Here is a 227,376-nt window from a genome sequence, read left to right as displayed (position 1 = left end):
GGGCTGCTTGGCAATCCCGCCGCCTTGATGTTGGGGCAGGACGCGACCGCCCAGCGCATCGCAGAGCTTAGCGCCCAGCTGGGTTTTGATCGGCCTCTGGTGGTTCAATACTTCGATTGGATCTCGAAGGCCGCCACGGGCGATTTCGGCCGCTCCTATTCGACCCAGCAAACCGTCGCCGAGGCCATATTGCCGCGCCTACCCGTAACCCTGGAGCTGGGCTTCCTTGCAATCCTGCTCTCATGCGCCGTCGCGGTAGGAGTAAACACGCTTACCGTCGGACGTTCCGTCGTGCGCCCGATCGCGACGGCATTGGCAGTGCTGGGCATCACCCTGCCCAACTTTGCCTTGGGCCTGACTCTCATTTTCATATTTTCCGTACATCTCGGTTGGCTGCCGTCGATCGGGTGGGCGCCTTGGTCCGAAGGAGCCTACGAGCATTTCCGCCATATCCTCCTGCCGGTGGTGACGTTGTCGGCGTATTACTACGGCTCCTTCACGCTGATCTACCGGTCCGAGTTCGACGCCGTCAGCAAGCGCATCTTCGTGCGAGTGGCACGGGCCAAGGGGCTCACCGAAACCAGTGTGGCGTTCAAGCATGTCATGCCAAACGCCATCCTGCCGGTCATCACCTATGTCGGGCTCAGCTTGGGCCAGCTCATGGGCGGGGCGGTGGTGACCGAGGCGTTGTTCTCGATCCCGGGCATCGGTAGCCTTCTTGTGTCGTCCATCCTGGCTAAGGACTTCCCTGTCATGCTAGCGGTCGGAATGATCACGATCGCCGCCGTGGTGGTCATGAACGCATTGGCCGACGCCTGCTATTCGATCGCCAACCCGCAGATCCGGGTGAGCTGATCGCGTTGAGCTAACAGAAGACCGTCCGTGCGTGCGTTTTCCGTTAGCCCAGCTCGCGGTACCGAATACAGGCGAGCTGTCGGCCTTCACCGACATCTTGAAGCGGCGGAATGCCATCGGCGCATTCCGGCTTTGCATGCACGCAGCGCGACCTGAAAACGCATCCTGAGGGCGGATTGCGTGGGTCCGGCGCATCGCCCTTGAGGACGATGCGGCCCTCCGCTCCTGCATGGCCGGGCACTGCCGAGAGCAATGCTTGCGTATAAGGGTGGCGCGGTGAATCGCAGAGCTGCTTCGCGTTCCCGATCTCCATGATGCGGCCGAGATAGACCACGGCGATCCGGTCGGAGAGATATCTCATCACCGCAAGGTCATGCGAGATGAACAACATGGAGAGGCCGCGGCTGTGCCGGAGGTCTTCAAGCAGGCCGATGATCTGGGCCTGGATGGAAACATCAAGCGCGGAGACCGGCTCGTCGGCGACGATGAATTTCGGCTCCAGCGAGAGCGCCCGTGCGATGACCACCCTTTGCCGCTGACCCCCGGAAAGCTCCTGCGGCTTTCGTTTCGCGAAATCCAGTGGCAGTGACACGTCGTTCAGCAACCCTTCCACGCGGCCGGCGAGTTCGGAGCCCGATGCCACCTTCTGCACGCGCAACGGCTCCGCGATAACGTCGAAGATCGTCATCGTCGGGTTGATCGCGGCGAACGGGTCCTGGAAGACGATCTGGGCCGAGCGGCGAAACGTCCTGAGCTGCTCCTTATCGAAGTCGAGGACATTGCGGCCGTCGAAGCTGACAGTCCCGGCGGAAGGCTCCACGAGCCGGAGGACGGAGCGGCCGATCGTCGTTTTGCCGGAGCCCGACTCCCCTGCAAGGCCGAGGACCTCGCTGGTACCGATGTCGAAGGAAACGTCCTGGACTGCCCGCACGGCCCCTACGACGCGGGAGAAGATGCCTTTGCGGATGGGATAGTGTTTCTGGAGATTGCGGACCTGAAGCATTTGTCAGCCGATGACCAGTTCGGGGTCGTTGCTTCGGAGGCAACGGACCTTTCGGTTCTCCGCGCCGCCAGCGAGCAGTTGCGGCTCCGCGCTGTCGCACAGGCCGCCGAGCGCATATTCGCATCGCGGATGAAAGCTGCAGCCCGTCGGCAGCGCGGCGAGATTTGGAACGGCGCCGCCGATCGCCTTGATCTTCTGACCCTCGCCGCGGAACTGGGGCCGCGACCTGAGAAGCGCCCGCGTATAGGGCATCCTCGGATTGGCGAAGACCTCTGCCACCGGCCCTTCCTCGACGATCTGGCCGGCATACATGACGAGTATGCGGGACGCGATCTCCGCGACCAGTCCAAGGTCGTGGGTGATGAAGAGGATCGCCATGCCGTTCTGGCGCTGAAGCGATTTCAGCAGTTCGACGATCTGCGCCTGGATGGTGACGTCGAGCGCCGTCGTCGGCTCGTCCGCGATCAGCAGCGACGGGTTGCAGCTCAGGGCCATGGCGATCATCACGCGCTGGCGCATGCCGCCCGAGAGCTGATGTGGGTAGTAGGTCAGGCAGGCGGCCGGGCTGGGAACGCCGAGGATATCGAGTAGGCGACGGGCCTCGACCCAGGCCTCCTGCTTGGAGAGCCGGCGATGCAACCTGATCGCCTCGGTGATCTGGTCGCCGATCCGGTAGACGGGATTCAGCGACGACATCGGCTCCTGAAAGACCATTGCGACATCGTTGCCGCGCAGCGAGCGAATGTCGCGTTCCTTGGCGGAGACCACATCCAACACGGCGCCGTTCTTGCGCCTGATGTCGATCTTGCCGCTGACGGAGGTATTGGTGCGGTCGAGCAGTCCCAGCATCGCCAATCCAGCCGTGGACTTCCCAGAACCCGACTCCCCGACGAGGGCGACGACTTCGCCTGGCTTGATCGCGAACGAGATACCGCGGCCGGCGACGATCGACCGCTTTCCCGCCTGGAAGGCGATGTTCAGGTTGTCGATCTCGACCAGACTTTGACCATCTGTGGAGGGCCTCATTCGATGCTCGTCCCGACCAGGTAGAAACCGAACACCGTCGCCGCAACCGCCATGCTCGGCGCGAGGCTCATCAGCGGGTTCAGCGCCAGATAGTCGAAGCCGGTGCGAACCATCGCGCCCCAGTCGGCAGCCGGCGGCGGTAACCCCAGACCGAGAAAACTAAGGCTGGCGGAGGTGAAGATCGAATAAGCGACGGTTAGCGCGAACTGGGCGGCGACCAAACGAAGCACATTGGGCCAGATGTGCGTGTAGATGATCCACCAAGTGCCGGCACCCACCGCCGTGGACGCCTCTACGAAGACGGCCTCGCGGAGCGCCAACGCCTGCCCCCGGACGAGCCGCGCCACGCGAGGCCAGCTGACGAACCCCAGCACGAGGATCAGGTTGAGCAGCGTCGGCCCAAGAACAGCCGTGATCAAAAGAGCCAGGATCAGGCTCGGCAGCGCGATGAACAGGTCGATGAACTGCCGTATCGCCGCATCGATCCTGCCGCCCTCGAAACCTGCAAGGAGACCGACGGGTACGCCTATGACGAGCGCCGTGATGGCTGCGCCGATACCGACCAGGAGCGAGGATTGCCCGCCATAGAGCAGGCGGGACAGGGTGTCGCGGCCGATGTCGTCGGTCCCCAACCAGTAGGTCGAGTCGGGCGGCGACAGGAACATCACGCTCGTCGCGACCGGATCAAAGGGAGCGAGCAGTGGGGCGGACACCACCAGGCAGGCGATCACAAGGATGATCGCCGTCCCGACATAGCCCCTCAAACTCAGAGAAAATCCCATGCTCGGCATTCCAAGGTCGACTGCGGCTTCGGAGGATACAGGCGGCTCAGTGCATCACGAAGGGGTCCGCCACCGGCTCTCCGGTGGCATTGATCATGATGGCCTTGGCTTCAGTATAGTCGCGCAGCGCGTCGCTCCCGCCCTCCCGCCCGTAGCCGCTGTTGCGGAAGCCGCCGAACGGCACGTTGCCGGCCGTGGCCCGATAGGTGTTCACCCAGATGCGACCGGCTTGGATGCTACGGGCCACGCGCAGCGCCTTGGTCAGGTCGCGCGTGAATACGCCGCCGGCGAAGGCGAACTCGCTGTCGTCGGCGATCGCGATGGCTTGCTCCTCGGTCTTGAAGCGCAGCACGCTGAGGACGGGACCAAAGAGTTCCTGCCGCACCACGGAGGACGACTGATCCGGGCACTGGACGACCGTCGGCTCGAAGTAGAAGCCGCGATCGAACCCGGCCGGGCGCGCCCCGCCGGCCAGCAGCCTCGCGCCTGATCTGAGCGATTCATCGAGAATGCGCTCGATCCGGGAGCGCTGTTTTTCCGTGGCCAAGGGTCCCATGTCCGTCGAGGCTTGGAGCGGATCGCCTATCGTAATCGTCTTGATCCGCGCCGTCAGCCGCGACACGACCTCCTCGTAGACACCGTCCTGGCAGATCAGGCGCGAGCCGGCCGCGCAGCTTTGGCCGCTCGCGCCAAAAATGCCGGCGATCTGGCCGTTCACGACGCTATCCAGATCCGAGTCATCGAAAACGATGACCGGCGATTTGCCGCCGAGTTCGAGCGACAGCTTCGCCAAGTTGGCGGCGCTGTTGGGGATAATCTTGCGCGCCGTTTCGACACCTCCCGTAAACGCGATGCGCCGGACGAACGGATGACGGGTGAGCGGCACGGCGCAGTTGGCGGCCTGACCGCTGACAACATTGAAGACGCCGGGCGGGAAGCCGACCTCGGCTGCGATCTTGGCGAATGCGAGCAGGGGGGCCGATGCATCCTCCGAAGCCTTGACTACGATGGTGTTGCCCGTCGCGAGAGCGGGCCCGATCTTGTAGGCGGACAATTGGAGCTGCGAGTTCCATGGGATGATCGCGGCGACGACGCCGACGGGTTCGTGGATGATCAGGTTGAGCAGCTTGTTGCCGGGGGAGGGCGCGATGGCCCCCTCCTCGATTTCAGCTAGGCTGGCGAAGTAGCGATAGATCTTGGCCGTGTTCTCGGCCTGCCAGATCGTTTCCTTCAGAAGCTTTCCCGTGTCCGTCGTCTCGATCCGGCCGATCTCGGCACCGGCCGCGGCAAGGCGGTCCGCCAAGGCCCTCAGAAGATCCGCACGCTGGCCGGCGCTCATGCGCGGCCAGGGACCTTCGCGAAATGCCCTGTGTGCGGCCTGTACTGCGCGATCGACATCCTGCTCTTGGGCGTCGGGGATCGAAGCCCAGGCATCCCCGGTCGCCGGGTTGACCGACTCGAAACGCCTATCGTCGCGCGCGTCGGTAAAACCGCCGTCGATAAACAGCTGAAACCCGTCCATGACATGATCCTCGCACGACGCATGTGCAGCGTCGCCTTAAACGATAGGGGATTGAGGGCTGGGACGGACGTTCAATGCCCGCCCGCTTTGATGGGACGCGGCACATATGCGGCGTCGATGAGTCTGCGGTCCTCGTCTGTCAGCTGGAGGTCCAGCGCGCCCAAGGCCGCCTCGACCTGGGCCACCGTCTCGACCCCCATGAGCGGAGCCGTCACCCCGGGCTGACGCATCGTCCACGCGAGGGATACCACTCCCGGCGTCGTGCCATGCCGTTGCGCTACCGTGGCCAGCGCATCGAAGACCGCAAAGTCCCCGGAGCGGAAGTAATGCTTGCGGGTGTAGTCGTCAGTCTTGTCGCGGTCGGTCCAGTCCGCCTCCAGCCTCTTGTCGACGGCGAGGAAACCCCGCGCCAGAGGGCCGAAGGGAATGACGGCGAGGCCCTGGTCACGACAGAAAGGAATCAGCTCGCGTTCGGCTTCACGGTGAGCCGGATTGTACTCGCACTGCAGTGACCGGAAGACCGCCTTGTGACGGCTTTCGGCTAGACAGACGCCGCGTACGAAGGACCAAGCCGGAACCTGCGCGGTGCCGACATAGAGCGCCTTGCCGGAGCGGACGATGGCGTCGAATGCGTCGACGAGTTCCTCAAGATCGATCGTGGGATCCCAGATGTGCGTCTGGAACAGGTCGACGTGGTCGGTCTTCAGCCTGCGCAGGGAGGCGTCGAGGGCCTCGAAGAGGTGCTTGCGGGAGAATCCGCGCCCGTTCACATGCTTCGACATCGGATTGCCGGCCTTCGTTGCCAGCACGATCTCGTCGCGCCTGACCTGCTCCCACAGGACGTTGCCAAGGATCGTCTCGCTCGCGCCCGCCGAATAGAAGTCGCAGGTGTCGATCAGGTTGATGCCGCTTTCGAGTGCCTTGCGGATGACGGGCGTGGCCTCTTCCTGCTCGAGAACCCAGGGGCGCCAGCTTTTGTCGCCAAAGCTCATGGCGCCAAGGCCGATGCGAGAAACCATCACGTTGGTTCGCCCGAAACGCGTAAATTCCATGCCCGTCCAGCCCCTTGCTCGCTCATTCTAATTAGGTATACCATCAGACAAAAGGAGCTGGCTAGTGTCTCAGTCTGAGGGAATCTTCGAAAGTCGCGGCGGTATGTCGATCCGGTATCGCCGTGAGGGCGCAGGCGATCCCGTAGTCCTCGTGCATGGCGTCGGCGCTAATCTCGAAAGCTGGGATGCCATCGCCGAGCGGCTCGCTTCGCACTACACCGTCCTGCGCGCCGACCTGCGAGGACACGGGAAGTCCGGCCGCATGACCGACTGCGAGATGTCCGACTTCGTGTCTGACGTCTTTGCGCTGGCAGATCATCAGGGCCTGACCAATTTCGCGCTTGTAGGTTTTTCCTTAGGCGGGCTAATCGCCCAGTGCTGCGCGCTCGAGGCGCCCGACCGACTGACTAAACTCGTTCTGATCAGCACGGTGGCTCAGCGCACGCCCGAGGAACGGACGCGCGTCATCGAGCGCACAAAACTGCTCGCTAGTGACGGCGTCCGTGCCGTCACGGGAGCCGCGGCCGAACGCTGGTTTACGCCCGAGTTCAAGGCGAGGAACCCCGAGCGGGTAGCGCAGCGCTTGGAAGAACTCGCCGCCAACGATCCGAAATCCTATCTGGCCGCCTATCGCGTCTTCGGCCTTGCGGATGAAGGGCTTCCGCTGAGCGACATCCGGACGCCGACCTTCATCATGACGGGCGAGGACGATCCGGGCTCGAACCCGCGCATGTCACGCCTCCTGCACGAAGAGATCAAGGGCTCGAAGGTCGAGATCCTGCCGGGTCTTCGGCACAGCGTCCTGCTCGAGACGCCCGACCTTGTTGCCGATCGCATCGAGAGATTTCTAGCTCAGTAGCGATTTCCCGACAGCCACGCAGCGCCAATTTAACGAGGACGACCGATGAAAGATCTCATTCGAAAGTTTGCCGTGTCCAGCGAGGAGGTTCTGATCGAGGGCGGCCGGGCGGTCTCGAAACCGTACCGCACCAGCGTGGTGGCCGCCGTGATCCGAAACCCATGGGCCGGCCGCGGCTTCGTGGAAGATCTGCAGCCGGAGATCATGTCGATCGCGCCGGAACTGGGTGCGAAGATGGTGCCGCGCCTGCTCGAGGCGATCGGCGGCGCCGAGGCAGTCGAGGCCTACGGCAAGGCTGCGGTTGTCGGCGTTTCGGGTGAGGTCGAGCATGCCTCGGCGTTGATCCATACGCTGCGCTTCGGAAACGCGCTCCGCGAAGCCGTAAAGGGCGTTTCCTACCTCAACTTCACCAACAAGCGCGCAGGGCCCGGCACGTCCATCGATGTGCCGCTCACCCACATCAACACGCTGGGGAAGCGCTCGCATTTCCTCACGGCTTCGATCGTCATCCCCGATGCGCCGGGCGCGGACGAGCTTGTCATCGCGATCGGCGCGGCGACCAGCGGCAGGCCGCATGCCAGGATTGGCGACCGCTACGAGGACATGAAGGCCATGGGCGTCGATCAAACGAACACCAAAGTGCCCGCCTAGTCGGCAGCAGTTGCCGCCAGAAGGTGTGCCCAGCCAGCGTCCCTACAACGGTCTCGTTTGGCCGGTAGAGGTGGTGCGCCTGAAGCGGTGACATCAGTTATGGCAAGGTCGCGGCTTTGGGTCTGGCTTGCATCGGGGCAGTGAAGCCTTTGAACCTCTTCGCGCTTAAAACATTCGAGAACTAACGCTGGGAAAAGCGTCGTGCCATTGATGGCGATCATGTGGGTTGCCGCCTAGGCTCAGGACCTATTAATCGGGCTTGAGATGTGATTCACGGTGTCCGGGAGGATGCCGTGATGGGTGATTTGTTTCTGCTGAGCGAGCGCCAGATGGCGCGGATCGCGCCGCATTTCCCGCTTTCGCATAGGGTTCCTCGGGTCGATGACCGGCGCGTCGTGAGCGGCATCGTCTACGTGATCCGCAACGGCCTGCAGTGGAAGGACGCGCCCAAGGACTATGGTCCCCACAAGACGCTCTACAACCGTTTCATTCGCTGGAGCCGGCTCGGTGTCTTCGACCAGATATTCGCCGGGCTTGCCGGCGAAGGGCCCAAGCCGGAGCGCAGCCGTCCTAGTCGAAACTTGTCAACAGACAACCTAACGACGGCGGCCGACTTTCACTTGCATTGCGGGTGTGTGTAGGGGCGGTCGAGGCGGCGGCCGGAAAACTGAACGTCCGTTATATGGAGGCGAGCGAAGGGCAGATATTGGCGCATCTCGCCCCGCGGGGGCTCCTCGGCACACTGATCGCCCGGGTGGCGCTACACCATGGCGCAAATTGCTTCGCTCGATGGGATTCCGGTATGGTGCCGCAAGCTCGTCCGCGCCTCAGTCACGTTGCTGGATTGGGATCGTCCGAAGGGGGCGAAATTGCCGGTTAGCCGTTTTCATGACCTGCGCTTCCAGCCGCACCCCAATTTTCCGGGAGCGGCTGAGGTCTTTGCCCGCATGCAGACGGCACCGAAATTCGTCTTTTCGCGTGATGTGATCGAGTGGCTCGAGGAGCATTCTGGCGACTACACCCATGCGGTGGCTATTGCGATTGGCGCAGGCCGCACCAAGCTTCCTTACGAGACGATGCTGGTCGAATGGGAGGAAGGACCGGATCATCGCTTGTTCTGGCTGATTAAGGAGGCGGCACCGAACAGCTATCGCGTATGGTGGGCCATCCATTTTCCCCGCTCTAGTCGCAATCTTGTCTTCGGTCATCCTTTTACCGCTTCGTTCCTCCCGAGCGGCGAAGCCGTAGTTCAGCGATACGATGGCCCGCCAACAACCTCGGCGCACTTGCCCTCTTTCATCGACCCTCATACCGCCCAACGGCAGGAATAGCTCTCTGCCTCGCCATGACGCTGCATGTGCGCGGCATCAGCACCCGACCGCCCGCGCCGGTCAGTCCGAAGCTCGATGCCGCACGGATCAAGAAAGGAAAGCCGCCGATCACCAAGGATTACGTCACCGTGCATATCGGTTACGTCACCGATCGGCAGGGCAAACAACACGACTACGCAGAAGGCCGAGGCCACGTTAAGCCGCATTTGCGCTGCGGACATTACAAGAACCAAGCCGTCGGCACGGGTCGGCTCGATCGCAAGAGAATCTGGATCGAGTCCTATCTGGTCAACTACGGCCCCGGCACGACGATCGATCCGCCGCCGCAATATCTCGTCGTCCCCTAAACCACCCCCGGCGAAGGAAAACATGGCGCCTCGCTATTGGATTCGCCGATCCCATCGGGGGCGCTCCGCCAAATAGTGCGGCTCTCATGCCGTGAGGGCGGCGCTCAGGCCGTTGGCGCTCGCCCGTCCACCCTTCATCTTCACTCGGACGCGACGCGGGGTGACAACAGACTTGATGGAGCGCTGGTCGCCACGGGCCGGAGTGTCGATGCGGCGACGTGATGCGTTGCCGTTGTGAGATGCGGAGCCGGACGATATCGCCAACGCGGTCGCCTTCCTGCTCGACGCCCGCAGCGGCTTCGTGACCAGGCAGACGGTCTATGTCTGCGGCGGCATGACCATTGGTGCGGCCTGAAGCTGAGTTCTTGGCTTGAGCGGACTTGGTCGCAAGTTCGCGCCTTCCATTGGAATAACGAATGTCGGCTTTCCGGCAGATGCTTGAGGTCTGGTTTTGGCGCGTGTCGTACGTCGCGTCAGCACGCGGCCGCCTGACCCGTCCAGCGCCGGAACAGCACGCTGGCGTTGACGCCGCCGAAGCCGAAACCGTTGGCAATCGCGTAGTCCGTCGCCACCGGCCGGGCCGCGTGTCTGACGAAGTCGATGCCGTCGCCGCCAGGATCGGGCGTATCGAGATTGAGCGTCGGCGGAGCCAGCTGATGCTGGAGCGCCAGGATGGCGAAGATCGCGCCGAGGCCGCCGGTGGCGCCAAGCAGGTGTCCAGTGGCCGACTTTGTCGCGCTGACGGCGATTTCGCCGTCTGAGCCGAACAATGCCTTGACCGCGGCGAGCTCACCGAGATCGCCGACCGGGGTCGAGGTGGCGTGGGCGTTAAGATGGCCGATCTCGCGCGGAGTAATCCCCGCCTGGGCGATTGCGATCTCCATGGCCCGGCGGGCCCCATTGCCGTCCTCGGGACCGGATGTGATGTGGTGCGCGTCAGAGGTCGTACCGTAGCCCACGAGCTCGGCGAGCGGCGTGGCGCCGCGCGCCAGAGCATGTTCCAGTTCCTCGATCACCAGCATGCCGGCTCCCTCGCCCATGACGAAGCCGTCGCGGGCTGTGTCGAACGGGCGCGAGGCCTCGGCAGGCCTGTCGTTGAAGCCGGTCGACAAAGAGCGTGCAGCGGCAAAGCCGCCGAGGCTGACAATGTTCATGCAGGCTTCCGTGCCGCCGCACACGGCGACGTCGGCTTCTCCTGCGCGGATCAGACGAGCCGCATCCCCGATCGCCTGGATCCCGGCCGCGCAAGCCGTTACGGGCGCACCGAGAGGACCCTTGAATTCGTGGCGGATGGAGATGTGCCCCGCCGCGAGGTTCACCAGGAAGGATGGGATCGTGAACGGCGACATCCGGCGCACGCCCCGGGTATCGACGGTGCGCACCGCTTCAGTTATCGCCGGGAATCCGCCGATGCCCGACGCTATGATCGTTGCCGTGCGCAAGCGCCCGGATTCCTCGTCGGGCTTCCAGTTGGCCTGCGCAAGTGCCTCGTCTGCCGCCGCCAGCGCAAAGATGATGAACCGGTCGACCTTCCGCTGGTCTTTCGGCGGCAGCACGGCGTCGGGATCGAAGCCTGCCTCGGGTTCCTCCTGCCTTGAAGGCACGACGCCTCCAACCTTGGCCGAGAGATCGCCGACCATCTCGTCAGGGAGCCTGCGGATTCCCGACCGACCCTCCAGCAGGCGCGCCCAGCTTGGCGCGACACCGGCCGCCAGCGGGGTCACCGCACCCAGCCCTGTGGCAACAATCCGTCTCATATCAGCCTCCAGTAGGTTCCGGCTCGCCCGCTGGGCGCCGTCCGGCTCCGCCGCAGGAAAACGGGGAGGAATGCGGCGATTGCCAGAACGACTGCCATGGTCAGGACGGCGGCAAGGGACGCAGGCGGTGAAAACGGCAGCGAGCTGGCGACGAACGCGCCGATCGCGGCGCAGCTCATCTGCAGGAATCCGAGCAGCGAGGACGCCGACCCTGCCTGCCGACCGAAGGGATGGAGCGCGATGGCCGTGCCGAGCGGATTGATCAGCCCCATGCCGAAAAGATAGAGGACAATGGCCGACGTGAAGGTTGTGAAGCTCGGCCATGCGGCGAACCCGAACATGGCGAAACCGCCAGCGAGTGCGACGATGAGGCCCAGCAGGCCGACCCCGCGGTCACCGTGACGGCGTGCCAGGCGCGGCGCCAGGAAGCCGGCGGCAAACACGACCAGAACCGTCGCCGCAAAAGACAGGCCGAGCTGAATAGCGCTGAGACCCAGTGTGTTCATCAGCACGCCCGGCGCAGCCGCGAAGAAGCTGTACAGCCCGCCGATGACGAAGCTCACCGCCAGGGCGGGCAGCAGAAACCGCTGATCGGCCGCGAGGTCCCGGTAAGTCGATGCCACCGACGAAAACGCCAGCGGCGTCCGACGCTCGACAGCGTGGGTCTCGCCGACGCTGGCGACATAATGCCAGGCGAGCGCGAGACCGAAGACGGCAACCACGACAAACAACACCCGCCAGCCGAAGGCGCCGGATAGAACGCCTCCGAACAGCGGCGAGAACCCCGGCGCCACCGCTCCCGCGATCATGGTCAGTGCCAAAGCCCGTCCCAAGGCTACGCCATCGAAGAGGTCACGGGCTATGGCACGCGCAAGGACCGATGCCGCGCAGGCTCCGAGCGCCTGAACGATCCGGCCCAGCAACAGCATGGACAGATCGCCTGCGAGGGCGCTGATGGTGCTACCCGCGGCGAAGACGATCAGACCGCCAAGCACCAGGGGCTTGCGGCCAAACCGGTCCGCGAGCGGCCCCACGAACAACTGCCCGATCGCGAAGGCGATGAAGAAGCTGCTGAGCAGGAGGCCGAGTTCTGGCGAGGAAATCGCCAACTCCGAGCCAATCTGCGGAAAGGCCGGCAGGATGATGTTGGTGGCGAGCGCGCCAAGCGCTGCGAGTCCAGCAAGCAGGAACAGGATCCCGCCGTTTAGCCGCTTCCCCGAGGGCGTGGTCGTTGGGCTATCCAGCACGGGCCCGGTATCCGGAGCACCTGTGCTGCGATCCTCGGCGGACGACATCGTCATTGGCGCCGGCTCGGAGGTGCATCGCCCACAGACGACTGTGCCAGCACGCTTTCGGCGGCCGCTTCCAGAAAACGCTCTGACATCCGCTCATCATTGACGGCGCGGGACAGGAGCACCGCTCCCACCATTGTCGAGAGAATAGCCATGGCTTTGTTGTCTGGCGCATCACCGTCGGCCGTCCCGACCCATGGACCCAGCATCTGCAGATATTCTTCGATCCCGGCCTCAAAAGCCGCCTTCACGGCTGGACCCTGCCGGGCCGCATCGGAACCCAACGCGACGACCGGACAACCATCCATCTTCTCGGCGCAGTGGCCCATGCTGAGATAGAAATCGACAACTGCCGCCAACGGATGATCAGGCCTGGACCGGGCCGCATCCGACCAACGTTCCGAGGCGCTCTCCAGCGCGCGCCTGGACGCCTGCGCTGCCAGATCATTCTTGGATTCGAACTGCTTGTAGAAGGCGCCCTGCGTCAGACCGGCGCCGGCCATCAGATCCTTCAGCCCGATGCCGTCGAACCCGTGCTCCCGGAACAGGCGGCTGGCCACGTCGATGACCGTTTGCCGATTTTCCTCGGCCTGCTGCCGCGTGACACGCATGGGGACCTCCAATATTAGATTGCGTTCGTAATCCATACAGCCTATAGCTGTCGAATGCAATCTAATTGGCTGAGATCGATGAGCAAGAAAAAGAAGTCGGGGATCGTCGTGGGTGGCGCCGTGCTGGCGGCGGCGGCCGGCGCGGCATTCGTGACCCTGTCGGCGCGTCCGCAGAGCGCGTCAGCGGTCGGCGACCCCCGGCAGAATGCTCCGATCGTCAGGCTGGTGAACCCGACGCCTGTCATCGATGCCGAACGCCGCTTTACGGGTGTGATCGCTGCCCGCGTCCAGAGCAATCTGGGCTTCCGCGTTTCCGGGAAGATCGTCGAACGGTTCGTGAATGTGGGCCATTCCGTAGCTGCCGGTCAGAAGCTGATGCGGATCGATGAAACCGACCTGCAGCTCGCGCTGGCCGCCAAACGCAATGCGACCGCAGCGGCGCGCGCGGTTCTGGTTCAGGCGCGGGCCGACGAGAAGCGCTATGCCGTTCTGGTCAAGGACGGGTTCGCGGCGAGCCCTCAACGCTATGAACAAGCCAAAGCGGCCCTGGATACCGCCGCGGCGCAGCTTGCCGCAGCCGAAGCCGACGAGAAGGTCGCCGAAAACAGCTCAGGCTACTCGGTACTGGTCGCTGACGCCGATGGAACTGTCGTTGAAACGCTCGGTGAGCCGGGTCAGGTCGTGACCGCCGGACAAACCGTCGTTCGGCTGGCCCAGGCCGGCCCGCGTGAAGCGGTCGTCGCCCTCCCCGAGACCATCAGGCCGGCGATTGGCTCGGCGGCGGTGGCCAGCCTCTACGGCGCCGATGCACGCTATGACGCCACCCTCCGGCAGTTGTCGGATTCCGCGGATCCGCAAACCCGAACCTACGAAGCGCGGTATGTGCTCGATGGCGAGACCGCGACGGCTCCGCTCGGCGCAACCGTGACCATCAGGCTGGCTAATCAAGCGAGCCAGCCGGAAATGGAAGTGCCGCTCGGTGCGGTGCTGGACGACGGTCAGAAGACCGGTGTCTGGTTGCTGGACGCTGCCTCCTCGACCGTGAGGTTCCAACCGGTCACGCTGATGCGGGTGACCAGCGAAACCGCCGTGATCTCAGGATTAGGCGCTGGCGAGCCGGTGGTGTCGCTGGGGGCTCACCTCCTGCAGGACGGCGCACGCGTCCGGACAGCGTCGCAGATCAAGGCCAGCAAATGAGCCTGAACCTGTCGGCAATAGCCGTTCGCGAACGGGCCGTTACCCTCTTCTCGATCATCCTGCTGGTCGCCGCTGGCATCTACGCCTTCTTCATGCTCGGCCGGGCGGAAGATCCGAGCTTCACCATCAAGACGCTGACGGTCACGACCGTGTGGCCGGGCGCGACCGCGCGTGAAATGCAGGACCTGGTCGCGGAACCGCTGGAGAAGCGCATCCAGGAACTGACCTGGTACGACCGCGTCGAGACGACCACCCGGCCGGGCTACGCCTATTTGACGGTCACGCTGAAGGACAGCACGCCACCTGGCGCCGTTGAGGAAGAGTTCTATCAGGCCCGCAAAAAGCTCGGGGACGAGGCCCGCAACCTGCCGCCCGGCGTTCTCGGTCCCTTCGTCAACGATGAATATTCGGATGTGAGCTTTGCCCTGTATGCCCTGAAAGCCAAGGGCATGCCGATGCGCGAACTCGCAAGACAGGCGGAAGTGATCCGACAGGCCCTCCTGCACGTCCCCGGGGTCAAAAAGATCAACATCCTCGGCGAACGCCCCGAGCAGATCTTTGTCGAGTTTTCGTTTGCAAAGCTCGCCACGCTCGGCGTGTCGGCACAGGACATCATCACGGCGCTGCAGCGGCAGAACATCGTGACGCCCGCAGGTTCGATCGACACGAACGGGCCGCAGATGTTCCTTCGGGTCGATGGCGCCTACGCAGGCCTGAAAACGATCGCGGACACGCCGATCGCCGCCGCCGGCAGAACCCTCAAGCTCTCCGATATCGCCGAAATCCGACGCGGCTATCAGGATCCCCCGACGTATTTGATCCGGCGGCAGGGTGAGCCCACAATCCTGGTCGCGGCGGTCATGCAGGCCGGTTGGGACGGCCTCGCGCTGGGCAAAGCGCTTGAAAAGAAGACAACGGAGATCGCGGGGACACTCCCGCTGGGCATGACGCTCGACAAGGTCAGTGATCAGGCCGTCAACATCGAAGCCGCGGTCAGCGAATTCATGCTCAAGTTCGCCATGGCGCTTGGTGTCGTGCTGTTCGTGAGCCTGGTCGCCCTGGGCTGGCGCGTCGGCATCGTCGTCGCGCTTGCGGTGCCGCTGACCCTGGCCGTCGTCTTCCTGATCATGCTGGAAACCGGCCGCTTCTTCGACCGCATCACGCTCGGCGCGCTGATCCTGGCGCTGGGCCTGCTGGTCGACGACGCCATCATCGCCATCGAGGTGATGGTGGTGAAAATGGAAGAGGGCATGGACCGCATCAAGGCGGCTGCCTATGCCTGGAGCCATACCGCGGCCCCGATGCTGTCGGGCACGCTGGTGACGATCGCCGGGTTCCTGCCGGTCGGATTCGCCCGCTCGACCGCCGGCGAATATGCCGGCAACATCTTCTGGGTCGTGGGCTTTGCCCTGATCGTCTCCTGGATCGTGGCGGTGGTGTTCACGCCCTATCTCGGCGTCAAAATGCTGCCCGACATCAAATCAATCCCGGGCGGCACGCACGCGATCTACGATACGCCCAATTATCGGCGTCTGAGACGGCTCATCACCACCGCCGTGCGCTACAAGTTAATGACCTGCGCCATCGTCGTCGTCGCGTTTGTGCTTTCGGGCATCGGGATGGCCGGCGTCAAACAGCAGTTCTTCCCGACATCGGACCGCCCCGAAGTGCTGGTGGAGGTGCGTCTGCCGGAAGGCACCAGCATCGAAACGACGACGGCCGCGGTGCGAAAACTTGAAAGCTGGCTGGGTAGCCAGCCCGAGGCGACTATCGTCACGAGCTACGTCGGCCAGGGTGCACCGCGCTTCTTCTTTGCGATGGCGCCGGAACTGCCGGATCCCGCGTTCGCAAAGATTGTCGTGCTGACGCCCAACGCCGAGAAGCGCGAAGTTCTGAAGCATCGGCTGCGGGACGCCATTGCAGAAGGCCTTGCGCCCGAAGCGTTCGTGCGCGTCACCCAGCTGGTCTTCGGACCCTATACGCCGTTCCCGGTCGAGTTCCGCGTCATGGGACCCGATGCGGCTGAACTGTACGCCATCTCCGGAAAGGCTCTGGAGATTATGCGGGGCGTCGCCGACGTCCGGCAGGCCAATCGCGACTGGGGCAATCGCACGCCCGTTCTGCGCTTCGTGCCGGACCAGGACCGCCTGAACCTCATCGGGCTATCGCCGGCCGCGGTGGGCCAGCAGCTTCAGTTCCTCCTGACTGGCGTCGCCGTCACCCAGGTCCGCGAGGACATCCGGAATGTGCCGGTGGTGGCGCGCAGTGCCGGCCCCGAGCGGCTGGACCCGGCGCGGCTTGCGGACTTTTCGCTGATGAGCCGCGATGGCCGCCAGATCCCGCTCGACCAAATCGGCCATTCCGAAATCCGACTTGAAGAGCCCATTCTGAAACGCCGGGACCGGACGCCCGTCATCACGATCCACGCCGACATCAACGAGGCCACCCAGCCCCCAGAGGTTTCCAAGCAGATCATGACGGCCCTCCAGCCACTTATTGCGTCGCTGCCGGCGGGCTATCGCATTGAGATGGGTGGATCGATCGAGGAGGCGACCAAAGCCAACACCGCACTGGGCAAGGTCTTCCCGGTGATGATTGCCGCCACCCTGATCGTGATTATGCTTCAGGTGCGCTCGTTTTCGATGATGGCAATGGTGGTGCTGACGGCGCCTCTGGGCGTGATCGGCGTCGTGCCGACCTTGCTGCTCTTCAATCAGCCGTTCGGGTTCAACGCTATCCTCGGCCTGATCGGCCTGGCTGGCATCCTGATGCGCAATACGCTGATCCTGACAGATCAGATCCAGGAAAATCGCGCGGCAGGCCTCGATGATTATAACGCCGTCATCGAAGCCACGGTACAACGCACAAGACCGGTCATCCTGACCGCGCTGGCCGCCGTCCTGGCCTTCATTCCCCTCACCCATTCCGTGTTCTGGGGATCGATGGCCTATACCCTGATCGGCGGCACCGCCGTCGGCACCGTTCCCGCGCTCTATGTCGCCTGGTTCCGGATCAAGCCGACCGTGGCTACGAAACATGAGGTTTCGCTGGAGGAACCAGCACTGCGACCAGCAGTGGCTGCCCAGTAAGTATCCGATTTGGAAAGAGATCGTTAGGGTTCTGAGCCGCCATAGTGGCCCCGACCGTCAGGGTCCGCTTTCTGGAAGGCATAAATGTCCGCAGTTGGCGCATGGCGTATGTATCCGCAGTTGGCGCATGGCGCATGTAGCAGAGGCGCGGGGCGCTTAGCGCAGGTAGTGGATATGCGGCCTTCGATCATGCGGAGATGTCTCGACGCGGGCCTCGATTGAAAAGACATCGCGCAAAAGGGCTTCGGTAATCACGACGTCCGGAGAATCGGATGCTACGATCTTTCCCTGCTGCATGACGATGACCGCGTCGCAGAACATCGCTGCGTGATTGAGATCATGCAGGGCGACGACGCTGGTGATCGGCAGGCTCGCGAGAGCTCAGCGCCCAGATCTGGCGCTGGATGTCGAGATGCTTGAACCTCAGAATCAATGGCCATAAGCGATAGTCAAAGCAGTTGATTCTCGCCATTCTTGACGAGGCGAGTCCGAGATTCCAGGAGAGAAAGATGTCCGAAGAGAACGAAAACCTGATCGGTCTCGTCGCCGATATCGTGTCGGCTTACGTTTCTAATAACAGTGTGCCTACGGCTGACCTTCCCGGTCTAATTGCCACCACTCATGCGGCGATCTCTGGCCTCGGCACCTCGCCCGCGACCGTCGCCGAGGAGCGGCCGACCCCGGCGGTTTCGATCAAGAAGTCGATCACACCTGACTTCCTGATCTGCCTGGAGGACGGCAAGAAGTTCAAGTCGCTGAAGCGACACCTCCGCACCGCCTACGGTATGACGCCAGAGGAATACCGTGCGCGCTGGGGTTTGCCGCCTGACTACCCGATGGTTGCTCCCGCTTATGCCGAAGCTCGCTCGACCCTGGCCAAGAAGATGGGCTTGGGCCAGCAGCGGCGGAAAGCGCCCGTCCGCGGCAAGACTACCAAAGCGCACTGATCGCCGCGATCTTCATCGAACTAGCTGGAGGGAAACATGACCAAGAATGAACTGATTGCTGCAATCGCCGAAGACGCAGCCAAATCGAAGGCCGACGTGTCGGCTGTGCTCGCCTCGCTTGCAGGCGTGGTTTCGAAGACGCTGAAGTCCGGCGGAGATGTAACCTTCGGCGGCGTTGGCAAGCTGTCCTCGGCTAAGCGCGAGGCGCGACAGGCCCGCAATCCTTCGACCCGCGCCATGATTGACGTGCCCGCAAAGACTGTCGTGAAGTTCAAGGTCTCAAAGGAGCTGGCTGACACTGTCGCCTGAGTAGGGCCTCGAACAGATCGGATGGCATGATGTCAGGACCCTCCGATCTGCTCGGGCTTTGAACGGGGAGGGGCCTGCTGGTCGTATCAGTACAGCGGTGCTCCAAAGCATCTGCGGAAAGCCCCAGCATCATCCGCATCAGGAAAACTGACGCGGATTCGCCTATGATATGGCTCCCAGAGGATGCAAGCCTGATGCGATGAGCCATAGCCCAATATCGCAGAGGCGCTCGTTCAGCGTGGCTGCGTCGAGGGGAAGGTCGACATCGAAGGCTCCCTTCGGTCCAGCACGGGTATTCACGGCGTCGACAGCCTGCTGCACACTCGTCCTCCTGCCTTTTCAGGGTCTGTGACCGCGCAAATGCCGAGCGCGGTCTCTTAGCTGCGTGCGGCGGTTGCTGTCGTGTGGGGTGAGTAGAGGTAAGCTTGGGCTCTGCGCGAGGTTAAGGCTGATGCCGTTTGCACTGACAACGAATCACGTCCGGGCCGGCTCTGGGTGCGAGATTAGATCTCGACATACTATATGATAGTAATTCAATTTTTTGAAGAAACGAATGATGCCTGAACGGACATGTATTACTACAAGAATTTCATTTTTAGCTTAGGCACGGCGTGAATATGCTAGGGCCGTAATGTCCTATTTGCCTATCGAATCCAGCGTTTATCTCCAATGCGTGCGCCGAAATCGTGCCCGAACATAAGCAATTTATCGATGATGGGTTGATCGCTGGCGTTGACGAAAGCAAAGAGAGGGTATGACACGCTGATTGCAACGTTGACGCCTTTTTGTGGCCCCTCAAACGCAACCGCGATGGATTTCACCCCCTCGAATAGTTCCTGGTTCGACACTGCGTAGCCGCGCAGACGCGACATCGCGACCTCCCGCAGGAGATCATCGACGGACGCTACCGTATGTTCGGTCAGCGGCGCGGATGGGGCGCTGAAGAGACCGCGAATTTCGGCATCGCTTTTCAGCGCGAGCAGGGCCTTGCCCATGGCGGCCGCATAAGCCGGCAATCTGTGCCCAGGCTCGACAGTGAACTGGATCGGCTGCGAGCCCCGCGCTGTCTTGAGGACGACGATCTCGGCGCCCGACAGCACCCCAAGCCAGGCCGTGTGTTGGGTCTGGATTGCCAGCTCTTCGATTTCCTTTTGCGCCAGCTCCACCAGATCGAAATTCCGGTGGAAGCTGGCCGCGAGCTGCACGGCCAGAATGCCGGCCCGATAGCGCTGGGTCGCCGGGTCCTGCTCGAGCAGACCGCCGCCCGCCAGCGAAGCCAGCAGGCGCGAGGCGCTGCTGCGGGTGACTTTCAGGTGGCGGCTGGTGTCTCCGACCCGAAGCTCGCCGCCGGAGTCGACGAGCAGCCGGAGGGCGCTCACCGCCTTCTCGATCGATTTCATGAATACCCGGCTTCGCAGCTTGACGCAGGACAAATCCGCTGCGTACCATTAATAATCAACATGTTGCATAATACGCAACATTATTTGGATGTCAACAGGAGACACCAATGCAGGGCACCGGCGGCGCGCTAGTTTACGAGACCCTCAAGAGCCACGGGGTGACCTGCCTGTTCGGTATGGAGGACCCGATCCATGTGTTCCACGCCGTCGACCGGGCGTTCACGCGGATCGTGACAGTGCGCGACGAGAAGCATGCGGCGATTATGGCGCATGGCTATGCCCAAGTGACGGGCCGTCCCGGCGTCTGCGCCGCGACCTTCGGGCCCGGTGCCACCAATCTGATCACGGGTCTCCTGGAGGCACAGCGCTCGTCGGTGCCGGTGATCGCGCTGGTCCAGGACCATCCGCTGCGGCTCAAGAACAAAAACGCCAGCAGCGCGCTCGATCACGCCGTCGCGCTAGCGCCTTACGTCAAGGACGTGACGCGCATCGATACGCCCGAACAGGCCGCCGATGCCGTGCGGAAGGCGTTCCGCATCGCGACCTCCGGCCGCCCCGGCCCGGTCGTCCTGCTTTGCCCCGGCGACGTCATGGCTGCCGAGGCCGAGGCGCAAGTCTGGGCCGATCCCGCCTACACGCATTTCCCGGCCAACCGAGTGCGGGCGAGCCGCGAGTCGATCGAGAAGGCCGCCGAATTGCTGTCCGCGGCGCGGCGGCCTCTGATCATCGCCGGCGGCGGCTCGGTCATTTCCGGAGCATCAGAGGAAATCCGCATGCTGGCGGAGGTCTTCGATTGCCCGGTCGCCACGACGATGACAGGACGCGGCGCGATTGCCGATGCGCATCCGCTCGCGGCGGGACCGCTGGGTTCGACGACCGGTGGTCGCTACGGCCGGGGCCAGATCTCGAACACGCTCTTTGCCGAGGCCGACGTCGTGTTCGTGTTGGGCTCGCGCACCGGCCAGCTCTGCTACAGCGATTGGTCGCTGCCTAGGCCGGAAGCCAAGCTGATCCATCTCGACATCGACCCTGCCGAGGTCGGCCGCAACTTCGCGACCGAGATCGCGATGATCGGCGATGTCAGGGATACATTGCGGGACCTCCTGGCCCACTGCGCCGATCGCGGTTTGGCGCGCACGGATGGCGCGCCCACAAAGCGGATTGCCGAGCTGACCCAGGTCTGGAAGGCGGAGTTCGAGCCGGTCGCGACCTCAACGCAGAAGCCGATCAGGCCCGAGCGTCTGCTGGCCGAGATCTCGGCCCAGGTCGAGGACAAGACTCTGATCGTCACCGACGCCAGCTACATCACGGGCTGGGCGATGAGCCATATCGACGTGCCGCGCCCCGGCCGCTTCATCCTGTCGCCACGGGGAACCAGCGGCATCGGCTGGAGCCTGCCCGCAGCGATCGGCGCCAAGATGGCCGATCCGTCGCTCAAGGTGATGTGCCTGACTGGTGATGGCGCTTTCGGCTACGTCTTCAACGAGCTCGAAACGGCAGCTCGCTACGGCGTCGACGTCACCGTCGTCGTCTTCAACAACGGGACGCTTGCCTTCCAGCGGCATTGGGAGCTGAAGGTGATGGGCCGCTATCTCGAATGCGATTTCCTCGACATCGACTATTCGGAGGTCGGTCGCGCCCTGAAATGCAAGGGCGAGCGTATTACCGATCCCGAGACGATCGCCGCGAGGCTGAAGCAGGCGCTCGCGACCGACGCGCCCTATGTCATCGACGTCGTCATCGACCCCAACGCGACTGCGCCCATCGTAGGGTTCGAAAAGCTGCAGCTCGAACGCGATGCCGTCCACTGACGGGCGATCGCCTCACGAGAGCCGATCTGTTTTACAGCACCAACAAAAGGGGAAGACCATGCTGAGAACTATCGCCAATGCACTCGCCTCGGCCGCCGTCGCGGCGGTCGTCGCGTTCTCGTCCACGGGCGCCTCGGCCGGGCCGACGCTCGATCGGATTATCTCCGAGAAGAAGCTGGTGGTGGGCGTCGCGCCCTGGAACAAGTTCGTCCTGCTCAACCCCAAGACGAACCAGTATGAAGGCCTCATCGTCGACGATATCCGCAATCTCGAAGCGATGACGGGCATCAAGGTCGAACTCGTCAACACGACCTGGAGCGGTCTCGTGGCGGGTCTTCAGGCCGGCAAATGGGACGTCATCATGAGCGGCCTTGGAGCGACGCCCGAGCGGGCCACCGCCGTCGCGTTCGGAGAGGCCTTCGGCTATCTCTCCTCCACCGCCATGGTTCGCGCCGACAGCCCGGTGCGCTCCTTCGCGGACCTCGACAAGGAGGGCAACACCGTCTCCGTGGTTTCGGGCACGGCGGCCCAGCAATATGCCCAGCGCAGCTTCAAGAAGGCGAAGGTCACGCCGCTCTCCGACACAGGCGCGGCGGTGCTCGAGGTCATGCAGGGGCGGGCGACGGCCTATATCGGCGACTCCGTCTCGAACGAATTGCGCGCGCAGGAGCGGCCGACCGAGCTTCGCAATGTGAAGTTCTCCGCCGACCAGACGGAGTGGACCAGCATGAACCATGCGGTTCGTTATGCCGATCTCGACTTGCTCGTCTTCCTCGACACCTATGTTCGCGCGATGAAGCTGCGCGGCTGGTATCGCGGGCTCGCGGAGAAGTGGAACCTGCCGCCCGAGCTGGCTGTCGGCCCGCGCTAGTTGTCTAGTCCTGCGGGGGCGGATGCGCATCGACCCCGTCCCCGGCAGGCGGACTTGCCTTTGCTCGGATCACCGCTGATCGGGTTGGATCATGAATTACACGTTTCAATTCGGCGTTCTGACCGAATACGGCCCCTATCTTGCCGGCGGCCTGTGGCATGCGTGGTGGACGAGTTTCCCCAGCATCATCATCACGACCATTCTCGGCGTCGTGCTCGCGGCGATGAGCATGTCGCAGCGATGGCTGATGCGCGGGTTCTCCGTCGTCTTCGTCGACCTGTTCCGAACGCTTCCCGTCGTGGTCCTGCTAATCTGGATCCACTATGTCATGCCGATCCTGACGGGAATTTCCTTCTCGCCGACGACGAGCTCGATCATCGCTCTGTCGCTGAACGGCGCGGCGCTCGCCTGCGAGGCGTTTCGCGGCGGGCTGGAAGCCATTCCTGCAACGCAGTTGCAGGCGGCGCAGTCGCTTGGCTTCTCCCGCTGGAAGGTGATGCGCTACATCACCTTGCCGCAAGCCTTCTTCGCGACGCTGCCATCCCTGACCAATGTCCATATCACCGTGATCAAGAACGTGACCGTCACCGTTTTGATCGCCGTTCCCGAGGTGATGTTCCGGGCTCAGGAACTCACTGTGCAGTTCTTCCGTCCGCTGGAATTCTATACCGGAGCAGCCGTTCTCTATGTCGCGCTGATCTGGGGATATGCCCTTCTCATGCGGATGCTCGAAAGGCTTCAAAAATGGCAGCCGATCTGATGATGGTCTCGACGGTTCCCGCGGCGACGACGGCCGTCATCCGCATTCGCGACGTCCACAAATCCTATGGTGCGGTCAGCGTTCTCAACGGCATCTCGATCGACGTCGCGCAGGGCGAGGTTCTGGTGTTGTGTGGCCCCAGCGGTTGCGGGAAGAGCACGCTCCTGCGCTGCATCAACGGGCTGGAGACGATCCAGCGCGGCGGCATCTCGGTGGGCGGTCGCAATGTCGAGACGGCCAATACGAATACGCTGCAGCAGATCCGCCTCTCGACGGGGTTCGTCTTCCAGAACTTCAACCTGTTCCCGCATATGACGGCGCTCGACAACATCATCATCGCGCCGATGAAGATTCTTGGCGTCTCGCAACGCGAGGCGACGGAGCAGGGCAGGGCGCTGCTCGAACAGGTCGGCATGCAGGAGAAAGCGGATGTATATCCGTTCCAGCTCTCGGGCGGACAACGTCAGCGCGTCGCGATCGCCCGGGCGTTGGCGATGAAACCCTCGCTCATGCTGTTCGATGAGCCGACATCGGCGCTCGATCCGGAGATGCGCGAGGAGGTGCTCCAGGTCATCCGAAAGGTGCACCAGGAGCACAACATGACGATGGTCGTCGTGACCCATGAGATCGGCTTCGCCAAAAGCGTCGCCAGCCGCGCCATGCTGCTCGATGCGGGGCGCATCGTCGAAGAGGCGCCGGCACGGCGCTTCTTTGAGAATCCTACCGAAGAGCGCACGCGGCGCTTCCTGCGCGCTATCATCAACGATTGATGTGGTCGAGCGCCCCGCGCTCACCGACGGGCGTCCCGATCGAAACGAGCCGCTTAATGCTTCACAGGATGTCCAGCTTGATTTCCAACGTGTCGTTCGCCGTGATGCGAGCCTCGCCCCTGCCGGTGATCGGGCGCGTGCCGTAGTCGCCAAGGAGTGCACGCAATCCGACGGCGTTGAAGCCGGTCGTGTTGATCGTCGCTTGGCTCACGGTCGTTTGGGCCAGCGGCGTCGAGATGTCGTTCCGAGACTGCGAGGTCACACCGTGTGCGAGCTCGCCCGACGTATTGATGGTGATGTCGGTGGCAGTGGTCGTCGCTGCGAACTGGGCTCCGGTCTGCTCCGTCACCGCAGCGGTCTCCTGAAATTTGCATGCGGGTACGACCGCGTTCGTGCAAACTGCACGAGGCAGCCGCGCGCAGGCCCATGCTCGCCCTTGCCAAGGCGACGCATGCTGCCGTCGATCTCTGGTCGAGTGGTCAGGCTCTCACCTTCGGAGTGACTGAGGAATCCGAGCGAGCGGTGGCCGAAACGATCAATCCTGCTGCTTGAGCAGCGCTGGAATTCGCTAGGTCGTGCCGTCGGCAGTGCCTATGATTGTTCGATCATGCCGTTTTCGTCGCTGAGTGATCCTGTCGATGTCGCCCGTGCCCAGGGCGCTCTCGACACGGTGTGGAGCGAGATCCGGTTCGGTATTCCCGACGCGACCAGGAGCCGGAGAGCGCGCGCCTTGCCAATATCGTGGCTTGTGTGGCCCATGTCGCGCTGGATGAGGCAGATCTGGTTCGTCGCACCTTGGAGCGATATCGGAGAAAAAGCCGATTAGCCGTGCCGTATTGAGGAAGCGATCCTCGGATCGGAGAATGCTGAAGGACGTCCTCCATGCCTCCTAATATCAAGAATCCGGAGGTCGATAAGCTGACCAGGGAACCCGACAGTTTTTCCGCGACCTCCAAAGGAGAAGCAGACAAATCCGCGAACGAGCAGAAAACTGCCCAAAAGGGCAGTCGGTCGATGCGCGATCGAATGTCGAAATCCCTCGCCATGGCGCGGGCTGCAGGGCTATTTGCGCCCGGCGATCACAAGCGCGAAACCGATGAGATGTGGAGCGACGACGCATGCTGTTCGCCGAAGCGACCGTAAGCGATCATGACAATCGATTGATCGTCGAGATCGGTCCTGTGAAACACGACCGCGGGGATTGCGCGCTGCTGGATGATCTGGCCTGACTTGCGCCCCAGCAGTAGCTCGAAGCATTTAGAGGTATCCCGCTGCTCCAAGGCGACTGGCACGCGGGGCACGGTCGCTCGCTAGCATGGAGAACGTCGTCCCAGGAGTAGAGGGTGGTCCGTGATAACGAAAGCAACAAGGGCTCAGCCTTGAAGAGCAATTCAAGCCAGTTTGACCTCTTCGATGATGCGCCTGGCCATCGGGAAACGCCGAGAGCTACGCCGCGCAAGCGGAAATTGGATAGTCCATCCAATCCGCCCGGCTGGGATGACGAGGAGGCCGCACAACGGCTGGAGCAGGGCGGTCGCTACAGAATCCTGCGCAAGCTCGTGGCGCGTCCGATCATCCCGCGCGCGGAGAGCGCATTTCCGAACCTTGCGGTTTTGATGGATACGGAGACGACAGGGCTCAATCACGTCAAGGACGAGATCATCGAAATTGGCGCCGTCGCTTTCACCTATGACGACGAGGGAGCGATCGGCGACGTCGTGGGCATCTACAGTGGCCTGCGCCAACCGTCGGAGCCGATCCCGGCGGAAATCACACGGCTGACCGGCATCACCGACGATATGGTCGCTGGTCGCGAGATCGATGTGGCAGCGTTGGATGCGCTGATCGAGCCCGCGGATCTCGTCATCGCCCATAATGCCGCATTCGACCGCCCGTTCTGCGAAAAGCTCTCTCCGACCTTCGCGTCGAAAGCCTGGGGCTGTTCGGTCAGAGAGATCCCTTGGGCGGATCTTGGCTTCGAGGGAAACAAGCTCGGCTACCTCGTTGGCCAATCCGGGCTGTTCCATGAGGGCCACCGCGCGACAGATGATTGCAACGCCTTGTTGGAAGTCCTGGCGAGGCCGGTGGGAGAGGGTGGGTCGAGTCCCTTTCTCGAACTCTTGCGATCGAGCGAGCGCAGCCGCGTTTGCATCTACGCTGAGAATGCGCCTTTCGACATGAAGGATCACCTTAAGGGCAGGGGGTATCGCTGGTCGGACGGCAGCGACGGCAAGCCGCGAGCCTGGTGGATCGAGATCGATGACGAGCTCCAGGAAGAGGAATTTCGCTATCTCCGTACCGAAATCTATTGCTGGGAGGATGCAGAGCCGCTGACGATCCGGCTCACAGCCTTTGATCGTTATCGCGCGTAGCGAGCGCTCGTGGTTGGCGGTGCGAGGTCCGCCCGCGGAACGTGCCGGATTGGCAGGTAGCGAGGTCGAGGCCGCAGAACTTCAGGAACTGGCGGTGATGGCCGAACCGCCGCAGGTCTCCGGCTTCGGCCAGGATTGTCAGAGCGTTGATCGGTCCGATTCCCGGGATCCGCCGCAGCAACCGGTAGTCGGGATGATCGGCCAGCGTGACCTGAGCGATCTCTTCGATCCGATTGCGCTCCCGGATCAGGCCCGAGCCTGGGCAATAATCATCCGGAACATCGTGATCGCCGCGCTTTCCTCCGGCACGGGCAACGCGATCGATGAGCAAGCCGTCTCGTAGATATCGTTGATCAGCCGAGCCTTGGATACTTTGCGGCCGACCAGAGACCAGGCCTCGGCCACGAACTCTTCCCCTTCCAGTGCGGTGATGCTGCCGGGTGTCGGGAAGCGCTCGATCAGTGCCAGGAACCAATCCGAGCGGCTATTGCCGGCGAAGCGGCCGATCTCCGGAAAGTACAGCGGCAGGTAATGCGTCAGGATGCGGTGCCAGGTCTGCGTCTTGGCCTTCGAAATCGTCTTGTGCGTCTTCGACAACTCCTGGAGATCGTTGATGCCGGCGGCCAACGGGTCGACATAGGCCTGCGTGGCACCGATCCGCAGCATGTGCAGGATGACCTGGGCGTCCTTAGGATCGTTCTTGTCCCAACCGTTGTGTAGCACAAAATGCTGCTCGAATTGGTTCGCCAGGATCCCGTGTGCCGGCGGCTGATGACCGCGCCTGGCGTCGGGGCGGTCGTCATCGGAGCGCTCGAGCCAAACGCGCCTCTATCGCGTCAAGAGTGGACCCGACCGATCGCGGATCGCCTGAAGATCCACGGCCTGGGCTACCGTATCTATTCGCCTCGTTTCGACGTGTTGCGCCGCAAATCGTTAATCATGCGGTCGAGCAGATCCAGTGCTTCAAAAGCAGATTTCTTCCAGCGCCTTTCGCCTACCGAAAAGCCCGTCAGGAATCCGGCCACGAAGACAATGACGAGCAGGCCAGCCTCCATGACGCGAGCCCTCACCAGATGCCATTGGGTACATAAAAGGCAAGGCGGTCGGCAACGGCTCGCTCGCGCGGCGACGCCCAATCCAGCCACAGACGCGTAAAGGGGAGCTTTCCGAGACCTCAGAAAGTCCGGCCTATCCTTGGAAGTTTCAAATGGGCGCCCTGTGCAAGCAGCGCTAAGGCCGTGTTCCCCGACCGCCTGACTGACCACGTTCCCTAACGGAACGAAACATTCCGCCGCTCGTTGGCGAATCGGTTCATTGGTGGGTGGTTCCATGTGTGCGCGTCAAGTTCTCAGGGCTGGGTTGGGGGGGAATGATCAAGGGCCGATCGCCCGGCGGCGGGGCAGTGGCGACTGGGTCAAGTCCAACTGCGTCCAAGCCCAGCGTTTCGTGATTGTCGGCTATGAGCCCTCGACAGCCGCGCCGGGCGGGATCGGCCGGCTGATTCTCGCGGGATGCCAAGGAGACCGACTGGTCTACATCGGCAGCGTCGGCACTGGATTCTGCGACGCCGACGCAACAGCGCTTCGCAAGCAGATGGACGAACTCATAATCCTGAAGCCGGCGCTCTGCATGAAGGGGCGTCGACAGGCGTATCGCTGGCTCACGCCAGCGTTGGTCGCGGAGGTCGAGTTCCGAGCCTGGACGGATGACGGAAAGCTACGTCACGCCTCTTACAAATGCTTGCGCGAAGATGCCGATTCCGCCGAGGTTTTCGAGATAAAGCCCTGAACGCCGGCGGTCGCGTCGCCTATTTCAACGGAGGACGTGGCGCCTGTAAATCGATCGGGCTCTTCGGCGCATCGCGCGGATCAATCTGGCTTAAGATCGCGCTGGGTGCCGGCGTGGTAGAGGTTGAATCCGACGAATATTGCCACGACGATGAACGCGATAATCGCGACCACGTCCGTTCGGCTGTTTTGGCCTTCTCGAGCGGCGCCGGATTGTCGATCGACATGGGGCGCTGTCCGTTTCGGAAGAACATTCGGCAGCGCCGAGCAGGTTCTCACTATTTTGAACCGCTGCCGCTCGGAACGCCTTCGTCAGGCTTTCCCGCCGCGCGCGCGCCGACGCCCGTCATCAGGGCGAGCGCATCCTCATAGACCTTTACGGCGTCAGCGATCTCCGCCATCTCGCGCTCTTCGTCGCTGTCATTCGTGAAGCCCATAAGTTCCTGGGCGCGCTCGATCGCGGCGTTCATTTCCTCTTCGTCGCGGATCACGAGGCGGGGCATGTCGGCTCAACGATGCGCCCGATTATTCGTTCCGCTCCTGCCGCCCCGAGGATGCCTCATGCCTGCGCATGAAGCGGCGCTCGCGTTCATATTCTTCCGGCTTGTGGCGGCCCTTTTATTCAAGCCAGAGCGACTTGACATTGGCCATTACGGCTTCGCGCGTCCATTCGCGCCCGCGATCATGCCGGTCTGGGGTAGACCGAAGGCTGATGCCCCAACTCCATGGGGCGCAGCGTTCCGGGGTGTTCCCGCTATCGTCGACAATCACGGCGACGCTCGGGCTCGTCATTGACACGCCAGTACGCCTCACAGTCCGGATACGTCTGCTGTCCGCGAACCTGAATGATGAGTCAGGAAACCGCCCTACGATCCGACCGCGCTCCGGGATCTCGTCGCGGAGCCGGAGGACCTGAACGCGACCTTCGCGGCGACCGACAAGCGTGTCCGCAACATGCCGCTGAAGATCCACCTGGTAGCACTTGGCCCGCTGCAACAGAGTAAGGGCGCCCGATAAGTCTATCGGGTGCCCTCTTGGAGCTCTATTGCAAAGGTCCCATCTGCCTACGCTGCATCCGGCATCCGCGTGAGCATCTTGTCCAGCGTGATCGGATAGTCGCGGACACGGATACCGGTGGCATTGTAGATCGCATTTGCGACCGCAGCGCCGACGCCGCAGATACCTAGCTCGCCCACGCCCTTCGCCTTCATCGGTGATGACATCGGATCCGTCTCTTCCAAGAAGACGACCTCCTGGTGGGGAATGTCAGCATGAACTGGCACCTCATAGCTGGCGAGGTCGTGATTGACGAAGAAGCCCCGCCGCTTGTCGATGGCCAGCTCCTCCATCAGCGCGGCGCCGGCGCCCATGGTCATCGCGCCGATCACCTGGCTGCGTGCCGTCTTGGGGTTGAGGATGCGACCGGCGGCGCAGACTGCCAGCATCCGCCTGATCCGCGTCTCCGCCGTCGCCGCATCGACCGCCACCTCGACGAAATGCGCGCCGAAGGTCGACTGCTGGTGCGTTTTGTCGAGGTCACCGTATTCCAGAACGTCTTCGCCAGTTAGCGGTCCGTCCTCGACAGCTTTTGCCAGTGGCAGGCTGCGATTGCCCGAATGAACCTGCTCATCCGAGAAGAGTGCCTCGGACGAGTTGATGCCGAGCTTCAGCGCGATCGCCTCACGCAGCTTCACGCAGGCAGCATAAACGCCGGCCGTTGAACTATTGCCGCCCCATTGCCCGCCCGAGCCGGCGGAAACGGGGAAGCGGGAATCGCCGAGCTTGACCACGACCTTGGTGAGGTCGACGCCGAGCATCTCGGCCGCGGTTTGGCCGATGATGGTATAGCTGCCGGTGCCGATATCGGTCATGTCGGTCTCGACCGTGAGGATGCCATCAGCCTCCAGTCGAACGCGCGCCCCGGATTTCATGACCAGGTTGTTGCGGAAGGCGGCGGCGACCCCCATTCCCACCAGCCAGCGCCCATCGCGCGTCTGGCCAAGTCGCGCCGAGCGCCGATCCCATCCAAAGCGCTGTGAACCTACCTTAAAACACTCATTGAGGCGCCGCATCGAGAACGGTCGCTCCGGCTTCTCTGGGTCGACTTGCGTGTCGTTGAGTAGGCGGAATGCGATCGGGTCCATGCCGAGCTTCTCCGCCATCTCGTCCATGGCCATTTCGAGCGCCATGAGACCTGGCGCCTCACCGGGCGCGCGCATGGCGTTACCTTCGGCCAGATCCAGGACAGCCAGACGCATCGTGGTCATCCTGTTTGGGCCAGCATAGAGCAGTCTGGTCTGCTGGACGGCAACTTCGGGCCCGCCGCCTTCAAGATCACCCGACCAGCTCTCATGGCCGATCGCCGTGATCGTGCCGTCCTTGGTCGCGCCGATCCGAATGCGTTGGATCGTTGCCGGCCGATGCGTCGTGTTGTTCATCATCAGCGGCCGCTGAAGCGCAATCTTGACCGGGCGTTTGGCCGTTCGTGCGCCCAGCGCCGCCAGCAGGACATCGGATCGCAGGAAGAGCTTCCCGCCGAAACCGCCGCCAATGAAGGGCGAGACAACCCGGATATTCTCCTTGGGAATGTCGAGCGTCGTCGCCATGTCCGCGACAGCCCAGGCGACCATCTGGTTCGAAGTCCACAATGTGAGCTTGTCGCCATCCCATGCCGCGAGGGTGGCGTGTGGCTCCATCATCGCATGGCTTTCGTCTGGCGTACTATAGGTCTCGTCGAGCTTGACAGGGGCCTCGGCGAAGGCGCCGGGAAAGTCGCCGACCCGTGTATCCGCCAGGCTAGGGTCGTCGTCGCTCTTGGGTTCAGAGGCGCTGCTTCGGGCTGCCTCGAGATCGAACCTTCCTTCGGTTTCGGCGTACTCCACGCGGATCAAGTTCGCAGCAGCACGCGCCTGCTCAAAGGTCTCGGCTACGACCACCGCGATCGCTTGGTGGTAATGTTCGACGTCGGGGCCAGCGAGCAACCGGGCGGTGTTCCTCTTTCCCTTTCCGAGCTTGCCTGCTTCCTTAGCCGTGACCACCGCAACTACGCCGGACGCCTTTCGGGCGGGCTCGGCATCGAGAAGCGAAATCCGCCCCTTCGCGATGCCCGAGGCGAGGATATACCCATACGCTTGGTTCGCGACGACATCATGCTGTTCGTAGGCGTACCGTGCGCCGCCCGTGACCTTCAGGGGACCGTCGATGCGATCGCGCGGCTGACCAACCACTTTCAGCTCGTCGATGGGATTGGTTGTAGCGGGTTTGTCGAATTTCATGGCTCAGGCCCTCGCTTCGGCCAGCACCGCTCCGAGCGTGCGCTCGACTAGCGGAAGCTTGAATGAATTCTCCTTCGTGGCCTTGGCGCCATCGAGTAGCGCCGCCGCCATGGGTTTGGCGCCTCTGGACAGCTCCGCCTCCGCCGCCTCCACCCGCCATGGCTTAGGTGCGACGCCTCCGAGCGCTACGCGGCCGGACCCGTCGCGTTGCACAATCGCTGCCACGGAAACCAACGCGAATGCATAGGAGGCACGGTCGCGGACCTTGCGATAGATCTGGGTACCGCCGACCGGCTTCGGCAACGTGACCGCTGTGATCAGCTCGCCTTGCTCCAGCGTGGTTTCGAGATGAGGAGCGTCGCCGGGCAGCCGATGCAGATCGGCGATCGCGATGGCTCGTGGCAAACCGTCCGGTTTGACCGTCTCGACCTGTGCATCGAGCACGCGCATCGCGACCGCCATGTCGGAAGGGTGGGTGGCAATGCAGGCGTCACTGACCCCGATCACACCGAGCTGGCGGGTGAAACCGCCGAGGGCGGAGCAACCTGTTCCGGGCTGACGCTTATTGCAGGGTTGGGCGGGGTCGTAGAAGTAAGGGCAGCGAGTCCGCTGGAGCAGGTTCCCGGCGGTCGTCGCGCGATTTCTCAACTGGCCAGAGGCGCCGGCCAGCAGCGCCCGCGACAGAACGCCATAGTCACGACGGACCCGTTCGTCGGCAGCCAGCGCAGTGTTGCGAACCAACGCGCCAATGCGCAGCCCACCCTCGGCCGTCGGCTCGATCGTATCGAGCTTCAGCGGGTTAACGTCGATGAGATGGGTCGGCGTCTCGATCTGCAGCTTCATCAGGTCGAGCAGGTTGGTGCCGCCCGCAATGAATTTTGCCTCGGGCTGGGCCGCGGCTGCCGCCGCCGCTGCTTTTGGGGTTTCAGCCCGTTCATATGTGAAAGCTCTCATGCGCGCCTCCCCGAAACCTCAAGCATGGCCTCGACGATGTTGGAATAGGCACCACAGCGGCAGATGTTGCCGCTCATGCGCTCGCGAATCTCTGCGTCCGTCACCTGGGCCGGCGAGTTCAGATCCGCGGTCACGTGGCTCGGGATCCCCGACTTGATCTCTTCGAGCATCGCAACTCCCGAGCAGATCTGGCCGGGCGTGCAATAGCCACACTGGAAGCCGTCATGCTTCACGAAAGCGGCTTGCATGGGATGAAGGTGATCGAGCGTACCGAGCCCTTCGATTGTCGTGACGTTGGCATCGTGATGCATGACCGCGAGTGTCAGGCAGGAGTTAATCCGATGGCCGTCGACGATCACGGTGCAAGCCCCGCACTGACCATGGTCGCACCCCTTCTTAGTCCCGGTCAGGTGCAAATGCTCTCGCAAGGCATCGAGAAGGGTCGTCCGTGTGTCGAGGTTAAGCGAGCGCTTCTCGCCGTTCACATTGAGCGAAACGCCGGCCTTCACCGGCTCGCCGACAGGGGATGGTTGAGCACGTGCGCCGCCGTTCATCATGGGCAACGCAGCACAGGCGCTGGCAGCAGCCATCAGGTCGCGCCTGTTCATTCTGAATTCTCCTGGAGTTGGCATATCCGCCTCCGATTTTGGTAAGGGACGCGCGAGCAACTTTCTGCACTCGCGCGGCATTGCAGGGAGAACGGGTGAGGCAGCCTCTAGTTCATTCTTGTTCTAATCAGCGCGCCCACGAACGAGTCAGAACCCGTCACCTACCAATAGGCGATGCATTTCCCGGACAGCTTAAGGCCGAACCCAGGACAGACCTGGAATAGCTGATGCCCGCCCATGAGAATTCGGCAGCGGCTCTCTCCGCCATCTATACTACCCGAACCACGCTGGCCGCGGCCATCGTTCGCTAGCTTGTCGATGCACTCGGATTGCGCTGGAATTGACTACGCTTGCCGACAACCGGCGCATATGCCCTGGGGATGCCGAGTCCCAAGCTGGGCGAGCTGGAATCAAGCAGCGCTATCTCCAACGGTTTGTCGACCCGGCGTTCGATCCACACCGAATCAGCCTCGCGGCGATTGCTGAGGTCGCTTGGCGAGCCTACGCGGATTGCGCAAGAGCCCTCTCACGCGCAAGCCGGTGCAGGATATTCAAACCCAGGATACGACTTTCGAAAGACTGGCTCGCTGCGAAACAAGCCATCGAGGCTGCCGCCAAGCGCTACCACGACGTCGCAGGCCGGGGGGCGCATTCTCATCACAGTCACAACGGCAGGGCAGTACCGGCCGGCACAAGCGTGGCTGAGAGGGAATTGCCGCGCGGTGACGACGATCATCGATCCCCGCTGCCTTGAAAATCACATAGATTGACGCGATATTGCGTCACATTATGAGTTGTAGCACCGGAGCAGTATGATGGCTCTTACCCAATTCGCCCGAAGCGGCATCTTCGATCCCAAAATGATCGCAGACGCGTTCAAGACGAGCAGCGCCGAACTGGCCCACACCGTCGGACTGGGGCGTGATGCCGTCCAGCGGAAGAACCGCATCGCGGCAGTGGCGACACAGAAGCGGCTGCGGTCGATGATCGAGGTCATCAACAAGGTCAGCCCGCGCTTCGGCTCGGATCTGATCGCATATGCCTGGTACCGGTCGGAGCCTCTGGCTGGCTTCTCGGGGCAAACCGCGATGCAGCTCGTGAAAGCCGGACGCGTCGACGATGTTCTCGAATACATCGACGCGGTCGATGCGGGAGTCCATGCCTGATCATGGCTGTGGCCTATAGCGGCAAGCTCTACCGCGCACTCAATCCGATCTATGCCAGAGAGCCCCTCTCCGGGGCAGGCGCCCAGAAATACGGCGGTCGCTTCAACGCCAAAGGAGTCGCCGCCCTTTACACCTCGCTAGCCCCCATCACAGCGCTACGCGAGGCCAATCAGGCCGGAAGCCTTCAGCCAACGACGCTGGTTTCCTACGAAGCTGAGATCGACCACATCTTCGATACCCGCGACCTCAGCGCCATGGCTGCCGAGGGCATCACGCCAAACCAGCTATTTGCGATCACGTGGCGTGACGAAATGCGCGATCACGGCCTTTCACGAACACAGATCTTCGCAAACAAGCTGATCAAGGAAGGATATCAGGGCATCCTGGTCCGCAGCTTCGCAACCGGGGCTGATTTCGGCGATACCAACCTCGTTCTTTGGAAATGGGGCCCAACTGCCCCCTCGAAGATTAGCCTCATCGACGATGAGGGGCGCCTATCGCAATCTCCAGCCAATCCATGATGCCAGCTCGCATCGCCTGGTAGATCACCAGCTCAGCCTTCGACTTCAGCGGCCGCTCTTCGGGGCCGCTTTTTTCACAACGTCGCTATCCTCGAAGCCCTCGGCCTCAAAGACGCCGGGCACGCCGACAGCATCTGGACGCCGGTCGCGCCAACACGGTCCGCGGCTCGGAATCGCACGCATCCAAGTTCCATAATGTTCCTTATGCGAATCCCGGCTGTAGGCGCAAAGTTAAAATGACACCCGCCGGGCCTACGCGGCCGATTGGCGGCACTTTTCGAGTTAGTGTCGACGCCAGGGCCTTGAAGCCTCGCAGCCCGTTCCGCAACACGTCGGCCTTTACATCACCGCCTGTGCGGCGGGCGTGGCCACGGCCGATCGCAAGCCAAACTCCGTCTCCACCATCGAGCGGCGGCTTTCGGCCCTAACCTGGGCCTATGCGCAGCGCGGCACGCCGCTGGATCGCAAAGATCGCCACATCGCGACCGTGCTTGCCGGCATCCGCAACACCCACGCCGCCCCGCCGCGCCAGAAAGAGGCCGTCCTGCCCGAGGACGTCATTGCCATGCTCGAGACGCTCGAGCGCGGGACGCTCCGGGGTCTTAGGGACCGGGCCATGCTGCTCGTCGGCTTCGCCGGCGGCCTGCGACGCTCCGAGATCGTCGGGCTGGACATCGGTCGCGACCAGACCGAGGACGGCCGCGGCTGGGTCGAAATCCTCGATAAGGGGATGATCGTCACCCTTGCGCGGCAAGACCGGCTGGCGCGAGGTCGAGGTCGGCCGTGGCTCAAGCGACGGCACCTGCCCGGTGGTTACGCTCCAGACCTGGTTGAAGCTCGCCAGGATCGCCCACGGCCCTCCGTTCCGCCGCGTTACCGGCCAGGGCAATGCCGTCGGCCCGGATCGGCTGAACGACAAGGAGATTGCCCGGCTGGTCCAGCGCACAGCGCTCGCCGCCGGTGTCCGCAGTGACCTCGCCGAGGGAGATCGCGCGGCTTTGAAGAATCGTCAGCGTAGCGACCCGAGGTCTGCGCGCGCGGCCCCAGATCGAGCTTAGCTCGATTGCCGCGAGTTTGCAGCGAGATGCTGCAGCGAAGCGGGTCGGCGCTGTGATCGTCCTCTTGCTGGCTCACGGATGGTCGCGTCCGTTAAACACCCATGTGTTTCTTGAGCTGATTACTGACCTCAGCCATTAGTGGGGGTTTGATACGGCCAAGCTTCTGAGCGTGGGCTGCCTCGATTGTCGCGATCTTCACGGGACGGATCACACTCGGCGCCGGCAAACCGGCCTCCTCATAGAGCCGTCCCAGCGACACATCCCCGACCCATGGCCGATTCTCGGCGCTGGTGATCATGACGACCCACAACAGGGCATCCCCCTCCCCGATCGCACCGTTGCTGACAACAAGCGCCGGGCGGTGTTGCCGGGTGTTGCGATCGGTATAGGGGGAAGGCACCCTTACGACGTCCCCCTGCCGGAAATCAGAGGTCGGCATAAGCCCTCCGGTCGGCTTCGCTATCCCATTCGCCGAACGTGCCGAACGGATCCTCGGCCACGACCGACGCCGGCGCCTTCCGGATCACGACCGCAGCGCCTTTGATACTGTAAGCGATTTTGTCGCCTTCCCGCAGAGGCGGCCGGGCCAGCCGCCTCCCCTCCCGTGTAAAGGGAGTGCTCTAGCTGATCTCACAATTCGAAGCCGTCGCGCCCCTGACGCCGCTTTGGTGAGCGTGGCTTGGCCGGCCGGTCGGAGGTATCGGGTCCGACAAGGTGCCCTTCCTGGCGAAGGCGCCTGTACATTTCAGGGTCGGGAATCTCCCAACGCCTGATCATCTCACGCGTCTCGGCCACCAGTATCCCATGTATGGGATCGTGCCGAAGCACTTCCAGACGATCCGCGATCTTACTGACGGCGATGACGATGACTTTGCCGAGGGCGCGAACGACGGCACCGAGGAGAGCATCCTGTTGGGCTGTGTTTGATTCACGCCGCTGCTGCTTCTCGATGAACCGCAGTAGCAAGGCCACCAGCGGCTTTTCGCGATCGCTGGTGTGTTCGAGGCGCCACAGCGCAGGAAAGGGCTTCGCGAGCGGTTCGGGAGGTCTCGTCTTCACGGCCGCTTTCGCGGCCTCGGCTAGCGGATCGGGCGCCCTAGGCTGCCTCGGTTTCAGCAATTGCCGGGCAGCCCGCTCCTGAGCCGCCTCGCCTTCAGCTACGATGCGCGCTGCTGTCGCGTCGCTCTCCTCGGCCTCCGCTTTCGTGATCTGGCGGTCGGCCTCGGCGAATTGAGCTCGGGACTTGAGCATGGCTTCACGACCGCCATTCCGCCACTCCGAGGGTGAGTGCTTGCGCTCGGGTTCCGCCGAGATGCCCAGGGCAACGTTCGATCGGAGATCCACGATGATCGAATGTCCCGCCTCGGCAAGTGCCCGGGTAGCCATCTCGGCCCAGCCGGCGCGCAGGGCCTTAAGCGCCCCACGGCGCGCGGTCGGCGTCGCTGCCGGGTTGTAGGTCTTAGCCGCCCCGCCCCTCGTCGGCGATTTCCGATTTGCCCGCCTGAAGAACTGCTCCCGGCCACGCTCGATCCCGTCGAGCGCGCGTTCAGAAAACATCAGGTGCAGATGGGGCTGGGGCCTGCCGTCCGCTGCCTTCGGACTGTGGATCGCGAAGCTGAAAGGATGCTTCACGCCGAGATGGGCGTCGATGAACCGGCGGGCCAATCGGTGCGCCGCGGCGGGGTCGAGTTCGCGCGGTAGCGCGACCTGGATCTCGCGATAGGTCGAGCCGTTGGCGCGCTCGTTCTCGTCGGCAGCACGCCAGAAATTCGCGGGATCGGATGCGGCCCATTTCGGCATATTTCCATGCCCGGCTGCGACGAGATCGTCACCGCGCTGCCGTTCGTATTTTCCGCCGCGAACGACGTACTCCATGTGAGCTGCCGCCTTGCCCGCTTTTCCGACTTTCACACTTAAGTGCCGGATGGCCATCCGCTCTTCAACTTCCAGGAGGAGAGGCGCAGGGTTTCCCTCGCCTCGATAGATTCTACTGAGATAGAAACTACTAATCGCGCCTTCCAAACAACAGGAAGGCCAATGCCAATAATTATACCGAGTTTGCGAACCGCCATGCAACCGAGCTATGACGGATATCGTAACCGATGATGCGAGCTCTGATATGTCCGACGGAAATTCGACCGAAGAGCGGCTAAACCGCTACCTTCAGACCAAGGAAAAACTCACGCGTGACGAGAGCAAATATCTTGACTTGAACTTTAAGAGGGACCGGACTCCGCCAGAGCAAAAACTTTTTGCCGCTTTGCGGACTGAGCAGATCGCGCGACAACGAACCCGGGACGCCAAAAAAAACCGGTCGAGGCTAGAGGCCCAAACCCGGAAGGCCGAGTCTGAGGCAGCCAGGAAAGCGCGGACGCACCAGATGCTGGAGGCCGCCGGCCTGATGGGCCTCGCCGGTCTGCTGGACAGGCAGACAGGCGCGCTGCAGCTCGACCGAGAGATTTTCATGGGCGCCCTGGTCGCCTTGAAAGAGGCTATCAACGCAAAGGGGGACCAGGGCGAGCGGTTTCGACTTGCCGGCCGGACGCTTCTGGCAAATTCGCGCCAGAAGCCGATGAACCAACCAGCCACTCCTGAAAGCCGTCAGGGCTAGGGATACTTCTGGCGGCCTGCAGGACGCGCACGATCACGATGCGTTCTGCCTCGACGCGGTAGACCACGATGAAGAGCGTCCCGGGCGGCGCGAACTCCCGGGTGCTCTCAATCTGGCCGACCCGGCCCATTTCCGGAAACCCGCCGAACTTCTCGACCGACGCGCGAATCCGGGCGACCTGGTCACGCGCCGCGCTCGGATCGTCCTGAGCCATGATGCTTGCACGGCGCGCCAAATTTTGCAGCGCCCGACAGCTGTGTACCACCTTCATGCGCGCCGGGACGTCGCCGAGATGACCGCTTCGACCGCCCCGAAGGCCTCGTCAGCTTTGATCAGGTCCTCACGATCGGCCTCCTCAAGACCGGCCCGCACTTCAGCCCTAAACCATGCATCGTGGTCCACTGCCTCGCGCTAGCGCCGCAACCGCTCGGCCTGGTCGCGCCCGACGGTGCCCGTCGGCCTCCTCATGGCCGCTGGCATCGACCTCGAAATGGGCGAGCCCGAGCTCCGAAGGCCGCCGCGCAGTTGAGATGCCAGGTCCGCAGCTGCCGGCGGGTCGAGGCGACCGCCCGCTCCAAGGCGCCATAGCGCACCAGCACCGCCCACCGCCGGGTTGTCCGAGCACGGTGGCGCCGCGGATCGCCTGAGCTTCGGCGGGATTCCGCACGACGCCGGAATCGATCATCTCCGGAATCCGTTCGGACCGAGCCATGCAGCACCTCTCTCAATGATATCTGCCGCGATTATTCAATGAATGATCACGAGTGCAGCGCGCCCGTCCGTTCCATTATTCGGCGAATCCGCGAGCGGCGATTTCGCCGTCGGCTTATCGGGCAGGCGACCGCGTTTTTCGTGGCCAGGGACTTCCGCTGGCTCTTAGGGATATCGCGAAGCCATGCAATTTTGGTTTCTTCGGACAGCATGCTTCGCAACTGAGGAGTCGAAAGGGGGTTCCCCGACGTTCGAGCCCGTGCGAGTCTGGGTCATGCGCACGGGATTTCGAAACAAAATGGGCAACCCAAGCCGCAGCCGTAACGCCTCCGTTCGTTTGGTTTTCGACAAGGAATCGATCTCTTGAAGCTCTGGATTCTAAGCGATCTGCACCTTGAATCGCTGCCTTTCCCGGATGCGTTCCGGCCAGCACCTCCCGGTTTCGATGTGCTGGTGTCTGCCGGCGATATTTGGGGGGGGGAATGTGGGCCGCGGCTTCGAATTTCTGCGACGCTTGGCTGGCGACAAGCCGATCGTCACTACGCTCGGCAACCATGAGCATTTCCGCGCCGAGATTTATTCGTCGATGCCCACGGCAGATCCGTCGCCCGGAAAGCTGGTATCACTCTGCTCGAGGGCGAGGCTGTCGATCTCGACGGTATCCGATTCATCGGCACGACTCTGTGGTCGGACTACGCGCTCGCCGGCGTGATCGACGATTCATTGCCAACCGGCGAAGACATTTGCGTTTGCGACGGCCATGAGGAGCGGCCTTTCACAGCGCGGGACGCCCGCCAATTGCATCTCGCAGCCTGCGAACGCCTCACGCAATTGATCGACCAGCAAAGCTCCCTCCCCCGTGTCGTGGTCACACACCACGCGCCTTTGCCAGAATGCGTCGCGATGGCCGATCGCGGGACATGGATCGCCGGAAACTCAGCTTCCGACTTATCCAACCTGACCGACGTGGGCGGGCCCGAATTATGGGTGCACGGCCACATCCATCGCAGCATCGATATGCTCCGGCCCGGCGGAACGCGGATCCTCTGCAACGCCGCCGGCACGCTGTTCTCAAACGCGCGCTTTGATGAGCACTTGGTCGTCGAGATCAAAAGCTGAGGGGCCGCGCAAGACGCCGCCCGTCGTAACTCAAGAGCCGACCGGGAGACGGCTGCTTGTCAAGCAACGCACCAGGCCGTCTTCTTTGTCCGGACTCGCGTTAGCGACCGCGGATCTCACATTTCAGACTTGATCCGCGGTTCTTCGACGGTCGCAGCGCTCAGAAGTTCAGACTCACCGATCAACACCCCGTCCTTCAGAACAGAGCAAGCGGTCACACTCGCCCGTGCCTGGATGTCCCGGAGCCGCCGGAACGCCTCGATCGCGGTCGCGGCTCTCTCACTAACCTTGCTGCACGGATCGCGGCTTTGATCTGAAACACGCCTTTTCCTCTGATCGATCGAAATCACCGCTCCAACGCTCAGAGGCAAGAGCACGATCGCGGCCATTCGACAAGGTCGGCCCTTGATCGACACGGAGGTGCCGCGGAGCCGAAGTGCAGGAAGCTCCGCTTGTGAACCGTTCGAGCGAGGTTCGCTACCGGTTCGGTTATTACCACTTCTGCAGAAATGGTAATAACCGCAGCTGCCCATCCAATGCCCCTCTCTCGTCAACCAATGCCGAATGGACAGTCCAATTTCCCAAGCCTTCCAAATTGCGTCGATACCAGCGGGACCTGGCCTTCGACGGCTTTGAAGAGTCAGCCAACCAGGCCGAGATGCTGGAGCAGGATGTTTTCGGCGATCGCGATGGCGCGATCCGGACCGGAGTAGCAGCAGTTGAAGATCATGATTTCCTCGGCGGGCGACAGCCGCGGCCGCGACCCGCCCGGGTAGGCTGTCAGCCGCTGTCCAATCGCAGGATCCACGCCGAGCGCCGCCGCGTGATCGCGGCCGGCCTGATTCAGAAGCCAGCGATCGAGCGCGCCATGTCTGGCTTCAGCGTCAAATCGGCGATCGAATTCTTCTGGCGCCAGATCCGGCGGCAGCGGCACGAGGATGGCGCGTTCGGCTAGGATCAGCGGACTATCGGCCGACGGAAACTCGCGCGCTTTCAGATGCGATGGGAACCAGGAGTCCCAGCCGGGATCGATAATGTAATCCCCACGGTCGCGACGCGCAGCCCCGTATCTATCGACACGCAGCTGTTGCATCCGCGTCCAGACCTTGGTGGCGGAGGTGGTCGAAACCTTGTAGATCGGCAGTTGCAGAACGCGGGAGAGTACCGCGAGCCCCTCACAGGCACCGGCATAGATCGCACGGGTATGCGGCCCGGCTTGCCACCTGACCTTGAACTCAGGGCTCGCAAACCGGTCGGTCGGCGCGGGCTCGAAATCGCGCCCGCCAATTCGAGCCCAGTCCGAATTGATCAGAAGGCGACGCGTCGCGCGCGGTACGACGACCGGGGGTTGAAGGCGCGTGACGGCGACCTTATTGGCCTTCTCCAGATCGCGGACACGAACGATAAGCTCTTCTATAGTACTCGCCATGCTGGAAACGCTGGAGGGCGACGAGGACTCCAAGGAACGAGCCTGGCTCCAGTCGAATAAGGTATTGTTGAACATTTTCCGTGTAACTTCTGCTATTTTCTGTTTCTGGGATTCTACGAGTGGATATCCCACTTCCCCTCTTCATTGAAATTTGATCTCTTCGCCTCCAAGGCATCCGCCTTCGGCGAAAGCCCTGTCTCCCTACAACGGAGGGTCCGCTCGACTACCTTGGGCTCTACGGCTCCGACATTCACAGGTTCGATCCGTCAGGGATCAGAACGAACCGCCACCCGCCGGTCATCAGCGCATCAGCTCCAAATCAAATCGGCATCGGTATAGGGCGTAAAGTCCTTGTCGGCCTCATTCGGAGCCTCCCCTGCCCCGTGTTCCTTTGCGAGCAATTAGCGGCGGACATCCATCAGGCCCGGTTCGAAGCCCGATAGCATCAGCTCGATCAGCGCTCGGCCGTTGAATTGGCTTCCATGATTGGAGCTGCGAAGCCAATCCAAGCCTTGCTCTTCAGTCCTATAGAGGACGCGAAGGGACTTATAGATGCCGAGCACGGCCGAGATCCGGAGCACGACGTCGGTTTCAAGCATCAGCGGCTCCTCAGCGCGGGCAGCATCCTGCCAGGATCGGAATTCGGCCGCCGCCGGCATGCCTAAGAACCCTCGCGCTTCGCCCAAGTCGAGCTCCAAAGCCGTCGCAATATTCAGGAACGTCCGCAAGACGGCCCCACTTACCCGAGCTCGGTTTTCCGGGCTGGTGTCGAACGTCGCTGACGGCTTCCAATCCATCGTGCATTCCTCCTCGGCGAAGATCCGTTCTACCAGATTGACGACAGCAACGATCGCCGCATGTCAGCAATCCGCGCATTGCCTATGCCCGCTTCGGTTCGCGCCGGCGGCTCCCTATCAAAGCCATCAGCATTGGCCCGATCGAGAATTCACTCGCCTCGGCCTTCCGCGTCAGACCGCGCAAATAGCCGCCGGCACTGGAAATGGCCTCGCCGCGCTGCAGGATCGCCGCGACGACTATCGAAGCCTCCGTTTCGCCCATGGCATTCTGCGCCTCGAACCAGGCGCTGGGGCTAATTCCGAGCATCGAGCGCACCATCGCCGCCGCCGCGAGGAAGTCTCGCCAGTTTGAAATTCCGCCACGGGCGTAATCGATGATATCTGGGCAGGCATCGAGGACCATCCCCAGGGGGAATGCCCTTTCCGGCTTCCTCACCGGTTCCGGATCGATCTCGACTTCGAGCCCCCTGCTTTCTGGAAAGCGAGGTTCAAGATCAGTAGAGAGGTCTGGTTTTGAATTCTGTTTGTGGCGCTCAGATTGAGACTCATTGCCGCTTAGATTCTGAGCTTTTGTATGCATTTCCAGAATGTTGAGGATTTCGTCAGCCAGCATCGATAGTTCGTCGGCAATCGGCTCCAGCACCTCGCGCGGAGCGGTGCGCGGAACCCTGCCAATGATTGACCGATACAGGGCGTGGATATCCTGCCAGGTCGAAGGCCCCTGCCCGGCCTGATGAGCGGCAACACCCTCCTCCATCGCTGTCGCGATCATCTTGGCGATGTCCCGCCGGCAGATGGTGATGCGCTCGCGCACGAGCTTCAGTGCTCGCTCCTCAAGCCTGACGTCCTCGGCCGAGCTCTCAATCTCCGCGCACCGAACAACCAGCGGCGACAGATCGAACCCAAAGGCGAGCTCTATGTCCCCTCCCCTGCCCTTCCGAGCGTAGCGCTTACCGTTCGGGCTATCGCGGCGGATGATGAGGCCGGAGTCGACGAGTACCGCCAGATGGCGGCGGAGCGTCGCCGGTGACATGCCGTGTGCCCGCAGCGCCAGCTGCTGGTTCGAGGGGAAGACGACGAGCTGTTCGCCTGTCAGCACGGTTTCTGGGTGGAACGTAAGCAAGGCGTCGAGAACTGCCAGCGCGCGTTCATTCACGCCCAGCTGAGCCTTGGCCGTGCAAATGTCTCGAAACAGATTCCATTTATGGACCGCCTTCTCTGGCGGCCGCTCCTTTGCGAGCGCCTGGGTTGCCACATGGGCAAGCGTCAGCGTCCGCCGCCCAAAGGGCGTCGTTGAGATATGGGAGACCATTTTCCTTCACCTATCGCTAGGCAAAAGAAATCTGCTCGCCGAAACGGCGCCGAGCCCAAACGAGACTCTTGACGATGATTCGTGGAAGTGCGATTCTCAGTTTGCTGAAGACAGAGAAGGGCTTCCGGAACGCGTTTCGGGGGCCTTTTTCTTTTGCGCTTGTGCTCTCCGGGTTGCGGCGTATCCGCCTTTCCTATCCTTGCTGCTTCTGGTGCAGCTCGAACAGGCGAGGCAATTCCTTGAGAACGAAGGAGGCGAACTCCGGCGACATTTTACGATCGACCGTGAGTGTTACCCGCTGCTTTGTCTCCAAAATCTTCGCTACTTCGCGGCCGGCGTGTGAAACCGCGATCGTATCGCTCTGGGATGATCCTTCATCCGCGAGTCCTCTGAGGACAGCTTCGAATCTCTCCTTCGAAGGAAGCCGCCCAAAGGAGGCCTCAGCCGCCACTCTTCGTGCCTTCGCAACGTTGGAGTGGGAGGTCAGGAGATTTGCGAGCGTCATCCAACTCCGTCGACCGACCGAATGAGCCGGTCCGATACTTTCAATAACGTCATCGGGTACCCGATTCGCGACAGACAGCATGTTCGACAGGTCGCTGCTGTAGACGGCCAAAGCGGAGGTGATTACGTCGCGCGAAAACTGGCGGTCGAGCCTTCGAGCAAACAGTGCTTTCTCGATGTACGAAAGGTCCTGCCGTTCGTTGTTTTCCTGTCCCTGAGCAATGACGAGTTCTTGATCTGTCAATGATCGGACGACAGCCTTGATAGGTCGATCGAGTGCCATCGCAGCGCGCCAGCGGCGATGACCAAAGGCAATCTGATATTTGTTCGCCTTCTCTGGGTGTGGGCGGACTAAGATTGGGACCTGCTGGCCTTCCGCCTTGATCGACTGAACGAAGTTCCCAAAAGCCTCGTCGTCGATTTGCATGCGGTCGGGTACGAACGAAGGCTCAACGTCGGCAACGTCGATCTCCACGATCGTTTGGCCAGCAGACAGGCGACGCTCGATCTCTTCGGCGCGCTTGGTCCGTTCGCTCATCTCTCCAAGCGATTGCCCCAATGCACCGACAGGAGACCGTCGGCCAGTCTCCTGAGTTTCGATATCAAGCGCAGCCATCAGCGGTCGCATCGCCTGTCTACGAGGCGTTGCAGTAGACTCGGTCGGCTGCGACCCTGGCGCTGGCAGATCGGCGAAGATCTTTCGGCTCATGCAGCCACCCTCCCCCAAGCTTTACGTATCATCACTTCAATTTCGCCGTTAACACTCTCCACCGACTCGAGCGCGCGATCGTAGGTAGATCGGGTGAATTGGTTACGTTCCACCTCGAAAATGGTCTGGTTCGTCAGGCCAGCGTCTGAAATAGCGGTGCTCTTCAGCATCGGATGATTTAAGACATGGTCGCCAAAGATGGAGCGTAGAAACGCGACCATTTGGTTTTGAGGGCCGTCGCTCGGTTCGAACCGCGTGATTAGATATTTCATCCAGAGATAATTCGACGCTGCGCCGGCCTTACTGATTTCCTCCAAGAGATCACCGGTCATCGCTAGAAATTGGTTCATTGACATGACGTCGAGCATCTGGGGATGCACAGTGATTAGAACCGAAGTGGCGGCCGTTAGGGCCGACATTGTCAAGAATCCGAGCTGCGGAGGACAATCGACCACAATGACGTCATAGGCATCCTGAATCTCGGAAAGCGCCTGACCGATGCGAGCGAAGAACATTGTGTCCCCGGGAGCGCGCCTCATGAGAGCCTTGGGCGTGTCGTGCTCAAACTCCATGAGTTCGAGATTGCCTGGGATAAGGTGGAGATCGGGGATGTATGTCGAGCGCACGATCTCGGCGACCGGCCGGCGGTGCTCATCGTACCTGATCGCGCCATACAGGGTTTCGTTCGGGCCGACGTCCAATTCCGGCTGATGTCCAAATAGCGCCGACAAGCTCGCCTGCGGATCGAGATCAATCGCCAAAACGCGATACCCTCTGAGCGCCAAGAATTGCGCCAAATGGGCCGTCGTCGTGGTCTTCCCCGAACCGCCCTTGAAATTCATCACACTAACAACCTGAAGGGGCTCGTCCTTCGATCGCCAGGGCAAATATCGACGATGTCCGCGCGCACCTGCATCAAGAAGCTTGCGGATCTCGTGAATTGACTCGACGGAATAGGACCGCCTTCCACCCGGTGAAGTATTGCTCAGGTCCGGAAGTTCGGATGCGATCTGCCGCAAATAGCCCTCTGTCACCCCGAGGAGCTTCGCAACCTCGGATGGAGAGAGATTGCGAATCCCCTTTTGAGCATTCGGAGGAAACGTGGTGAGGTGGTGGGCCTGCAATTGGGCAGCCAACATCGCGGACTGGCTCTGGATGAGCGACTTCAGCCCTTCCGTAACCTCGATAGGTTTGGCAGCGTTTGTAACCACGGTCTCGAATCGCCAAAGGAGTTGCGAAATTTTTGCGGGATTGCGTTTTTTTCCGCAACTGACACGACTATGCCCGATTCGACGATTCGAGCAACAAGATAAGGGTTAACGACTGTTTACCAGCCTGCCCTAGATTTATCGGACGAGGCTACTCGCTTCCATTCAGGGCCTCAATTAGCCGCGGCTAATTTGCTTGAGGTCCTCTCGTAGCAAAGCCGCACCGCGCTCGACAGTGAGTAAAGTCGATCCCTGCTCAAACGAGGCCACACGCCGCAGGCTGGCCCTCGTCTTTAGCCTGCCCGTTGCCAGGAATTAGCCGCGGCTAAATTCGCCGCGGATTAGTGGTTGCAATAGATTTCGGTGAAACGCGAATGAGGTGAGGCAGCATTCACGAAGGGACCTGCCCCACCATATAGCCTGCTGCGGGTCCATTGTCGTGCCGCAGACGATGGAAATAGCAATCCAAACCGGCCCGCCCGAACCCCGGAGCCACACCGGACAATGGCATAGGCTCATCAGGCAGGCCCGTCCAAGGAGTGCGGCTGATACATCATAATTGAGAAGCTGACTGACTAGCGCGAGATAATCCGAACGCCATCTGGCATTCATAAGGAAGGCGTTGGCCGAGGCATTCGACGGCCTAACGGTCGTCGTCACGCACCACCGCCCCCCACCCGAACTTCATCGAACAGCGCGATCAGGCAGCCCGCTGACCCCGGCCTTTGCTTCTAACCTCAGCAATGTCGCCGAATAATTTCAACCAGATCTCTGGATCCATGGCCACGATCATGGATCACATGATTATCGGCTAGGACGGACGCGTCTTTTCGCAAACCAGGCGGGCTAGAGGAGTTGCAGTCGCCGTCTCTGCTCCTTCGGAGTGCGGTCTGCTCCGAACACCAGATCCTCGAACAGGTTCGTTGTCGGTTATTCAAAGCCCCGCCGCCTTGGTCAGATTGACTCTGAAGCGGTCCCGGCGTCGTTGATAGCGACGGGTCATTTCGCCTGACGCGTGCCCCAGTTGCTTCTGAACATACCGCTCGTCGACCTCGGCCGAGGAGGCGAGCCCGGCGCGCAGCGAGTGGCCTGCGAATTTCCCCGCCCGTTCTCCCTCGGAGAGATCGCCGCGAACGCCGGCGGCGAGGGCGGTGCGCTTCACCAGACGGGCGACCTCCCGGTCATTCAGGCGCTGGGGACCAACGGACTGACCCTGGCCGGTAACGCGCCGAAACAACGGACCGTGCGCGATCCTGGCGAGCTTCAGCCAGGTCTGCAGTGCCACCAGCGGGCAGGTGGCGTCGGCGGAGCCGCGGCCGACCTCGACCTCGCGCCACCCAGTCTTGCCGCGCAGCGTAATGACTACGCCCTTGTCTAGGATCTCGATCCAGCCGCGGCCGTCCTCGGTCTGGTCGCGACCGAAGTCGAGGCCGACGATCTCGGACCGGCGCAGTCCACCGGCGAAACCGATCAGCAGCATGGCTCGATCCCGGAGGCCGCGGAGTTTGCCGCGATCGAGCGTCTCGAGCATTGCGATGACGTCCTCGGGCAACACCGCCTCCTTCTGAACCGGCGGGCGGCCGTGGCTGTTGCGGATGCCGGCCATAACCGTGGCGATATGGCGATCCGTGCGATCGAGGATTTGGCCACCCTGTGCGTAGTTCCAGGCAAGCGCGGAGAGCCGACGTTCGATCGTGCTGACGGACGAGGGCTTACGGCTTGGCGTGGTTGTCCCGGATGCCAGGGCGGCGATGTAGAGCCCGACGATCTGCGGATTAGGGGGGAGGGCGGCAAGGCACTGGCGGCGACACCAAGCCTGAAATTGGCTCCAGTCGGAGGCGTAGGCCCGTCGCGTATTGGCGGAGCTCGCGGCCTCTGCATAACCGCGCGCGCGGTCGGCGAGGTCCTCGAGATGAGTGGGGAGTGGGTTAGGCGCGGGTCGCTCGCCAACCGCAACGGGAGGGGGAGGGGAGGGCTGCTCGTCGTCGCCGTGTACCGGATCTCTGTGCTGGGTCACGTCGCGCCACCCTTTGGACTGGCGTGCGAAAGCCGGCCCGCGGACGAATTCGCTAGGCCCCACGCTGCGGTGCCAAGGCGTTGTTGCGGAATCGTTCTGTTTCCCTTGGTGCCCATCAATCGAGGTTCCAGGGATTAATCACCGAAGCGCCAGTATCGTCGAAATCGGCGACATTGCGCGTGACGACGATTAAATCATGCACGATCGCGGTCGCGGCGATCAGGCCGTCAGCGTCGCCGCGCGGCCGCTGGGCTGCGACGCGACCCCATTCGACCGCGATCTGGTCGGTAATCTGCAGGATCCGATCGGCATGGTTATGCCGGAGCTTTCGCAGCCATTCGCCGAGATGGCTGGCCGCTTTCGGATCGGATTTTTGCTTCAGCATGATGCCGCGCATCACCTCCCCAAGGGTGATGACGCTGAGATGCACGCTGAGCGGGTCGATCGATCGCAGCCAGGCGACCGCTTCAGGTGTTCCGCGGCGGGCCTCCGAGACCACATTGGTGTCGATCAGGTACATTAGAAGGCCAGATCGCGGCTCGGACTTTTGGCCCGCATTTCAACGGCGTCGGCGAGAGCGTCGTCCCAGCTGGGTCCCGACAGAAGATCGTCGACCAGTGTCGGTCTGCCGGCCCGCAGGGCATCATAGTCGCGGGCTGACAAGACGACAGCGGCCCGTTCGCCGCGCAACGTCACGATTTGCGGTCCTTCGCTGCGGGCACGTTGCACGACCTTGGAAAAGTGGTTCTTGGCATCCTGCAGCGGCCAATCCATCATTTCTCTCCTAGCTAGCCTGGCTAGCTATATAAGCCGGCGGCCGGGCGCCGTCAAAGGACTACGGGTCGGCGCCACGAGAGGGCTCTGATTTCCCGGCGTTGTCGGCCGTTTCGGAGGTTCCGACGCGCCGACACAGCTCCCACTATAATGATAAGAATATCCGATAATGCAAGATTATCGGACATAACCCGATTGCGACGAGCTGTGCGCTTCTGACCGAATTTAGTGGCAATATCCGCACGGCGCAATTATGCTCGGGGTCATGTCGTCACCCGCATTTAGCGCAACTCCGTCTGCCGCAGGCGCCAGCGTGCCGGCTTGGGCCGTGCCGCGCGGGGCGATTGCCGACCCGGCTGAGGCGGCCTTTATCGCGGGCGCCGCCTTGAATTCGCTGGATCAACTGGTGCGAGCCGCTCCGCCCTGGGCCGGAGCCTGGCGCCAAAGGCTCGCACTCCAATGCGCCGCTGCGGCCGCGTCCTTGGTCGGGCGGACGGAAGGCGAGGGCGCGCTTCGCGACGCCTGGCTTCTGCGCGCCGACGGCGATCCCGGACCAGCCGGAAACCTGCTCGCCGCTTGGAGGCGCCTGGCCGAGCGCGATCCACAGATAAACACTGATGCGCTGCGTTCTGCCGTTAGATTGCTCGGACTGGCCTGGAGCAACGATCTCGCCGCCTTGCCCGAGCGCCTCGACAATCTGACGCGATCCATGCGCCCAGCGCCTCTCCTTGCGGCCGCTGCGGCTGCGGAGGTCCAGCGTATTCGGCCGGACGCGCATCTGCTCGGCTGGTGGCTGGCCGATCAGGTCTTGGCGCGACGGATGCACTGGGCCGTTGCTGTCCCGCTCTTCGTCAAACACGCCCGGGGTCCCGCCTTTCGGAGCGCAGGCGATCGCAGTCGTATCAGGCCAGGGGAAGATGGCTTCGAGCGCGCCGTCTGTGTCGCGTTGGCGCTCGCGGCCGCCGAGGCCTGCCGGCTCGCCGATGAGATTGCGCCTAGGGCCGCACGTCTCACCGCCGTTGCGCCAAAGCTGCGGGCCAAGGGAGCAGGGGAGGTCATCCAGTTGCTGTTCGATGAGGACGCCGTGGCTGGCACGCTGCAGACGAAAAGCCTAACGCGCTGGGGTTCACGCCGCTTGTTCGAGCGGCTGACCAATCTCGACGCCGTGCGCGAGCTATCCGGCCGCGCCACTTTCCGTCTCTACGGGTTGTGAGGGATGGCAAAACACCAGGCGGAGGAGCTGTTCGACGCGGAGCTCGCGGATATTCCGCCCGAGATGCGCTGGCGCGAATGGATGGGGCGGGTCGAGGCTGTGATCTTCGCTTCCCCCAAGCCCGTTGGCCGCGAAACCCTGGTGCGTGTTGTGGGCCGGGACTGCAGCATCGATCTGTTGATCGCCGACATCCGTGACGAATTGCGTGGGCGCCCTTACGAACTCGTCTCTGTCGCTGGCGGCTGGCAGCATCGCACAAAGAAGAGCTATGCCGCCGCGATCCGGACCGCGACCGGGCTTGGCGGGGCCGACAGCAAAGCCCTGTCGCAGTCCGAGAGCCTGGTGCTGCTCTGCATTGGCTACTTCCAGCCGATCACTCGCGCGGAGCTCGGCGCCGTCTTTGGCAAGGAGGTCAGCCGCGACACGATCGGCCATCTGCGCAAGCTCGGCTTTCTCGCCGCTGGCCCGCGCAGCCCGCAGCCGGGCGCACCCTACACCTACGTGACGACGCCGGCCTTCCTCTCGGAGTTCGGGTTTGAGACGCTGCGCGATCTACCGGATTTCGAGAAGCTCGAGGATGCCGGCCTGCTCAGCAAGGAGCGCTTGCTAACCGGCGACATCCCTCTAGCCGGTCTCGGCGAGTCCGACGCGGATGATGGCAGTGGGGACGGTGCAGATGACGAGTCTGACGACGCCGTTCCGAAACATGCGAAGCTGGCTGACGGCGCCGCGGCGGGTGACAATAAGGCACCCTCTGAGTAATCGTCAGGTAGCCGTGCCAAGTTCGATCTCGGCATCAACCTGCATCCGGGCAGACATGGCCGTGACTTCGAGCCAAGGGAAAGGTGCAGCGTGACCTTCCTCTTCGATGGACCCTACCAGGCCGAAGACTCCATCGTCCTTGCACACGGGGCGGGTGCTCCGATGGATTCGGCGTCAATGAACGCCACAGCAGCAGCTCTAGGAAAGGCTGGCTTTCGCGTCGCCCGCTTTGAATTCAGTTACATGGCCAGCCGGCGCATTGGAGGCAGGAAGCCGCCGCCGCGGGCCGACAGGCTCAAACCGGAGTATCTGGCCGCAGTAAAGGCGCTCGGCACCCAAGGACGGCTGATCATTGCTGGCAAGTCAATGGGAGGTCGGGTGGCGAGCATGGTGGCCGACGAACTCGCAGAGTCCGGACGAGCCTGCGGCTTGCTTTGTCTGGGCTATCCCTTCCATCCGCCGACCAAGCCCGACCAATTGCGCACGGCGCATCTTGAAGACCTGAAGACGCCCACACTCATCGTGCAGGGCACGCGGGACGAGTTCGGCAGGCGTCATGAGGTCTCGACCTATCATCTATCCCCTGCCATCGAATTTCTGTGGCTTGAGGACGGCGACCATGATTTGAGGCCGCGCCAACGCGTATCGGGGCTTTCGACGGGGGACCATCTGAGCACTATGGCAGAGACGGTTTGGGCCTGGGCGCAGCGGCTACCCGCCGTCAGACGTTCTGGCAAGATCTAAGGGCAGTTATCGCGAAAGGCTGCGATGGCCCCATCAGCCAGGCAGCCAATCGACTGCGACCGGTCGGCCATCAGCCTGACGACGATCCGGCCAAGCGTCGTCGGAAGCGCGGCCGTCGTCAATCAGAGCGGCCCATGCGCTTGCCTGGATCGCCTCCGCCACGGGCAACTCTTTTGAATTCAGGACGCTAGGGGAGGCGTTGCTGGACGATGGCATCGCCACCGTCTCGGTTGCGCAGCCTGCGCGATAAATGATGGGCTCGGCTGCAAGGTGAGGAGCGGGGCGCACAAACGGAAATGCGCGCTCATCACGCCCGATGCGGCGGCGTCTGAGGTGATTCATCCTGCGCACGGAAGCTTCACTCCCAAAGAGGCCTGGGTCACATTCAGTGACGCCGACGTTCGCTGTCCGACCCGCTTTCGGGTCAGTAGCGCGGTGCTTCACAGGGCTCGCAGCTGATCCGCCGACGCCTTGCCCGACCGCTTATCCTGGACGAGTTCATAGCCAAGCTTCTGGCCTTCGCGCAGATCTCGCATTCCTGCCCGCTCGACGGCACTGATGTGGACGAAAGCATCCTGGCCCCCGTCGTCCGGCTGAATGAACCCAAAACCCTTGGTCGGATTGAACCACTTCACTGTACCGGTCGCCATCGCAGCCCCCTCGATCGAGCGAGCAACATGCCATGACGGGAGAAAACCGCAAACCGATACGGTTTTGGCGACCGTGTCAGCTTCCGAGTCTGGCCCATTGCCGACTGTGGCGACGTCTGCTTATAGGCAGTTTGATCACGCTGCGCCTAGCTGAGAGTGCTGGGCATCTCGGCCCGTTTGGCGGAGGCAACGGCGCACAACGTGATCGAAATTCCCATCGTGGCTCGGCTAGCGATCTCGCAAGCTGACCTGCTCAGCATGATTCGGTTATTGCAGTGGTCGATATTGCAGAATCTGTCCGCACAGCTTTCGTTGGCACGGGCTGGTGGGGCTCAGAGCTGGGCGAGGCCGCCAACCGTACCAGGGGACACATCGAGGTCGTTCTCGGATGTGGGCTCGATGATGCGGAACGGGCCAGCTTTGGCAGGCGGTTTGGTTGTCCTGTGACACAAGATTTCGCCGACGTTCTTTCCGATCCAGCGGTCGAAGCGATTGTTCTGGCCACGCCGCACTTGATGCATGTCAGTCAGATCGTCGCAGCTGCGAGCGCCGGCAAGCATGTCCTGGTCGAAAAGCCGCTCAGCACGACCTTGGTCGGCGCGCTGACGGCTGTCGAGGCTGCGCGGTCCGGCTCAATCGTTTTGGCTGTCGGTCACAATCGCAGGCTGCTTGCTCAAGTCGACCTGCTGAAGGAGCTCGTCGAGAGCGGTACGCTGGGGCGCCTGCTTCATGTCGAGGCCAATTTTTCGACGGCGGAAGCAATGGCGTTTTCGCCTGGCCATTGGCGGACGTCTCCCGAAGAGTGCCCCGGCGGCGCGATGACGGTGCTGGGGGTGCACGTGATCGATTGGCTTCACCATCTGTTCGGGCCGATCAGTGAGGTAGCAGCTCATTTCTCCCACCGGGGCACGCGGGTGCCGATGGATGATGTCTCTACGGCGCGCCTAGCTTTTTCGAATGGTCTTTCGGCCAGTCTGGTCTGCCTGTACAGCGCGCCCTACACAAACCGCTTTGTCATCCACGGTTCAGAAGCGACGGTATCGGTGGTCGGGATCAGGCCTGACAGCAAGGAGGATCGGCCGAGTTTCACGATCGTCCATAAGTCCGGCGAGATGGAGAACCGCCCCATACCCTTCATCGATACTTTGGCGCTCCAGCTCGAACGGTTCGCCCACGCCATCCGCGGCAACGGGGCTCCAGCGGTAAGCGGCGTGCAGGGCGCGTGTAATGTCGCTGTGCTTGATGCAATTGTCGGCTCTGCCCGGGCCGGAGGCAGAACTCAGTGCGTGAGCTATGGCCCCTTCCATGTGGAGAACGCGACCATCGTTCCCTGAAGCCGAAGCCGTACTGGAGACTGAATTTCGGGGATGGGTCAGCTATCCCGCCCTGGCGACATCGGTGTGCATCGCACGACGAAGGCGTACCTATTAGGGTTGAGGCGCGCCTCCGGTGGTGACACCCCCGCGAACAGGCTCTGTCGCCGGTCTTGCGCCGTGATCAGCCGAGCAGGCGTCGTGCAGAGCTGAGAGCAGGCGCCTGACCGGACGCGACTGTTGCGCGCCTGCCTTGAACACGGCGGCGACGCTCGACTGATACCCACTCGTCGCGGCGAGCAATCGCCTAAGCTTGCCCTGACGCTCGAAGGGAGCGGCGTAGTGCTGCGGCAGGTAGCCCAGGAAACGCCCGGTCATTAGCAGGATCGCCACGGCCTCGACCTGCCAGGCGGTGGCCCCCGTCTTAGCGGGTGCGGCAAAACCCTCCAGTTCCCTGCCGTCGACGTAGCCGTGCTCCACGAAGGCATGCGTCGCCAGTTCGCGTTCATCCGGCTCGCTATCACGCGCGAAAAGCGGGTGCATGCGGCCGCAATAGAGATACATCCGCTCGGCGTAGAGCGTCCGGTACTCCAGCCCGGGCCATTTTCTGTAGAGCGGCACCAGCCCGATATCGAGTCGTCCCTCAACGACGCGCTGCTGTACGGTGTCGGGGTCGAGCACGGCCAGCCTCAGGTGAAGGTCCGCTCCCTGCAGGCTCTGCAAGGCCGCAACTAGGGGGCAATTCGGATCCGAAATCGTGTTGTCGATGATCCCGACGCGCAGCTCGCCGCGTTGCCCGCCTCTGACCTGATCCGCTTCTCGCTGGAATTGCTCGATCCCTGAAAACAGCTCGGCCGCGGCCTTGTAGATGATCTCGCCCTGTGGCGTCAGCTCGAATTGCCGTGGCCCGCGTTGACAGAGCCGCGCACCGAAGCGCGCCTCCAGATCGGAGAGCTGCTTACTGATCGTCGGCAGGCTGACACCGAGTGCCGATTGAGCAGCCTTGAGGCCGCCCTCCTCGACGATCGTTTTGAAGACCCGCAGCAGGCGGAGGTCAAAGTCGGTGACCGGCGTGGTACCGATGGGCGTGCTCAAGTTAGGTCCTCACGAAAGTTCAGTTTCCACGCCGGCACTCGTCAGACCCAATGCCAGCAGCGAACATCGGCACGAATTGCACGCAATTGACGTGCCACGCGTCGCAATGAGGCGTGCGCATGCCGGCAAGCTGGTTGAGAGAGGCTCACGTGAGTGCATCGGGCGAATTGGAGCGGCTGCGCGCGAAATATGGAACCGCCGGAGGCGGCGACATCCATGATGCAGCATTTCGCCGCGTTGCGGAGAGCCAATTCCAGGGTGACCGGCGCAAGCTGCCCTATTCTGACGTCGCGACCTTTATGGGCTTGCCCTACCTGCCGAATGGTCCAGCCGCGGACGGGTTCGCAGAACTCGACATCGCCGTGCTCGGCGTGCCGATGGATCTCGGGGTGACCAATCGCGCGGGCTGCCGCCTCGGCCCGCGCGCCGTCCGCCAGATCGAGCGGATCGGCCCGTTCGAGCATGGCCTGGGGATCGCGCCCACGACCATGGTCAAGGCAGCGGATATCGGCGACGTTCCGTTCCGCAGTCGCTTCGATCTCGAAAGTTGCCATGCCGACATCGAGGCGCATCTCGATGCGATCGTCGAGGCCGGTATCATACCGCTCTCCGTTGGCGGCGATCACTCGATCACCCAGTCGATCCTGCGCGCCGTCGGGCGTGACCGCCCGGTTGGACTCATCCATATTGACGCGCATTGCGACACCAGCGGCCCCTATGAGGGCTCGCGCTTCCACCATGGCGGGCCGTTCCGACAGGCCGTGCTCGACGGCGTGCTCGATCCGCGCCGCACCGTGCAGATCGGCATCCGTGGCGGGGCGGAGTATCTCTGGGAGTTCTCGCGCGATTCCGGCATGACCGTGATCCATGCCGATGATTTCGGGCGAATGGGCGTCGAGGCCGTCATCGCCGAGGCCCGCAAGGTCGTTGGCGACGGTCCGACCTATCTCTCCTTCGACATCGACAGCCTGGATCCGGCCTTCGCACCGGGGACCGGCACACCGGAGGTCGGCGGGCTGACCTCGCTGCAGGCGCTGATGCTGCTGCGCGGGCTCGGCGGCATCGATTTCATCGGTGGCGATGTCGTCGAGGTCGCGCCGCAATACGACGCGACGACCAACACCGCGCAGGCCGGCGCGCAAATGCTGTTCACGATCTTCACCCTGCTCGCGCTGGCCGTCGATGCCCGGCGCGGCGCGGCTTCCGCGAGGGGCTGACCGTGGAACTGCCCGTCCAGCTGTCCTGGTTCTCGGTGACGAGGCTGCGGCCCGATCTCTACCGGATCACCGAGCCGTCCTGCCACCGGATGGTGCGGGCGAACTGCTTCCTCCTCCTGGGCTCCGATCGCGACCTGCTGATCGATACCGGCATGGGTGTCGCGCCGCTCAGGCCGATCGTCGCCAGCCTGTCGTCCCGGCCGCTCAGCGTGTTCACGACGCATGCCCATGCCGATCATATCGGCGGCCATCCGGAATTCGCGGACCTAGAGATCCTCGTCCACCCGTTCGAGGCCGACGAGTTGCGCCGGCCCGGCTTGCGCGGCCTGCGCTTTCCGAAGCGGGCTCCGGAGCAGGTCGAGAGTCTGCGCCGCTCCGGCATCGAGCTGACCGAGTTCATGGTCGATGCCGTGCCCTATCCCGACTACGATATGGATGGCTACGGGCGCGATGCGGTCGAGCCGACCCGCCTCGTCGACGAGGGCGACATCGTCGATCTCGGCAACCGGCGCCTCGAGGTCCTGCATCTGCCCGGCCACTCGCCGGGAAGCATTGCGCTTTGGGAGGAGAAGACGGGCTCGCTGTTCACGGGCGATGCGCTCTATGATGGTGTCATCGTCGATACCGGTCCCGGCGCCAGCATCTCCGCCTATCTGCCGACGATGGAACGCTTGAAGCGGCTCCCGGTGGTAGATGTCTTCGGCGGGCACAACGATCCGATGACGCGCAGCCGCATGGTCACGGTGATCGAGCGCTACATGGCGTCACGCTCGGGGAGGGGGAGATGACGCAGCTCCGCCGAATGCGGCCCTTCCGCCCTTCGCGTCCCAGCCATTCTTCCTTCGGGTAATCCAGCAGCATGTCCGCATCCATCACCCTCGAGCACGTCACGAAGAGCTATGGCAGCCATCTGGCTGCCGATGACGTTTCGCTCGATATCGGCGCAGGACGGTTCGTGACGCTGCTCGGGCCCTCGGGCTCCGGCAAGACGACGCTGCTGATGATGATCGCGGGCTTCGTGCACCCGACCAAAGGCAGTATCCTTTCCAGTGGGCGCGACATCACCGACGAGCCGCCGGAACGCCGCGAGTTCGGCATGGTCTTCCAGGGCTATGCGCTGTTCCCCAACATGACGGTGGCCGAGAACCTGGCCTTCCCGCTGAAGCTGAGGGGCGTGGCGCGCGAGACCGTCGAGAAGGAAGTCCGGCGGATGCTCGACGTCGTGCATCTGCCCGGCCTCGGCGGGCGCTACCCGCGCGAACTCTCGGGCGGGCAGCAGCAACGCGTGGCGCTGGCGCGGGCGCTGATCTTCAACCCGAAGGTGCTGCTGCTCGACGAGTCGCTGAGCGCCCTCGACAAGAAACTGCGCGCCGGACTTCAGGAGGAGCTGCGCGACCTCCACAGCCGGCTTGGAACGACCTTCGTGTTCGTGACGCACGACCAGGAAGAGGCGCTCTCGATGTCCGACGAGATCGTCATCGTCAATCGGGGGCGGATCGTCCAGCGAGGCGCCCCGAAAGCGCTTTACGACCGGCCCGATACGCGCTTCGTCGCGGATTTCCTCGGAAGGGCCAATTTCATCGAAGGTGCCGTCACCTCCCTGTCCGACCGTGAGGTGTCCTACAGCGCGGGCGGTCTCTCGCTTCGCCATGGGGGGCCGGCACGTGGCGCGGCCCCCCAGCCGGCGCAGCCGATTCTGCTCGGTCTGCGCCCTGAGAAGCTGCGGCTTGCGAGCGAGGCTCCGGGCGGAACGGAGAATTGGGTCCCGGCCGAGATCACGCTCGTGACCTATGAAGGGGCGGACTATCATATTCGCGCCACGACGCCGCTTGGCTCCATGCAGGCAGTCGTCGCGTCCACGGGTGGGGGCGGCAGCCCGGCCCGTGGCGACAAGGTCTGGCTGTCCTGGGATCAGGACGCAGCGGTGGTGCTTCGCGATGACCGCTGACATGGATGCACGAACGCGGCGCGTCTATCTCGTGCTGCTCCTGGCGCCGCTGCTGCTGTTGGCGTTCCTCTACCTTTACCCGCTCTCGCGGGTGCTCTGGCTTTCGGTCACCGTGCCGACGCTGGGTTTCGGAAACTTCGAGCGGCTGTTCACCAGCAGCGGGATCCAGAATGTGATCTGGACGACGCTCAGGATCTGCGTGCTCACCACGGCGCTTGCACTGCTGATTGGCTACGCCATCGCCTATGCCGCGTTGCATCTGCGCGGCTGGCGCGGCGAGCTGCTGTTGTTCTTCGTGCTGCTCTCGTTCTGGCTGTCGGTGCTGATCCGCGCCTTCGCCTGGCTGACGCTGCTGCAAAGCCGCGGCGTGATCAACACCTGGCTGATGAGCGCCGGGATCATCGACGCGCCGCTGACGCTGATCCGCAATGAGTTCGGCGTAGTGCTCGGCATGGTCCACTACATGATCCCCTATGCCGCGCTGCCGCTCTACGCCAACATGAAGGGCATCGACACGCGCCTGGTTCCGGCGGCGCGCGGGCTCGGCGCCAGCCCGGTGCAGGCATTCCTCAAGGTTTACCTGCCGATGAGCCTGCCCGGCCTGATCAGCGCCGGCATCCTGACCTTCATCTTCTCGCTCGGCTTCTATGTCACGCCAGCGCTGCTCGGGGGCGGCAAGACAATCATGATCTCCGAGTACATCGCCGTGCAGATCAACGAGACGCTCAACTGGGGGCTCGGCTCGATGCTGGCGACGTCGCTCCTGCTCGCGATCTTCGCGCTGTTGGCGGTGTTGAGCTTCTTCGTCGACCTGCGCAAAGTCTTCGGGGTGAAGTGATGGATCTCGCCCCGTCCAAGCCCTTTCGCCTCACTGTCTTCGGCGCCTGGCTCGCCATCCTGTTCCTGACGCTGCCCTTCGTGGTGGTGTTTCCGGTCTCGCTGACGCCGCAGCGCTATCTGTCGCTGCCCGATGGCGAGTTCTCGTTGCGCCATTACCAGACGCTGCTTCAGGACCCGAGCTGGATGCTCAGCATCCGCGACAGCCTCATCGTCGCGACCGGCTCGACGATCGTCGCGATCGTGCTCGGCACAATGACCGCGCTCGCCTGCTGGCGCATCTCAAGCCGGGCCTCGGAGCTGGTGCGCATGGCGATGCTGGCGCCGATGATTGTGCCCTCGATCGTCCATGCGCTCGGCTTCTACCAGATCTGGGCCCAGCTCGGCCTGCTCGATACCTATACCGGCCTGATCCTTGCCCATGCGATGAAGGGCACGCCCTATGTCGTGATCAGCGTCTCGGCGGCTCTGGCCAATGTCGACCTCCGGCTGGAGCAGGCCGCGCGCAATCTCGGCGCGACCGCTCTGCAGGCTCTGTGGAAGGTCATCATTCCCGCGGCCAGGCCGGGCATGGCGGCGGGGTCGGTGTTCGCCTTCGCCCTGTCTTGGGACGAACTCGTCGTGACGCTCTTCCTGAGCAGCCGCGGTGTCTACACCTTGCCGCGCAAGATCTGGGACGGCATCCAGGACAACATCAATCCGGCTATCGCCGCCGTCGCCTCGCTCCTGATCGTGCTGACCGTGGTCGCCATGGTCGTACGCCTCCTGCTCGCACGCCGGCAGGCGCGCCTCGCCGCGGACTGAGCCGTGAACATCCGCAACATCCATCAAAACAGGGGAACGAAAGATGGCAGATAACGTGACACAGACCTTCCAGGAGGATTGCCTGGAAATCCTGCGCCAGCAGACCGAGGGACGCACCGTCAACCGGCGCGCCTTCCTCTCGACGCTCGCGGTTCTCGGCGTTGCTCCGGCGCTATTCCGTTTCACGCCGGCGCATGCGCAAGCCAAGGAGCTAGTCATCGTCAATTGGGGCGGCGATGCCGTGACGGCAATGAACGCCGCTTGGGCCGAGCCGTTCAACAAGGGCAAGGGCTCGGCGGTCAAGGCCGTGATCGATGGCGGCGGCCCGAGCTCGGCTAAGATCAAGGCCATGGTCGAGAGCGGCAAGGTGACCTGGGACGCGGTCGACCGCAACCTGATCGCGGCGCTGGAGCTCGGCAGGCAGAACCTGATCGAGAAGATCGACTACAGCATCGTCGACAAGAGCAAGGTGCGGCCCGAGCATGCCGGCGAATGGGGCCTCGGCTCCTACATCTATTCGAACGTGCTTGCCTACGATAAGGGCGCATTCGGCGGCCGCACGCCGCAGACCTGGGCCGATTTCTACAATCTCAAGGATTTCCCGGGCAAGCGCACCATGCGCAAGCATATCGACGGCCAGCTCGAGACCGCGCTGCTCGCCGATGGCGTGGCGCCGGACAAGCTCTATCCGCTCGACGTCAAGCGCGCCCTCGATAAGATCAAGTCGATCAAGAAGGACGTGATCTTCTGGGCCACCGGCGCCGAGAGCCAGCAGGTCTTCCGCGACAAAGAAGTCACAATGGGCAGCGTGTTCAACACCCGCGCCATCGTCGCCAAGCGCGAATCCAAGGGGGCGGTCGACTTCCACTACAACCAGGCCAGCGCCTGGGTCGGCGCCTGGCTGGTGCCGAAGGGCAACCCCGCCGGCAAGGAGGTCTTCAAGTTCATGGCCTCGGCGCAGGACCCGGCTGGGCAGGTCGAACTGTTCAAGGTGATGGGCAACGGGCCGGTCAATCCGGCGGCGGCGGCGATGGTTCCGGCGGATCTGCGCCCGCTCGATCCGGGCAGCCCGGAGAACTACAAGATCCAGATCCCTGCCGATCCGGAATGGTACGCCGCCAACAGCGCGACCGTCCTGAACCAGTATCTCGAAGCGATCTCGTAATCGCATGCGGAGGCCGCCGCACCGTAGCGGCCTCCGCCACTCTGGCCAAAGGGGGAAACAATGGCGATCCAGACGAGTGGCTCCGACAGCCGGCCGATGACTTGGCCGGGCGGCAAGCGCTGCGCCGTATGCCTGACGTTCGACTTCGATGCGGAATCGCTGTGGCTCGCGCGCGAGCCGGAGAATGCAGGCAAGCTCGCGACGCTGAGCCAGGGGCGCTACGGCGCCAAGGTCGGCGTGCCGAAGATCCTGGACCTGCTGCGCGAGGAAGGCCTAAAGGGCACCTTCTTCACACCGGGCTGGACCGTGGACAATCATCCCGGAAAGGTCGAGGCCATCCTGCAGGACGGCCACGAGCTCGGCCATCACGGCTATGTCCATTATTGGCCGGACCCGGCGAACGAGGCGCAGGTCCTGGAAGAGGTCGACCGCGGCTTGGAGGCGATGCAGCGCCGCTTCGGCGTGAAGCCGGTCGGATATCGGCCGCCCGGCAGCGAGTCGACGCATTACTTGCTGGAACTGCTGACGCAGCGCGGATTGCTCTACAACAGCTGCTTCAAGGACGACATCCACCCTTATCGCCACGTCCTGCGCGACGGCTCGCCCGGCCTGATCGAACTTCCGGAGCACCCGTCGCTCGACGACTGGAGCTATGGCACCAGCCATCTGCGCTTCCCGCGGCCGATCTTCGGCACGGACCATGTCCTCGGCATCTGGCAGGACGAGTTCCGGATGATCCGCGAATGGGGAGGGGTCTATGTGCTGGTGATGCATCCGCAGGTGACCGGCCGGCCGATGCGCATGGCGATCCTGCGCCAGTTCATCGCCTTCACGCGCCAATTCGACGACGTCTGGTATGCGACCGGCCGCGAGATCGCGGAAGCCTTCGCCGCCCAGGAACAGCGTTGAACACGCACTGCGCCGATTTCCAACAAGAACCAAAAGAGCAACCGGAGACCGACCATGGCCGTGCGCCTCGAAACCGACTACCGCAAAGTCCTCATCTATGACGAGATGACCTCGCCCGACGTCGCCGAAGCCGCCGCCGCGAATGCGCCCGTCATCGTCGCGCTGGGCGCCATGGAGCACCATGGCGGTCACCTGCCGCTCGCGACCGACACCTATCAGGGCCTCGATATGGGCCGCCGGGCCTCGGCGCTGCTGGCGAAGGAAGGCATTCCGCTGATCGTGGGGCCCGCCATTCCGTTCGGCCCGCCGCCCTTCTTGAGCGAGACGCCGCGTCCGATGCCGGGAACGATCACCGTCTCGAACGATACGTTGCGCGCGCTGCTCCAGGACGTCTGCAAGTCCTTGATCAGGCACGGCTTCCGGCGGATCTACCTGCTATTGGCGAATGTCGAGAGCGAGTTCGCGATGCACATCGTCGCCAAGGAGCTGACTGAGACGACCGACGCCAATATCGTCGTGCTCAACTGGCTGATCGGCATCCGCCCAAAATACAAGGGCATGCTGGTCTCGGACAAGCCGCAGGGCCATGGCGGCGAGGGCGAGACGGCGCGCATGCTTGCTACCGCTCCGCATCTCGTCCGCATGGAGGAGGCGCGTCCCTATCATCCGAACCTGCCGCTTGAGCCCGAAGTCTACGGCGATTTCCTGCCTTATCTCGGCGGCGCGATCGGCCGTTACCGCTTCGACCGCGACGAGTTCCGCGGCATGTTCGACGGCATTTCCGACGGCATCACCGGAGACCCGCAGCTCGCCACGCCAGAGACCGGCGAGAAGAGCTATGCGCTGATCGCCGAATGGATCGCCTCGGTGGTGCGGTTCGACCTGCGGCCCTGACAGCATCCGAAGATGAAAGGCGCCGAGCTCAACGTCCGGCGCCTTTGAAGCTCGGGTAACCTCTCGGCGATCAGTCGATCTTTGCGGCGAGGCCGGCAAGAAAATTCCACATTACGGTGCCGGCCAGGAAGGCCGTCATTCCGCCCGGATCATGCGGCGGGCTCACCGTGTTGACGTCGAGCACGCGGCTGTCGAGCGGCGCGAGCATCTCGAGGAAAGCCAGACCCTCATGCGCCTGGCAGCCGCCCCAGGTCGGCGTGCAGACGCCCGGCGCGACCGAGGGATCGAAGAAGTCCATATCGTAGCAGAGATAGACCGGCCGGTCGCCGATCGTCTCAAGCACGCGCTTTGCAACAGCCTGATAGCCGACCTCGCGCAGCTCCCGCATCGTGATCAGGTTGTAGCCGAGCTCACGGCAGAACTCGTAGATGCCCGGCACCATGGTAGGCCCGCGGATGCCGATCTGGAAGGATCGGCCGGCGTCGATCAGCCCCTCCTGCGCCATATGCCGGAACGAGGTCGCGACGTTATATCCTTGGATCGGATAGGCGTCGGTATGTGCGTCGATGTGGACGATACAGAGCCCGGGATGGTGCTTCGCCATGGCCCTGACCTGCGGCAGCGTCACGGCGCCGTCGCCCCCCATCGTCACCGCGATGATGTTCTCGCCCAGGATCTGCGACACAGCGCTCTCGATCGCCGCATAGGACTGCTCGATCAGGCTGGCGGTCACCGGAACGTCGCCCAGGTCGACGAGCCCGAGCCGGTCGAGGACATCGATATTGTTGCGCGGGTCATAGCGGCGCAGATGCGTCGACATCGTCCGGATCGAGGCCGGGCCCATCCGCGAACCGATCCGGTCAGGGTGGGTGCCGCAGTCGAAGGGAATGCCGACGATGGCGGCCTTGCAGGTCCGCCCCGGCGCGCCGAACGGCGCGCCGAGCCAAGTCTGGGGGGGTACGAATGCGGTCGTCATCAGCGGGCTGCCTCTTCTGTCATGCGCTGGTGCAAATGGTGATAGGCGCCGCGGAAATAGAGCAGCGGCGCGCCGCCCTCGTGCCAGTCCGTCGCGCTCATGTGTTTCACTTGGCCGATGACGATGTGGTGGTCTCCGGCCTCGTGCTCGGCGAAGACCTCGCAATCCAGCCACATCAGCGATTGTTCGATCAGCGGGTTTCCGCCCGGCGACAGGCGCCAGTCCACGCCCGCCCATTTCGGTCCTCCGGAGCGCGCAAAGCCCTGGGAGATATGCTGCTGGCCCTCCGCCAGTACGTTGACCGAGAATCGCCCGGCCGGCCGGATGCGCGGCCAGGATGTTGATGACCGCATGGCGCAGAAGGAGACAAGGGGCGGAGCCAGCGAGACGCTGGAGAAAGACTGGCAGGTAAAGCCCGCGGGCTCGTCACCGACGAGCCCGCCGATGATCGTTATACCGGAGGCATAGTGCCCCAGCCTGTCCCGGAATTGATTGGCATCGATCGCCGATGCTCGCACCACGTCCATGCTCCTTCATTGTCCGGATGTGTCTCCGGTGGCCGGCAGTTGTTTCGTGTTCCATTTGCGGGTTCCGGCCCGCGCAATCTAGCAGGCGGCTTCCCTGCCGAGCTTCGGCATTCGATCAACCGAGGTTTCGGCATTCGGCAACCACCAGCGACGCGACGCCATTATAGTGCGCCCCACAGCACGAGATTTGCCGCATGAGGCGAGCCCGATCGATGAACGACAGTAGAATGATGAACCTTGGCGTCCTGATCAGCGATGTCGGCGTGCACCCTGCGGCCTGGCTCGATCCGAACAGCCCGCTCGGCGGCGAGATCAGCTTCCCGTTCTATCTGAAGCTGGCCAGGCTCGCCGAAGCCGGCAAGCTCGACTTCTTCTTCGTCGCCGACACGCTGGCGTCGCGGGCGGGCGACATGGCCGGTGTCACGCGGCAATGCGCCTACACCGGGCATTTCGAACCCCTGACCTTGATGGCAGCCCTTGCCGCCGCGACGCAGCACATCGGCCTCGCGGCGACGATCTCCTCGACCTATTCCGAGCCCTACAACGCGGCGCGGATGTTCGCCTCGCTCGATCACATCAGCGGCGGCCGGGCCGGCTGGAACGTCGTCACGACAGCCTATGCGCCCGCAGCCGCGAATTTCGGCCGGGACATGCAAGACGATCATGCGCTGCGCTATCGCCGGGCCAACGAGTTCGTCGACGTCATGAACGGGCTGTGGGACAGCTGGGACGACGACGCCTTCATCCGCGACCGCGCGAGCGGCATCCATTTCGATCCGGCGAAGCGGCATCCGCTCGAACACAAGGGCGAGTTCTACAGGGTGAAGGGGCCGCTCAACGTCCCAAGGCCGCCGCAAGGCCGCCCCGTCGCGATCAGCGCAGGCGGTTCGGAACCCGGCAAGGAGCTCGCGGCACGCACCTCGGAGGTCGTCTTCAGCGTCGACCGCGATCTCCCCAGCGCACGCGCCTATTATCAGGACCTCAAGGGCCGCATGGCGAAGCACGGCCGGGCACCGCATGAGCTGGCGGTGATGACCGCGCTGAACCCCTTCGTCGGCGAAACCGACGAACAGGCGCAGGAGGCGTTCGCCGAGCTCCAGGGCAGGATCCATCCCGATGTTGGCCGCGCGATTCTGTCTGTCGATCTCGAGGTCGATCTGCGCGGGCTGCCCGTCGATGAACCGATCCCGGACGGGATGCTTCCAGCCAGGGCAAACGCCACCACCTCCTATTTCGACATGATGCGGCAGGCGATGGGCGAGAAGACGCTGACCGTCCGCCAGCTCTACGAGGCAGTCGCAGCATCGCGGGGCGGCATGAACGCGGTGGTCGGCTCCGCCAGGACGATCGCCGACCGGATGGAAGAATGGTTCTGCGACGGCGCCACTGACGGCTTCATGGTGCGGATCTCGCATCTACCGGACGGGCTGGACAGGTTCGTGTCTTTGGTCGTGCCGGAGCTGCAGAGGCGCGGTCTGTTCCGCAAGGACTACGCGGGCACGACGCTGCGCGATCATCTCGGGCTTGCGCGCCCGCAGCCGCGCCGCGGCTGATCCGTGGATTCAGTGAAGACCTTGCCGGATGAAAGCAAACAAAGATGGTTTGTATGCTTTCATGAATGGCCTCAAAATGGGCTGATAGTGCCATGAGCGTGGGTGGAACGCTGCACCTGCCGGGATAACAGACCATGTATCCCGGCTCCTCCAAATCCCTGTCCGGCAGCAGTCGACCAGCACTCCGGACGGCCGATGTGGCTTGACGGCCTGTTCGTGACATGGGCGATGCGAAGTCGTCGCGCGCCGCCTCCACCATAAGCGCCATGCGATCGAGCGTCAGATCGCCCGGAACGTCGATCGTCAACTCCTCAGCACCGCGCCGGCATTCCCAAGCATAGCGCTCCCCGCAGAGCATCCTAAGCTGAATGTACGGTGGTTATCGAGGTCGCTCGAGCGGGTCCGAGAATTGCTTAGCAACCGAAACCCGCGAGGGTCTCGATTCCTGGAGCTTGTCATGTTCGACATCGCAATCGATGCCCCGAGACGGGGATGCCCGCCTCGACAGGGCAAACAACCCCTGAGCGCACGTAGCGATCGCGGCCGCTCGCACCCTTGACACCCTATGAAGGAAGATCAAATGAACGACACGGTTCTGGATCATCTTAGCAGGTCGCTCGGGCTGGCGCTCGACGATGGCATCAGGGCCGAGGTCCGGCCGGCGCTTGAACAGTTCATCGAGCAGGGCAGGATGTTGCTGGACACCGTCGCTCAGCTCGACGACACGCTACCCGCACCGGTCTTCGTTGCCGATGTCTGAAACAGCCTACGCAATTGCTGCCGATATCCGCAGCGGGCAGAGAAGAGCCGTCGACGTGGTCGGTGCGGCTCTGGCCCGCATCGCCGAGCATGACACGGCCATCAACGCCTTCACCGCAGTGGTGGGCGAGCAGGCGCTCGCCGATGCGGCCATAGTCGATGCCAAAATCGAGCGTGGCGAGGAGGTCGGCCCGCTGGCCGGCGTCCCCTTCGCCGTCAAGAACTTGTTCGACGTCGCTGGGTTGACGACGCTCGCAGGCTCAAAGGTTCTGCAGGATGCGTCGCCCGCAGTCAGCGACTCCTTTGGCGTCGCCACGCTTCGTCGGGCCGATGCGGTGCTTGTCGGCGCACTGAACATGGACGAGTTCGCCTGCGGCATCACCACGGAAAACGCCCATTACGGGCCGACCCGTAACCCCCTTGCCCTTGAGCACGTCGCCGGCGGCTCCTCTGGCGGCTCCGCGGCGGCAGTCGCTGCCGGCATGGTTCCGCTGACGCTCGGCACTGACACCGGCGGCTCGATTCGCGTCCCCGCCGCGATGTGCGGCATCTGGGGCTTGAAGCCGACCTTTGGGCGGCTTTCGCGGAGTGGTGTCGTCCCCTTCTCCTGGAGCATGGACCACATCGGCCCGTTGGCCGCCGATCTCCGGGATCTCGCTCTCGGCTACGATGTGCTGCAGGGGCGGGACGTTCACGACCACGCACAGGCAGACCGGCCTGCTGCTCCGGTTTCTCATTTGCTCAACGGCACCGCCAGCGGGCTCAGGGTCGCGATGCTCGGCGGCTGGTTCTTCGAGAATGCGAGCGAGGATGCAATCGGCGTCGTCACCGAGGCAGCGAAGCGGATCGGTGTGACGAGGACAGTCGTGCTCGACCGCACGGATGCAGCGCGCGCAGCGATGAACCTGATCGTGATGAGTGAGGCCGGCGCGTCACAATTGCCGGCACTGCGTCAGCGTGCCCGCGACTTCGACCCCATGACACGCGGCCGCATGCTCGCCGGCGCCATGCTGCCCGCCGCCTACATCAGCGCCGCGCAGCGGTTCCGCTCCTGGTATCGACGACAGGCGGAGGCCCTGTTCCGTGAGGTCGACGTGCTGATCGCCCCGGCCCTGCCATTTCCGGCAATCCGGATCGGCCAGGACAGCATCCTGCTCAACGGCAGGCAGGTCGCCTCGCGGCCATGCTATCCGGCCCTGACGGCTCCTCTCAGCTTCATCGGCCTGCCGGTGATCAGCATGCCTGTGCCGCGACCGGGCGGATTGCCGCTCGGCATCCAGATCGTGGCGCGTCCTTTCGCCGAAGGCGACGCCTTCCGGGTTGCTGCGGCACTCAAGGAGATTTGACGATGACCGCCTATCTGCTCTGTCCAGACCTCACTATCCGAGGCGCCGAGGAGCCGGAGGCGCGGCCGGAGGCAGTGCTCGTCGAGGACGGGAGGATCGCCGCCATCGGCCCGGCCGATGCCATCGGCGCCGGCGCGCAACGGATCGAACTCAATGGGCAGATCCTGCTGCCGGGTCTAGTCAACGCCCATCAGCACGGGCGCGGCATCACGAGTCTGCAGCTCGGCTACGAGGACGGCATCCTCGAACACTGGATGATCGACCGACGTCGCCGGCGCTCGATGGATCCCTATGCCGCCGCCTTGCTGGCGGCGGCGGAGATGATCGCGGCCGGTGTCACTGCCACGATCCAGGCCAACACGCCCTACGGCACGGGCGATTATGCGAACGAACTGCGCGGCTCGATCCGGGCCTATACCGAGGCGGGCTTGCGCGCCATGGTTGGGGTCGGTGCGATGGACCGCGCCTTCTTCGTCTATCCGCATGAGGCCGATGAACATTTTCGCGCGACTTTGCCCGAGGATTTGGCACCTGCCGCCTACCCATCCGGGACCGTCTATGCCGGTGACGGGCCGGCGACGATCGCGCTGATGGAGAGCCTGCGGGCGGAGACAGCCGGCTCGACGCTGATCTCGCTCGCCTATGCTCCCGCGGGGCCACAATGGGTGTCGGACGGGCTGTTCGCCGCGCTCGCCGCCGATGCGAAGCGAAATGGCACACCGATCCATATGCATGCACTTGAATCCTGGGCGCAGGTGCGCACTCTTCAGCGGCTCTACCCAGAGGGGCTGATGCGCCGGATGGAGGCCCTCGGCGTTCTCGGCCCGCTCACCTCGTTGGCGCATGCCGTCTGGCTCAGCGACGACGACCTTGCCGTCGCCGCCCGGCATGGCGTAACCGTCGTGCGTAATCCCGGTTCGAATCTGCGCCTCAGGGCCGGCATCGCCCCGCTCGACGCTTATCTCGAAGCCGGCGTCAGCGTTGCGATCGGAACCGACAATACAGCCATCAACGACGACGAGGATCTGCTGGCTGAACTGCGGCTCGCCGGACGGCTGGCCGGCGGCGCCGGTTGGCGGGACGCGACCGGCCCCGATGCGCGCGCGCTGCTACGCATGGCGACGACGGCGGGAGCCAGCGCGATGGGGCTTGCTGGCCAGATAGGCATCATCCGTGCGGGCGCCCGCGCGGACATCATCGCGATCGACCGCTCGGCACTGGGATCCTATGTCAGCCCGGCGATTGCCCCACTTTCATTGCTGATGGGCCGCGCAGGCGCGCGGCATGTGCGGATGACAATGTGCGACGGGCGCATCCTCTATCGCAACGGTCATTATGCCGATCTCGACATTGAGGCCGTACGGGCCGCGGCGGCGGCCTCGGCGAGCGGCGCCGAGGAGGTTCGCAATGCCGAAAATGTCGAGAAGTTGCTCGGCATTGCTAACCGGCACTATGTCGATAACGAGCACGCGGGTACCGCCGTGACCTGGACGCCCCGCGCGCGCAACTGGATCGCGCCGATTTCCGAGGACTGAGCGGCGATACTGCACCCGAGCATGAGGTCATCGGTGATGACCGCCTCCACCGCCAACGGGATTCGCCTCGTCGTCACCGCTTAGCGCGCCTGAGTGGCGACGCTGTTCGCAAAGGCTGGCTGCGGGCAGCCAAGGCGAGCCCGGCACTACCCCGCGACACCTATGGTGCGGGCGAAGATTTTGCGCAGCGCCTGTTGTCCCAGCACGGCAAGGCGCGAGGGCCCCGCCTAAGGCGGCAGCAACGGGGCGGATCCGGTCAACGCCGTCGCGCTCTCCATGTCCGCTTTCCGGCACGCCGCTAGAGTCCGCTCCTGGCGGATACCGTTGAAAAAGTCGGCCCTGAGATCGGCGCTGGCGGGGAGCGGATTTAGCAGAGTAGGGCTTCGCTTGGTCAGGCAGGCCTGACCTGCGGCCCGTTTGGCTTGAGTTTGGCGAGCTTCCTGAGGTTCTGGGCTGCTGCGGCGAGGTGGAACTCGTCTCTGGCGCCATTCGGTCCGCGCAGTCGCAACCGGTCGAGCCGCAAGATGCGCTTGAGGTGAGCAAACAGCATCTCGACCTTTTTCCGTTCGCGCCGCGAGGTGACATAGGCGTCGGTCTCGGCGATGTCCCTGGCCATGTCGCGGGCGCCCTCATGGATCGAGCGCAGGATCTTGCGAGCGGGCATGTTGGGTGAGCACTGCGGCTTCAGCGAGCAGGCGTCGCAGTCGAACTTGCTGGCGCGGTAACGCATCATGCCCTCGTCATCGACGAGCGGCCGCTCGGTTCGATAGGCCTTCTGGCGCGGCCTCAACTCCTTCCCGCCCGGGCAGGTGTAGCGATCGCGCGCGTGGTCATAGGCGAAGTCGGAGCGGCTGAAGGTGCCGTCGCTGCGCTGGGATTTGTCGAAGACCGGGATATGCGGCTCGATCCCGCGCTTATGCACCAGCCAGGCGAGGTTCTCGGCCGAGCCATAGGCGCTGTCGGCGGCTAGCCTGGCCGGCCAGAGGCCAAAACGCTCCTGCGTTCGGTCGAGCATGGTCCGGGCCGAGCCGACTTCGGCCTGCCGGATGGCGCGGCTGGCCTCGACATCGACGATGACGGCGTGGTCGAGGTCGATCAGGTAGTTGGTGGCGTAGGCGAAGAAGGCATGCCCCTTCAAAGCGCCGGTCCATTGCGCGGCCGGATCGGCGCGCGACACGAACTTCGGCTTCGCCTCGCTCGCCGCGCCCCAGGCGGCCTCATCGAGCGTATCGAGATATTCGCGCACCGAGCGACGCGTCCGGGCGAGATCGTGCCAGTCGACCAGCTCTGAGGCGTCCGCGGAACGTTGCTTGTTCGCATCGGCCTTGATCAGGCTGGCATCGACCGCGAAGCCTTCTCCGCCCACGAGCCCTTCTTCGATGCAACGCCGGACGGTCGTCTCGAACAGCTCACGCAGAAGATCGCTCTCGCGGAAGCGGCCATGCCGGTTCTTCGAGAAGGTCGAGTGATCGGGAACGTCGCCCTCAAGCCCGAGCCGGCAGAACCAGCGATAGGCGAGGTTCAGGTGCACCTCCTCGCACAGGCGCCGCTCGGAACGGATGCCGAAGCAATAGCCGATGAGCAGCATCCGGATCATCAGCTCCGGATCGATCGAGGGCCGACCCATCTCGCTGTAGAACGGCCGCAGATGTGCGCGGATCTCGGAAAGATCGACGAACCGGTCTATCGACCGCACCCAATGATCGTCCGGCACGTGACGCTCAAGACTGAACTCGTAGAACAGCGCCTCCTGCGCCACCCGCCGTTCACCCATCATCGCGCCGCCCTCCGCCCAAGACGACTGAATCAGGACTTCACACCCGCAGCAACGACGACTTTTTCAACGACATCGGCGCGAGGCGGCCACGCACCACGCAAATGAGCCTTGGAAGAGGCTGATTGGCGCCTGCGCATTTGATAGTATTGTCTTGGATGCGGCACCCCACGAAGGGGATATGCCATGGATACCCAAGCGCAAGACGAACTGCAGCATCAGGCTTGGAACTTCGGACGAATCATCGGCCCGAAGCCACCTCTGAAGCCAAGGCACATCTGGGCTATTCGCACCCGGCTACAACATGACGGGCGTGTTCGCGATCTCGCCATGTTCAACCTCGCGATCGACAGCAAGCTACGCGGATGCGATCTCGTTCGCCTTCGCGTCGGCGACGTCATCCTTGGCGGCACGGTTCGGCTCCGAACCGCCATCGTTCAACAGAAGACCGGGCGGCCCGTACCATTCGAACTAGGTGTTTAGTCCCGGCATTTGGTGGATTGGATCGAGGGTGAATCGTTTCCGGCTCTGAAGTCCAGCGCTTGCAGATGAACTCGTAGGGCGTGAGGCCTTTGAGGGTCTTCAGGCGCCGGCCGAAATTGTAAGCTGAGACGAAGTCCTGGAGGTGACGATCGAGCTGGTCGTGGCTGTCGTAGTGATAGCGTTTGACGGTCGCGTCTTTGATCGTCCGGTTCATTCGCTCGACCTGCCCATTGGTCCAGGGATGGTTGATCTTGGTGAAGCGGTGCTCGATGCCATTCTCGCGGCAGCGCATCGCGAACATGTGGGTGATGTAACGGGCCGTGGGACCGTTGGCGTAGCGCGGCGGGAAGCGGAATTGGATGCCGTTGTCGGTCAGGATCGTATGGACCCTGTAGGGAACGGCTGCGATCAGGGCGACGAGGAAAGCTGAGGCCGTCACCCGGTTGGCGCTCTCCACCAGTTGCACGAAGGCGAATTTGCTCGTCCGATCGATCGCGACAAACAGATAGAGCTTTCCTTCGGCGGTCTGGACCTCGGCGATGTCGATGTGGAAGAAGCCGATCGGATAGGACTTGAACCGCTTCTTCGGCTCCTTGTCGCCCTCGATCTCCGGTAGCCGGCTGATGCCGTGCCGTTGCAGGCAGCGATGCAACGACGAACGGGTCAGATGCGGGATCGTGGCCTGAAGCGCGTAGAGGCAGTCATCCAAAGGCAGCAGGGTATGTCGTCGAAAGGCGACGATGATCGCCTCTTCCTCGGCTGACAGAACCGTCGAAGCCGGCTGCTGCGGGCCCGTCGGCAGATCAGCCACCGAGGCCCGCTTCTTCCACTTCGCGACGGTCTTCTGGTTGAGGCCGTAGCGCTTTGCCAGAGCCCTCAGGCTCGCTTGACTATGCTGTATCGCTCGACGGATCGCCTCCGTCGTTGTGGCGCTCCCGTGCAGAACCTGGCCCATAGTGCCTCCTTCCATCCGATGGAAAAGATCGCACCATCAAAACCTGGGATCAAACAGGAGAGGGAGGCCTCGGCTTACATATTGCTTGACCAGTCAGATAATCGAATACTTCGACGGTAGCCGGAGCTATGTCGCCGAATGGACCAGGCATCATTACCCGCCAGGCTACCGGGCGGCGTCGGGCTCGCGTTTGGGGAGTTTTGCCTCCATCCTGATCAGCACCGCCTGTTTCAACATAACGAACCAGTACAGGTTGGAAGCCGAGCTCTTGAAATTTTGATCGCCTTGACCGAGCGCGTCGGCGAGGTTGTTACTAAAGATGAATTGCTGGCACGCGCCTGGCCAAACGCTACTGTCGAAGAGTCGAACCTCAGAGCTCAGGTAGCCCTGCTTCGGAGAATCCTTGGCGATAACCAGGCCGCCGCGCACTACATCGCTGCGGTTCCAGGCCGCGGCTACCGGTTTGTGGCTCCGGTCTTGTATTCCGATCTCAATATCAAAGCCGAGTTAGTCGGCGCCCAGAGCAACCTCCCACGACAGCTGACGCAGGTAATCGGGCGTGAGCAGGCGATCAAGGCCGTACGAGGCCGCTTTCAGAGATCCCGTCTCACCACGGTCGTGGGACCGGGCGGTATCGGCAAGACCACGCTCTGTCTCGCCATTGCTGAACAACTCTTGTCGTCGTATGAGCATGGCGTCTGCTTTCTTGATCTGGCGCCGCTTGCGAACGCCCAGCTTGTGCCAAGCGTTCTGGCGGCTGCACTCGGTCTTGCTGACGGGACTTCGGACCCGCTTCCCGGTGTGATCACGTATTTGCGTGAAAGGCGGATGCTGCTGATCTTCGACAGTTGCGAGCTGGTTCTTGATGCTTCAGCTCGGTTGGCGGAGACGCTTCTCAAAAAAGCTCCAGAACTTCACATCCTCGCCACCAGCCGAGAGGCTTTGCGGGCGGAAGGCGAAAGCGTTTATCGCCTCGCTCCCCTCGAGATGCCCGCCGCGTCTGCGGGATTGACCGCCGCGGACGCACTAACTTTCCCGGCCGTCCAGCTGTTTGTCGATCGCGCGACGTCACTCGGCAGTGGCTTCGAGCTCGACGACAATGAGGCGCCTGTCGTCGCTGACATCTGTCGCCAGCTTGATGGGATTGCATTGGCGATTGAGCTTGCGGCGGGCCGCGTCGAGGCGTTTGGCACGCGAGGAATCGCGGAACTCCTCGACGACCGCTTCCGGCTGTTGACTGGCGGTCGGCGTACCGCTCTCCCGAGGCATCAGACGCTCGCTGCTACGCTCGATTGGAGTTACGAGGCGCTGTCGGCGCCGGAGCAGGCGGTCCTGCGTCGCCTCGCCGTGTTTGCCGGCGAGTTTACGCTTGAGGCCGTCAACGCCATCATGAGCGGTGCCGGCGACTTAGCCACCGACATCCGCAATCATCTGGCAAATTTGATCGCTAAGTCTCTCGTCGCGGCGGAAGCCCACGGAGAAGTCGCACGCTACCGGTTGCTCGATACAACCCGTGCCTATGCGCTGGCCAAACTTTCGGAACGAAGCGAGCTAGGTTGCGCCATGCGGCGCGTGGCCGACTATTTGTGCGCAGTGCTGAAGCACGCGCATGGCGAAGTCGACACATTGCCCGGTGATGAGTGGCTCGGCCGGTACGGCCGACACATCAACAATGTGCGCATGGTTCTGGACTGGACTTATTCGACCCAGGGCGATTCAGAGGTCGGCCTCGCAGTGACCGTGGCCGCCATCCCGCTTTGGTATCAGCTGTCGTCGGTCGACGAATGCCTGAGCGGTGTTCAGCGCGCATTGTCGGGCCTTGGCCCGGGAGCAGTCCGGGATGCGCAGGCGCGCCAGGTCATGCAGCTTTACCGAGCTCTCGGTCTGTCTCAAGCTTTCAAGGTCGGCTTCGCGCCGCAAGCTCCGGCTGCGTTCGCCAAGGCATTGGAGATAGCCGAAGACCTCGCCGATGGTGAGGCTCAGTTGGAGGCCCTTTGGGGTTTGTGGCTCTGTCAGGTAGGCATGGGTGAGTACCGAGCGTCACTTGAACTCGCACAACGGTTCATGACGCTCGCCGAAAGTAGCCTCGATCGCTTCATCGGCGATCGGATGCTCAGCATGACACTGTTTTCGATGGGGGATTGTCGGGGCGCTCGTAATCATGCCGATCGTATGCTTGCTCACGATGTCTCCGCCGCCGGAAGCAGCCCAGCCAGTTCGGTACGCTTTCGATTCGGACAATCCGTGACCGCCCGCGTGCAGCCGGCTCAACTCCTCTGGATGCAGGGCTTCCCTGATCAGGCAGTGGAGGCTGTGCACCACGCAATCGATGCTGCTCGAGAAACCGGCCACGCGATTTCACTATGTGATGCCTTATCGCGTTGGGGATGTCCCGTCTGGGTTCACGTCGGGGATTTGGCGGCTGCGGATCTCGCGATCACGACTTTGCTCGACCAGGCGGCAACAAATGCGCTTGGCCCATGGGAGGTATTCGGCCGCTGCTGGAAGGGCACGCTCTTGATCAAGCAGGGTCTGCTTGACCGCGGGATTCCACTTCTCCGGACGGCGCTGGGCGAACTTCAACAGGGGAGATTGTTCACTCTCTACAACATCAGATTTTCCGGCTTCCTCGCCGAAGCGCTAGCGCTTTCGGGGCAAGTCGATGAGGCTCGCTCACTCGTCGAAGCCGCTATCCTGCGGAGCGAGGAAAAAGAGGAGCTTTGGTGCGTCGCCGAGCTTTTGCGCGTCAAGGGCGAGATTCTGTTGCAGGAAGGCGTCGGCGCAGCTTTGGTCGAGCCGTGTTTCCTTGAATCTATCAAGCGGGCGCAACAGCAGGACGCTCTGTCGTGGGAGCTCCGAGCCAGCATGAGCTTTGCCCGTTTCCTACGCGGCCGCGGGGAGATCGTTCAAGCGCATCGGTCGCTGGCGACGGTGTACAGCCGGTTCGGCGAAGGCTTTGAGACAGCCGATCTGAGAGCCGCGAAGGCTCTCCTGGCCGAATTGTCCTAGCCTGACCATCAGCGCGTTTGTACGCAGCGCTGGCGCGGCCACACAAGAATTCACGAGAATTCTCTGGCTGCCGGTTGGCCTGTTGGTCATCGTCTGTGTGCCGCAGGGTAAGCGGCGAATGTCCTCACAGAGGCGTCAGACGATGACCACTGCAGCCGCAATGGACGCACTAGTCCTCAACGAAACCAATGCACCTTTTACTCGGGCGAGCATCGCTCGCCCGGAGCCAGCAGCAGGCCAGGTCCTGGTCCGCGTCAAGGCGAGCGGCGTGAACCCGCTCGACCTCAAAATCAGGAGTGGAAACGCGGCACACGCGAAACACCCCTTTCCCGCGATCCTTGGAATGGATCTCGCCGGCACTATCGAGGCGCTCGGGGCCGGCGTCACCGGCTTCGCTTTTGGAGACGAGGTGTACGGGCTGACCGGAGGCGTCGGGGGGCTTCAAGGATCGCTGGCGCAGTTTGCTGCGGTCGATGCCAGCCTTCTTGCGCCGAAGCCCGTCAATCTCAGCATGCGCGAGGCCGCCGCGCTCCCCCTCGTGTTCATCACGGCGTGGGAAGGTTTAGTCGACCGAGCCCAGGTCCAGGCCCGGCAGAGGGTTCTGGTTCAGGGTGCCGGTGGCGTGGGGCTGATGGCGATCCAGATCGCTCGGGCTTTCGGCGCTGAGGTGTTCGCGGTCGATAGGGCCTCCAAGGGAGGGGCTATCGAGGAATTGGGGGCCACTGCGATCGACCGCGAGCAGGCAACTTCTCAGGAGTATGTCGACGATCACACCAGCGGCCGCGGCTTCGACGTCGTCTACGATACCGTGGGGGGTGTTGCCCTTGACGCCTCGTTCCACGCGGTCCGCCGCTTCGGCCATGTGGTGAGCTGCCTCGGATGGGGCACTCACTCGCTCGCTCCACTGTCGTTCCGCGCCGCGAGCTATTCGGGCGTCTTCACCCTGTTGCCGATGCTGACGGGTCAAGGTCGTGAGCACCATGGCGAGATCATGCGCGAGGCAACGAGGCTGGTAGAGTCCGGGAGGGTCAAGCCGTTCGTCGATCCACGCAGGTTTGAATTCCACGCAGTGGCCGACGCCCACCGCGAGGTCGAAAATCGCAGCGCAAGCGGCAAGATCGTCGTCGATATCGCCGACTAACACGAACTCCAACTCACCTTTTCCAGGAGCGATGTCATGCCCTTCGTCAACGTCAAGCTGGTCGACGGCGTCTTCACACCCGAAGAGAAGCACGCAATGGCCAAGGCCCTCACCGACGTCATGGTCCAATTTGAGGGATCGGAAGCGTTCCGCGAGGTCGTATGGGTGCTGATCGAAGAGTTGCATACTGATGGCTGGCATATCGGCGGAAGGCCGTTCGAGGGGCCGAAGTCGCTGATGGACACGCTCGGCAAATCCAAGGCCATCTACGAGACGATCAACGGCAGGCCGACCAGCCGGAGTGAGTTGGCCGCCGCCGCGCCCGTCCGAGCCTGATCGGTTCGCTGACTGCTGACCATTGAGCGTCCGGTCGCGCAGCGGGATTGCGTGGCTACACGCAACTGCAACCGGCAGAGAGATGGCGATGACGACATCAAATCCGTCACCTGCGCGGGGCGCATCACGCCGCGATGTCCTGGTGACCGCGGCGAGTGCAGCGGCCGCGGCCGGGATTCCCAGCGCGGCGCAGGCCCAAATCGCAAAGCCAGACCTGACGAACAATCTTTTCAGAGAACGAGGGAAGCATCCGATGAACACGATTACGACCAAGGACGGCGCGCAGATCTACTTCAAGGATTGGGGGGCGGGACAGCCCATCGTCTTCCATCACGGTTGGCCGCTCAGCGGTGACGACTGGGACAATCAGATGCTGTTTTTCCTGGGAAAGGGCTTCCGGGTAATCGCCCACGATCGGCGAGGTCATGGACGCTCCTCGCAGACCGCGACGGGCAACGACATGGACACCTATGCGGCGGATGTCGGCGAGCTGGCAGCCGCGCTCGACCTGCGCGATGCGATCCATATCGGTCATTCAACCGGCGGCGGCGAAGTGACGCGTTACGTTGCCCGCCATGGCAAGGGGCGGGTCGCCAAGGCCGTGCTCATCAGCGCAATCCCGCCAGTCATGGTGAAATCGGATCGCAACCCGAACGGCACACCAATCGCTGTCTTCGATGATTTGCGTGCCCAGCTCGCTGCCAACCGGGCCCAGTTCTACCTCGATGTGCCCAGCGGACCCTTCTACGGCTTCAATCGCAAGGGCGCGAAGGTATCGGAAGGCCTGATCCGGAACTGGTGGCGCCAGGGCATGATGGGCGGTGCGAACGCGCATTACGACTGCATCAAGGTATTCTCGGAAACCGATTTCACCGAAGACCTCAAGAAGATCGACGTGCCGGTCCTCGTCATGCACGGCGACGACGATCAGATCGTGCCGATCACGGACTCCGCCCAACTGTCGGTCAAGCTGCTGAAGAACGGAACGCTCAAAGTCTACAAGGGCTTTCCGCACGGCATGTTCAGCACGCATTCCGACGAGATCAATCGGGACTTGCTCGCCTTCATCAAGGCGTAGCAACCATAGCTTGGACTCAGACGGCTTCGGCCCATCCGCGTCCTCCCTCCGCCTTTACCCACCAACGCGCCAGCCTCGCGCTGCGCGCCCGAGGAAGGCATTGTCATGACCCAGGAATTCAGGCTTTCGCGCCGCGGATTTTGCCTGTGCTGCATCGGCGCGGGCACAATCACTGCAACCGATGGCTGGCTGAGCCCAAGGCACGCCTTCGCCAAGGCCCAGGGCATCGTCGACATGATCCGCGCCGAAGCCGCGAAGGCGCCGATCGCCGTCCACAAGCTACGTGGCGATGTGGCCGTGCTGGAAGGATCCGGAGGAAACATCGCTGTACTGACCGGGCCCGACGGGAAGCTGCTCGTCGACGCTGGCATTACCGCGTCCCGACCACGGATCATCGAGGCTCTCGACGCACTCGGCCGTCAACCCGTGAAGCACCTGATCAACACGCATTGGCATTTCGACCATGCGGACGGCAATGAATGGCTCAACAAGGAAGGGGCGGCGATCCTCGCCCACGACAATGCCCGCAAACACCTCATGGCGGCGCAGAGGGTTGAGGATTGGGATTTCAACTTCCCACCCTCGCCCCCAGGCGCATTGCCGGCCGAAACCATCTCCGACGAGAAGTCCATCCGGCTGAATAACGCGACGCTGCTACTCAAGCACCGTCCCAACGCTCACACGGACGGCGACATCACAGTGAGCTTCGCAGAAGCGGATATTATCCACGCTGGCGACATCTACTGGAACGGAATCTACCCGTTTATCGACTACTCGACCGGAGGAAGCATCGACGGCACGATCCGCGCGGTCGAGGCGATCCTGTCTGGCATAAGCGACCAGACGACCGTTATTCCGGGGCATGGCCAACCCGTTAGCAACAAGGCGGAGCTCAAAGGCTACCACGACATGCTCGTTGGCATTCGCGCGAATGTCGCCAAGCTGAAACGGGAAGGTCGCTCTCTGGACGAGATCGTCGCCGCCAAGCCCACGGCTCAGTTCGATGAGAAATGGGGCCAGTTCGTCATCGGCCCGGCCTTCTTCACTAAGCTCGTTCACGAGGGCGTGTGACGGATCTTTTATCGATCGACGCTTCGCTCGTCGATCGAGGTCAGAACTTTGCCCGCAAACGTAACCCAGGAGCGGTGCCGCAAGTTCGGCGCTGCAATAATCAATCCGAACGGTGTGTCCCCATGTCCAAAATCGAACATGCTATAATCATCGATATTCCGGTCACCCTGCAGAACGTAAAGTCGGTGCACAGCATTGGCGGACTTGCGTTCGAAGGCGATCTACCAGCGTCGCTGTTCCATCTAGATCTGATCACCGGCGACATCAGCGATTGGAATGCCCACTCCGAGGTCATTGCGGTGTTCCATACCAACGCCGGGCACGTGACGCTGAACGACCAAGCTTATAATGCCGCTCGAAACATCAAGACCGGCAACCCGTACCAGGGCCTGGTCGCCGATTTGATGAAGCGCGGGGTGAACATTGAACTCTGCGGCGCAACCGCGAAGGCGAACGGCTGGGGCAATACGGATTTGCTGCCGGATGTGAAGATCAACCTCGACGCGATGGCCAGAACGATTCAGCTCGTTCAGCAGGGTTTCGTGAAGATCACTGAATAACTTGGCGCAAGTAGCCGGCCGCTGCGCAGCCGATTCGCTTCATGTCCGATTGGACGCTGGCGCGAGATGACGTGCCATCGTCTGCGGAGCATCGGTCGGCTTTGGGATCTGCCGCGTCACCAAAGCAGGGAGTGCGATATGATCGGCAAGCCAATAAAGGTCGGTATCATAGGCGTCCATCCCGACAAGGGCTGGGCGACGACCGCGCACATCCCGGCGCTGAAGGGTCTTTCAGATTTCCGCCTTACAGCGATTAGCCATAACAATCTCGATATCGCGACCGCAGCCGCCGGTAAATTTGGCGTGCCTTATGCAATGGGAACGGCCGAGGAACTGGTTGCCTCTCCTGACGTCGACTTGGTTGTCATCGCGGTCAAAGTCACCCGGCACAATGACCTTGTCACCAAAGCGATTGCGGCGGGAAAGGCCGTGCTCTCAGAATGGCCTCTCGGAATCAACATCTCTGACGCCGTGGCGATGCGTGACTTTGCTCGATCCAAAGGCGTCGCTACCACAATAGGCCTGCAGACTCGTGCTGCGCCGCCATTTGCATATGCCCGCGATCTCATCCGGGACGGATATCTGGGCGAAGTTCTTTCAGCCACGCAAATCGGCTCCGGCATCGTCTGGGGAGAAGCGATGAGCACCAGCTTTGCTTATACGCTCGATAGGGCAGCCGGCGCGGCGATGCTTAACGTACCCTTCGCTCACTCGATCGACGCACTGCTTTACGCGCTGGATAGCCGCTTTGAGGCAGTAACCGGAACTCTCGTGACCCGCCGTCAGACAATCCGCCTCGAGGAAACTGGAGCTGAGCTGCCCATGACGGTCCCTGATCAGGTGATGGTGAGTGGCCATCTGGCGAATGGCGTCGCCGTTGCGGCGCATTTCCGCGGCGGCCTCTCGCGCGGCACCAATTTTCATGTCGAGATCAATGGCACGAAGGGTGATCTAATTATAACGAGCCCCGTCGGATATGTGGGTCTCGGCGGCTTCAAGCTGATGGGAGCAAGCGGGGGCGGACCATTGGAGGAGCTGGGTGTTCCGCCGAATTTCAAGGCCGAACGCTTTGGCGAGGGCCCACAGCAGATTCTCGCTATCGCATACGAACGTCTTGCTTCGGATTTTCTGCAGGGAACACAACTCAGGCCGACATTCGACGATGCTGTCACGCTTCATCGCCTGATCGATACGATCGAACACAGCGAGGGTTCGTCCTGCCGTATCTAGCAGCGGACTCATGCGCGCCGCAGCTCTACTCGCGAACGCCCCTGTGAGGCACTGAAGGAAGGCCCGATGAATCTTATCACCACGCCCTTTGGCTTCAGCACAACTGCAGAGCAGGTCCTTTCAGGCATCGATCTGAGGGGCAAGCGCGCACTGGTTACCGGTGCCTCCTCGGGAATCGGAGTGGAAACGGCTCGAACGCTCGCGGCCGCTGGCGCCGAGGTCACCCTGGCCGTGCGCAGGATCGATGCAGCAGAGGCCACGGCTACCGAAATCCGCGCGGCGTATAACGACGCCTCTGTCCTAGTTAGGCAGCTCGATTTGTCCGATCAGGGAAGTGTTAGCCGATTTGTTGCCGATTGGGACGGTGCGCTGCACATTCTAGTCAACAATGCTGGCATTATGGCGCTGCCAACCCTTGAACGCACTCCCGAAGGATGGGAGATGCAGTTCGCCACTAATTTCCTCGGGCATTTCACACTAGCAATCGGATTGCATCGCGCGCTTGCGGCGGCGGATGGCGCCCGAATTGTGTCGGTGAGCTCAAGCGGGAATCTCATCGCACCAGTCATCTTCGATGATCTAAATTTTGACTTTCTGCCCTACGACCCGCTTGTCGCTTACGGCCAGTCCAAGACGGCATGTGCCCTCTTGGCGGTAGAGGCAACGCGACGTTGGTCGAGCGATGGAATCTTTGCCAACTCGCTAAATCCAGGAGCGATCGCCACCAATCTCCAGAAGCATACGGGCGGCCTCAAAACACCTCCCGAGCGTCGGAAGTCGCCGCAGCAAGGCGCGGCAACCTCCGTGCTTCTCGCAGCGTCGCCATTGGTGCAGGGGATCGGCGGGCGCTATTTCGAGGATTGCAATGAGGCCACGACAGTTTCACGCCGTCCGCCCGATTTTACCGGCGTTGCCCGCTATGCACTCGACAGCGGTAATGCAGAGCGCCTTTGGGACACATCGCTCAGGCTGATTTCCTAGTAATTTAGCGGGTCGATAGCAGGCGGCGCTAAACTTCCCGCCGGTTCGGATCTGGACACGTCGGCCGTGAGCTGGGTCGATGGAGTGCTTCGGTGCGTGCCGGCGTTCGTTGGCAGTCGATGGCCGCGGCGTAGCTCCGCTTTCGGGCAAAGACAAAGTCCGGTTGTGGCGCATCTGTCGCGCTCCGTGACCTGCCCATACGGTTAGCTCGCCCTAATGGCCGCCTCCTGAGCTCGCTGAAAACTCTCGATCACTGCGGCATAGTTAGGAGAGACGAGCCCGTAAAGCTCGGCGAGTCCAGCCCCTTCTGGGCGAGCCCAGGTTCGATGGAGTTCCGACAATAGCGCGTTGGCCGATGTCGGTTTGACGCCGCCTTGCACGAAGCGGGCGAGAGACATGCGTGAGACCATTTCACTGGGATCGCCCGACGCATCGAGGACCGCATAGACATCGTACCCCGCGGCGCGAGCGTCCAGCGCGGGAAACATCACGCAGACGCTGGTCCAGACACCTGCCATGACGAGCGTCTTGCGGCCGGTCGCCTCGACGGCGGCGACGAAATCGTCGTTGTCCCACGCGTTTACCTCGCCCTTGCGCGCGACATAGACAGCGTGTGGGGCGAACTGATGGATCTCCGGCATGAGCGGACCATTGGTACCGGCTGGCTCCGAGGCAGTCGTGATCACCGGAATGTTCAAGAGCGTGCAGAGTCGGGCGATCATCTCGACATTTCGGCGCAGGTCGGCGACAGGGATATCCTTGACCGTCTGGAACAAGCCGGACTGATGGTCGAGCAGCAGGACCAGCGTGTCGGACGGATTCATGAGCGCTACGCCCCCACCTGTAGGGAGCACGCTCGGTTTTTCGGACGACGATTCCATCGCTGTTTTCCCGTACGGTTGTCGATTGGTTGGCTGCGTCGGCTGACAACTGTAATGAAGTGTCAAAGCGTGACTTTTCGGTGCCTACTCCCAGCTCGGCATCTCGCGCCGCAGACGTTCGTTCTCCAGGCGTAGGAGTGCCATCTCATCGCGTACTGGCCCGAGCACCACCTCCAACTCCGCTTCGGTGAAGCGCGGTGTGATGTGTTGGGGACAGTTCCAGTCGAAAGCCTCGACCGTGATCAAGACAAGGCGCTCGACGCGACCTGCATAGCGCGGCATTACCAAACGTTCCCCAAGCGCAGGGTCGTCCGCGGCGTCGACGACGCGAATGCGGCCAAAGATCTTCAGGCGCTGCTGATGCGCGTAGTCCATCATGAACAACGACACGCGATCGTTCTCCAGGACATTGCCAGTCGTGATGTACTGCCGGTTGCCGCGGAAATCCGCATAGCCCAGCGTCCCACTGTCAATAACCCGTAGGAAGCCGGTCGGCCCGCCGCGGAACTGCACATAGGGCCAGCCGGTTTCGGACACACTGGCCAGATAGAAGCCATCGCGGGCGGCGATGAACTCCTTTTCGGCGCCGCCGAGCCGGTGGTTGCGGACGACATCATCCTGATGATGGACAGCGTCCGCACGCGCTGAGCGGAGCGCGCTACCGTAGCGCTCGCGCGCGGCGCTGACCGATGGCGTCGACGCAATCTCGAGATATCTGTGACGCATGAAGCCTCCAGCTCAACCGGCAGTGGCGACCATCGGCGCCGCGGCCGGCCATTCAGATTTGCAATGCCCAGTCCGCCACCTGCCAGCGCAACTGCCCTCGGTCGGAGACGATGCGGCCGAGGCCAGGGAAGGGCATATGCGTCGCGGCGATCAGTGCGCCTTCTGCCGCGGCGAGAGGAAAAAAGCGATCGCGCATCGCCTTCGCCGCAGCCCTGTCCTGCTCGAACAGGAAATTCACATCGGTCGCAATCGGGTGCACCACGGGGAAGAGCATGTCGGACACCATGATGAGGCTTTGGCCGGCATCCTCGATCCGCACGCCGATATGGCCGGGCGTATGACCTGTCAGATCGACTATGGAGATACCGCGTGCGATCTCTCGCTCGCCGTCGATCGCCTGCAGCCGCGGATAGAGGCGCACAACCTCTGCCGACATTCGGAAGCTGATCTGCAGATAATCGGGGGCACCGCTGCGCTTCGCCGGGTCGGTCCAGTGGGTGACGTCGCGCCGGTCGATATACAGCTCGGCATTGGGAAAGTTGTTCTGCCCGCCGGCGATCAGGCCGCCCATGTGGTCCTGATGCATGTGTGTCACGATCACTGCATCGATCTGATCGCGGCGCAGACCAAGCGCGGCAAGCGCCTGCGGCAGCGCGCCCGTCTGCCCGATCGAGCCGGCCGGCCCGGCATCGAGCAGGATCCTGCGTTCACCATCCTCGATCAGATACTGATTGAAGACGAAGCGGACGCCGCTGGGACGGGCAACGAATTGTGCCGTCGCAGCCTGTTCGACCTGGGCGGCCGTGCGGCCCGGGAAATAGGTGTAGGGCATGTCCGCGTAGCCATCCGTCAGCGCGGTCACGGTGAAGCGACCGATCCGGATCTGCGCCAGGGGCGTCGCTCCGGCCGCCGCTGGCGCTGCCACGCTGCGCGCCGGGGTGAGGAGAGGTAGGAGGCCGCCCCCGAGGATACCGAGAGGAAGGCCGCTCGCGAAGGCACGGCGGGACAGGTTGGTCATAACTTGCTCCTTCTGATCACTGACGCGACCTGGGGCGTGTCCTCTGGACCGGCCTCGCTCGTCTTACCGCAAAGCTAGTACCTCCAACTCAAGCGTAGTATCCTGCGGTTTTGGGAGCTAGCCTCCCACATACTGGAAGGGATGATGGATCGGTTCGAGGCCATGTCGGTGCTGCTGGCCGTTGTCGAGGCCGGCAGTCTTTCGGCCGGCGCGCGGCAGCTGCGCGCGCCGCTCGCGACGGTCAGCCGCAAGGTGGCGGAGCTTGAACGGCATCTGGGTACCCGGCTCGTGGTACGCACCAGCCGGCGGCTTTCGTTGACCGATGCAGGCCGCACCTATGTCGCGGCCTCGCGGCGGATCGTCGGGCAGCTGGAGGAGGCCGAGCGAGAGGCCGCCGGTGAATACAATGCACCGCGTGGCGCGCTGCATATCACCGCGCCGATTGCCTTCGGGCAGCGCCACCTCTTGCCCATCGCGCTGACCTTCCTGGCGGAGCAGCCCGAGATCACCTTGCGGCTTATGCTGGCAGACCAGCAAGTCGACCTGCTGAACGAGCATATCGATGTTGCCCTGCGGATCGGGCATCTGGCGGACAGTGCACTGATCGCAACGCGTGTCGGGGCCGTCCGACGAGTCATCTGCGCGAGCCCCGCCTACCTCGCCAGGCGCGGCGTGCCGCGCTTACCGGAAGACCTGGCGCAGCATGACGGTATCAGCTTCCAAGGTTTCGCTGCGGCGCCGGAATGGCGCTACCGCGGAGACAATGTGGCCTTCGCCGTCGAGCCCCGCCAAAGGCTGGCCGTCAATACGACAGAAGCGGCGATCCAGGCCGCCCTGGCCGATCTCGGGATTGTTCGTGCCTTATCCTATCAGGTGGAAGAAGAATTACGCTCCGGCCGACTGCAGATCCTCTTACCTGATTTCGCGCCGGAGCCGCTGCCGGTTAGCCTTGTCTATCCTGCGGCCGAGCTGCTGCCGCTGAAGGTAAGGTGTTTCCTGGATTGGACGGTGCCGCGCTTGCGGGCTCGTATGGCGGAGCTCCATACGGAGCGTCCGTGAGGGCAATCAGCGGGGGAGGTCGCCCATTTGCAAAGAGAAAGCCCTGCCTGCGAACGTCTGGTTTCAGGCGGCATCCCAACGTCAGCAGTTGGCGCAGCGCGGCTTCCAGCTTTTTGGAGCGCTGCATCGGATTACAGCCCGTCGAACCAGCTCTTCCATTGCGCTATAAGCCCGGAGCGATCGTCGCGAAGCTGCGCCATGCCATATCCTGGTCACGCATGGGCCAGGTCGTAGCGGACGCGACCCACTCGATCGGCGTCACGGACTGCGCTCACTCTCCTCTTCCGGCGCTTGCAAGCCGGGCTAAACCCCGCTCTATCGTCGCCATGATGAGGACGCCGAGCGGTGGGGCGATACTGTGACACAAGGCGACACTGCCTCCGCACCACTGTCACTTGCGGCGCTGGGCTGGACGGATTTCTTTGCGGATCAATGCGAACCAGATGACGCCTGCTTCCGGCCTGCGCGCATCGACTCCGTGCACCGCGCCCGCATGAGCGCAATCACGCCCGATGGGCCGATCAGGCTCAAGCTGCCCGTCCATACCAATACAGGCGACTTCACGGTGGGTGACTGGGTTCTGGTGGAGCCCGGCACACATCTGCTGCGGCGCCGGCTGGAGCGCGCGACGGTGTTGGCGCGGCGCATCGAGGGCAGCGTGAAGCCGCAGCTTGCCGGGGCCAACATCGACACGCTGTTCATCGTCACCTCCTGCAATGCGGATTTCAACGTCGCGCGCCTGGAGCGCTACCTTGCGCTGGCCAATGAGAGCGGGGCCGAACCTGTCATCCTGCTGACCAAGGCCGATCTCGTGGCGGACGTGCGGCCCTATCTCGACCAGGCCGCCTCCCTGCAGCGCGGGCTGGCTGTTGCAACCGTCAATCCGCGCAGCTCTCACGCTGCGGCTGCGTTCGCGTCCTGGAGTGGCGAAGGCCGCACCCTGGCGCTGGTCGGTTCGTCCGGCGTCGGCAAATCGACGCTTGTGAACGCGCTTGCCGGCACCATCGAGGGCGAACCGCAGCAGACCGGCGACATCCGCGCTCACGACGCTAAGGGACGCCATACCACGACGTCGCGCTCGCTGCATGCGATTGCCAGCGGCGGGTGGGTGATTGATACGCCGGGCATGCGCACGCTCCATGTCAGCGATGCGGCGTCTGGTCTCGAAACGCTGTTCGCCGAGATCACGGAACTAAGTCCGCTCTGCCGCTTCCGCGACTGCACCCATGAGCACGAACCCGGCTGCGCGGTCCAGGAGGCAGTTGCCAAGGGCGTGATCGACGCTGAGCGTTTCGCACGCTGGCGCAAGCTCGACCTAGAGAACAGGGCAAGGACATCGGAGGTGAAGCGGCCGAGGGGGAAGGGGCGGTAGGCGGGGCGTCTGATTCGGCCTGGGCGGGCTCAAGTAGTCGCAAACCTGGCTGCCTCTCGGCCCGCGAACCGAGCAGACAGGTCGATCGCCTTGTGACGCAGATTCGGAAAATCATGCCGACCGCGGTGGATATGCAGTAGGTAGGCCAGCCGGATGTCCGCTTTCAGGCGGCCTGGCAATGTCAGGTTATGGCGCTATCGCGTCGGACGTACCGCACTCAACTGCTCAATCGTGGCCGCTCCCGCTTGGCTGTCAAAGTGTTTTCACCGCCATCTGGCTGCGATGGCGGTGAAACGGTCTAATCCAGGACTCTCGCGCTGGTCGTGCGCCCGAGGCTCGGCCTTACTTGCGCGGCTCCCACTCCCGGCGCGCGAGGGCAAGCCAACCGTTATCGTAGATGGGCTGTCCAAGGATCGACAAAGGCGCGCCGGTATCGTCCTCGAGTTGGTTGTCCGGATTGCCATCGAGGTCCTCATCGACACTGAAGCCGGCGATCCTCGTACATTTGAGCATCAGCGGAAACGCGCCTTCTGCCAGGCGCAGGCCGCCTCTGGTATCGCTCGGATAATGCACTCCGAGAACCTCGCGTAGCTTCGCGATGCGCTCGGCCAGCAGCCAGAACGGGCTCGGCTGGACATGATTGGGGTTATTGGGGTCCGGCTGCGGCCCTAGTGCGACCGGCACGACATGCTCCAGACATTTCGCGATCAGGAAGGACTGGGTCGCATGCCCGCTCGGATAGGCCGGATGCCCCGGAGGATCGATCGGCGCAAGCAGGCTTGGATCGAGGCGGCCGGGCCGCGGGCGATTGAATATGTCCTTGTAGTACATGCAAGAAATTGCCCGAGACGGAGCGCCGTAGCTGCCAAATAATAGGTGTGCGGATGCGTCTGAAGGCTAAACTGCAGCAAGGCGCGGAAATAGCCGATGATGCCGTTGCGTTGAGCCAGCGCCTCGGACATCACTCCTGATCGGAACTGCGCCAGTCGACGCAGGTGCTTCAACTCCCTTTGAAGTGTCGAGCAGTTATCGCCATCGACGTCAGATATGAGATCGATGTCTGTCTGCATGTCGCCGGGCTGCAGCAGTACAGTCCAAGCGGCCTGGCCTGCGACCTTGGGCAACTCCACAAATTCCGCAAGAACGAGCAGAGAGGCGTTGTCGGGCGTGAAATCGGTCAGACACGCCGGTATCGCGCCGGGCGCGATGGGCCAGCAATCTGTCGGCAACTTGGGCGGCCATTCATGGCCCAGGCGCGGCGGCCAGCGATGGCCGCGATAGTCGCCTTCACCTGTCCGGATTGCCATTTCCGGCGCAGCGCCGATGGGACGGAAGACGGAGCGGCGGCCTCCGCCCAGCGCATCGAAGTTCTCGAAGCCCTCCGCGCCGTCGTCTGGCAGGAGCGCACTGGACACGGCATTCTCGATCTCGCGGGGACCGCGGCAGCATTGAGTCGGCCTGCGGTACCCACTGCCCGGCAGCAACGCCGCTCGACAGCCAAGAGCGGATAGGTGGGTTTGCGGCTCGCAACCCCTTGTAAAGAAGTGTTCCTGTCAGTCTACGGCCCCCGCTACCCCCGGGCCGCGACGCCGCGGTTGCCTGATGAATCTCTGACCCGCAGGCCGGCTTGCAACCCTGGATTTCAATAAGCAGTGGCCAGCAGCGCCCGAGATCGGCTCAGATCCCGCTGTCGAATGCCCAGACCGTATGAAACCGGAATTTCATCAGCCTCCAACGGACCGATTTGGCCCAGGCGCGCGTCGCTGTGTGGGTCCGCTTTCGGGCAACCACCAAATGTCCGGTTGTGGCGCGCGACCGACGGAAAATTATATGAGCATCCAGCTTAAGCGTATTCGGGCCGGCGCGGCGTGAACACATCAAGATTGATCACCGGCTCATCGCCGACGACCTCGCCCCAATGCTCGACATTCGATGGGATCACGACTAGCCCCCCGGGACCGATCAGATGCTCCTCGCCGCCGATGAAGAAGCGGATGGTGCCGCTGACGATATACGCGATCTGCTCATGGGGATGGCTGTGCGGTTTGGGCTCGTGGCCAGGCATCAGCCGGTGCAGCGCCACCGTCGCTGCATTACCGGAGAAGGCCTTGCGGTCTACACCCGGGCGCACCGGTGTCCACGGAATCTGGCTCCAGTCGATCTTGTGAATGTCCATGGCAGCGGCTCCGATCGTCGCTCAGTCAGATAGTCATTTGGGTGGTCATTTGGCGGCGCCGAGGATTCCCGACGGGCGGATGAACAGGAACAGCAGCAACACCGACAGCGCTGCGACATTCTTCAATCCGGCGCCGAAGCCAACGATGGCGAGCGCCTGGAGCAGGCCGAGCAGCAGCCCGCCCAGAAAGGCGCCGAAGGGCCGGCCGAAGCCGCCGACGATCGCGGCGATGAAGCCGCTGATCGCGAAGGGCACGCCGACATTGAAGGCGGTGTACTGCGTCGGCGTGATCAGGATGCCGGCGATGGCGCCGAGCGCTGCGCTCAGCGCGAAGGCCAGCGCCAGCATGCGCGAGACCGGTATGCCCTGCAGCGCCGCCGCCTCGCGGTTGATCGAGCAGGCGCGCATCGCCTTGCCGGTCTTGGTGAGGCCGAAGAATGCGGCCAGCAAGCCCACGATCGCGACCGACCCGCCGACGATCCAGATCAGCTGGAAGCCGATCGCGACACCGCCGATCATCAGGGGTGGCCGGTCGGTGAAGACGGGCAGGGTCTTGGGCTGGTCTCCGACCGCGATCAGGGTGAGCCGTTCCAGCACGATCTGCGCGGCCAGCGTCGCCAGGATCATGACGAACATCGTCGCCTTGCGGTTCCAGAGCGGCCGGACCACCACCCGCTCAATGGCGACACCAAGCAGCGCGACCGCCACGATCGCGATCAGGGCGGCCAGCGGCAGGGGCACGCCGTTCCGGGCGAACAGCATGTGGGTGATCATGCCGCCGAGCATTACGAACGCGCCCTGCGCGAAGTTCACGATGCCGCTGGCGTTGTAGATCACGCAGAAGCCGATGCCGATCAGCCCGTAGACGCAGCCGATGCCCAGCCCGCTGACCAGGACCTGCGGGATGTAGGACCAGTCAACCACGGGCCGTCTCCTGAACGTCGGGCGTTGCCGAAGCCGCATCCGTGGCAGGCTTGCCCGTGCCGAGATAGGCCGCGATCACGGTCGGGTTGGCGCGCACCTCGGCGGGCGTGCCCTCGGCGATCTTGCGGCCGAAATCGACCACCACGACGCGGTCGGCCGTATTCATCACCAGTGTCATGTCGTGCTCGATCAGGAGGACGCTGGTGCCCTCCTCGGCGATGCGGCGGACGATCTGTGCCAGCGCGGCCGATTCCTCAGTGTTGAGGCCGGCCGCTGGCTCATCGAGCAGGATGAGCCGCGGCCCCGCAGCCATGGCCCGTGCGAGCTCGAGCATACGCTGGCGGCCATAAGGCAGGCCGAAAGCAGGCTCGTCCGCAAAGGCCGACAGCCCGGCGAAGGCAAGCAGCTCGCGCGCCCGTGCATCGACTGCCGCCTCTTCCTCGCGGGCAGAGGCAGGCCGCAGCAGTGCCCCGAACAGGCCCGCGCTGCCCCGCAGATGGCAGCCGACCTTGACGTTGTCGAGCACGCTGAGATCGTCGAACAACTTGACCAGCTGGAAGGTTCTGACCAGTCCGGCTGCGGCGATAGCGGCCGGGGGGCGGCCGGTGATGTCGGCGCCTTCGAACAGGATGCGGCCAGCGCTGGGCGGCAGGGAGCCCGCGATCAGGTTGAACAGCGTCGTCTTGCCGGCGCCGTTCGGGCCAATGATAGCCGTGACACCCTCCGTGGGCACCTCGAACGAGACGTTGTCGACCGCGACCAGCCCGCCGAAACGGCGCGTCACGCCTTCCAGGCGAAGCCGGCTCATGAACGACCTCGCGGCGAAAACAGGCTGGCGAGGCCGCGCGGCGCATAGATCAGCAGCAGGATCAGCGCTGCGCCATAGGCGAGGTCCTGATAGTCCTTGAAAGCACGGAACGTCTCGGGCAGCAGGCTGACGATCAGCGCCCCGACTAAGGGTCCGGCGACCGTGCCGATGCCGCCGACATAGAGCATGGTGAAGGTGACGATGACCATGTGCAGGCCGAAGACCTCCGGGCTGACGAAGCCAACGAAATGGACGAAGAGCGAGCCCGCCAGCGCCGCGAAACCGGCCGAGAGCAGGAAGGCTGCGAGCTTGTAGCGCGCGACATCGATGCCGAGCGCGACCGCCGCCTCCTCGCTGCCCGCCACGGCGGATAGTGCGCGGCCAAAGCGCGAGCGGCGGATGCGGGCGGCGGCGAAGAGACTGACGGCGACGACCAGCGACAGCAGGATGAGCTGCCCACGGTCGGAGGTGATTTCGTAGGGACCGATCCCGAAAGGCGGGATGCCGGAGATGCCCATATAGCCCTGGGTCACCGATTGCCATTCGACCGTGATCTCATAAGTGATGAGCCCGATTGCCAGCGTGCCCATGGCGAGGTAGTGGCCTTTGAGCCTGAGCGCGGGGTATCCGACGATCGCGGCGGCCAGGACGGCGGCGGCAATGCCCAGCGCCATGGCGGGCAGAGGGCTCCAGCCATAGGTCGCCGTCAGCACCGCGGATAGATAGCCGCCGATGGCGGCGAAGGCGTTCTGTCCGAACGAAACCTGCGCGGCGAAGCCCATGAACAGGTTCAGCCCGGTGACGAAGACCGCATAGATGAGCGCGAAGGAGACCACGGTCGCAGCATAGCCACCGACGAACATGGCATAGCCGACGACGAGCACGGCGAAGAGCCAGGGCAGCTGGCCGACCAGCCTGAACGGGCGCCGTTCAGGCGAAGTAATGCTGGGCGAGATCGTCATGGGAGGTGATGTCACGCGGATCGAGTTCGGCGACGATGCGCCCGAGCGAGAGCAGGTAGACGCGGGAGGCGAGTTCAAGCGCCAGCGGCGCCTTCTGCTCGACCAGCACGATCGCCAGCCCTTCGCGGTTCAGGAGGCCGAGCGTCTCCAGGATCTCCCCGGTGACGCGCGGCGCGAGGCCGAGCGAGGGCTCGTCCAGCAGCAGAAGTCTCGGACCGGACATCAGCGCACGGCCGAGCGCGAGCATCTGCTGCTCGCCACCGGACATCGAGCCCGCGGCCTGGCCGAGCCGTTCCTTGAGGCGCGGGAACAGCGTCAGCACGCGCTCGCGCCGTCGGGCGAACTCGGCCTTGTCGCGCAGGCGATAGGCGCCGAGTTCGAGATTGTCGGAGACGCTCATCGGCGCGAACAGGCCGCGCCCCTCCGGCACCAGCACGATGCCGCGCGATGCAACCGCGACAGGATCACGCCGAGGCAGCGCCTCGCCCCGGAAGCGGACCTCCCCGTCATTGGCGGAGAGCCCCATGATCGCGCGCAGCAAGGTCGACTTGCCGGCACCGTTGGGCCCGAGAACGGCGACGAGCTCGCCCTCGCCGATGTGCAGGTCGATCCCATGCAACGCATGGATATGGCCGTAGCGTGCCGACAGGCCGGTCGCAGCCAGGATCGCCGGAGCCGTGCTCGCCATCGGCGCGGCGGTGCTCGCATCGGCCTTGGCCGCGACGGCGAGGCTCATTGCACCACCTTGACCTTGCCGCTCTGGATGGTGGCGAGCACGAAGGGGTTCTCGGTAATGCCCTGGTGCAGGTCCGGCCGGAAGTTGTAGATGCCGGTCGTACCTTGGAAGCCGGTCAGCTCCTCATAGGCACCGCGCACCTTCTCGCCCTCGATGGACTTGCCCTTCTCGATGGCGGCGACGGTCAGCATGACGCCGTCCCAGCCGCGCGAGGCCCAGTTCGGGTCGCGGTCCTTGAATTTCTCGCGCCAGGGATCGAGGAAGGCCTTGATGTTCGTCTTGAGAGCGCCCTCCGGCAGTGCCTCGTAGACCTGCGAGGGCGAGGCGACGAAGAAGAACTTGTCGCCCAGAACCTCTGCGACCGGACCGAACACGGCGAGGTCCTCGAGGCTCGTCAGCAGCAGCATGTCAGCGCCGAGCTGCTTGATGTTCTTGGCCGCGGTGAGCGTGGTGCCGCCCAGCCCGATCTTCAGGATCGCGCCGGCACCTGCAGACCGCGCCTTGCTGATCTGGACACTCAGATCGGCATCGTCCTGCTTGTATTGATCGACCGAGACGACCTCGAGGCCGTATTTGGCCGCGTTGCGCTCTGCCACGCCTTTCTGGAGATTGGCGTAGGGGGTCGGGTCGTGCAGCACCGCGATCTTGCGAACTTGAGTCTTTTCCTTGAGGTATTCCAGGCGCTTGTCGACTTCGAAGCCGGCCGGCGGCAGGGTGGTGAAGGCCCAGGGCAGATGCTCGGCCTGCTGCGGCAGGATCGAGCACAGCATCATCGGCACCTTGGCCCGCAGCAACAGTCCCGCCGCCGCGAAATTGCCGGCCGAGACACAGCCGCTGACAAAGACATCGACCTTGTCGGAGCTGAGCATCTTTCGATAGACGGTCACCGCTTCCTGAGGCTCCGAGCGGTTGTCCTCGACAACCACCTGGATCTTGCGGCCCATCACGCCGCCCTTGGCGTTCACCGCGGCAGCCGCCAGCTCGACGCCGTCGCGCCAGGCGCGGTCGACGGTCGCTGCGTAGCCGGTCAGGCCGGCCGAGACGCCGATCTTGTAGGGTTCCTGTGCGCTGACAGGTGCGGCGCCGGCTATCGCCAGGCTTGCGACGAGGCCCGCCGCAAAAAATGTCTGCTTCATCATATGTCCTCCCGGTTCCCTCTGGTTCTGTCCGGTCACCCCGATGCGGGGCGCCGGCTTTTCTTGTCTTCTGGAAATCGTCGTCAGGCTGTCGGCTTGCCGTAGCCTCCTCCGCCGGGCGTCTCGAGCAGCACGACATCGCCGGCCTGCATCGTCAGCTTTTTGGCCTCGCTGACGGGTTTGCCGTTGACGAGGAAGCGGCCCGGCGCACCCGACAGCCCGCCATCGATGCCGTCCGGACCCCGTTCGAGTCGGCTCGGCACGGCATTGAGCAGCCAGGCATGGTCGGTGTGCATGTGGAACTGGATGATCTGGCCGTCCCCCCCCTGCATCCGGCCCTTGCCGCCCGAGCCTGGACGCAGCTCCTTGCGGTCGAAGACGATCGGCATCGTTGCTTCGAGGATTTCGATCGGGACCGCCGCGACGCCAGTGGGATAGCAGGTCGCGCTGGGGCCCGGCTTGCCGGCGCGCGCACCCATGCCGCCGGAATAGTTGAACATCGACGAGGTGAAGGGCTCGCCGCTCGCCTTGCGACCCTGGATCTGGATGGTCCAGACCGCGCCTGAGCCTTCCGCCAGCACGCGCTCCGGCATGACCTGATGCAGCGCCTTCAGGATCGGCATCGGCACATACATGCCCACGACATGGCGCGCATTGACCGGCGCCGGATAGGCGCAGTTGATGATCGAGCCGACCGGCGCGCGCACCTCGATCGGCGCCAGCGACCCGGCGTTGTTCGGCAGATCCGGATTGAGGCAGGAGCGGATCGCGAAGGTCGAATAGGCGTGCGTGTAGTTCAGCACCACGTTGATGCCGGTGGTCGTCTGCGGGGACGACCCGTCGAAATCGACGATGATCGAGCCGTTCTCGGCATCGACGGTGACGGCGGTCTTCAGCGTAATGACCTCGCCGCCGGGCACGTCGAAGACGGCCTCGCCGTGATAGGTGCCGGGCTTGAGCTTGCGGATCGCATTGCGCGTCGCTTCTTCCGAGCGGTTGATGATCTCGTCCGACAAGCCCTCGATGTCGTTGATGCCATAGCGTTCGCACAACGTGATCAGGTGCTCGGCCGCCGCCTCGCCTGAGGAAACCTGCGCCGAGAGGTCCCCGAAGACGGCATCGGGCGTGCGCACGTTGCGGCGGATGATGTCGTGCAGCATCTCGCTCGGCTTGCCACGCTCATAGAGCTTGAGTGGCGGGATCCAGAGGCCTTCCTCATGCACGTCGCGGGCGCCGGCGCCGATGCCGTAGCCGCCGATATCGGTGTGGTGGATGGTCGAGCCGATATAGGCGAGCAGCTTCGCGCCGTCGAAGATCGGCGTCAGGATGGTGATGTCGAAGAAATGCCCGGCCGAGAGCCAGGGATCATTGGTGATCAGCACGTCGCCTGGCTCACAACGCCTCTCGAACAGGCGCACGAGATGCGCGCCGGCGATGGCGAGCGAGTTTATGTGGCCGGGCGTACCGGTATTGGCCTGCGCCACCATGCGCCCGCGCCGGTCGAACAGAGCGCAGGCGAGGTCGCCGGCTTCGCGCACGATCGGGCTGAAGGCGATGCGTTGCAGCGCCTTGGCCCGCTCGTTTACGATACCGATGAGGTTCGACCAGAGGATTTCGAGTTCAACTCCGTCCATGGGCTGTGAACTTGCCATCGGGTTTCAGCCTTTCGTGGCAACGATGCAGCCGAGCGCGTCGATCGTCGCGCTCCAGCCGGGCGGCAGCGCGGTGGTGGTCTCGCGCTCCTCGATGATGGCAGGGCCAGAGATGGTCTGGCCGGTGGCGAGCGCCGAGCGCTCGTAGACTGGAACGGACTGGCCGTCCTCCCAGGCATGAACGGCGCGATGGCGCTTGGGCGCACCGGCCGCGATCTGCGCTCTGGCCTGGCCGTCGAAATGAGGCAGCGGGCCGCGCGCGACGACCCGCCAGGTCACGAGCTCGATCGGCACATGCGAGGGGTTGACGCCGTAGAGGGTGCGATAGGCAGCCTCGAACTGAGCAGTCAGCGCTGCACTGTCGCGGCTCTGGCGCGGGTCGGTTTCGAAAATGACCGTGACCTCATGCTGCTGGCCGACATAGCGCATGTCGGCGCCGACAAGGATCGTGACGTCGGAGGCGGCGCAGCCGGATTCGCCGAGTGCCGTCAGTCCTTCGCTCGCGAGCTCGCCGATCACGCGGTCGGCACGCGCCCAGTCGAGCTGGTCGACCCGAGTCAGGTCGCTGCGCACGAGATCGAGCCGGACGGGTGTGACCAGCGTGCCGAAAGCGGAGAGCACGCTGGACTGCGGTGGCACGATCACGCTTGTGCTCTGGAGTAGATCTGCAACGCCGCAGGCGTGAAGCGGGCCTGCGCCACCGAAGGCGAAGAGCGGCAGACCCCGATAGTCGACACCACGATCGGTCGCATGGGTGCGCGCCGCCGAAGCCATCGCCTCCGTGACGATGCGGTAGATGCCCCGCGCCGCCTGCACGGGATTGAGGCCGAGCGCATCGCCGAGCCGCGCTATCGCGCCATCGCAAGCCGCCTTGTCGAGCGACATGTCGCCGCCCAGGAAGTTCTCGGCGTCGATCAGGCCCAGAACGAGGTCGGCATCGGTGACCGTCGCGTTTTGACCACCGCGGCCGTAACAGGCCGGGCCGGGATTGGAGCCCGCGCTTTCGGGACCAACCTTGAGCAGGCCTAGATCGTCGACATGGGCGATGCTGCCGCCGCCTGCGCCGATCTCGATCAGGTCGATCGAGGGCACGGTGACTGGCAGGCCGCTGCCCTCCCGGAAGCGGTAGCGACGGTCGACCTCGAACAGCCCGGTGATCAGCGGAGTGCGGTTCTCGATCAGGCAGGCCTTGGCGGTGGTGCCGCCCATGTCGAAGGACATCAGCCGGTCGATGCCAAGGAGTTCGGCATAGTGGCAAGCTGCGAGCGCGCCGGCCGCCGGGCCGCTCTCGATCATCCGCACCGGGTTGCGGCCCGCCGTCTCGGCCCCGACAACACCGCCGGAGGAGAGCATGATCAGCGGGGTGTTCGCGAAGCCCTCGACCCGCAGCCGGTCGCTCAGGCGCTTGAGATAGGGCTGCGAGATCGGCATCGCATAGGCGTTCACGGTCGCCGTCGAGGCGCGCTGGTACTCACGGATCTGCGGCGCGACCTCGGCCGAGGTGCAGATGAAGACGTCGTTGAGCTCGCGCGACAGGGCGGCCGCGACCAGCCCCTCGTTGTCGGGATTCGCGAAGCTGTTCAGGAAGCAGATCGCAACGGCGCGCGCGCCGCTGGCCCGGATTTCCGCCGCGAGTTCGGCAATGTCTTGCGGGCTCGGCGCGAGCGCAACCGTGCCGTCCGCCAGGACGCGCTCTTTCAACCCGAAAGTCAGCTCGCGCGTGACCAGGGGCTCGGGAAACTCGATCTGCGGATCGTACATGTCGTAGCGATGCTCGTTGCGGATCGACAGCACATCGCGAAAACCCTCGGTGACAACGAGCGCCGTCGGCAGTCCCTTGCGTTCGATAAGCGCATTGGTGACGACCGTGGTGGCATGCACCACGACGCCATCGACCGCGTCCGCGGCGACGCCGGCCTTCCCCAGCACGGAGTCCACGCCCCGGAAAAAGCCTTCCAAGAGGTCGTGATGCGTGGTCAGCGTCTTGTCGACGCTCAAGCCCCCGCGGGAGTCGCGCAATACGATATCGGTGAAGGTGCCGCCGATATCGACGGCCAGCGAATAGGTCATGTTCTCAGTCTTTCCAGGTCAAGCCACGCGAGATACGTGCGGCGCTGCCGACGACCTCACGGATCTGTTCGGGATCGGGAACGGGCGGAATGAACTGCGTCGCACCGACGATGGCGATCGAGCCGACGAGAAGCTTGCGGTGGTCGAAGACGGGTGCGGCCAGCGTGTTGACGCCGGTGATCACCTCGTCGGGCGCCGTCGCCCAGCCGCGGGCGCGGACGGCATCGAGATCGGCGATCAGCGCATCTCGCGAGACGATCGTCGCCGGCGTCCAGGCCTCGAGCGGACCGTTGGCGATGGCGGTCGCGCGCTGCTGGGGACCGAAGGTGAGCCAGATCTTGCCGTGCGCGCTGGCATGGAAGGCGAGCCGCGTGCCCGGCCTCGTGGCAAATTCGATGAGCGTACGCCCCTGGATCAGTTCGAGGACGATAAGCTCGTCATCGACCGCAGCGCAGACCGTCACGGCTTGGCCGGTGCGGTCGCGCAAGGTCATCAGTTCCTCGCGCGCGGCGCTGACGATGTCGAAGCGCTGACGCAGCGACTCGCCCAGCACGACCAGCTTGATGCCGGCGTCATAGCGGCCCGTTTCCGGATCCTGCCGCACGAAGCCGTGGCGCTGCAGCGTTACCAAGTGCCGATAGATCGTCGCCTTCGACGCGGAGAGCGCCTCGGCGATCTGGGCCAGCGAAGCCGGGCGGCTCTGCTGCACCAGATACTCGACCGCGTGAAGTGCGAGATCGAGCGTGCTGGTGCCGGCAGGCGGAGGCTTCCCCGCAGCTTTTGGCAAATCCGTCGACAAGAGCGTTCCTCGTGTTTCATTTTATATAATGAAACGTCATTTTATTATTTGATACGCTATGGGTTAACTGCGGCGCCTGTCAAGCGTCGGCCGAGGCTGCGATGTCCGGAGCGGCGAAACATTTGGGTTAGCGCATCGATCGGTCGGCGATGCTGATGAAGCGCGCAGCCTCTGCGAACATCAGCAGCCAAACGAAGCAGCGCTTCCGGCCCGCCCGCTCGAACTATGACGCCAGGCTCAAACGAAGTGGCCCAACCATCACTTAGGTCCGCAAAGGATCGCCAACGGACCGCGCTAATGGACAGCCCCCGAATGTCCGCTGCCGGGCAACCACCCGATGTCCGCAATTGGCGCAAGCTGCGCTCCTCCCTGCGGTTTTCACCACGAGGCGTTAGAAACCCGTCCGCATTTGATAGAATTTTCCAGGATGCGGCGTCCCAAGAAGGGGATCTGCCATGGATATCCAGGCGCATAACCAACAGCCTCATCAGGCGTGGAACCTCGGTCGTATCATCGGACCGAAGCCGCCTCTGAAGCCAAAGCATATCTGGGCGTTGCGAACCCGACTTCAGCATGAGGGGCGGACCCGCGATCTCGCCATGTTCAATCTTGCGATCGACAGCAAGCTGCGCGGGTGCGATCTCGTTCGCCTTCGTGTCGCCGATATCGTCCTCGGAGGCACCGTTCGCCTCCGAACCGCAATCGTTCAGCAGAAGACGGGGCGGCCGGTACCATTCGAACTGACGGACTCAGCCCGCGAAGCGCTTACTGCCTGGCTTAGAACGCGAGGTTCCCGAGAAGACGACTGGCTTTTCCCGAGCCGTAGCCGGCAGGGCGATCACATTACAACGCGCCAGTACGGCCGCCTTCTGGACAGCTGGGTAGCGCTGATCGGATTGGATCCAGCGCTCTACGGGACGCACAGTCTCCGGCGAACGAAGGTTGCGCTGATCTATAAGCGCACGGGCAATCTACGCGCCTGCCAGCTTCTTCTAGGCCACACAAAACTGGAAAGCACCGTGCGCTACCTCGGTATCGAGGTCGACGACGCGCTTCTCCTTTCGGAGCAAACGGACCTATGAGCTTTGGCACGGCGGGCTCCCGCCGTGCTCCTTCCGCCGTTCGGCCAACGGCAAACTCGGGTGGGAAGTTGAACTTCGCGACCGCCGCTGCAAACGCACTGATCGCGCCATAAGCGGACCTTGGCTGGCTGCCCGGAAGCGGACATTCCGCGGTCGGGTCAACTCATGCCAACCACAGCATTCCTTGAAATGCGGGCGTCCAGCAGCATCAGAGCATCAGCCCGGCTAGCATGCGGCCTTAGACTACTCATTCACAAGGAGATCCGATGGATCCATGGTCCTTCGGATCTCCGAACACATTTTATAGAATTTAGATCAATCGCCACGCGCTAAATGATCTGAATATCGAGAGTATATAATTTAGTTTTCAGATTTTTTCTTTATATAAAAAAGATTCAACCTTTTCTTCGCCATTGTAAGCCAGTCGCTGCATGCGATAGAGGTTCTTCACGTAATCCAACGCGTCCTGCCGCGACATGTCCATGCAGCGGACCGAAGCTTCCATCTCGACGCGCAGCGCGAGAAGGGGGTGACGCGCGATGCGCGCTGCATATTCCTCCGCCTTTGCCAGAACCTGATCGGATGGCACGACAGCGTTCACCAAGTTTGCTCTCAAGGCATCCTGCGCGGACAGCGGATCTCCGGTGAGAAGCATCTCCATCGCAACGGTGTGCGGCAGGAAATGGGAAAGCCGGGTCGAACCGCCTGCGCCACCCATGCCGTAGGCGATCTCGGGGAAGCCGAACTTCGCATCCTCAGACGCCACGCGGATATCGGTGAGATGGCTGAGATAGATCATGCCCTGGCCGTAGCAATAGCCGCGCACGGCCCCGACGATCGGCTTGAACCGGTTGAGCGACAGGACCTCCCGCGACCAACTGAAGGTATCGGGCTCGCCTTCGGCGACGCGGTGCTTGGGCGCCAGATAATAGGTGAGCTCGTCCATCGGCGTGGCGAACTTAGCGTAGTCGTTCTTGATGTCGTCGCCTGCTGAGAAGGCGCGGTCTCCGGCCCCCTGGAGAATCCCGACGCGTACCTCGTCATCGGCGAGGAACTCGAGCATCATCTGGTAGAACTGCTTGTGCATGGCCGGGGTCATCGGATTAACCGAGCCGTTCCGGATTGTGAAATAGCCGATCTTGCCACGGCGCTCATATTCGAAAGGCATGTGTCTGTTCCTCTTGTAGGCCTCAGAGCCACTCATTGGTGACGCGATCGAAACTGCCGGCGCGCAGGTCGGGCTTCTCGGCAATCAGCTTCTGCTTGGCGATTTTTTCGGAGGGCGTCTTCGGCAAAGCCTCGCGATATTCGAGGTAGCGCGGCGTCTTGAAGGGCGCCAGGCGGGACTTGCAGTGCGCGAAGATCATCTCGGGGGAGGCCTGCGCCGCCGAGACGCCGGGCTGCAGGACGATATAGGCCTTCACCTCCTCGCCGCGTGCAGGATCCTTGACGCCGACGACGGCGGCCTCGAGCACTTCGGGCATCTCGGCCAGGGCGGCCTCGACCTCGCGGGCGGCGATGTTCTCGCCGCTTCTCCGGATCATGTCCTTGAGCCGCCCCACGATATAGTGGAAGCCCTGCGCGTCGCGCCAGAACAGGTCCCCGGTGCGGAACCAGTCGCCGCGGAAGGCGGCTTGGTTCGCCTCGGGCTTGCGATAATAGCCCTGCATGATGCCGGGGCCGCGAATGCAAAGCTCGCCTATCTCGCCATCCGGCACGACATTGCCATCGGCGTCGGTGATCTGCGCCTCGCGAAACGGCGCGACCATACCGCAGGAGCCCGAGCCGACCATGTGATAGGCTTCTCTGGGCAGGAACAGCGCCGATCCGACCTCGGTCATGCCGAAGGATTCACGCGCCACGGTGCCGAAGCGGCGCTCGAAATCAGCGTGGAAATCCTTGTTGAAGCCGAATATCGAGACCCGCTTCAGCTCATTTTCCGCATCGAGCGGGTCGGGCGGCTGCTGGTAGATGATCTCGGGGAACAGGCAGTAATGGATCTGGTAGCGGCGGGCCCAGTCCAGGAAACGGGTCGCGCTGGCGCGGCGTGCGACGAAGATCTGCCCGCCGACCCGCATCGCCATCAAGGTCAGCCATTGCGGGTCCATGTAGAAGAAGGGCTGCGCAGCCAGGATGTTCTTCGGATTTTCCGCCTCGCCTCCTCGCATGGCCGCCACCAGCGATATGGTGAGCCAGTAGCGATGCGTCAGCATGCAGCCCTTCGGGAAGCCCGTCGTGCCGGAGGTGTACTGGATGTTGACGATGTCATCGAGTTCGGGCTGAGGCAGGCCCTGCGGAAGGGCAGGGGCATTCGCGTCGATCCGCGCATAGCCATCGGCGCCGGTACCCGCGTCGTCGCCGATCAGGAAGACCGCCGATTTCGGCAACGGTGCGGCATCCCCCAGCGCCTCGTAGGCCGGCAGGCAGCTGGCATGGACGACCAGGTGGGCGGCCTGCGAATCCGTCAGGACATAATCGAGCTCGCGGCCGGTATAGCCGATATTGACTGGCACCATGACGGCGCCAAGCGTGGCGAGCGCCAGCCAGGTGACGGGGAATTCGGGGATGTTCGGCAGCATGACCGCGACATGCGTGCCCATGCGCACCCCCGCGGCATAGAGGCCGGCCGCGGTCCGATCGATTGCCGCTTTGGCCTGCGCATAGCTCGCGACCCCGCCCTCCTCTTGCTCGAAGAAGGTCCACAGCGTCTGGTCGCCACAGGCCGCGGCGCGCTCGTCGACGAAGGCGCCGAGGTTCCGCGGCAGGGCCGTCGCCTCGATATTGCTGCGCATCCGCTCGACGAGGAGCTTGAGCTCCGACCAGTCGCGCGTTTCGCTAAGGGCTTGCTGCATGTTAGGCCTCGGGGACGGAATGGGTCTGGTATCGGAGTTCGTTGCGGCGCCGAACGATCTCGCCGATCGACATGCCGATGATGCTGACGAGCGTCAGCATGACCGCTACGGCCGGCACGGTGGGATCGAGCTTGAGGCTGAGATCGTTCCAGATGCGGACCGGGAGCGTCTGCAGCCCGCCGGAGATGAAGAGCGTGATGATCAGCTCGTCGAAGGAGGCGAAGAAGGCGAGGATCGCCGATGCGAACATCGCCGGCGTCAGGAAGGGCAGCGCCGTATGGACGAAGGCTCTGGCGGGGCCGGCACCGAGGATGCGCGCGGCGCGTTCGATCGTCATGTCGAAGCGACGCAAGCTCCCGGCGACGATCATCACGACGTAAGGCATCGCGATCAGCGCGTGGGCGAGCGTCAGCGCATAGATGTTGTTCACCAGCCGCCAGCGCAGGAACACGATGTAAAGAGCGAGCGCCAGCACCACCGAGGGGATGATGAGCGGCGCGATGAAGAGGGCCGTCAGCACGCCCTTCGCCCGGAAGTCGGCGCGGACCAGGGCGATCGCCGCCAGGGTGCCGAACAGCAAGCTCAGGATCGTCGCGCCGATGCCAATCTTCAGGCTGACCAGCGTCGCGTCGAGCCAGCTCTGGTCCGTGAAGAACTCCCGGTACCAGCGCAGGGAGAGCGATGTCGGCGGAAATTCGAGGAACTGGCTGTCCGTCAGCGAGATCGGCACGAGAAAGATGAGCGGCAGCAGCAGAAAGCCGGTGACGATCGCGAAATAGACGGCGAGGACGATGCGGGTCATCGAGCGAGCCCGCCAGTCGCGAATTCCGAGCGCTTGCGGGTCAGGCCCCAATAGAACAGCAGGCAGGCGAAGGTGGCGAGCAGCAATGCCGAGGCCATCACCGCCGCGAGATCCCATTTCAGGGTCTTGTGAACCTGCAGGTCGATCAGATTGGCGATCAGAATGCTCGTGCGCCCGCCAAGCAGCGTCGGCGTGACGTAGAAGCCGAGGCATAGGATAAAACAGATGATGCCGCCGGTCGCAGCACCGCTGACGCTGAGCGGGAAGACGACCTTCCAGAAGGCCTGGCGCGGCGTCGCGCCGAGCGAGCGGGCCGCCTTCACCAGATCCCGCTCGACATCGAGGATCGAGGTCAGGCAGGTCAGCACTACGATCGGCAGGAGGATCTGGACCATGCCGACATGGACGGCGACCGGCGTGTAGAGCAGCTGGATCGGCTCGCCCGTGAGGCCGAGGGCCGAGAGCGCCTTGTTCAGGACGCCCTCGCGGCCGAGGAGGATGATCCAGGTGTAGGTCCGGATCAGGATGCTGATCCAGAACGGCAGCAGGATCAGATAGGTCGCCATGACGCGCTTGCGCGGGGCGAGCCCCGCCATGAAATAGGCCATGGGATAGCCCATCACCAGGCAGATCGCCGTCACGGTCGCGGCGGTGACAAAGGTCCTTTGCAGGACGATGATCGACAGCTGCGACGTGTAGATCTGCCGCACCGGCTCGGCCGTGAACGATGTTCCGTCATGCACCGTCAAGGTGAGGACGCCGAACACCGGATAGACGAAAAGGACCGCCGCCAGCACCGTCGCCGGTGCTAGAAGCAGAAGGGTTTTCGTCCATCGAATGCGCATGGCGGCGGCAGACTTTCACGAGGCCCGGCGGTCGAGCCGGGCCAGAGTTGGATCAGGTCGAACTCAGGTCGGGTTCGGGGTCAGATCAGCAGCCATTCGTTCCAGCGGGTGGTGACGGCATCGATGTTCTCGGCCCACCAGGCGCTGTTGAACTCGAACTGCACGGCGGCGTTCTCAGGTGATGTCGGCAAGGTCGCCGCGAAGGCGGGTTCCAGCAGCTCGGTCATGCCGGGCACGAAGCCGGGATAGGGCACCTGCTTGACAAAAGCGGCCGAGGCGACCGGGTCCATCCGGAACTTCATGAAACGCATCGCTTCCTTGGGATGCCGTGCGCCCTTGGGGATGCCCAGATACGACAGCATCAGGGCCCCGCCCTTGAAGGTGATATCGACCGGCTTGCCTTCGTTCTTCAGCGGCGTGATGCGGCCGTTCCAGCAGGAAGTCAGGTTGACTTCGCCATCGATCAGCAGCTGCACATGCTGGGCACCGTTCGTCCACCAGACCGGGATGTGCTTTTTCAGCTGGTCGAGCTTCCTGAAGGCGCGGTCGACGTCGATCGGGTAGAGCTTGTCGGGCGCGACGCCATCGGCGAGCAGGGCGAATTCGAGATTGCCCTTCGGCGAGTTCTCCAGGGAGCGCGGCCCCGGGAAGGCCTTCACATCCCAGAAATCGGCCCAGGATTGCGGCGCCTTGCCCTTGCCGAACTTGTCGGTTCGGAACGCCATCACCGTCGAATAGGATGCGCGCACCATCGCCGTCGGCTGCTTGGCGATGGCCGGCAGCTTGTTGTCGGGGTCGATGATCGCGTAATCGATCGGCATCAGCCAGCCGGCCTTGGTCGCGGTGACGACGTCGTCGCCGTTCAGTTCCGTCAGGTCCCACTCGACATTGCCGGATTCGACCATCGCCTTGAGCTTCGGAAGGCTGACCGGCGCCGTCGGCTTGACCTTGATCCCCGTCTCCTTGGCGAAGGGCTCCTCGAAGATCTTGGTGATCATCGTCGCCAGGGCTCCGCCGGAGCCGTTGACGACGATCGTCGTCTCCTGGGCGAACGAAGGGAATCCGGCCGCCAAGGAAGCCGCTGCCGTGCTGGCCCCGATGCCGAACGCTCGCCTAGTCATCTTGGTCATGACAATTCCCTCTGATATTGTTGATTGTTATCAAGCGGTAAGTGCGACGAGGTCGGCGGTGTCGAGGTCGAAGCCGACCCTGACACCGGCCGGCCGCATCTCCTGCCCCGGTCGGCGCGGCTCGATCGCGGAAATCTCCTTATCCGCGTCAGTCAGCAGCACGTAACGCACGGAGTTGCCGAAGAAGACTGTCTCTTTCAGGCGGGCCGGGTGGGCGCCGCCGCCACCATGGCGAACCCGAACGAGCTCCGGCCGGATCGAAACGAATTCCGCGCCCGAGAGATGGGCGATATCGCCCTGGATGAGGCCAAGGCCTTCCAGGGTCATGCCGCCATTCTCGGCACGCTCCACCATCAGCAAATTATTCGCGCCGACGAATTCGGCCACAAAGCGCGAGCGCGGCCGGTCGTAGAGCTCCTCAGGCGGCCCGACCTGCAAGACGCGTCCCTTGTCCATCACCGCCACCCGGTCTGACAGCGTCAGCGCCTCGCCCTGGTCATGGGTAACGTAGATGACCGTGCATCCGATCTGGCGTTGATAGGCCTTGATCTCGAGCTGGAGCGTCTCGCGCAGCTTCAGGTCGAGGGCCCCGAGCGGCTCGTCCATCAGGAGCACGCGGGGCTCGAACACCACAGCGCGGGCAAAGGCGACCCGTTGCCGCTGGCCGCCCGAGAGCTCGTGCGGCATGCGATCGGCGAGGGCGTCCATCCGCACCATCGCGAGCGCCTTCTCCGAACGGCGCCGGGCTTCGGCGCGCGGAACACCGCGCATTTCAAGGGGGAATGAAACGTTGCGAATGACGCTTCGATGCGGGAACAGCGAATAGCTCTGGAACACCATGCCGATCTGACGCTTCTCGGTCGGCAGGCTGGTGATCGACACGCCGTCGATCAGGATCTCGCCGCTGTCGATGTCGGTGAAGCCGGCCAAGGCGTTGAGCGCGGTGGTCTTTCCCGAGCCGCTGGCGCCGAGCAGGGTCATGAATTCCCCGCGCCCGACATGCATCGAGAAATTCTCTAGCGCGACGAACTTCCCATAGGACTTCCGCACGTTCCGAAAGTCGATCGTCGCACCGGTAGAACTCATCTATTGCGGCTCCTATCGCGGCTATGCGATAAAACTGACGACGATGTCATTTTTTGTCAAGCGTCTTTGGCGGGTGCGATTTGCGCTCCGGCCGGCCGCCCTGATACAAGCGAAATGCGCGGGAAAAACGAGGTTGATTTCTTGAGCGTCGAAGAATTCGATTATGTCTCCTACCTTGAGAAGCGTCTGGCGGCAGCTCACGGCGAAAAGAAAATAATTCGTACCGAGATACAGATTGAGATCGCGACCGCGAAATTGCTTCGTGAGAAGAATTACCATGCGATAACGGTCAATCTGATCGCCAATACGGCGGGAGTCGCGCACGGAACGTTTTACCGTTATTTCACGGACAAGCGCAGCGTCGTCGCCAAGACGATAGCAGATTATTTCAGGTTCGTGCGCGCTTCGCGCCTGCCGATTCCGCGAGACGCTTCGCAGTTCGAGGCCATTCATCAGGCCAATCTGCATTATGTCGAGTGTTTCCGCCGCAATGTCGGGCTGATGCGCTGTCACTTCCGGCTGAAGGACGAGGACGAGGTCATCGCGGAGGTGGGCCGGCATGCGGACGCCGCCATGGTGGACCGCGTCATCGACCGGCTGAGGCGCGAAGGCGAGTTCGATCGCTGGGACCCGGCACGGCTGCGCCTGACGATCTTCTGCCTGATCGGCATGGTCGACGAACTCCTGCTCAAGATCTACAGTCAGACCCAGCCCGCGCTCGCGGAGTTCGAGGACGCCCCCCAACTTGTCGCGACGACGCTGTCGCAGATGTGGTTCTCCGCGATCTATGGCGGCCATGGCTCGCAGGATCCCGGCGACACATCGAGCCGCGTCTGACAGGCGCGGGGGTAGGCCAAACCGGGACTATCGCGCTTTCCCGGTGATTGTCCTCCGGCACTCCGGCCGGGCCGAAGCGCCGCCTGCGGCTCGAAGCAGGCGACGCTGACGTTTTCAGGGCTATGGTCGACGCACGAAGAGCGCGTCGACGACGCGGACGTCGCCGGTGCCTTTGCGCACGAGCACAGGGTTGAGATCGCAAGCGGCGATGACGTCCCGCAAGTCGCTGGCGAGCTGCGAAAGACGGACGGCAACGTCGACCAGCGGAGCCGTGTCCGTCGGCGCCATCAGATTCCGATAGCCAGACAACTGCCGGCTGAGACGGGTCGTCGCCAGCATCGTCTCGGCTTGCTCGCGATCAAGCGGGCCCAGGGTTGCGGCGCGGTCGGCCAGAAGCTCCACGAGCGTACCGCCGCTTCCGAGCACGATCATTTGGCCGAACGGCGACGCATCGGTGAAGCCGGCCATGGCCTCCACGACGTCGACCAGCTGCTCCTGCATCTCATAGCCGTCGATGGTGGCGTTCGGTAGCGCCTTGCCGATATTTCCGGAGATGGTGGCGATGGCGCCGCGCAGTTCGTCCTCGTCGCCGATGTCCAGGATGACGCCGCCGACATCGGAGCGATGCTGCACATCCCGCGAGGCGACCTTGACCACCATCGGGAACCCGATTTCCTCCACGCGGGCCGCGGCTTCATCCGCATCCTTCACGACGATTGACCTGGTCACCGGGATGCCATAGGCGCGCAAGAGCCGGAACGATAGCGCGGCGTCGAGCGTGTTCGCGGTGCTTTCGATCTCCGCCCTGAGGTTTGCGGCCTGCTCGTTGAAGTCAGACGGCCTTGGGCCGTGCTGGCTGGCCCAGGTGCCGGCCAGTCCCGGCTTGCCAAGCGCGAGATTTCCAACGGCGCGAAGCCCCGGGCTGAGGCCGCGCAGCAACGGAACTCCATGCTCCAGCAGCATAGACCGAACACCGGGGTCGAGATTTTCTGATGTCGGCGAGATCACCACCAGCGGCGTTTCGCTCGACCGGCCTGCCTCGGCATAGACGCCAAGGATATTCATGTAGTTCTGCAGGGTCGCGGGATTCAGGCTCTCCTGCGTGTCCTGCAGCGCGACCACCGCGCCGACATTCGGGTCGTTGAGGACGGCCAGCATCGCATCAGGGGTGTTGCGGTCCTCGAGGTTGACGGTCGCACCGAAATCCACCGGGTTGTTCCCGGCCGTGCCAGGCAAGGCGGCGCGCACGCGGGCGGCCGTCGCGTCGCCGAAAGCCGCGACGGAAACAGCTTGCGCATCCGCGATATCGCAGGCGAGCGCCGTCTGCCCGCCGGAAATCCCGACGATGCCGATGCTGGCGCCACGAACCATCCGCCGTGCCACAGCCGAACATTCCAGCGACGCGATCAACTCGTCGTAATCGGCGACCGTGGCGATGTTGGTCTCGCGGAAGAAACTGTCATAGGCGTCGCGATCGCTGACGAGCGCGCCGGTATGCGCCTGCGTCGCCGCGAGGCCGACATCCGAGCGCCCGACCTTGAGCACGATCAGGGACTTGCCGGCGGCATGGACGCACTCGGCCGCCTCGGCCAGCGCATGCGGCGACTTGATGGATTCCGCGACCACGCCGATGACGCGCGTTTCGTCGTCGTCTGCGAGCCAGCGGATATAGTCCCCGGCCGAGACCTGAAACTCGCTGCCGACGGTCACCACCTTCGATAGCCCGACCACCGTCGAGTTCATCACCGAAATCGCCGCCGAACCCGACTGGGCGACGAGCGCGACATTGCCGGGCTTCAACCGCAGCGACGGCCTGGACGGGTAGAGCGGGATGGAGTCGGTGAAGTTGACCAGGCCCATGCAGTTGGGGCCGTGCACGATGATGCGGCTCCTGGCGCCGAAGGCACGCATGGCCATCTCCTCCTCGTGCGAGAAGCCGTTTGTGAAGACGATGGCCGAGCGGACGGAGCTCGATTCGAGCTCCTGCAGCATGCCCGGCACATGGGCCGCCGGGATCGCGACAATGGCGAGGTCGGTCTCGCCCTTGATGTCGCGGATCGAGTTGATGGCCCGCAGCCCGTCGATCTGATCGGCCTGGGGATGAACCGGCAGGATCTCGCCGGTGTAGCCCCAGGATTTGAGGTTGCTGATGACGACGTTGCCTTGCGTGACGCGCTTGGCGGAAGCGCCGACAATGGCCACCGAGCGGGGCTTGACCATGGGAGTGACGTCAATATGCAAGGCTTGTTTCCTTCGGTAGCGGCGTGCCTACGCAGCCGCGCGAAGCGGCTGCGTGCGCGGGAAGCGTCGGGGATTACTGCTTGTCTTTGGGGAGCCAGGCTTCCGCCCAGTTGGGATGGGTGTTGAACGAGAAATTGAACTGCGCATCGAGGTTCTTGAAATTGTTCGTCACCGCTTCGAAAACGCGGGCGTTCGTCAGCGCGAGCTGGTTGAGGTCGCGGGCGACGATCTCGGCATAGGTCTTGTAAAGCGCCTTCTGGCGGTCGAGCGGCGCCGAAGCAGCGTCAGCGGCCACCTTGTCGAATTCGGGATTGCAGTAACCCGTCGGATTGGCGAACGGGACATTGGTCTGGTTGCAGACGAAGCTGCGATCGACGCCGAGCACCGGGTTCGACCGGCCCGTCAGCGAGATGATCGACGCGTCGAAATCGTGCTGGGTGTAGACCTTGTTGGTCCAGATCTGCAGATCGAGCGAGCTGAGCTTCACGTCGATGCCAAGTGCCGTCCACTGAGCCTGGACGACCTGTGCCACGGCGTCATAGGGCGGGGCCGAGATCACGGCGAGCTCGATTGCGAAACGCTTGCCGTCCTTCAGGGGGAAGCCGGCTTCATCGAGCAGTTGCGCCGCCTTCTTCGGGTCATAGGCATACATTGCGTCGTAATTGACCGACGGATCGTGCAGCTGCTTGAACTGCGTCGGGATCGCGTTCTTGGCGGTCTCGGCCAGCCCTTGATAGACGTCCTGAACGATGCGCTGGCGGTCGATCGCATGGAACAGGGCCTGCCGAACCTTGACGTTGTTCATCGGCGCGCGCCGCAGGTTGAAGTCGATCACGGCCGTTTCCGGCGCATTGGTCATGATCGGCACGACCCGGAACGTGCCCCGCTTGGCTGCTTGCTGCGTCGCCGGAACCTGGACCACCTCCGGGCGGAACCAGTTCACCTCGCCGTTGACGATCGCGTTGAGGCGCTGCTGCGGATTGGGGATCAGCGCGAAGATGACGGAATCGAGATAGGGCTTAGGCGCCTCCCAATAGTGCGGATTGCGCACGAAAGTGATGGACTGGCCGCTCGCCCATTTCTCGAACTTGAACGGGCCGAGGCCGACCGGCGCGATATTGGTGGGATGAGTGGCGACGTCCTTGCCTTCGTAGATGTGCTTCGGCATCAGCGGAAACACCTCCTTGTCGAAGAGGTCGAGCGTCGCTGTCAGCGGCTCCTTCAGCGTCAGCACGAAGGTCTTGTCGTCCGGGGCCGAGGCCTTCTCGACCAAAGGCATGAGCTTGGTGAGATAGGTGTTGAACTTGCCGAAGCTCTCCAGGGTGAAGACCACGTCGGCGGCCGTGAACGGCTTGCCGTCCGACCATTTGACGCCTTCGCGAATGGCGAAGGTGTAGGTCTTGCCGTCCTCGGAGATGGTCCAGCTCGTGGCGAGGCGCGGCAGACGATTGGCATCGCGATCATAGGTCATAAGACCATCCGCCCAGACGTCGGCGGCAAACAGCGCCGGCACGGAGGACGTCATCTGCGTGTTCAGGTTGGGGATCGTCGTCGAGTTCAAGGCGGCAATGACCGTGCCGCCCGGTACCGGCTTGCCGTCATCGGCCCGCGCGCCGACCGCGCCGGGAAGGCTCATCGCTGCTGCGAGAAGCGCGATCGCGCTGAGCTGGGGCATCGGCTTGGCATCGTAGCCCTTGGTCGCGTTCATGATGTGCTCTCCCTCGGCTTTATGGTTGGTATTGGTTTGCGTCAGACCTCGATCGGCCTGAGGAGCGCCGGCTCCTCAGCCTTGGCGGGGAGCGCGCCAATCTCCTCGGCGCGGTGGCAGGCGGCCATGGTTCCGGCTGCATCGACTGGCCGCAGCGCCGGGGCCTGCGTCGCGCAGATCTCGGTGGCGTAGGCACAGCGCTGCCGAAAGCGGCAACCGCCCGGCGCAGGCGCGGAGGCATCGCCGCGCGGCGGCGTCGTGCTCATGCTGCGGATCCGGCCGCGGCGCGGATCCAGCGAGAGGCGCGCCTCCAGAAGCAGCTTCGTATAGGGATGGAACGGGCGCTCGTAGATCGAGCGGCCGATCTCGACGATGCGGCCGCGATACATCACGGCGGTACGGTCGGCGATCGACTCCATCGCGCCGAGATCGTGGCTGATGACGACGAAGCCGACATTGGTCGTGGTGTGCAGGTCCCGCATCAGCTGCAGGACCTGCGCCTGGACCGATACGTCGAGGCTGGACAGCGGCTCGTCCGCGATGATGATCACTGGCCGCAGCATCATCGCGCGTGCGATCGCGATGCGTTGCTGCTGTCCCCCGGACAGCTGGTGAGGGTAGCGGTTCAGATAGTTCTCGGGCGGCGTGAGGCCGACCGCGGCGAGATGATCGGCGAGGAACCGGCGGATCTGGCCGGACGGTGCGAGCGCGTGGCGCTGGACGATGTAGCCCAGCATGCGCTCCACCGTCATGCGCGGGTTCAGGGACGACGCCGGGTCCTGGAAGACGGCCTGGACCTGGCGCCGGAAGGTCCGCCGACCCGAGGCGTCGAGCGCAGGGAGCGCGGTTCCCCGAAACTGGACGTCACCGGCGGTCGGCCGGTTGAGCATCAGCAGCAGCTTGGCCAGAGTGCTCTTGCCCGAGCCGGATTCGCCGACGATCGCCAGCGTCTCCCCTTCTTTGACCTCCAGGTCGACCCCGTCGACCGCACGGACCGTGTTCCAGCCAGGTCCGTTGGCGTTTCGGCTGGCGTAGATCTGTTCGACCCGGTTCAGGCGCAGGATGGGTGCGCTCATAGCCGCTGCTCCCGCGTCAGCCGGCGCGTGCTGAGCTCGATCAGCCGCCGCGAATACTCCTGCCGGGGCTGCTCGAAGAGCGCGACGGTGTCGGCGCTCTCGATCACCTTGCCATCGCGCATCACGTAGACCCGGTCACACAGCTCGGCCACGACGCCAAGGTCATGGGTGATGATGGCCATCGCCATGTTGCGCTCCTTGTGCAGCCTGTAGAGCGTCTGCAGCACCTGTAGCTGGACGGTCGCGTCCAGCGCGGTCGTCGGCTCGTCGGCGAACAGGAGCTGAGGATCGCTGGCAAGCGCGATCGCGATCATCACGCGCTGGCGCATTCCGCCCGACAGCTCGTGCGGGTAGCGGCGGGCGAGGTTTGTGGGGTCGGGCAGGCCGACCTCGTCGAGCAGGGTGTGGATTCGGATTTGATCCGAGCCGCGATCCGGGGCCCGGGCGAGCGCTTCCTGGATCTGCCGACCGATCCTTTGGGTCGGGTTGAGATAGCCGAGCGGGTCCTGGAAGATCATGGAGAAGCCGCGGCCCCGCCGCAGGGTGCGCAGCTCGCGGTCGGTCATCGCCAGAATATCGCGGCGCTCGAAGGTGAGCCTGCCGCTCAGCTCCGCGATATTGACGTTGGGCATCAGCCGCGTGGTGGCCCGAGCCAACGTGCTCTTGCCGGAGCCGGATTCACCCACGATGCCGACGCACTCGCCGGGCCTGATCTGGAAGTCGACCCCGTCGACGGCCTTCACGATGTGGGAGCCGAGGCGCAGATGGACCTTCAGGTCGCTGACATCGAGCAGCGGCGAGGGGCTCATTGCAGCCCTCCCACACCACTCGTGCTGCGGGGATCGATGACTTCGTTCAGGCCGTCGGCGAAGAGGTTCAGCCCGACGACCGTGATGCAGATCGCGGCGCCGGGAAACAGGCTCATCCACCAGGCGCTGTCCATATAGTCCTGCGCCACGAAGAGCAACCGGCCCCAGCTCACCTTGTTCGGATCGGACAGGCCGAGGAAGCCAAGGCCGGCTTCGATCAGGATGGCGATGCTGGCGTCAAGAGCGACCTGCACGATGATCGGTTGCACCGCGTTGGGCAGGATTTCCCGGAACATGATGTGGGCCGTCGAGAGATCGGCGACGCGGGCGGCTGCGATGAAATCGCGGTCGCGCAGCTTGATGTACTGGCCGTAGACGAGCCGTGCTTCCATTGGCCAGATCGCCAGCGCCACCGCTGCGATCAGCAGCCAGAAGCTCGAACCGAATAAGGCCACGGCGCAAAGCACGAGAATAATGACGGGCAGCGTCTGGAACAGCTCCACCAGCCGCATCAGCCCCGCCTCGACCGGGCCCTGGAAATAGCCCGCGAGCACCCCGAGCGTGCCGCCGATCAGCAAAGCAGCCAGCGCGGCGCCGAGCCCGACTAGGAGGGAGGAGCGACTGCCATGCACGACGAGCGAAAAGACGTCGCGCCCGATATTGTCGGTGCCGAACAGAAATTCGGACGATGGCGGAGCCAGGCTTAGCTGCGTCTGCTCGAGGGGGTTGTAGGGGGCGATCAGCGGAGCGGCGATGGCCACGACAATCAGCACCAGCAGAATGCCCGCGCCGAGCGCGCCATGGCGCGTGCCGAAGAGATTGGCGATGTGGACCTGCCAGCTCCCGATCGAGAGACCGTTGCGAGTGGCAGGTGCGGTGGAGGCCTTGATTTCTGACATCGCTGTCGCCCTCACCGCATGGTTCTGATGCGCGGGTCGAGCGCCGCGTAGAGGAGATCGACGATCAGGTTCATGGCGACGACGGCGACGGCCGAGAAGATCACCACCCCGATCACGGTCATGTTGTCCCGCAGCCGGATCGAGTCGACCAGGAGCAGGCCGAGTCCCGGCCAGGTGAAGACCGTCTCGAGCAGAACGGCGCCTCCCAGCGCGGAGCCGAAGGCGTAGCCCGCGATCGTCACGAGCGGCAGGCTCGAATTGCGCAGGACGTGGCTGCGTATGATCTGTCCGCGGCTAAGGCCCTTCGAGCGTGCCGTGATGATGTAGCCCTGCGAGAGCGTGTCGATGACGCTGGCGCGCATGATGCGGGCGATCCGCATGCCCTCGTGGATGCCGAAGGCGAGGACAGGCAAGGCGAGATAGCGCAGCTTTTCGAGGAGCCAGGCGAAGCCCTGGGTGCGGCTGACCAGGGGGCCGATTCCCTGGGTGGGGAACCAGCCCAGCCGGAGCGCGAACAGCATCACCAGGAGCTGACCGAGCCAGAAGGTGGGAATGGCGTAGGCGATCAACGCCGTCGTGGTCCAGAACTTGTCGACGCCCTGTCGGCGGGACGTGCCGGCCGCGATGCCGATCAGCATGCCCAGCGGAATCGCCAAGGCAAAGCTGACCGACGCCAGCAGGATCGTCCGGGGCGCGCGCTCGAGGATGAGATCGAGAACGGCGCGCTGGTTCTGATACGAAAAGCCGAAATCGCCGCGGGCGACATTGACCAGATAATTGCCGACCTGAACCAGGAAGGGATCGTTAAGACGGTATTTCGTTTCGATCGCCTGCCGATAGGCCGGCGGCACGGGATAGTCGCCGACAAGCGCCTGCACCGGATCGCCGGGGATCATGTGCAGCATCGAGAACATCAAGACGATGACCGCCAGGAGCAGGGGGATGGCGAGCAGCGCACGTCGGCCGACGAAACGAATCATCGGGCCAGCCTTCAGTTCAGGCGGAAGAATTCAGCGGCGTTCCCGTAAAGCCATTTCTCGATGACCTTCTCCTTGAGCGGCAAATCCTTGTATTGCTCGATGATGCTTTCGAAGGAGGTTCCAAACAGGTAGCGCGAGAGCCCAACCATGACCTTGTCCTGAAGCAGGGTATTGCCGAACTGCAGGAACTGTTCCCAGCCCGAGCCGGGCTGACTGAAATAGCGCGGGTGGTGGGCTGCCGTATCGACGTAGAGGCGCGGGTGGCGGCGCAGAAGCCCGACCATCTCGTTGACCCAGGGCCATCCGGCTAGGCCCGCCACGATCCTCAGTTCCGGAAAATCGACGGCGACATCGTCGAGATAGCGCGGATGGCCGAGATCATAGGGCCGATCGTTGGCGTAGTTCATCGCCGTATAGATGCGGACGGGAACATCGAGTTCCGCGGCTTTGGCGTAGAGCGGATAATAGCGCCGGTCGTTCGCCGGCACGCCGTTGTAAAGCGCCGACAGGCGCAGGCCATTTGCTCCCTCCTCCTTGACCAGGCGCTCGAATTCGCGAACGGCGCGCATGCCGTCCAGCGGGTCAAATGTCGTAAACAGGAAGAATCGGCCGGGGTGAGCCTGGTGAATGCGGCCCGTAGCGCTGTTCTCGGCGCCGACCAGCAACCCGCGCTGGATGCCCGCGCGGTCCATGTCCTCGACCAGCCGCGCCAGCCCGCCATCGTCGACCGCCGCCTTGTTAGCTCCGCTGTCCTTGCTGCGGAAGACGTTCCCGTAATTCGCGAAGCCGTAGCCATCTGGGCGCGGAAGGGACTGGGCGAAGGGCGTTCCAGGCCGGCCACGCGCGATGCGCTCCAGCTCCGGGTTCGCCTCGCTGTGAGGCAAACTGATTTCCATATCGATTACGCGGCTCATCAGCGTTCTCCGAGTCGGCTGCGCCTCAGCAGTCAGTGCGACAATTGAGCGTCCATGCGGCTACTGAGTCAAGTAAATGATTATAATCAGTCAAATATGTTCACTATGTTGACATTTGGCCGGTGGCGTCGGATTTTGCTGATGTCGTACCGCGCCGACAGCCGCCTGGCGCAGCTGCCGATCGGCGAGGTGCTGTCAAAATAAAAGCCGGCGTCTCACGTCGGTCCTGAAGCCGAATTGGAGACGGTTCTTGAAGATCCCTGCCGACGACCCCGATATCGCGACGACCCTGGTCAAGGGGCTCGCTGTTCTGGAGACCTTCCGCCCCAACCGGAGCTTGATGAGCAATGGAGAGATCGCGAAGGAGTCCGGGATCAATCGTTCCACTGTCGCCCGCCTGACCTATACTCTCGAGCGGATGGGCTATCTTCGGCAGGAGAAATCCAAGTTCCGACTCAGTTGGCGCGCGCTGGTTCTGGTGAACCCGCTGCTGGTCAATCTGAAGCTGCTGCACATCGCGCGGCCGTCGATGCAGAAACTCGCGCAGGATCTCGGCGGCACAGTTTCGATCGGGACCATCGACCGCACCAACTTTGTCTATCTCGAGACGTCGCGTGTGAACGAAAACATCTGGACCTCGCCCGATCTGGGCACGATCGGGCCGCTCCTTCCGGCAACGATCGGCCATGCGCTGGGCTCGCTGCTCACGGATGCCGAGTTCAAGCTGAAGCTCGATGAGATGAAGCGGCGCTCGCCGGACCTCTGGGCGAAATATTCCGACTCCTATGTCCAGGGTGTCGCCGAATGTCGCGACCGGGGTTTCTCGGTCGCCAAGGGCGTTTGGATACCCGGCACTCATTCCGCCGGCGCGCCCCTGATCCGCGACGCGAACGGCGACTGCTTCGGCGTGAACTGCCGCGTGCCGATCTTCCGGCTCAGCCCCAATCAGATCGAGGAAGAGGTGGGGCCGCGACTGGTTTCGCTTGCAGCCAATATCCGCAACCAGCTGAGCTACATCATGCCCCGCTGACCGCGGCCTCCGCACCGAGCTTCGTGAGCCTCCCGCCGCGGATGGAGCCACAATGCCGGGGGGAGCGGTGGACCGATGCGGACCCATGCGGCCGGCTTCAGCCGGGATTGACCTCAAAAAGCCCGGCACATCCCATACCGCCGGCGACGCACATCGTCGCCACCACGTAGCGTGCCTTGCGGCGACGGCCTTCCAGGAGAGCATGGCCGACGAGCCTCGCTCCGCTCATCCCGAACGGGTGGCCGATCGCGATAGCGCCGCCGTTGACGTTGACCTTGTCGGGGTCGATGCCGAGCTTGGTGCAGCAATAGATCGATTGCGAGGCGAAGGCCTCGTTCAGCTCCCACAAATCGATGTTCGCGACCGTGAGGCCATGACGCGCCAGCAGGCGCGGAACCGCGAAGACCGGGCCGATACCCATCTCGTCGGGCTCGCAGCCGGCCGAGGCGAAGCCGCGAAAGATGCCGAGCGGGGACAGCCCCCGACGGGCGGCCTCTTCGGCCGACATGACGACGCTCGCCGAAGCGCCGTCAGAGAGCTGGCTGGCATTGCCGGCGGTGACGAAGTTGGTCTCACCGCGTACCGGCTTCAGCTTGCCGAGCGCCTCGAGCGTTGTGTCGGGGCGATTGCCCTCGTCCCTGGCAAGGGTGACTTCCTGCTGCGTGACCTCGCCCGTCACCTTGTCCGTGGCGGCCATGACCGCGCGCATGGGCACGATCTCGTCGTCGAGGACACCCTGCTGCTGGGCCGAGGCGGTGCGCTGCTGGCTCCGCAGCGAGAAAGCATCCTGCGCCTCTCGCGATATGCCGTAGCGGTGCGCGACGATATCGGCGGTCTCGATCATCGACGTGTAGATCGTCGGCTTGTGCTCCATCAGCCAATCGTTCTGGGTCAGTTCACGCCGCACCACCGGCTGTACGAGGCTGATGGATTCGACCCCGCCACCGATCGCGACGGGCACCCCGTCCATGACCACGCGGCGAGCGGCGTGCGCGATGGCTTCGAGCCCGGACGCGCAAAAGCGGCTGACAGTCACGCCGCTCGATTGAACCGGGATTCCCGCGACGAGCGCCGCATGCCGCGCGACGTTGCCCCCGGTCGCCGCTTCCGGATAGCCACACCCCAGAACGACTTCCTCGACCGCGTCGGGCTCAATCTCTGCACGCGCAAGAGCGTGCCGGATCGCATGCGCGGCCATGTCGGCGCCCCGCAGCTGGTTGAACGCGCCGCGATGGGCTTTCGCGATCGGGGTGCGGGCGGTCGATACGATGACGGCTTCGGCCATGGAAAGGTTTCCTCGCCAGTTAAGGAGTTTTCGAAAGCGTCTGCCGGTGGCGGCGGGCGCCGCATCGGCAGGGTCTGTTTCAACTGTCGGTTCGGAGGCCCGCGAAGCCCTTGCTCTCGGCGGGGAGGCGCGTCAGCAGCGGCGCCGGCTCGAGCGCCTTGTCGCCGGCCTCGGCGGCCTGCGCCTCCAGACGCTTCGCGATGACGTCGAGCCCGACGCTGTCGGCCCAATACATCGGGCCGCCGCGCCAGGCCGGCCAGTTATAGCCGTTGATCCAGACGATATCGATGTCGCCCGGCCGCGCCGCGATGCCCTCTTCCAGGATGCGCGCGCCTTCATTCACCATCGGGTCGAGCAGCCGGGCCAGGATCTCGGCCTGCGTGAAGGCGCGCCGCGTCACGCCCTGCTCGGCGGAGATGCGGGCGATCAGCGCCTCGACCTCGGGGCAGCGCTGGCCGGTGCGCGCGCCCTGCGGATAGATGTAATAGCCGCGCCCGGTCTTCTGCCCGAACCAGCCTGCGTCGCAGATCGCGTCGGCCACGGCGGCCTTAAGCCCGCGCGCCCTGCGCGAGCGCCAGCCGATATCGTTGCCGGCGAGATCGGCCATGGCGAAGGGGCCCATCTTGAAGCCGAAATCGACCAGCGCCGCATCGACCTCATGCGGCAGGGCGCCCGCGATCAGCAGCCGCTCGGCGGCGCGGGTGCGCTGCTCCAGCATGCGGTTGCCGACGAAGCCGAAGCCGTTGCCGACCACGACCGGAACCTTGCCGAGCTTACGCCCGAGCGCCACGGCAGTGGCGACGGCATCATCCGCCACGCCCTGCGGCCTGACCACTTCGAGCAGCTTCATGACATTGGCCGGGCTGAAGAAATGCATGCCGATCACATCCTGCGGCCGGCCGGTCGCCGCCGCGATGGTGGGCACGTCGAGATAGGAAGTGTTGCTGGCGAGGATCGCGCCCGGCTTCGCCACCCTGTCGAGCTCGCCGAAGATCTGCTTCTTGACGCCCATCTCCTCGAAGGCGGCCTCGACGACGATGTCGGCGCCTGCCGCCGCGGCCAGCCCGACCGCCGGCTTGATCAGGGCGAGCCGCTGCTTGCGCGCCTCCGGCGTCAGCGAGCCCCGCGAGACCGAGATGTCATAAATCGCGGCGATGCGGTTGATGCCGTTGTCGAGCGCCGCCTGCGCGGTCTCGATAAGCGTCACCGGGATGCCGGCATTGGCGAAGCACATGGCGATGCCGCCGCCCATCGTTCCCGCGCCGATCACCGCGGCGGCGGTGATCTCGCGCGGCTTCACCTCCGACCCGATGCCCGGCACCTTCGCGACCTCGCGCTCGGCGAAGAAGACATGGCGCAGCGCCTTGGAGCGTTCGTCGGCGATCAGCGACAGGAACAGCTTGCGCTCGACGGCCACGCCTTCCTTGAACGGCAATGCGGTCGCGCGCACGGCCTCGACCAGCGCCGGCACGGTCGGCATGCCGTCCGCCTTCTTCAGGGCATCCTTGGCCAGAGCTTCGAAGCTCTCACGATCGGCCTCGGTCAATGCGACGGTGGCGGTGCTCGTCACAGGACGTCGCCCCTCCGCCGCCAGCGCCTCGGCCAGACGGATCGCGGCGGCGACGACATCGCTGGAGACGACCTCGTCGAGCAGGCCATAGTCGAGCGCGAGCCCCGCCGAGATTGGCTCGCCCGAAAGCATCATCGGGAAGGCCTTCGCCGCACCGATCAGGCGCGGCAGGCGTTGCGTGCCGCCCGCGCCGGGAATGAGCCCGAGTTTGACCTCGGGCAGGCCGAGCTTCGCTGCGGGCAACGCGACGCGACCGTGGCAGGCGAGCGCGACCTCGAGTCCGCCGCCGAGCGCCACGCCGTGGATAGCCGCGACGACGGGCTTGGCCGAAGCCTCGATCGCGTCGAGCAGATCGGGCAGCAGCGGCGCGGCCGGCGGTTTGCCGAACTCGCTGATATCGGCCCCGGCGATGAAGGCCTTGCCGGCGGATGCGATCACGATCGCGGTGACCGTCGCGTCGCCATTCGCTTGGGCGACGGCCGCCGCCAGCCCCTGGCGCACCGCCGCCCCCAGCGCATTGACCGGAGGATTGTCGATCGCGACCACCGCCACGGCATGCTGAATCGTGTATGCGACCAAACTCATGAGTACCTCGATCAAACCTTCATGCCGGGGAGATTGAGCGATGCCGTATTGCCGCCATCGACAGGAATGGCCTGCCCGGTGACATAGCTGGCATCGTCGCTCGCGAGAAAAGCGATCACCCGCGCGACTTCTTCGGGATGGCCATAGCGCCGGAGTTCGCAGCGCGCGCCCAGCCGGTCCTCCTTGCCGAGTTCGCGGGCCTTGTCGAAGATCGGTTTGGTCATCCCAGTCTCGATCAGGCCGGGGCAGACCGCATTGACCCTGACGCCGAAGGCGCCGAAGTCGCAGGCGCCGGTTTGCGTCATGTTGATCACGGCGGCCTTCGACGCGCTGTAAGCGTTGCCGCCTGCACCCGCCCGAATGCCGGCGACCGATGCGGTGTTCACGATGGAGCCCTGTCCGGCGGCGATCATGGCCGCGCCCGCGTGCTTCATGAACAGCATCGCGCCGAGAACATTGACCTGGATGACGCGCATCCATTCGGCCAAATCCTGCTCGACGGCCGCTCCCTTCGTGCTCGCGATGCCGGCGTTGTTGCACAGGACGTCGATGCGGCCGAACTTGGCCAGCACCTGCGCGACGCATGAGCGAACCGCGTCCTCGTCACCGATATCGAGCACGAAGGTTTCATGTTCGCCCGCACGGGGGAGGCTCGCGACGGTGCTGGCCAGTTCCGCCGCGTTGCGGTCGACCAGCGCCAGTCGCGCGCCCTCTCTGGCCAATTGCAGGGCGGTCGCGCGGCCGATGCCGCTTGCCGCGCCCGTAACGATGCAGGATCTGCCTTCGAAGCGCATGCCGCCCCCTGAGCTTTGATCGAACCAGACGGTTCAGCGATGTTCGGAATGCGCAATCGCACGGCCGATCTGCGCGAGCGCACCCGCCCTGTTGGCCACGTCGAGGGCATTGGCGTCGCTGGCGTTGCCTTGAACGGCACGCGCCATCACGCCGTGCAGGATGGCGGACAGCCGAAAGAAGGAGAGTGCCAGGAACACCGGCCAATCGGCGATCGCAACACGACCGCTTGCCTGCGAATAGCGGTCGAGCACCTCGGTCTCGCCAGGGATGCCGCGTTCCCTGAGATCGAGGCCCGCGAGACCCCGCCCACCGGATAGACGCGCATCGATGCGATAGGTCATGCAGTAATAGGCGAGATCGGCGATGGGATGCCCGAGGGTCGACAGTTCCCAATCCAGGATGGCAGCGACCTGCGGCGCATCGTGACGATAGAGCAGATTGCCGGTTCGGTAGTCGCCATGGACGATCGCGGTTTCGTCGGAGACGTGACGGCGCTCGCGCAACCAGTCGGCCAGCCAGCCGAGATCGGCGATTTCACCGGCTTGGGCTGATGATGCGCGGTACTGCTTCGTCCAGCGCTCGACCTGGCGGGCGACATAGCCGCCCTGCGGGCCGTAATCGGCAAGGCCGATGGCTGCCGGGTCCACGGCATGCAGACGGGCGAGCGTGTCGACGGCGTCGTAGTTGATCGCGGCGCGCCCATCGCGCGGCTGGTCGGCGAGCAGCAGCCCGTCGAAATGCCGCCCATCGACATGCCCCATCAGGTAAAATGGGGTTCCGATGACGTCGGCATCCGCGCAAAGAGCCATCACCTCGGGGACGGGAACCGAAGTCGGGCCGAGCGCGCTGATGATCGCGAATTCGCGTTCGACCTGATGCGCCTTGGGCAGCAATTGGCCCGACGGCTTCTTGCGCAGCACGCAGCGTCGGTCCCCGGATGCAATCAGGAAGGTCGGGTTCGACTGGCCGCCCTGAAACTGCCGGATGGAAACCGGGCCGTCGAAGCCGGGGATATGCACCCGAAGCCAGCGGGCCAGCGCGGCCTCGTCGAAACGGTGCTTGTCGATGACGTCGACGAGTGTGGCGACCTGAGCGGTCATGGCGGCCTACCCGATCGTCTCGCCGCCATCGGCGACGATGACCTGGCCGGTGACATAGGCGGATGCCGGGCTCGCCAGGAAATGCACGATGCCGGCGATATCCTCGACCTCGCCGAAGCGGCGCAGCGGCGTGCGCTGTTCCATCTGCGCCCGCCGTTCGGGCGATTCCACCAGTTCTCGCGCGAAATCCGTGCGCACGATGCCCGGCGCGATGGCGTTCACCCTGATCCCCTTCGCCCCCCATTCGACCGCGAGGTTGCGCGTCAGGGCGGCTTCCGCCGCCTTCGACATCCCGTAGGCGCCGATCACCCCCGTGCCGCGCAGGCCGGCGATCGAGGACATCATGATCACGGCGCCGCCGCCATTCTCGGCCATCTGGGGCAGCACCAGATTGCTCAGCCAGATCGTGCTCTGCACATTGACCGTCATCACCTTCGAAAAGGCATCGTCGGTGAGGCCGGAAAGCGGGCCGAAGACCGGGTTCGTCGCTGCGTTGCAGACCAGTATGTCGATCCGACCCCAATGGTTCAGCACATGGCTGACCAGCTCCTTCAACTGATCGTGGGAGCCGACATGGCAGGCCTTGGCGATCGCCTCTCCGCCCGCGGCTCGAATCTCAGCGGCAACCGCGTCGCAGGCATCCTGCTTTCGGCTTGAGATGACGACCTGGGCGCCGCTGCGGGCCAGCTGCAATGCCGAGGCTTTGCCAATGCCGCGCGACGAACCCGTGATCAGGGCGACCTTTCCTCTGACGTCGAACATCGCGGCCTCAGCTCCGATACTGCTTCAGCTCGAGCCGGGCGATGCTGTCGCGATGGACCTCATCGGGACCGTCGGCGAAGCGCAAGGTTCGGGACTTCACCCAGGCGCTGGCCAGGAAATGATCCTGCGAAACGCCCGCCGCCCCGTGGATCTGGATGGCGCGATCGATGACGTCACAGGCCATGTTGGGCGCCACGACCTTGATCATCGCGATCTCGCGGCGCGCTGCCTTGTTCCCGACCGTATCCATCATATGCGCGGCTTTCAGGGTCAGAAGCCGCGCCGCCTCGATCTCGCAACGCGAGCGCGCGATCTGGTCCCGCACAACCCCTTGCTCGGCCAGGGGCTTGCCGAAGGCCGTACGCGAGAGGGCGCGGCGGCAGGCCGCCTCAAGAGCGCGCTCGGCGAGGCCGATCGAGCGCATGCAGTGGTGGATCCGTCCCGGACCGAGCCGGCCCTGCGCGATCTCAAAGCCGCGCCCCTCGCCGAGCAGCATGTTGGATGCCGGTACCCGGACGTTGTCGAAATTGATCTCGGCATGGCCATGGGGGGCATGATCAAAGCCATAGACGGTCAAGGCACGTTCGACCGTCACGCCGGGCGTATCGAGAGGCACCAGGATCATCGACTGCTGCTGATGCTTGGGGGCCTCGGGGTTGCTGCGGCCCATCACGATCGCGATCTTGCAGTGTTCGCTGAGCGCCCCCGAACTCCACCATTTGCGGCCGTTGATGACGTATTCCTCGCCGTCGCGCCGGATCGCCGTCTGGATGTTCGTCGCATCGGACGAGGCGACATCCGGCTCGGTCATCGAGAAGCATGAGCGGATGACGCCTTCGAGCAGGGGCTGGAGCCACTCCCGCTTTTGCGCCTCCGTCCCGTAGAGGACGAGGGTCTCCATATTGCCGGTATCGGGCGCCGAACAGTTAAAGACCTCAGGTGCGATGGCCGAGCGCCCCATCACCTCGCAAAAGTGGGCATAGTCCAAATTATTGAGGCCGGCGCCGTACCGCTCATCCGGCACGAACAGATTCCAGAGCCCTTCCGCCCGGGCCCGCTGCTGCAAGTCCCGGATAATGCCCGGCGTCGCCCAGCGCGATGTCAGCTTGGCGAGTTGGCGCTCGTAGATCTCCTCATTGGGATAGATCTGCTCATCCATGAAGCGCTGCAGCTTCGCCAGGAGCGATTTGTGGACGTTTCGGAGCTCAAGCATCTGTGGATCCGCCATGCGATGTGGAGGAGTTCGGCTGGCTCCCCGCCCGCCATCGAAACGTGCCGATGCCGTGCGCGGCGCGCTGACCGGCATCGTCGAAAACGTGCGCCTCGGCGGTGAAGCTCGATCGCCCGGTGGAGATTGTGCGCCCCTCGACCGAGAGGCGGCCGGCGCGTACGGGCCGGATGAACTGCGTCGTCAGCGAGATGGTGACGGCATAGCGGGCGTCCTCGCCCTTCTCGGCATGAAGGCCGGACGCGCACGCGGCGAAGTCGATCATGGTGCAGATCACACCGCCATGGACATAGCCCATGCGATTCCTATGCCCGGGCCCGATTTCAAGGCTGCCCTTGACGTAGCCATGCCGGGATTCGTCGAGGCCGAGGCCCAGAAGGTCGAACAATCCGACGCCGGCGTAACTCTCGGCGCTCATGCGGTCCGGCCGGTCGTCAGGACGATCTTGCCGATTGCCGTGCGCCCCGTCAGCAGACGCAGCGCTTCCACGGTATCGGCCAGATCCAGCGTGCGGCTGATCAGGGGCTTCAGCTTGCCTTCCTCGAACCAGGCGAAGAGCTGCCGGAAATTGTCCTGGCTCGCTGCGGGATTGACCGAGGCAAACGTCCCGAAGAAGACCCCGACGAGGGCGCACCCCTTCAGCAGAAGCAGATTGGCGGGAATGCGCGGAATCGTACCGGAGGCAAAGCCGACGACGAGGATGCGCCCCTGCCAGGCGGTCACGCGCACGGCTTCTTCGAGCCTCTCTCCGCCGACGGGGTCGTAGACAACATCCACGCCCCTGCCGTCGGTCAAAGCCTTGACGCGATCCCTCAGCGACTCCGTGTCGTAGTTGATCAGGTGGTCGGCGCCGGCCTTGCGGGCCACCTCCAATTTCTCGGCGCTGCTAGCGGCGGCGATCACCGTCGCGCCCATCGCCTTGCCAATTTCCACCGCCGCGAGCCCCACGCCTCCGCTCGCACCGAGAACGAGGAGCACCTCGCCCGGCCGAAGGTCGGCCCGCTGACTCAATGCATGCATGCTCGTGCCGTAGGTCATCGAAAAGCCGGCCGCAGTGACCGCATCCATGGCGGCAGGGCGCTGCATGACGCGGCTGGCCCGGACCACCGCCGCTTCCGCGAATGCGCCGATGCCGACCATCCCCGTGACCGGCATGCCGACCGCGAGATGCGTGACGCCCTCGCCAATGGCCTCGACAACACCGCCGATCTCGGTGCCGGGGGTGAAGGGCAGGGCCGGTTTGACCTGGTATTTGCCCTCGACCATCAACGTGTCGGGGAAGTTGACGCCCGCGGCCTCGATGGCGATGCGGACCTCGCCGGGGCCGGGCTGGGGCACGTTCCTGTTCTCGATGACGAGGTCTTCGAGCGGCCCGAAGGCGTTGCACATGACAGCGCGCATATCTTCCATCCCTAGTGGTCGCTTCGGCAGCGTTTTGATTCAGCGGCCTTGGTTAAGCCGGTGCCTGGTGCGAAGCCGTCACGACAGGCCGTTCAACCGCTTTGCGTCGCGGATCATGTTGCGGGCAATGACGAGTTGCTGGATCTGCGTGGTGCCTTCGTAGATGCGGAAAAGGCGCACATCCCGATAGAAGCGTTCGATCCCGGAATCGGCGACATATCCCGCACCACCGAAGATCTGGACGGCCTTGTCCGCGACGCGACCCACCATCTCGGAACAGAACATCTTGGCGCAAGCGGCTTCGGTGCCGATCGACTGTCCGGCATCGCGCCGGCGAGCGGTCTCCTCGACCATGCAGCGCGCGGCGAAGCTCTCGGCCTTCATGTCGGCGAGCATCGCCTGGACCAGCTGGAACTCGGCGATAGGCTTGCCGAACTGACGGCGCTGGAGCGCGTAGTCTAGGCAGTCGGCAATCAGGCGCTCCGCGACCCCGACGCAAACGCCGGCGATCGTCAGCCGGCCGCGGTCCAGCACCTTCATCGCCGTGACGAAGCCTTTGCCTTCGAAGTCCGGCCCGCCGAGGATCGCCGATTGCGGCACCCGAACGTTATCGAAGATCACGTCGCATGTATGGGCTCCCTGCTGACCCATCTTCCTGTCCTTCTTGCCCAGGGTGATCCCGGGCAGATCGGCGTCGACTAGAAAAGCGGAAATGCCGGCCGCCGTCCTGCTGTCCGGATCGGTGCGGGCGAAGACCGTGAAGAGGCCAGCGACGGGCGCGTTGGTGATGAAGCGCTTGGTGCCGTTGATGATGAAGCTGTCACCATCGCGGCGCGCATTCGTGCGCAGCGAACCGGCGTCGGAGCCGGCCTCCGGTTCCGTCAGGCAGAAGGAGCCGACGAGCTGACCGCTCGCCATCGCCGGCAGGTAGTGTGTCTTCTGCTCCTCCGTGCCGTCGATGATGATGCCTTGCGAACCGATGCCATTGTTGGTGCCAATCATCGAGCGGAAGGCGGGAGACGTCTTCCCGAGAAGGAAGGAAACCTGGATTTCCTCCGAAAGCGTCAGCTCGAGGCCGCCATAGGTTTCCGGGATGGCCAGGCCGAACAGACCCATCTCGCGCATCTGTTCGATGATCTCGGGGGGGACCTGGTCGGTCTCGCCAACCAGGGCCTCGTTGGGCCTCAGCTTCTCGCGAACAAAGCGCTCGATCGCATCGAGAAGCTGTCCAAAAACGTCGGGGTCGAGTGCCATTAATTCCGCGCCTCGGAATTTAATTCCATTATTGTGATTCCTCGCATATCGTCTATCAAGCCGTCAAGGCGCTTTGCGCCGGGAAGGCTGCACGCTGGGCAGGGCGCCTGGTTCAGGAGTCGAGACGGGCAGGATGCGCAAGCGCGAAACGCAGGTGAACCAGATGGAGCCTCAGGACGCGACGGATGATCCCCGTTTCGTCACGGCTCTCGCGCGCGGCCTGAGCGTCCTGCGCGCCTTCAAGCGAGGTGACAGGATGCTGGGGAACCAGGAACTCGCGGAGCGAACCGGTCTGGCGAAATCGACCATCTCCCGCCTCACCTACACGCTCAGCAAGCTTGGCTACCTGGAATATTCCTCGAGCAGCGGGCAATATTCGCTTTCGGCGTCGGCATTGGCGCTGGGCTTTTCGGCGCTCGGAAGCTTGGCGATCCGCGATGTCGCTCGACCGCTGATGCAGGAACTCGCAGATCAGGTGGGGGCGTCGGTAGCGCTCGGGACGCCCGACCAGCGCACAATGATCTATGTCGAGGAATGTCGCGGATCCAGTCCGCTGCGGCTCGGCATCGAAATCGGCTCGCACATCAAGATGGCGACCTCCTCCATGGGACGCGCCTATCTCGCCGGCCTGGACGAGCCGATGCGCGTCCGCATCGTCGACCAGTTGTGCGCGCACGAAGCCGATGCCGACGCGATTCGGTCAGGCATCGCAATTGCGGTCGCAGAATTCGCCGAGAAGGGTTTCGTTCGCTCCATCGGGGAGTGGAAACAAGAGGTCAACTCCGTCGGCGTCCCGATACTTCTGCACGGGTCGCGGCCGTTTGCGCTCAACTGCGGGGGATCATCGCTCTCACTCAAGACCGAAGACCTGAACGAGATCGGGATGCGCCTGGTGAATGTCGCCAGGCGGATCGCCAGGTCCCTCGGCGCGGAGTGACCGCCGCGCGCTGCGCCCGATCGCTCAGACAGCTCGCCGGATCTGCCAGCGATCGCCGATCTGCTCGACCAGAGCTTCCGAGTGCAGCTTGTCGAGATGGGCGAGGACATTCCGTTCGGCCGCCCGGCGCAGCCACAGGTCGGTTTTTGAGTAAAGTCGATCCATCAGGTCCCACGCAGTCGTGGGTCCATCCCCAAGGGCGGCGAAGATTTCCTCCTCACGCTGAATTCTCCGCTTGAGCAAATCGGCGACATAGGGCTGCGGGTTCGGCAAGGCCGGGCCATGCCCAGGGAGGTACAGCCGATCTTCACGCGACAGCATCACGCGAAGGCTGTTGCAATAGGCGGCCATATTGCCGTCCGGCGGCGAGACGATGCTGCTCGACCACGACATGACGTGATCGGCGCTGAAGACGACTCCGTCCGGTCTAGCGAAGCACAGGTGATCGCTCGCATGCCCCGGCGTGTGGATCGCGATCATTCCGGCCACGGCATCGCCATCCTGGATCAGCACGTCGGGCTCGAAGGAGGGGTCAGCCGGTCGATGGAAGGCGAAGGTGGGCGCTCCCGTGCGAACCTTCAACGAGGACGTGGCGCCAAGATGATCCGAATGGGTGTGGCTGAGGAGGATCGCGGATACCGCTCCATGCGTCGCGGCGATCACGTCGTCGAGGTGTCCATCATCATCCGGACCGGGGTCGATAACGACAGACCCGTCGCTGGTCTCGATGAGATAGGTGTTGGTTCCGTGATAGGTCATCAGACTCGGGTTGTTCGCGACGATCCGCCTGATGCCCGGCAGGACAAGAATGGCCTCGCGGCGGCGAGGCTCCGGTTCTCTCAGGAAGGCCAAGATATACGTCCCCTTCATTCATCTGGTGCCGAGGGTGGTCCGACCCCCAGCACCGCGGGAGCCTTCGGACCCTATGCCCTCCACTGAAGTGGACATGCCTAGGCCACACAATTCAAAGAGCGTTCTTGTGCACAGCCATGTGACTCGAATTGCATGGACGCGAGATAGCCTAAGCAGGGCCGGCGAAAAGCCCTGCACATGGAAACAGAAGCCTATTGCACGCTCTTGGGTGTGCTGCCCACAAGGGGCCTTCCGTGCGTCCGGGAGGGCCAGATTCGTCTGCAGCCAAGTGCTGAACAAGCGGTCCAAAAGCAGATGGGGTGGATGGCTCCCGCTCCCGGCGTTGCGGCGCCACAATGGTGCTGTCACGCAGCACGAGCTTGGAGCGACCACGATGGAGATCACGACTGTCGGCATCGACTTGGCCAAGAATGTCTTCCAGGTGCACGCTATCAGCGGAACAGGAGAGGTTCTCGCCCGACGAGCGCTGAGGCGAGCTCAGGTAATGCCCTTCTTCCGCAAGCTCGCTCCTTGCCTGATCGGCATGGAGGCCTGCGGCACGAGCCATCACTGGGCGCGGGAGCTTACTAGTCTGGGTCATACCGTGCGGTTGATGCCTCCGGCCTACGTCAAGCCATACGTGAAGCGGGGCAAGACCGACGTCGCTGATGCGGAGGCGATCTGCGAGGCGGTCACGCGCCCGACCATGCGCTTTGTTCCAATCAAGTCGGTCGAGCAGCAGGCCGCGCTGGCCCTTCATCGCACCCGCGACCTCATCGTTCGTCAGCGTACGCAACTCATCAACATGATCCGGGGGCTCCTGGCCGAGTTCGGCATCGATATCCCGAAGGGCATCACCCACGCCTTGGCCTTCGTGCGGCGCGCCGTGGCCGGCGGCGCGCATGAGGTTCCCGATCTCGCCGCCAAGGTGATCAACTCCTTGGCCGAGCAAGCGATCGAGGCGCAGGACCGCATCCGCCAACTCGAACGAGACTTGCTGGCTTGGTTCCGATCGAACGACCTCGCGCGGCGCATTGCCACCGTGCCCGGCGTCGGTCTGCTCGGAGCGAGCGCATTGGCGGCCACTGTCACCGATCCGGCCCAGTTCCGCTCCGGGCGCCAGTTCGCGGCCTGGCTGGGACTAACGCCGCTCAACAACTCCAGCGGCGGCAAGGAACGCCTCGGTCGCATCTCCAAAATGGGCGATCAATATCTGCGGCGCCTTCTGGTCACTGGCATGACGTCGCTCGTCAGACGCAACAAGTATTACCCCGATGCAGCTGATCCTCACGTAAACGCGCTGCTCGCCCGCAAGCCGATCCGGCTCGTCACCGTCGCCCTGGCGAACCGGGCAGCACGGGCGATCTGGGCCATCATGGTTCGGGGCGAGATTTACCGCATGCCAGCGCCCAGCGTGGCAGCAGCCTGAGGATCAGTAGCAAATCAGCGCGCTACACGCGCGAAGGAGGTTGCGAGGACCCTGTGAGATGATGGCGCACCGGTCAGACCGGGGATGAGGACAACCCGCCGAAGGTCGAGGGCGTAAAGGCCCGCAAAGCAGAATGGGATCTCATCCGTGGAAACCATCAGGGCCAGCGGTCAATGACCGCACGAACAGGCCGGACACAAGACTGCACCCGACCAGTACCCCAAACCATCACAGACCCCTTGCAACGCGGGAGCCATCCACACAGGACCTTCCAGATGTCGGGTAAGGGTCGCCAACAGACCTCGCGTCGATGCATTCCGAAGGTCTGGTTCCGGGCGACCATCCAGAGTCCGCTCCTGGCGGATGTCGTTGAAAAAGTCGTCGTTGCTGCGGGTGTGAAGTCCTGATTCAGTCGTCTTGGGCGGAGGGCGGCGCGATGATGGGTGAACGGCGGGTGGCGCAGGAGGCGCTGTTCTACGAGTTCAGTCTTGAGCGTCACGTGCCGGACGATCATTGGGTGCGGTCGATAGACCGGTTCGTCGATCTTTCCGAGATCCGCGCACATCTGCGGCCGTTCTACAGCGAGATGGGTCGGCCCTCGATCGATCCGGAGCTGATGATCCGGATGCTGCTCATCGGCTATTGCTTCGGCATCCGTTCCGAGCGGCGCCTGTGCGAGGAGGTGCACCTGAACCTCGCCTATCGCTGGTTCTGCCGGCTCGGGCTTGAGGGCGACGTTCCCGATCACTCGACCTTCTCGAAGAACCGGCATGGCCGCTTCCGCGAGAGCGATCTTCTGCGTGAGCTGTTCGAGACGACCGTCCGGCGTTGCATCGAAGAAGGGCTCGTGGGCGGAGAAGGCTTCGCGGTCGATGCCAGCCTGATCAAGGCCGATGCGAACAAGCAACGTTCCGCGGACGCCTCAGAGCTGGTCGACTGGCACGATCTCGCCCGGACGCGTCGCTCGGTGCGCGAATATCTCGATACGCTCGATGAGGCCGCCTGGGGCGCGGCGAGCGAGGCGAAGCCGAAGTTCGTGTCGCGCGCCGATCCGGCCGCGCAATGGACCGGCGCTTTGAAGGGGCATGCCTTCTTCGCCTACGCCACCAACTACCTGATCGACCTCGACCACGCCGTCATCGTCGATGTCGAGGCCAGCCGCGCCATCCGGCAGGCCGAAGTCGGCTCGGCCCGGACCATGCTCGACCGAACGCAGGAGCGTTTTGGCCTCTGGCCGGCCAGGCTAGCCGCCGACAGCGCCTATGGCTCGGCCGAGAACCTCGCCTGGCTGGTGCATAAGCGCGGGATCGAGCCGCATATCCCGGTCTTCGACAAATCCCAGCGCAGCGACGGCACCTTCAGCCGCTCCGACTTCGCCTATGACCACGCGCGCGATCGCTACACCTGCCCGGGCGGGAAGGAGTTGAGGCCGCGCCAGAAGGCCTATCGAACCGAGCGGCCGCTCGTCGATGACGAGGGCATGATGCGTTACCGCGCCAGCAAGTTCGACTGCGACGCCTGCTCGCTGAAGCCGCAGTGCTCACCCAACATGCCCGCTCGCAAGATCCTGCGCTCGATCCATGAGGGCGCCCGCGACATGGCCAGGGACATCGCCGAGACCGACGCCTATGTCACCTCGCGGCGCGAACGGAAAAAGGTCGAGATGCTGTTTGCTCACCTCAAGCGCATCTTGCGGCTCGACCGGTTGCGACTGCGCGGACCGAATGGCGCCAGAGACGAGTTCCACCTCGCCGCAGCAGCCCAGAACCTCAGGAAGCTCGCCAAACTCAAGCCAAACGGGCCGCAGGTCAGGCCTGCCTGACCAAGCGAAGCCCTACTCTGCTAAATCCGCTCCCCGCCAGCGCCGATCTCAGGGCCGACTTTTTCAACGGTATCGGCGCGATCAGGGCGTTTGCGGCGACGGTCGGGAACTTCAGCTTCCCACCCGACCCGGTCCTTTTCCGTGCAAAGCGCCTCGAGGCAGCCTCGCGCCATGAGCGGAACTTGAGGCGTTGCCGGAAAGCAGTCAACACCCGGTCGCGTCGCAACCGTCTCTTTGGCTAAACGAATTCCTGCGGCAGCGGGACGGTCATTTCGCCTATCGTCAGGTCGCAAAATACTGGATAGCTTCTAATAAGCACTGGCCACCCAATTCGCGGTTCTCGGAAACAGCCATTGGCGGCGTCGTCCAGAATTAGATCGTTTTGGTCTCTCTTTGAGCTTCGAACTGGACCGGTGATAATGAGGGGGGCGAGTGAATGGTTGCTGGACTCACTGTCGCTGAACGCCAGAGCGCGATCACAGTATCAGCGCTCGTCGCCTTATGCGGGATCGCCATGGCGATCGGCGGTCGTGACGATCTGTTGGGTGTGCACGGCGTCATTGTACTCATCGCCGGGCTCAGCTGTGTCTTCCTGGTGCTGGCGAAATATTTCGAGCCGGAGCCGTCGGATGAGCGTCTGACGCATTACTACGACGACCCGACCAAGGTGGGCATCGTGCTCGCCCTTGGATGGGCCGTCATCGGCATGTTCGTCGGAGTGTGGGTCGCGGCGCTCCTCGCCTGGCCGGACCTGACTTTCGATGCCGCCTGGGCGAGCTTCGGTCGCCTTCGGCCTGTCCACACCTCAGGCGTGATCTTCGGCTTCGGCGGTAACGCCCTGATCGCGACCTCCTTCCATGTCTTGCAACGCACCACGCGGGCACGCCTGCCCGATCAATTCAGCCCGTGGTTCGTACTCCTGGGCTACAACCTGTTCTGCGTGCTCGCCGCGAGCGGCTATTTGATGGGGCTGACTCAGTCCAAGGAATATGCCGAGCCCGAATGGTATGCCGACATCTGGCTGGTCATCGTCTGGGTCGTCTATTTCCTGATCTACATCCGCACGCTTCAGCGGCGGAAAGAGCCGCATATCTACGTCGCGAACTGGTACTACATGGCCTTCATCCTGGTCGTGGCGGTACTGCACATCGTCAACAACCTGGCCGTTCCGGTCTCCTTCGGCCACGCCAAGAGCTATTCGCTGTTCTCGGGCGTCCAGGATGCGATGACCCAATGGTGGTACGGCCACAACGCGGTGGCCTTCTTCCTGACTGCCGGCTTCCTAGGGATGATGTACTACTACCTGCCCAAGCGAGCCGGGCGACCGATCTACTCCTACAGGTTGTCGATCATCAGCTTCTGGGGCATCACCTTCATGTACATGTGGGCTGGTTCGCACCACCTGCACTACACCGCCCTTCCACAATGGGTGCAGACGCTCGGCATGACCTTCTCGGTCGTGCTTCTGGTGCCGTCCTGGGCCTCGGCCGGTAATGCGCTGGCGACGCTCAATGGCGCCTGGCACAAGGTTCGCGACGACGCGACCCTGCGCTTTATGATGGTCGCCGCGATCTTCTACGGCCTGGTGACCTTCGAGGGCTCGTTCATGGCGATACGAGCCGTCAACTCCCTGTCGCACTACACCGACTGGACGGTCGGCCATGTCCATGTCGGCGCGCTCGGCTGGGTGGCGATGATCACGTTCGGCTCGTTCTACGCGCTGGTGCCATGGATGTGGAAGGTCGAGCGAATGTACTCGCCCAAGCTGGTCGAGGTCCACTTCTGGCTCGCCCTTGCCGGGACCATCATCTACGTCTTCGCGATGTGGAACTCGGGCATCATCCAGGGCCTGATGTGGCGCACCTACAACGACAGCGGGACGCTAGCCTATTCGTTCATCGATAGCGTCGTCCCTATGCATCCCTACTACATCGCGCGCGCCGTCGGTGGTTTGCTTTTCCTCATCGGCGCGATCGTCGCTTCCTACAATGTCGCGATGACGATCCGAATGGCTCGCGTTCGGACGACAGCGCAAGGGGCTGAGATCGACCAGCCTGCCCTTCCGGCTGCCGCGCCGGTGTTGCAGCCGGGAGAGTGAGCCATGGCCGAGTTCTTCCACCGCAGGCTCGAACGCAGTGCCATCGGGTTCGTGCTGGCCATTATCGGCGTGTCGGCAATTGGCGGCTTCGTCGAGATCGCGCCGCTCTTCACCATTCAAGAGACGGTCGAGGAGGCGCCGGATATGCGTGTCTACACACCGCTGGAGCTGGCCGGCCGCAATATCTACATCCGTGAAGGTTGTTACGCATGCCACAGCCAGATGATCCGCACTCTGCGCGACGAGGTCGAACGCTACGGACCGTACTCACTCGCGGTCGAGTCGAAATACGACCATCCAATGCTGTGGGGTTCGAAGCGCACCGGCCCGGATCTGGCGCGGATCGGTGGAAAATACTCTGACGCCTGGCATGTCGCGCATCTGATCAATCCGCGCGACGTTGTCCCGCAATCGGTCATGCCGAAATACGGTTGGCTGATGCGCAACGATCTGCGGACTGGTGACCTCGGGCGGCACCTTGCCGCGCAACGCGCCGTCCGGGTGCCCTATAGCGATGCGATGATCGCGAATGCAACCGCCGACGCCTACGGCCAGGCCAGCCCCGACAGCCCCTATGCCAGCGGCGTCAGCGAGCGCTACGGGGAAGCCACCAACACGCGGGCCTTTGACGGAGACCCCGGTCGACTGACTGAGATGGATGCCGTGGTCGCCTATCTTCAGGTTCTCGGCCGGCTCACGGATGCCGCCCATCGCCAGACGGCTGCGGCGGAAAGGTGATGCGATGGGTATCGACCATCAGACACTCGTCGGCTTCGCCAAGAGTTGGGGGCTCTTCTACCTGATCGCGCTCGCGGGGGGCGTACTGATTTACGCGTTCTGGCCGTCAAACCGGAAGCGCTTTGACCGGGCCAAGAACAGCATTCTCGATAAAGACGACAGGCCGGGGGACTGAGGCAAATGGACCAGGCAAAGCGGGACCCCGTCTCGGGACAGTTGACGACCGGTCATGAGTGGAACGGCATCGAGGAACTCGACACGCCTATCCCGCGCGTCGTGCTGTATTTTCTGGCTGCCGGGACCCTGTTCGCCGTAATCTATTGGCTCCTGATGCCGGCCTGGCCGCTCGGCTGGACCTATACCAAAGGCCTCCTCGGCATCAACCAGCGCGAGGTGGTGACCCGGCAGGTTCGCGACGCGGCGGCGGGGCGGGCGATTTGGACCGCCCGCATCGCCAATGCCTCCTACGCCGAGATCGCGGCCGATCCCGCGCTGATGAACCATGTTCGTGAAACCGGCCGCACCCTGTTCGCCGACAATTGCGCGAGCTGCCACGGCAGCGAAGGCAAGGGCGGCCCGGGCTTCCCCAATCTCGCCACGGGCTCCTGGCTCTGGGGCGGCAGCCCGGAGGCCATCGCCCAGACCATTCGCGTCGGCATCAATGGGACGGCCAAGGACACGCGGATCTCGCAGATGCTGGCGTTCGGGCGGGACGGCTTGCTTCAGCGCGAGCAGGTACTCGCAGTCGTCGCCTATGTCCGCTCGCTTTCGGGGCAGCAATTGGTAAGCGCAGACCAGGCGCGCCTGCCCGCCGGTAGGGAAGTCTACGCCGCGAACTGCGCCGCCTGCCACGGGCCTGAAGGCAAAGGCCTGCCCGATCTCGGCGCTCCAGATCTGACTGACGCCAACTGGATCTATGGCGGCGATCTCCATTCGATCTACAACAGCGTTCAGAATGGGCGCCTCGGTCACATGCCGAGCTGGGAGGGCCGGCTGTCGCCGACCGATATCAAGCTGCTGGCCCTTTATGTCGGCACGCTTCAGGGCACTGGGCGATGACGGTCCCCCCGGAAACCGAGGTGCGGCGCCGCGTCAGTGGCAAAGTTCTATGGCTGGGGCTCGCGGCCGCGCTGATGGCGATGCTCATCCTGGCCAACGCGCATCTGGTCTATATCGCCATCGGTTCGCAGCCGGCCTGTGTGCCGCACGCGAAATCTGCGGGCGAGGCGGGCACGTTCCGTGCCGCCCGTCCGGCCTGCTGAAGCGGGGGAGGAAGATCATGGGCGCGATCGAGAACGGCCAAGACATCTTGCCGCCACTCTCGGCGCAACGGCGCCGCAATCTCCCCACGCGCGCTGCGCTATCCTGGCTGGAAGCGGGCTGGAGTGATCTCCGCCACAGCCCAGTGCCAAGCCTCCTCTACGGAACAGCAGTGTTTCTGGTGTCGCTCGGCATCGTCTTGGGCCTGTTTCGCTTCGAGCTCGACTATATCCTGTTGCCGGCGCTGGCGGGCTTCATGGTGGTCGGGCCGCTTCTTGCGATCGGCCTCTATCAAAAGAGCCGCGCTATCGAGGCGAGCCAACCCGTCAGCCTTCTGCGCATGATCTTCGTGAAGGCGGCTTCCGGTGGGCAGGTCTGGTACACCGGCGCGATCCTATGCCTGCTGATGCTGGCCTGGATGCGGGCCGCCGTGATCATCTATGCGCTGTTTTTTGGCTTGCGGCCCTTCCCAGGCCTCCGAGACGTCATCGCCATGCTGGTCTCAACGCCTGAGGGATGGGCGATGCTTCTGGTCGGAACGGTAGCGGGCAGTTTGTTTGCAGCCTTCTCCTTCGCGATCAGCACCTTCGCAATCCCGATGCTGCTCGACGAGAGGGTCGACGCCTTCACAGCGATGGGAACCAGCATTTCGCTGGTTTGGAACAATCTGCCGGTGATGCTCGCCTGGGGTGCGATCGTGCTCGGTCTTTTCGTCCTGAGCCTGGCGACGGGGCTTGTCGGCCTGATCGTCGTCTTCCCGCTGCTGGGCCACGCCACCTGGCATAGCTATCGGGCGATCAAATGACCTGTTGCGCGCCGCCGTTCGACCCGCATCGTGCATTCGACGGTTCGGCGGCGCGGCAGGAGATCCGGCTCGCCAGCCGCGAATTGGGCGACGGCCTCAAGCAGAGCGATTTCTCCGTGCCGGGGGTCCACTGCGCCGCCTGCATCCGCGCGGTCGAGACCGGACTGATGCGGATCGCCGGCGTCGAGCATGCGCGCGTCAATCTATCGACAAAGCGCGTGGCCGTGAAATGGCGTGGCGGAGAACCGCCTGACCTTCTGGTTGCGCTGGCAACGCTCGGATATCCCGGCCACCTGTTCGAGAACGAGGCCGACCGGCCAGATCCCGAGCGTGCGCGGCTTGTGCGGGCGTTGGCGGTCGCCGGCTTCTGTTCGATGAATATCATGCTGCTGTCGGTTTCAGTCTGGTCCGGAGCCGAACCGGAGACCCGCAGCGCTTTCCATTGGATTTCCGCGGCGCTGGCGCTGCCTTGCCTCCTCTACTCCGGCCGGGTCTTCTTCTCTTCGGCCTGGTCGGCCCTGCGGCATGGCCGCACCAATATGGACGTGCCGATCTCGATCGGCATCTGCCTCGCCTTCGGCCTCAGCCTCTACGATACCCTTCATGACGGCCCCCATGCCTATTTCGACGCTGCGACCTCGCTGATCTTCTTCCTCTTGATCGGGCGGACCTTGGACCATCTCATGCGTGAGAAGGCGCGCGCCGCCGTGCGGGGTCTGATGCGCCTTTCACCGCGCGGCGCGACGGTCCTGCGCGCCGACGGCAGCCGGGACTATCTCCCACTTGCCGAGATAGCGCCCGGCATGCGCCTCGCGTTGACTGCGGGCGACAGAATCCCAGTCGATGGTAGCGTCGAGGAGGGAGAATCCGAACTCGACTGCGCCATCGTCACCGGTGAGAGCGCGCCGCGTTTCGTCGCGGCGGGGGCGTCTGTGCGGGCGGGAACGCTCAACTTGTCAGGTCCGCTGACCATCACCGCCACCGCAAAGGCAGAGGAGTCGTTCCTGGCCGAAATGATCCGGCTGATGGAAGCAGCCGAAGGCGGGCGCGCCCGCTATCGTCGCCTCGCCGACCGGGCCGCCGCGCTCTATTCCCCTATCGTCCATGCTACGGCTTTTCTCACCTTTCTCGGCTGGATGGCGGTAACGGGCGACTGGCACTGCGCGATCACCATCTCCATCGCCGTTCTGATCATCACCTGTCCCTGCGCGCTCGGGCTTGCGGTTCCGATCGTGCAGGTGATGGCGTCGCGGCGGTTGTTCGAAAATGGCATCATGGTCAAGGATGGCTCCGCCATCGAACGGATGGCCGAGATCGATAGCGCTGCCTTCGACAAGACCGGCACCCTGACTTTCGGCGTGCCGCGCCTCGTCAATGCTGCGGCGATCGCTCCCGCCGACTTGGCGATCGCAGCCGAGATCGCCGGCCGCTCTGGGCATCCGCTCTCTCAAGCCATCGCGGCTGCGGCACCAGCGGGCGGGATGGCGCTCTCCGACATCCGCGAACGGCCTGGCCTTGGCATCGAAGCTCGGCTTGACGGTCGTCTCTATCGTCTTGGTCGGGCCGAGTGGGTGCTCGCCTGCGGGACAGATGGGCAATCCCATGGCGGCACGGTGCTCGGCTGCAACGGTGAACTCATCGCCCGCTTCACCTTCGAGGAGACGATGCGCCCACAGGCGCGCGCTGCCGTCAGTGCGCTGCGCGCCGAAGGCATTCAGCTCATGCTGCTCTCCGGTGATACGCCCATCGCAGTGCGGGCCATTGCCGCACGACTCGCGGTCGATGATGTCGCGGCGGGTCTCCTGCCGGCCGAGAAGGTCGAGCACCTCGCCGCACTGAGTACACGAGGGCATAGAGTGCTGATGGTCGGCGACGGGCTCAACGATGCGCCGGCGCTCGCCGCCGCACATGTCTCGATGGCTCCCGCTTCGGCGGCCGATATCGGCCGTAACGCAGCGGATTTTGTTTTCCTGCGCGATGGTCTTGATGCGGTCCCCGCGGCGCTGTCCGTTTCGCGCGCGGCGGGCCAGCTCGTACGGCAGAATTTCGCCTTAGCGATCGGCTACAACGCGATCGCCCTGCCGGTCGCGATCGCGGGGTACGTCACGCCCCTGATCGCCGCATTGGCGATGTCGCTCTCCTCCGTCCTCGTGGTCGCCAATGCGCTACGTCTCAATGTGGAATTCGTAGGCCCGAGTCGATCGACAAGAGTGTTGCCCGGGGACGGAGGGCTAACATCTGCACCGGAGCCAGGCAGATGAGCAGCCTTGTATTCCTCGTGCCCCTGGGGCTTCTGCTCGGCGGCACAGCGCTCGCTGCCTTCCTCTGGTCTCTCAAAAGCGGCCAGTATGACGATCTGGACGGCGCCGCGGAGCGGATACTCCTAGATGATGATGACGAGAGGGATTTGAAAGCCGCGCAAACCACTCTGCCTGTCCCGACGAGCCCGCAGAACAATCGCGACAAATGAGCGGCTCCATCAGAGCGAGAACGGCCACAGCTAGGCTGCCCGAAACCGTACGTTGCCAAGGTCGCCTTAGGACCAGCCCCGGTCGCCAAGCGGCCTCGCGACCTATGTCCGAGTTGGGTCGCCAACATACCACGGAGATGCGCCTGTGAATGTCTGGTTCGGGGCGGCAGTCCAGAGTCTCCTGCTGGCGCACTGCCGCTGCACGTCGCCCCACCTTTGCTTGAAGGCGTGCCGGTCTCGCTTGGGCGTTTCGCGGATCATGGGGGCTCGTGAGAGCGGATGGCTGCGATGGCCACGGCCTTCTCGCAGGTATTGCCGTTCTCATCGAGTGACAGGCAATCGCGAATAGCTTGCTCGACCCGTTCCCGTGCCGCAGCGAGCGCGACTTCGGCGGCTAGGGCGCGGGCTTCAGCCCGGTCGGCGCGCTTGTTCGCGGCCTTGGCCAGCTGCCATTGCATGTAACCATAGCGACTGTGCGTGCGCTCCTTGCGCAGATATTCTCCGTAATCGTCGGGCTCAATGATCTGCCCCTCGCTCGGCGTTGCAGGGCTCGAAGGCGGCGGGGGAAGCCAGAAACCGTGCGCCCATTGCAGCCGATATCCGCACACGGGGCAGACCAGCCCGTCTTTGGTCGCGACAAGCTGCCCGAGTTTACCGCCATGCTCAGCTTGATAAGCCCGATGTGCGTCGTCGGTTCGGTCACCGCCGCATAAGAGATGGACCGCGTTTTCGACCTGAAACAAGTTGAGTGCGGCAACCTGCTCATCGGTCCACGGTGCTGTCCGCTTCTCGGCCATTTGTTCTCGGCCTCTTTTACCGGACAACGCGCAGCCCGTCCGTCAGTTCACACTTCGTGCTGATGATGCTCAGCCTCTCACCCATCGTCCCGCTCTCTTGCGCGTGCTTATGAAGGCGGGGTCGGCCGGCTGCTTCTTGCGGTGAGCCAGGGGGCACCACCGGTCTATGTCGGAAGCGTCGGTATCGGCTTCAGCCACGACGGCGCGACCGCGCTCCGCAAGCAGATGGACGAACTCGTTATCTGACAACCCGCGGTCAGCCTGAAGGGCAGACGACAGGCCTATCGCTGGCTCACGTCGGCTCTGGTGGCGGAAATCGAGTTTCGCGCATGGGCCGCCGACGGCAAGCTGCGGCACGGCTCCTACTCGGAAGGACGCTGATGTGGGTCGCCGTTTACGAGATACGGAGCGGGTAATTCATTTGACCGTTCGCTGCGTGGTCGAGCACAGCAAGGCGATATCCTGCTCAAGCTCACTAAGGAGCAGCCGGTACTCCTCGGCTATCTCAGCGGCCCGGTTTCCCGGAATCTTGGCCCAGTGTAGCGCCGCTTCCCAAGCGAGCGCGTAGCTCTCGCAGAGGCTCGCAACAGCGGGCCGCGTGGCCGTCCGTAGAAGCTCCGCGCGGCGGTGGGGCCAGCGGAGCAAGAGCCGGGTCACACCGGCCCGCTTTTCAGGTGTCTCCATCGCGTCAAAATACCAATTATCGCCTCGCCAGGTAACGCAGATGGCGCTTGCTAATCAGGATGTGAAAGCGCTCTCTGGAGTCAGCGCTGCCTTTGCGCTCTATCCCCGTCGATTGCGTTTCGGCCGGACAATCAAAACCGAGAACGTCATGAAATCCGGCCAAGGCAGGTTGATCCTGCGCGACGGCACGGACCTACCGATAGCCTATCGCCTCGTTCATAATGAATACGGATCCTGGTGCAGTGGCACCCTTATCGGCGATATTCGATCGGTCGATCCCGGCAGCTTCTCACAGGGGATGAGGGCGAAGTTGGAGGACGGGTACGATATTGTCCTCCTCGTTACCGCCTACTCCGACCGTCATCTAAGCTTCGTAGCAAGATTCGACGGCTCGGCGGCTCCTGGACCGTCAATCGTCGCCCCGGATTAGCATCTTCCCCGACGGCGTCGCGAAGTAGCACTCGTCGCGGCGTTCCATCTTCCAGCGTGTAGGAGGCGCCCGGAAATTCTGGCCTGTCCTGCTAGACGATGACAGTATACCGGTTGCCGGCGTCGTCCTGACAAGTCTCGCGATAACGTTCTCCACGGGTCGCCGAGGGCGGCGGGGCAGAGAATATGGGCGTGTGTGCGCAGAGATCCTGCCTTTCGATCTGACGCTTCGCGAATCTGTCGGCCTGGCAGCCACCTAGGGAGGCCTCGCGCGGCCCTGCGCGTCGGGTGATTGCCACACGAGACGAGCGCGCTGTCGTCGACACAGCCTGTTTGCGCGGACGGTGTGCCGTTGGTTGCGCATGGCGGCGGAGAGACTGCTCGGCCGGAATAGCCTGATCCCGGCGCGGTTTTGGTGTTCATCGAACGCCTGCGGCAGCAGCGCCTCCGGGGCTTCGGAGGTAGCCACACCCTTGGCCCCGGCACCCGTCCACCTTGCGGGTAGTCCCTATGCGCAGCGCAACGGCCGCGGCGGTGACGGTAGACTTCCATCGTCAGGAACGATCGGGTTGCCGCTCGCAACCGGCGGCGGAGGCAAGATGAAACGAGATGAAGGAGCCCGCTCGGCAAGGGACCGGTATCCCTGCCGATGCCGGACAATATGACGATGGTTCCTGATCTGGAGATGTCTGGCGGGCGGCCCCGAAGCGGTTTCAGGGCGCGCCTGCACCCGGCCATCGGCCCCGCGCTGTCCTTCGGCGACCAGGCGTTTTGCAGCGTCTGCAATTTTCTGACGACCGTCCTGCTGGCACGCGCGCTCGGTCTCGAGGCCTTCGGTCTCTACACGATGGTCTGGCTCGCGGTGTATCTCGCCATGAATCTCCAGCTCGGCTTGATCGTCAGCCCGATGATGAGCATCGGTTCCAAGGCGGATGGGGCGGAGGCGGCAGCCTACTACACCGTGGTCTTCGCCCATCAGGCCGCCTATGTCGCTGTGGCGGCAGTCGCGATCTTCGCCATCCTGAAGTTCGCCACAGTCGCGACACCGCTCGATGGCGTGGCTCTGGCGGGCGCCGTCACCGGTGCTGCCTACCTGACGCAGGATTTTCTGCGCCGCTACCTGTTCGCGCGTCGTCGCCCGACAGCGGTCCTGTTGATCGACATCGTCAATCAGGCGCTCAAGCTCGGCGCGGTCGCCGTTCTCTGGCATATCGGTCTGATCAGCGTCGCCAATGCGCTCTGGGTCGTGGCTTCAGCCGCCGCCGTCTCGGCCGCCTGCGGCCTATTCCTATCGGGACCGTTTCTCTGGAGACCGGAGGTCTTCGCCGACGTCACGCGTCGGCAGTGGCATTCTGCGCGCTGGCTCGTTCTCACCGGCCTCGTGCAGTGGGCGCTGTCCTATAGCGGTCTGCTGGTGACGGCGGGTCTCTTCGGCCCCAGGATCCTAGGAGCCTTGCGGGCGGCCCAGAGTCTCCTCGCCGCCATTAGTGTCGTGCGCCAAGCCCTCGATAACATTTTCCCGCCCCTCGCCGGCGAGGCCTACGCGACGGGGGGATTGCCGGGGCTCCGGCAGACGCTGGGGCGTGCCATCGGATTCGCCTTGCTGATCGGGCACCTCGGCGACACTCGGCCTCATGCTGTTCGGTCCATGGCTGCTCCATCAGCTATACGGCGGCGAGATCCTCGAATTCGGCTGGGTGATTGCCTGGTATTCGCTCATCTTCCCGATGACGCTGGTGAATGTGGTTCTGGCCTGTGCGTTCCGGGCACTCGAACGTACGCAACCGCTTTTCCTGGCCACGCTCGCGGCTGCTTGCTTCAACTTGCTCGCGGTCTATCCGGCGGCGCTGATCTTCGGCGTGGCCGGGCTGATCACGGTCGGGCTCGTGTCGGAGCTGGTCATCCTGATCGTCCTGTCGATCCTGGTCGCGCGGACGGCCGGCCTCTTCACCAGTCGCCGGCCGCGCGGGCCCGGCCGCGCCGTGGAAGGCGAGGCGGCAACGGTCCCGTCCCTATGATCCCGCTGCCCCCGTCGCAGGTGAAATGGACGGCGGGCGCGGACGACCCACTCGCGGTGCCCTCGCTCGCCGAATGGAGGGCGATGCCGGCCAGCAACTGGCCATCCTCGACGTGCCCGCCAAGCGGGGCGAAATGCCCAAAACCGGACGCTCCGAACTTCTTCTGAGGGCCAACTTTATCCCTGCGGCGATACCCCCTCGAACGTCTCGGATGGGTGGCGCCCACCGCAGCGATCTGCCAAATATGCGCCATGTCATACGCTCGATCAGCGCGCGCTACCTTCACCAACATGCTTGGCACTCTCGATCACTTGGTCGGCGAGGCTCAAGACGCCGGGATGGCGGACGACGTGCTTGGTGAGAGGCTGACCGAAGACATGTTTCCGCTGGAGCTACAATTCCGCGTCGCCCTCAATCAGGTGCTGCTGGCTCTTAATCAGGTCGCTAGAAAAACCCTTCCTCTTGAGGAAGCTACCTACCGATCTCTGGTGGAGGTCCGGGATAGAATCGCCGCAGTGCGCTCACATATCGATCAGTCTGATCCAACTGAATGGGCTCGCGCCAACGATCCTATCGACCTCACATTACCCAACGGCGTTCGGTTCGTCATGTCTTCAGAGGAGGATATTCGAGACTGGATCATGCCGAATTTCTACTTCCATGTGACCATGGCCTACGCACTGTTGCGCAATGCCGGATTAAGCGTCGGCAAGATGGATTTCCTGCCTCACATGGCACGTTACAGAGTTTCGGCAGAGCAATGAGGGGCCGCTGCGGGTCGCCAACAGACCTCGCGTCGAAGCATGCCGAAGGTCCGGTTCTGGCCATCCCTCCAGAGTCCGCTCCTGGCGCGAAACGCCCGGACCAGCGTCGGCGGTTATCGCGCTCGTGACAGCGCTCTGCTCGCCGGCGACCCCGTCCATACCATCGACGGATGGACGGAAAGCGGACCGACGGCGAGGCCTTCGTCGGCCGCATCGAGACGCTTCTCACAGATCAGAAGCGGAGCCCGACCAGGCCAATTGGGTGACGCAGGTTGCGATCAAGGTCCGATGATCGGCGCATCATTCGACATAGGGGGGCGCTGACTTATCGAGTAAGGGTTGTATCGTCCCTCCGACATCGAAAGCGCGCATGTCCCAATCGAACCCGAGTGCCTGGAGCGCCGCCAGCCTGCGCCTGGCGATCAGCGCAGCGGGCGTCGCCCTCTGGTCGTGGAACGTCACGAACGACAAATTCGCGATGGATCAGCGCGGGTTCGCTTTGTGGAACCTGCAGCCTAGCGACTCGGTCACCTTCGAGGACCTCTCGGCTCACGTGCATCCTCTGGACAGGGAGCGCGTCCGCGCCGCCTTCGTCGCCACCCGCGCCATCGTCGGCGCCTATGAGATCGATTTCCGCATCATGGTCGGCGACGAAATCCGGTGGATCTCCGCGCGAGGCATCGGCGATGACACCGCCGTGCACATGGGACTGGCGTACGGCATCTTCCTCGACGTAACAGGCCGAAAGCAGGCCGAGGAGGGCCATGAGCTGCTCGCCGGCGAGATGAGCCATCGGGTCAAGAACCTCCTGGCGATCGCCATGGGACTGACACAGCTGACCTCGCGCTCCACGAACACGGCCAAGGAGATGGCGGGCGAACTGACCGCCCGGTTGGCTGCCCTGGGACGGGCCCACGATTTGGTACGGCCGCTTCCCGGTCATCAAGGCACCGCGGCTCTGCTGGGCGACCTGGTGGCGGTCCTTCTGTCGCCGTACGAGGACACCGGAGCCTTCAGCGGCCGCATCCGCGTTTCCGTCCCACGCATGGGCGTCGGCGAGGCCACGGCGACGACGCTTGCGCTGGTGTTCCACGAGCTCGCGACCAACTCGCTCAAGTACGGCGCGCTGTCGGTCGACACCGGGCAATTGGACATCTCGGGGTGCAACGAGGACGAGGATATCAAGATCGTCTGGACGGAGCGTGGCGGGCCTCCGGTAAAGGAAGGCGAACGCCCGACCGGCTATGGCAGCCGCCTCGTCGAGCGCAGCGTCTCAGGCCAACTCGGCGGCACCATCGAATACGATTGGTCAGAGGGCGGACTGATCGTCACGCTTCGGATCAAGGCCGCGAAGCTCGCCGACTAGGCCGCGATCGGAAGCGCCTTGAGCAGGTCGTCCTCGACGTAAGGCTTCCTGAGGAAGACGGTCTCCGAGGGCATGTCGGCCACCAGCGGCGATACGCGGCCGGATGCCAGGATCAGGATCACGGGCGGCCAGCGCTTGCGAACCGCATGGATCAGTTTCAGGCCATCCATGGAGCCGCCGGGCATCTCGATGTCGGAGAACACTGCGCGGATATCCGGACGTGTCTCAAGGAGACCGATGGCCTCGTCGGCGTCGGCCGCCTCAATGACGTCGTAGCCGGCGTCCTCGATCATCGCGACGGCATTCATTCTGATGATGGGCTCATCCTCGACGACTAGAACGACAATTTTCGTCATTGGGGGCTTTCGAGGGTTTAACTCGATCTAACTGACGGGGAATGGAATGGTTGCATAGAGGTGCAAGCAAATCGCTAATGCCGTGTCAGCCATGCAGCAGTCGTCGGTGACGACCTCGGAATGCTCGACGCCCTCGGGCTTCTCCAGCAGGTATCGATCGTCCTCGGGATAGTAGCGGGCACTGTTCCTCGCCGGCGAACGCCTGGATCGCTTCAATCGACGTCCACCCTGACAGGGCCGGCCCCGGGTCGATCCGACCAGCCATCACGATGACCAATATGGGTAGCCAGCGGTCCCGGACGGCGAAGGCGAGCTTGATGACGTTGATGGAGCCCGGCATCTCGATGTCGGCCAGCATGACGCGTATGTCGGGACTCGCTGCCAGGAACAGGATCGACTCCTCGACGATGTTGACCGCGTCCATCAAAGTCCGGTTTTGGGCGGCTTACCAGAGTCTCCTTTTGGCGCTACGTACCATACCTTAGAACAGCGACATTGGTGTCCATTGGCCGCTCTTGATGACAATTTTCCCGAAAGCTCCGCGGCGCGTGCACCGGCACGATGAATTCGTTTCAGGCCGGGCAAAGACGGCGCCTCCGCCTGCCAACGCTAGGTCTAGAGACCGAAGCGCGGTCAATCTCGCTTTGGACTTTCTATCGGGCAAACACGCGTTGGGGCATGGCCTCGGCCACCCGGATCGCACGCTGCAGGTGATCCCTGACATGCTGTTCCGCCAAAGCAGCATCGCCGGCCAGGATCGCGCGGGCGATCTCGCGGTGCTCGGCGAGGGAAGCGGCGATGTTTTCGACCGTCAGCGTGCCCGTCAGTTGGTACATGAGCGCGGGTAGCCGCAACTGCTTGGTCAGCCTGAGCAGCTGCTCGTTCCCGCTAGCTGCGACCACGGCATCGTGGAACCGGTGGTTTTCTTCGATGTAGTCAGGCCCTGCGGCGCGGGCGCGTTCATCCCAGATCGGCTCTATATCCTGCTCGAAACGCGACCTGGTCGCGGGATGTGCCATGGCCTCAGAGGCCAGCCTCGCTGCGAGCATCTCAAGTCCAAGTCGGATCTGAAAGAGCTCCTTCATCTCCTTCAGGGTGAGGCGGCGTACCATCGCTCCGCGGTGCGGAACGATCTCAAGAAGGCCTTCTGCCGACAAGCGCCGAAATGCCTCGCGTAGCGGGCCCCGGCTGACGCGAAGCTCCTGAGTCAGGTCTGCCTCGATGAGCCGTTGCCCGGGAGCGTAGCGGCCCTGAAGGACGCCGCTCCGCAGGTGCTCGAGGATGTATTCGACAGTGCCCCCACGCTCCGGGCCGTCGAGGACCTCGGGGCCTGATGAAGCGTCGGGCAGGTGATCCTCGAGTGTCGCCATAGTGATGGACCTACCAGCCTCCAACACGGTTGACAACATTTCGACCTGCAATATTGTCCTACAAACTTAGAAGACAAAATACACCGAACACGGCGAAGAGGAAACGCCCAAGTCCAGCCCGGACGCCAGTGCTCGGCTCTGCCGAGCCGACTCTCTTCGCGCGCCCGGCATCAGGAGAGGTGACATGTTGATTGGCAAGGCAGGTCCAGCGGTTACCGGCATCTGCATGTCGGAACCGCATCGCATCGAGATCCGCGGCAAGGATTTCACCAGCGAGATCATGGGCCATTACGGCTTCACCGATTTCTTCTTCTTCCTCGTCACGGGCCAGAAGCCATCCGATCAGCAGCGCTATTTCCTCGACCTGCTGCTCGTCGCCATAGCGGAGCATGGTCTCACGCCGACCGCTCAGGCGGCGCGGATGACGCTGGCCGCGGCGCCGGACAGCCTGCAGGGCGCGGTCGCGGCTGGCATCCTCGGCTGCGGCACGGTCGTTCTGGGCACGGCGGAGCTCTGCGCCAAGGTCCTGGCCGAGGCGGCGGCGCGGGTCGATGCCGGCGAGGACCCCGACGCCGTCGTCAACGACATCGCTTCGAGCACGCGGCGCGCCGGCGGCAAGATGCCGGGCTTCGGCCATCCGATCCATCACCCTGTCGATCCGCGCACCGAGCGTATCTTCGACCTTGTCGAGGAGCGCGGCATCGCCGGCCGCCATCTCGACCTGTTGAAGCGGATGCGCGGCGCGGTCGCCACCGCCTGGGGACGCCCGATGCCGCTCAACGTCTCCGGCCCGATCGCGGCCGTGCTGATGGACCTCGATTTCCCGCACAGCATGATCAAGGCCGTGCCGATCCTGGCCCGCACCGCGGGCATCCTCGGGCATCTGGCCGAGGAACAGCGGCGCCCGATCGGCTTCCTCCTCGCACACCATGCCGAGGAAGCCGTCACCTACGACCCCGCGAACTGAGCTGAGGACCGGGCAGATGCTGCAGGAACCCGATATCGAAACCTTGCCCTGGCCCGAGCAGCGCGCGAAGGACGACACGCTCTATCGCGAGCAGCTCCGCTATCTCTACGGCCGCTCGCGCTTCTTCCGCGAGAAGCTGCAGGCGAGCGGCTTCGCCTCGCCCGAGGCCATGGGCGGCCTCAACGAGATCGGCGCCCTGCCGCTGACGGAGAAGGACGAGCTGCGCCAGAGCCGCAGCGAGGCGGACCCGATCGGAACGCATCTCGCGGCCCCGCTCGAAGACGTGGTTCGCATCTTCTCGACGAGCGGCACGACCGGCCTGCCCAGCTACATCCCGCTGACCGCGGGCGACCTCGACAACTGGATCCGGACCTCGGCGCGCAGCTATGGCGCCAGCGGGCTCGGCAAGGGCGAGCGCATCGTCTCAACCTACAATGCCGGCCCCTTCGTCGCCGGGGCGGCACTCGACGCCTTCCCGCGGCTTGGGCTCTGCCATATCCCCGTCGGCACCGGGAATACGGAGCGGCTGCTCGCCGCGGTGAAGCTGCTGAAGCCGCAGATCCTGGCCTGCACGCCTTCTTATGCGCTGCATCTCGCAGAGATCGGCGAGGCGCGCGGCCTCGATCTGCGCAACAGCAGCATCAAACGCATCATGGTGGCGGGCGAGCCAGGCGGTGGTGAGCCGGCTATGCGCGAGAAGCTCGAGGAGGCCTGGAACGCCAAGGTCACCGAGGCGATGGGCATCGGCGACATCTCAGTCTCGCTGTGGGGCGAGTGCGAGGAGCAGCACGGGATGCACTTCTCCGGTCGCGGCTTCGTTCATTTCGAGCTCATCGACCCCGATACCGGCAAGCAGGTCCCCGTCGAGGACGGCGCGAAGGGCGAGCTGGTCTACACCCATCTAAAGCACCGTGGTGCGCCGCTCCTGCGCTTCCGTAGCCGCGACCATGTCGTGGTCTGGACGAGCCCCTGCAGTTGCGGGCGCACGGCGCCGCGGGTGCGCTGCATCGGTCGTACCGACGACATGCTGATCGTGCGCGGCGTCAACGTCTTCCCTTCGGCGATCCGCGAGATCGTCAACCGTTTCGCGCCGGCCGTGACCGGGGTGGTCTCGGTCCGGCCCACGGCGAAGGGGGTGAAGCAGGCCCCGCCGCTGAAGGTCGTGGTGGAGCTTGCCGAGGCGGGCGCGACCCCGGATGGCCTGCGCGAGCGGATCGAAGCCGACATCCGCGCGACGCTGGTGGTGACCACGGCGATCCATCTCGTGCCGCCGGGCACGCTGCCGCGCAGCGAATACAAGTCCAGGCTGCTCGACTTCTCCGAGGCATCGGCGGAGGCGCTCGATGACTGAGACCCGACGGCTCGCAGGTCCGGCGCCATGACGGCCTCGATCATACAGGCCGTGCTCCTGTCGTTGAGCATCGCCGGCCTCTATGCCGCGGTGGCGGCGGGGCTGACGCTGACGGTCGGCGTGACGCGGATCATCAACTTCGCCCATGGCGAATTCGTCATGCTCGGCGCATTCCTGACCTATGGTCTCTATACCCGTTTCGGGGTCTCGCCCTGGCTCGGCATGCTCGCTTCCGGCGTGACGCTCGGGGCTTTCTCGATCCTGGTCTACCGGCTGTTCCTGGCGCGGGTGCTGAAGCAGGACGAGCACAACCAGCTCCTGGCCACGCTCGGCCTGTCGATCCTGCTGCTCAATATCGCGATCATCCTCTGGTCGCCCGATCCGCGCGTGATGCAGGCGCCGGCGCTGCTGCCGAGCCTGCAGTTCGCGGGAGTGACCGTGCCCGGCAACAACATCGTCGTCGCGCTGGTCGGGCTTCTGCTCTTCCTCGTGATGCTCGGCATCAAGAACCACACCCGCTACGGCACGCAGATGCGATTCGCGAGCGACGATCCCGTGCTCGCCATGCATGCAGGCATCAATGTCGACCGCATCTTCGAGCTGTCCTTCGTGATCGGCGGCGCGGCCGCGGGCCTGTCGGGCGGGCTGGTCGCGCTCGTGCTCTATGTCCAGCCGTCGGTCGGCGTCGACCTCGTCATCCGTGCCTTCGCGATCATCGCGCTCGGCGGTCTCGGCAACATTCCCGGCGCGCTCGTCGGCGCCGCGATCCTGGCGCTGGTCGAGGGGCTGATCGGCACCTTCGTTCCCGGCGGCGGCAGCTGGGGCTTCGGCGTCGCCTTCCTGATCCTGCTGCTCGTCCTGCTGGTGCGGCCGAGCGGGCTCTTCGGTCGGCAGGTGCAGGCATGAGCGGCCTCCTTCCCCGTCTCGGCCTCTATGTCGCGATCGCCGCGCCGCTGCTGCTGATCGCGGCCACGGACCGTCCCTTCCTGATCCAAGTCGCGATCGGGACGGCGATCTCGGCCATCCTGGCCCTGGCCTGGGACATCCTCTCGCGGACGGGACAGGTCTCGCTCGGGCATGCTGCGTTCTTCGGCATCGGCGGCTACGGCTCTGCCCTGCTGACGCCCCTGTTCGGCATGGTGCTCGGCTGGATCGCTGGCATCCTGGTCTGCGGGCTGGTGGCCGTGCTGCTCGGTTCGGTGACGCTGCGGCTGCGCCGGCTCTACTTCACCATCGCGACCCTGTCCTTCAGCCTGTCGATCCATGTCGTCATCCTCGTCACGCCGGGCATCACCGGCGGCTCGACCGGGATCATGCCGCCGGTCATCGCGGGCGGTTCGCCTCCGCTGCAGCTCGCCTTCATCACGGGCTGCCTCGTTGCGGCGGCCGTGGTCAGCGATGTCTTCCTCGGCCGCCGCTTCCGCCCGGCTTTCTTCATGATCCGCAACAATCCCGATCTCGCTGCGGCGTCCGGCGTGCCGGTGACGCGGCTGAAGGTGCTCGCCTTCGCCGTCTCGGGCATGGTCGCGGGGCTAGCAGGCGCCTGCTATTGCGGGCTCTACGGCTATGTGATCCCCGAGGACGTCTTCACGACGAACTGGAACGTACTGCCGCTGGCGGTGACGATCCTCGGCGGCATGGACACGACGCTGGGCCCGGTAGTGGGCGCGGTCGTGCTGCGCCTGCTCGAGGAGGTCGCGCGCCATTTCGTCGGCGGCGTCGGCTATCAGGTCGTCTACGGCGCCGTGATCATCCTGTTCATCGTCGGCATGCCGGAGGGGCTCGTCGGCTTCTTCCGCAACCGCCTGCGCCGCCGCTGGCCGCAGCCTGGAGAGCCCCAGGCCAAACCGAGGCTCGCATCGTGACCGCGCTCCGCATCGAGGGCTGCACCGTCGCTTTCGGTGGCCTGAAGGCCATCGACGACGTGACGCTCGCCATCCCGGCCGGAGCGATCACGGCGCTGATCGGGCCGAACGGATCGGGCAAGAGCACCTTCGTCAACATGGTCTCGGGCCAGATTCCGCCGCGCAGCGGGCGCGTCGCGCTCGGGGGCGAATCCATCACCGGCCTGCGGCCCGACCGGATCGTCCATCGCGGCCTGGCGCGGACCTACCAGGTTCCGCGCGTGCCGAAGGAATTGACGATCGAGGAGGTGATCGCGGTTCCGCTGCTCTATGTGAGTTCGCCTCGGCCGCTGCCGGGCGGAGCGAGCGATGTCTCCGAGCTCGCCCGCTATTGCGGGCTGCGGCCGGCGGTGACGACGCGCTGCGGCCAGCTCTCCGTCTCGGATCTGCGGCGGCTCGAGATTGCGCGGGCGCTGGCCTGTCGCCCCTCGGTGCTGCTGCTCGACGAGGCGATGGCCGGGCTCAGCCTGGAGGACACCGACCAGGTCATCAGCCTCGTCCGGGAGATCCACGCATCCGGTGTCACGGTGGTGGTGATCGAGCATGTAATGCGGATCATCGCCCGCCTGTGCGGCCACGCCATCGTGCTGAATCAGGGCCGGCTGCTCGCCGAAGGAGCGCCGGAGACGGTGCTGCGTGACGAGAGCGTGCGGGAGGCCTATCTCGGCAAGGGGTTCTCGCTGTGAACAGGTTCGAAGCCACGATCGAGCGGGCGGCTTACGGCGAGCTCACGGTGGTGCCGAAGCTCTCGCTTCATGTTTCCGGTGGCGAGCTGCTGGTGCTGCTGGGGCCCAATGGTGCCGGCAAGACGACCTCGCTGCGCGCGCTGGCCGGAACCGTCGATACGCTGCGCCGCAATCTGCGGCTCGATGGGCAGGACCTGTCGGGGCAGTCGCCCTGGCAGCTCGCCCGTTCCCGCATCGCCTTCGTTCCGGACGGAGCCCGGTGCTTCGCCAATGCCACCGTCGAGGAGAACCTGCGGGGTGCCTTCGAGGCGCTGTCGCCTCGCAGTGCCCATGCCGAAAGGCAACGGCTATGCGAGGTGGTGTTCGAGTTGTTTCCGGTGCTGCGCCAGCGCAGCGGCCAGCTTGCCGGCTCGATGAGCGGGGGCCAGCGACAGATGCTGGCTATCGGCCGCGCGCTGATGATCGAGCCACGGGTGCTGATGCTCGACGAGCCCTCCGCCGGACTGGCGCCGAAGCTGGTCGAGGAGCTGTTCGAGGCACTGGGACGGATCAAGGCGGCGAGCCGCTGCGCTATCGTGATGGCCGAACAGAACTTCGCCGCGGCAATAAGTGTCGCCGATACCTGCCTCGTGCTCGATGAGGGGCATGTCGCGCTGACGGGCACCATGCAGGAGGTCGCCGGCAACGAGAAACTCAGGATCGCCTACCTCGGATTGTGAACCGGGGAATCCAGGCCAATGCCTGCCGTCACGAGCAGGCCATTCACGGAGGGATAAGAGGATGTGGAGCAGGCTTAGACATCTTGCGGCCGGGGCCGTGCTCGCCGGGGCAGCGCTCGCCACGACGGCGGCGTCCGCACAGCAGCCGATCAAGATCGGCGTGCCACTGCCGCTGACCGGCGCGCTGGCCGGCGGTGGAACGCAGATCCTCTGGGGCATCCAGTACGCCACGAATGAGATCAACGAGGCCGGCGGCCTGTTCGGGCGCAAGATCGAGCTCGTCGTCGAGGACACGAAGGGCGAGGCCAACACGTCGGCCACCATCGCCGCGAAGCTCGCGACGCAGGACAAGGTCGATGCTTTCGTGGGCGGCTTCGGCAGCACATCGGACTTCGCGCTGCTCAACGCGCTGCAGCGCTACGAGCCGATCTTCGTCCATCCGGGCTCCTCCTCGGTTCGCCTGGAGGAGGGCTTCGGCAAGTACGACTGGTACTATCACGTCTATATCTGGGACTATCACCGCCAGAAGGCGGCGGTGAACTTCTTCAAGAGCATCCCCGGCGTGAAGACCCTGGCCATCGCCTATGAGGACAAGCTCTACGGCACCGACGGTGCAAAGTTCACGCAGCAATACGCCAAGGAGGCCGGGCTCGACGTCGTGATGAACGAGCCGTTCCGGGCGGGCACGCCGGATTTCTCGCCGATCCTGAACCGCGCCAAGGGGCTCAACCCCGATGTGCTCTTCCTGATCGGCTATTCCGGTGACAACATCCAGATCGCGCGCCAGGCCGCGCAGCTCGGCGTCAAGCCCAAGCTCCTCGTCACGCAGGGCGCGGGTGAGAAGCGCTCCGATCTCGGCACGGCCGGCGACAACGTCGTTGTCATCGATCTTTGGTCGGCCAAGCAGACCACTCCCGGCCTGGCGGAATGGGTGAAGAAGGCCGAGGCCAAGCGCGGCGGGGAGGTCGTGTCGAGCGCGGTCCAGGGCTATGTCGCGATGCAGACGCTGCGCGACGCGGCCAAGGCGGCAGGCTCCTGGGACCGGGCGAAAATCCTGGCCAATCTCGGCTCGATGACCTTCGACACGCCCTACGGCAAGGTCGCCTATACCGCCTCCGAGATGGGCGGCAAGCATCAGCTCATCACCGACAAGAGCATGATAGCCGTGCAGTACAAGCCGGATGGCGGGCAGGAGGTCGTCTGGCCGGCCGAGAAGGCCGCCGCCAAGATCACCTACCCGGCCCCGTAAGCGCTCGCGAGCGCGATCGCCCCGGCCGCTGCCCGGCGGCCGGGGCCTTCCTTCCGACGTAAGGATCCTCGATGCCCCAGACATTGTCCGAACGCTTGCGCCAGCCCGGCCTGATCGTCGCGCCCGGCGTCTACGACCTCGTCTCGGCGAAGCTCGCCGACCGGGCCGGCTTCGAGGCGCTGTACATGACGGGCTTTGGCGTCGTCGCCTCCCATCTCGGCTATCCGGATGCGGGGCTTGCGACCTATTCCGACATGGTCGGGCGCGTGCGGCAGATCGCCGAGGGCACGGCGACGCCTCTCATCGCCGATGGCGATACCGGCTATGGCGGCCTGCTCAATGTCGACCACACCGTGCGCGGCTATGAGGCGAGCGGCGCCCAGGCGATCCAGCTCGAGGATCAGGAATTCCCGAAGAAATGCGGCCATACGCCGATGCGGCGGGTCATCCCGCTGGAAGACGCGGCCCGGAAGATCAAGGTCGCCGCCCAAGCGCGGTCATCCGCCGCCTTCAAGATCATCGCCCGCACCGATGCCCGCACGGCCCATGGCCTCGATGAGGCGCTGCGCCGTGGCGAGGCCTTCCTGAAGGCCGGCGCCGACATCCTCTTCATCGAATCGCCCGAGACCAACGAGGAGATGGAACGCATCGGCCGCACCTTCGATGTGCCGCTGCTGGCCAATATGGTGGAGGGCGGGCGCACCCCGATCCTCGGCCGTGCCGAGCTGGAAGGGCTCGGATACAAGATCGCGATCTATCCGGTCGCCGGGCTGCTCGCCGCGGCGAGCGCTCTGCAATCGGTCTACACCCAGATCAAGGCGACGGGCTCGACGCAAGGCTGGGCAGGGGAGCTCTACCCCTTCGGCGAGTTCACCCGGATAATCGGCTTCGAGCGGGTCTGGGAATTCGAGCGTGATCATGCCGAGGAGGAAGTCTGAAGGCTGGACTTTCGATGCGAAGGCTCGGCCGATCGCACTCGTGCTGACCGATGTCGCGGCTGGCATGCCGATCTAAGCAGTCAGAGGCCACGTTGCGCCAGATCTCGATCGTCCGACCGTGCGCCGCGAATGGTTCACGGGATCGATTTTGGCCGCGACATATCACGCGGCAAGGTCTGCTTCCGGGCATTGTCTCAACGTCCGGACCTGGCGCAACTCAGCCAAATGGTGAGAGGGCTGCGGCATATGGGGTAGTGGACTTTATGGAATCTCCGTCAGCAGCCCGTGCTGCCCGGAGGTGCGCAGGAAATGCAGCAGGTCCGACAGCCCTTCGCCGAGCAGGGTCACATGCGAGCGCATCATCTGCGCCGCCTGCACGCCATCGCCCCGCACGATCGCCTCCATTACGCGCTCGTGCTCGGGGATGGACGAGTGCATCCGTCCGGGCTGGTAGGTGATGGTGCGGCGATAGGGTGAGATCTTGAGCGTCAGCCGCCGCAACTCGTCCTGCAGAATGCGGTTATGGCTCGCGGCGGCGATCAGCTCGTGGAAATCGAGATTGGCCGCATAGAAAGCCTCCGCGTCCTCCGCTCCGGCAGCCTCGGCGCAGGCTTGGTGCGCCGCCTGGAGCCTCGTCCGCTGTTCCGCAGCGCTCGAACATTCTCGTCCAGAAGGTCGAGAACGAGGGTGGCGTGATCTTCGGTAAGTCCGCCGTGCCGGAATTCGGCGCAGGCGGGCACACCTTCAACGAAGTCTTCGGGATGACGCATAATCCCTGGGATCGGAGCCGCTCCGCAGCCGGCTCGTCAGGCGGTGCTGCCGTGGCGCTCGCGACCGGGATGGCCTGGGTTGCGCATCGTAACGATCTCGGCGGCTCGCTGCGGACGCCGGCTAGCTTCTGTGGCGTCGTCGGCTTCCGCCCGAGTCCCGGTCGCGTCGCCCGCGATCCCGGCACGACGCCGGGCAGCCTGCTTGGCGCCGAAGGACCGATGGCGCGCAATATCGCCGATGCGGCACTCTTTCTCGACGCGCTCGCCGGCGAGAATGCCGATGATCCGATCTCCCTGCCGCGCCTGCCCGAAAGCTTCCTCTCGGCCGCTCTTGCGCCAATCAAGCCGCGCAAGATCGCCTTCAGTGCCGATCTGGGCATCACGCCGGTCGATCCGGAGGTTGCCGCGATCTGCCGGGCTGCTGCCGGGAAGCTGGCTGGGGAGGGCGTCATCGTCGAGGAGGCGCATCCGGATTTTTCCGGCGTGCATGAAACCTTCCAGACCCTGCGCGCCCATTTCTTCGCCGCCAGCCACGGCCAGAAGCTGCGCGACTATCCGCATATGCTGAAGCCGGAGATGATCTGGAACGTCGAGAAGGGGCTGAAGCTCGGCATGGCCGAGCTGATCGATGCCGATGCGAAGCGCGCCGAGCTGATCGTCCGGACGCTCGCATTCTTCGACGATTACGACCTGTTGCTGACGCCGGCGGCAATTGTTCCGCCGTTTCCCAACGAGCTGCCCTATGTCGAGGAGTGCGCGGGGCTGAAGTTCGAGACCTATATGGACTGGCTCGCCATAGCTTATGCCATCACGCTCACTACGGCGCCGGCCCTGTCCATGCCGTGTGGCTTCACCGCAGAGGGTCTTCCGGTGGGCATGCAGGTGGTGGCCCGGCCGCGGGGCGAGCTTGAGCAGCTTTCCTATGCGAGCTTCCTTGAAGAAGTTTTCGGTGTCGTCCTCGCGCGCCCAATTGCCCCCCGTTGAAGCTGCATTTTTCTGGGCATTGCCGATCCTGATTCAATAAAATCTCACGGGTCTTTATCGACGTGTCGCAGCGATTTCGTCCGAAAGCGCAATCGGTTGGCTCCTCTATGCTGGTGCTCACGCAGTCTTGAAATCACCGAACCGACGTCGATAGGTTTCGAGATAGGCTTCCCGCGATGGAATGATGTGGTCCACTGCAAGCCTGACAAGGTTCTCCCGGTCGGATGTCTCTAGATAGTGTACGATTTTTGCGTGTTCTTCGATTGCTCGCCGCAATAGCTTTGGATCACCCACCGTGAGCGAACGGGCGATATGTGCCTTAAGTGCAAAATGCTGTATGGCATCGGCGAGATGAGGGTTGCCGCAGGCCGCAAAGAAGGTCTTGTGGAACAGCAGATTGAGGCGGAACACATTGGCAAGGTCGCCGGCATCGGCGGCTTTGCTGTGCCGCTCCTGAATATCCTTCAGATGTTTGACGACATCGGGTTGAGCCGGCAGCGGGATCAGCTCGGCCGCTTTGCCTTCCAGCAGCTCTCGCACGGCGTAGATATTGATGACGTCTTCCGGCAGCAGGTCGCGCACGGTCGCGCCCTTGTTCTTCTGCCGAATGATCAGGCCGATGGTCTCTAGCTCCATTAGGACCTGTCGGATGACGTGTCGGTTGACCCCGAAGCGAAGTGCCAGCTCCTCCTCGATCAGTCGCTCTCGAGGCATGATGCGCCCGAGCGCGATGTCCTCTTCGAGCCTGTTAGTGATCGTGCGGGGGTCGGAAACCACCGCATCCTTCGCCTTCGCTACCGCCATGCCCCTCTCGCCATAATTCCCGCACCGTTCCTCACGAGGCGCGACGCACGAATTTCATTGCGCCAGAAAACAGTCTAGCACAGAACAACGGGCAATCAAGATAGTCTACAAAATCATCGACTGTATTGTTGACAATGTTTTGATCTGAAGCCAATTTGCTGAGCAGGATGTCGCAGCGGCGCGCCCACTAGCCGAAGACGCCGCCGACGATCGAGGAAGCAGATCGATGATCCTGAATGCCGACCTCCTCCTCGACGTGCGCGCCGAAACGGGCGAAGGCCCGGTCTGGAGCGTCGATACCCAATGCCTGTGGTGGACGGATATCCCGGGCAAACGCTTGCAACGGTTCGACCCCGCCAGCGGCGCGCACCGCATCTTCCCGATGCCTGGCCGCGTCGGCTGCTTCGCCCTGCGCGAGGCGGGCGGTCTCGTAATGGCCATGGAGCAGGGCTTCTGGACTTTCGATCCCGAGACCGGCGCGATTGCCCAATTATCCGCGCCCGAGGCGGGGCTTGCCGATCACCGGTTTAACGATGGGCGTTGTGACCCGGCGGGGCGTTTTGTCGCCGGTTCGATGAACGTGGCGCGGACGTCGTCTTCCGGACAGCTTTGGAGGCTCGATCCTAATGGCGACACGGTTCGTCTCGCCGGCGGCGTCACCGTCGCCAACGGCCTCGCCTTCAGCCCCGACGGCAAGCGCATGTACTGGGCCGACAGTCCGGCCGAGAGGGTCTATACCTTTGACTACGATCCGGGCACCGGCATGGCCAGCAACCAGCGTCTCTGGCTGGAGAAGGGCCCGGCGCCCGGCCGGCCCGATGGCGCGGCAGTCGATGCTGATGGCTGCTACTGGAGCGCGCGCTGGGTCGGCGGCGCCGTGGTGCGCTTCACGCCGGAAGGCAAGATGGACGGGATCATTCACTTACCCGTGAGCCGCGTGACGATGTGCGCCTTTGGCGGCCCGGATTTGCGGACGCTCTACATCACCACAGCGCGCGAGGGCATGACCACCGAGGAACTGGAGCGCGAGCCGCTGGCCGGCGGCATCTTCGTTGCCGAGCCCGGCGTCCAGGGCTTGCCGGAGCCAGCTTTCAAGGGCTGAGAGCCGTATATCCTAGCGCCCTGAGATCCACGAAAGGTGCCGCCATGCATGCCGCCGTCACGGAACTTCTCGGGCGCCGCGTCCGCCTCGGCCTTATCGGCGGTGGTGGTGCCTCTCTGATCGGCCCGGTCCATCGCATTGCGGCCCGCTTCGACGATTGCTTCGAGACGGTGGCGGGCGTGCTCTCGTCCAAGCCGGAGCGCGCGCTTGCCGAGGCGCAGGCGCTCGGCCTGCCGCGCGGCTATGCCGACATAGCGACCATGATCGCCGAGGAGGCGAAGCGGCCCGACGGCATCGATGCGGTTGCGATCATGACGCCGAACGACAGCCATCAGGCCTATGCCGAGATGGCGCTTGATGCCGGGCTCGACGTGATTTGCGACAAGCCCCTGACCAATGATTTGGAAAGCGCGCTCGCGCTGGTCGAGAAGGCGCGCTCGCGCGGGCTCGTCTTCAGCCTGACTCATAATTATTCCGGCTACCCGATGGTCCGCGAGGCACGCTGCGCCGTTGCCGAGAACGAGCTCGGCCCGCTCAGGATTGCCACCGTCTCCTATGTCCAGGGCTCGCTCGGCACGCGCGTCGAGGATAAGCCAGAGGCGATCTCGGACCGGCTGCGCTGGCGGCTCGATCCGGCGCGCGGGGGCTTGAGCCATGTCATGGGCGATATCGGCACGCATGCGCATCAACTGCTTTGCTTCGTGACCGGGCGACGGGTCGAGGCCGTGCTGGCCGATGTCGGCCCCGCGCTGCCGGACCGGGCGACGCATGACACCGCTTCGGTGATCTTGCGGCTCGAAGGCGGGGTGCGCGGTATGCTCTTCGCGACCAAGGCGGCGACTGGGGCCGAGAACGCGATATCGTTGGAAGCTTATGGCGAGGCCGGCGGACTGGCCTGGACGCAAGCGACGGCCAACGAATTGCGGGTGATGCGCAATGCGCGCCCGGCCGAGATTCGTACGCGCGGCCTGCCGACGCTACATCCCTATAGCCGTCGCGCGACGCGCATCCCGCCCGGTCATCCCGAAGCCTTCTTCGAAGCTTTCGCCAATATCTATTCAGATTTCGCTCTGCTGGTCGCGTCGCGGCGAGCCGGCAAGCCGGCCGATCCGTTCGCAATGCAGGCGCCGGGCGCAGTCGACGGAGCCGAGGGCTTGGCCTTTGTGGAGGCGTGCCTGGAATCGACCGCTACGGGCACCTGGGCCAAGGTGCCGCGGGTCTGAAAAGCCTCAACGTCATCCCGGCCGGAGCGTAGCGCAGACCCGGGATCCATGCCTGAATTGCGATTGGCTGCGTTCCGGCATGGATCCCGGGTCGACCTCCGGTCGCCCGGGATGACTAAGAGTGTACGATAAGCGCCTACGAGAACCGCGCTTCCGGATCGGGGATGACGCCCTGCTTCGCCAGGAAGTCGAGGTCGCAGCCTTCATCGGCCTGGAGCACGTGCTCGGAATAGAGCATGCCGTAGCCGCGCTCGTAATGCGGCGGTGGCGGAGTCCAGGCCTTGCGGCGCTCTTCCAGTTCCGCCTCGTCAACCAGCAGGTCGAGGACGCGGCCCTCTACATCGAGCGAGATCAGGTCGCCGTCGCGCACGAAGGCGAGGGGGCCGCCGACGCGGCTCTCCGGGCAGACGTGGAGGACGCAGGTGCCGTAGCTGGTGCCGCTCATGCGCGCGTCGGAGATGCGGACCATGTCGCGCACGCCCTGCTCCAGCAGCTTCTTTGGGATCGGCAGCATGCCCCATTCCGGCATCCCGGGCGCGCCGACTGGCCCGGCATCCTGCAGCACGAGTACGCTGTCGGCCGTCACCGGCAATTCGGGATCGTCGATGCGGGCGAGCATGTCCTTGAAGTTGGGGAAGACCACGGCCGGGCCTGTATGCTTCTGCAGTTTCGGATCGGCCGCGGCACGCTTGATCACGGCCCCGCGAGGGGCAAGGTTGCCGCGAATGACGACGAGGCCGCCGGCGCCGTAGACCGGGTTCTCGGAGGGCCGGATGACGTCGTCATTATAGACCTCAGCGCCCTCGATGTTCTCGCCTAGCGTCTTGCCGGTGACGGTCAGGCAGGAAAGGTCGAGATGGCCTTCCAGCCGCTTGAGCAGCGCGAGCAGCCCGCCGGCATAGAAGAAATCCTCCATCAGGTAGGAGCCGCTCGGCTGCACATTGCAGATCACCGGCACGGATTCGCTCGCCGCGGCGAAATCGTCGAGCGAGAGCTCGAGATCAAGCCGACGCGCCATCGCGATCAGGTGGATCAGCGAGTTGGTCGAGCCCGAGAGCGCCATGTCGGCGATGACTGCGTTGAGGAAGCTGGCGCGCGTCACCATCGCCTTCGGCCGCAGGTCCTCCCAGACCATCTCGACGATCCGGCGCCCGCACATCGAGGCCATTTGCGGATGGCGCGCATCGACCGCCGGGATCGAGCTCGCGCCCGGCAAGGTGAAGCCGAGCACGTCGACCAGGCTCGTCATGGTCGAGGCCGTGCCCATGGTGTTGCAGGTACCGGGCGAACGGGCCGTGCCCTCGCCGAAGGCACGCCAGGTCTTCTCGTCGATCTTGCCGGCGCGGAAATCGGCCAGCGCCTTCCAGGTGCTGGAGCCGGTGCCGAGATTCCAGTTCTCGCGGAAATGGCCGCGCAGCATCGCGCCCGCCGGCACGAAGATCGCCGGGATGTTCATCGAAGCAGCGCCCATGATCAGGCCGGGCGTGGTCTTGTCGCAGCCTCCTAACAGCACGACGCCGTCGATCGGATGCGAGCGCAGGATCTCCTCGGCGTCCATGGCGAGGAGGTTGCGGTATATGAGCGTGCTCGGGCGGACATAGGTCTCGCCGACGCTGAGCGTCGGCATCACCACCGGGAAGCCGCCCTCTTGCCAGATGCCGCGCTTGATCTCCTCGATCCGCTGCGGGAAATGCGTATGGCAGCTATTCAGGTCGGACCAGGTGCTCAGGATGCCGATCACCGGCTTTCCCTGAAAATCCTCGCTCGCATAGCCCATCTGCTTGGTGCGGTAGGATTTGTGGTTGCCGGGCTGGCCCGATGCGCCGAACCATTTCTGGCTCCTGAGGTCCTTGAGCTCAATTTTCCTGGTCATTCCGTGCCGTCGCGAGGTGAGGGAGGGCCGATGCGGCGGCGGGCCTGTTCGTCCCGGCGCGCCTGTCGCCCTGCCGCTTCGCTCATCGTCAGACCGGCCGGGCAGTCTCACTAAGGGCGTGCCTCTCGATATTGTCAACAAGATAGTTGACTATGATGGCACCATCAACGAAGCTGCCGCCAACAGAACAGGAGATGGCGCTTTGCAACGACCATCGGCTCGGGAGGAGGCGGATTTGCCAGGGACCGGCAGGGTAGCCGGTGCCGCTTCGCATGGCTGCACCCCGCCTATTTGCGCCGGCGCGTAAGGCGGGGCGATGTACGACCAGTATTTCGACTTCAGCTCGGTCTTCGCAGCGTTCGATCAGCTTATGGTCGGCTCCGCCCTGACGCTGCAACTGACCGTTCAGGCGGTCATTCTCGGCATGATCGTCGCGATCGTCGGCGCCTGGGCCAAGACCAGTGGCCCGAGCTGGGCCAAGGCCGTGGTCAATGTCTATGTCGAGGTGATCCGCAACACTCCGTTCCTGCTGCAGCTCTATTTCTTCTTCTTCGGCCTGCCGGCGCTCGGCTTCCGGCTGACGCCGAACCAGGCGGCGCTCCTGACCATGGTGATCAATCTCGGCGCCTATGCCACCGAGATCGTGCGCGCCGGTATCGAGGCGATCTCGCATGGCCAGACCGAGGCCGGCAAGGCGCTCGGCTTCCGGCCCCTGCAGATCTTCCGGCTGATCATCCTGCCGCCGGCCCTGCGCATCATCTACCAGCCGCTCGCCGGCCAATTCACCATGGTGCTGCTCGGCTCCAGCGTGGTCTCGGCGATCTCGGCGAACGAGCTGACCTCGGTGGCGAACTCGATCCAGGCCGCCAATTTCAAGACATTCGAGACCTATCTCGTCGTCACTTTCATCTACCTGATCATGGTGCTCGTCTTCCGGGCGCTGTTCAACGTCATCTACCTGCGCAGCTTCGGCAGCAACGGCCAGTGGCAGCGGGTCCCCGGCTTATGATCCGGGACCTCAACATCAACGATTTCATTTACATGCTGAGCGCCGCGCGCTGGACGCTGCTGCTCTCGGTGCTGGCGATCGCCGGCGGCGGCGTGGTCGGCGCCGGCATCCTGGCGGCAAGACTGTCGCGGCTGAAGCTCGTGCGCGCTGTCGCTTTCGGCTACATCCAGTTCCTCCAGGCGACGCCGCTGCTGATGCAGCTTTTTCTGGTCTTCTTCGGCGGCACGCTGATCGGCATCCGCTTCGATCCCTGGACCGCCGCGCTGATCGCCTTCAGCCTGCACGCCTCGGCCTTTCTCGGCGACATTTGGTACGGCAGCGTCGAGGCAGTGCCGCGCAGCCAGTGGGAGGGCGCATATTCGGTGGCGCTGACGCGGCCAAAAACTTTCCGGCTGGTGATCGCGCCGCAGGCGCTGCGCATCGCGATTCCGCCAACCGTCGGCTTCCTCGTCCAGCTGATCAAGGGCACCTCGCTCGCCTCGATCATCGGCTTCGTCGAACTCGTCCGCGCCGGGCAGTTCATCAACAACTCCACGCTGAAGCCGCTCTTCGTCTACGGTTTCGTAGCCTGCGTCTTCTTCGTGATCTGCTGGCCTTTGTCGAAGTGGAGTCAGAGCCTCGAGGCCCGGTTGGCCAAGGGCAACGCACGCTAGGCGAAACAAGAAAACAACGCCTTGGGACACGAAACGACGGGAGGACTAACAATGCTCAGGAAAGCACTTATCGGAGTCTCGATGGCCGCCGCCGCCATGCTGGCGACGGCATCCGCCAGGGCGCAGACGGTCGACGAGATCGTGAAGCGCGGCGAGATCGTCATCGGCATCGATCTCACCAACCCGCCTTGGGGCTTCCTCGACGAGAAGCAGGAGCCGACCGGGTTCGATCCTGCCTATGCCAAGCTCGTGGCCGATAAAATGGGTGTGAGGCTGAAGATCGAGCGGGTGAACAGCCCGGGCCGCATCCCCTTCCTGCAGAGCGGGCGCATCGACATGGTGCTCTCGACCCTCTCGATCACCGCCGAGCGCGCCAAGCAGGTCTGGTTCACCTCGCCCTACGCGCCGAACCCGCTGATCCTGATCGCCCCGAAGAGCACGCCCTTCACCTCGATGGCCGAGCTCAAGGGCAAGCGTATCGCGGTGCCGCGCGGCAGCCCGCAGGACATCACCGTGACGCGCGACGCGGTCGGCGCCGAGATCCTGCGCTTCGAGGACGATGCCAGCGTGCAGCAGGCGCTCCTGACCGGCCAGGCCGATTTCATCGGCGGCGGCCTTCTGACCCCGTCCGCGCTCAACAAGATGAGCCCGGGCAAGGACTATGAGGGCAAGTTCACGCTGAACGCCCTCTACATGGGCATGGCGGTGAAGAAGGGGAACGCCGACCTGCTGCAGTTCCTCAACACCTTCGTCTTCCTGACCAAGCAGAGCGGCGAGATCGACACGCTCACCCGCAAGTTCCTGAACGTGCCGGTCGGCGACCTGCCGGTGTTCTGAGCGGCGACGCTTCGCATCCATGACGATCACCCGGCGCGCTTAAGCGCGCCGGGTTTGCCACGAAAGACCCCGCCATGCGCACGATCAAGGGACCGGGCCTGTTCATCGCCCAGTTCATCGATGCCAACGAGCAGCTCTCGACGCTCGACGGCATGTGCGCCTGGGCGGCCGGGCTCGGCTTCAGGGGGCTGCAGGTCCCGACCTGGCAGAGCCACATGTTCGACCTCGCCAGGGCGGCCGAGAGCCAAACCTATTGCGACGAATTTCTGGGCACGCTGGCCAAGCACGGGCTCGAGCTCACCGAGCTGACCTGCCAGCGCCATGGCCATTTGCTGGCGGTCCATCCGGCTTATGACGCGACGGTTGACGGCTTTGCGCCGGCAGCGGTGCGGAACAAACCGGAAGCGCGGGCTGAATGGGCGAAGAACCAGCTCCTGCTTGCCGCCAAGGCGGCGCGCCGGCTCGGCGTCGACAGGATCGTCAGCTTCAGCGGCTCGCTGCTCTGGCCCTATTTCTATCCCTATCCCCCGGCGCCCGAGGGGCTGCTCGATGCAGGCTTCCGCGAGCTGGCGCGGCGCTGGCGGCCGATCCTGGACGCCTATGGCGCTGATGGCATCGAGCTCTGCTTCGAACTGCATCCGTCCGAAGACCTCCATGACGGCGCGACCTTCGAGCGCTTCCTGGCGCTCCTTGGCGGGCATCCGCGCTGCAACCTGCTCTATGATCCGAGCCATTTCCTGCTGCAGCACATGGATTATCTCGGCTTTATCGAGATCTACCATGAGCGGATCAAGGCCTTCCACGTGAAGGACGCCGAGTTCCGGATGTCCGCACGCAGCGGCGTCTATGGCGGCTACCAGGACTGGGCCAGGAGGCCCGGCCGCTTCCGTAGCCCCGGCGACGGGCAGATCGATTTCCGGTCGATCTTCTCGCTGCTCACCGCCCATGACTACGATGGCTGGGCCTGCCTGGAATGGGAATGCTACCTAAAGGAGCGTTATCGCGGCGCCGCCGAGGGTGCGGCCTTCATCGCCGATCACATCATCCCCGTGACCGAAGCAGCCTTCGACGCGCCGATGCGCCCGGCCGTCGACGAGGCGCGGATCGACGCCGTCCTGGGCCTGCGAAAGCCGCCGCGATGACGAAGCCGGTCGTAATGCTCGACCCGCATCCGCGCCTGCGCGAGCGCATTCTCGACGCCGGGCAATGGCGGCGCCTGAACGAGATGGCAGAGGTCATCGAGGATACGGCCGCGCCGATGTCCGACGCGGTGGTCGAGCGCTGGCTGCCGGAGACGGTCGCAATCATCGGCCAGGCGCCGCTGCCGGCCGAGCGGATCGCGCGGGCGCCCAAGCTGCGAGCGCTGATCAATGTCGAGGGCAATTTCTACCAGAACGTCGATTACCCTGCGTGCTTCGGGCGCGGCATCTCCGTGCTCTCGATCGCGCCCGCCTTCGCCGTTCCCGTGGCGGAGATGTCGCTGGCTCTTGCGCTCGATCTGGCGCGTGGCGTCACTGCCGCCGATGCCTCGATGCGTGCGGGCGGCGAGCTTTACGGCTCCGCCGGCAATGCCGGGGCCGTGCTGCTGAGCGGCGCGCGGGTCGGGATCATCGGCTACGGCAATATCGGCCGGGCGCTGCGCAAGCTGCTCGCCGGCTTCGCCGCGCATGTGCAGATCCATGACCCCTGGTTGCCGGACAATGTCCTGCGCGAGGAGCAGGCCGAACCGGTTTCGCTGGAGACGCTGCTCGCGACCTCCCAATTCATCTTCATCCTTGCCGGCGTGACCTCGGAAAACCAGGGCTTCCTTGGGCGCAAGGAGCTGGAGCTGATCGCGCCGGACAGCATCGTCGTGCTCGCGAGCCGGGCAGGTGTGATCGATTTCGATGCCTTCGCCGCGCTCGCCGATGCCGGGCGTTTTCGCGCCGCCAGCGACGTGTTCCCGACTGAACCTTTGCCCGCCGACAGCCTCATCCGCAGCAGCCGCCTGCTGCTCTCGCCGCACCGGGCCGGCGGCATGCCGGCGTCAATGCGCATGATCGGCGAGATGGTGCTCGACGATCTCGGCCTGATCCTGCGCGGCCTGCCGCCGGTGCGGCTCCAGCCGGCGCGGCGCGAGACCATCCTGAAGCTGCGCAGCCCGCCGGCACAGAGCTACCTCAAGCCCGCCGCGACGGCCTGAGCCGAACTCGTTTCCGTTCCCCAACCTCCTGAAAGTACTGCCATGACCAAGACCCTGCTTTCTGCCCTGATCGGCAAGGCCGCGCCGTTGATCCCGGTGCTCCATGTCGAGAATCCCGAGCATGCCGTGCCGCTAGCCGAGGCGCTGGTCAGCGCGGGCGTGATGGCGCTGGAGGTGACGCTGCGCACCGAGGCGGCCCCGGAGGTGATCGCGCGGATGCGCAAGGCCGTGCCGCAGGCGATCGTCGGCGCCGGCACTGTCACCAAACCCGAGCAACTGGCGAAGGTCCGCGATGCGGGGGCGCTCTTCGCTGTCAGCCCGGCGCTGACCGAGCGCCTCGCCCTGGCGTCCGAGAAGGTCGATATCCCGCTCGTCCCCGGCGCGGTGACGCCGTCGGAAATGCTGGCCGCGCGCGAATACGGCTTCCATGAGCTTAAGTTCTTCCCGGCCGACCTGATGGGCGGCACGGCGATGCTGAAGCACGTCCTGCCGCTCTATCCCGATATCCGCTTCTGCCCGACTGGCGGCATCAGCGACGGTAATGTCATGAGCTATCTCGAACTCGCCAATTGCTTCGCCGCCGGCGGCGCCTGGCTCGCCCCGCGCGATCTGATCGAGGCGGCGGATTGGGCTGAGATCAATGCGCGCGCCAAGCGCGCCGTCGCGGTGGTCGCAAAGGGCTGAATTCGGAGCGAACGCACGACTGGCCGCATGCCGTCATGCTCGCCCTTATGGCGAGCACCCAAGGCTTCAGGAGCGCGTTCGAGAGCCAGGACATGGATGGGCGGGACAGGTCGACCATGACGACAGGAGTTCCGTCGCCCAAATCATCAACCAAATTGTTGACAAGATTTTCAACAGTCTCTAGGAGTCGCGGCGAGAGAGATGAGTGCCGCCCTACCAGCCTCCTACGAGGGGCCGCAGGCCACGCGATGCAAGCGATGGCACCGAACCGAGGATTCTCAGGAGGACATCATGAAAGCATCGCTGTTCCGAACGACCGGCCTGGCGCTCCTCGCGGCCTGTCTCGTCCACGCGCCGGCCCAGGCCGAGCCTCGCCTGACCGTGATTTCGCAATGGAGCGCCGGTGCCGAGGGCGCCGCCATGGACGCGTTTGGCAAGATGGTGACCGAGAAGGGCGTGAAATGGGAGCATAGCCCCGTTTCCGGCTTCACCACCGACATGATGAACAAGCTGCGCGCCGACATCATCGCGGGCAAGCCGCCGGCCGCCTCGCAGCTCAAGGGGCCTGAGATCAAGGCCTGGTCGGCGATCGGCGCCACCGTCAACCTCAACGACGTCGTCAAGGCGACCGACTACGAGAAGAACATCTCGGCCGACCTCGCCAAGATCCACAAGCCCAAGGGCGACTGGATCGCGCTGCCGCTGCAGATCTACCGCGTCAACACGCTCTTCGCCTCGAAGAAGGCGATGGACAAGGTCGGTGCCACCGAATTGCCCAAGACCTGGGACGAATTCAACGCGCTTGCCGCCAAGATGGCCGCCGCCGGCATCACGCCCGTCGCCCATGGCGGCATCGGCTGGGCCGATGCGATGTATTTCGAGCTGACGCTCGCCGGCATCTCGGCCGACGCCTATCGCAAGTCGATCATGGAACTCGACGACAAGGCCCTGCGCGGGCCTGAAGTGCTCGCCGCCTTCAAGCAGCTTCGCCAGCTCACCAAATGGATGAGCCCGTCCAATGCTGGCCAGCACTGGAGCGTCTTCCTGCCGGCGCTGATGAAGGGCGACTACGGCTTCCTGATGATGGGCGGCTGGGCTTCCGGCGTGCTGAAGAAGGGCAATTTCGAGGAGGGCAAGGACTTCCTCTGCGGCCCGACTCCGAACAATACCGGCAAGCCGGTCTTCGATATGAATGCCGACGGCATGATCTTCTGGGACACGAAGAATGCCGATCTCCTCGCCGGCCAGAAGGCGACCGCCCAGGTGGCGATGAGCAAGGAATTCGCCAGGACCTTCACCCAGATCAACGGCTCGATCCCGGTCCGCACCGATATCGACCTGTCGGATGCCGGCTTCCAGGATTGCCAGCGCGACGCCGCCAAGAACCTCTCCGGCGCCATCGCCGCCAACCAGGCGATCATGAGCCTCGGCCACAACATGGCCCAGACCAGCCCGGTGACGGCGGCGCTGCGCGATGTGCTGACCGAGTACGTCCATAACGACAAGATAATGCCGGAAGAGGCCCAGAAACGCCTCGCCGACGCCGTCGACACGGTGCGCTGAGCCCTCGACCCGTATCGCCATGAACCAAACCGCCACAACGATGCAGGCGGGGCAGACGCGCCCCGCCCGGACGGCGCCGCGCCGCTCCTGGCTCAGCGACGTCCCCGATCTGCTGACCCGAATCGTCGCCGGGCTGATCGCGGCCGCGGCGGTGAGCTATGTCGTCGGCTTCACGCTCTGGACGGTGGTGATCTCATTCACGGATTCGACGCTGCTGCCCGAATACAGCTTCGTCGGCTTCAAGCATTATTGGGCGCTGCTGCGCAGCCGGATCTGGCAGGTCGCCTATTTCAACCTGACGATCTACGGACTTGGCTTCATCCTCGGCGCGACGGGCCTCGGCCTGCTGCTGGCGATCCTGATCGACCAGAAGATCCGCGCCGAGAACCTGCTGCGCACCATCTACCTCTACCCGATGGCGCTGTCCTTCGTCGTCACCGGCACGGTCTGGGCCTGGCTGCTCAACCCGACCATCGGCGTCGAGCATTTCGTCCGTAGCCTCGGCTGGGAGCAGTTCAATTTCGGCTGGCTCGTCGATCGCGACATGGCGATCTACTGCGTGGTGATCGCGGCGATCTGGCAGGCTTCCGGCTTCGCCATGGCGCTGTTCCTGGCCGGCCTGCGCTCGCTCGACGGCGATCTCTACAAGGCCGCCGCGATCGACGGCGCCGGCCCGTCCCGGATGTATCTGCGCATCATGGTGCCGGCGATCTGGCCGATCGTCGTCTCGGTCCTGGTCATCCTGCTGCAGACCGCGATCAAGACCTATGATCTAGTGCGAGCGCTCACCGCCGGCGGCCCCGGGATCGCCACGACGCTGCCCACCAATGTCGTCTACGACTACATGTTCCAGCGCGGCCTGATGGGCGCCGGCTCGGCCGCCGCCGTGATGCTGCTGCTCTCGCTGCTCATCGTCCTGCTGCCCTATGCGATCCTCCAGCGCATGCGCGGCGGCAAGGGAGGCGGCCTTGGTTGAGGCCCGTTCTCTTTCGACCCGCGGCAGCCGAATCCTGCTCTACGTCGTCCTGATCGCCTTCGCGGCCTTCTATCTGACACCGCTGATCGTGGTGATCCTGAACTCGTTCCGCAGCTTCCAGGAGATCACCCAGACTTCGGTGCTCGGCTTCCCCAGGGAGTTCCGGTTCGACAATTGGGTCCAGGCCTGGGGCTCCTACTGCATCGCCGGCATCTGCTCGGGCATCAGCCCGTATATGTGGAACTCGCTGCTGATCGCGGTCCCGGCGACGCTGATCTCGACGCTGCTCGGCGCAATGAACGGCTATTTGCTCTCACTCTGGCGCTTCAAGGGCGCCGGCCTGATCTTCGGCATCATCACCTTCGGCGTCTTCCTGCCGGCGCAAATGAAGCTGGTGCCCTGGGCGATCACGCTGCGCGACCTCGGCCTGTCGAACACGCTGAGCGGCCTTGTCCTCATTCATGTCGTGCAGGGCATGAGCTTCACCACGCTGTTCTGCCGCAACTATTATGTCAACGTGCCGAAGGACTTGATCAAGGCGGCGAAGGTCGACGGCGCTGGCTTTCTGCAGATCTTCTGGCGGATCATCCTGCCGCTCTCGCCGCCGATCCTGATCGTCACCGTCATCTGGCAGTTCACTGGCATCTGGAACGAATTCCTCTACGGCATCACCTTCTCGGAAGGCTCGGCTCGGCCGGTGACCGCCGCGCTGATGGCGCTGAGCGCCAACATCGCCCAGGCCCGTGAATACGGCATCGAAAGCGCCTCCGTGCTGATCGCCGCCCTGCCCACGCTGCTCGTCTACCTGTTCGGGGGCAAGTACTTCGTGCGCGGCCTGACGGCCGGCGCGGTCAAATAGGTCAAACCCATGTCAGCTCTCTCCGTCGAAAAGCTGCGCGTCCGCTTCGGCTCGGTCGAAGTGCTCAAGAGCGTCGATCTTGCCATCGAGAGCGGCGAGTTCATCGTGCTCGTCGGGCCCTCCGGTTGCGGCAAGTCGACCTTGCTCAACGTCATCGCCGGGCTCGAGCAGGCCAGCGACGGGCGCATCGGGATCGGCGGCCGAGAGGTCACCGGCGTCCCGCCCAAGGACCGCGACATCGCCATGGTCTTCCAAACCTACGCGCTCTATCCGGCCATGACCGTGCGCGGCAACATCACCTTCGGCATGGAGTGCCGCGGCATTCCCAAGCCCGAGCAGAAGGAGGCCGTCACCCGTGTCGCCAAGCTGCTCCAGATCGAGCATTTGCTCGATCGGCGGCCGGGCCAGCTCTCCGGCGGCCAACGCCAACGCGTCGCGATGGGCCGGGCGCTGGTGCGCGACCCCGTGCTCTTCTTGTTCGACGAACCGCTCTCCAATCTCGATGCCAAGCTGCGCGTCGAGATGCGCATGGAGATCAAGCGCCTACACCAGCGCATCGGCACCACTATGGTCTACGTCACCCATGATCAGGTCGAGGCGATGACGCTGGCGACGCGCATTGCCGTGATGAATGGCGGCGTGATCCAGCAATTCGCCGATCCGCAAACGATCTACGATCAGCCGGCCAATCTCTTCGTCGCCCGTTTCATGGGCTCGCCGCCGATGAACGCGCTGCCCGCCAAGCTTGTCGCGTCGGGCGGCGAGATCGCGGCCATGGTCGGGCCGGACGCCACTACCGCCGTGCCGCTGCCGAATGCGACCGCGGCGATGAAGGACTGGGTCGGCCGCGACGTCGTGCTCGGCATACGGCCGGAATGCATCACGCTGTCCGGCGATGAGCAGCCGGCCAGGCCTGCTTCCAGCCTGCCGGCGACGGTCGAGATGATCGAGCCGACAGGCGCCGAGACCATGGCGCTGATCCGCGTCGGCCAGAGCGAGATCATGGCCCGGATGCGGCCGGATGCGCGCCCGGCCGTCGGCTCGGTCGCGCACTTCGCCATCGACACCGCCAAGGCCTGCCTGTTCGACCCCAAGACCGAAAGCCGGATCGCATGACGCCTCGCGGACATTATCCCGACCTCGCCGGCCGCGTGGTTCTGATTACCGGCGGCGCCTCCGGCATCGGCGAGGCGCATGTCCGTGCCTTTGCCGCGAGTGGCTGCAAGACAGCCTTCATCGACAAGCAAGAGGAGGCGGGCAGGACTCTCGAAGCCAGCCTGCGCGGCGAAGGCGCGAACGTCCTCTTCGTCGCCTGCGACCTCCTCGACATTGCGACGCTCGGCACGGCCATCGACCGCGTCGGCGAGAGGCTCGGGCCGGTGCACGGACTGATCAACAACGCAGCCGTCGACCAGCGCCACGACATTGACGCCATGCAGCCGGACGATTTCGACTGGATGATGAACGTCAACCTGCGCCATGCGATCTTCGCGGCGCAGCGCGTGCTGCCGCAGATGCGCGGCCTTGGCGGCGGCTCGATCGTCAATACCACCTCCGTCGCCTGGATGCGCGGCATCGCCAATGTGCCGCTCTACAGCGCCGCCAAGGCGGCGGTGATCGGCTTCACCAATTCGCTGGCACGCGCCGCCGGACCTGACCGTATCCGCGTCAACGCGATCGCGCCGGGCTATGTCGCGACGCCGCGTCAGCGGGCGCTGTGGCACGATGCGGAGGCTGAGAAGCGCACCATCGCCCTGCAATGCCTGCCCGATGCGATCGAGCCGCAGGACATCGCCGAAACCGCGCTTTTCCTGTGCTCGGACGCGGCACGGATGATCACCAAGCAGTGCCTCACCATCAACGGCGGCTCGCTCTAGCCACGCCTGGCGCGCAACCGGCTAAGGTTTAAGTTTATTCGCCAATATTGTTGACAAAAAAGTTGATGATGACAGGATCGCCGGAGGTTGAGCGGCTTCTCGCCGGACACGCCATCCGTGCCTCCGCCCTTTAGAAGGAAGCCAGCGATGACCAAGATCCGCGCCGTGCGCGCCCGCAGCATCAGTATTCCGCTCGACAAGGTGACCTCGCTCTCTAGCCGCCGCGTCACCGAGCGGCACTATGGCGTGGTCGAGGTCGAGGGCGATGACGGCCATAAGGGCATCGGCTTCTGTTATGTCGGCAGCGCCGGTGGCGGGCTCTTCACTGAGGCCGTGCGCGCACTCCTCGCGCCGGTCCTGATCGGCGAGGACCCCTATCGCGTCGAGGGGCTTTGGCAGGCGATGTACCAGGAGGCGTTGCTGCAGGGCCGCGCCGGTACGGTTGTCCGCGCCATTAGCGCGCTCGACACCGCGCTCTGGGACCGCAACGCGCGCGCTGCCACCCTGCCGCTCTACAAATTCCTCGGTGCGGTCAAGGACAGCGTCCCGGCCTATGCCAGCGGCGGCTACTATGTCGAAGGCAAGACACCCGAGCATCTCGCCGCCGAGATGGGCGGCTACGTCGACGAGGGCTACACGGCCGTAAAGATGAAGGTCGGCCGCTTCGGCCTCGCTCAGGAGGAGGAGCGCATCGCTGCGGTGCGCGAGCGCATCGGCGACGACACGATCCTGATGCTCGACGCCAACAACGCCTGGTCGGACCTTCCGACGGCTTTGCGTTTCGCCCGCATGTACGAGCAGTACGACCCGTATTTCCTCGAAGAGCCGTTCAGCCCGGACGATATCGACAACCATGCCCGCCTCGCCCAGCAGGTCGCGATGCCGATCGCGACCGGCGAGATCGAGGTGGGACGCTGGCGCTTCATGGAGCTGATGAGCAAGGGCGGCGCTGCGATCCTGCAGACCGATGCCTGCGTCTGCGGTGGCATCAGCGAGTTTCGCCGTATCGCCGCGGCCGCGGCGAGCTTCGGCATAACGCTGTGTCCGCACTGGTTCCACGATCTGCACGCTCATCTCGTCGCCGCGACGCCGAACGCGCGCTATGTCGAGTTCTTCGCCGATGACCAGGTGCTGAACTTCCGCCGCCTCGTCGACACGCAGCTCACCGTGCGCAAGGGTATGATCGATCTGCCGCAGCGGCCGGGCCTCGGCTTCGATTTCGACGCAAAGGCGCTCGACACCTACGCGATGACGCCCTGGGCCGAGCTGCGCTCCGCCGCCGGCAAAGCTGCCTGATCCTCACGAACCGATTGGAGCGACAATGTCGCACGCGACCCTGCAGCCGAACCTGTTCAAACGCGGCCTCATTGAGGGCAAGCGCCAGCCCGGCCTCTGGCTGACGCTGGAAAGCCTGAACGCGACCGAGATTCTCGCCGGCGCGGGCTATTCCTGGCTCTTGCTTGACATGGAGCATACGCCGGTCGACCCCTCGCAGGTCTCCCAGCACCTGCGAGCAGCCAAAGGCGGCACGGCCGAAGTCGTGGTCCGTATTCCGTGGAACGAGCCGATCATGATGAAGCGCCTGCTCGATGCCGGTGTGCGTTCCTTCATGGTGCCCTTCGTGCAGAATGCAGAGGAGGCCCGCGCCGCCGTCGCCGCGACGCGCTATCCGCCGCACGGCATCCGCGGGGTCAGCGGCAACATGCGTGGTAACAACTACGCACGCATCAAGGATTATAACGAACGCTATCACGAGGAACAGTGTATCATCGTGCAGATCGAGACGCCGGCCGCCGCCGTTGCGATCCCCGAGATCGGCGCCGTCGAGGGCGTCGACGGCATCTTCGTCGGTCCGAATGATCTCGCCGCCAATATGGGCCTGTTCGGCAAGCCGGGTGCGCCCGAGGTCCGGGCCGAGATCGACCGGGCACTCGACGCGATCAAGAAAACCGGCAGGGCGCCGGGCATCCTGAACTTCAATGTCGGAGAGGCGCGCGAGCTGTTCGACGCCGGCTACAGCTACATCGCCGTCGGCTCGGACACCGCAATCCTGGCCCGCCGCAGCGAAGCCCTGCTCGGCGAGATCAACGCGGCCTGAGCCGCTTCCCTATTGAGGACTGCTACAATGTATGCCGCCAACCTGTTCATCGACGGGGCCCATATCGACAAGACCGGCGCCGAGAGGATCGAGGTCGTCAACCCGGCGACCGAGGAGACTCTCGGCTCGGTGCCGTCTTCTACCGCGGCCGAGGTCACCGCTGCGCTGGCGGCGGCGGAGCGCGGCTTCGAGGTGTGGCGCAATACGCTGCCTTGGGAGCGCTGCAACGTGCTGCGCAAGATCGCCGGACTGCTGCGCGAGCGGCAGGAGATGATCGCGCGCCTGCTGACCATGGAGATCGGCAAGCCGCTGTCGGAGGCGCGCGCCGAGGTCGCCGTCTCCGCCGAATATTTCGACTATTGCGCCGACGAAGCCCGACGCCTGCATGGCTACATGCTCGACGGGCGCACGCCCGGAGCCCGCTTTGAGGTTTCGCATGGACCGGTCGGCGTCGTGCTGGCGCTGGCGGCCTGGAATTTTCCGATCAGCCTGGCCTCTCGCAAGCTCGCCATGGCGCTCGCCGCCGGTTGCACAGTGATCCTGCGTCCGGCCGAGGAGGCGCCGGCCTGCGTCGCCGAGCTGGTGCGCTGCTGCCATGATGGCGGCCTTCCCAACGGTGCCGTGAACTTGCTCTTCGGTTCGCCGCAGCAGGTCGTGGTGCCGCTGATGGCGGCGCCCGCTGTGCGCAAGCTCTCCTTCACCGGCTCGACCCGCGTCGGCCAGACCCTGATGCGCCAGGCGGCCGACACGGTAAAGCGCATGACCATGGAGCTCGGCGGCCACGCCCCCTTCATCGTGCTGGGCGATGCCGATGTCGAGAAGGCGGCGACCGCCGCCGTCGGCGGCAAGTACCGCAATGCCGGCCAGGTCTGCACCTCGCCGAGCCGCTTCTTCGTGCACGAAAAGATCGCCGATACCTTCACCGAAAAGATGGCGGCGAAGGCGCAAGCCCTGCGCCTCGGCAACGGGCTCGACGACGGCGTCCTGATGGGCCCGCTCGCGACCGCGCGCCAGCGCGACCGGGCCGAGCGGCTGGTCGAGGATGCCCTTGGCAAGGGCGCGACGCTCGCCACCGGTGGTAAGCGCCCGGCCAGCCTCAACCGCGGCTATTTCTTTGAGCCAACCGTGCTGGCCGATCTGCCGCCGGATGCCTCGATCCTCGCGGACGAGCCGTTCGCGCCGGTCGCGGCCATCGTACGCTGCGCCAGCGCGGACGAGGCGATAGCGCGGGCCAATGCCGTCGAGTTCGGCTTGGCCGGTTATCTCTTCGCTAGCTCGAAGCGTGCGATCGACCATGTCACGCGCGAGCTCCAGGTGGGCGTGCTCGGCGTCAACACGACGGTCGTCGCCGTGCCGGAGGCGCCGTTCGGCGGCATCAAGCAGAGCGGCTTCGGCCGTGAGGGCGGCGCCGAGGGCGTGCGCGAGTATCTCAACACCAAGTTCGTCCATAACGCGCCGGCCTGAACACCCTGGCCGGACGAAAAGACAGCTCGAGGGATGGCGGCGGCATGAGCGAGAACGAACCGAAGCGGCGCGGCATTGCCGGTGGGCTGACCAATTACGGCGACCCCGAATTCGCCGCCTATCTGCGCCGCTCCTTCGCGCGCTCGATGGGTTATTCCAACGAGGCGCTGGCGCGTCCCATCGTGGGCATCGCCAACACCTATAGCGGCTTCAACAATTGCCATCGGCACTTCCCCGAGCTGCTCGAGGCGATTAAGCGCGGCGTGCTGATGGCTGGCGGCCTGCCGGTTGAGTTCCCGACCATCTCGCTCGGCGAGGTCTTCCTCAAGCCGACCAGCCTGAAATTCCGCAATCTGATGGCCATGGGCACCGAGGAGATGATCCGCGCGCAGCCGATCGACGCTGTCGTCCTGATGGGCGGCTGCGACAAGACCGTGCCGGCGCAGCTCATGGCCGCGCTCTCGGCCAATGTCCCGACGGTGCAACTCGTGGCCGGGCCGATGTCGACCGGCCGCTACAAGGGTGAGCGCCTGGGCGCCTGCACCGATTGTCGCCGCTTCTGGGCCCGCTTCCGGGCGGGCGACATCGATCAGGAGGAGATCGATGTAGTTGAGGGCCGGCTCGCCACCACAGCCGGCACCTGCGCCGTCATGGGCACCGCCAGCACCATGGCCTGCATCGCCGAGACGCTCGGCCTGTCGTTGCCGCGCTCGGCCGCGATCCCGGCGGTTCATGCCGACCGGTTGCGCTGCGCCGAGGAGAGCGGCAAGCGCGCCGTCGAACTCATCGGCACGACGACACTTCTGCCGAAGCAGATCGTCACCGAGAAGGCGATCGATAACGCCTGGCGCATGCTGCTGGCGATTTCGGGCTCGACCAACGCGGTGGTTCATCTCACCGCGATCGCGCGCCGCGCCGGGGTAAAGGTCGACCTCAACCGGCTCAACAAGCTCTCCGACGAGACGCCGGTGCTGGTGAACCTGAAACCGGTGGGCAACAATTACATGGAGGATTTCTTCGCCGGCGGCGGCGTGCCCGCCGTACTGAAGGAACTCCGCGACCTGATGCATCTCGATTGCATGACCGTGACCGGCAAGACGCTCGGCGAGCTGATCGACGAGCCGCTTGTGGATCAGGTCGACCGCAGCATTGTGCGCCCGCGCGCGGAGCCGGTCGATCCCGATGGCGGCCTTGTCGCCGTGTTCGGTTCGCTCGCGCCGCGCGGCGCCATCGTGAAGCGCGCCGCAGCCGACAAGCGCCTGCTCGAGCATGAGGGCAGGGCGGTGGTCTTCTCCTCGCTGGAGGACCTCGCGGCGCGGATCGACAGCCCAGATCTCGACGTCACCGCCGACGACATCCTCGTGTTGCAGAATGCCGGCCCCAAGAGCGCAGCGGCGATGCCGGAAGCCGGCTACCTGCCGATTCCGCGCAAGCTCGCCTCAAAGGGCGTCAAGGACATGGTCCGCATCTCGGATGCGCGCATGTCCGGCACGGCATATGGCGCGATCGTGCTGCATGTTGCGCCCGAGGCCGCAATCGGCGGGCCGCTCGCGCTGGTGTGCAATGGCGACCGAATCCGGCTCAGTGTCGCCGAGCGCCGCCTCGACCTTCTGGTGGGCGAGGCCGAACTCGAGACGCGCCGCAAGGCGCTGCCAGCTCCTCAGGCGATCCAGCGCCGTGGCTATGACCAGCTCTATGACGAGCACGTGCTCCAGGCCGACGAGGGCGTTGATTTTGATTTCTGCTAGGCGTTTTGCGGCCGCAAGAGCGGAAGGCACCTCGAGGTTCAACAATGACGGCGGCTGGAGCCTATCGGCAATTTCTCGAAAAGCTGAAAGCCGAGGAGTGCTACTACGCTATGCAGGATAGGCCAGCCCTAGCAACGTGACCTAAGCGGCCTCCGGCGAAGCCTGGGCAGTTTCAGCGCAATCAGACGCATGATCCTAACTCCCTCAGCTTGAGAGGAGAGCGGTGCAACGGCGCCGCTCTTGTCCCGGAAAGCCCACCAATTTTGCTACCGAGAGAGGGGCCTTTAGCAGATCGCCCCGGGATGTCGGCTTTCGGGCGATGAGCCAGAGTCGGCTATTGGTGCGGCTCGCCCTTTTAGTCCCGGGACATGATTCTCAATTTCTCGATTGATCCCAATCATATGAGAGCCGTCGCGATCACGAAAACCGGTACTCGCTGACCTGACGATAGACCGCTCCCGGACAGAGGACGGTGGACGGCAGATGCGCCAGGTTGGGTGAGTTGGGCGCGTGCTGCGGCTCCAGGGCAACCCCGGCGAATGACCCGTAGGTCGCCCCGCCAAGGCCGGGAACCGCGACGGCAAGCTTGGCGCCGTCATAGAACTGAAGGCACGGCTCGGTGGTCCAGATTTCAAGTCCCAGGCCACTCGCGTCTGACCGCAATGTCGCCGCATGTGCGAGTTCCATGCCGGACGCGGGATCGTGCTCTGTGCGGCTCCGTCGAAGTATGAAGTTCGCGTCGTAGCGTGTCGGCGCCTCGCCGTGCCCCGGCTCTCGGATCGATCTGGCTTCTCGAAAATCGAAGGGCGTGCCGGCCACGGCGGCAACAGACCCGTCGGGAATGAGGTCCGCATCCGTCAGAAGCACGAGATCGCCCTCGATTTGCAAACGGTGGGCGAGGATGTCCGCCGTATTGTCCAGTTTGAAATAGGGATGGTGAGCGAGATTTATGACGGTCGCTGCATCCGTCGTCGCCGAAAATTCGATGCGTAAAGTCTCGTCTTCGGTCAAGCTGTATCGACACCAAACGCGCAGCGTTCCGGGGTATCCAGCGTCGCCTGCAGGCGAAACCAGAGCAAGGGTCGTTGATCGCTCGTTCTGCTCGACGAGTGTCCAGTGCCGCTTGCCGAAGCCGTTGCCGCCACCATGCAGTGAGTGGCGCCCATCCTGATTGCGCGGGAGCTGGTATTCCACGCCACCCAGAACGAAGCGCCCCTCGGCGATGCGGTTGGCGAAGCGCCCGGCGACCGCGCCCATGTGAGGCGAGTACGCCGGATAGTCCTCCAGTCTCTCCAATCCAAGGACAACCCGCTGCAGCGCACCGCCCGCCCTCGGCACGCGCAGATCCCGCAGGCTCGCGCCGTAGTCGATGACCTCTGCTTCCATGCCGGAACTCGAACGCAACGTGATGCTGCGAATCTGCCGATCGGCAGTTCTAGAAAGCTCATGCAAATGCGGCGCACTGCTCATTGTCGGATTTTCAGATACACGCGTCTCTTGTCGGTACTCTCAATCAGAGTGAGCCGGCATGAACAACCAGGCAATGCTTCGTGATCATGCGAGCGCTGTCCGAACATAGGAACAGCGCGGCGTTGGCTATGTCGTCTGGCTCGATAATGTCGGGCAGGCATTGTCTCTGCTTCACCCCCTCGATGGCGCTATCGTCAAACCAAAGTGCGCGCTGGCGCTCGGTGACGACGAAGCCCGGTGCGATCGCGTTGACGCGGATGCGATCCCTGCCGAGCTCACGCGCGAGGGAATTCGTCAGCCCGATAGCGGCCGCCTTCGCCGTGCTGTAGAGCTGCAGATCCTCGATGCCACGCATCCAGGCGACCGAACTCGTATTGACGATCGAGCCGGATCCTAGTTCGCGCATATGCGGCACCACCAGCTGTGCGGCGAAAACGGCGTGGCGCAAATTGACACTCATCATCGCGTCAAAGTCCTCGGGCGTGATGTCGGCGAAGCGCTGGCGCTTGTCCTGCGATGGCAAACCACGGCGAAAAACCATTCGCATCACGCATGGAGCGTTGCTTATGGGCCTCGACGGCGCATCACACAAGGCGGATTGCATCGCGACAGCAGTTCGGCCCAGGCGGATGCCTTCATAGAGCGGCAGCTGAGCCTGCTGGATCGCCCTGGAGCCGCGAACTTATTCCGGGGCCAGGCTGATCGGTTCGAGGAGGAAGTCGAGCGGTGGGATTGAACCGTTTGAGCTCGATTCCGCGAATTGAATCATCCTCCCCCGAACGCGGAGGGGAATTCTTGGCCACCGCAAAAAAGGGCATCAAAGAACCAATCAATCGCGCAGCGGAATGCTCCAGCATCACGCTCCGCTGCAATTTTTGCAGCGTCGTAAGCTTGTCCAAGATCAACATCAGAAAGATCCTTTCCACCGAGCAATATCGATCCGGCCGCGGCGGCGATTGGCAAGATCAAATGCGTCCAGTCCGACAGCTTCGTCACCATCGGCTAACCCTCGGCCGTTGCGCTAGGCGGCAACGGCCGGTGGCTGCGCGAAAGGGCGATGAGCTCGTCTATGTCAATGCTTGACGGCAGCGTTCATCGCGCGGGACGGCCATCCCCCGGTTTGCTCTGCGCGCCCGATGCAGAGAGCTGGCGTCAGATCAAGGCTATCCTGGCCGCCTGACCGGCATGCTGGGCTGCGAAGCTGCCGCAGACATTCAGGATTTCGAAAGATCGACCGTGAGCCCAAGCTTCACGAGAAAGTTGATAGGAGAGGGACTTTGATAATTGGTTTAAGCTACTGTATGAAATCTTAAATTTAACTGGTTATCCGACAAGTCCATCGCAACGGCAAACATTGATCCTTGCGTCGAGACAAGAAATCCATTCCTGAATTTACGGATTCTTGTCTTGCCTCCTGCGTCGGCGCGGGGCGCTCGGCAATCGCCGATGGAAATCCGTCGTCTCGCTATGGAATGATCAACCAAGGATCGTCGAAACGGAATCTTTCGTTTGCACTTCAATCGCTGGCCGCCATACTTTGGCGCAAGCTTGCAGGGTCAGACCTCTCCAGATGACCGATGGCCATGAGCTTGGAGGACGCATGTCGCAAGTATCAGCAGGCGGTCATGGCATCGCACCGGGTCGTCGCATCTGCCGGTTGTTCAGCTTGGGAGGATTCGCTCTGACTGCATCGCTTGCAGTCGCGCCAGCGATGGCGCAACTGCCGACGCAGGCGTCGATCGAGGCACTGCTGCCCGATCTCGACAAGCAGGTCGCGGCGGGGATGAGCGCTTTGTCGGTCCCTGGCGTCGCGATCGGCATCGTCTTCGACGACAAGCTCATCTTCAGCAAGGCCTTCGGTGTCAAGGAGGCCGGCAAGCCCGATCCCGTCACGCCCGACACGATGTTCCAGGTCGGCTCGACCACCAAGGCCTTCTTCGCGACGACGCTGGCCCAGGCGGTCGATGCCGGCAAGCTGAAATGGACCGACCATGCCAGCGACTTCGTTCCGGATTTCCAGCTATCCGACCCGTTCATCTCGCGTGATTTCCGTATCCTCGACATCGCCGCCCAGCGCAGCGGCCTGACGCCCTATGTAAATGATGGGCTGGCCTTCCTCGGATTCGACAAGGAGACGCTGTTCCGCTCGATGCGCGTGGCGCCGCAGACCGGTATCTTCCGCTCCGATTTCCGCTATCTCAACATCCCGCATCTGGCCGGCGGCGAAATCGTCGCCAAGGTCAATGGCGCCGAGTCCTGGGCAGCATCGGTGAAGCGGACCCTGCTCGACCCGCTCGGCATGTCCTCCACCACAGCAACGGCCGAGGCGATCGCGCAGGCGCCCAACCGTGCCATGGGCCACAGGCTCGATGACAAGCCGGTCGCGATCCCGTTCCACCCTGCCTTCCCCTATGCGCTGGGACCGGCGGGCGCGTTCAACTCCAACGTGCCGGACATGGCAAAGTGGCTGCGGCTCCAGCTCGGGCGCGGCCATTTCGGCGAGAAGGTCATTGTCTCCGAGGAGAATCTCGACGTCACCTGGACGCCGCGCGTCGCGGTGAACGAGCGTATGAGCTACGCCGTCGGCTGGCTTGCGATGGCGATGCCGCGCGGTCGGGCGATCTGGCATAATGGCGGCACCTCGGGCTTCGGCGCTCATGTTGGCTTCCTGCCCGACGCCAAAACCGGCATCGTAATCCTGACCAATGTCGGCGGCCCGAGCCTGGCCGATGCGCTTGGACTCTGGTTCTACGACCGGGTGCTCGGCAACCCTGCGGTCGACAACATCGCGCTGGCGGCCGCCTCGTCGAAGAAGCAGCGAGAGCAGGAGAAGCTGGAGCAGGCGGCGTTCGTTGTCGGCCCGATGCCGGCCAACATCGCCGCCCTTCTCGGGACCTATGCGTCGCCGGTTCTTGGCGACGCGGTCGTTTCGGTGGCTGATGGCAAGCCGCAGATGAAGCTCGACCGGACCGACCTGAGCATGCTCCTCGAGGCCCACAAGGATGATCCGAACCTGTTCCAGGCACGGATCACCGCGGCAGGAGGCTACGAGGCCATCGTTGCGATCGTCGGTGACACGCCCTTTGTCCAGATGCGCTTCGAGCGCGATGTGACCGGGCGGGTTGCGCAGGTGCGTTGGATCAATCCGGAGCTGCCCCATCTCTTCACCCGACAGTCCGAGCAATAGGGAGGGTCCGATGACGAGCTTTTACAGCCTGATGCGGCTCGGTCTGGTGTTGACATTGCCAGTTCTGGCGGTGGCCGTGTTCCGGGGCTCGGCCTCTGCGGCATCGCCCGTGCTCGGCCTTCAGGCGCCGGGGCTGGTCGAGCCGGCCCGCTCGCTCCTGCGCGATCTCTTCCGCGACGATGGCGAGGACGATTTCGTCCACGACAACCACTATGACTGGAACGATTATCGCAATTCGACGTCTCGCAAGGAGCGTATCCGCGACTTCAACGAGATGCAGCGGCACGATCAGAAATCCTACTGGAAGCAGCAGAAAGAAGCGCAGAAGGACATGATCAAGCGCCAGCGCGGGTGGTGAAGTCGTGTCAATGAAATGCGATCCGGTCTGCCATGGCGCGCAAGTGCCTTCCGCAGGAAGCATTTGGCCGACGGCAGGTCACGGTTTTCGCTGAAGAAGAACCCCACCGTGCCGCCAGGCCTATGTCGATCAGGTGCTCGTGCCCGAGTTGAAGCCCGGCGACATAGTCGTCATGGTCAACTTCGGAGGGCGCGCGCGTGCGTGCGGCCATCGAGGCCCCGGGCGAGCCTGCTTTACCTCCCGCCCTACGGCCCCGACTTCAACCCGGTCGAAAACGCCTTCTCGAAGGTGAAAGCCGTGCTGCGCAAGACAGCAGAGCGAACGCGCGACAATCTATGGAGCAGGATCGCAGACATCATCCCGCTATTCTCGCGAGCCGAATGCTCAAACTTCTTCAAAGCCGCTGGGTACGATCCAGAATGACCGGAAACCGCTCTCTAGCGAACCCGGCCCCCCCCTCGATCGCGACCTCAGGGCGTAAGTCCAGATGACCTGAAAGAAATCGGTGCTTTCGAAATTGCTTAGAATCCATGTAGTGCGCCGCCATCGACTACCATGATATGGCCGGTGACATAGGCTGCAGCTGCCGACGCTAGATACGTCATCGCCCAGCCGATATCGGCTTCGGTGCCATAGCTTTTCATCGGGATACGGCCGTCGATCTTGGCCTTTCGGGCAGGGTCGGTCGAGGTTGCCTGCCGAAACAGCGGCGTGTCGATCCAGCCCGGCGCGACGCCATTGACCCTGACCTTCTGGGGCGCGAGTTCGGTCGCCATGGCCCGGACCATTCCGACATAGGCGGCCTTCGCCGCCGAATAGCCAATCACGTTGGGAATGCCGAGGAAGGAGCTCATCGAGGCCGTGAACAGGATCGAGCCGTTCCCGGCTCGCTCGATCTGGGCGAGGAAGGCGCGCGACAGAGCGTAAGCACCATGGACATGCACGTCCAGGATCGTCCTAAAGTCGGTTGGTGTCATATTCGCAATGGGTTTTTTAATCGTGTTGCCGGCGTTGTTCACCAGGATCGATACCGGCCCGAAACGCTGCATGACCGCCTCGGCATAGGCTTCAGCCTGATCGACGCGAGTGACGTCGAATGGTAAAGATCCAGTCTCGCCGCCCAGATCTGCCGCTGCGTTCTCTATCTTCTGCGCATTGGTGCCTGCCAGCGTTACTCTGGCTCCGGCCGCTGCAAAGCAGCGCGCGATGCCCAGGCCCAGGCCGCTGCCGCCGCCAGTAACGAGCGCGTGGTGTCCCTTCAGCGAGAAAATATCGAGTGGGTGGGATGCAGTCACAAGCGGTCTCCTACATCGATCAGGATCTTGGTGTTGGCGCGGATCAGCATCCTCGTTCGGCGAAGGATATCGAACTGGGGCGGTCGATGGAGAGGGCTTTCATTTCACCTCAAACGATCTTGACGGTCATGCGATCGACGTCGTCCCAATCGATCTCGACGCCGAGACCGGGCAGGGTGGGTAGTGTCGCCAGACCGTCGCTGATCGGCAGTTTCTCCTTCAATCCAAAGGCGAAGCCCTCGATCGGATAGAGAACCTCGAAATAATCGCAGTTCTTCATCGCCGCGCAGCAGTGCAGATTGACGATCTCCATTGGGTGGAAGATCGAGGTGTGGACCTCGCAATTGACGCCGAAGGCTTCCGCCAGCCGCGCGGTCTTCATGACGCCGGTCACGCCGCCGGTCCAGGATACGTCGGCACGGACCCGATCGACGACGCGTGTCGCGATGCATTCGGCGATGCTGTAGGGATGTTTGGCGAGGACTTCGGTCCCAACAATCGGTATCTCCAGCGTCCGGCTGAGTTCGCGCAGCGAATGCACATCCTCGTCGTAGAGCGGCTCTTCGAACCAGTAGTAGTCGAGCTTCTCCAGTGCTCGACCGAAGCGGATCGCCTGCTCGAGATTATAGGTCGAGACGGGGTCCGACATCAGCGTAAATGTCGCCCCGACCGCCTCGCGCACCAACCGATGGGCCTCCAGATCTTCTTCGATATCGTTGCCCGGCGTGTGGAGCTTGTAGGCGCGCAGGCCTTCTGCCTGAGCCCGCAGCGCCTCGGCTGCGTAGTTCTTAGGCTCCTTCAGGATCATCGAGCTGCCATAGGCCGGAACGGAATCGCGATAGGCGCCAAGATATTTGTAGAGCGGCTGGCCGGCTGCTTGCGCGCTGAGCAGCCAGAGTGCGGTGTCGAAGGGGCCATAGGCGTAGATCGGCAGATGCCCCCACCAGCGATCGGCAGTTCGGAACTCGTGCCAGGCTTTTTCGCGATCGCGCGGATCGCGTCCGATGAAGAAAGGCCGCAAGGTGTCGGCGATGAGCTGGCCAGCACCGGGCGCGGACCGGCCGGCGAAACCGAAGGTCGTCGCCGACAGGGCGCTGTCGGTCTTCAGCGTCACCACCAGGAATTCGAAATTGCCGAAATCGCCCGTGCGGAAGGCGGCAGCCTGAAAATGCTCAGGCTTGCGCTGGCAGCAGCGGACCTCGATATCGGTGATCCTCACGTGAGCAACCCCTTAGAACTTGCCGTGGCGGAGATAGGCTTCTTGCGGATCGACACCGGCGAGAATCGCGCTGCGCGCGAGGTTCTCGGCCGAAATCGCCGTCGGGCGCCAGCTCAATGAAGCTGATGACGGCGGCGAGCGCTATGTTCTTCACCAGTTGCACGGAAAAGCCGACTGTCGGGGACTGCGAGCCGCAACCCCCGCGGCAGGATGACAAACCGCATCGCCGTGGGCAGCCAACCCGTCGGCTCCCTCCCATGGGCCGCACCCGACCGACCCGATCGCGCCGCGCCAGATGTCGGTCAGTAAGGCCGCCGCACAGAGCGTCAGCGCGAGCCCTGCTGCGAGGATTACCCGCAAGCCGAACCCGAGATGAGATACCCCGAAATAGGCGATGATCCAGCGCAAGGGCGGGAAAATCGGGACGGGCAACAATGTCAGTCCGGCGCCGAGCAGCCCGCCGCCGGCAAAGGCGATCAGCGAGAGCAGGAGTGTCCATTGCGCTGCCTGCGCGAGGTGGCCGACACGGTAGAGGGAGGACCAGGCTGTCGTGCCGATGCCGCCCTCGACGAATTGCGGCCTGCGAGCGCGCGCCGGAAAAGTCCAGATAGTTCATCGTATTTCTCCGGGATGTGCGACAGAGCGCACGCGGCCCGATCAGGACTCTGTTGTCTCGCTGAGTATTGAGCGGCTGACATTTTCGAGCGCGTTGTCGCGGCTGTGCAGGAGATGCCGGCGCAGAGCTTCGCGAGTTTGGTCGGGTGAGCCGACCTTTAACGCGTCTAGGATATCTTGGTGCTCGTCGGCCGAGCGGCTGTAATCACCGGCCAGATAGACGAAGACGGTATGGGTCTGGCCTAGGATTCGCTGGTGCCATTCGCAGATGAGCCTGTTACCGGCAGCCGCCATAAGGGCACTGTGGAACTTGCGATCGTGGACGAGGGCGGTGGTGATGTCGTCGAGCGAGCCGCGCCGCGCGTAGAACTCATGCGTCTCAAGGCAGCGCGACAATTCGCCGAGCAGATCGGTCCTCACTGCCTGTAGCTCGAAGAGGCGGCCTACGGCGTTGAGCTCGATCAGCATGCGCCCTTCGTAGAGCTCCTCCACATCTGCGAAGGTGAATTGCCGCACGACTGCCCCCTTGCGCATCGCGGATACGACGAGACCGTCCGCCTCTAGCCGCAGCAGCGCCTCCTTAATGGGCGTCTGGCTGATGGCAAGGCTGAGAGCGAGTTCCTCGGGAAGGAGTCGTTTGCCGCCAGGTAGAACTCCGGAGAGGATGCGCGCGCGCAATTCTTCATAGGCCTGATCGGACAAGGTGGCGCGGACGACGGAGTTCATATCGCTATGATCGCTGCGCGGGCAGATAATGCAATATTGAAAATAAAAAATTTTCTATTTTATTTTGTCGAGGACTCTGGTTATGGTCCTTGCCGGAGGATCACAACGACAAACGTCCCAAGCGCCGCCGGAGGGGTTCTTCTCAAGCCGCGCCATGAGCGCACCCGTAGCTTTCTCGCGCAGTTGCTTCTGAGCTTGCCCGTCCCCCTCCAGGACTTAACACCCCCATGAAGATCGTTGCCGTCGAACCGTTCATCCTGCACCTGCCACTGACGCAGAGCTCGATCTCGGACTCCACCCACAGCATCACCCACTGGGGTGTCGTCGGCACACGTATTCGGACGGATAACGGGCTGGAGGGCTACGGCTTCACGGGCACCCATGGCCATATCGCATCCGATCGCCTGATCACCTCCTGCATCGGAACCTCCTATGCGCCGTTGCTGATCGGGGAGGACGCCAACGACCGCTCGCGGCTCTGGACGAAGCTTGCGCGCTCTCCTGCGCTGCAGTGGGTCGGGCGCGCCGGCATTACGCATCTGGCGCTCGCGGCCGTCGATGTCGCCCTGTGGGATCTCGCTGCGAAGCAGGCGAGGCTGCCGCTGTGGAAATTCCTCGGGGGCCAGGGCGTCAAGGCGCTAGAAGCCTATAACACCGATATGGGCTGGTTGTCCTTTTCAAGGGAAACCCTGCTTTCGGAAGCGAAGAAGGCCGTTGAGGTCGACGGCTTCACCCGCATCAAGGTCAAGGTCGGTCATGACGATCCCAATATCGACATCGATCGCCTCGCTGCCGTCCGCAAGGCGATTGGTCCAGGCGTGCGGATGGCGATCGACGGAAACGGCAAATGGGATCTGCCGACCTGCATCCGCTTCTGCGCGCAGGTCGAGCCCCTAGACATCTTCTGGTTCGAGGAACCACTCTGGTACGATGATGTGGCGGGTCACGCGGCGCTTGCCCGCTCGACCTCGATCCCGATTGCGCTCGGCGAGCAGCTTTACACGCTCGATGCCTTCAAAACCTTTCTCGCAGCCGGCGCGCTGACGTACGTCCAGCCTGATGTAACAAGGCTCGCGGGCATCACCGAATACATCCAGGTCGCCAACCTCGCCCACGCGCATCGCTTGCCGGTCGTGCCCCATGCCGGCGAGATGAGCCAAGTGCATGTGCACCTGTCCTACTGGCATCCGGCCTCGACGATCCTCGAGTACATTCCCTGGATCAAGGACCATTTCCAGGAGCCGATCCGGGTGGAGGGCGGCCTCTATGCGCTGCCGCAGCAGCCCGGCGCGGGAACCACGCCGCTGGCTGCGAGCTTCGAGAGATTTGGCAAGCGCCCGTAGGCGCGGGCCAGCGCAGGCGACAACGCAAGAAACAAAACAAACCAAGAGGGAAGAGATGACTAACGAGATCGATCGGCGCCGTTTCGTCGGCGGATTGGCGGCCGCGACCGCATTTGCCGCTTCGGCCCACGGCGCCCGCGGGCAGGTCCCGAAGCCGGCATCGCCCCTGACGATATCCGTCATCGACGCAGCCGGAAGTCTGGCTTTGACGCAGCCCGTCTTCGAAAACTACCGCAAGGCGAGGCCCGACCTCGTCGGCCGCTTCGTCTTCACCAAGGCGCCCTCGCCCGAGCTGCCCGGGAAGCTCAAGGCCCAGCAGGCGGCCAACCGCGTCGACATCGACATCGCCTTGGTCGGCACCGACGCGATTTCCGCGGGCGCGGAGCAGCAGGTCTGGACGAAGCTGTTTCCCGACCATGCCGCGGCGCTGCCCAAACTCGCCGACATCTATGCCCCTGACGTCCAGCGCATGCAGGCCGTCACCCAGGGACAGGGCGTCTGCATTGCCTTCACGCCGTCGGGCCCCCTGCTCGAATATATGCCCGACCGGGTGAAATCGCCCCCGACCACCACGGCCGAACTGCTCGACTGGTGCCGGCAGAACCCGAACCGCTTCTTCTACGCCCGGCCGTCGAATTCGGGACCGGCGCGCGGCTTCCTCATGGCCTTGCCCTATCTGCTCAAGGACACCGATCCAAAGGACCCTGCCAAGGGCTGGGACAAGACGTGGGCCTATCTGCGCGAGCTCAATAACTTCATCGAGTATTACCCGACCGGCACCGCCGTGACGATGAAGGAGCTGGGCGACGGCTCCCGCGACATGATCACCTCGACAATGGGATGGGACATCAACCCGCGCGCGCTGGGCATAGTGCCGAAGGAGGCCAAGACGATCGCACTCAAGGGGTCGCATTTCATCGCAGACGCGCATTTCGTCGCCGTACCCGCCGGCGTCGCGCCCGAGCGAATGGCGGTCATCCTCGATCTGGTGTCGTTTATGCTTTCACCCGAACAGCAGGCGCTCGCCTATGACGAGGGCTACCTATATCCAGGTCCAGCCGTGAAGAACGTGCCGCTCTCGGCCGCGCCCGCCGCGAGCCAGAAGACATTGGCGGAGTTCGGTCGGGAGGAATACGAGGCATTGATCGCCTCGGTTCCTGTCGAGATGCCGCTCGAGCTCAACCAGATGGCTCAGGCGTTTCGAATCTGGGATATGGAAATCGCCGGGAAAAAGAAGCCGTGAGAGCGTTTCGCGCTACGTCTTCCGACGCGTATTTCATCGGAATCGCGCGGTGACCAAGTAACACGATGTCGTCGATCGCCGCGACTATCCCGGCCTCCAACGGCTATTCGAGAAGCTGGAGGCGGATCCGGCGGTCCGGTTCGCACACGAAATCGAGCGTGGCGAAACCGCTGTCAGCGCTGGCGGCCTCGTCGGCGAGGTCACCTTGCACGACGTATTACGTCAGCACGCGCTCGCTGCCTGATCCATTCCTCAAAATCTGAGCGGCCCTCCGAACAAACGGTGTCCCTGGGCGTTGAGTAGGTATTAGTCAAAACCAAGGAGAGATCCGATGGATTGGAACCGCGTCGAAGGTAATTGGAAGCAGATCAAGGGCAAGATCAAAGAGCAGTGGGGCGATCTCACTGACGATGATCTGGACGTGATCGCCGGTAAGCGCGATCAGCTCGAGGGCAAGATCCAGGAGCGCTATGGCCTGGCTAAGGATCAAGTGAAGGCCGACGTCGACACTTGGTACGATCGCCAAACTTGGTAGTATCTGCGTGTAGCGTAACAGGCCTCGCTCTGTGAGCGAGGCCCTTTTCGACTTACAGCGGCTTACCTAGTAGCTGGGCCACCGCCGCTGAACTGACGCCGGCCTTGCCGACCGCGGCTTTCGCCATAGTTTTCCGCGACGACAGTAACCATCCGACGACGATCTTGAGGTCGGCCAATGGGCTGTTCCCGGGCACTTTTCGGGATGCTCCGGAAAATGGGATGCGTACTATCTAGCGGTAAAGAACGTCAGCAGCACCTTGCTCTTATCACCGATCAGGCAAAGAAAGCCCCGCGGTTTGTCTGACTTGTCCGTTCGAAGATAGGCCTGCCCCATGATAATTCGATTGACCTCGATGTCCTCAATTTTGGTTTCGGAGGTCGCTATCGTCATACCGTCCTCGTCGAAATAGATATCTTTAATGTCAGGGTCACTTGTTGAAAGTGTGCGAAGCGCTGCTGCCTTGCAGGACGCCAGCTCTGGCGATGCAGGCTTTTCGGAAGGTGCAGCCGTCGTCGGCCCGGCAGTCTGGGCGACGGCGGTGTTAATTGACGCAAAAAGTAAGAGCGCCAGAACGGACGTGTGTTTCATGTTTGCTCTTTCTACCTATGGGGCGCGCCCCATGTGTCGAGGACGGGGTAAATCGGCTCCTTCGTAGTCAAGTCAGCGGCTGGGGTGGCATAGGCTGGGTACCCCAGGCTTCGATGGCTTTGAGCAGTGCGTTCAGCTCCTCTTCTTCCGGGCTGTCAGGATCGCATTCGATCAGCTGCGCAACCCCCATGAGGGCGATGTCGTAGTCGGCTTCCGTCTCAATCCAGATTTCGTCGGGCTGGGTCACGCCGCGGCACTCAGCGCGGCGATAACCTCTTTCGAGCTGTATGGTTTCTAATGTGGCGCACGTCGGAAGGCAGCTGTCCCTGATTGGGGATGACACGTCCGCTGGCCACCACAATTACGATGGGGGCAATGTCGTCGCGTGACTTAAGAATTGCGATGGCTTTTCAGCATGGGCAGCCTCAACAGCCTCAAAGCCCGCCTCTTCAATGAAGTCCACCGCGACCAGGCGGATCAATGCTTCATCTTCAACGACCAAAACGACGAGCTTTGACATGGCATACACTTTCAAGGTCTGCATTAGACCTAACCGCCTCGGGCGAACATTGTTGCCCGAAACCGAAAAGAATTTGCTGGCTCGAATTGGGGGTGAAGATAATGGAGCGCTGAGGCGCGTCTAAGCTGCCTGATTGATTTAGCTTTTCGCAGACATCGCACCGTGGTCGGAGGGTAACCTAAGGAGTTCGGTATTGGTATCGTCGGATGCCTTCGCGTTGGGCGCGGAGCGGACGTTTGACGAAAGTTAGCGGGGAGTACGATAGGGCGTCCGGACCCAGGCTGCCTACCACACAGGGGACTGCGGGAGCCCCTCTCGATTTATCCAATCGCAGTTTCCCCAACGCGAACGATGACGAGCCCGACCCGCGTGTTGGTAGCAATCATCGAGCCTTGAACGTGGGTGCGAAAACGCTATTCAATCTCGCGCCCTATAGCGGCTACCCAGCGACTCAGCAGCCGATCGGTATCGCTGCGGGAGAGTTCGCGAAGGGCACGGTCCTCCCGATGGCGACGTAGTCGGGTATGGGATGACGCCAGTAAGATGGACCTGCCAGAAAAGGAAACGAGAATGATCTACGAATTGCGCCAGTATCGCTGCGTACCTGGCCACCTGCCGGCATTACTGAAGCGGTTCGAGACTGCCACGCTGATGATCTGGGAGAAGCATGGCATCCGCCAAGCCGGATTCTTCACCACGCTAATCGGCGAGTCCCACCAGGAACTGACCTACTTACTGGCATGGGAGTCCCTCGCCGAGCGTGAGAAGAAATGGGGTGCGTTCGTGGCCGACCCGGAATGGCACGAGGCGCGCGACAAGTCAGAAGCGGACGGCCAGATCGTCGCCAACATCGCGAGCCAGATTCTCGCTCCGACAGCATTCTCTTCGGTCAAATAGCCGTGCTTGCGGATCGGCACGGCTCCCCGCAGAGACAGCCCTAGCCGGTCGTACCACCGCGATTTCATTTACGCGCAAGCGGCGAGGCGCGGAGGGGGACAGACATGGCTAAGCCTCACATCGCTGCCCGATGCTAGGCGGCTTCCTCAGGGCGGCGACGACGTCTTCCGCCCGATAGGGCTTCCGGATGCGCGATGAACGCATTTCCAGTCCCTGAAGAGCTGGACGGTCTCCCGTCCTCCGCCTTCGTGGCGAAGTCATTCACCGGCGCCAAGCTGGTGAAAGGTTTCAATCACCTCGTCGCTGCCACCCTGGCTGCCGATCCGATCGTCGAGGGGGGCCATCGGGTCGTCTTTTGTCGAGCGACGACGAGGATACGATGGTGTCAGCCTTGGCCAGACAACTCGGGTTCGCACCCGCTGGAAGAGCTCAACCAGGGTGGCGCACTGGTGCACGCACACGGCCACACTTGGGGTCAGCTCATCTTCCAGGACCTGTCCAAGAAGGAGCAGTAACGGATTACTGGCCCCGCCGACATCGCGCGTTCAATTTCAAGGGGCCATCGGCGGGTAAGCAGATGGGCACGGCAATAACGCGCCGTGCCCTGTCTGAGGCTTAGCGAGCTGCTTCGTCGATCAGCTTCGCGACGAGGTCCGGCTGCGAGACCATTACGACATGCGACGCGCTGTTGACCACGACCGTGCGCTTGGACCGCGCGCGCTCGGCCATGTATCCGAGCGCCTTGGCCGGGATGTTTTTGTCCCCGTCGCCATAGACGAAGAAGGATGGCACGTGCTTCCAGGCAGGCTCGCCGGACTTTTCGGTTAGGGCCGCTTCGGTGATCGGCCGCTGGCCGGCGGCCATCAGTGCGGTCGCCTCGGCCGGAACGTCGTGAGCGAACTGGTCGCGGAACTTGGCCTGATCAATGTAGAGGTCGACGCCGCCGCCGGTGAGCTTGACCGGAGGCGCCAGTGCCTCGCCGAGCGTCCCACCCGGGAACTTGCCGGCTAGCTCCGAGGCTGCCTCGCCGGCATCGGGCGCGAACGCCGCCACATAGACCAGCGACTTGACGTTGTCGTGGCCCTTCGCCGCGTTCGAAATGACCTGGCCGCCGTAGGAATGCCCGACGAGGACCACCGGACCTGCAATGCTCGCGACGACGTCGGACACGAGGCGCGCGTCACCTGAGACGCTCCGCAGCGGATTGGCGACGGCAACTGTCGTGTATCCGTTCTTCTGGAGATTGGCGATGACCCCGTTCCAGCTCGACGAGTCAGCGAAGGCGCCATGGACGAGGACAATGGTGGGCTTGGCGGGCTGAGCCACCGCCGCACCTGACATAAGAGCGGTAGCGATAGCAACCGTTGCAGCGATCTTGGACATAGTTCTTCCTTTCAGGGAATGCAGACGCCCTCAGGCAGAGCTCAGGTTACGGCGGGAGGTCAGGGTGTGGTCAGGAAGGGTCAATCGGCATCCGTTAGATCATGTTGCATTCTGACGCGACAGAATTCGCGACCTGTTCCGTGATCGTCAGGAGTTGGCAGGCTGAAAGTGTCCGCCGCCTCACGGGGTCAAACTTGCATACGATGACGTAATTGCTGCCGTCGATGCCATGACATCAGAGTGATGGTCGGCAGGCAGCGGCGCCGGCCTGAGCACGGGATGGTCGTCATGAAACAGTATGTCGGGCTGGATGTATCGCAGAAAGAGACCAGCGTTTGCGTCGTCGATGAATCTGGAAAGGTCATCTTTCAAGGCCGCGCGAGGTCCGATCCCGGCGCTTTGGCGGAACTGCTGAGCAAGCGCGCGCCGAGCGCCGAGCGGATCGGCTTCGAGACCGGCGCCATGTCGAGCTGGCTGTGGCATGAACTCAACCGGATCGGTCTGCCCGTCGTGTGCATCGACGCTCGTCACGCGAAGGCAGTACTTTCGGTTCGAATGAACAAGAGCGACGAGAACGATGCCCAAGGCCTGGCGGAGTTGGTTCGGGTTGGCTGGTACCGAGTAGTCAAAGTGAAGAGTCCGGAGAGTCAGGCAACCCGATCCCTGCTCGTCGCGCGTTCCAGGCTTGTCGCCATCCGCCGCGATCTGGAGAACCAAATCCGTTCGATGCTGAAGGAGCATGGGCTACAGTTCAGCCGATCGATTGGATCACAGTTCCGGCGAAAGGTCCTGGAGCTGCTTGCCGAGGATCATCCGCTCCGATCCGTGATTGGGGCGCTCCTCAGAGTCCATGAACAGACCTGCGAGGAACAGGAGAAACTCGATCGTCAGGTCCGGCGTCTCGCTCATGACGACTGTACTACGCGCCGGCTGATGACAGTTCCCGGCGTCGGCGTGGTGACGGCGCTGACCTACCGCCACACGATCGATGATCCCTCGCGCTTTTCATCGGCCAGCGACGTCGGTGCCTACCTGGGCCTGACGCCGCGGCGAAAGCAATCCGGGGAAACGGATGTCAGCGGCCGTGTCTCGCATTGGGGAGATCGCCTGCTGAGAACATATCTCTACGAGGCAGCCAGCGTCCTGATGCATCGAACCAAGAAATGGTCGACGCTGAAAGCATGGGGCATTCGTCTCTCCAAGCGGATCGGGATGAAGAAGGCCAAGGTGGCCGTCGCGCGCAAGATGGCCGTGCTCCTCCACTGCATCTGGGTCGACGGCACCAGCTTCGAATGGGGGAGCGAAAAGACGGCGTAGGCGCTTCCCGCATAAACCTGCTCACGGGCGCCCATCTCGGCACTCGCGATGTCCCCGCCGGGACGGCGGTTGTGGTGACCTCGTTGTTTCGGCTGACGTCCACTGGAACGTCGTTGCACACGTTGAGGCACCCGACCCGAACATCATCATGAGGCGCTCGACCTCGGAAAGGACCATGACCCCGGCGATGACGGCGCGAAATCCGAGGTTGACAGCTCTCCGCAATTAAAGGGCCGAAACACACTCAACACGCGACGCGCTACCACCTGGCTGAGAAAGAGAGCTTCTCGTGAAGACGATTGGCTTTTCCCGGCCCGTAATCGGCATGGTGATCACGTGACGACGCGTCAGTATGGCCGCCTTCTGCCACGTTCGGAGCACCGCCCATGCCAGCAGGACGCCCGCCGAAGCCGCGTCGCATCCGCGAGTTAGAGGGCCGGCGCGGGCATCGACCTGTCCCGGACAGCGTCGAGAGCTGTGGCCAGCCACTGATGCCCTATTATCTCGGAGACGAGCAGCGGGCTTGTGGAAACAGATCGAGGCCGGCATGCCGACCGGGCTGCTGACGTTGGCCGACAGCCAGGCGGTCGAAAGGATGTGCGTCGCGTGGGCGAGGTTTCGCGAATGCCAGCGCAAAATCGGCCAGCTGACGATGTTCAGTAGGGACTCGACCGGCCAATTGGCGATGTCGCCGCTGGTCCGGATTCAAAGTCTCGCAGCAAAGGAGATGCATCTGGCCGGCGACGCACTTGGCTTGAGCCCGGTCGCGCGCGCTAGGATCAGCGCGCCCGAGAACGTCGGCAATGATCCCCTGACGCTGCTGCTCGACGGCCAGGTCTATAGGCCGGCCGTGCCACGGAAGTCGAGGGCCAACTGAGAGGTTGTGTGTCTGTCTGATGGGACGCCCCCTTGGAGGAACATCGGTCGCGTCTTTCTGCGAATGCGTCAAGGCCGCTTTAAGGATGCCCCCCCATCGCGCCGCTAAATCATGGTTAGCGCGTTGAATTACATTTGCCGTTTGTCGAGCCTGTGTCAGCCTGTCCCAAGGGAATGCTGCTCACCAACGTTCCCACCTTCCACCCTTGCCTATGCCTTCCTCGCTTATGTCTTCCGTGGTTCATGGGGGCGTCCGATGTCGGCTGAAGATCGTGGGCTAGCCCGACTGCAGATGAGGTTCCCGGAGTTCCGCGACCGCTTCGCGCGAATGGAGGACCGACGTTTTCGCGGTGTCTGCGAGGAGTACGATCTTGTCTGGGAGGCGATGTCCCAGGACGAACACTGCGCGATGTTCAGCTTCGACGACTACTGCCTCCTTGCGGCCTCGATCGAGCACGACGCCGTCACAATGGCCGAGGCCGATTCCGAATCCCGGCGCCATCGCCCGACCGGCTAGTCCCCGGGGGCAGCGCCGTCGGCTTCCTAGAATTTTATAGTCAGGATCTCGCTCCACAATTAGTGGACGATACACGATGGCAGGCGTAGCCTCGACCCACCGCTGGGACGCGGTCGAACGCCACCGGACCGCAAAAGCCCCCCGGCCCAAAGGGCCGGTGGCGTCTCGCTGCCGGCGCCGTCCGCCTCGGCGACGTCCGGTGATATTCCAATATTGCGGATCCGCTTCCTCTAGGCGGCGCGCAAATGAGCGCTTTCGACCCGCTGCAGACGATGAGACCAAATTGCGGGACGCCCGTCGATCCACCTAAGGCGTTGCTGCGGGGTAAGCGCGAGTTTCCGGCAGCATGCGGCTCCGGAGCGTGTGGTCTCAGCGCTCGATCTTGGCCCGGGTGGGCGACGCTCTATTGCGGGCAGAGCGCCGACAGGCGATCGGCCGGGAGCTCGATAGCGCGCCCGTCCTCGATGGCGACGAAGCCTTGCAGTGGCCCTTTCGGGCAGTCGATGCCGTCGAGCAGCAGCATGAAGCCGAACCGCTTGCCTTTCAGATCAGCTCTTTCGAACATCGTCGCGACGTCAGGCCGTACTTGGCGGGTGCCGACGATCGCGAGTATCTTGCCGTTCTGGCGGATCGCGAAATGCGCGGCAAGATCCGGCGCGGCGAGATCGATGGCATACCCGCGGATCACCCAAGCGCCCTTCCGCAGGCGCTCGAATTGACCCATATCCGGTCGGTCGCCGCCGATGTTTTCACCACTTCCGGCCCTTCCGCGGCCTCTCAGCGGTTCAGGACCCTGATTGGTCTGTTCGAAAGTAAAAATGAGACTTGCTGGATTCCCACTAAACGGGGAATGATCGAGCCCTAGCGGGGGAGTGTCCGAACACGCGCAAACTTGCACGGAGTTTGGCTTTGCCACCTGATTTTCAGCTATCTTTGGCGCTACAAGGCCAAGCGCGACTGCTTATTGGGCAATGGAGAGGCATGCTTCGTCGACTTGACGAGTGCCAATACCGGCCTTTCGATGCAGACCCAGCTAACCCAACCAAGTATGTATGAAATAATAACTGTCAGGACAGTCGCATTTATCACCGACATATGCGGAGATATGAGAAGTATGACCTTTGTCGTTGGCCAAGCGTATAAATATACGCCGTAAGATATGTCGTTTTTATTATTAATTTTGCTCAAGGTCCTATTTTTAATATTCGAAATGGAAAATAGTATATAGGCCCCGAATATGGCGACTCCGAAATGGGCCAATCGATCGACGAACAGGCATAACGCGAGCGCCGCAGTCGATATCAGAACGTATTTTAGCTTGAATATTATGACGTCTCTATACAGAAAAAAACATGATCCGGTCAAAAATATGCCGCTCAGCCTCAGCCAACTCTTTTTTGCTCCAAACAGAATGCTATTCCATTCTGATATGGAAAATATATTTGGTATAGGTCGATCAGTAATGCTTGTGTCGAAAGGTTGAGTCTCGATTTCCAGAAAAATGGCAATTACAAGCAATGCCGCTGTCGCAATTAAAACCAAATGTCTTTTTCCAAATAAACCAAAGTACCCCATCACGATAACGAGCAAATAGCATTTGAATTCGATGCTGATGGTCCACATCGATGCATTTAGAAACGGGAACATCGTCCCATGGAAAACGTTTCCGACATTCGGCGCTTGAAGTAGTAGTGCTCGCACTACGATTGATAAAAATTCTCCCAGATGCCCCGGCATTTTTGCTCCACCTATAGGAGCAACGATTAAAACGCATATAAAATATGCGCAAATGAACCCAGGAAATATTCTGGCTAATCTCTTCCTGACGTACTCGGCTAACGACTTTCTCCCTATAAAGCTGTTTGTGATGAGGTATCCGCTGATCAAAAAGAACATGTCTACTGAAAAATCGCCAAGGGAGATTGACCCAAATAAGCGAGTCAGAATTTCGTTGCTACGACTGCCGTCGATTATTTCCGGAACATGAGATAGGATCACGGCCGACGCGAAGAGCAGCCTGAGAAATCCGAACATATTGTTATGCTGTCCGAAAATCTGTGCTTTGCCGGCATCCGATGCTGATTCTGACATCTTCATAAGAGGGATCCGCCAGGTGCGCGTGCGACTCGCAGATTGCGTTGAATCCCTCATGCAAAAAATCTGCCGTGTTCCGGCTGTCGATCAATAAACTTGGCAGGAATGCCCTATAACGCCGCGAAGCAAGCTTCGTTAGGGCGCAGTGAGCGCTGTCTGTATCGCCGCTACCGTCATCTCCTGGCTCTGAGCAATCAGTCCTGAGTCCTAGAGTGCCCCGCAGGACCTCATGGGCCGCACCAACGACAGCGACGGGGACGCGAGCTTGCATCGCGGACGCCGTGAAGGTCTTTGAGGACACGCTCGCCGAAGGGCGTGGGCGACCGCGCAGCGCAAAAGGCGGACGAAGGGGTTCCCAGCGGCAGCTGTTCGAATTACTGCCGAGGCGGTCGCCAACGTAGGCATAGGCAACGGTTCAGCGCTGCTTGCGCTCTTCTTCCTGAAGGCTCTTCTTGAGAGCGTCGAATATGCTGACCACCTTCTGCGGTCGGCCGGGCGCTTCACCCCGCTTCACGCTGCGGCTCTTCTTTGAATCGATCAGCTTCAGGAGGTGATCCTGGATCGGGTCTTTCATGAAGTCCGCTGACCACGGCGCAGACTTTTGGGCGACCAGGTTGTCCGCCAACTTACTCAGCGACGGGTCGTCTGGCGCTTAGCCGATGTCGCGGAAGTAAATGGCGGGCTTCCGGACCTCGTCGCCGAAGCGCAGGGTCCAGGCGATGACGCCTTTGCCTCTGGGCTGCAGCATCACTGCTCGCTCTCGTCGATTGAGAACGACGAGCGCCTCACGCAATAGCGCCGATGCTACCGACGATCTTGATCTCGGATCGGCCTGCACCTAGCTTTTCAACACGGACTTGTACGGCGATCCGCTCAATCATCGCGGCAACATGGGTGATGACGCCGACTTTGCGCCCCCGCCCCTGCAGGGTCTCCAGCGCGTCGAGGGCCAAATCTAGGGTCTCGGCGTCGAGAGACCCGAAACCTTCGTCGATGAAAAGCGTGTCGACGAAGGACGAACGTCCCTCCAGGCCCGAAAGAGCAAGTGCCAGAGCGAGCGAAACCAGGAAGCGCTCGCCACCCGAAAGGCTACGTGTCCCACGGACTTCGTCGCCCATATCGCGATCGATGACATGGAGCGTCAGGTCGGATGAAGCGTCGCGGGCGAGCCTGTATCGCGGGGTGAGGGCGTCCAGATGCTCGTTGGCGAGCTGCACCATATGATCGAGCGTGATGCCTTGCGCGAAACGCCGGAAACGATCTCCGTTTGCCGAGCCTATTGCGTCGTCCACGGCCTGCCATACCGTGAGTTCGGTGTTTGCCGCATCGATCTGGCCGGCCAGATTTGCCGCCTCCTTGCGCGCTACGTCGTCTCTCGCAAGCGTCGCCCTGAGCGCTCCAGATCTCTGCTGCAGACCTTCTATCTCTTGGGCCAATGATGCGACGCTCGCGGCGAGCGCCTGGGGGTCCACGGTCTCGTCGAAGCCTTCCAGCGTCCGGTCCAGGTCGCTCCGACGCGTCAGCACCGCTGTATTGGCGTCGTTCACAGCACGGTCGACGCCCTGGACTTTGCCTTTCAATTCCTGGCTGACAGCGGGATCGGTCATGATGAGCGCCACAACTTGGGCGGTCGAGCGCGCTATTTCGTGGCACGCCGCGCCGAATGTGCGTTCGGCACGATCACTTCTGCTTGCAGACATCTCCAATATGGACGTCGCCTCGTCGCATCGGGCAGCCGCGGCTTGCAGCGCTCCTTCGGACGCTGCCTTCCTGGCAAGTGCACGAGCAAGCGTCTCACGGCTGACCTCGCAAGCTCCCGAGATTCTCGCACGATGCGTTGCCGTGGCCTCCCCACTAAGGAGCGCAGCTCGGGCCTGTGCTTTTCCCTGCTCCGTCCGCCGGCGTTGAGTGAGACCACTGCTCATGGCGGTCAGGTGCGCCCGTGCATGGTCGAGCGAGGTATTCGTGGCTACCCGCTCTCGGCCGAGATTCTGGAGGACCGCTTCAAGTTCATCGGCCTGCTTGCGCAGCCGGGTACTTTCTTCAGCAATTGCCTTGAGAACTGCCGCAACCTCGGCCGGATCGGCGTCGACCATGTCGAGCGCCAAACCCGCGACAGCAAGAAAGGGCGCGAGCTCGCGTTCAATGGAAACCAGTCGCTCGGCCAATCCGGCCGCTCGCGCCGCGTAGTCGGTGGCCTTCAATTGCTCGGCCTGAGCGTCTGGCCGCTTGTCTTCAACCGATTGCCCGATCGCTCCTATCTTCACGTCAAGCGCATCCAGCTCGCGCTGGGCGGCGTCGATTGCCGTTCGGAGTTCCTGTGCTTCCGCGAGAGGCCCAGCGATCATCTGCCGGGCTGCGCCGATGGCCGCCGTCAGGGCATTCAATTCGCCTGTCGTATTATCGCTGAGCGTGCTGGGAACGTCTCTCTCCATGCCCGCCTTCAGGTAAGCATCATTCGACGACGGCCACCGCGCGGTGTACGCCGCGCTCGCAATCTGCACTTGCTCGCGGGCGGATTCGGCCCAGCGGCGTGCCTCTGCCTGCCGGACCTCCGCGGCTGCCCGAGCCCGGGTAGCCCCATCCAGTCGCTCGCCGACTTGGATCAAAGCCCGGTCAAGCTCTCCCCGTCTTTCGCGAAGCCTCTCGGCGATCTCGTTGAGTGCGCTGGGATGCGCAAGATGCGGATGATCGGTGCTCCCGCACACTGGGCAAGGCAAGGTTGGAGCAAGCAGGCTGCGCAGATGCAGGGCTTCGGAGGAAACCGCTTCATCGGCAAGCTCAGCGATTGGAATGATCTCAGTACGCGCCGCTTGGCGACGCCCCCGGTCCAGTTCGGCCTGACTGATGAGCGCCCCGGCCTCTTTAAGCGCCTTGACGGCCAGTTCACCGTCCGCTTCATGGCGCTTCAGCGCAACGGCAGCCCGATCGTGCTGTCCGCATACGTCGATGAGATTGCGCAACGTTTCATCCGCGCGCTGCAGTAGAAGATCCCGATCGCGCAATGCGACGTCGTTAATGGCCGTGAGGCGATCCCTGCGCATTGTGGTCTGACCAGCGATCTCCAGTCTTTGAGCCCGCGCCTCAGCGGCTTGCTCGGACAGCGCTACGATCTCGCGCTGCATAGTCTCGGCGGCCGCTCTCGCGCGTTCGGCTGTCGATATGTATCCTGATCGCTCCTCGGCCAGGGCCTTGCGTTTTGTCAGCAGATCCAGCGCATCCGCGAGGCGATTTAGGACCAGGTCGCGGCCGGATCGGCTGTCGAGTTGAGCAACGGTCGTATCGCTTAGCTCGGATTTCTCCGCGATCGTTCGATCCAACGCTGCAAGCGCTTCGCTCTTGCCGCGTAAACTCTCCTCGGCCACGTGCGATTTCTCGATCGCGTCCGCGAGCTCCGTCCGCGCGGCAGCCAACTGCGTGTCCAGCCTCTCTGCTTCGCTCCAAGCCGGGAGAAAGTCCTTCAGCACTTTCTCGGCAACGCCATTCTCGGATGCCGCCGCCGCCAGCTCCGTTGCCATGCCAGCGTCCGAAAGCCTGGATTCCTCGCGCGCTACCAATAAGGCCTCGAGGCGGCTCTCGGCCTCAGCTCGCGCGCCTTGCGCATTTCTAAGTTCGACGGCGAGCGGCCGAAGTGGCTCAACCAGGTCGAACTCCGCGAGCGAGCGAAAATCGTCGGCGGCCGCTTCACGAACGAGTCGAGCCGACGATGCATCTGCTTCGGCTCGAGCGAGATTTTCGCGAGCGGTCACGACGCGCTTGACGTGCTCCAGCCGTTCGAGATTCTGATCGCGCGCAATGCCTCTTTCGCCGCTAGTCGAAGCTATCTCGATCCCATCGTTTAGCAGCGCCTGCCTCGCCTGCGCATCGAGCAGACCAATTTCGTTTCTGCGAAATTCTAACCGCTCGACCATGGCGCGTCTCTCATCCGTGCCCGCACGGACTTGAATTGAAATTGCCGCATAGATCTCGGTGCCCGTGATCTTTTCCAAGAGCTCGGCGCGGTCGCCTTCGGCTGCGAGCAGGAAGGCATCGAATTCGCCTTGGGCCAGAAGGACGGTGCGCCTGAACTGCTCGAATGTAAGGTCGGTTCGAGCCTCGACCGCTTCCTTGACTAGCGTCTTGCCGGCGGCAACAGCACTCCCATCGTCCAGGCGATACAGGGCACGCTGTTCATTCTGAAGGCGGCCGTTTGCCCGCCCCCGCGCTCGATTCGCTTCCCAACGAGCGCGGTAACCTTCGCCGTCCTGCCCGATGAAATCGACCTCGGCATAGCCGCCACCTGCTCCCCGGCGCAGGATCGCTCGCCCGTCGCTCGCCGAAATCGCCTCGCCGCTGGGGTCAGGTGCGTACTCGCGCCGGCCGACCGTCGTGCGCGGGAATTGTCCGTAGAGCGCCAGGCACAGAGCATCGAGAATGGTCGACTTCCCCGCTCCCGTCTCACCGGTGATCGCAAATAGTCCAGATCCCGCAAGCGGCTCTGCTGCCAGATCGATCTCGAAGCGAGAAGCGAAACTCGCCAGGTTCTCCCCGCGGATTGCCAGGATGCGCATCCTTATGCCTCCGCCTGAGCGCGGTGGAAGACATCAAGATGGCTGGCATCGGGCGCGCTCCCGAAGGTGCGTTCGAAGGCCAGCTTGAACAGGTCCTCCGGATCTCGATCGGAGAGTCGGATCGTCGATGCTGAATCAGTCGGCACCTTGACCGCATCGGGGCGCGCTGCGACACGTGCCTCGACGATGCGAACCGGGAAACCCTCGGCGATACGGTCGACCTCCTCCCGGAATCCAGGCGACAGCCCCTCGCGCTCCAGCCTCACTTGCACGAACGGCCGCTGTTCGAGCGGTAGATCGGTTGGAAGTGCTAGCGCCGTCAGATGGTCGCCTAGTTCGCTCAGGCGAATATCGCCAGCGTCGGGAAGGCGGATGAACGGCACGGGCCGGTTAATCGGGATATGCTCCGATGTGGCGAGGGAGCCATCCAATGTGACCAGTGTAACGCCGTGCCTATAAGGTAATTCAGTTGCGGACAGGGGGATGAGCGACCCACAATAGCGCAACGTCTCGCGTCCTACCGCCTGCGCCCGGTGTAGGTGGCCGAGCGCCACATAGCTCGCCTCGGCCGGGAATACGTCATGCGGGACAGCATGCTGGCCGCCGACCAATATGCGCCGCTCCGCGCCTTCCGACTCGATTCCGCCAGCGACGTGCAGATGGCCGGTCAAAACCCAAGGCAGACCATGCAACGATGTGTTCAGCGCGTCGACCAGCTCGGAATAGAGATTCCGCACGCCGGTAATGATCGGCGATATCCCTTCGCCATCTAGCCTGGTCAAATTCGGCAAGCAGGCGGCGGTCGGGTAGGACACCGCAAGCACATGAGCGGCTATCGATCCGCTCGCGTCAGCGATCGGGACGAGATGGCGGTAAGCGTCGAGGCGTCCCTCGCGGCGACGCACGTTGCCGACGACTCGAACGTTGAAGGCCTCCAGCAGCGGCCGGGGCGCTTCCAGCCGGCCAGCGGCATCGTGGTTGCCCGCGGCGATCACCACAGTCATGCGCGGGCGCGAGCGGCTCAATCGTGCGATGGTCTCATAGAATAGCTGCTGCGCCTCGCCGGACGGGTTCTGGCTGTCGAATACATCGCCGGCGATCACCAGGGCGTCGACGTCGCGCTCCACCGCAATCTCTTCCAGCCCGCGCAGGACGCTGCGTAACTCGTGCTCCCGCGAGTACCCACGCAACGTCTGACCGATGTGCCAATCAGCCGTATGCAAAATTCGAATCATGTTCCCTCACAGCACACCAGTGCGACTATGTCGCCCGGCGATCTGGAATCCCTAGCTGACTCCTTCGTCCAATTGGCAGGAAGGTCGCTACTCGTTGGGTCAGCGCAGGGCAGCAATCGAACGCCTTCTCACTGGCCCCTCTGGTCGCTCGTTCGCGCGGCCTGCGCTCGTTGTGAGGACCCGATGGTGTTGGTCGATTGGGACATCGGCTGAAGCTGGTCCGTCCCGAACGCCTGCTAGGAAGCGTTCTTTAGGGACGAAAAGCGAAAAGTGGCCCTTACCTGACGCCGAGAATGTCTTGTGTAGATGGCTCCCGCGTTGCAAGGGGGGCTGTGACGGTCTGGCGTGCTGGTCGAGTGCAGCCTTGTGTCCGGCCTGTTCGCGCGGTCATCGACCGCTGGTGCCTCCGTGATATCTGCATAGACGAAGGCCAGTCACGAAGGCGCTGCAAATTGGCCGCTTTGCGCGACCTCCTAGACAGGTGCGCGACGGCCGCTTTCATGATGCGGTTCAGCGCGATTTCTTCTGACAACTCGTCGACGGGGCATGCCGCGGCGGACCGCTTCGGCAGCTTGTCGCAGAAGATCCGGATCAGGATTTCGAGCAGTGTCTCGCGCTGCCAGGCGAGTTCTGTGATACGTCTTGACGTCGAGTACCGGTCCTCAAAATCTGGTGCGTCCAATACGGAGGCAGTTCCCGAAGGCACAAACTACTTTCCGGCGCTACGGGACAGCCCTTTTCTTCTCAGCGCCGGCCGCTTGAAACCGGCCCTGATGCGCACTGGAAAGGAACTGCATGAAGGCCGGCGGGATCTCAACGAAGCCGAGAGCTTCCTGACGGATGTCGAAGTCCGCGATAGCCTCGGTTAGCATCTCGAATTCCCGCTCATCGTCAGAGCCCCTCGATGATGAGATTAGCTGTGCAGCTCGCAGCACAGCAGCCTTCCGCTGTCCATAAGACGAGATCATCGCGGCGTCGACGTTCGGCATGACACCACCTCATCGTTACGCAACCTCACACCTGCTACGCTATCACCCAACCGCTGGACTACGAGTCGCTTATACAAGATTGCTCGGCATCCGGCCCCAGACGCCTAGGAGCGGCCCGCGCTCGGAGACGTGAGCCGTCCCGTCGAGCCATCTTCACACATTGAACGACGGCCCGGAACCGGACGTCGTCGGCACAAAGTTCATTGGGATGGAGCGCTCGATCATTGTTTCGTCACGGCTGCAAAAGCATAGATCAGATCGACATAGTAGCGTTCGATCGTCGCGAGGCTCGCGACCTTTCCGTCGCCCTCGACCACCAAGAACTCATCGCTGGTCGCCAAGCGCGCGCCATGGCCCGGCGAGCCGCCCTGCAGCGAGGGGATGCCGAGGAGCTTGGCGAAATGCGCCCAAGGGCCGCCGAAACCCTGCACCGGCCAGATCGTGCGGGGGCAGTCATAGGCGTCGAGCGTCGCCAGCGTGGCGCGGATCAGGCTGGATTCTAATGAGGTCTGATACCAATCATAGGCCGCCATCACCCTGATCGTGATGTCCGGGAAACCGGCCGAATCGAGATGGCGGCGGATGATCGCGATGATGTCCTGCGCGCCAACCTCGCTGATCACGCGCAGATCGCAAGTCGCGGTCGCCGTGTCGGGCAGCAGGAAGGACTTGGTGCCAGGCCCGGTATAGCCGCTGCGCAATCCGCTGATGTTGAAGGATGGGCCATACATGTAGCGCTGCAGTAGATCTGCTGGCGCCACCTCCTCCTTGAAGGTCTTGACCGGGAACTGCGGCGCCAGCCCGGGGATGAAGCCGTTGGGATCCTTGCCGGCAACGCCTGCGCGCATCGCGTCGAGGAGCGGGCGTTCCCAGTCGGCAATCGGCTTTGCCTGCGCCATCATGGCGGCGAGTTCGGGGATGGCTATGGTCCGGCCGGTGTCGTCGGTCAGCGATGCCATGGCATGGAGCAGGCGCCAGACCGGATTGTCGACGACGACGCTGGTGGCGCTATGGACCGCGCCGCCCTGAGGGCCGAGGCCCGTACTCTGCGTGCTGGCGACGAACTCCAGATAGATCAGGCCCTTGTAGCCCAGCGTCATACTGACGGCGCCGCTGGCATCCTGCGCCGTCTTGGGGCCGTAGAGGGCCGAGACCTGCGCAAGCCGGTCGCGATAGCGTTCGAAGAGCTTGCCGTAATTCGGGCTGCCGAGCAGTTCGGCCCCTTCGATCAGGAAGATCAGGTTGACCGGTAATGCCCCCTCGACGGAGAGGATCGAGGAGACCGCGTTGATCCATGCCTGCAACGGTCCCTTTTGCGCGGCGGCACCACGGCCGAGCACCACCTTCGGAAAGCCGTCGAAGGGTATCGCCTCGCCGGAAAACGGCGGATGGGTCCAAGCCTCTGTGCCGACGGGGCGGACGTCGTAATGGCCGTAGATCAGCATGGTCGTCGGCTTGCCGCAGTCGACCATTCCCCAGACGCCGGGATAATCGTCGCCAACATCGACGGTCTCGGCCTCAGTGAAGCCCGCCGCCATCATGTTCGAGACGAGCAGTGCGGCGCATTCGCGTAGACCCGTCTTCTCCAGGCTGACGCTCGGCTGTTGGACCAAGCGCTGGATGTTGGCGATATGCTCGCCGATATGCGCCTCGATATGGGCGTGAATGGTGTCTCGATCGCTCATGGCACGACCTTCGGTTCGGGTCGCGGCTCGCCCGCCGTCTTCGCGCCGAAGCGCCGTGGCCCCATCATCGCCAGGCGCCGGCCCTTCAGCTTCGGATTCAGCGTCTCCTGCAGCGTGTCACCGACGAGGTTTGCCGAGAGCACGAACAGGAACAGTGCGACCGAAGGGCCGATGATCAGATACGGCGCGCTGGTCAGCACCTCCTTGGCCTCGTTCAGCATCTGGCCCCATTCCGGCGTCGGCGGCTGAACGCCGAGGCCGAGATAGCTCAGCGCGGCGGTGTTCAGCACGAAGACGGGCAGGGTCAGCGTCGCCTGGACGATGATCGGGGTGGAGATGTTGGGCCAGATGTGGCGCCACAGGATGCCGGGCCAACTTGCACCCGCCGCGATCGCCGCCTCGACATAGAGCTCCTCCTTGGCCGACAGCGTCACGCCGCGCGCGACGCGGATGAATTGCGGCATCTGCGACAGGCCGAGCGCGATGACGACGCCCTGCTCAGAGGGGCCGGCGACGACGACGATGACGATCGCCAGCAGGATAATCGGGAAGATTAGCATGATGTCCGTGATGCGCATCGTCACCGCATCCCAGATGCCGCCGCGATAACCGACGAACATGCCCAGCGGCACGCCCAGCACGACGGCGAACAAGATCGAGGCGAGAGCGATCTTGGTCGTCACCTGGGTCGCCAGGATCACCCGCGAAAGCACGTCGCGGCCGAACTGGTCGGTGCCGAGCAAGTTCGCCCAGGAGGGCGGCTTCATGCCCTGGCGCAGGCTGATCGCGAAGGGGTCGCGCGGGGTGATCCAAGGGGCCGTCAGCGCGACCACGAAGAGCGCCAGCAGCACGACGGCGAAGAACAGGCCGACGCGATCGCGCGCGAAGCTCCTGAGGAAATCCATCACGGCCTCGCTTTTGGGGGCTGCGAGCGGGTCAATACGAGATCCTCGGGTCGAACCAAGTGTAGAGGATGTCCACGACCATGTTCAGCGTGATGAAGATGATCGCGAAAAAGAAGATCGAGGCCTGGATGATCGGCAGATCGCGCGTCAGCACGGATTCGACCATCAGCCGGCCGAGGCCGGGCCAGTTGAAGATCGATTCGATCACCACTGAGCCGCCGAGCGTGTGTCCGAAGCCCAGGCCGAACAGCGTGATGATCGGCAAGAAGGCGTTGGGCAGCGCATGAGTCAACACGATGCGCCACTCGGCGACGCCCTTGGCGCGGGCGGTGATCACGAACTCCTTGCCGAGCGCTTCGATCATGCAGGAGCGGACCATGCGCGTGAAGATCGCTGCCTGATAGGCGCCCAGCGTAACGACTGGCAGGACATAGTTGGCCCAACTCGCCATTCCAGCGATCGGCAGCCATTCGAGGTGCACGCCGAAGAGATAGATTCCGGCGATGCCGGTGACGAATACCGGCAGGCAGATGCCAACCAGCGACCCGACCGTTACGGTCTTGTCGAGCGAACTGCCCCAGAACGTCGCCGAGAGCGAGCCGAGCGTCAGGCTGACTACGACGGCGAAGATCATCGCCAGCGTGGCGAGTTGCGCCGTGTTGAAGACCCGGGTCAGGACGATTCCGAGCACGGGCTGGCGGTTGTAGTTCGAGACACCGAAATCGCCGAGCAGCACATTGCCGATATAGGTGCTGTACTGGATATAGAGCGGCCGGTCGAAGCCATAGGCCTTGCGGATGCCGTCGACCACGTCCTTGGGCGCATTGTCGCCGGCCAGCAGCACGGCCGGATCGCCCGGAATGATGTGGAACAGCGCGAACAGGAACGTCAGCAGTAGCAGTCCGGCGAGGACGATGAAGCCCATCCGTCCGATGATCATTCTGAGCAAGGCATGACGTCCCCATGTGTTGGCGAGGCCGCGCAGCGTTTGGCGCCGATGCGCGGCCCGATCCCCGCTGCGCTCAGCGCTTTACGCCCTGGCGCTCCATCTCGCCCTTGTCGAACCAGGCGAAATGCGCCGGATAATTGTCGACCGCCAAGATCTCGTCGCCCTTGAGATAGGTCCGGCCGGCCAAGCCGAGATTGAGCGTCGGCAGGTAGATCACCGGCGCCAGGACTAGGAGCCGCGCCATCCACTGCTTGACATATTCGTTGCGTTTGGCCGGGTCGGTCTCGGTATGGGCGACGTTGGCGAGGCGGTCGATCTCGGCGTCGGAGAAGAACATACGGTTGGCGCCATTGGGCTTCCAGGCGTTGGTGTGGGTGAAATACATCATCGGCTGATCGGGATCGGCCGTCGGAATGCCCCAGGACAGCAGCGCCATGTCGTATTTCGCGTCGTTGGGACCCAAATTCGTCGCCGAGCTGAAGGCGGCGCTCTCCATCACGGTGAGATCGACGGCGATGCCGACCTGTTTCAGGAAGGTCTGGAGCAGCTGGGCGATCTGATAGTCGCCCTTGGTGGCGCCGCGCGGGGTGAAGAGTTTCAGCTTGACCGGCTGGCCCTGTGGGTCCTTGAGCACGCCGCCGCTAAAGGCGTAGCCGGCCTCCTTCATCAGCGCTAGCGCCTTATCGGGATCATAGGGGAAGATGGTGTCCTCGCCCGGCGCGCGCATATCGGTGTAGCCGACGACGCCTTCCATCAGGGTTGGCGCCGTCATCAGCGCGGCGCCGCGCCCGGCGAAGACGCTCTGCACGATGCCGGCCTTGTCGATCGCGTAGTTTAGCGCCCGGCGGAAGGTCGGATTGGCAAGCGCCGGGACCTTGTGATTCAGCACGACGTAGAACTGGCGCGTGCTCGGCACCGTCCTGACCAGCACGCTCTTGTTGCGCTCGAGCCTGGCCAGTTCGAGATCGCCGAGCTGGACGGTGCGGTCGATCTCGCCGCGCTCTAGCATCGCCGTGCGTGTCGCGGCATCGGGCACGATCACGATCTTGACGCTGTCAAAATAGGGCTTTCCGGCCTGCCAGTAGTCCTTGTTCTTCTCGAAGATCGTGTATTCGCCCTTGACGAACTGCGTGTGCACGAAGGGGCCGGTTCCGACAACCTTGGTCGCCAGCCCGGCCTCGCCCACGGCCTTGTAGGCAGTCGGGCTGAACATGCAGAGCGGGCGGTAGCCCAGCGTCGGCAACAGCGCGGCGAAGGGTGCCGCGAGATGGAACGACATCTCGTATTCGGAATCGGCCGTCGCGTTCTCGAAGCCCTCGAGCAGCGGCAGATAGATGAATTTCTTGGCCTTCGCCTCGTTGAACACGAATGCCGCGGCCTCGGCGTTGAAGGACGATCCGTCATGGAACTTGACGCCCTCCTGCAGCTTGAAGGTCACGGTCTTGCCATCGGGCGAGGTCGTCCAGCTCTTGGCGAGCAGTGGCTTGATCTCGTTTTGCGGGCTCAGTTCGACGAGCGTCTCGCAGGCATGCAACCAGACATCCTGCCCCGACTGGTCGGTGCTGCGGCCCATGAAGAGCGTGAACTTCTCGCCGGACTGGGCATAGATCAGTTGCCCGCCATATTGCGGCTTGCCGGCATCCTGCGCCAAGGCGGCACCTGAGGCGAGCGCTCCCGCGAGGGCGAGCCGTGCGAGCAGGTTCGTCAGTCTCGGCAGCATGATCTGTCCTCCATGGTTGCCGGTTCGGGTGCGCCGGAGGCGACCGCGAGCCGCATTCAGTACATTTGCGCCTTGTCGAGGATATTGGTCATTTCGGAGCTTCGGCCCGCCAGGAACAGCGGGATATTGTGGCAGAAGATATCGGTGATCGCATCGTTCTCGCTGGCGACGGTGCTGGCCGAGTGCGGCGAGATCAACACATTGGGTAGGTCCCAAAGTGCGGAGACATCCGGCAGCGGCTCGATCTGCGCGACATCGAGCGCCGCCAAGCCGATCGCGCCGGATTGCAGCGCCTCGGTCAGTGCCTCCTCATCGACCAACTGCCCGCGCCCGATATTGACGAAGACGACGCCCGGTTTCATACGCGCGATGATGGCGCGGCTGAGCATGCCCTCCGTCGCCGGCGTATGCGGCGCCGCGAGCACGACGGCGTCGGCACGCGCGACGGCCTGCTCCAGCATGTCGAGGCCGTGGACCTCGTCGGCAAAAAGTTCGGCGCGCCTATCGTCCGAGGGACGGCGCACCAGTGCGATGACCCTCATGCCGAAGGCCTGCGCGAAGCGTCCGACTTCCGCACCGACCTTGCCGGCTCCGACCACGAGAAGGGTCTGCCCCGCCAGCGACGTGCCGCAATAGCGCTCCCAGCGATGCGCCTTCTGCTCGTCCTTGAGGAACGGATAGCGCTTGGCGTGAACGAGCAGCGCCATCACGGCGAACTCCGCAAGGGGCCTAGCATGAACGCCGCGTGCGGTCGTGACGATGAGCTCGCTCCCGGCCAGGCCGTAATCGTTGACCATCCGGCCGACGCCGGAGCTCGTGGTCTGAACCCAGCGGACATGGGGAGCCACCGAGAGCCCGCCGCCGTTCGTGGCAGGTCCGGACGGGAAATCCCATAGGATCGTCGCGCGTCCGAGATGGGCGCGCCAGCGCGCCTCCTGTCCGGCATCGCGCTTGAAATCCGGCTCGCCCTTGTGATCCGCGACGAAGCGGACAGTCGGCAGCAGATCGGGTTCATGGATCACCTCGACGGCCGCCGTCGCGGCCGCCCGGATGCGATCGACATGCTCCGGCTCGAGCGGAGAGGTGAGGAAAATCGTATGCCTGTCCATCGTCTTTGAACGCCGGTAGCTCGACCCGCATAAAGCAGGGATCGTGCCATTTGGGTCTAATTTGCCTCGCGCCGCAATGCCCTGCCCGCATACCGCTAAGCCGCGCCCAAGCTTCGCGGAAAACGTCGCACGCCTTGCTTCAGCGGGCCTCGGCAAGCGAGAATACCGGGCCGGGCCGATCGGGGTCCGACGCGGCGCTGGAATGACCCCGCAGCCGATCTGACTCCACAGGACTTAAGCCGTGACGCTTGCATCATCGACCGCTCTCGTGACTGGAGCGGATAGCCAGGGCATCGGCCGTGCCGTGGCGCTCGCCCTTGCCGAAGCCGGAGCCGACGTCGCCCTGCACTGGTATCGCAGCCGCGAGCTGGCTGAGGAACTGGCGGTCACGATCCGGGGCATGGGGCGACGGGCAGAGCTGGTTCACGCCGATATGGGGGATCCGGCGGCCGCCCGGGCCGCCGTGCGGGGCGCGTCCGAGGCGTTGAGCGGGCTCGGCATCCTCGTCTGCAACGCGGCCAGGATCCAGCGCCGGGCCTTCATGGAGATCACCGACGAGGACTGGGCCGCCATACATGCCGTCAACCTGCACGGCTATTTCGCCTGTGCGCAGGAGGCGGCGAAGATCATGATCGATCGGGGCAAGCCCGGCCGCATCGTCATGGTCTCCTCGGTTAACCAGGCCCATGCCAATCCCGACATCGCCCATTACGTCGCCACCAAGGGAGGCGTCATGATGCTGGCCCGGGCCATGGCGCTGGAGCTGGCGCCGCACGACATCACCGTCAATCTCGTCGCGCCGGGTACGATCGAAACTGACATCAACCGGCACATGCTGGCCGATCCGGAGTTCCGGGCGCGCAAGCTCGCGCCGGTGCCGTTGCGCCGCGCCGGCACCCCCGAGGATGTGGCAGGGGCCGTGGCCTATCTCGCAAGCGATGCCGCAGCCTATGTCACCGGCGCCACGATCGTGGTGGACGGCGGCCTGACCATCGCCTGAACCGAAAGTCGTCCGATGAACACCACTCCTGCCAGCGGCATCCCGGTGCATGAAGTCCATGCGATCCGTTTCGCACATCATGCGGCGCGCCGGCGCGCCGAGAATTTCCTGGGCGGCGATGCCCATGACGGGCCGATGCCGTTTGACTACTTCGTCTTCGTCATCAAGGGCCCGGATGGCGCGATCATCGTCGATACCGGCTTCAGCGCCGAGGTCGCTCAGAAGCGCGGGCGCGAATTCTTGCTGTGTCCGAGCGAGGGCCTGAGGCTGCTCGGGATCGATCCGGGCAGCATCGCCGATGTCGTGCTGACGCATTTGCATTACGACCATTCGGGCAACCAGAACCTGTTCCCGAAGGCGCGCTTTCATCTCCAGGCGGCCGAGATGGCCTATGCCACGGGCCCCTGCATGTGCCACGGCATGCTGCGCGGCGGTTATGATCCCCATGATATCGCCGAGACCGTGCGCAAGCTGTTCGAGGGGCGCGTCGTCTATCATCAAGGCGAGGGCGAGGTTGCTCCCGGAATCACGCTCCATCGCGTGGGCGGGCACACCGACGGCCAGCAGGTCGTGCGGGTGATGACACGCAATGGCTGGCTCGTGCTGGCCTCGGACGCGACCCATTTCTTCGAGAACTTCGAGCGCAACATTCCGTTTCCGTGGGTCTACAACGTCGGGGCGACGCTCGACGGCTTCCAACGGCTGCGCGAGCTCGCCAATTCCGAGAGTATGGTCATTCCCGGCCACGATCCGCAGATCATGACGCGCTTTCCGCCTTCCTCAGCCGAGGCGGCGGGCATCGTCGCCCGGCTCGATTGACGCAATCGGCGGGGAGGCCCGGCGTTCCGTCTGGAAGGCCGGGCCGGCTGGCCTCAGTTCGCCTTGACCGGGACGACGTCCATGGCGAGCGTTTCCTCGTCGCTGCGCAGGCGCACTGTCTGGGCGCGATCCCGCCAGACCGCCCAGCCATATTTGATCACGGTCAGCGGCAGCGTGACGCGATCCTTCATAAACAGCGCTCCCGCCTCGCTGAGCATGGCGCTGCGCTTAGCATTGTCGAGTTCGCTGCCGGCACTGTCGATCAGCTTGTCGACGGCGGGATTGGCATAGCCGCGCCAGTTGAACTGGCCGAGCTTGCGGTCCGCATCGTTGGAATGCGCGATCGCGGACAGGGTGTAATAGGCCTCGCCGGTGATCGTGCCCCAGCCGGCCATCGTCGCCGAGAGCTCGCCGCGCGGCCGCGCCGAGAACAGGATCGAGACGGGCACGCCATTGGCCTGCACATCGACGCCGACACGCGCCAGCATCTGCACCAGCGTCGTGCCGATCTCGCGGTCGCCCGGGAGGCGGTCGACGGTGAAGCTCAGCGTGAACTTAAAGCCATTGGGATATCCGGCCTCGGCCAGCAACTGTCGCGAGCGCGCTAGATCGGCCTTGACTTCGGGAATCTCGGGATTGAAGCCGAAGATCCCCTGCGAGACCAGTTGCGTCGCGGGCGAGCCCATCCCGTCCATGGCGATGTCCCCGAGTTGGCGGCGATCGATCGCGAGATCCAGTGCCTCGCGGACGCGCGGATCGCGGAAGGGGTTGGCGGCGAGCGGCGAGCCGTCCTTGGCGCTGACCTGCGGCGTTTTCTCGCGCAGATCGAAATCAAGCAGGAAGACGAAGATCGTGTCCTGCGTCGGGACGTTGAGCTTGCTGTCCTTCTGCAGCGCGGCGACATCGGTCGCCGAGACGCGCGAGATCATGTCGACCTGGCGGGCACGCAACTGCGCGACGCGGGCTGCATCGTTGGAAATCTCCTTGCGGATGACGCGCTGCCAGGGCTGCGGGCCGGCCCAGTAGCCGTCGAACCGGTCGAGCGTCAGATCGGCCTTGGGCGTCCAGGAGACGAGCTTGTAGGGGCCGGTTCCGATCGCGGCCTTGCCTGAATTGAAGGCCTCGTTCGAGGTCTCGCGGGTCAGACCGGCGGCGGCCTTCGACGAGACGATGAACAGCCGGACGAGGTCGTTGGGCAGGGTCGGCGCGGCGCTGTCGGTGAGGAGATGCACCGTATGGCTGTCGATGACCCGCACCTCCTTGATGCGGCGCGTATAGAGCGTCGCCGGATTGGGGCCGGTTACGTTGGGAATGCGCTCGATCGAGAACTTCACGTCTTCGGCGGTGAAGTCGGAGCCGTCATGGAACTTGACGCCCTTGCGCAGCTTGAACTCCCAGGTCGTGGCATCGATGGCCTTCCACGACTCGGCCAGATTGGGCTCGACCTGCAGCTTCTCGTTCGAGCGCACCAGCGTGTCGAAGATGTGCTTGAGCGCCTCGACATGGACGCCCAGCGCGCTGTAATGCGGGTCCATCGATTCCGGCCCGGCCCGGACGCCCATGTTGAGCGTCTGTGCGGAGGCGGCGCTCGCGCCGATCAGCCCGACGGCCAGCGAGGCAACTTTCAAGAAGCGCGTGAAAGACATGGCGTGATTCCCCTGATGATCCCGTTGCAATTGAGCGGCCAGCCTCCGCAGTGATCGGAGGGAGCCATATGGTCTGTCTGCGGTCAGTCGTTGGCCTTCATGGCGTCGAGCACCATTTTCGTGGCACCAGAAATGTCTCCGAGCTTCTCGCCCGCCTTGACGCGCTCCTGGTTGCGTTCGCCGCGCTCCTGGCGCGCGATTGCTGCATCGGCGATGGCCTCGGCTTCCGCGACGGCCAGCACCAACACGCCGGATTCATCGGCCAGGATGACGTCCCCGGCATTGACTGGCACATTGCCGCAGGAGATCGCCCGGTTCATCGTGCCGCCGAGATTGTAGACGCGCGTGGTGATCGGCGTCATGCCCCGGCACCACATCGGAAAATCAGAATCCTCGATCTCGGCGAGGTCCGTGCAGGGCCCGTCGACGATGCCGCCGATGGCACCGGCGGTCTTCGCGGCGATGGTGACGCCGCCGCCCCAGCAGGCGTGCTTGTCGTCGCCAAGCCTGTCGACGACAAGGATATCGCCGGGGCGCAGCAGCCCCAGCGCGTGATGCAGCAGCGTCGAATCCTGGCTGGGGATCGCCAGCGTCACGGCGGCGCCCGCAATCCGCTTGCCCCGAAGCACGGGCTGGATGCCACGATCCATGAATCCCCAATGCCTGGAATGCCCGACCGTCGCGGTCTCGACGCGCTGGAGCTTGGCCACCAAGGCCGCGGAAAGCTGCGGCGGCATGGGGTCGATCAGATAGTCGGGCATCGGCGTCTCCGGGGAAGGCAGCAGGTCAAAGTGCGGTCTAGCTTGGCCAATGCCGGTGCGATCGCAAGCATGTTTTTTCGCGAGCGGGCCAGGGTGCCGTTGCGGCACTACCCAACCGTGCAAGACCGATCGCACCAAGCAAGCGGCCGTTCCCCACGATCATCCCCGGATTGCTGGCGAAGGGCGGAAAGCCGTGGTCATGGCTCTGGGCGTCATGGGGGGCCAATACCAGGCGACCGCCATGGCTTCTAAGCCGCTCTCGCGGCAGGGGCGGCGCATGGAGGCGGCGCCACAGATTCTGTTGTAGGGGCGGCCGAGCCGTCTGAGGATCGAGGGGTCACTATCGATCTCTACGACAACACGGGCATCGCGGTGGCGAAGATCTACGGCGACGGCAAGCGCGAGCGAACCCGCGCCTTCACCGAACTGGTCGGCCATTACCTGTTCCGGGACCGCTTCGGCCGTCCCGGATTTCCGTCGTCTAGGCTCGCGCAGTCCGCAGGCGAACATCACTGACATCTGCGGGCTGAGAGCGAGCAATCGAGTATGCTGTTTCCGTCAGCCTTGCAGCGCCCAGTCTGCAACCTCCCAGCGATGTTATCCCCGATCAGAGACGATCCGGCCGAGGCCTGGGAAGGGCATGTGGGTTGCGGCGATGAGTGCGCCTTCTGACGCGGCAAGCGGGAAGAAGCGATCCCGCATCGTCTTAGCCGCGGCGCGATCTTGCTCGAACAGAAAGCTCACATCGGTCGCAACCGGATGCACCACGGGAAAGAGCATGTCGGACACCATGATCAGGCTCTGGCCGGCATCTTCGATCGTACGCCGATATGCCCGGGCGTGTGGCCGGTGAGATCGACGATGGAGATGCCGCGTGTGTCCGATGAAGCGCCAGCGCGGCCTCGACCGACTTGATTGGAACAAAGCGCATGGTCGGGCGCGTGACCGCCTCGCAGATCGCCTCCGCATCAGCGGCGTCGGTCTTGCCTCGCTTCACATATGGCTTGACGTAGGCCGGCGGCATCAACCGCACAGTATGGCCCAGAGCGGTCAGCTCGCGCGCCCAGTGATGGCTTGTGCCGCAGGCCTCCATGCCGACCAGGCAGGGACGGAGCAAGCTTGCGGAAGAAGGGCATGACCTGAGCGCGCCTCAGCCCTCGTCGGGCGAGAACCTCTCCTGTTCCGCTGATAGCGTGCACCTGGAAGACATTCTTGGCCAAGTCGATGCCGACAGTCGTGATCTCCATCGTGGTCGCTCCAAGCTCGTGCTGCGTGACAGCACCACTGTGGCGCCGCAACGCCGGGAGCGGGAGCCATCCACCCCATCTGCTTTCTGACAGTGAAATCTGGTGAGCGGCAGCGAAGCCTTATCTAGACGGCTTGGATCGGACTCGGCCTTGCAAAATGGCAGGCTGCTGCATGTCCAGAGGCCACGGCTATCAACTCCGGTCGCTCAGTCCGGCAGCGAGCAACCGCTATCGGGCAGCGGCTGTGGAAGGCGCAGCCGCTCGGCGCGTTGCTCGGGTTGGGAACATCACCGCTCAGAACGATCTGCCGCCTCGGCGCGTCCGGATCCGGGTTGGGCGCGGCGGAAAGGAGCGCCTGGGTGTAGGGATGGTGAGGCGTGTCGTAGACCAGACGTTTGGGGCCGATCTCGACGATGCGACCCAGATACATTACGGCCACTCTCGTCGCGATATGGCGCACGACGGCGAGATCATGGGCGATGAATAGGTAGGTCAGGTCCCGGCTTTCCTGAAGGTCCTGCATGAGGTTGATCACCTGGGCCTGAACCGAAACGTCGAGGGCGGAGACCGGCTCGTCGGCCACGATGAAAGACGGGCCGGCCGCAATCGCCCTGGCGATGCCGATCCTCTGCCGCTGACCGCCTGAGAACTGGCGCGGATAGCGGTCCATGACGGACGTCGATAAGCCGACCTGATGCAGGAGTTGCGCGACCATCTCGCGCCGCGCCGGGCGTGAGGGCGCCAGTCCGAAGGCGTCGATCGGTTCGGCGACGATGTCGGCGATACTACGGCGCGGGCTTAGCGAGCCGAACGGATCCTGAAAGACCATCTGCATGCGCCGCCGCATCTCGCGCAGGGGGCGCGCGCCGAGCTTGGTCAGGCTGACCCCTTCAAAAAGCACCTCGCCGCCGCTTGGCGGGATCAACTGAAGGATAAGCCGGCCAAGGGTCGATTTTCCGCACCCCGTCTCGCCGACCAGCGCCATGGTCTCGCCGCGCTTGATGTCGAAGGATACGCCATCGACGGCGCGTACATCCTTCGTGGTTCGCCCGAGGCCGAGGCCGGCCCTGGCGCTGAAGACCTTCCAGAGGTCCGTGACCGACAGGAGCGTATCGTTCATCGGTTCAGCGCCTCCGACCTGGACGGCGCGGCCGCCTCCTGCACCAGCCAGCAGGCGGCCTCGTGCCCGGGCCCGATACGCGCTGCCGGGGGACGGTCGACCGAGCAGCGCGGGAGCCTGTCGGCGCAACGCGTGTGGAAGGCGCAGCCGGCGCGCAGCGGCCCAGGCGGCGGCACGTTGCCCGGGATCTGGTGGAGGCGCCGCCGCTCCTCGTCGAGCCGCGGGATCGATTGCAGCAGCGCTCGCGTGTAGGGGTGGGACGGCCTGCGGAAGATGTCGCGCACGCTGCCGGTTTCGACGACCCGGCCCGCATACATGACGACGACGCGTTGGCAGGACTCGGCCACGACGCCGAGGTCATGCGTGATCAGGAGCGTCGCCGTTCCCAACCTTGCCTTGAGGTCGCGTAGGAGCGCCAGGACCTGAGCCTGGATGGTGACGTCGAGCGCCGTCGTGGGTTCGTCGGCGATTAGCAGCCGCGGATTGCAGGCGAGCGCCATTGCGATCATCACGCGCTGGCGCATGCCGCCGGAGAACTGGTGCGGAAAGGCGTCGATCCTCTGTTCCGGGTCGGGAATGCCGACGAGCCCGAGAAGTTCGAGCACGCGCGACCGGCGCGCCGCCGCCCCGAGCGTCTGGTGCAGGAGGATAGCCTCGCCGATCTGGTCGCCGATGCGCATGACAGGGTTGAGCGAACTCATCGGCTCCTGGAAGATCATCGCGATGTCGCGGCCACGGATCTCGGGAAGCCGATCGCGAGGCAGGGCGGTCAGATCGATGCCGTCGAGCAGCACCCTACCGCCCGCGAGGTGGCTCGGCGGCTCCGGCACAAGGCGTAGGATCGAGAGGGCCGTGATCGACTTGCCCGAGCCTGACTCCCCCACCAGGCCGACCGTCTCTCCCGCCTCGATCTCGAAGCTGACCTCATCGACGACACGCAGCCGCGCGCCCTTCGGACCGAATTCGACGCTGAGCCCTTCGACCCGCAGCAGCACGCGTGGCTCGCCGATAGCGTTCACGACGAAATCTCCGGATCGAGCACGTCGCGAATGGTGTCGCCCAGCAGGTTGAACGCGAGGACGACGCCAGTGATGGCCAGGCCAGCGCCGATCACGGGCCAGGGCGAACCAAACAGGTTGTTGAGCCCGTCGCGGATGATGTTGCCCCAGCTCGGCTGGGGCGCCTGCGTGCCGAGGCCCAGAAAGCTCAGCGAAGCCTCGAGTCGGATGGCGGACGCCGTCCACAAAGTCATCAGCACCACTACGGGCGCGGCGATGTTGGGAATGATGTGGCGCAGGATGATGCGAAACCTGGTGACGCCGGAGGCGACAGCCGCCTCGACATACGGCTCGGCCCGCACCGTCATGGTCTGCGCCCTAGCGACGCGCGCAAAGTTCGGGACGAATGCCGCTGCGAGCACGATCACGATGTTCCAGAACCCGCCGCCCAGGGCCGCGGCGATGATGATGGCGAGGAGCAGTTCGGGAAAGGAAATGAGCAGATCGATGACCCGCGAGATGATCCTGTCGACAAGGCCCCCGAAGAAACCGGCGACGACGCCCAGGGTAGTGCCGATGATCGCAGCTAGAAACGGTGCTAGCACGCCGATGATGAGGGAGTTCCGGGAGCCGTAGAGTATCCGCGACAACACATCCCGGCCGAACTGGTCTGTACCGAGCCAATGCTCCCATGACGGCACGCGGTTGATCTTGACGTAGCTCTGCGCGAGCGGATTGTAGGGCGAGAGCAGCGGCGCGAAGGTCGCGATCAGGACGAAGACCGCGATCAGTGCGACGGCCGCCATGGTGCCGGGCCTGTCCAAAACGACCCGCCGGGCGATGGCGAGGCGGGACGGCTCGGGCGCGATCGTATCGATCTGGTCTGCGGCAAACGTCATGCCTGTATCCTCAGCCTGGGATCGACGGCGATGTAGAGCAGGTCGATCATGAGGTTCACGCCCACCACGAGCAGTGCGAACACGATGATGCCGCCCTGGATGACCGCGTAGTCGCGTTCGCTGATCGCCCCGATGAGCAGGGTCCCGAGGCCTGGCCGGTTGAACACCAGTTCCACCGCGACGGAGCCCGACAGCGTGGCGAGCAGACTGATGCCGAGACCGGTCGTCAGCGGCAGCAGCGCATTGCGCAGCGCGTGGCGATAGATGACGCGGCCCTCGCGCGCACCCTTGGCCCGGGCCGTGCGGACATAGTCCTTGCCGAAGACCTCGAGCAGCGAGGTCCGCGTGAGCTTGCCGATGAAGGCCGCCTTGAGGAAGGCCAGTGTGACCGCAGGCAGCATGATGTGATGCATGCGGTCCCAGAATCCCTGGCCGCCGCCACTGATCGGGAATAGTCCGAGATTCAGCGAGAGCGCGATGAGCAGCAGCGCCCCAAGATAGAAGTCCGGCACCGCGTAGCCGACGAGGGAGAACAGGCGCACGCCGGAATCGGCCAGCCTGTTGCGGTGCGTCGCAGCAAGCACCCCAAGCGGCACGCCAATCGTCACGCCGATCAGCGTCGCCACGATGGTCAACTCGATCGTGAAGGGCAGGGCGTTGGCCAGAAGCGTCACCACCGGCTGGTTGTGCAGCAGTGAGCGCCCGAGGTCGAAAGTCAGCACACCTGCCAGAAAGTCGAGATACTGGCGCCAGAGCGGCATGTTGAGCCCGAAATGCTCGCGGAAGGCCGCGAGCTGTTCGGGCAACGCGTTGTCGCCGAGGGCGGCGAGGGCCGGATCGCCCGGCAGAATCCGCATCGCTCCGAAGACGAGGGTCAGGACGAGCAGAACCGTCGGCAACGCATCAAAGAGGCGTCTCAGCAGAAATTGACCCATCTCACCCTCGCTCCTCAGACGCGCTTTGTGGCGCGGTGGAAGCGCCAGCGTGCGTAGCCACCCTTCACCTCGTAGCCGAGATCGACATTGCCCCGGCGCGCGACGGTGAAGGAGAGGGTCGACAGGCCGATGAGCGGAAGGTCGCGCAGGACCTGCAGCTCGATCTGCCGGCAGATCGCTTCGTAGTCCTTAAAGCTTGCCGTGTTCAGGGCCTTGTCGAGCAGGCCGTCGATTCCGGGCATGGCGACGCCGTAATGGCTGTAGTTTCCGCCTCCGGTTCCGTCGGCCGTGACCAGCGAGGCCTTGGCGAGCTGCTGCTGGTAGAGCTGCGTCGGGATCGGCGGATAGCTCGACGAGTGCATCGCCAGCGTGTTTTTGTCGGAGCGGTTGTCGGCATGATAGGCTGTGTGATCCCCGATCTTGAGATCCATGTTGAAGCCGGCCTCGCGCAGCTGCTCCTGCACGATTAGCATGGTCGAAGCATAGTCCTCGCGGCGGCTGCTGTTGGCGGAGAAGGCGATGCCGTTGGGAAATCCGGCCTCCACAAGGAGCTGGCGCGCCCGGCGCGGATCATGCGGATAGCGCAGCTCCGGCGGCAATTCCTCGGTGGTGAAGCCGGCGGGGAAGCCGGCTGGCTGGAGGCAGGCCAGAACGCCGCCCATCGGCGCCAGTGCCTGCGACACGGCCGGCCGGTTGATGGCATGCATCAGCGCCTGGCGGACCTTGAGGTTGCCGAAAGGCTGGCGGGTCAGGTTGACATGCAGCGTGTTGAACGAGCCCGGGGCGGTCATGTCCATCTTGACGGTGCGGTCGCGCTGCAGGATCGAGTCGACCCACCCCGGCGCGCGGACGGCTTCCATCATGTCGATCTTGCCAGCGAGCAAAGCGAGCGTGCGGGCGGTCGTGTCGGCAATATAGAGGCACTCGACATTGCCGATTTTGGCCTTCTGGCCCCAATAGCCCTCATGGCGCTTGAGGATCACCGCGCCATTGGGGTCGAACTTGGCGAGTTCGTAAGGTCCCGTCCCGACTGCGTCGGTGGCGAAGCGTTCCCCGAGTTCCAGCGCGGCTTTCTTGGAGACGATCGATGTGTTGTTGCTGAAGGCGATCGAGCCGAGAAACAGCGCATCGGGGCCCTTGAGCCTGACGACCACGCCATGGCGGCCGTCCGGCTGGACGTCCGCGATGTTCGACAGAACGGTGGTATTCGTGCCGCTTTTGATGGCGCGTTCGTACGAGAATACCACGTCCTCGGAGGTCATCTCGCCGTAGCCTTTGTGGAACTGCACACCCTCGCGAAGCTTGAAGCGCCAGGTCAGCGCGTCGTCCGACTGTGTCCAACTCGTCGCCAGCGTCGGGATGTTGTCTTCCGGCTTGACCGCGAAGCGGCCGTCGTCGGGCCGGACAAGCTGTTCGTACATCTGTTCGGTGGCCCAATTGTCCGACCCCTGCGTGGTCAAGTTGGGATCGGTATGCCGCGGCCGCGCGGCCGCGATGCCGATGCGCAGGACGTCGGCTTCCTGAGCGTGCGACGAGGAGAGCCCAGCGACGCTCGCCGCGAAGACGGCCGTCCCGAGCTTGAGAACTTCACGACGGTCCATGGGTTTCCCTCCTGTTGAACGGCTGTTTGTCAGACCGTTTTACGTCTGAGTTCGCCATCGTTGATGGAAATTCCCAGCCCGGGCCCGTCCGGGATGGTGAAGCGCCCGTCCTGAGGCCTCGGCAGATCGGGAAAGGCTGCGTCCATGCGACCCGAACCATCGGCATACTCCGCAGGCTTGGTGAGATGCATGATCGCGCCAAGGACGTGTAGGTTGGCAACATGGCCGATGGTGGGCTGGGTCTGGTGCGGCACAAGTTCGACGCCATGCGCGAAGCAGACGGCCGCGCACTGCATCAGGCCGGTGATGCCGCCCATCTTGACGATGTCGGGCTGGACCATGCGAACGCCCGCGTTGATGATGTCGACGAGGGCCTGGAGCGTGTAGGTCTGCTCCGCTGCCGAAACGGTGATGTCGAGCCGCTGCGCGACCTCGCCCATATTGCGCACGTCATAATGCTGGACGGGCTCCTCGAACCAGACATAGCCGAGGTCTTCGAGCGCCCGGCCGACCCTGATCGCGCCGCCGACCGAGTAGCCATTGTTGGCGTCGAAGGCGAGGGGGAAGTCCTCGCCGACGAGATTACGCACCGCCGTAGCTTTCGCGATGTCGCCGGGAATGTCCATGTCGAGCTTGGAGCGATCGCCGTCGCGCCGGACCTTGATGGCGGAGGGCGTCTCGCGCCGAAATCTCCCTTCGACCACTTTCAGCACCTCGTCGACCGTGCGGTTGGCATTGCCCCCGATCGACGAATAGAAGGCGACATCCCGGCGCCATGCCCCGCCAAGCAGCTTCGCGATTGGCAGGCCCAGCACCTTTCCCTTGATGTCCCACAGCGCGATATCTACGGCCGCCAGCGCGCCGGTCAGCGCGCCTTCAGGGCCCAGTTTTATATTCTTGTGAAAGAATCGGTCATGCAGCACCGCCTGATCGAACGCGTCGGCTCCGACGAGGCCGGGGGCGATGTCACGCGCGATGATGCCGAGCGAGTGCAGCCCGCCCTGCATTGGGGAAGCCTCGCCATAGCCCACCACGCCATCGCTGGTCGTGATCCGAACGAAGGCGCTGCGGCTCCCCGCAGGATCCTCTGGCGACCATGCCACCTGAAACGGCTCGACGCTTTTTATCGTCGCTAGCGCTTGCACGATATCGGCCTCCCATTGCGGGAGGAGCCTCGAAGAACGGCGAATGCGGTCAGTGCTGCTGCCGGGCGCGTCTCGCCGCCAAGGCAGTTCCAGCCTCAGGCCTCATGCTGCCATCGCTCTCCGCTCCCCACGTTTCCATCCGTTTCTCTGCTTCTTTTTGGCGTTCCAGGCGTCAAGCGCCGGCTCGCTTGAAATTGATCTGACCACATCTCGACTTGAGCGGGCAAAGCACGCATCGCGTGCATCACGCGGCTCGCTGCGTATAAAGCTGCGTGCGCCTGAACAGCGCGGCCGGCCGGCCGTCGGCCAGCACCAGTTCTTCGGTGACGACATAATTCTTGCCGCGCCGCTCGAAGGTCTCGCTGATCACGCTCGACGTCTCGAAACGCATACCGGCGGCAACGGGCGCGAAGTGCCGTGCCTCGCAGCCGGTCAGCACCACCGGTCCCGGCCAGCGATAGCTCGCATTCACTTCGAACATGGCGCGACGCATCAGGAATCCGGGATGGGCGAGGCCCTGCGTCTCGTAGATCGGGTGCCGCTCGGCGAAGGCCGCGCGCGACGTGGCAATGTCATCTTGAGTGAGGACGGCTCCCGCCGTCGTACCGCGCAGACCGACCATCTGCCTGCCATCACCGATCGCGGGGCGGACGTCGGACACGGCGAGCATGGGCCATAGGGCGAGCGCAGGCGCGGGCACGGCGGCGGGAGGAGCGATCCAGCCATCGGCAACCAGCTGTCCGTCCGGCCCGTGCATAGCGAGCGCGAGTCGGTTCCCGTCGCTGTCGAGTGCCGCGTCGATGCCGACGTCGTCGCCATTGTAAACAGGGCGGCGGAAGGTCGCCGCCATCGCCCCCGTCTCGATCCAGGACCGGCCCCAAAGATCGACCGCGAGCCGGCTGAAATGGCCATACAGGAAGGCGCCGGGCACGAGCGCGGCGCGATAGCCCATGCGCTTGGCCACTTCGTCGTCATGGACGCTGCCACGGTAACGCGGGCTGTCGTCCAGTCGGATGGTGAGCGTGACAGGTTCGGGACGGGTCATCAGCATGTCGCGCCCTCAGAAGCCCGGCAACGGCCGCGTCGCGGTCGCATTCGCGGCCCAGGCATGCGCGATTTCATGGGGCGCGAGGCCGGCGATCCGGGCCAACACGTCTTCCGTGTGCTCTCCGAAGGCCGGCGCGGCACGGTGTTGGCTGCCAGGCGTGGCACTGAGATGGAAGGGCAGTCCCGGATGGCTATGCTCTCCCGCATCAGGATGGTGGAGCCGATGGAAGAAGCCGCGTTGGGACAAATGTGCGTCTTCGGCGATATCGCGCGGTGTCTGCACCGGCGCGGCGGGTACGCCGGCCCGCTGGAGGCGCTCCGCGAGCGCGTGCCGGTCCTGCGGCGCGGTCCGGCCCGCAATCAGGGCCGCGAGCTCGTCCTCATGGCGCTTGCGGGCCGCCAGCGAGACGAAACGCGGGTCGCCGATCAGCTCCGGACGATCGATCACGCGGCACAGCGAGGCCCACTCCGTCTCGTCGCGGACGGCAATCGCGATCCATGAGTCCAGCCCGGCGCATGGAAAGGCATCGTGGGGCGACGCGTGCTCGACCCGGTTGCCGTTCCTGCCAGGGTCGCGTCCGGTTTCGGCCGCGGCCAGGATTTCACCGCCGATGAAGTGCATCGCGGCCTCGACCTGGGGCACCTCGATCTGCTGGCCTTCGCCCGTGCGCTGGCGGTGGATGAGAGCGGTGAGAACGGCGGCGGCCGTGTTGAAGCCGCCGATCGGGTCAAGATAGGACGGTCCCGTAGTCTCGGGCTGCGCGTCGCGATAGCCTACGAGGCTCGACATCCCCGCCGCCATCTCCATGGTCGGCCCAAGCGCCGCATGGTTCGCCAGCGGCCCGTGGACGCCGAAGGCCGGCAATTCCGCCACGATGATGTCAGGCCGCACCTCCCGGAGGCTATCATAGTCGAGCCCTAGCTTCGCCAGCGTGCCCGGGCGGAAATTGCAGATGACGACATCGCAGGCCACGGCCAGCCGCTTGGCGATCTCACGGCCTTCGCCCGTCTTGAGGTCGAGGATGCACGACAGCTTGTTAACGTTCTGCGAGTTGAACAGGAACGAACGGTCGTAAGGGCGCTCGCCCGGCTCACCCTCCGGGAAGTTGTCCGGGTTGGGCTTTTCCTTGTTGAGCCGCCAGGAGTTCACCCGATTAGGCGACTCGATGTGGATGCACTCGGCGCCGAGGAAGCCGAGCACGCGGCCGGCCATCGGCCCGGCCCAAGCCGTCGTCAGTTCCAGCACGCGCAGCCCGGCGAGAGGCCCTGAACCGGTTGCCGCCACCTGCCGCGGCGAGGTCCTGACCGGGGCCGGTTGCGGGATCGTCGCTGGCTCGGCCCGCCTCTGGCCCAGCGCCGGAGCCCCTCCCATCACGCGGCGGGGCGTGCGCGAGAGTCTGAAGGGAGGCCCCAGGATCGGTTGTCCATCGGGCAGCCGTTCCCAGTAGCCGCGTTCGAGCAGGTGCTTTTGGCGCGGCAGCTCGGTGAGACGATAGGATTTGGCCGCGATGACGTCCGCCCGCTGAAGCTCGTCGACCAGCGCCTCGGCCTCCCGATCAGCGAGATGGATCTGGACGATCTCGAAAAGCTGTGCCCAGTTCTGGCGTCTGATCGCTGGATCGGCGAAGCGCGCATCGTCGGTCAGGTGTTCGAGACCGACTGTCTCGCAAAAGCGAGGCCAGCGATGGTTGTAGATCCATATGCAGACCCAGCCGTCGCGACACTGGACCTGGCCGCAGGGGTTAGTGATGTCCCCGCGACGGCGGAGCGTCCTGCTGTAGATGTGTTGGAAGGCGTAGGGAAAGCACATGGCCGCGGCTGTCTCGGCGGCCGAGATCTCGACATGCTGCCCGCGCCCGGACGTGCCGCGCGCCAGCAGGGCTGTGGCAACACCGATATGGGCCGCGAGGCCCGCCGCGTAAGAGGAGCGCTCGCCGCAGCCATAAAGCGGCTCGCGCCCTTCCGCGCCATTGTTGAACATCATGCCCGATAACGCCTGGATGACGATTTCGGGACCCTGCCAGCCGGCGCGGGGGCCATCGCGGCCGAATGGCGTGATCTCGACCGTTACGGCAGATTCCGGCAAGGGCAGTGCTGACTGGCTCATAGAGGGGCCCAAGATGGCGACATCGGTGGAGGCGAAGAGCTCGTGCCGCTGCTCCCGGGACAATGCATCGAGTACGATGGACGACTTGCCTGAATTGAGATGCAGAAAGGTCAGCGACGTGTCGCTGCCCATGGACATCGGCGACTGAGACCTGAGCGCCGAGCCGCTAGCGGGCTCGATGAGGGCGACATCCGCACCGAAATCCGCAAGCAACCGCGAGCAGTATTGGCCCGCGATCGATTCAGACAGGTCCAGCACGCGGATGCCATGCAACGCAGGGTGCGGCATGTCGTCAGATCCTCCCGCCTCGCGATCCGGGCATTTAGCGGCCCCGAGTTGGCGAGAGCCTAGCGCGGGCTGAATTGTCATTCAAGACGTTTTCGATCATCTCTGGAATTAATCCACGCTTCATCCAGAATCGGTGCTTCTCTGATCAAAAGCGGCACTGTGGCGCAGTAGATGGCATGAAAAATTCAGCAAATTTCGAAATGCTCGTTGATTACGACGAATCAAATTCTTGCATCACTGATGCAAACGTGTTTTAGAATGGCCATGAGCGAACGGACTTTGACATCGCGCGATCTGGCGCAGCTTATCGGCGTCAGCCAATCGGCCGTCTCGCGCGCCTTCACGCCCGGTGCGTCCATCTCGCCGCGGTTGCGCGCTCGCGTGCTCTCGGCGGCCGAACGCCTCGGTTACAGCCCGAGCCCCGAGCGAACCCTGTCTGGTCAATCGCGCGATATCGTCGGACTTGTGATCTCGGATTTGAGGAATCCGTTCTATTCCGTGCTGCTCGAGCGCATGACCCAGGCGCTCCAGGAGGCAAGGCTCCAGACGCTGCTGTTTAACATCACGCTCGGCGCCGACGTGAAGCAGCAGCTCGCGGCGCTGAAACTGCACCATGTCTCGTCGGTGATCGTGATCTCGGCGACGGTGCTGTCCGCCAGGGATCTGCTCTGGGCAGCCGAGGGGCGCCAGATGCTTCTGGTGAACCGGGTGGCGGCTGAGACGGACCTTCCGTCGGTCTCATGCGACAGCGTGGCGGGCGCTCGCGCCGTCGCTGACCATTTCCACGATCTCGGCGTACGCAAGGTCGCTTATATCGGGGGGCTCGCGCATACGGTAATCGCCCGCGAGAGGCGGGATGCGTTCATCACGCGGATCGCCGAGCATGGCATGACGCTGACCGACGCGTTGAGCGCCGGCGAATACAGCTACATGGCCGGATGGAAAGCGGCGCATCACCTGTCAAGCGCGAGCCGACCCGAGGCTGTCTTCTTCGCCAACGACATCCTCGCGGTCGGCGGCATGGACGCCTTGCGCGACGAGCGCGGGTTGAACATCCCCCGGGACATTGCGGTGGCTGGCTTCGACGACAT

General features: G+C 63.7%; 213 protein-coding genes and 12 pseudogenes (2 of these 225 only partly in view). 110 read left to right on the top strand and 115 right to left on the bottom strand.

Annotation, left to right across the window (positions count from 1 at the left end; genetic code table 11):
* Positions 1-855: the 3' portion of an ABC transporter permease gene (locus NWE53_RS29190; RefSeq protein ID WP_265055207.1), read on the top strand. 84 nt of this gene lie to the left of the window's left edge; the window shows 855 of its 939 coding nt (coding positions 85-939); its start codon lies off the left edge, out of view; its stop codon occupies positions 853-855.
* A gap of 43 nt (positions 856-898) precedes the next feature.
* Here the strand turns inward: NWE53_RS29190 and NWE53_RS29185 are convergent, their stop codons facing one another.
* From NWE53_RS29185 to NWE53_RS29165, 5 genes are all read right to left on the bottom strand, one after another.
* A complete protein-coding gene (locus NWE53_RS29185) occupies positions 899-1,858 on the bottom strand; it encodes an ABC transporter ATP-binding protein (protein WP_265055206.1) in 960 nt (319 codons plus the stop codon).
* Positions 1,859-1,861: 3 nt separating this feature from the next.
* A complete protein-coding gene (locus tag NWE53_RS29180; RefSeq protein ID WP_265055205.1) occupies positions 1,862-2,884 on the bottom strand; it encodes an ABC transporter ATP-binding protein in 1,023 nt (340 codons plus the stop codon).
* Positions 2,881-3,675, bottom strand: coding sequence for an ABC transporter permease (locus NWE53_RS29175; RefSeq protein WP_265055204.1), 795 nt, complete (start codon positions 3,673-3,675; stop codon positions 2,881-2,883). The genes NWE53_RS29180 and NWE53_RS29175 overlap by 4 nt, the downstream gene beginning before the upstream one ends.
* A gap of 37 nt (positions 3,676-3,712) precedes the next feature.
* A complete protein-coding gene (locus NWE53_RS29170) occupies positions 3,713-5,188 on the bottom strand; it encodes an aldehyde dehydrogenase (RefSeq protein ID WP_265055203.1) in 1,476 nt (491 codons plus the stop codon).
* A gap of 71 nt (positions 5,189-5,259) precedes the next feature.
* Entirely contained in the window at positions 5,260-6,240 is a 981-nt protein-coding gene (locus tag NWE53_RS29165; RefSeq protein ID WP_265055202.1) for an aldo/keto reductase, read from the bottom strand.
* A 64-nt stretch (positions 6,241-6,304) separates the two neighbouring features.
* Between NWE53_RS29165 and NWE53_RS29160 the strand changes: the two genes are divergently transcribed.
* From NWE53_RS29160 to NWE53_RS29135, 6 genes and pseudogenes are all read left to right on the top strand, one after another.
* Positions 6,305-7,099 (top strand): alpha/beta fold hydrolase, encoded by a 795-nt coding sequence (locus NWE53_RS29160; RefSeq protein ID WP_265055201.1) that lies wholly within the window; start codon positions 6,305-6,307, stop codon positions 7,097-7,099.
* 45 nt (positions 7,100-7,144) lie between these two features.
* Positions 7,145-7,750, top strand: coding sequence for an amino acid synthesis family protein (locus NWE53_RS29155; RefSeq protein WP_265055200.1), 606 nt, complete (start codon positions 7,145-7,147; stop codon positions 7,748-7,750).
* A 296-nt stretch (positions 7,751-8,046) separates the two neighbouring features.
* A pseudogene (locus tag NWE53_RS29150) lies at positions 8,047-8,295 on the top strand (transposase); the annotation flags it as partial.
* A gap of 222 nt (positions 8,296-8,517) precedes the next feature.
* The gene (locus NWE53_RS29145) at positions 8,518-9,081 is read left to right on the top strand and encodes a hypothetical protein (protein WP_265055199.1); all 564 of its coding nucleotides are present in this window, start codon (positions 8,518-8,520) and stop codon (positions 9,079-9,081) included.
* A gap of 14 nt (positions 9,082-9,095) precedes the next feature.
* Positions 9,096-9,428 (top strand): AcrVA2 family anti-CRISPR protein, encoded by a 333-nt coding sequence (locus NWE53_RS29140; RefSeq protein WP_265055198.1) that lies wholly within the window; start codon positions 9,096-9,098, stop codon positions 9,426-9,428.
* A gap of 247 nt (positions 9,429-9,675) precedes the next feature.
* Positions 9,676-9,783, top strand: a pseudogene (locus NWE53_RS29135) (short-chain dehydrogenase); the annotation flags it as partial.
* A gap of 118 nt (positions 9,784-9,901) precedes the next feature.
* Here NWE53_RS29135 and fabF read toward each other — a convergent pair.
* The 3 genes from fabF to NWE53_RS29120 are packed head-to-tail and all read right to left on the bottom strand — an operon-like array spanning position 9,902 to position 13,088.
* The gene (gene fabF, locus NWE53_RS29130; protein WP_265055197.1) at positions 9,902-11,185 is read right to left on the bottom strand and encodes a beta-ketoacyl-ACP synthase II; all 1,284 of its coding nucleotides are present in this window, start codon (positions 11,183-11,185) and stop codon (positions 9,902-9,904) included.
* Positions 11,182-12,480, bottom strand: a complete 1,299-nt coding sequence (locus tag NWE53_RS29125; protein ID WP_442865103.1) for a multidrug effflux MFS transporter — start codon at positions 12,478-12,480, stop codon at positions 11,182-11,184. The genes fabF and NWE53_RS29125 overlap by 4 nt, the downstream gene beginning before the upstream one ends.
* Positions 12,481-12,482: 2 nt before the next feature.
* A complete protein-coding gene (locus NWE53_RS29120; protein WP_265055195.1) occupies positions 12,483-13,088 on the bottom strand; it encodes a TetR/AcrR family transcriptional regulator in 606 nt (201 codons plus the stop codon).
* Positions 13,089-13,166: 78 nt separating this feature from the next.
* On the opposite strand from NWE53_RS29120, the gene NWE53_RS29115 reads away from it, so the two are divergent.
* Both NWE53_RS29115 and NWE53_RS29110 read left to right on the top strand, forming a co-directional pair.
* Positions 13,167-14,285 (top strand): efflux RND transporter periplasmic adaptor subunit, encoded by a 1,119-nt coding sequence (locus NWE53_RS29115; protein WP_265055194.1) that lies wholly within the window; start codon positions 13,167-13,169, stop codon positions 14,283-14,285.
* Positions 14,282-17,374, top strand: coding sequence for an efflux RND transporter permease subunit (locus NWE53_RS29110; protein WP_265055193.1), 3,093 nt, complete (start codon positions 14,282-14,284; stop codon positions 17,372-17,374). Before NWE53_RS29115 ends, NWE53_RS29110 begins: the two co-directional genes overlap by 4 nt.
* Before the next feature lie 156 nt (positions 17,375-17,530).
* On the opposite strand, the pseudogene NWE53_RS29105 reads toward NWE53_RS29110, so the two are convergent.
* Positions 17,531-17,789: pseudogene (locus tag NWE53_RS29105) on the bottom strand (histidinol phosphatase); the annotation flags it as partial.
* Between the two features lie 94 nt (positions 17,790-17,883).
* Between NWE53_RS29105 and NWE53_RS29100 the strand changes: the two are divergent.
* Both NWE53_RS29100 and NWE53_RS29095 read left to right on the top strand, forming a co-directional pair.
* Positions 17,884-18,321 (top strand): Ros/MucR family transcriptional regulator, encoded by a 438-nt coding sequence (locus NWE53_RS29100; protein WP_265055192.1) that lies wholly within the window; start codon positions 17,884-17,886, stop codon positions 18,319-18,321.
* Between the two features lie 36 nt (positions 18,322-18,357).
* Positions 18,358-18,630: an HU family DNA-binding protein gene (locus tag NWE53_RS29095; protein ID WP_265055191.1), complete on the top strand. Its 273-nt coding sequence runs from the start codon at positions 18,358-18,360 to the stop codon at positions 18,628-18,630.
* 644 nt (positions 18,631-19,274) lie between these two features.
* Here NWE53_RS29095 and NWE53_RS29090 read toward each other — a convergent pair.
* Positions 19,275-20,030, bottom strand: a complete 756-nt coding sequence (locus tag NWE53_RS29090; protein ID WP_265055190.1) for an IclR family transcriptional regulator — start codon at positions 20,028-20,030, stop codon at positions 19,275-19,277.
* 107 nt (positions 20,031-20,137) lie between these two features.
* Between NWE53_RS29090 and NWE53_RS29085 the strand changes: the two genes are divergently transcribed.
* The 4 genes from NWE53_RS29085 (at position 20,138) to NWE53_RS29070 (ending at position 24,242) form a co-directional block, all read left to right on the top strand.
* Complete coding sequence (locus NWE53_RS29085) at positions 20,138-21,841, top strand: thiamine pyrophosphate-binding protein (RefSeq protein ID WP_265055189.1); 1,704 nt, start codon at positions 20,138-20,140, stop codon at positions 21,839-21,841.
* A 58-nt stretch (positions 21,842-21,899) separates the two neighbouring features.
* Entirely contained in the window at positions 21,900-22,712 is an 813-nt protein-coding gene (locus NWE53_RS29080) for a transporter substrate-binding domain-containing protein (protein WP_265055188.1), read from the top strand.
* A 91-nt stretch (positions 22,713-22,803) separates the two neighbouring features.
* Positions 22,804-23,472: an amino acid ABC transporter permease gene (locus tag NWE53_RS29075; RefSeq protein ID WP_265055187.1), complete on the top strand. Its 669-nt coding sequence runs from the start codon at positions 22,804-22,806 to the stop codon at positions 23,470-23,472.
* Positions 23,457-24,242 (top strand): amino acid ABC transporter ATP-binding protein, encoded by a 786-nt coding sequence (locus NWE53_RS29070; protein ID WP_442865078.1) that lies wholly within the window; start codon positions 23,457-23,459, stop codon positions 24,240-24,242. The genes NWE53_RS29075 and NWE53_RS29070 overlap by 16 nt, the downstream gene beginning before the upstream one ends.
* A gap of 61 nt (positions 24,243-24,303) precedes the next feature.
* On the opposite strand, the gene NWE53_RS29065 is transcribed toward NWE53_RS29070, so the two are convergent.
* Positions 24,304-24,591 carry a hypothetical protein gene (locus NWE53_RS29065; protein ID WP_265055186.1) on the bottom strand — a complete coding sequence of 96 codons (288 nt, stop codon included), beginning with the start codon at positions 24,589-24,591 and terminating at the stop codon, positions 24,304-24,306.
* A gap of 994 nt (positions 24,592-25,585) precedes the next feature.
* On the opposite strand from NWE53_RS29065, the gene NWE53_RS29060 reads away from it, so the two are divergent.
* Positions 25,586-26,614: a 3'-5' exonuclease gene (locus tag NWE53_RS29060; protein WP_442865076.1), complete on the top strand. Its 1,029-nt coding sequence runs from the start codon at positions 25,586-25,588 to the stop codon at positions 26,612-26,614.
* A gap of 25 nt (positions 26,615-26,639) precedes the next feature.
* Here NWE53_RS29060 and NWE53_RS29055 read toward each other — a convergent pair.
* Positions 26,640-27,334, bottom strand: a pseudogene (locus tag NWE53_RS29055) (transposase); the annotation flags it as partial.
* A gap of 176 nt (positions 27,335-27,510) precedes the next feature.
* A complete protein-coding gene (locus tag NWE53_RS29050; protein WP_265055185.1) occupies positions 27,511-27,669 on the bottom strand; it encodes a hypothetical protein in 159 nt (52 codons plus the stop codon).
* A 391-nt stretch (positions 27,670-28,060) separates the two neighbouring features.
* On the opposite strand from NWE53_RS29050, the gene NWE53_RS29045 reads away from it, so the two are divergent.
* Positions 28,061-28,402, top strand: coding sequence for an ATP dependent DNA ligase (locus NWE53_RS29045; protein WP_265055184.1), 342 nt, complete (start codon positions 28,061-28,063; stop codon positions 28,400-28,402).
* A 19-nt stretch (positions 28,403-28,421) separates the two neighbouring features.
* On the opposite strand, the gene NWE53_RS29040 is transcribed toward NWE53_RS29045, so the two are convergent.
* From NWE53_RS29040 to paoA, 5 genes are all read right to left on the bottom strand, one after another.
* The gene (locus NWE53_RS29040) at positions 28,422-28,628 is read right to left on the bottom strand and encodes a hypothetical protein (protein ID WP_265055183.1); all 207 of its coding nucleotides are present in this window, start codon (positions 28,626-28,628) and stop codon (positions 28,422-28,424) included.
* Positions 28,629-28,679: 51 nt separating this feature from the next.
* Entirely contained in the window at positions 28,680-28,904 is a 225-nt protein-coding gene (locus tag NWE53_RS29035; protein ID WP_265055182.1) for a hypothetical protein, read from the bottom strand.
* 561 nt (positions 28,905-29,465) lie between these two features.
* Complete coding sequence (paoC, locus tag NWE53_RS29030) at positions 29,466-31,676, bottom strand: aldehyde oxidoreductase molybdenum-binding subunit PaoC (RefSeq protein ID WP_265055181.1); 2,211 nt, start codon at positions 31,674-31,676, stop codon at positions 29,466-29,468.
* Positions 31,677-31,679: 3 nt separating this feature from the next.
* Positions 31,680-32,630, bottom strand: a complete 951-nt coding sequence (locus tag NWE53_RS29025; protein WP_265055180.1) for an FAD binding domain-containing protein — start codon at positions 32,628-32,630, stop codon at positions 31,680-31,682.
* Positions 32,627-33,262, bottom strand: coding sequence for an aldehyde dehydrogenase iron-sulfur subunit PaoA (paoA, locus tag NWE53_RS29020; RefSeq protein ID WP_265055179.1), 636 nt, complete (start codon positions 33,260-33,262; stop codon positions 32,627-32,629). The genes NWE53_RS29025 and paoA overlap by 4 nt, the downstream gene beginning before the upstream one ends.
* Positions 33,263-34,053: 791 nt before the next feature.
* Here paoA and NWE53_RS29015 point away from each other — a divergent pair.
* The 3 genes and pseudogenes from NWE53_RS29015 to NWE53_RS29005 form a co-directional block, all read left to right on the top strand.
* Positions 34,054-34,404: an MbcA/ParS/Xre antitoxin family protein gene (locus tag NWE53_RS29015; protein ID WP_265055178.1), complete on the top strand. Its 351-nt coding sequence runs from the start codon at positions 34,054-34,056 to the stop codon at positions 34,402-34,404.
* An 8-nt stretch (positions 34,405-34,412) separates the two neighbouring features.
* Positions 34,413-34,925: an RES family NAD+ phosphorylase gene (locus NWE53_RS29010; protein WP_265055562.1), complete on the top strand. Its 513-nt coding sequence runs from the start codon at positions 34,413-34,415 to the stop codon at positions 34,923-34,925.
* A gap of 238 nt (positions 34,926-35,163) precedes the next feature.
* A pseudogene (locus NWE53_RS29005) lies at positions 35,164-35,920 on the top strand (site-specific integrase); the annotation flags it as partial.
* A 154-nt stretch (positions 35,921-36,074) separates the two neighbouring features.
* Here NWE53_RS29005 and NWE53_RS29000 read toward each other — a convergent pair.
* Both NWE53_RS29000 and NWE53_RS28995 read right to left on the bottom strand, forming a co-directional pair.
* Positions 36,075-36,422 (bottom strand): type II toxin-antitoxin system PemK/MazF family toxin, encoded by a 348-nt coding sequence (locus NWE53_RS29000; protein ID WP_265055177.1) that lies wholly within the window; start codon positions 36,420-36,422, stop codon positions 36,075-36,077.
* Between the two features lie 191 nt (positions 36,423-36,613).
* On the bottom strand, positions 36,614-37,915 hold the full coding sequence (locus tag NWE53_RS28995) for a MobA/MobL family protein (protein WP_265055176.1): 1,302 nt from the start codon (positions 37,913-37,915) through the stop codon (positions 36,614-36,616).
* A 151-nt stretch (positions 37,916-38,066) separates the two neighbouring features.
* Between NWE53_RS28995 and traD the strand changes: the two genes are divergently transcribed.
* Positions 38,067-38,594 carry a conjugal transfer protein TraD gene (gene traD, locus NWE53_RS28990; RefSeq protein WP_265055175.1) on the top strand — a complete coding sequence of 176 codons (528 nt, stop codon included), beginning with the start codon at positions 38,067-38,069 and terminating at the stop codon, positions 38,592-38,594.
* Here traD and NWE53_RS30145 read toward each other — a convergent pair.
* On the bottom strand, positions 38,479-38,808 hold the full coding sequence (locus NWE53_RS30145) for a type II toxin-antitoxin system RelE/ParE family toxin (protein ID WP_442865102.1): 330 nt from the start codon (positions 38,806-38,808) through the stop codon (positions 38,479-38,481). The two genes, traD and NWE53_RS30145, sit on opposite strands and share 116 nt — an antisense overlap.
* A gap of 1,205 nt (positions 38,809-40,013) precedes the next feature.
* On the opposite strand from NWE53_RS30145, the gene NWE53_RS28985 reads away from it, so the two are divergent.
* A complete protein-coding gene (locus tag NWE53_RS28985; protein WP_265055174.1) occupies positions 40,014-40,424 on the top strand; it encodes a metallophosphoesterase family protein in 411 nt (136 codons plus the stop codon).
* A gap of 116 nt (positions 40,425-40,540) precedes the next feature.
* On the opposite strand, the gene NWE53_RS28980 is transcribed toward NWE53_RS28985, so the two are convergent.
* The 9 genes from NWE53_RS28980 to NWE53_RS28940 all read right to left on the bottom strand — a co-directional run bounded on the left by NWE53_RS28980 (position 40,541) and on the right by NWE53_RS28940 (position 49,174).
* The gene (locus NWE53_RS28980; protein WP_265055173.1) at positions 40,541-40,813 is read right to left on the bottom strand and encodes a hypothetical protein; all 273 of its coding nucleotides are present in this window, start codon (positions 40,811-40,813) and stop codon (positions 40,541-40,543) included.
* A gap of 251 nt (positions 40,814-41,064) precedes the next feature.
* Entirely contained in the window at positions 41,065-41,928 is an 864-nt protein-coding gene (locus NWE53_RS28975) for a hypothetical protein (RefSeq protein ID WP_265055172.1), read from the bottom strand.
* A gap of 326 nt (positions 41,929-42,254) precedes the next feature.
* Positions 42,255-42,650 (bottom strand): MbcA/ParS/Xre antitoxin family protein, encoded by a 396-nt coding sequence (locus NWE53_RS28970; protein ID WP_265055171.1) that lies wholly within the window; start codon positions 42,648-42,650, stop codon positions 42,255-42,257.
* An 82-nt stretch (positions 42,651-42,732) separates the two neighbouring features.
* On the bottom strand, positions 42,733-43,962 hold the full coding sequence (repC, locus tag NWE53_RS28965; protein WP_265055170.1) for a plasmid replication protein RepC: 1,230 nt from the start codon (positions 43,960-43,962) through the stop codon (positions 42,733-42,735).
* Between the two features lie 193 nt (positions 43,963-44,155).
* Positions 44,156-45,175: a plasmid partitioning protein RepB gene (repB, locus tag NWE53_RS28960; protein WP_265055169.1), complete on the bottom strand. Its 1,020-nt coding sequence runs from the start codon at positions 45,173-45,175 to the stop codon at positions 44,156-44,158.
* The gene (repA, locus tag NWE53_RS28955; protein ID WP_265055168.1) at positions 45,172-46,386 is read right to left on the bottom strand and encodes a plasmid partitioning protein RepA; all 1,215 of its coding nucleotides are present in this window, start codon (positions 46,384-46,386) and stop codon (positions 45,172-45,174) included. Before repA ends, repB begins: the two co-directional genes overlap by 4 nt.
* Positions 46,387-47,317: 931 nt before the next feature.
* Positions 47,318-48,400, bottom strand: coding sequence for a site-specific integrase (locus tag NWE53_RS28950; protein WP_265055167.1), 1,083 nt, complete (start codon positions 48,398-48,400; stop codon positions 47,318-47,320).
* 115 nt (positions 48,401-48,515) lie between these two features.
* Entirely contained in the window at positions 48,516-48,920 is a 405-nt protein-coding gene (locus NWE53_RS28945; RefSeq protein ID WP_265055166.1) for a type II toxin-antitoxin system VapC family toxin, read from the bottom strand.
* On the bottom strand, positions 48,920-49,174 hold the full coding sequence (locus NWE53_RS28940) for a type II toxin-antitoxin system Phd/YefM family antitoxin (protein WP_265055165.1): 255 nt from the start codon (positions 49,172-49,174) through the stop codon (positions 48,920-48,922). The genes NWE53_RS28945 and NWE53_RS28940 overlap by 1 nt, the downstream gene beginning before the upstream one ends.
* Before the next feature lie 253 nt (positions 49,175-49,427).
* On the opposite strand from NWE53_RS28940, the gene NWE53_RS28935 reads away from it, so the two are divergent.
* The 3 genes from NWE53_RS28935 (at position 49,428) to NWE53_RS28925 (ending at position 51,893) form a co-directional block, all read left to right on the top strand.
* On the top strand, positions 49,428-50,387 hold the full coding sequence (locus NWE53_RS28935) for a DUF1403 family protein (RefSeq protein ID WP_265055164.1): 960 nt from the start codon (positions 49,428-49,430) through the stop codon (positions 50,385-50,387).
* A gap of 3 nt (positions 50,388-50,390) precedes the next feature.
* Complete coding sequence (gene scpB, locus NWE53_RS28930; protein ID WP_265055163.1) at positions 50,391-51,149, top strand: SMC-Scp complex subunit ScpB; 759 nt, start codon at positions 50,391-50,393, stop codon at positions 51,147-51,149.
* A 90-nt stretch (positions 51,150-51,239) separates the two neighbouring features.
* Positions 51,240-51,893: an alpha/beta hydrolase family protein gene (locus tag NWE53_RS28925; RefSeq protein WP_265055162.1), complete on the top strand. Its 654-nt coding sequence runs from the start codon at positions 51,240-51,242 to the stop codon at positions 51,891-51,893.
* Between the two features lie 440 nt (positions 51,894-52,333).
* On the opposite strand, the gene NWE53_RS28920 is transcribed toward NWE53_RS28925, so the two are convergent.
* Positions 52,334-52,543, bottom strand: a complete 210-nt coding sequence (locus NWE53_RS28920) for a cold-shock protein (protein ID WP_265055161.1) — start codon at positions 52,541-52,543, stop codon at positions 52,334-52,336.
* 275 nt (positions 52,544-52,818) lie between these two features.
* Here NWE53_RS28920 and NWE53_RS28915 point away from each other — a divergent pair, with 275 nt between their 5' ends.
* Positions 52,819-53,877: a Gfo/Idh/MocA family protein gene (locus tag NWE53_RS28915; protein ID WP_265055160.1), complete on the top strand. Its 1,059-nt coding sequence runs from the start codon at positions 52,819-52,821 to the stop codon at positions 53,875-53,877.
* 93 nt (positions 53,878-53,970) lie between these two features.
* Here the strand turns inward: NWE53_RS28915 and NWE53_RS28910 are convergent, their stop codons facing one another.
* On the bottom strand, positions 53,971-54,951 hold the full coding sequence (locus tag NWE53_RS28910) for a LysR family transcriptional regulator (RefSeq protein WP_265055159.1): 981 nt from the start codon (positions 54,949-54,951) through the stop codon (positions 53,971-53,973).
* Positions 54,952-55,100: 149 nt separating this feature from the next.
* Between NWE53_RS28910 and speB the strand changes: the two genes are divergently transcribed.
* The 8 genes from speB (at position 55,101) to NWE53_RS28870 (ending at position 62,725) form a co-directional block, all read left to right on the top strand.
* Positions 55,101-56,168, top strand: a complete 1,068-nt coding sequence (speB, locus tag NWE53_RS28905; protein WP_265055158.1) for an agmatinase — start codon at positions 55,101-55,103, stop codon at positions 56,166-56,168.
* Positions 56,169-56,170: 2 nt separating this feature from the next.
* A complete protein-coding gene (locus NWE53_RS28900) occupies positions 56,171-56,956 on the top strand; it encodes an MBL fold metallo-hydrolase (protein ID WP_265055157.1) in 786 nt (261 codons plus the stop codon).
* A 71-nt stretch (positions 56,957-57,027) separates the two neighbouring features.
* A complete protein-coding gene (locus NWE53_RS28895) occupies positions 57,028-58,116 on the top strand; it encodes an ABC transporter ATP-binding protein (RefSeq protein WP_265055156.1) in 1,089 nt (362 codons plus the stop codon).
* Positions 58,106-58,954, top strand: coding sequence for an ABC transporter permease (locus NWE53_RS28890; RefSeq protein WP_265055155.1), 849 nt, complete (start codon positions 58,106-58,108; stop codon positions 58,952-58,954). The genes NWE53_RS28895 and NWE53_RS28890 overlap by 11 nt, the downstream gene beginning before the upstream one ends.
* Entirely contained in the window at positions 58,954-59,757 is an 804-nt protein-coding gene (locus NWE53_RS28885) for an ABC transporter permease (protein ID WP_265055154.1), read from the top strand. The genes NWE53_RS28890 and NWE53_RS28885 overlap by 1 nt, the downstream gene beginning before the upstream one ends.
* 43 nt (positions 59,758-59,800) lie before the next feature.
* On the top strand, positions 59,801-60,922 hold the full coding sequence (locus NWE53_RS28880) for an ABC transporter substrate-binding protein (RefSeq protein WP_265055153.1): 1,122 nt from the start codon (positions 59,801-59,803) through the stop codon (positions 60,920-60,922).
* A gap of 60 nt (positions 60,923-60,982) precedes the next feature.
* The gene (locus NWE53_RS28875) at positions 60,983-61,831 is read left to right on the top strand and encodes a polysaccharide deacetylase family protein (RefSeq protein WP_265055152.1); all 849 of its coding nucleotides are present in this window, start codon (positions 60,983-60,985) and stop codon (positions 61,829-61,831) included.
* Between the two features lie 54 nt (positions 61,832-61,885).
* Positions 61,886-62,725: a creatininase family protein gene (locus NWE53_RS28870; protein ID WP_265055151.1), complete on the top strand. Its 840-nt coding sequence runs from the start codon at positions 61,886-61,888 to the stop codon at positions 62,723-62,725.
* A gap of 70 nt (positions 62,726-62,795) precedes the next feature.
* Here NWE53_RS28870 and NWE53_RS28865 read toward each other — a convergent pair whose 3' ends face one another.
* Both NWE53_RS28865 and NWE53_RS28860 read right to left on the bottom strand, forming a co-directional pair.
* Complete coding sequence (locus NWE53_RS28865) at positions 62,796-63,701, bottom strand: arginase family protein (RefSeq protein WP_265055150.1); 906 nt, start codon at positions 63,699-63,701, stop codon at positions 62,796-62,798.
* On the bottom strand, positions 63,701-64,228 hold the full coding sequence (locus tag NWE53_RS28860) for a flavin reductase family protein (RefSeq protein WP_265055149.1): 528 nt from the start codon (positions 64,226-64,228) through the stop codon (positions 63,701-63,703). The genes NWE53_RS28865 and NWE53_RS28860 overlap by 1 nt, the downstream gene beginning before the upstream one ends.
* A 194-nt stretch (positions 64,229-64,422) precedes the next feature.
* Between NWE53_RS28860 and NWE53_RS28855 the strand changes: the two genes are divergently transcribed.
* From NWE53_RS28855 to NWE53_RS28840, 4 genes are all read left to right on the top strand, one after another.
* Entirely contained in the window at positions 64,423-65,781 is a 1,359-nt protein-coding gene (locus NWE53_RS28855; protein ID WP_265055148.1) for an LLM class flavin-dependent oxidoreductase, read from the top strand.
* A 580-nt stretch (positions 65,782-66,361) separates the two neighbouring features.
* The gene (locus NWE53_RS28850) at positions 66,362-66,541 is read left to right on the top strand and encodes a hypothetical protein (RefSeq protein WP_265055147.1); all 180 of its coding nucleotides are present in this window, start codon (positions 66,362-66,364) and stop codon (positions 66,539-66,541) included.
* Positions 66,534-67,886, top strand: a complete 1,353-nt coding sequence (locus tag NWE53_RS28845; protein WP_265055561.1) for an AtzE family amidohydrolase — start codon at positions 66,534-66,536, stop codon at positions 67,884-67,886. Before NWE53_RS28850 ends, NWE53_RS28845 begins: the two co-directional genes overlap by 8 nt.
* A gap of 2 nt (positions 67,887-67,888) precedes the next feature.
* Positions 67,889-69,421, top strand: coding sequence for an amidohydrolase family protein (locus tag NWE53_RS28840; RefSeq protein WP_265055146.1), 1,533 nt, complete (start codon positions 67,889-67,891; stop codon positions 69,419-69,421).
* A 391-nt stretch (positions 69,422-69,812) separates the two neighbouring features.
* Here the strand turns inward: NWE53_RS28840 and NWE53_RS28835 are convergent, their stop codons facing one another.
* Positions 69,813-71,198 (bottom strand): IS1182 family transposase, encoded by a 1,386-nt coding sequence (locus tag NWE53_RS28835; protein ID WP_265051783.1) that lies wholly within the window; start codon positions 71,196-71,198, stop codon positions 69,813-69,815.
* 183 nt (positions 71,199-71,381) lie between these two features.
* Here NWE53_RS28835 and NWE53_RS28830 point away from each other — a divergent pair.
* Positions 71,382-71,669: pseudogene (locus NWE53_RS28830) on the top strand (site-specific integrase); the annotation flags it as partial.
* Here NWE53_RS28830 and NWE53_RS28825 read toward each other — a convergent pair.
* A pseudogene (locus NWE53_RS28825) lies at positions 71,667-72,633 on the bottom strand (IS481 family transposase). The pseudogenes NWE53_RS28830 and NWE53_RS28825 sit on opposite strands and share 3 nt — an antisense overlap.
* A gap of 138 nt (positions 72,634-72,771) precedes the next feature.
* Between NWE53_RS28825 and NWE53_RS28820 the strand changes: the two are divergent.
* From NWE53_RS28820 to NWE53_RS28785, 8 genes are all read left to right on the top strand, one after another.
* Positions 72,772-75,642 (top strand): ATP-binding protein, encoded by a 2,871-nt coding sequence (locus NWE53_RS28820; RefSeq protein ID WP_265055145.1) that lies wholly within the window; start codon positions 72,772-72,774, stop codon positions 75,640-75,642.
* A gap of 142 nt (positions 75,643-75,784) precedes the next feature.
* Positions 75,785-76,783 carry a zinc-dependent alcohol dehydrogenase family protein gene (locus NWE53_RS28815; protein ID WP_265055144.1) on the top strand — a complete coding sequence of 333 codons (999 nt, stop codon included), beginning with the start codon at positions 75,785-75,787 and terminating at the stop codon, positions 76,781-76,783.
* A gap of 36 nt (positions 76,784-76,819) precedes the next feature.
* The gene (locus tag NWE53_RS28810) at positions 76,820-77,119 is read left to right on the top strand and encodes a tautomerase family protein (protein ID WP_265055143.1); all 300 of its coding nucleotides are present in this window, start codon (positions 76,820-76,822) and stop codon (positions 77,117-77,119) included.
* 253 nt (positions 77,120-77,372) lie between these two features.
* A complete protein-coding gene (locus NWE53_RS28805; protein WP_265055560.1) occupies positions 77,373-78,197 on the top strand; it encodes an alpha/beta fold hydrolase in 825 nt (274 codons plus the stop codon).
* 105 nt (positions 78,198-78,302) lie between these two features.
* Entirely contained in the window at positions 78,303-79,268 is a 966-nt protein-coding gene (locus NWE53_RS28800) for an MBL fold metallo-hydrolase (RefSeq protein ID WP_158485742.1), read from the top strand.
* A 122-nt stretch (positions 79,269-79,390) separates the two neighbouring features.
* Positions 79,391-79,828 (top strand): DsrE family protein, encoded by a 438-nt coding sequence (locus tag NWE53_RS28795; RefSeq protein WP_265055142.1) that lies wholly within the window; start codon positions 79,391-79,393, stop codon positions 79,826-79,828.
* A 138-nt stretch (positions 79,829-79,966) separates the two neighbouring features.
* A complete protein-coding gene (locus NWE53_RS28790; RefSeq protein WP_265055141.1) occupies positions 79,967-81,058 on the top strand; it encodes a Gfo/Idh/MocA family protein in 1,092 nt (363 codons plus the stop codon).
* A 66-nt stretch (positions 81,059-81,124) separates the two neighbouring features.
* Complete coding sequence (locus NWE53_RS28785) at positions 81,125-82,039, top strand: SDR family NAD(P)-dependent oxidoreductase (RefSeq protein WP_265055140.1); 915 nt, start codon at positions 81,125-81,127, stop codon at positions 82,037-82,039.
* Between the two features lie 203 nt (positions 82,040-82,242).
* Here the strand turns inward: NWE53_RS28785 and NWE53_RS28780 are convergent, their stop codons facing one another.
* The 3 genes from NWE53_RS28780 to NWE53_RS28770 form a co-directional block, all read right to left on the bottom strand.
* The gene (locus NWE53_RS28780) at positions 82,243-82,920 is read right to left on the bottom strand and encodes an isochorismatase family protein (protein WP_265055139.1); all 678 of its coding nucleotides are present in this window, start codon (positions 82,918-82,920) and stop codon (positions 82,243-82,245) included.
* 84 nt (positions 82,921-83,004) lie between these two features.
* On the bottom strand, positions 83,005-83,646 hold the full coding sequence (locus NWE53_RS28775) for a pyridoxamine 5'-phosphate oxidase family protein (RefSeq protein ID WP_265055138.1): 642 nt from the start codon (positions 83,644-83,646) through the stop codon (positions 83,005-83,007).
* Between the two features lie 52 nt (positions 83,647-83,698).
* Positions 83,699-84,664, bottom strand: a complete 966-nt coding sequence (locus NWE53_RS28770) for an MBL fold metallo-hydrolase (protein WP_265055137.1) — start codon at positions 84,662-84,664, stop codon at positions 83,699-83,701.
* 144 nt (positions 84,665-84,808) lie between these two features.
* Here NWE53_RS28770 and NWE53_RS28765 point away from each other — a divergent pair, with 144 nt between their 5' ends.
* A complete protein-coding gene (locus tag NWE53_RS28765) occupies positions 84,809-85,723 on the top strand; it encodes a LysR family transcriptional regulator (protein ID WP_265055136.1) in 915 nt (304 codons plus the stop codon).
* A 493-nt stretch (positions 85,724-86,216) separates the two neighbouring features.
* On the top strand, positions 86,217-87,095 hold the full coding sequence (gene rsgA, locus NWE53_RS28760; protein ID WP_442865075.1) for a ribosome small subunit-dependent GTPase A: 879 nt from the start codon (positions 86,217-86,219) through the stop codon (positions 87,093-87,095).
* A gap of 342 nt (positions 87,096-87,437) precedes the next feature.
* Here the strand turns inward: rsgA and NWE53_RS28755 are convergent, their stop codons facing one another.
* From NWE53_RS28755 to NWE53_RS28705, 11 genes are all read right to left on the bottom strand, one after another.
* The gene (locus NWE53_RS28755; RefSeq protein WP_442865101.1) at positions 87,438-87,872 is read right to left on the bottom strand and encodes a phosphatase PAP2 family protein; all 435 of its coding nucleotides are present in this window, start codon (positions 87,870-87,872) and stop codon (positions 87,438-87,440) included.
* Entirely contained in the window at positions 87,803-88,510 is a 708-nt protein-coding gene (locus tag NWE53_RS28750) for a hypothetical protein (RefSeq protein WP_265055133.1), read from the bottom strand. The genes NWE53_RS28755 and NWE53_RS28750 overlap by 70 nt, the downstream gene beginning before the upstream one ends.
* Before the next feature lie 428 nt (positions 88,511-88,938).
* Positions 88,939-89,271 carry a cupin domain-containing protein gene (locus tag NWE53_RS28745; protein ID WP_265055132.1) on the bottom strand — a complete coding sequence of 111 codons (333 nt, stop codon included), beginning with the start codon at positions 89,269-89,271 and terminating at the stop codon, positions 88,939-88,941.
* 45 nt (positions 89,272-89,316) lie between these two features.
* On the bottom strand, positions 89,317-90,195 hold the full coding sequence (locus NWE53_RS28740; protein WP_265055131.1) for a branched-chain amino acid ABC transporter permease: 879 nt from the start codon (positions 90,193-90,195) through the stop codon (positions 89,317-89,319).
* Positions 90,188-91,003, bottom strand: a complete 816-nt coding sequence (locus NWE53_RS28735; protein ID WP_265055130.1) for an ABC transporter ATP-binding protein — start codon at positions 91,001-91,003, stop codon at positions 90,188-90,190. The genes NWE53_RS28740 and NWE53_RS28735 overlap by 8 nt, the downstream gene beginning before the upstream one ends.
* Positions 91,000-91,965, bottom strand: a complete 966-nt coding sequence (locus tag NWE53_RS28730; RefSeq protein WP_265055129.1) for a branched-chain amino acid ABC transporter permease — start codon at positions 91,963-91,965, stop codon at positions 91,000-91,002. The genes NWE53_RS28735 and NWE53_RS28730 overlap by 4 nt, the downstream gene beginning before the upstream one ends.
* A complete protein-coding gene (locus tag NWE53_RS28725) occupies positions 91,934-92,701 on the bottom strand; it encodes an ABC transporter ATP-binding protein (protein WP_265055128.1) in 768 nt (255 codons plus the stop codon). Before NWE53_RS28725 ends, NWE53_RS28730 begins: the two co-directional genes overlap by 32 nt.
* On the bottom strand, positions 92,698-93,837 hold the full coding sequence (locus tag NWE53_RS28720; protein ID WP_265055127.1) for an ABC transporter substrate-binding protein: 1,140 nt from the start codon (positions 93,835-93,837) through the stop codon (positions 92,698-92,700). The genes NWE53_RS28725 and NWE53_RS28720 overlap by 4 nt, the downstream gene beginning before the upstream one ends.
* A gap of 83 nt (positions 93,838-93,920) precedes the next feature.
* Entirely contained in the window at positions 93,921-95,471 is a 1,551-nt protein-coding gene (locus tag NWE53_RS28715) for a hydantoinase B/oxoprolinase family protein (RefSeq protein ID WP_265055126.1), read from the bottom strand.
* A gap of 24 nt (positions 95,472-95,495) precedes the next feature.
* Positions 95,496-97,559, bottom strand: a complete 2,064-nt coding sequence (locus NWE53_RS28710; protein ID WP_265055125.1) for a hydantoinase/oxoprolinase family protein — start codon at positions 97,557-97,559, stop codon at positions 95,496-95,498.
* A gap of 4 nt (positions 97,560-97,563) precedes the next feature.
* Positions 97,564-98,358 carry an IclR family transcriptional regulator gene (locus NWE53_RS28705; protein ID WP_265055124.1) on the bottom strand — a complete coding sequence of 265 codons (795 nt, stop codon included), beginning with the start codon at positions 98,356-98,358 and terminating at the stop codon, positions 97,564-97,566.
* Between the two features lie 455 nt (positions 98,359-98,813).
* Here NWE53_RS28705 and NWE53_RS28700 point away from each other — a divergent pair, with 455 nt between their 5' ends.
* Positions 98,814-99,440: a tyrosine-type recombinase/integrase gene (locus NWE53_RS28700; protein WP_265055123.1), complete on the top strand. Its 627-nt coding sequence runs from the start codon at positions 98,814-98,816 to the stop codon at positions 99,438-99,440.
* A gap of 367 nt (positions 99,441-99,807) precedes the next feature.
* Here NWE53_RS28700 and NWE53_RS28695 read toward each other — a convergent pair whose 3' ends face one another.
* From NWE53_RS28695 to NWE53_RS28670, 6 genes are all read right to left on the bottom strand, one after another.
* On the bottom strand, positions 99,808-100,608 hold the full coding sequence (locus NWE53_RS28695) for an enoyl-CoA hydratase/isomerase family protein (protein ID WP_265055122.1): 801 nt from the start codon (positions 100,606-100,608) through the stop codon (positions 99,808-99,810).
* 22 nt (positions 100,609-100,630) lie between these two features.
* Positions 100,631-102,292: an AMP-binding protein gene (locus NWE53_RS28690; protein WP_265055121.1), complete on the bottom strand. Its 1,662-nt coding sequence runs from the start codon at positions 102,290-102,292 to the stop codon at positions 100,631-100,633.
* A gap of 1 nt (position 102,293) precedes the next feature.
* Positions 102,294-103,094 (bottom strand): ABC transporter permease, encoded by an 801-nt coding sequence (locus NWE53_RS28685; RefSeq protein WP_265055120.1) that lies wholly within the window; start codon positions 103,092-103,094, stop codon positions 102,294-102,296.
* Entirely contained in the window at positions 103,091-103,891 is an 801-nt protein-coding gene (locus tag NWE53_RS28680; protein ID WP_265055119.1) for an ABC transporter permease, read from the bottom strand. Before NWE53_RS28680 ends, NWE53_RS28685 begins: the two co-directional genes overlap by 4 nt.
* A 128-nt stretch (positions 103,892-104,019) precedes the next feature.
* The gene (locus tag NWE53_RS28675) at positions 104,020-105,069 is read right to left on the bottom strand and encodes an ABC transporter substrate-binding protein (protein ID WP_265055118.1); all 1,050 of its coding nucleotides are present in this window, start codon (positions 105,067-105,069) and stop codon (positions 104,020-104,022) included.
* A 30-nt stretch (positions 105,070-105,099) separates the two neighbouring features.
* On the bottom strand, positions 105,100-106,155 hold the full coding sequence (locus tag NWE53_RS28670; RefSeq protein ID WP_265055117.1) for an ABC transporter ATP-binding protein: 1,056 nt from the start codon (positions 106,153-106,155) through the stop codon (positions 105,100-105,102).
* Positions 106,156-106,269: 114 nt separating this feature from the next.
* Between NWE53_RS28670 and NWE53_RS28665 the strand changes: the two genes are divergently transcribed.
* Positions 106,270-106,992 carry a TetR/AcrR family transcriptional regulator gene (locus NWE53_RS28665; RefSeq protein ID WP_265055116.1) on the top strand — a complete coding sequence of 241 codons (723 nt, stop codon included), beginning with the start codon at positions 106,270-106,272 and terminating at the stop codon, positions 106,990-106,992.
* Between the two features lie 120 nt (positions 106,993-107,112).
* Here the strand turns inward: NWE53_RS28665 and NWE53_RS28660 are convergent, their stop codons facing one another.
* The 7 genes from NWE53_RS28660 to NWE53_RS28630 form a co-directional block, all read right to left on the bottom strand.
* On the bottom strand, positions 107,113-109,212 hold the full coding sequence (locus NWE53_RS28660) for an acetate--CoA ligase family protein (RefSeq protein WP_265055115.1): 2,100 nt from the start codon (positions 109,210-109,212) through the stop codon (positions 107,113-107,115).
* 94 nt (positions 109,213-109,306) lie between these two features.
* Positions 109,307-110,941, bottom strand: coding sequence for an ABC transporter substrate-binding protein (locus NWE53_RS28655; protein WP_265055114.1), 1,635 nt, complete (start codon positions 110,939-110,941; stop codon positions 109,307-109,309).
* Between the two features lie 41 nt (positions 110,942-110,982).
* Complete coding sequence (locus NWE53_RS28650) at positions 110,983-112,017, bottom strand: oligopeptide/dipeptide ABC transporter ATP-binding protein (RefSeq protein ID WP_265055113.1); 1,035 nt, start codon at positions 112,015-112,017, stop codon at positions 110,983-110,985.
* Positions 112,014-112,826 (bottom strand): ABC transporter ATP-binding protein, encoded by an 813-nt coding sequence (locus tag NWE53_RS28645; protein ID WP_265055112.1) that lies wholly within the window; start codon positions 112,824-112,826, stop codon positions 112,014-112,016. The genes NWE53_RS28650 and NWE53_RS28645 overlap by 4 nt, the downstream gene beginning before the upstream one ends.
* Entirely contained in the window at positions 112,823-113,725 is a 903-nt protein-coding gene (locus NWE53_RS28640; protein ID WP_265055111.1) for an ABC transporter permease, read from the bottom strand. The genes NWE53_RS28645 and NWE53_RS28640 overlap by 4 nt, the downstream gene beginning before the upstream one ends.
* 11 nt (positions 113,726-113,736) lie before the next feature.
* A complete protein-coding gene (locus NWE53_RS28635; RefSeq protein ID WP_265055110.1) occupies positions 113,737-114,705 on the bottom strand; it encodes an ABC transporter permease in 969 nt (322 codons plus the stop codon).
* Between the two features lie 11 nt (positions 114,706-114,716).
* Positions 114,717-115,619: an amidohydrolase family protein gene (locus NWE53_RS28630; RefSeq protein ID WP_265055109.1), complete on the bottom strand. Its 903-nt coding sequence runs from the start codon at positions 115,617-115,619 to the stop codon at positions 114,717-114,719.
* Positions 115,620-115,869: 250 nt separating this feature from the next.
* Here NWE53_RS28630 and NWE53_RS28625 point away from each other — a divergent pair, with 250 nt between their 5' ends.
* Positions 115,870-116,649, top strand: a complete 780-nt coding sequence (locus tag NWE53_RS28625) for an IclR family transcriptional regulator (RefSeq protein ID WP_265055108.1) — start codon at positions 115,870-115,872, stop codon at positions 116,647-116,649.
* Between the two features lie 97 nt (positions 116,650-116,746).
* Here NWE53_RS28625 and NWE53_RS28620 read toward each other — a convergent pair whose 3' ends face one another.
* The 9 genes from NWE53_RS28620 to NWE53_RS28580 form a co-directional block, all read right to left on the bottom strand.
* Positions 116,747-117,934, bottom strand: a complete 1,188-nt coding sequence (locus tag NWE53_RS28620) for an acetyl-CoA C-acyltransferase (protein ID WP_265055107.1) — start codon at positions 117,932-117,934, stop codon at positions 116,747-116,749.
* A gap of 79 nt (positions 117,935-118,013) precedes the next feature.
* The gene (locus NWE53_RS28615) at positions 118,014-120,089 is read right to left on the bottom strand and encodes a 3-hydroxyacyl-CoA dehydrogenase NAD-binding domain-containing protein (RefSeq protein WP_265055106.1); all 2,076 of its coding nucleotides are present in this window, start codon (positions 120,087-120,089) and stop codon (positions 118,014-118,016) included.
* Positions 120,090-120,100: 11 nt separating this feature from the next.
* Entirely contained in the window at positions 120,101-120,883 is a 783-nt protein-coding gene (locus NWE53_RS28610) for an SDR family NAD(P)-dependent oxidoreductase (protein WP_265055105.1), read from the bottom strand.
* 33 nt (positions 120,884-120,916) lie between these two features.
* Positions 120,917-121,984 carry a phosphotransferase family protein gene (locus NWE53_RS28605; protein WP_265055104.1) on the bottom strand — a complete coding sequence of 356 codons (1,068 nt, stop codon included), beginning with the start codon at positions 121,982-121,984 and terminating at the stop codon, positions 120,917-120,919.
* Between the two features lie 6 nt (positions 121,985-121,990).
* On the bottom strand, positions 121,991-122,746 hold the full coding sequence (locus tag NWE53_RS28600) for an SDR family NAD(P)-dependent oxidoreductase (protein WP_265055103.1): 756 nt from the start codon (positions 122,744-122,746) through the stop codon (positions 121,991-121,993).
* Positions 122,747-122,753: 7 nt separating this feature from the next.
* Positions 122,754-123,959: an acyl-CoA dehydrogenase family protein gene (locus NWE53_RS28595; protein WP_265055102.1), complete on the bottom strand. Its 1,206-nt coding sequence runs from the start codon at positions 123,957-123,959 to the stop codon at positions 122,754-122,756.
* Positions 123,952-124,362 carry a PaaI family thioesterase gene (locus tag NWE53_RS28590; RefSeq protein WP_265055101.1) on the bottom strand — a complete coding sequence of 137 codons (411 nt, stop codon included), beginning with the start codon at positions 124,360-124,362 and terminating at the stop codon, positions 123,952-123,954. The genes NWE53_RS28595 and NWE53_RS28590 overlap by 8 nt, the downstream gene beginning before the upstream one ends.
* 26 nt (positions 124,363-124,388) lie before the next feature.
* Positions 124,389-125,375 (bottom strand): NADPH:quinone oxidoreductase family protein, encoded by a 987-nt coding sequence (locus tag NWE53_RS28585; protein WP_265055100.1) that lies wholly within the window; start codon positions 125,373-125,375, stop codon positions 124,389-124,391.
* 78 nt (positions 125,376-125,453) lie between these two features.
* A complete protein-coding gene (locus NWE53_RS28580) occupies positions 125,454-126,629 on the bottom strand; it encodes an acyl-CoA dehydrogenase family protein (RefSeq protein ID WP_265055099.1) in 1,176 nt (391 codons plus the stop codon).
* Between the two features lie 133 nt (positions 126,630-126,762).
* Here NWE53_RS28580 and NWE53_RS28575 point away from each other — a divergent pair, with 133 nt between their 5' ends.
* Positions 126,763-127,566 carry an IclR family transcriptional regulator gene (locus NWE53_RS28575; RefSeq protein WP_265055098.1) on the top strand — a complete coding sequence of 268 codons (804 nt, stop codon included), beginning with the start codon at positions 126,763-126,765 and terminating at the stop codon, positions 127,564-127,566.
* A gap of 24 nt (positions 127,567-127,590) precedes the next feature.
* Here NWE53_RS28575 and NWE53_RS28570 read toward each other — a convergent pair whose 3' ends face one another.
* Positions 127,591-128,325, bottom strand: a complete 735-nt coding sequence (locus NWE53_RS28570; protein WP_265055559.1) for an MBL fold metallo-hydrolase — start codon at positions 128,323-128,325, stop codon at positions 127,591-127,593.
* Between the two features lie 487 nt (positions 128,326-128,812).
* Here NWE53_RS28570 and NWE53_RS28565 point away from each other — a divergent pair, with 487 nt between their 5' ends.
* From NWE53_RS28565 to ccoS, 10 genes are all read left to right on the top strand, one after another.
* Positions 128,813-129,847, top strand: coding sequence for an IS110 family RNA-guided transposase (locus tag NWE53_RS28565; RefSeq protein ID WP_265055558.1), 1,035 nt, complete (start codon positions 128,813-128,815; stop codon positions 129,845-129,847).
* A 436-nt stretch (positions 129,848-130,283) separates the two neighbouring features.
* A complete protein-coding gene (locus NWE53_RS28560) occupies positions 130,284-131,669 on the top strand; it encodes an IS1182 family transposase (protein WP_265051783.1) in 1,386 nt (461 codons plus the stop codon).
* A gap of 436 nt (positions 131,670-132,105) precedes the next feature.
* On the top strand, positions 132,106-133,767 hold the full coding sequence (gene ccoN / locus NWE53_RS28555) for a cytochrome-c oxidase, cbb3-type subunit I (protein ID WP_265055097.1): 1,662 nt from the start codon (positions 132,106-132,108) through the stop codon (positions 133,765-133,767).
* A 3-nt stretch (positions 133,768-133,770) separates the two neighbouring features.
* Positions 133,771-134,505 carry a cytochrome-c oxidase, cbb3-type subunit II gene (gene ccoO, locus NWE53_RS28550; RefSeq protein WP_265055096.1) on the top strand — a complete coding sequence of 245 codons (735 nt, stop codon included), beginning with the start codon at positions 133,771-133,773 and terminating at the stop codon, positions 134,503-134,505.
* Between the two features lie 4 nt (positions 134,506-134,509).
* Positions 134,510-134,680, top strand: a complete 171-nt coding sequence (locus NWE53_RS28545; RefSeq protein ID WP_265055095.1) for a cbb3-type cytochrome c oxidase subunit 3 — start codon at positions 134,510-134,512, stop codon at positions 134,678-134,680.
* A gap of 5 nt (positions 134,681-134,685) precedes the next feature.
* Positions 134,686-135,564 carry a cytochrome-c oxidase, cbb3-type subunit III gene (ccoP, locus tag NWE53_RS28540; RefSeq protein WP_265055094.1) on the top strand — a complete coding sequence of 293 codons (879 nt, stop codon included), beginning with the start codon at positions 134,686-134,688 and terminating at the stop codon, positions 135,562-135,564.
* Positions 135,561-135,767, top strand: coding sequence for a hypothetical protein (locus NWE53_RS28535; protein ID WP_265055093.1), 207 nt, complete (start codon positions 135,561-135,563; stop codon positions 135,765-135,767). Before ccoP ends, NWE53_RS28535 begins: the two co-directional genes overlap by 4 nt.
* A 17-nt stretch (positions 135,768-135,784) precedes the next feature.
* Positions 135,785-136,570: a DUF2189 domain-containing protein gene (locus tag NWE53_RS28530; RefSeq protein ID WP_265055092.1), complete on the top strand. Its 786-nt coding sequence runs from the start codon at positions 135,785-135,787 to the stop codon at positions 136,568-136,570.
* A complete protein-coding gene (locus NWE53_RS28525) occupies positions 136,567-138,831 on the top strand; it encodes a cation-translocating P-type ATPase (protein ID WP_265055091.1) in 2,265 nt (754 codons plus the stop codon). The genes NWE53_RS28530 and NWE53_RS28525 overlap by 4 nt, the downstream gene beginning before the upstream one ends.
* Complete coding sequence (gene ccoS, locus NWE53_RS28520) at positions 138,828-139,040, top strand: cbb3-type cytochrome oxidase assembly protein CcoS (protein ID WP_265055090.1); 213 nt, start codon at positions 138,828-138,830, stop codon at positions 139,038-139,040. Before NWE53_RS28525 ends, ccoS begins: the two co-directional genes overlap by 4 nt.
* Positions 139,041-139,297: 257 nt before the next feature.
* Here ccoS and NWE53_RS28515 read toward each other — a convergent pair whose 3' ends face one another.
* Positions 139,298-139,837: a hypothetical protein gene (locus NWE53_RS28515; protein ID WP_265055089.1), complete on the bottom strand. Its 540-nt coding sequence runs from the start codon at positions 139,835-139,837 to the stop codon at positions 139,298-139,300.
* Positions 139,838-140,143: 306 nt separating this feature from the next.
* Between NWE53_RS28515 and NWE53_RS30140 the strand changes: the two genes are divergently transcribed.
* Positions 140,144-140,218, top strand: a complete 75-nt coding sequence (locus NWE53_RS30140; protein WP_442865100.1) for a hypothetical protein — start codon at positions 140,144-140,146, stop codon at positions 140,216-140,218.
* 343 nt (positions 140,219-140,561) lie between these two features.
* Entirely contained in the window at positions 140,562-140,951 is a 390-nt protein-coding gene (locus tag NWE53_RS28510; protein ID WP_265055088.1) for a hypothetical protein, read from the top strand.
* A gap of 507 nt (positions 140,952-141,458) precedes the next feature.
* Here NWE53_RS28510 and NWE53_RS28505 read toward each other — a convergent pair.
* Positions 141,459-142,160: a hypothetical protein gene (locus tag NWE53_RS28505; protein WP_265055087.1), complete on the bottom strand. Its 702-nt coding sequence runs from the start codon at positions 142,158-142,160 to the stop codon at positions 141,459-141,461.
* 424 nt (positions 142,161-142,584) lie between these two features.
* Here NWE53_RS28505 and NWE53_RS28500 point away from each other — a divergent pair, with 424 nt between their 5' ends.
* From NWE53_RS28500 to NWE53_RS28490, 3 genes are all read left to right on the top strand, one after another.
* On the top strand, positions 142,585-142,968 hold the full coding sequence (locus NWE53_RS28500; protein ID WP_265055086.1) for a polysaccharide biosynthesis protein: 384 nt from the start codon (positions 142,585-142,587) through the stop codon (positions 142,966-142,968).
* Positions 142,969-143,219: 251 nt separating this feature from the next.
* Positions 143,220-143,732, top strand: coding sequence for a DUF1993 domain-containing protein (locus NWE53_RS28495; protein ID WP_265055557.1), 513 nt, complete (start codon positions 143,220-143,222; stop codon positions 143,730-143,732).
* A gap of 370 nt (positions 143,733-144,102) precedes the next feature.
* Positions 144,103-145,098: a sensor histidine kinase gene (locus NWE53_RS28490; protein WP_265055085.1), complete on the top strand. Its 996-nt coding sequence runs from the start codon at positions 144,103-144,105 to the stop codon at positions 145,096-145,098.
* Here NWE53_RS28490 and NWE53_RS28485 read toward each other — a convergent pair.
* From NWE53_RS28485 to NWE53_RS28475, 3 genes are all read right to left on the bottom strand, one after another.
* On the bottom strand, positions 145,095-145,391 hold the full coding sequence (locus NWE53_RS28485; protein ID WP_320109588.1) for a response regulator: 297 nt from the start codon (positions 145,389-145,391) through the stop codon (positions 145,095-145,097). The two genes, NWE53_RS28490 and NWE53_RS28485, sit on opposite strands and share 4 nt — an antisense overlap.
* Positions 145,392-145,539: 148 nt before the next feature.
* Complete coding sequence (locus tag NWE53_RS28480; protein ID WP_265055083.1) at positions 145,540-145,878, bottom strand: hypothetical protein; 339 nt, start codon at positions 145,876-145,878, stop codon at positions 145,540-145,542.
* A 229-nt stretch (positions 145,879-146,107) separates the two neighbouring features.
* Positions 146,108-146,824, bottom strand: coding sequence for a GntR family transcriptional regulator (locus NWE53_RS28475; RefSeq protein ID WP_265055082.1), 717 nt, complete (start codon positions 146,822-146,824; stop codon positions 146,108-146,110).
* 184 nt (positions 146,825-147,008) lie between these two features.
* Between NWE53_RS28475 and NWE53_RS28470 the strand changes: the two genes are divergently transcribed.
* From NWE53_RS28470 to NWE53_RS28435, 8 genes are all read left to right on the top strand, one after another.
* Positions 147,009-147,791 (top strand): citryl-CoA lyase, encoded by a 783-nt coding sequence (locus tag NWE53_RS28470; protein ID WP_265055081.1) that lies wholly within the window; start codon positions 147,009-147,011, stop codon positions 147,789-147,791.
* 16 nt (positions 147,792-147,807) lie between these two features.
* Positions 147,808-149,142 carry a phenylacetate--CoA ligase family protein gene (locus tag NWE53_RS28465; protein WP_320109587.1) on the top strand — a complete coding sequence of 445 codons (1,335 nt, stop codon included), beginning with the start codon at positions 147,808-147,810 and terminating at the stop codon, positions 149,140-149,142.
* 27 nt (positions 149,143-149,169) lie between these two features.
* Positions 149,170-150,048 carry a branched-chain amino acid ABC transporter permease gene (locus NWE53_RS28460; protein WP_265055080.1) on the top strand — a complete coding sequence of 293 codons (879 nt, stop codon included), beginning with the start codon at positions 149,170-149,172 and terminating at the stop codon, positions 150,046-150,048.
* The gene (locus NWE53_RS28455; RefSeq protein WP_265055079.1) at positions 150,045-151,007 is read left to right on the top strand and encodes a branched-chain amino acid ABC transporter permease; all 963 of its coding nucleotides are present in this window, start codon (positions 150,045-150,047) and stop codon (positions 151,005-151,007) included. Before NWE53_RS28460 ends, NWE53_RS28455 begins: the two co-directional genes overlap by 4 nt.
* Positions 151,004-151,732, top strand: a complete 729-nt coding sequence (locus tag NWE53_RS28450; protein ID WP_265055078.1) for an ABC transporter ATP-binding protein — start codon at positions 151,004-151,006, stop codon at positions 151,730-151,732. The genes NWE53_RS28455 and NWE53_RS28450 overlap by 4 nt, the downstream gene beginning before the upstream one ends.
* Positions 151,729-152,451: an ABC transporter ATP-binding protein gene (locus NWE53_RS28445; RefSeq protein WP_265055077.1), complete on the top strand. Its 723-nt coding sequence runs from the start codon at positions 151,729-151,731 to the stop codon at positions 152,449-152,451. The genes NWE53_RS28450 and NWE53_RS28445 overlap by 4 nt, the downstream gene beginning before the upstream one ends.
* 61 nt (positions 152,452-152,512) lie before the next feature.
* Positions 152,513-153,700 (top strand): ABC transporter substrate-binding protein, encoded by a 1,188-nt coding sequence (locus NWE53_RS28440; protein ID WP_265055076.1) that lies wholly within the window; start codon positions 152,513-152,515, stop codon positions 153,698-153,700.
* Positions 153,701-153,771: 71 nt separating this feature from the next.
* Entirely contained in the window at positions 153,772-154,638 is an 867-nt protein-coding gene (locus NWE53_RS28435; protein ID WP_265055075.1) for an isocitrate lyase/PEP mutase family protein, read from the top strand.
* A gap of 261 nt (positions 154,639-154,899) precedes the next feature.
* On the opposite strand, the gene NWE53_RS28430 is transcribed toward NWE53_RS28435, so the two are convergent.
* Positions 154,900-155,361, bottom strand: a complete 462-nt coding sequence (locus tag NWE53_RS28430; protein ID WP_265055555.1) for a GntR family transcriptional regulator — start codon at positions 155,359-155,361, stop codon at positions 154,900-154,902.
* Here NWE53_RS28430 and NWE53_RS28425 point away from each other — a divergent pair.
* A complete protein-coding gene (locus NWE53_RS28425) occupies positions 155,331-156,392 on the top strand; it encodes an amidase (RefSeq protein WP_265055074.1) in 1,062 nt (353 codons plus the stop codon). The genes NWE53_RS28430 and NWE53_RS28425 overlap by 31 nt on opposite strands.
* A gap of 117 nt (positions 156,393-156,509) precedes the next feature.
* On the opposite strand, the gene NWE53_RS28420 is transcribed toward NWE53_RS28425, so the two are convergent.
* Positions 156,510-157,196, bottom strand: a complete 687-nt coding sequence (locus tag NWE53_RS28420) for a GntR family transcriptional regulator (protein WP_265055073.1) — start codon at positions 157,194-157,196, stop codon at positions 156,510-156,512.
* A 226-nt stretch (positions 157,197-157,422) separates the two neighbouring features.
* Here NWE53_RS28420 and NWE53_RS28415 point away from each other — a divergent pair, with 226 nt between their 5' ends.
* On the top strand, positions 157,423-158,298 hold the full coding sequence (locus NWE53_RS28415) for an SMP-30/gluconolactonase/LRE family protein (protein WP_265055072.1): 876 nt from the start codon (positions 157,423-157,425) through the stop codon (positions 158,296-158,298).
* 44 nt (positions 158,299-158,342) lie between these two features.
* On the top strand, positions 158,343-159,521 hold the full coding sequence (locus tag NWE53_RS28410) for a Gfo/Idh/MocA family protein (protein ID WP_265055071.1): 1,179 nt from the start codon (positions 158,343-158,345) through the stop codon (positions 159,519-159,521).
* Positions 159,522-159,657: 136 nt separating this feature from the next.
* On the opposite strand, the gene araD is transcribed toward NWE53_RS28410, so the two are convergent.
* On the bottom strand, positions 159,658-161,394 hold the full coding sequence (gene araD / locus NWE53_RS28405) for an L-arabinonate dehydratase (protein WP_265055070.1): 1,737 nt from the start codon (positions 161,392-161,394) through the stop codon (positions 159,658-159,660).
* A gap of 316 nt (positions 161,395-161,710) precedes the next feature.
* On the opposite strand from araD, the gene NWE53_RS28400 reads away from it, so the two are divergent.
* The 15 genes from NWE53_RS28400 to NWE53_RS28330 all read left to right on the top strand — a co-directional run bounded on the left by NWE53_RS28400 (position 161,711) and on the right by NWE53_RS28330 (position 177,344).
* Complete coding sequence (locus NWE53_RS28400; protein WP_265055069.1) at positions 161,711-162,403, top strand: amino acid ABC transporter permease; 693 nt, start codon at positions 161,711-161,713, stop codon at positions 162,401-162,403.
* Entirely contained in the window at positions 162,400-163,056 is a 657-nt protein-coding gene (locus NWE53_RS28395; RefSeq protein WP_265055068.1) for an amino acid ABC transporter permease, read from the top strand. The genes NWE53_RS28400 and NWE53_RS28395 overlap by 4 nt, the downstream gene beginning before the upstream one ends.
* Before the next feature lie 81 nt (positions 163,057-163,137).
* The gene (locus NWE53_RS28390; RefSeq protein WP_265055067.1) at positions 163,138-163,893 is read left to right on the top strand and encodes a transporter substrate-binding domain-containing protein; all 756 of its coding nucleotides are present in this window, start codon (positions 163,138-163,140) and stop codon (positions 163,891-163,893) included.
* A gap of 74 nt (positions 163,894-163,967) precedes the next feature.
* Complete coding sequence (locus NWE53_RS28385) at positions 163,968-165,035, top strand: sugar phosphate isomerase/epimerase family protein (RefSeq protein WP_265055066.1); 1,068 nt, start codon at positions 163,968-163,970, stop codon at positions 165,033-165,035.
* Positions 165,032-166,075: an NAD(P)-dependent oxidoreductase gene (locus tag NWE53_RS28380; RefSeq protein WP_265055541.1), complete on the top strand. Its 1,044-nt coding sequence runs from the start codon at positions 165,032-165,034 to the stop codon at positions 166,073-166,075. Before NWE53_RS28385 ends, NWE53_RS28380 begins: the two co-directional genes overlap by 4 nt.
* A 42-nt stretch (positions 166,076-166,117) precedes the next feature.
* Positions 166,118-166,759 (top strand): bifunctional 4-hydroxy-2-oxoglutarate aldolase/2-dehydro-3-deoxy-phosphogluconate aldolase, encoded by a 642-nt coding sequence (gene eda / locus NWE53_RS28375; RefSeq protein ID WP_265055540.1) that lies wholly within the window; start codon positions 166,118-166,120, stop codon positions 166,757-166,759.
* 291 nt (positions 166,760-167,050) lie between these two features.
* Positions 167,051-168,322 carry an ABC transporter substrate-binding protein gene (locus tag NWE53_RS28370; RefSeq protein WP_265055539.1) on the top strand — a complete coding sequence of 424 codons (1,272 nt, stop codon included), beginning with the start codon at positions 167,051-167,053 and terminating at the stop codon, positions 168,320-168,322.
* Between the two features lie 19 nt (positions 168,323-168,341).
* Positions 168,342-169,298 (top strand): carbohydrate ABC transporter permease, encoded by a 957-nt coding sequence (locus tag NWE53_RS28365; RefSeq protein ID WP_442865095.1) that lies wholly within the window; start codon positions 168,342-168,344, stop codon positions 169,296-169,298.
* Complete coding sequence (locus NWE53_RS28360; RefSeq protein WP_265055538.1) at positions 169,291-170,157, top strand: carbohydrate ABC transporter permease; 867 nt, start codon at positions 169,291-169,293, stop codon at positions 170,155-170,157. Before NWE53_RS28365 ends, NWE53_RS28360 begins: the two co-directional genes overlap by 8 nt.
* Before the next feature lie 9 nt (positions 170,158-170,166).
* Positions 170,167-171,273, top strand: coding sequence for an ABC transporter ATP-binding protein (locus NWE53_RS28355; RefSeq protein ID WP_265055537.1), 1,107 nt, complete (start codon positions 170,167-170,169; stop codon positions 171,271-171,273).
* Entirely contained in the window at positions 171,270-172,034 is a 765-nt protein-coding gene (locus tag NWE53_RS28350; RefSeq protein WP_265055536.1) for an SDR family NAD(P)-dependent oxidoreductase, read from the top strand. Before NWE53_RS28355 ends, NWE53_RS28350 begins: the two co-directional genes overlap by 4 nt.
* A gap of 147 nt (positions 172,035-172,181) precedes the next feature.
* Positions 172,182-173,330: a mandelate racemase/muconate lactonizing enzyme family protein gene (locus NWE53_RS28345; protein ID WP_265055535.1), complete on the top strand. Its 1,149-nt coding sequence runs from the start codon at positions 172,182-172,184 to the stop codon at positions 173,328-173,330.
* Positions 173,331-173,355: 25 nt separating this feature from the next.
* Positions 173,356-174,132, top strand: coding sequence for an HpcH/HpaI aldolase family protein (locus NWE53_RS28340; protein WP_265055534.1), 777 nt, complete (start codon positions 173,356-173,358; stop codon positions 174,130-174,132).
* Positions 174,133-174,159: 27 nt separating this feature from the next.
* A complete protein-coding gene (locus tag NWE53_RS28335) occupies positions 174,160-175,596 on the top strand; it encodes an NAD-dependent succinate-semialdehyde dehydrogenase (protein ID WP_265055533.1) in 1,437 nt (478 codons plus the stop codon).
* A gap of 44 nt (positions 175,597-175,640) precedes the next feature.
* Positions 175,641-177,344: an IlvD/Edd family dehydratase gene (locus tag NWE53_RS28330; RefSeq protein ID WP_265055532.1), complete on the top strand. Its 1,704-nt coding sequence runs from the start codon at positions 175,641-175,643 to the stop codon at positions 177,342-177,344.
* Positions 177,345-177,761: 417 nt separating this feature from the next.
* On the opposite strand, the gene NWE53_RS28325 is transcribed toward NWE53_RS28330, so the two are convergent.
* The 3 genes from NWE53_RS28325 to NWE53_RS28315 all read right to left on the bottom strand — a co-directional run bounded on the left by NWE53_RS28325 (position 177,762) and on the right by NWE53_RS28315 (position 179,813).
* Positions 177,762-178,814 carry an aldose epimerase family protein gene (locus NWE53_RS28325; protein WP_265055531.1) on the bottom strand — a complete coding sequence of 351 codons (1,053 nt, stop codon included), beginning with the start codon at positions 178,812-178,814 and terminating at the stop codon, positions 177,762-177,764.
* A 43-nt stretch (positions 178,815-178,857) separates the two neighbouring features.
* Positions 178,858-179,418 (bottom strand): SDR family NAD(P)-dependent oxidoreductase, encoded by a 561-nt coding sequence (locus tag NWE53_RS28320; RefSeq protein WP_265055530.1) that lies wholly within the window; start codon positions 179,416-179,418, stop codon positions 178,858-178,860.
* 161 nt (positions 179,419-179,579) lie between these two features.
* Positions 179,580-179,813 (bottom strand): hypothetical protein, encoded by a 234-nt coding sequence (locus NWE53_RS28315; protein ID WP_265055529.1) that lies wholly within the window; start codon positions 179,811-179,813, stop codon positions 179,580-179,582.
* Positions 179,814-180,525: 712 nt separating this feature from the next.
* Between NWE53_RS28315 and NWE53_RS28310 the strand changes: the two genes are divergently transcribed.
* Together NWE53_RS28310 and NWE53_RS28305 are read left to right on the top strand one after the other, a co-directional pair.
* Positions 180,526-182,001 carry a serine hydrolase domain-containing protein gene (locus tag NWE53_RS28310; RefSeq protein WP_265055528.1) on the top strand — a complete coding sequence of 492 codons (1,476 nt, stop codon included), beginning with the start codon at positions 180,526-180,528 and terminating at the stop codon, positions 181,999-182,001.
* Between the two features lie 10 nt (positions 182,002-182,011).
* Positions 182,012-182,359 carry a hypothetical protein gene (locus NWE53_RS28305; RefSeq protein ID WP_265055527.1) on the top strand — a complete coding sequence of 116 codons (348 nt, stop codon included), beginning with the start codon at positions 182,012-182,014 and terminating at the stop codon, positions 182,357-182,359.
* Positions 182,360-182,373: 14 nt separating this feature from the next.
* Here the strand turns inward: NWE53_RS28305 and NWE53_RS28300 are convergent.
* A pseudogene (locus NWE53_RS28300) lies at positions 182,374-182,475 on the bottom strand (IS6 family transposase); the annotation flags it as partial.
* Here NWE53_RS28300 and NWE53_RS28295 point away from each other — a divergent pair.
* Positions 182,475-182,782: pseudogene (locus tag NWE53_RS28295) on the top strand (transposase); the annotation flags it as partial. The pseudogenes NWE53_RS28300 and NWE53_RS28295 overlap by 1 nt on opposite strands.
* A gap of 98 nt (positions 182,783-182,880) precedes the next feature.
* Here NWE53_RS28295 and NWE53_RS28290 read toward each other — a convergent pair.
* The 3 genes from NWE53_RS28290 to NWE53_RS28280 all read right to left on the bottom strand — a co-directional run bounded on the left by NWE53_RS28290 (position 182,881) and on the right by NWE53_RS28280 (position 186,214).
* Positions 182,881-183,654 carry an SDR family NAD(P)-dependent oxidoreductase gene (locus tag NWE53_RS28290; RefSeq protein WP_265055526.1) on the bottom strand — a complete coding sequence of 258 codons (774 nt, stop codon included), beginning with the start codon at positions 183,652-183,654 and terminating at the stop codon, positions 182,881-182,883.
* 109 nt (positions 183,655-183,763) lie between these two features.
* Positions 183,764-184,873 carry an enolase C-terminal domain-like protein gene (locus tag NWE53_RS28285; protein ID WP_265055525.1) on the bottom strand — a complete coding sequence of 370 codons (1,110 nt, stop codon included), beginning with the start codon at positions 184,871-184,873 and terminating at the stop codon, positions 183,764-183,766.
* A 657-nt stretch (positions 184,874-185,530) separates the two neighbouring features.
* Positions 185,531-186,214, bottom strand: a complete 684-nt coding sequence (locus NWE53_RS28280; RefSeq protein WP_265055524.1) for a GntR family transcriptional regulator — start codon at positions 186,212-186,214, stop codon at positions 185,531-185,533.
* A gap of 227 nt (positions 186,215-186,441) precedes the next feature.
* Between NWE53_RS28280 and NWE53_RS28275 the strand changes: the two genes are divergently transcribed.
* The 3 genes from NWE53_RS28275 (at position 186,442) to NWE53_RS28265 (ending at position 189,335) form a co-directional block, all read left to right on the top strand.
* Entirely contained in the window at positions 186,442-187,557 is a 1,116-nt protein-coding gene (locus NWE53_RS28275; RefSeq protein ID WP_265055523.1) for a mandelate racemase/muconate lactonizing enzyme family protein, read from the top strand.
* Between the two features lie 55 nt (positions 187,558-187,612).
* A complete protein-coding gene (locus tag NWE53_RS28270; RefSeq protein WP_265055522.1) occupies positions 187,613-188,800 on the top strand; it encodes an extracellular solute-binding protein in 1,188 nt (395 codons plus the stop codon).
* Positions 188,801-189,131: 331 nt separating this feature from the next.
* A complete protein-coding gene (locus NWE53_RS28265; protein WP_265055521.1) occupies positions 189,132-189,335 on the top strand; it encodes a CsbD family protein in 204 nt (67 codons plus the stop codon).
* A 52-nt stretch (positions 189,336-189,387) separates the two neighbouring features.
* Here NWE53_RS28265 and NWE53_RS28260 read toward each other — a convergent pair whose 3' ends face one another.
* The 4 genes from NWE53_RS28260 to NWE53_RS28245 all read right to left on the bottom strand — a co-directional run bounded on the left by NWE53_RS28260 (position 189,388) and on the right by NWE53_RS28245 (position 190,446).
* Positions 189,388-189,513 carry a hypothetical protein gene (locus NWE53_RS28260; RefSeq protein ID WP_265055520.1) on the bottom strand — a complete coding sequence of 42 codons (126 nt, stop codon included), beginning with the start codon at positions 189,511-189,513 and terminating at the stop codon, positions 189,388-189,390.
* A 50-nt stretch (positions 189,514-189,563) separates the two neighbouring features.
* Positions 189,564-189,926 (bottom strand): hypothetical protein, encoded by a 363-nt coding sequence (locus NWE53_RS28255; protein WP_265055519.1) that lies wholly within the window; start codon positions 189,924-189,926, stop codon positions 189,564-189,566.
* A gap of 67 nt (positions 189,927-189,993) precedes the next feature.
* Positions 189,994-190,173: a hypothetical protein gene (locus tag NWE53_RS28250; RefSeq protein WP_265055518.1), complete on the bottom strand. Its 180-nt coding sequence runs from the start codon at positions 190,171-190,173 to the stop codon at positions 189,994-189,996.
* A 114-nt stretch (positions 190,174-190,287) separates the two neighbouring features.
* Positions 190,288-190,446 (bottom strand): response regulator, encoded by a 159-nt coding sequence (locus NWE53_RS28245; RefSeq protein WP_265055517.1) that lies wholly within the window; start codon positions 190,444-190,446, stop codon positions 190,288-190,290.
* 570 nt (positions 190,447-191,016) lie between these two features.
* Between NWE53_RS28245 and NWE53_RS28240 the strand changes: the two genes are divergently transcribed.
* On the top strand, positions 191,017-191,343 hold the full coding sequence (locus NWE53_RS28240) for an NIPSNAP family protein (RefSeq protein ID WP_265055516.1): 327 nt from the start codon (positions 191,017-191,019) through the stop codon (positions 191,341-191,343).
* A gap of 212 nt (positions 191,344-191,555) precedes the next feature.
* Positions 191,556-191,858: pseudogene (locus NWE53_RS28235) on the top strand (NAD(P)-binding domain-containing protein); the annotation flags it as partial.
* A gap of 100 nt (positions 191,859-191,958) precedes the next feature.
* Here the strand turns inward: NWE53_RS28235 and NWE53_RS28230 are convergent.
* Positions 191,959-192,726 (bottom strand): alpha/beta fold hydrolase, encoded by a 768-nt coding sequence (locus NWE53_RS28230; RefSeq protein ID WP_265055515.1) that lies wholly within the window; start codon positions 192,724-192,726, stop codon positions 191,959-191,961.
* Positions 192,727-193,014: 288 nt separating this feature from the next.
* Between NWE53_RS28230 and NWE53_RS28225 the strand changes: the two genes are divergently transcribed.
* The 3 genes from NWE53_RS28225 (at position 193,015) to NWE53_RS28215 (ending at position 195,436) form a co-directional block, all read left to right on the top strand.
* Entirely contained in the window at positions 193,015-194,043 is a 1,029-nt protein-coding gene (locus tag NWE53_RS28225; RefSeq protein WP_265055514.1) for an IS110 family RNA-guided transposase, read from the top strand.
* 547 nt (positions 194,044-194,590) lie between these two features.
* A complete protein-coding gene (locus NWE53_RS28220) occupies positions 194,591-194,920 on the top strand; it encodes a phage terminase small subunit P27 family (RefSeq protein WP_265055513.1) in 330 nt (109 codons plus the stop codon).
* A 384-nt stretch (positions 194,921-195,304) separates the two neighbouring features.
* On the top strand, positions 195,305-195,436 hold the full coding sequence (locus tag NWE53_RS28215) for a hypothetical protein (protein WP_265055512.1): 132 nt from the start codon (positions 195,305-195,307) through the stop codon (positions 195,434-195,436).
* 403 nt (positions 195,437-195,839) lie between these two features.
* Here NWE53_RS28215 and NWE53_RS28210 read toward each other — a convergent pair whose 3' ends face one another.
* The 5 genes from NWE53_RS28210 to NWE53_RS28190 all read right to left on the bottom strand — a co-directional run bounded on the left by NWE53_RS28210 (position 195,840) and on the right by NWE53_RS28190 (position 203,315).
* The gene (locus NWE53_RS28210; RefSeq protein ID WP_265055511.1) at positions 195,840-196,352 is read right to left on the bottom strand and encodes a hypothetical protein; all 513 of its coding nucleotides are present in this window, start codon (positions 196,350-196,352) and stop codon (positions 195,840-195,842) included.
* Between the two features lie 23 nt (positions 196,353-196,375).
* Entirely contained in the window at positions 196,376-197,533 is a 1,158-nt protein-coding gene (locus NWE53_RS28205) for an acyltransferase family protein (protein ID WP_265055510.1), read from the bottom strand.
* Positions 197,534-197,945: 412 nt separating this feature from the next.
* On the bottom strand, positions 197,946-198,155 hold the full coding sequence (locus tag NWE53_RS28200; RefSeq protein ID WP_265055509.1) for a Ku family protein: 210 nt from the start codon (positions 198,153-198,155) through the stop codon (positions 197,946-197,948).
* Between the two features lie 160 nt (positions 198,156-198,315).
* Positions 198,316-202,080 carry an AAA family ATPase gene (locus NWE53_RS28195; protein ID WP_265055508.1) on the bottom strand — a complete coding sequence of 1,255 codons (3,765 nt, stop codon included), beginning with the start codon at positions 202,078-202,080 and terminating at the stop codon, positions 198,316-198,318.
* A 2-nt stretch (positions 202,081-202,082) separates the two neighbouring features.
* Positions 202,083-203,315 carry an exonuclease SbcCD subunit D gene (locus tag NWE53_RS28190; protein WP_265055507.1) on the bottom strand — a complete coding sequence of 411 codons (1,233 nt, stop codon included), beginning with the start codon at positions 203,313-203,315 and terminating at the stop codon, positions 202,083-202,085.
* Positions 203,316-203,815: 500 nt separating this feature from the next.
* Here NWE53_RS28190 and NWE53_RS29900 point away from each other — a divergent pair, with 500 nt between their 5' ends.
* On the top strand, positions 203,816-204,184 hold the full coding sequence (locus NWE53_RS29900) for a hypothetical protein (RefSeq protein ID WP_320109596.1): 369 nt from the start codon (positions 203,816-203,818) through the stop codon (positions 204,182-204,184).
* Positions 204,185-204,525: 341 nt separating this feature from the next.
* Here the strand turns inward: NWE53_RS29900 and NWE53_RS28175 are convergent, their stop codons facing one another.
* The 5 genes from NWE53_RS28175 to NWE53_RS28155 all read right to left on the bottom strand — a co-directional run bounded on the left by NWE53_RS28175 (position 204,526) and on the right by NWE53_RS28155 (position 210,672).
* Complete coding sequence (locus NWE53_RS28175) at positions 204,526-205,989, bottom strand: M20/M25/M40 family metallo-hydrolase (protein ID WP_265055505.1); 1,464 nt, start codon at positions 205,987-205,989, stop codon at positions 204,526-204,528.
* A complete protein-coding gene (locus NWE53_RS28170) occupies positions 205,986-206,894 on the bottom strand; it encodes an ABC transporter permease (protein WP_265055504.1) in 909 nt (302 codons plus the stop codon). The genes NWE53_RS28175 and NWE53_RS28170 overlap by 4 nt, the downstream gene beginning before the upstream one ends.
* A 31-nt stretch (positions 206,895-206,925) precedes the next feature.
* Positions 206,926-207,834 carry an ABC transporter permease gene (locus NWE53_RS28165; protein WP_265055553.1) on the bottom strand — a complete coding sequence of 303 codons (909 nt, stop codon included), beginning with the start codon at positions 207,832-207,834 and terminating at the stop codon, positions 206,926-206,928.
* Positions 207,835-207,916: 82 nt separating this feature from the next.
* Positions 207,917-209,563 (bottom strand): ABC transporter substrate-binding protein, encoded by a 1,647-nt coding sequence (locus NWE53_RS28160; protein WP_265055503.1) that lies wholly within the window; start codon positions 209,561-209,563, stop codon positions 207,917-207,919.
* Between the two features lie 56 nt (positions 209,564-209,619).
* Positions 209,620-210,672, bottom strand: a complete 1,053-nt coding sequence (locus NWE53_RS28155) for a D-2-hydroxyacid dehydrogenase (protein WP_265055502.1) — start codon at positions 210,670-210,672, stop codon at positions 209,620-209,622.
* 241 nt (positions 210,673-210,913) lie between these two features.
* On the opposite strand from NWE53_RS28155, the gene NWE53_RS28150 reads away from it, so the two are divergent.
* Together NWE53_RS28150 and NWE53_RS28145 are read left to right on the top strand one after the other, a co-directional pair.
* Positions 210,914-211,672 carry an SDR family NAD(P)-dependent oxidoreductase gene (locus NWE53_RS28150; RefSeq protein ID WP_265055501.1) on the top strand — a complete coding sequence of 253 codons (759 nt, stop codon included), beginning with the start codon at positions 210,914-210,916 and terminating at the stop codon, positions 211,670-211,672.
* A gap of 15 nt (positions 211,673-211,687) precedes the next feature.
* Positions 211,688-212,491 (top strand): N-acyl homoserine lactonase family protein, encoded by an 804-nt coding sequence (locus tag NWE53_RS28145; protein WP_265055500.1) that lies wholly within the window; start codon positions 211,688-211,690, stop codon positions 212,489-212,491.
* A 53-nt stretch (positions 212,492-212,544) separates the two neighbouring features.
* On the opposite strand, the gene NWE53_RS28140 is transcribed toward NWE53_RS28145, so the two are convergent.
* Positions 212,545-214,137 (bottom strand): ABC transporter substrate-binding protein, encoded by a 1,593-nt coding sequence (locus tag NWE53_RS28140; RefSeq protein ID WP_265055499.1) that lies wholly within the window; start codon positions 214,135-214,137, stop codon positions 212,545-212,547.
* An 83-nt stretch (positions 214,138-214,220) separates the two neighbouring features.
* On the bottom strand, positions 214,221-214,898 hold the full coding sequence (locus tag NWE53_RS28135) for an RraA family protein (protein WP_265055498.1): 678 nt from the start codon (positions 214,896-214,898) through the stop codon (positions 214,221-214,223).
* 372 nt (positions 214,899-215,270) lie between these two features.
* On the opposite strand from NWE53_RS28135, the gene NWE53_RS28130 reads away from it, so the two are divergent.
* On the top strand, positions 215,271-215,414 hold the full coding sequence (locus NWE53_RS28130; RefSeq protein WP_265055497.1) for a hypothetical protein: 144 nt from the start codon (positions 215,271-215,273) through the stop codon (positions 215,412-215,414).
* 81 nt (positions 215,415-215,495) lie between these two features.
* Here the strand turns inward: NWE53_RS28130 and NWE53_RS28125 are convergent.
* From NWE53_RS28125 to NWE53_RS28080, 10 genes and pseudogenes are all read right to left on the bottom strand, one after another.
* Positions 215,496-215,773 (bottom strand): annotated as a pseudogene (locus NWE53_RS28125) (MBL fold metallo-hydrolase); the annotation flags it as partial.
* 2 nt (positions 215,774-215,775) lie between these two features.
* Positions 215,776-216,145 (bottom strand): annotated as a pseudogene (locus tag NWE53_RS28120) (IS110 family transposase); the annotation flags it as partial.
* Positions 216,146-216,269: 124 nt separating this feature from the next.
* A complete protein-coding gene (locus NWE53_RS28115; protein WP_320109595.1) occupies positions 216,270-217,130 on the bottom strand; it encodes an ABC transporter ATP-binding protein in 861 nt (286 codons plus the stop codon).
* Positions 217,131-217,261: 131 nt separating this feature from the next.
* Positions 217,262-218,284, bottom strand: coding sequence for an ABC transporter ATP-binding protein (locus tag NWE53_RS28110; RefSeq protein WP_265055495.1), 1,023 nt, complete (start codon positions 218,282-218,284; stop codon positions 217,262-217,264).
* Complete coding sequence (locus tag NWE53_RS28105; RefSeq protein WP_265055494.1) at positions 218,281-219,162, bottom strand: ABC transporter permease; 882 nt, start codon at positions 219,160-219,162, stop codon at positions 218,281-218,283. Before NWE53_RS28105 ends, NWE53_RS28110 begins: the two co-directional genes overlap by 4 nt.
* Complete coding sequence (locus NWE53_RS28100; protein ID WP_265055493.1) at positions 219,159-220,097, bottom strand: ABC transporter permease; 939 nt, start codon at positions 220,095-220,097, stop codon at positions 219,159-219,161. Before NWE53_RS28100 ends, NWE53_RS28105 begins: the two co-directional genes overlap by 4 nt.
* A 14-nt stretch (positions 220,098-220,111) precedes the next feature.
* Positions 220,112-221,698: an ABC transporter substrate-binding protein gene (locus NWE53_RS28095; protein WP_265055492.1), complete on the bottom strand. Its 1,587-nt coding sequence runs from the start codon at positions 221,696-221,698 to the stop codon at positions 220,112-220,114.
* A gap of 29 nt (positions 221,699-221,727) precedes the next feature.
* Entirely contained in the window at positions 221,728-222,801 is a 1,074-nt protein-coding gene (locus NWE53_RS28090) for a mandelate racemase/muconate lactonizing enzyme family protein (protein WP_265055491.1), read from the bottom strand.
* A gap of 286 nt (positions 222,802-223,087) precedes the next feature.
* Positions 223,088-223,894: a hotdog family protein gene (locus NWE53_RS28085; RefSeq protein WP_265055490.1), complete on the bottom strand. Its 807-nt coding sequence runs from the start codon at positions 223,892-223,894 to the stop codon at positions 223,088-223,090.
* A gap of 9 nt (positions 223,895-223,903) precedes the next feature.
* Positions 223,904-226,285, bottom strand: coding sequence for a CaiB/BaiF CoA transferase family protein (locus NWE53_RS28080; protein WP_265055489.1), 2,382 nt, complete (start codon positions 226,283-226,285; stop codon positions 223,904-223,906).
* Positions 226,286-226,549: 264 nt separating this feature from the next.
* Between NWE53_RS28080 and NWE53_RS28075 the strand changes: the two genes are divergently transcribed.
* Positions 226,550-227,376 carry the 5' portion of a LacI family DNA-binding transcriptional regulator gene (locus tag NWE53_RS28075; protein WP_265055488.1) on the top strand. The gene runs 196 nt beyond the window's last position, so the window shows 827 of its 1,023 coding nt (coding positions 1-827); the start codon lies at positions 226,550-226,552; its stop codon lies beyond the right edge, outside the window.

Origin of the sequence: Bosea sp. NBC_00550 (assembly GCF_026020075.1) — a bacterium.
Classification (GTDB): Bacteria; Pseudomonadota; Alphaproteobacteria; order Rhizobiales; family Beijerinckiaceae; genus Allobosea.
Note: the sequence above shows the minus strand (reverse complement) of the source record. Positions and strands in the feature narration are given on the sequence as shown.

Excerpts from the sequence above, each read along its gene's own strand:
- NWE53_RS29085 (WP_265055189.1), top strand. The coding sequence starts at position 20,138 with ATGCAGGGCACCGGCGGCGCGCTAGTTTACGAGACCCTCAAGAGCCAC.
- NWE53_RS28370 (WP_265055539.1), top strand. The coding sequence starts at position 167,051 with ATGAAAGCATCGCTGTTCCGAACGACCGGCCTGGCGCTCCTCGCGGCC.
- NWE53_RS28855 (WP_265055148.1), top strand. The coding sequence starts at position 64,423 with ATGAGGCGAGCCCGATCGATGAACGACAGTAGAATGATGAACCTTGGC.
- NWE53_RS28320 (WP_265055530.1), bottom strand. The coding sequence starts at position 179,418 with ATGCAATCCGCCTTGTGTGATGCGCCGTCGAGGCCCATAAGCAACGCT.
- NWE53_RS28785 (WP_265055140.1), top strand. The coding sequence starts at position 81,125 with ATGAATCTTATCACCACGCCCTTTGGCTTCAGCACAACTGCAGAGCAG.
- NWE53_RS28610 (WP_265055105.1), bottom strand. The coding sequence starts at position 120,883 with ATGCGCTTCGAAGGCAGATCCTGCATCGTTACGGGCGCGGCAAGCGGC.
- NWE53_RS28805 (WP_265055560.1), top strand. The coding sequence starts at position 77,373 with ATGAACACGATTACGACCAAGGACGGCGCGCAGATCTACTTCAAGGAT.
- NWE53_RS29125 (WP_442865103.1), bottom strand. The coding sequence starts at position 12,480 with ATGTCGTCCGCCGAGGATCGCAGCACAGGTGCTCCGGATACCGGGCCC.
- NWE53_RS28665 (WP_265055116.1), top strand. The coding sequence starts at position 106,270 with ATGCGCGGGAAAAACGAGGTTGATTTCTTGAGCGTCGAAGAATTCGAT.
- NWE53_RS28730 (WP_265055129.1), bottom strand. The coding sequence starts at position 91,965 with ATGACGATCTCGCCCAGCATTACTTCGCCTGAACGGCGCCCGTTCAGG.
- NWE53_RS28270 (WP_265055522.1), top strand. The coding sequence starts at position 187,613 with ATGACTAACGAGATCGATCGGCGCCGTTTCGTCGGCGGATTGGCGGCC.
- NWE53_RS28735 (WP_265055130.1), bottom strand. The coding sequence starts at position 91,003 with ATGAGCCGGCTTCGCCTGGAAGGCGTGACGCGCCGTTTCGGCGGGCTG.
- NWE53_RS28315 (WP_265055529.1), bottom strand. The coding sequence starts at position 179,813 with ATGGTGACGAAGCTGTCGGACTGGACGCATTTGATCTTGCCAATCGCC.
- NWE53_RS28560 (WP_265051783.1), top strand. The coding sequence starts at position 130,284 with ATGATGGGTGAACGGCGGGTGGCGCAGGAGGCGCTGTTCTACGAGTTC.
- ccoP (WP_265055094.1), top strand. The coding sequence starts at position 134,686 with ATGGACCAGGCAAAGCGGGACCCCGTCTCGGGACAGTTGACGACCGGT.
- NWE53_RS28675 (WP_265055118.1), bottom strand. The coding sequence starts at position 105,069 with ATGACCAAGATGACTAGGCGAGCGTTCGGCATCGGGGCCAGCACGGCA.
- NWE53_RS28380 (WP_265055541.1), top strand. The coding sequence starts at position 165,032 with ATGACGAAGCCGGTCGTAATGCTCGACCCGCATCCGCGCCTGCGCGAG.
- NWE53_RS28390 (WP_265055067.1), top strand. The coding sequence starts at position 163,138 with ATGGCCGCCGCCGCCATGCTGGCGACGGCATCCGCCAGGGCGCAGACG.
- NWE53_RS28575 (WP_265055098.1), top strand. The coding sequence starts at position 126,763 with ATGCGCAAGCGCGAAACGCAGGTGAACCAGATGGAGCCTCAGGACGCG.
- NWE53_RS28650 (WP_265055113.1), bottom strand. The coding sequence starts at position 112,017 with ATGAGCGCACCCATCCTGCGCCTGAACCGGGTCGAACAGATCTACGCC.
- NWE53_RS28215 (WP_265055512.1), top strand. The coding sequence starts at position 195,305 with ATGTCCCAGGACGAACACTGCGCGATGTTCAGCTTCGACGACTACTGC.
- NWE53_RS28255 (WP_265055519.1), bottom strand. The coding sequence starts at position 189,926 with ATGAAACACACGTCCGTTCTGGCGCTCTTACTTTTTGCGTCAATTAAC.
- NWE53_RS28135 (WP_265055498.1), bottom strand. The coding sequence starts at position 214,898 with ATGCCCGACTATCTGATCGACCCCATGCCGCCGCAGCTTTCCGCGGCC.
- NWE53_RS28710 (WP_265055125.1), bottom strand. The coding sequence starts at position 97,559 with ATGACCTATTCGCTGGCCGTCGATATCGGCGGCACCTTCACCGATATC.
- NWE53_RS28400 (WP_265055069.1), top strand. The coding sequence starts at position 161,711 with ATGTACGACCAGTATTTCGACTTCAGCTCGGTCTTCGCAGCGTTCGAT.
- NWE53_RS28080 (WP_265055489.1), bottom strand. The coding sequence starts at position 226,285 with ATGCCGCACCCTGCGTTGCATGGCATCCGCGTGCTGGACCTGTCTGAA.
- NWE53_RS28615 (WP_265055106.1), bottom strand. The coding sequence starts at position 120,089 with ATGAGTTTGGTCGCATACACGATTCAGCATGCCGTGGCGGTGGTCGCG.
- NWE53_RS29110 (WP_265055193.1), top strand. The coding sequence starts at position 14,282 with ATGAGCCTGAACCTGTCGGCAATAGCCGTTCGCGAACGGGCCGTTACC.
- NWE53_RS28810 (WP_265055143.1), top strand. The coding sequence starts at position 76,820 with ATGCCCTTCGTCAACGTCAAGCTGGTCGACGGCGTCTTCACACCCGAA.
- NWE53_RS28410 (WP_265055071.1), top strand. The coding sequence starts at position 158,343 with ATGCATGCCGCCGTCACGGAACTTCTCGGGCGCCGCGTCCGCCTCGGC.
- NWE53_RS28325 (WP_265055531.1), bottom strand. The coding sequence starts at position 178,814 with ATGAGCAGTGCGCCGCATTTGCATGAGCTTTCTAGAACTGCCGATCGG.
- NWE53_RS28265 (WP_265055521.1), top strand. The coding sequence starts at position 189,132 with ATGGATTGGAACCGCGTCGAAGGTAATTGGAAGCAGATCAAGGGCAAG.
- NWE53_RS28475 (WP_265055082.1), bottom strand. The coding sequence starts at position 146,824 with ATGGCGACACTCGAGGATCACCTGCCCGACGCTTCATCAGGCCCCGAG.
- NWE53_RS28490 (WP_265055085.1), top strand. The coding sequence starts at position 144,103 with ATGTCCCAATCGAACCCGAGTGCCTGGAGCGCCGCCAGCCTGCGCCTG.
- NWE53_RS28515 (WP_265055089.1), bottom strand. The coding sequence starts at position 139,837 with ATGGCCGAGAAGCGGACAGCACCGTGGACCGATGAGCAGGTTGCCGCA.
- NWE53_RS28695 (WP_265055122.1), bottom strand. The coding sequence starts at position 100,608 with ATGCCTTTCGAATATGAGCGCCGTGGCAAGATCGGCTATTTCACAATC.
- NWE53_RS28495 (WP_265055557.1), top strand. The coding sequence starts at position 143,220 with ATGTCATACGCTCGATCAGCGCGCGCTACCTTCACCAACATGCTTGGC.
- NWE53_RS28340 (WP_265055534.1), top strand. The coding sequence starts at position 173,356 with ATGTCGCACGCGACCCTGCAGCCGAACCTGTTCAAACGCGGCCTCATT.
- paoA (WP_265055179.1), bottom strand. The coding sequence starts at position 33,262 with ATGCCAACTCCAGGAGAATTCAGAATGAACAGGCGCGACCTGATGGCT.
- NWE53_RS28605 (WP_265055104.1), bottom strand. The coding sequence starts at position 121,984 with ATGACCGCTCAGGTCGCCACACTCGTCGACGTCATCGACAAGCACCGT.
- NWE53_RS29070 (WP_442865078.1), top strand. The coding sequence starts at position 23,457 with ATGGCAGCCGATCTGATGATGGTCTCGACGGTTCCCGCGGCGACGACG.
- NWE53_RS29185 (WP_265055206.1), bottom strand. The coding sequence starts at position 1,858 with ATGCTTCAGGTCCGCAATCTCCAGAAACACTATCCCATCCGCAAAGGC.
- NWE53_RS28725 (WP_265055128.1), bottom strand. The coding sequence starts at position 92,701 with ATGAGCCTCGCCGTCGCGGCCAAGGCCGATGCGAGCACCGCCGCGCCG.
- NWE53_RS28465 (WP_320109587.1), top strand. The coding sequence starts at position 147,808 with ATGCTGCAGGAACCCGATATCGAAACCTTGCCCTGGCCCGAGCAGCGC.
- NWE53_RS28765 (WP_265055136.1), top strand. The coding sequence starts at position 84,809 with ATGGATCGGTTCGAGGCCATGTCGGTGCTGCTGGCCGTTGTCGAGGCC.
- NWE53_RS28525 (WP_265055091.1), top strand. The coding sequence starts at position 136,567 with ATGACCTGTTGCGCGCCGCCGTTCGACCCGCATCGTGCATTCGACGGT.
- NWE53_RS28820 (WP_265055145.1), top strand. The coding sequence starts at position 72,772 with ATGGACCAGGCATCATTACCCGCCAGGCTACCGGGCGGCGTCGGGCTC.
- NWE53_RS28085 (WP_265055490.1), bottom strand. The coding sequence starts at position 223,894 with ATGCTGATGACCCGTCCCGAACCTGTCACGCTCACCATCCGACTGGAC.
- scpB (WP_265055163.1), top strand. The coding sequence starts at position 50,391 with ATGGCAAAACACCAGGCGGAGGAGCTGTTCGACGCGGAGCTCGCGGAT.
- NWE53_RS28595 (WP_265055102.1), bottom strand. The coding sequence starts at position 123,959 with ATGCTTGAGCTCCGAAACGTCCACAAATCGCTCCTGGCGAAGCTGCAG.
- NWE53_RS28535 (WP_265055093.1), top strand. The coding sequence starts at position 135,561 with ATGACGGTCCCCCCGGAAACCGAGGTGCGGCGCCGCGTCAGTGGCAAA.
- NWE53_RS28105 (WP_265055494.1), bottom strand. The coding sequence starts at position 219,162 with ATGACGTTTGCCGCAGACCAGATCGATACGATCGCGCCCGAGCCGTCC.
- NWE53_RS29155 (WP_265055200.1), top strand. The coding sequence starts at position 7,145 with ATGAAAGATCTCATTCGAAAGTTTGCCGTGTCCAGCGAGGAGGTTCTG.
- NWE53_RS29035 (WP_265055182.1), bottom strand. The coding sequence starts at position 28,904 with ATGCCCCGCCTCGTGATCCGCGACGAAGAGGAAATGAACGCCGCGATC.
- NWE53_RS28305 (WP_265055527.1), top strand. The coding sequence starts at position 182,012 with ATGACGAGCTTTTACAGCCTGATGCGGCTCGGTCTGGTGTTGACATTG.
- NWE53_RS29025 (WP_265055180.1), bottom strand. The coding sequence starts at position 32,630 with ATGAGAGCTTTCACATATGAACGGGCTGAAACCCCAAAAGCAGCGGCG.
- NWE53_RS28840 (WP_265055146.1), top strand. The coding sequence starts at position 67,889 with ATGACCGCCTATCTGCTCTGTCCAGACCTCACTATCCGAGGCGCCGAG.
- NWE53_RS28845 (WP_265055561.1), top strand. The coding sequence starts at position 66,534 with ATGTCTGAAACAGCCTACGCAATTGCTGCCGATATCCGCAGCGGGCAG.
- NWE53_RS28835 (WP_265051783.1), bottom strand. The coding sequence starts at position 71,198 with ATGATGGGTGAACGGCGGGTGGCGCAGGAGGCGCTGTTCTACGAGTTC.
- NWE53_RS28690 (WP_265055121.1), bottom strand. The coding sequence starts at position 102,292 with ATGCAGCAAGCCCTTAGCGAAACGCGCGACTGGTCGGAGCTCAAGCTC.
- NWE53_RS29120 (WP_265055195.1), bottom strand. The coding sequence starts at position 13,088 with ATGCGTGTCACGCGGCAGCAGGCCGAGGAAAATCGGCAAACGGTCATC.
- NWE53_RS28190 (WP_265055507.1), bottom strand. The coding sequence starts at position 203,315 with ATGATTCGAATTTTGCATACGGCTGATTGGCACATCGGTCAGACGTTG.
- NWE53_RS28165 (WP_265055553.1), bottom strand. The coding sequence starts at position 207,834 with ATGATCATCGGACGGATGGGCTTCATCGTCCTCGCCGGACTGCTACTG.
- NWE53_RS28565 (WP_265055558.1), top strand. The coding sequence starts at position 128,813 with ATGGAGATCACGACTGTCGGCATCGACTTGGCCAAGAATGTCTTCCAG.
- NWE53_RS28865 (WP_265055150.1), bottom strand. The coding sequence starts at position 63,701 with ATGACGACCGCATTCGTACCCCCCCAGACTTGGCTCGGCGCGCCGTTC.
- paoC (WP_265055181.1), bottom strand. The coding sequence starts at position 31,676 with ATGAAATTCGACAAACCCGCTACAACCAATCCCATCGACGAGCTGAAA.
- NWE53_RS28195 (WP_265055508.1), bottom strand. The coding sequence starts at position 202,080 with ATGCGCATCCTGGCAATCCGCGGGGAGAACCTGGCGAGTTTCGCTTCT.
- NWE53_RS28640 (WP_265055111.1), bottom strand. The coding sequence starts at position 113,725 with ATGTCAGAAATCAAGGCCTCCACCGCACCTGCCACTCGCAACGGTCTC.
- ccoS (WP_265055090.1), top strand. The coding sequence starts at position 138,828 with ATGAGCAGCCTTGTATTCCTCGTGCCCCTGGGGCTTCTGCTCGGCGGC.
- NWE53_RS28645 (WP_265055112.1), bottom strand. The coding sequence starts at position 112,826 with ATGAGCCCCTCGCCGCTGCTCGATGTCAGCGACCTGAAGGTCCATCTG.
- NWE53_RS29170 (WP_265055203.1), bottom strand. The coding sequence starts at position 5,188 with ATGGACGGGTTTCAGCTGTTTATCGACGGCGGTTTTACCGACGCGCGC.
- NWE53_RS28860 (WP_265055149.1), bottom strand. The coding sequence starts at position 64,228 with ATGGACGTGGTGCGAGCATCGGCGATCGATGCCAATCAATTCCGGGAC.
- NWE53_RS28175 (WP_265055505.1), bottom strand. The coding sequence starts at position 205,989 with ATGAGCGATCGAGACACCATTCACGCCCATATCGAGGCGCATATCGGC.
- NWE53_RS28415 (WP_265055072.1), top strand. The coding sequence starts at position 157,423 with ATGATCCTGAATGCCGACCTCCTCCTCGACGTGCGCGCCGAAACGGGC.
- NWE53_RS28230 (WP_265055515.1), bottom strand. The coding sequence starts at position 192,726 with ATGTCCAAGATCGCTGCAACGGTTGCTATCGCTACCGCTCTTATGTCA.
- NWE53_RS28815 (WP_265055144.1), top strand. The coding sequence starts at position 75,785 with ATGACCACTGCAGCCGCAATGGACGCACTAGTCCTCAACGAAACCAAT.
- NWE53_RS29180 (WP_265055205.1), bottom strand. The coding sequence starts at position 2,884 with ATGAGGCCCTCCACAGATGGTCAAAGTCTGGTCGAGATCGACAACCTG.
- NWE53_RS28155 (WP_265055502.1), bottom strand. The coding sequence starts at position 210,672 with ATGGACAGGCATACGATTTTCCTCACCTCTCCGCTCGAGCCGGAGCAT.
- NWE53_RS28505 (WP_265055087.1), bottom strand. The coding sequence starts at position 142,160 with ATGCCAGAGAACGGCGACCGCGCCGAGCTTGAGCGCCTGATTGACGAT.
- NWE53_RS29050 (WP_265055185.1), bottom strand. The coding sequence starts at position 27,669 with ATGGAGGCTGGCCTGCTCGTCATTGTCTTCGTGGCCGGATTCCTGACG.
- NWE53_RS28655 (WP_265055114.1), bottom strand. The coding sequence starts at position 110,941 with ATGAACGCGACCAAGGGCTACGATGCCAAGCCGATGCCCCAGCTCAGC.
- NWE53_RS28095 (WP_265055492.1), bottom strand. The coding sequence starts at position 221,698 with ATGGACCGTCGTGAAGTTCTCAAGCTCGGGACGGCCGTCTTCGCGGCG.
- NWE53_RS28275 (WP_265055523.1), top strand. The coding sequence starts at position 186,442 with ATGAAGATCGTTGCCGTCGAACCGTTCATCCTGCACCTGCCACTGACG.
- NWE53_RS28745 (WP_265055132.1), bottom strand. The coding sequence starts at position 89,271 with ATGGACATTCACAAGATCGACTGGAGCCAGATTCCGTGGACACCGGTG.
- eda (WP_265055540.1), top strand. The coding sequence starts at position 166,118 with ATGACCAAGACCCTGCTTTCTGCCCTGATCGGCAAGGCCGCGCCGTTG.
- NWE53_RS28545 (WP_265055095.1), top strand. The coding sequence starts at position 134,510 with ATGGGTATCGACCATCAGACACTCGTCGGCTTCGCCAAGAGTTGGGGG.
- NWE53_RS28470 (WP_265055081.1), top strand. The coding sequence starts at position 147,009 with ATGTTGATTGGCAAGGCAGGTCCAGCGGTTACCGGCATCTGCATGTCG.
- NWE53_RS28570 (WP_265055559.1), bottom strand. The coding sequence starts at position 128,325 with ATGACCTATCACGGAACCAACACCTATCTCATCGAGACCAGCGACGGG.
- NWE53_RS29115 (WP_265055194.1), top strand. The coding sequence starts at position 13,167 with ATGAGCAAGAAAAAGAAGTCGGGGATCGTCGTGGGTGGCGCCGTGCTG.
- NWE53_RS28350 (WP_265055536.1), top strand. The coding sequence starts at position 171,270 with ATGACGCCTCGCGGACATTATCCCGACCTCGCCGGCCGCGTGGTTCTG.
- ccoN (WP_265055097.1), top strand. The coding sequence starts at position 132,106 with ATGGTTGCTGGACTCACTGTCGCTGAACGCCAGAGCGCGATCACAGTA.
- NWE53_RS30145 (WP_442865102.1), bottom strand. The coding sequence starts at position 38,808 with ATGGCTCAGGACGATCCGAGCGCGGCGCGTGACCAGGTCGCCCGGATT.
- NWE53_RS28780 (WP_265055139.1), bottom strand. The coding sequence starts at position 82,920 with ATGGAATCGTCGTCCGAAAAACCGAGCGTGCTCCCTACAGGTGGGGGC.
- NWE53_RS28895 (WP_265055156.1), top strand. The coding sequence starts at position 57,028 with ATGTCCGCATCCATCACCCTCGAGCACGTCACGAAGAGCTATGGCAGC.
- NWE53_RS28800 (WP_158485742.1), top strand. The coding sequence starts at position 78,303 with ATGACCCAGGAATTCAGGCTTTCGCGCCGCGGATTTTGCCTGTGCTGC.
- repC (WP_265055170.1), bottom strand. The coding sequence starts at position 43,962 with ATGGTCTCCCATATCTCAACGACGCCCTTTGGGCGGCGGACGCTGACG.
- NWE53_RS28980 (WP_265055173.1), bottom strand. The coding sequence starts at position 40,813 with ATGGCCGCGATCGTGCTCTTGCCTCTGAGCGTTGGAGCGGTGATTTCG.
- NWE53_RS28145 (WP_265055500.1), top strand. The coding sequence starts at position 211,688 with ATGAACACCACTCCTGCCAGCGGCATCCCGGTGCATGAAGTCCATGCG.
- NWE53_RS29075 (WP_265055187.1), top strand. The coding sequence starts at position 22,804 with ATGAATTACACGTTTCAATTCGGCGTTCTGACCGAATACGGCCCCTAT.
- NWE53_RS28280 (WP_265055524.1), bottom strand. The coding sequence starts at position 186,214 with ATGAACTCCGTCGTCCGCGCCACCTTGTCCGATCAGGCCTATGAAGAA.
- NWE53_RS28875 (WP_265055152.1), top strand. The coding sequence starts at position 60,983 with ATGGCGATCCAGACGAGTGGCTCCGACAGCCGGCCGATGACTTGGCCG.
- NWE53_RS28510 (WP_265055088.1), top strand. The coding sequence starts at position 140,562 with ATGGCGCTTGCTAATCAGGATGTGAAAGCGCTCTCTGGAGTCAGCGCT.
- NWE53_RS28890 (WP_265055155.1), top strand. The coding sequence starts at position 58,106 with ATGACCGCTGACATGGATGCACGAACGCGGCGCGTCTATCTCGTGCTG.
- fabF (WP_265055197.1), bottom strand. The coding sequence starts at position 11,185 with ATGAGACGGATTGTTGCCACAGGGCTGGGTGCGGTGACCCCGCTGGCG.
- NWE53_RS28945 (WP_265055166.1), bottom strand. The coding sequence starts at position 48,920 with ATGTACCTGATCGACACCAATGTGGTCTCGGAGGCCCGCCGCGGAACA.
- NWE53_RS28630 (WP_265055109.1), bottom strand. The coding sequence starts at position 115,619 with ATGAGCCGCGTAATCGATATGGAAATCAGTTTGCCTCACAGCGAGGCG.
- NWE53_RS28660 (WP_265055115.1), bottom strand. The coding sequence starts at position 109,212 with ATGGTCAAGCCCCGCTCGGTGGCCATTGTCGGCGCTTCCGCCAAGCGC.
- NWE53_RS28700 (WP_265055123.1), top strand. The coding sequence starts at position 98,814 with ATGGATATCCAGGCGCATAACCAACAGCCTCATCAGGCGTGGAACCTC.
- NWE53_RS28970 (WP_265055171.1), bottom strand. The coding sequence starts at position 42,650 with ATGGATTGGAAGCCGTCAGCGACGTTCGACACCAGCCCGGAAAACCGA.
- NWE53_RS28870 (WP_265055151.1), top strand. The coding sequence starts at position 61,886 with ATGGCCGTGCGCCTCGAAACCGACTACCGCAAAGTCCTCATCTATGAC.
- NWE53_RS29140 (WP_265055198.1), top strand. The coding sequence starts at position 9,096 with ATGACGCTGCATGTGCGCGGCATCAGCACCCGACCGCCCGCGCCGGTC.
- NWE53_RS28720 (WP_265055127.1), bottom strand. The coding sequence starts at position 93,837 with ATGAAGCAGACATTTTTTGCGGCGGGCCTCGTCGCAAGCCTGGCGATA.
- NWE53_RS28600 (WP_265055103.1), bottom strand. The coding sequence starts at position 122,746 with ATGTTCGACGTCAGAGGAAAGGTCGCCCTGATCACGGGTTCGTCGCGC.
- NWE53_RS28635 (WP_265055110.1), bottom strand. The coding sequence starts at position 114,705 with ATGATTCGTTTCGTCGGCCGACGTGCGCTGCTCGCCATCCCCCTGCTC.
- NWE53_RS28880 (WP_265055153.1), top strand. The coding sequence starts at position 59,801 with ATGGCAGATAACGTGACACAGACCTTCCAGGAGGATTGCCTGGAAATC.
- NWE53_RS28715 (WP_265055126.1), bottom strand. The coding sequence starts at position 95,471 with ATGGACGGAGTTGAACTCGAAATCCTCTGGTCGAACCTCATCGGTATC.
- NWE53_RS29165 (WP_265055202.1), bottom strand. The coding sequence starts at position 6,240 with ATGGAATTTACGCGTTTCGGGCGAACCAACGTGATGGTTTCTCGCATC.
- NWE53_RS28245 (WP_265055517.1), bottom strand. The coding sequence starts at position 190,446 with ATGTCAAAGCTCGTCGTTTTGGTCGTTGAAGATGAAGCATTGATCCGC.
- NWE53_RS28580 (WP_265055099.1), bottom strand. The coding sequence starts at position 126,629 with ATGGCACTCGACCCCGACGTTTTTGGACAGCTTCTCGATGCGATCGAG.
- NWE53_RS28685 (WP_265055120.1), bottom strand. The coding sequence starts at position 103,094 with ATGACCCGCATCGTCCTCGCCGTCTATTTCGCGATCGTCACCGGCTTT.
- NWE53_RS28795 (WP_265055142.1), top strand. The coding sequence starts at position 79,391 with ATGTCCAAAATCGAACATGCTATAATCATCGATATTCCGGTCACCCTG.
- NWE53_RS28100 (WP_265055493.1), bottom strand. The coding sequence starts at position 220,097 with ATGGGTCAATTTCTGCTGAGACGCCTCTTTGATGCGTTGCCGACGGTT.
- NWE53_RS28920 (WP_265055161.1), bottom strand. The coding sequence starts at position 52,543 with ATGGCGACCGGTACAGTGAAGTGGTTCAATCCGACCAAGGGTTTTGGG.
- NWE53_RS28770 (WP_265055137.1), bottom strand. The coding sequence starts at position 84,664 with ATGACCAACCTGTCCCGCCGTGCCTTCGCGAGCGGCCTTCCTCTCGGT.
- NWE53_RS28790 (WP_265055141.1), top strand. The coding sequence starts at position 79,967 with ATGATCGGCAAGCCAATAAAGGTCGGTATCATAGGCGTCCATCCCGAC.
- NWE53_RS28395 (WP_265055068.1), top strand. The coding sequence starts at position 162,400 with ATGATCCGGGACCTCAACATCAACGATTTCATTTACATGCTGAGCGCC.
- NWE53_RS28345 (WP_265055535.1), top strand. The coding sequence starts at position 172,182 with ATGACCAAGATCCGCGCCGTGCGCGCCCGCAGCATCAGTATTCCGCTC.
- NWE53_RS28205 (WP_265055510.1), bottom strand. The coding sequence starts at position 197,533 with ATGAAGATGTCAGAATCAGCATCGGATGCCGGCAAAGCACAGATTTTC.
- NWE53_RS29100 (WP_265055192.1), top strand. The coding sequence starts at position 17,884 with ATGTCCGAAGAGAACGAAAACCTGATCGGTCTCGTCGCCGATATCGTG.
- NWE53_RS29000 (WP_265055177.1), bottom strand. The coding sequence starts at position 36,422 with ATGCCGACCTCTGATTTCCGGCAGGGGGACGTCGTAAGGGTGCCTTCC.
- NWE53_RS28420 (WP_265055073.1), bottom strand. The coding sequence starts at position 157,196 with ATGGCGGTAGCGAAGGCGAAGGATGCGGTGGTTTCCGACCCCCGCACG.
- NWE53_RS28365 (WP_442865095.1), top strand. The coding sequence starts at position 168,342 with ATGAACCAAACCGCCACAACGATGCAGGCGGGGCAGACGCGCCCCGCC.
- NWE53_RS29900 (WP_320109596.1), top strand. The coding sequence starts at position 203,816 with ATGATGCGGTTCAGCGCGATTTCTTCTGACAACTCGTCGACGGGGCAT.
- NWE53_RS28485 (WP_320109588.1), bottom strand. The coding sequence starts at position 145,391 with ATGATCGAGGACGCCGGCTACGACGTCATTGAGGCGGCCGACGCCGAC.
- NWE53_RS28460 (WP_265055080.1), top strand. The coding sequence starts at position 149,170 with ATGACGGCCTCGATCATACAGGCCGTGCTCCTGTCGTTGAGCATCGCC.
- NWE53_RS29015 (WP_265055178.1), top strand. The coding sequence starts at position 34,054 with ATGGCTCTTACCCAATTCGCCCGAAGCGGCATCTTCGATCCCAAAATG.
- NWE53_RS28775 (WP_265055138.1), bottom strand. The coding sequence starts at position 83,646 with ATGCGTCACAGATATCTCGAGATTGCGTCGACGCCATCGGTCAGCGCC.
- NWE53_RS28500 (WP_265055086.1), top strand. The coding sequence starts at position 142,585 with ATGCTGTTCGGTCCATGGCTGCTCCATCAGCTATACGGCGGCGAGATC.
- NWE53_RS28170 (WP_265055504.1), bottom strand. The coding sequence starts at position 206,894 with ATGGATTTCCTCAGGAGCTTCGCGCGCGATCGCGTCGGCCTGTTCTTC.
- NWE53_RS28440 (WP_265055076.1), top strand. The coding sequence starts at position 152,513 with ATGTGGAGCAGGCTTAGACATCTTGCGGCCGGGGCCGTGCTCGCCGGG.
- NWE53_RS28670 (WP_265055117.1), bottom strand. The coding sequence starts at position 106,155 with ATGAGTTCTACCGGTGCGACGATCGACTTTCGGAACGTGCGGAAGTCC.
- NWE53_RS28995 (WP_265055176.1), bottom strand. The coding sequence starts at position 37,915 with ATGGCCATCCGGCACTTAAGTGTGAAAGTCGGAAAAGCGGGCAAGGCG.
- NWE53_RS28455 (WP_265055079.1), top strand. The coding sequence starts at position 150,045 with ATGAGCGGCCTCCTTCCCCGTCTCGGCCTCTATGTCGCGATCGCCGCG.
- NWE53_RS28310 (WP_265055528.1), top strand. The coding sequence starts at position 180,526 with ATGGCGCAACTGCCGACGCAGGCGTCGATCGAGGCACTGCTGCCCGAT.
- araD (WP_265055070.1), bottom strand. The coding sequence starts at position 161,394 with ATGACCAGGAAAATTGAGCTCAAGGACCTCAGGAGCCAGAAATGGTTC.
- NWE53_RS28530 (WP_265055092.1), top strand. The coding sequence starts at position 135,785 with ATGGGCGCGATCGAGAACGGCCAAGACATCTTGCCGCCACTCTCGGCG.
- NWE53_RS28585 (WP_265055100.1), bottom strand. The coding sequence starts at position 125,375 with ATGCGCGCTGTCATGTGCAACGCCTTCGGGCCGCTCGAAGACCTCGTC.
- NWE53_RS28935 (WP_265055164.1), top strand. The coding sequence starts at position 49,428 with ATGCTCGGGGTCATGTCGTCACCCGCATTTAGCGCAACTCCGTCTGCC.
- repB (WP_265055169.1), bottom strand. The coding sequence starts at position 45,175 with ATGAGCCGAAAGATCTTCGCCGATCTGCCAGCGCCAGGGTCGCAGCCG.
- NWE53_RS28435 (WP_265055075.1), top strand. The coding sequence starts at position 153,772 with ATGCCCCAGACATTGTCCGAACGCTTGCGCCAGCCCGGCCTGATCGTC.
- NWE53_RS28330 (WP_265055532.1), top strand. The coding sequence starts at position 175,641 with ATGAGCGAGAACGAACCGAAGCGGCGCGGCATTGCCGGTGGGCTGACC.
- NWE53_RS28160 (WP_265055503.1), bottom strand. The coding sequence starts at position 209,563 with ATGCTGCCGAGACTGACGAACCTGCTCGCACGGCTCGCCCTCGCGGGA.
- NWE53_RS28620 (WP_265055107.1), bottom strand. The coding sequence starts at position 117,934 with ATGGCCGAAGCCGTCATCGTATCGACCGCCCGCACCCCGATCGCGAAA.
- NWE53_RS28240 (WP_265055516.1), top strand. The coding sequence starts at position 191,017 with ATGATCTACGAATTGCGCCAGTATCGCTGCGTACCTGGCCACCTGCCG.
- NWE53_RS28850 (WP_265055147.1), top strand. The coding sequence starts at position 66,362 with ATGAACGACACGGTTCTGGATCATCTTAGCAGGTCGCTCGGGCTGGCG.
- NWE53_RS29175 (WP_265055204.1), bottom strand. The coding sequence starts at position 3,675 with ATGCCGAGCATGGGATTTTCTCTGAGTTTGAGGGGCTATGTCGGGACG.
- NWE53_RS28220 (WP_265055513.1), top strand. The coding sequence starts at position 194,591 with ATGCCGACCGGGCTGCTGACGTTGGCCGACAGCCAGGCGGTCGAAAGG.
- NWE53_RS28385 (WP_265055066.1), top strand. The coding sequence starts at position 163,968 with ATGCGCACGATCAAGGGACCGGGCCTGTTCATCGCCCAGTTCATCGAT.
- NWE53_RS29090 (WP_265055190.1), bottom strand. The coding sequence starts at position 20,030 with ATGAAATCGATCGAGAAGGCGGTGAGCGCCCTCCGGCTGCTCGTCGAC.
- ccoO (WP_265055096.1), top strand. The coding sequence starts at position 133,771 with ATGGCCGAGTTCTTCCACCGCAGGCTCGAACGCAGTGCCATCGGGTTC.
- NWE53_RS28940 (WP_265055165.1), bottom strand. The coding sequence starts at position 49,174 with ATGGATTGGCCGCTGCAGGATGCCAAGAACCACTTTTCCAAGGTCGTG.
- NWE53_RS28480 (WP_265055083.1), bottom strand. The coding sequence starts at position 145,878 with ATGGACGCGGTCAACATCGTCGAGGAGTCGATCCTGTTCCTGGCAGCG.
- NWE53_RS28335 (WP_265055533.1), top strand. The coding sequence starts at position 174,160 with ATGTATGCCGCCAACCTGTTCATCGACGGGGCCCATATCGACAAGACC.
- NWE53_RS28975 (WP_265055172.1), bottom strand. The coding sequence starts at position 41,928 with ATGTTCAACAATACCTTATTCGACTGGAGCCAGGCTCGTTCCTTGGAG.
- NWE53_RS29095 (WP_265055191.1), top strand. The coding sequence starts at position 18,358 with ATGACCAAGAATGAACTGATTGCTGCAATCGCCGAAGACGCAGCCAAA.
- NWE53_RS28115 (WP_320109595.1), bottom strand. The coding sequence starts at position 217,130 with ATGGCGCTGGTCGGCGAGACGGGGTGCGGAAAATCGACCCTTGGCCGG.
- NWE53_RS28225 (WP_265055514.1), top strand. The coding sequence starts at position 193,015 with ATGAAACAGTATGTCGGGCTGGATGTATCGCAGAAAGAGACCAGCGTT.
- rsgA (WP_442865075.1), top strand. The coding sequence starts at position 86,217 with ATGAGCGCAATCACGCCCGATGGGCCGATCAGGCTCAAGCTGCCCGTC.
- traD (WP_265055175.1), top strand. The coding sequence starts at position 38,067 with ATGACGGATATCGTAACCGATGATGCGAGCTCTGATATGTCCGACGGA.
- NWE53_RS29145 (WP_265055199.1), top strand. The coding sequence starts at position 8,518 with ATGGCGCAAATTGCTTCGCTCGATGGGATTCCGGTATGGTGCCGCAAG.
- NWE53_RS28355 (WP_265055537.1), top strand. The coding sequence starts at position 170,167 with ATGTCAGCTCTCTCCGTCGAAAAGCTGCGCGTCCGCTTCGGCTCGGTC.
- NWE53_RS28885 (WP_265055154.1), top strand. The coding sequence starts at position 58,954 with ATGGATCTCGCCCCGTCCAAGCCCTTTCGCCTCACTGTCTTCGGCGCC.
- NWE53_RS28140 (WP_265055499.1), bottom strand. The coding sequence starts at position 214,137 with ATGTCTTTCACGCGCTTCTTGAAAGTTGCCTCGCTGGCCGTCGGGCTG.
- NWE53_RS29040 (WP_265055183.1), bottom strand. The coding sequence starts at position 28,628 with ATGTCGATCGACAATCCGGCGCCGCTCGAGAAGGCCAAAACAGCCGAA.
- NWE53_RS29080 (WP_265055188.1), top strand. The coding sequence starts at position 21,900 with ATGCTGAGAACTATCGCCAATGCACTCGCCTCGGCCGCCGTCGCGGCG.